The organism is Variovorax sp. Varisp41 (assembly GCF_047325085.1).
Taxonomy (GTDB): domain Bacteria; phylum Pseudomonadota; class Gammaproteobacteria; order Burkholderiales; family Burkholderiaceae_C; genus Variovorax.
Genome location: NZ_CP168540.1, coordinates 664,767 through 885,872, shown reverse-complemented (window position 1 = coordinate 885,872; position 221,106 = coordinate 664,767). Strand labels below are relative to the sequence as shown.

The 221,106-nt window shown below is 69.5% G+C and carries 213 protein-coding genes, 7 tRNA genes and 1 riboswitch (2 of these 221 running past the window's edge); of the genes, 84 read left to right on the top strand and 136 right to left on the bottom strand.

Annotation, left to right across the window (positions count from 1 at the left end):
- Positions 1-591, bottom strand: the 5' portion of a protein-coding gene (gene tsf / locus ACEN9J_RS04180) for a translation elongation factor Ts (protein WP_057591658.1). The gene continues 333 nt to the left of window position 1, outside the view; the window shows 591 of its 924 coding nt (coding positions 1-591); its start codon is at positions 589-591; its stop codon lies beyond the left edge, outside the window.
- 79 nt (positions 592-670) lie between these two features.
- Entirely contained in the window at positions 671-1,423 is a 753-nt protein-coding gene (gene rpsB / locus ACEN9J_RS04175; protein WP_057591657.1) for a 30S ribosomal protein S2, read from the bottom strand.
- 445 nt (positions 1,424-1,868) lie between these two features.
- On the opposite strand from rpsB, the gene ACEN9J_RS04170 reads away from it, so the two are divergent.
- On the top strand, positions 1,869-3,122 hold the full coding sequence (locus ACEN9J_RS04170) for a D-amino acid dehydrogenase (RefSeq protein WP_057591656.1): 1,254 nt from the start codon (positions 1,869-1,871) through the stop codon (positions 3,120-3,122).
- A 3-nt stretch (positions 3,123-3,125) separates the two neighbouring features.
- On the opposite strand, the gene ACEN9J_RS04165 is transcribed toward ACEN9J_RS04170, so the two are convergent.
- Positions 3,126-3,557 (bottom strand): hypothetical protein, encoded by a 432-nt coding sequence (locus ACEN9J_RS04165; protein ID WP_413763412.1) that lies wholly within the window; start codon positions 3,555-3,557, stop codon positions 3,126-3,128.
- A 32-nt stretch (positions 3,558-3,589) separates the two neighbouring features.
- Here ACEN9J_RS04165 and ACEN9J_RS04160 point away from each other — a divergent pair, with 32 nt between their 5' ends.
- A complete protein-coding gene (locus tag ACEN9J_RS04160; RefSeq protein ID WP_413763411.1) occupies positions 3,590-5,056 on the top strand; it encodes an NAD(P)H-hydrate dehydratase in 1,467 nt (488 codons plus the stop codon).
- Positions 5,057-5,063: 7 nt separating this feature from the next.
- Here the strand turns inward: ACEN9J_RS04160 and ACEN9J_RS04155 are convergent, their stop codons facing one another.
- Together ACEN9J_RS04155 and rnr are read right to left on the bottom strand one after the other, a co-directional pair.
- On the bottom strand, positions 5,064-5,825 hold the full coding sequence (locus tag ACEN9J_RS04155) for an SDR family oxidoreductase (RefSeq protein WP_057591653.1): 762 nt from the start codon (positions 5,823-5,825) through the stop codon (positions 5,064-5,066).
- Between the two features lie 68 nt (positions 5,826-5,893).
- Positions 5,894-8,158: a ribonuclease R gene (gene rnr / locus ACEN9J_RS04150; protein ID WP_413763410.1), complete on the bottom strand. Its 2,265-nt coding sequence runs from the start codon at positions 8,156-8,158 to the stop codon at positions 5,894-5,896.
- Positions 8,159-8,239: 81 nt separating this feature from the next.
- Here rnr and ACEN9J_RS04145 point away from each other — a divergent pair.
- Positions 8,240-8,324 (top strand) — tRNA-Leu (locus ACEN9J_RS04145).
- A gap of 221 nt (positions 8,325-8,545) precedes the next feature.
- Positions 8,546-8,630 (top strand) — tRNA-Leu (locus ACEN9J_RS04140).
- An 87-nt stretch (positions 8,631-8,717) separates the two neighbouring features.
- Here the strand turns inward: ACEN9J_RS04140 and rimO are convergent.
- The 6 genes from rimO to ACEN9J_RS04110 form a co-directional block, all read right to left on the bottom strand.
- Positions 8,718-10,124, bottom strand: coding sequence for a 30S ribosomal protein S12 methylthiotransferase RimO (gene rimO / locus ACEN9J_RS04135; protein WP_413763409.1), 1,407 nt, complete (start codon positions 10,122-10,124; stop codon positions 8,718-8,720).
- A 39-nt stretch (positions 10,125-10,163) separates the two neighbouring features.
- The gene (phaR, locus tag ACEN9J_RS04130; RefSeq protein WP_057591651.1) at positions 10,164-10,724 is read right to left on the bottom strand and encodes a polyhydroxyalkanoate synthesis repressor PhaR; all 561 of its coding nucleotides are present in this window, start codon (positions 10,722-10,724) and stop codon (positions 10,164-10,166) included.
- A gap of 81 nt (positions 10,725-10,805) precedes the next feature.
- Positions 10,806-11,174, bottom strand: a complete 369-nt coding sequence (locus ACEN9J_RS04125; protein ID WP_172705593.1) for a hypothetical protein — start codon at positions 11,172-11,174, stop codon at positions 10,806-10,808.
- Between the two features lie 408 nt (positions 11,175-11,582).
- Positions 11,583-11,659: transfer RNA gene (locus ACEN9J_RS04120), tRNA-Val, on the bottom strand.
- A gap of 67 nt (positions 11,660-11,726) precedes the next feature.
- Complete coding sequence (locus ACEN9J_RS04115) at positions 11,727-13,931, bottom strand: RelA/SpoT family protein (protein ID WP_057591685.1); 2,205 nt, start codon at positions 13,929-13,931, stop codon at positions 11,727-11,729.
- Positions 13,932-13,968: 37 nt separating this feature from the next.
- Positions 13,969-14,919 (bottom strand): alpha/beta fold hydrolase, encoded by a 951-nt coding sequence (locus ACEN9J_RS04110; protein ID WP_413763408.1) that lies wholly within the window; start codon positions 14,917-14,919, stop codon positions 13,969-13,971.
- A 68-nt stretch (positions 14,920-14,987) separates the two neighbouring features.
- Between ACEN9J_RS04110 and ACEN9J_RS04105 the strand changes: the two genes are divergently transcribed.
- Positions 14,988-15,758, top strand: a complete 771-nt coding sequence (locus ACEN9J_RS04105; RefSeq protein WP_413763407.1) for a 3-hydroxybutyrate dehydrogenase — start codon at positions 14,988-14,990, stop codon at positions 15,756-15,758.
- A 48-nt stretch (positions 15,759-15,806) separates the two neighbouring features.
- Here ACEN9J_RS04105 and ACEN9J_RS04100 read toward each other — a convergent pair whose 3' ends face one another.
- The gene (locus ACEN9J_RS04100; RefSeq protein ID WP_172705481.1) at positions 15,807-16,517 is read right to left on the bottom strand and encodes an SIMPL domain-containing protein; all 711 of its coding nucleotides are present in this window, start codon (positions 16,515-16,517) and stop codon (positions 15,807-15,809) included.
- Positions 16,518-16,619: 102 nt separating this feature from the next.
- Positions 16,620-16,886 carry a hypothetical protein gene (locus ACEN9J_RS04095; RefSeq protein WP_413763406.1) on the bottom strand — a complete coding sequence of 89 codons (267 nt, stop codon included), beginning with the start codon at positions 16,884-16,886 and terminating at the stop codon, positions 16,620-16,622.
- Between the two features lie 254 nt (positions 16,887-17,140).
- On the opposite strand from ACEN9J_RS04095, the gene ompR reads away from it, so the two are divergent.
- Together ompR and ACEN9J_RS04085 are read left to right on the top strand one after the other, a co-directional pair.
- Positions 17,141-17,872, top strand: coding sequence for a two-component system response regulator OmpR (gene ompR, locus ACEN9J_RS04090; RefSeq protein ID WP_057591647.1), 732 nt, complete (start codon positions 17,141-17,143; stop codon positions 17,870-17,872).
- A 73-nt stretch (positions 17,873-17,945) separates the two neighbouring features.
- Positions 17,946-19,358, top strand: coding sequence for an ATP-binding protein (locus ACEN9J_RS04085; RefSeq protein ID WP_413764539.1), 1,413 nt, complete (start codon positions 17,946-17,948; stop codon positions 19,356-19,358).
- Positions 19,359-19,376: 18 nt separating this feature from the next.
- Here ACEN9J_RS04085 and ispF read toward each other — a convergent pair whose 3' ends face one another.
- Complete coding sequence (gene ispF, locus ACEN9J_RS04080; RefSeq protein WP_296730066.1) at positions 19,377-19,865, bottom strand: 2-C-methyl-D-erythritol 2,4-cyclodiphosphate synthase; 489 nt, start codon at positions 19,863-19,865, stop codon at positions 19,377-19,379.
- On the bottom strand, positions 19,862-20,584 hold the full coding sequence (gene ispD / locus ACEN9J_RS04075; RefSeq protein WP_057591644.1) for a 2-C-methyl-D-erythritol 4-phosphate cytidylyltransferase: 723 nt from the start codon (positions 20,582-20,584) through the stop codon (positions 19,862-19,864). Before ispD ends, ispF begins: the two co-directional genes overlap by 4 nt.
- A gap of 123 nt (positions 20,585-20,707) precedes the next feature.
- Here ispD and mfd point away from each other — a divergent pair, with 123 nt between their 5' ends.
- The 4 genes from mfd to serB are packed head-to-tail and all read left to right on the top strand — an operon-like array spanning position 20,708 to position 25,603.
- Entirely contained in the window at positions 20,708-24,193 is a 3,486-nt protein-coding gene (gene mfd / locus ACEN9J_RS04070; RefSeq protein WP_413763405.1) for a transcription-repair coupling factor, read from the top strand.
- A 49-nt stretch (positions 24,194-24,242) separates the two neighbouring features.
- Positions 24,243-24,494, top strand: a complete 252-nt coding sequence (locus ACEN9J_RS04065; RefSeq protein WP_057591642.1) for a hypothetical protein — start codon at positions 24,243-24,245, stop codon at positions 24,492-24,494.
- A complete protein-coding gene (locus tag ACEN9J_RS04060) occupies positions 24,491-24,889 on the top strand; it encodes a type II toxin-antitoxin system VapC family toxin (RefSeq protein WP_057591641.1) in 399 nt (132 codons plus the stop codon). The genes ACEN9J_RS04065 and ACEN9J_RS04060 overlap by 4 nt, the downstream gene beginning before the upstream one ends.
- Complete coding sequence (serB, locus tag ACEN9J_RS04055; RefSeq protein WP_057591640.1) at positions 24,890-25,603, top strand: phosphoserine phosphatase SerB; 714 nt, start codon at positions 24,890-24,892, stop codon at positions 25,601-25,603.
- Between the two features lie 4 nt (positions 25,604-25,607).
- Here serB and ACEN9J_RS04050 read toward each other — a convergent pair whose 3' ends face one another.
- The 7 genes from ACEN9J_RS04050 to ACEN9J_RS04020 form a co-directional block, all read right to left on the bottom strand.
- Positions 25,608-26,378 (bottom strand): IclR family transcriptional regulator, encoded by a 771-nt coding sequence (locus ACEN9J_RS04050; protein WP_413763404.1) that lies wholly within the window; start codon positions 26,376-26,378, stop codon positions 25,608-25,610.
- A 68-nt stretch (positions 26,379-26,446) separates the two neighbouring features.
- On the bottom strand, positions 26,447-27,436 hold the full coding sequence (locus ACEN9J_RS04045) for a Bug family tripartite tricarboxylate transporter substrate binding protein (protein WP_413763403.1): 990 nt from the start codon (positions 27,434-27,436) through the stop codon (positions 26,447-26,449).
- A 25-nt stretch (positions 27,437-27,461) separates the two neighbouring features.
- Entirely contained in the window at positions 27,462-28,631 is a 1,170-nt protein-coding gene (locus ACEN9J_RS04040) for an acyl-CoA dehydrogenase family protein (protein ID WP_413763402.1), read from the bottom strand.
- 11 nt (positions 28,632-28,642) lie between these two features.
- Positions 28,643-29,860 carry a CaiB/BaiF CoA transferase family protein gene (locus ACEN9J_RS04035; protein WP_057591636.1) on the bottom strand — a complete coding sequence of 406 codons (1,218 nt, stop codon included), beginning with the start codon at positions 29,858-29,860 and terminating at the stop codon, positions 28,643-28,645.
- 20 nt (positions 29,861-29,880) lie between these two features.
- The gene (locus tag ACEN9J_RS04030; RefSeq protein ID WP_413763401.1) at positions 29,881-31,074 is read right to left on the bottom strand and encodes an acyl-CoA dehydrogenase family protein; all 1,194 of its coding nucleotides are present in this window, start codon (positions 31,072-31,074) and stop codon (positions 29,881-29,883) included.
- Between the two features lies 1 nt (position 31,075).
- Positions 31,076-32,170 carry an acyl-CoA dehydrogenase family protein gene (locus ACEN9J_RS04025; protein WP_413763400.1) on the bottom strand — a complete coding sequence of 365 codons (1,095 nt, stop codon included), beginning with the start codon at positions 32,168-32,170 and terminating at the stop codon, positions 31,076-31,078.
- 14 nt (positions 32,171-32,184) lie between these two features.
- Positions 32,185-32,967, bottom strand: a complete 783-nt coding sequence (locus ACEN9J_RS04020; RefSeq protein WP_057591633.1) for an enoyl-CoA hydratase/isomerase family protein — start codon at positions 32,965-32,967, stop codon at positions 32,185-32,187.
- Positions 32,968-33,110: 143 nt separating this feature from the next.
- Here ACEN9J_RS04020 and ACEN9J_RS04015 point away from each other — a divergent pair, with 143 nt between their 5' ends.
- Entirely contained in the window at positions 33,111-34,085 is a 975-nt protein-coding gene (locus ACEN9J_RS04015; RefSeq protein WP_413763399.1) for a tripartite tricarboxylate transporter substrate binding protein, read from the top strand.
- A gap of 14 nt (positions 34,086-34,099) precedes the next feature.
- On the top strand, positions 34,100-35,179 hold the full coding sequence (locus ACEN9J_RS04010; RefSeq protein WP_413763398.1) for an Ldh family oxidoreductase: 1,080 nt from the start codon (positions 34,100-34,102) through the stop codon (positions 35,177-35,179).
- On the opposite strand, the gene ACEN9J_RS04005 is transcribed toward ACEN9J_RS04010, so the two are convergent.
- On the bottom strand, positions 35,180-35,515 hold the full coding sequence (locus ACEN9J_RS04005) for a DUF6172 family protein (protein WP_057591630.1): 336 nt from the start codon (positions 35,513-35,515) through the stop codon (positions 35,180-35,182).
- Between the two features lie 72 nt (positions 35,516-35,587).
- On the opposite strand from ACEN9J_RS04005, the gene ACEN9J_RS04000 reads away from it, so the two are divergent.
- Positions 35,588-35,815: a hypothetical protein gene (locus ACEN9J_RS04000; RefSeq protein ID WP_413763397.1), complete on the top strand. Its 228-nt coding sequence runs from the start codon at positions 35,588-35,590 to the stop codon at positions 35,813-35,815.
- Between the two features lie 9 nt (positions 35,816-35,824).
- Here the strand turns inward: ACEN9J_RS04000 and ACEN9J_RS03995 are convergent, their stop codons facing one another.
- On the bottom strand, positions 35,825-37,012 hold the full coding sequence (locus tag ACEN9J_RS03995; protein ID WP_209541394.1) for a PLP-dependent aminotransferase family protein: 1,188 nt from the start codon (positions 37,010-37,012) through the stop codon (positions 35,825-35,827).
- A 107-nt stretch (positions 37,013-37,119) separates the two neighbouring features.
- On the opposite strand from ACEN9J_RS03995, the gene nth reads away from it, so the two are divergent.
- A complete protein-coding gene (gene nth, locus ACEN9J_RS03990) occupies positions 37,120-37,764 on the top strand; it encodes an endonuclease III (protein WP_413763396.1) in 645 nt (214 codons plus the stop codon).
- 7 nt (positions 37,765-37,771) lie between these two features.
- On the opposite strand, the gene ACEN9J_RS03985 is transcribed toward nth, so the two are convergent.
- The 4 genes from ACEN9J_RS03985 to ACEN9J_RS03970 are packed head-to-tail and all read right to left on the bottom strand — an operon-like array spanning position 37,772 to position 41,665.
- Positions 37,772-38,332, bottom strand: a complete 561-nt coding sequence (locus ACEN9J_RS03985) for a histidine phosphatase family protein (protein ID WP_413763395.1) — start codon at positions 38,330-38,332, stop codon at positions 37,772-37,774.
- 2 nt (positions 38,333-38,334) lie between these two features.
- The gene (locus ACEN9J_RS03980) at positions 38,335-39,129 is read right to left on the bottom strand and encodes an adenosylcobinamide-GDP ribazoletransferase (protein ID WP_413763394.1); all 795 of its coding nucleotides are present in this window, start codon (positions 39,127-39,129) and stop codon (positions 38,335-38,337) included.
- Between the two features lie 5 nt (positions 39,130-39,134).
- Positions 39,135-40,181 carry a nicotinate-nucleotide--dimethylbenzimidazole phosphoribosyltransferase gene (gene cobT / locus ACEN9J_RS03975; protein WP_413763393.1) on the bottom strand — a complete coding sequence of 349 codons (1,047 nt, stop codon included), beginning with the start codon at positions 40,179-40,181 and terminating at the stop codon, positions 39,135-39,137.
- Positions 40,178-41,665 (bottom strand): cobyric acid synthase, encoded by a 1,488-nt coding sequence (locus ACEN9J_RS03970; RefSeq protein ID WP_412179690.1) that lies wholly within the window; start codon positions 41,663-41,665, stop codon positions 40,178-40,180. The genes cobT and ACEN9J_RS03970 overlap by 4 nt, the downstream gene beginning before the upstream one ends.
- Before the next feature lie 158 nt (positions 41,666-41,823).
- On the opposite strand from ACEN9J_RS03970, the gene ACEN9J_RS03965 reads away from it, so the two are divergent.
- Positions 41,824-42,048: a hypothetical protein gene (locus ACEN9J_RS03965; protein ID WP_261210656.1), complete on the top strand. Its 225-nt coding sequence runs from the start codon at positions 41,824-41,826 to the stop codon at positions 42,046-42,048.
- A 10-nt stretch (positions 42,049-42,058) separates the two neighbouring features.
- Here the strand turns inward: ACEN9J_RS03965 and ACEN9J_RS03960 are convergent, their stop codons facing one another.
- Positions 42,059-43,036 carry a tripartite tricarboxylate transporter substrate-binding protein gene (locus ACEN9J_RS03960; protein WP_413763392.1) on the bottom strand — a complete coding sequence of 326 codons (978 nt, stop codon included), beginning with the start codon at positions 43,034-43,036 and terminating at the stop codon, positions 42,059-42,061.
- Between the two features lie 126 nt (positions 43,037-43,162).
- Here ACEN9J_RS03960 and ACEN9J_RS03955 point away from each other — a divergent pair, with 126 nt between their 5' ends.
- Positions 43,163-43,720: a MarR family winged helix-turn-helix transcriptional regulator gene (locus tag ACEN9J_RS03955; RefSeq protein WP_057591623.1), complete on the top strand. Its 558-nt coding sequence runs from the start codon at positions 43,163-43,165 to the stop codon at positions 43,718-43,720.
- Positions 43,721-43,724: 4 nt separating this feature from the next.
- Here ACEN9J_RS03955 and ACEN9J_RS03950 read toward each other — a convergent pair whose 3' ends face one another.
- The 4 genes from ACEN9J_RS03950 to ACEN9J_RS03935 all read right to left on the bottom strand — a co-directional run bounded on the left by ACEN9J_RS03950 (position 43,725) and on the right by ACEN9J_RS03935 (position 51,035).
- On the bottom strand, positions 43,725-45,206 hold the full coding sequence (locus ACEN9J_RS03950) for an efflux transporter outer membrane subunit (RefSeq protein ID WP_057591622.1): 1,482 nt from the start codon (positions 45,204-45,206) through the stop codon (positions 43,725-43,727).
- Positions 45,207-45,240: 34 nt separating this feature from the next.
- Positions 45,241-48,525 carry an efflux RND transporter permease subunit gene (locus ACEN9J_RS03945; RefSeq protein ID WP_413763391.1) on the bottom strand — a complete coding sequence of 1,095 codons (3,285 nt, stop codon included), beginning with the start codon at positions 48,523-48,525 and terminating at the stop codon, positions 45,241-45,243.
- Between the two features lie 193 nt (positions 48,526-48,718).
- Positions 48,719-49,975 (bottom strand): efflux RND transporter periplasmic adaptor subunit, encoded by a 1,257-nt coding sequence (locus ACEN9J_RS03940; RefSeq protein ID WP_261210654.1) that lies wholly within the window; start codon positions 49,973-49,975, stop codon positions 48,719-48,721.
- A gap of 175 nt (positions 49,976-50,150) precedes the next feature.
- The gene (locus tag ACEN9J_RS03935) at positions 50,151-51,035 is read right to left on the bottom strand and encodes an alpha/beta hydrolase (RefSeq protein ID WP_057591619.1); all 885 of its coding nucleotides are present in this window, start codon (positions 51,033-51,035) and stop codon (positions 50,151-50,153) included.
- Between the two features lie 183 nt (positions 51,036-51,218).
- Between ACEN9J_RS03935 and ACEN9J_RS03930 the strand changes: the two genes are divergently transcribed.
- On the top strand, positions 51,219-52,133 hold the full coding sequence (locus ACEN9J_RS03930) for a LysR family transcriptional regulator (protein WP_261210653.1): 915 nt from the start codon (positions 51,219-51,221) through the stop codon (positions 52,131-52,133).
- 5 nt (positions 52,134-52,138) lie between these two features.
- Complete coding sequence (locus ACEN9J_RS03925) at positions 52,139-53,338, top strand: lanthionine synthetase C family protein (RefSeq protein ID WP_413763390.1); 1,200 nt, start codon at positions 52,139-52,141, stop codon at positions 53,336-53,338.
- Here the strand turns inward: ACEN9J_RS03925 and ACEN9J_RS03920 are convergent.
- Positions 53,335-54,183: a helix-turn-helix domain-containing protein gene (locus tag ACEN9J_RS03920; protein ID WP_413763389.1), complete on the bottom strand. Its 849-nt coding sequence runs from the start codon at positions 54,181-54,183 to the stop codon at positions 53,335-53,337. The genes ACEN9J_RS03925 and ACEN9J_RS03920 overlap by 4 nt on opposite strands.
- A 132-nt stretch (positions 54,184-54,315) precedes the next feature.
- On the opposite strand from ACEN9J_RS03920, the gene ACEN9J_RS03915 reads away from it, so the two are divergent.
- The 3 genes from ACEN9J_RS03915 to ACEN9J_RS03905 are packed head-to-tail and all read left to right on the top strand — an operon-like array spanning position 54,316 to position 56,648.
- Complete coding sequence (locus ACEN9J_RS03915; protein WP_261210650.1) at positions 54,316-55,302, top strand: Bug family tripartite tricarboxylate transporter substrate binding protein; 987 nt, start codon at positions 54,316-54,318, stop codon at positions 55,300-55,302.
- Positions 55,303-55,309: 7 nt separating this feature from the next.
- A complete protein-coding gene (locus ACEN9J_RS03910) occupies positions 55,310-56,173 on the top strand; it encodes a PhzF family phenazine biosynthesis protein (protein ID WP_413763388.1) in 864 nt (287 codons plus the stop codon).
- The gene (locus ACEN9J_RS03905) at positions 56,166-56,648 is read left to right on the top strand and encodes a RidA family protein (RefSeq protein WP_413763387.1); all 483 of its coding nucleotides are present in this window, start codon (positions 56,166-56,168) and stop codon (positions 56,646-56,648) included. The genes ACEN9J_RS03910 and ACEN9J_RS03905 overlap by 8 nt, the downstream gene beginning before the upstream one ends.
- A gap of 10 nt (positions 56,649-56,658) precedes the next feature.
- Here ACEN9J_RS03905 and ACEN9J_RS03900 read toward each other — a convergent pair whose 3' ends face one another.
- Both ACEN9J_RS03900 and ACEN9J_RS03895 read right to left on the bottom strand, forming a co-directional pair.
- The gene (locus tag ACEN9J_RS03900) at positions 56,659-57,387 is read right to left on the bottom strand and encodes an LrgB family protein (protein WP_057591612.1); all 729 of its coding nucleotides are present in this window, start codon (positions 57,385-57,387) and stop codon (positions 56,659-56,661) included.
- On the bottom strand, positions 57,384-57,737 hold the full coding sequence (locus ACEN9J_RS03895) for a CidA/LrgA family protein (protein ID WP_057591611.1): 354 nt from the start codon (positions 57,735-57,737) through the stop codon (positions 57,384-57,386). The genes ACEN9J_RS03900 and ACEN9J_RS03895 overlap by 4 nt, the downstream gene beginning before the upstream one ends.
- Positions 57,738-57,779: 42 nt before the next feature.
- Here ACEN9J_RS03895 and ACEN9J_RS03890 point away from each other — a divergent pair, with 42 nt between their 5' ends.
- The gene (locus tag ACEN9J_RS03890; protein WP_413763386.1) at positions 57,780-58,211 is read left to right on the top strand and encodes a hypothetical protein; all 432 of its coding nucleotides are present in this window, start codon (positions 57,780-57,782) and stop codon (positions 58,209-58,211) included.
- Here ACEN9J_RS03890 and ACEN9J_RS03885 read toward each other — a convergent pair.
- From ACEN9J_RS03885 to ACEN9J_RS03825, 13 genes are all read right to left on the bottom strand, one after another.
- The gene (locus ACEN9J_RS03885) at positions 58,183-59,211 is read right to left on the bottom strand and encodes an aminotransferase class I/II-fold pyridoxal phosphate-dependent enzyme (protein ID WP_413763385.1); all 1,029 of its coding nucleotides are present in this window, start codon (positions 59,209-59,211) and stop codon (positions 58,183-58,185) included. The two genes, ACEN9J_RS03890 and ACEN9J_RS03885, sit on opposite strands and share 29 nt — an antisense overlap.
- Complete coding sequence (cbiB, locus tag ACEN9J_RS03880) at positions 59,208-60,182, bottom strand: adenosylcobinamide-phosphate synthase CbiB (protein ID WP_413763384.1); 975 nt, start codon at positions 60,180-60,182, stop codon at positions 59,208-59,210. The genes ACEN9J_RS03885 and cbiB overlap by 4 nt, the downstream gene beginning before the upstream one ends.
- A gap of 17 nt (positions 60,183-60,199) precedes the next feature.
- Positions 60,200-64,234, bottom strand: coding sequence for a cobaltochelatase subunit CobN (gene cobN, locus ACEN9J_RS03875; RefSeq protein ID WP_413763383.1), 4,035 nt, complete (start codon positions 64,232-64,234; stop codon positions 60,200-60,202).
- On the bottom strand, positions 64,231-64,584 hold the full coding sequence (locus ACEN9J_RS03870; RefSeq protein ID WP_413763382.1) for a DUF2149 domain-containing protein: 354 nt from the start codon (positions 64,582-64,584) through the stop codon (positions 64,231-64,233). The genes cobN and ACEN9J_RS03870 overlap by 4 nt, the downstream gene beginning before the upstream one ends.
- Positions 64,581-65,054: a MotA/TolQ/ExbB proton channel family protein gene (locus ACEN9J_RS03865; RefSeq protein WP_261210642.1), complete on the bottom strand. Its 474-nt coding sequence runs from the start codon at positions 65,052-65,054 to the stop codon at positions 64,581-64,583. The genes ACEN9J_RS03870 and ACEN9J_RS03865 overlap by 4 nt, the downstream gene beginning before the upstream one ends.
- Positions 65,054-65,749 carry a 5,6-dimethylbenzimidazole synthase gene (bluB, locus tag ACEN9J_RS03860; protein WP_413763381.1) on the bottom strand — a complete coding sequence of 232 codons (696 nt, stop codon included), beginning with the start codon at positions 65,747-65,749 and terminating at the stop codon, positions 65,054-65,056. Before bluB ends, ACEN9J_RS03865 begins: the two co-directional genes overlap by 1 nt.
- Before the next feature lie 5 nt (positions 65,750-65,754).
- A complete protein-coding gene (gene cobO / locus ACEN9J_RS03855; protein ID WP_413763380.1) occupies positions 65,755-66,324 on the bottom strand; it encodes a cob(I)yrinic acid a,c-diamide adenosyltransferase in 570 nt (189 codons plus the stop codon).
- Between the two features lie 163 nt (positions 66,325-66,487).
- Positions 66,488-67,270: an ABC transporter ATP-binding protein gene (locus ACEN9J_RS03850; RefSeq protein WP_413763379.1), complete on the bottom strand. Its 783-nt coding sequence runs from the start codon at positions 67,268-67,270 to the stop codon at positions 66,488-66,490.
- Complete coding sequence (locus tag ACEN9J_RS03845) at positions 67,267-68,277, bottom strand: FecCD family ABC transporter permease (protein WP_413763378.1); 1,011 nt, start codon at positions 68,275-68,277, stop codon at positions 67,267-67,269. Before ACEN9J_RS03845 ends, ACEN9J_RS03850 begins: the two co-directional genes overlap by 4 nt.
- On the bottom strand, positions 68,277-69,164 hold the full coding sequence (locus ACEN9J_RS03840) for an ABC transporter substrate-binding protein (protein ID WP_413763377.1): 888 nt from the start codon (positions 69,162-69,164) through the stop codon (positions 68,277-68,279). Before ACEN9J_RS03840 ends, ACEN9J_RS03845 begins: the two co-directional genes overlap by 1 nt.
- Complete coding sequence (cobU, locus tag ACEN9J_RS03835) at positions 69,161-69,739, bottom strand: bifunctional adenosylcobinamide kinase/adenosylcobinamide-phosphate guanylyltransferase (protein WP_261210637.1); 579 nt, start codon at positions 69,737-69,739, stop codon at positions 69,161-69,163. Before cobU ends, ACEN9J_RS03840 begins: the two co-directional genes overlap by 4 nt.
- Positions 69,729-71,126 (bottom strand): cobyrinate a,c-diamide synthase, encoded by a 1,398-nt coding sequence (locus tag ACEN9J_RS03830; RefSeq protein ID WP_413763376.1) that lies wholly within the window; start codon positions 71,124-71,126, stop codon positions 69,729-69,731. Before ACEN9J_RS03830 ends, cobU begins: the two co-directional genes overlap by 11 nt.
- On the bottom strand, positions 71,111-73,069 hold the full coding sequence (locus ACEN9J_RS03825) for a TonB-dependent receptor domain-containing protein (protein WP_057594569.1): 1,959 nt from the start codon (positions 73,067-73,069) through the stop codon (positions 71,111-71,113). The genes ACEN9J_RS03830 and ACEN9J_RS03825 overlap by 16 nt, the downstream gene beginning before the upstream one ends.
- Positions 73,070-73,164: 95 nt before the next feature.
- Positions 73,165-73,414: riboswitch (cobalamin riboswitch) on the bottom strand.
- A gap of 104 nt (positions 73,415-73,518) precedes the next feature.
- On the opposite strand from ACEN9J_RS03825, the gene ACEN9J_RS03820 reads away from it, so the two are divergent.
- From ACEN9J_RS03820 to ACEN9J_RS03790, 7 genes are all read left to right on the top strand, one after another.
- Positions 73,519-75,240, top strand: a complete 1,722-nt coding sequence (locus tag ACEN9J_RS03820) for a ClcB-like voltage-gated chloride channel protein (RefSeq protein WP_296740429.1) — start codon at positions 73,519-73,521, stop codon at positions 75,238-75,240.
- A gap of 91 nt (positions 75,241-75,331) precedes the next feature.
- The gene (locus ACEN9J_RS03815; RefSeq protein ID WP_057594567.1) at positions 75,332-75,556 is read left to right on the top strand and encodes a hypothetical protein; all 225 of its coding nucleotides are present in this window, start codon (positions 75,332-75,334) and stop codon (positions 75,554-75,556) included.
- Entirely contained in the window at positions 75,553-75,897 is a 345-nt protein-coding gene (locus ACEN9J_RS03810; RefSeq protein WP_057594566.1) for a cell division protein ZapA, read from the top strand. Before ACEN9J_RS03815 ends, ACEN9J_RS03810 begins: the two co-directional genes overlap by 4 nt.
- A gap of 562 nt (positions 75,898-76,459) precedes the next feature.
- Complete coding sequence (locus tag ACEN9J_RS03805; RefSeq protein WP_057594573.1) at positions 76,460-77,281, top strand: sulfite exporter TauE/SafE family protein; 822 nt, start codon at positions 76,460-76,462, stop codon at positions 77,279-77,281.
- Between the two features lie 170 nt (positions 77,282-77,451).
- The gene (locus ACEN9J_RS03800) at positions 77,452-78,594 is read left to right on the top strand and encodes an FAD-dependent monooxygenase (RefSeq protein WP_057594565.1); all 1,143 of its coding nucleotides are present in this window, start codon (positions 77,452-77,454) and stop codon (positions 78,592-78,594) included.
- Positions 78,595-78,607: 13 nt separating this feature from the next.
- On the top strand, positions 78,608-79,003 hold the full coding sequence (locus ACEN9J_RS03795) for a carboxymuconolactone decarboxylase family protein (protein WP_296740420.1): 396 nt from the start codon (positions 78,608-78,610) through the stop codon (positions 79,001-79,003).
- 36 nt (positions 79,004-79,039) lie between these two features.
- On the top strand, positions 79,040-80,029 hold the full coding sequence (locus ACEN9J_RS03790; protein WP_413763375.1) for a Bug family tripartite tricarboxylate transporter substrate binding protein: 990 nt from the start codon (positions 79,040-79,042) through the stop codon (positions 80,027-80,029).
- A 9-nt stretch (positions 80,030-80,038) separates the two neighbouring features.
- Here ACEN9J_RS03790 and ACEN9J_RS03785 read toward each other — a convergent pair whose 3' ends face one another.
- Positions 80,039-80,962, bottom strand: coding sequence for a LysR substrate-binding domain-containing protein (locus ACEN9J_RS03785; protein WP_413763374.1), 924 nt, complete (start codon positions 80,960-80,962; stop codon positions 80,039-80,041).
- A gap of 110 nt (positions 80,963-81,072) precedes the next feature.
- Here ACEN9J_RS03785 and ACEN9J_RS03780 point away from each other — a divergent pair, with 110 nt between their 5' ends.
- Positions 81,073-81,900, top strand: a complete 828-nt coding sequence (locus ACEN9J_RS03780) for an alpha/beta fold hydrolase (protein WP_413763373.1) — start codon at positions 81,073-81,075, stop codon at positions 81,898-81,900.
- A gap of 25 nt (positions 81,901-81,925) precedes the next feature.
- Here the strand turns inward: ACEN9J_RS03780 and ACEN9J_RS03775 are convergent, their stop codons facing one another.
- Complete coding sequence (locus tag ACEN9J_RS03775) at positions 81,926-82,888, bottom strand: helix-turn-helix domain-containing protein (RefSeq protein WP_413763372.1); 963 nt, start codon at positions 82,886-82,888, stop codon at positions 81,926-81,928.
- A gap of 179 nt (positions 82,889-83,067) precedes the next feature.
- Here ACEN9J_RS03775 and ACEN9J_RS03770 point away from each other — a divergent pair, with 179 nt between their 5' ends.
- Genes ACEN9J_RS03770 through ACEN9J_RS03760 form a run of 3 tightly spaced genes read left to right on the top strand, consistent with a single transcriptional unit; the run spans position 83,068 to position 86,646 of the window.
- Positions 83,068-84,072: a carbon-nitrogen hydrolase family protein gene (locus tag ACEN9J_RS03770; RefSeq protein ID WP_413763371.1), complete on the top strand. Its 1,005-nt coding sequence runs from the start codon at positions 83,068-83,070 to the stop codon at positions 84,070-84,072.
- A gap of 22 nt (positions 84,073-84,094) precedes the next feature.
- Positions 84,095-85,150 carry a phenylacetaldoxime dehydratase family protein gene (locus ACEN9J_RS03765; protein ID WP_413763370.1) on the top strand — a complete coding sequence of 352 codons (1,056 nt, stop codon included), beginning with the start codon at positions 84,095-84,097 and terminating at the stop codon, positions 85,148-85,150.
- A gap of 56 nt (positions 85,151-85,206) precedes the next feature.
- Positions 85,207-86,646: a serine hydrolase gene (locus ACEN9J_RS03760; protein ID WP_413763369.1), complete on the top strand. Its 1,440-nt coding sequence runs from the start codon at positions 85,207-85,209 to the stop codon at positions 86,644-86,646.
- A 6-nt stretch (positions 86,647-86,652) separates the two neighbouring features.
- Here the strand turns inward: ACEN9J_RS03760 and ACEN9J_RS03755 are convergent, their stop codons facing one another.
- The 8 genes from ACEN9J_RS03755 to ACEN9J_RS03720 form a co-directional block, all read right to left on the bottom strand.
- Positions 86,653-88,188 carry a malonate--CoA ligase gene (locus ACEN9J_RS03755; protein ID WP_413763368.1) on the bottom strand — a complete coding sequence of 512 codons (1,536 nt, stop codon included), beginning with the start codon at positions 88,186-88,188 and terminating at the stop codon, positions 86,653-86,655.
- A gap of 38 nt (positions 88,189-88,226) precedes the next feature.
- Complete coding sequence (locus ACEN9J_RS03750) at positions 88,227-89,030, bottom strand: enoyl-CoA hydratase/isomerase family protein (RefSeq protein ID WP_413763367.1); 804 nt, start codon at positions 89,028-89,030, stop codon at positions 88,227-88,229.
- Complete coding sequence (locus ACEN9J_RS03745) at positions 89,027-90,016, bottom strand: Bug family tripartite tricarboxylate transporter substrate binding protein (protein WP_057594554.1); 990 nt, start codon at positions 90,014-90,016, stop codon at positions 89,027-89,029. The genes ACEN9J_RS03750 and ACEN9J_RS03745 overlap by 4 nt, the downstream gene beginning before the upstream one ends.
- A gap of 75 nt (positions 90,017-90,091) precedes the next feature.
- Entirely contained in the window at positions 90,092-91,564 is a 1,473-nt protein-coding gene (locus ACEN9J_RS03740) for a malonyl-CoA decarboxylase (protein ID WP_413763366.1), read from the bottom strand.
- Positions 91,565-91,637: 73 nt separating this feature from the next.
- Positions 91,638-92,309, bottom strand: coding sequence for a GntR family transcriptional regulator (locus ACEN9J_RS03735; protein WP_057594552.1), 672 nt, complete (start codon positions 92,307-92,309; stop codon positions 91,638-91,640).
- Positions 92,310-92,513: 204 nt separating this feature from the next.
- Positions 92,514-93,368 (bottom strand): prolipoprotein diacylglyceryl transferase, encoded by an 855-nt coding sequence (gene lgt, locus ACEN9J_RS03730; RefSeq protein WP_057594551.1) that lies wholly within the window; start codon positions 93,366-93,368, stop codon positions 92,514-92,516.
- Between the two features lie 64 nt (positions 93,369-93,432).
- Positions 93,433-93,702, bottom strand: a complete 270-nt coding sequence (locus ACEN9J_RS03725; RefSeq protein WP_057594550.1) for a hypothetical protein — start codon at positions 93,700-93,702, stop codon at positions 93,433-93,435.
- 19 nt (positions 93,703-93,721) lie between these two features.
- Positions 93,722-94,495: an SDR family oxidoreductase gene (locus ACEN9J_RS03720; RefSeq protein ID WP_413763365.1), complete on the bottom strand. Its 774-nt coding sequence runs from the start codon at positions 94,493-94,495 to the stop codon at positions 93,722-93,724.
- A gap of 139 nt (positions 94,496-94,634) precedes the next feature.
- Here ACEN9J_RS03720 and ACEN9J_RS03715 point away from each other — a divergent pair, with 139 nt between their 5' ends.
- Complete coding sequence (locus tag ACEN9J_RS03715; RefSeq protein WP_413763364.1) at positions 94,635-95,606, top strand: LysR substrate-binding domain-containing protein; 972 nt, start codon at positions 94,635-94,637, stop codon at positions 95,604-95,606.
- Here the strand turns inward: ACEN9J_RS03715 and ACEN9J_RS03710 are convergent.
- Positions 95,554-96,510, bottom strand: a complete 957-nt coding sequence (locus tag ACEN9J_RS03710; protein ID WP_057594547.1) for a LysR family transcriptional regulator — start codon at positions 96,508-96,510, stop codon at positions 95,554-95,556. The two genes, ACEN9J_RS03715 and ACEN9J_RS03710, sit on opposite strands and share 53 nt — an antisense overlap.
- A 110-nt stretch (positions 96,511-96,620) precedes the next feature.
- On the opposite strand from ACEN9J_RS03710, the gene ilvD reads away from it, so the two are divergent.
- Positions 96,621-98,315: a dihydroxy-acid dehydratase gene (ilvD, locus tag ACEN9J_RS03705; protein ID WP_057594546.1), complete on the top strand. Its 1,695-nt coding sequence runs from the start codon at positions 96,621-96,623 to the stop codon at positions 98,313-98,315.
- Between the two features lie 10 nt (positions 98,316-98,325).
- On the opposite strand, the gene ACEN9J_RS03700 is transcribed toward ilvD, so the two are convergent.
- Both ACEN9J_RS03700 and ACEN9J_RS03695 read right to left on the bottom strand, forming a co-directional pair.
- A complete protein-coding gene (locus ACEN9J_RS03700) occupies positions 98,326-100,017 on the bottom strand; it encodes an SMI1/KNR4 family protein (RefSeq protein WP_413763363.1) in 1,692 nt (563 codons plus the stop codon).
- Between the two features lie 91 nt (positions 100,018-100,108).
- Positions 100,109-100,363, bottom strand: a complete 255-nt coding sequence (locus ACEN9J_RS03695) for a TIGR04438 family Trp-rich protein (protein WP_057594544.1) — start codon at positions 100,361-100,363, stop codon at positions 100,109-100,111.
- Between the two features lie 126 nt (positions 100,364-100,489).
- On the opposite strand from ACEN9J_RS03695, the gene ACEN9J_RS03690 reads away from it, so the two are divergent.
- A complete protein-coding gene (locus tag ACEN9J_RS03690) occupies positions 100,490-100,795 on the top strand; it encodes a c-type cytochrome (protein WP_057594543.1) in 306 nt (101 codons plus the stop codon).
- A gap of 10 nt (positions 100,796-100,805) precedes the next feature.
- Here ACEN9J_RS03690 and ACEN9J_RS03685 read toward each other — a convergent pair whose 3' ends face one another.
- The gene (locus ACEN9J_RS03685; RefSeq protein ID WP_057594542.1) at positions 100,806-101,309 is read right to left on the bottom strand and encodes a hypothetical protein; all 504 of its coding nucleotides are present in this window, start codon (positions 101,307-101,309) and stop codon (positions 100,806-100,808) included.
- A gap of 150 nt (positions 101,310-101,459) precedes the next feature.
- Positions 101,460-103,457 (bottom strand): acetate--CoA ligase, encoded by a 1,998-nt coding sequence (gene acs, locus ACEN9J_RS03680; protein ID WP_413763362.1) that lies wholly within the window; start codon positions 103,455-103,457, stop codon positions 101,460-101,462.
- Positions 103,458-103,630: 173 nt separating this feature from the next.
- On the opposite strand from acs, the gene ACEN9J_RS03675 reads away from it, so the two are divergent.
- Positions 103,631-104,257, top strand: a complete 627-nt coding sequence (locus tag ACEN9J_RS03675; RefSeq protein WP_413763361.1) for a YqhA family protein — start codon at positions 103,631-103,633, stop codon at positions 104,255-104,257.
- Between the two features lie 3 nt (positions 104,258-104,260).
- Here the strand turns inward: ACEN9J_RS03675 and ACEN9J_RS03670 are convergent, their stop codons facing one another.
- A complete protein-coding gene (locus ACEN9J_RS03670; protein ID WP_057594539.1) occupies positions 104,261-105,178 on the bottom strand; it encodes a LysR family transcriptional regulator in 918 nt (305 codons plus the stop codon).
- 113 nt (positions 105,179-105,291) lie between these two features.
- On the opposite strand from ACEN9J_RS03670, the gene ACEN9J_RS03665 reads away from it, so the two are divergent.
- The gene (locus tag ACEN9J_RS03665; RefSeq protein ID WP_057594538.1) at positions 105,292-105,909 is read left to right on the top strand and encodes an NAD(P)-dependent oxidoreductase; all 618 of its coding nucleotides are present in this window, start codon (positions 105,292-105,294) and stop codon (positions 105,907-105,909) included.
- A 63-nt stretch (positions 105,910-105,972) separates the two neighbouring features.
- Here ACEN9J_RS03665 and fumC read toward each other — a convergent pair whose 3' ends face one another.
- A complete protein-coding gene (gene fumC / locus ACEN9J_RS03660) occupies positions 105,973-107,370 on the bottom strand; it encodes a class II fumarate hydratase (protein WP_057594537.1) in 1,398 nt (465 codons plus the stop codon).
- 517 nt (positions 107,371-107,887) lie between these two features.
- Between fumC and proV the strand changes: the two genes are divergently transcribed.
- Genes proV through proX form a run of 3 tightly spaced genes read left to right on the top strand, consistent with a single transcriptional unit; the run spans position 107,888 to position 111,405 of the window.
- Positions 107,888-109,150, top strand: coding sequence for a glycine betaine/L-proline ABC transporter ATP-binding protein ProV (proV, locus tag ACEN9J_RS03655; protein WP_057599067.1), 1,263 nt, complete (start codon positions 107,888-107,890; stop codon positions 109,148-109,150).
- Positions 109,151-109,175: 25 nt separating this feature from the next.
- A complete protein-coding gene (proW, locus tag ACEN9J_RS03650) occupies positions 109,176-110,357 on the top strand; it encodes a glycine betaine/L-proline ABC transporter permease ProW (protein ID WP_057599066.1) in 1,182 nt (393 codons plus the stop codon).
- 22 nt (positions 110,358-110,379) lie between these two features.
- Entirely contained in the window at positions 110,380-111,405 is a 1,026-nt protein-coding gene (proX, locus tag ACEN9J_RS03645) for a glycine betaine/L-proline ABC transporter substrate-binding protein ProX (RefSeq protein ID WP_057597728.1), read from the top strand.
- 21 nt (positions 111,406-111,426) lie between these two features.
- Here the strand turns inward: proX and ACEN9J_RS03640 are convergent, their stop codons facing one another.
- The 4 genes from ACEN9J_RS03640 to ACEN9J_RS03625 are packed head-to-tail and all read right to left on the bottom strand — an operon-like array spanning position 111,427 to position 114,611.
- Positions 111,427-112,362 carry a 3-keto-5-aminohexanoate cleavage protein gene (locus ACEN9J_RS03640; protein ID WP_413763360.1) on the bottom strand — a complete coding sequence of 312 codons (936 nt, stop codon included), beginning with the start codon at positions 112,360-112,362 and terminating at the stop codon, positions 111,427-111,429.
- Positions 112,359-112,856 (bottom strand): lipocalin-like domain-containing protein, encoded by a 498-nt coding sequence (locus tag ACEN9J_RS03635; RefSeq protein ID WP_413763359.1) that lies wholly within the window; start codon positions 112,854-112,856, stop codon positions 112,359-112,361. Before ACEN9J_RS03635 ends, ACEN9J_RS03640 begins: the two co-directional genes overlap by 4 nt.
- A complete protein-coding gene (locus ACEN9J_RS03630; RefSeq protein ID WP_057597725.1) occupies positions 112,853-113,620 on the bottom strand; it encodes a cyclase family protein in 768 nt (255 codons plus the stop codon). Before ACEN9J_RS03630 ends, ACEN9J_RS03635 begins: the two co-directional genes overlap by 4 nt.
- Before the next feature lie 13 nt (positions 113,621-113,633).
- Entirely contained in the window at positions 113,634-114,611 is a 978-nt protein-coding gene (locus tag ACEN9J_RS03625; RefSeq protein WP_413763358.1) for a Bug family tripartite tricarboxylate transporter substrate binding protein, read from the bottom strand.
- 104 nt (positions 114,612-114,715) lie between these two features.
- On the opposite strand from ACEN9J_RS03625, the gene ACEN9J_RS03620 reads away from it, so the two are divergent.
- The 5 genes from ACEN9J_RS03620 to ACEN9J_RS03600 all read left to right on the top strand — a co-directional run bounded on the left by ACEN9J_RS03620 (position 114,716) and on the right by ACEN9J_RS03600 (position 120,971).
- Positions 114,716-115,396 carry a TetR/AcrR family transcriptional regulator gene (locus ACEN9J_RS03620; RefSeq protein ID WP_057597723.1) on the top strand — a complete coding sequence of 227 codons (681 nt, stop codon included), beginning with the start codon at positions 114,716-114,718 and terminating at the stop codon, positions 115,394-115,396.
- 73 nt (positions 115,397-115,469) lie between these two features.
- Positions 115,470-117,023 carry a fumarate hydratase gene (locus tag ACEN9J_RS03615; RefSeq protein ID WP_413763357.1) on the top strand — a complete coding sequence of 518 codons (1,554 nt, stop codon included), beginning with the start codon at positions 115,470-115,472 and terminating at the stop codon, positions 117,021-117,023.
- On the top strand, positions 117,020-117,883 hold the full coding sequence (gene murI / locus ACEN9J_RS03610) for a glutamate racemase (protein WP_413763356.1): 864 nt from the start codon (positions 117,020-117,022) through the stop codon (positions 117,881-117,883). The genes ACEN9J_RS03615 and murI overlap by 4 nt, the downstream gene beginning before the upstream one ends.
- Before the next feature lie 16 nt (positions 117,884-117,899).
- Positions 117,900-118,679: a hypothetical protein gene (locus ACEN9J_RS03605; RefSeq protein ID WP_057597779.1), complete on the top strand. Its 780-nt coding sequence runs from the start codon at positions 117,900-117,902 to the stop codon at positions 118,677-118,679.
- Positions 118,680-118,775: 96 nt separating this feature from the next.
- Positions 118,776-120,971, top strand: a complete 2,196-nt coding sequence (locus tag ACEN9J_RS03600) for an Ig-like domain-containing protein (protein ID WP_413763355.1) — start codon at positions 118,776-118,778, stop codon at positions 120,969-120,971.
- Positions 120,972-120,974: 3 nt separating this feature from the next.
- Here the strand turns inward: ACEN9J_RS03600 and ACEN9J_RS03595 are convergent, their stop codons facing one another.
- From ACEN9J_RS03595 to ACEN9J_RS03535, 13 genes are all read right to left on the bottom strand, one after another.
- Positions 120,975-122,294 carry an MFS transporter gene (locus ACEN9J_RS03595; RefSeq protein WP_413763354.1) on the bottom strand — a complete coding sequence of 440 codons (1,320 nt, stop codon included), beginning with the start codon at positions 122,292-122,294 and terminating at the stop codon, positions 120,975-120,977.
- A 41-nt stretch (positions 122,295-122,335) separates the two neighbouring features.
- Entirely contained in the window at positions 122,336-122,974 is a 639-nt protein-coding gene (locus tag ACEN9J_RS03590) for a DUF6806 family protein (protein WP_057597775.1), read from the bottom strand.
- 21 nt (positions 122,975-122,995) lie between these two features.
- A tRNA-Leu gene (locus ACEN9J_RS03585) sits at positions 122,996-123,087 on the bottom strand.
- Between the two features lie 97 nt (positions 123,088-123,184).
- Positions 123,185-123,258: transfer RNA gene (locus ACEN9J_RS03580), tRNA-Cys, on the bottom strand.
- A gap of 63 nt (positions 123,259-123,321) precedes the next feature.
- Positions 123,322-123,397, bottom strand: a tRNA-Gly gene (locus tag ACEN9J_RS03575).
- Between the two features lie 75 nt (positions 123,398-123,472).
- The gene (gene lon / locus ACEN9J_RS03570) at positions 123,473-125,911 is read right to left on the bottom strand and encodes an endopeptidase La (protein WP_057594285.1); all 2,439 of its coding nucleotides are present in this window, start codon (positions 125,909-125,911) and stop codon (positions 123,473-123,475) included.
- A gap of 119 nt (positions 125,912-126,030) precedes the next feature.
- The gene (gene clpX / locus ACEN9J_RS03565; RefSeq protein ID WP_057594286.1) at positions 126,031-127,296 is read right to left on the bottom strand and encodes an ATP-dependent Clp protease ATP-binding subunit ClpX; all 1,266 of its coding nucleotides are present in this window, start codon (positions 127,294-127,296) and stop codon (positions 126,031-126,033) included.
- 127 nt (positions 127,297-127,423) lie between these two features.
- Positions 127,424-128,032 carry an ATP-dependent Clp endopeptidase proteolytic subunit ClpP gene (gene clpP / locus ACEN9J_RS03560; RefSeq protein ID WP_057594287.1) on the bottom strand — a complete coding sequence of 203 codons (609 nt, stop codon included), beginning with the start codon at positions 128,030-128,032 and terminating at the stop codon, positions 127,424-127,426.
- 116 nt (positions 128,033-128,148) lie between these two features.
- Positions 128,149-129,468, bottom strand: coding sequence for a trigger factor (tig, locus tag ACEN9J_RS03555; RefSeq protein ID WP_057594288.1), 1,320 nt, complete (start codon positions 129,466-129,468; stop codon positions 128,149-128,151).
- Between the two features lie 26 nt (positions 129,469-129,494).
- Positions 129,495-129,581, bottom strand: a tRNA-Leu gene (locus ACEN9J_RS03550).
- 185 nt (positions 129,582-129,766) lie between these two features.
- On the bottom strand, positions 129,767-132,973 hold the full coding sequence (locus tag ACEN9J_RS03545; protein WP_413763353.1) for an efflux RND transporter permease subunit: 3,207 nt from the start codon (positions 132,971-132,973) through the stop codon (positions 129,767-129,769).
- Complete coding sequence (locus tag ACEN9J_RS03540) at positions 132,970-134,166, bottom strand: efflux RND transporter periplasmic adaptor subunit (RefSeq protein ID WP_413763352.1); 1,197 nt, start codon at positions 134,164-134,166, stop codon at positions 132,970-132,972. The genes ACEN9J_RS03545 and ACEN9J_RS03540 overlap by 4 nt, the downstream gene beginning before the upstream one ends.
- Positions 134,167-134,283: 117 nt before the next feature.
- Positions 134,284-136,197, bottom strand: coding sequence for a potassium transporter Kup (locus ACEN9J_RS03535; protein WP_413763351.1), 1,914 nt, complete (start codon positions 136,195-136,197; stop codon positions 134,284-134,286).
- Between the two features lie 60 nt (positions 136,198-136,257).
- On the opposite strand from ACEN9J_RS03535, the gene hpnC reads away from it, so the two are divergent.
- The 4 genes from hpnC to ACEN9J_RS03515 are packed head-to-tail and all read left to right on the top strand — an operon-like array spanning position 136,258 to position 139,572.
- Positions 136,258-137,184 carry a squalene synthase HpnC gene (gene hpnC, locus ACEN9J_RS03530; RefSeq protein ID WP_413763350.1) on the top strand — a complete coding sequence of 309 codons (927 nt, stop codon included), beginning with the start codon at positions 136,258-136,260 and terminating at the stop codon, positions 137,182-137,184.
- Complete coding sequence (gene hpnD, locus ACEN9J_RS03525) at positions 137,181-138,020, top strand: presqualene diphosphate synthase HpnD (RefSeq protein WP_057594292.1); 840 nt, start codon at positions 137,181-137,183, stop codon at positions 138,018-138,020. Before hpnC ends, hpnD begins: the two co-directional genes overlap by 4 nt.
- A complete protein-coding gene (gene hpnE, locus ACEN9J_RS03520; protein WP_413763349.1) occupies positions 138,017-139,270 on the top strand; it encodes a hydroxysqualene dehydroxylase HpnE in 1,254 nt (417 codons plus the stop codon). The genes hpnD and hpnE overlap by 4 nt, the downstream gene beginning before the upstream one ends.
- On the top strand, positions 139,267-139,572 hold the full coding sequence (locus ACEN9J_RS03515; protein ID WP_413763348.1) for a hypothetical protein: 306 nt from the start codon (positions 139,267-139,269) through the stop codon (positions 139,570-139,572). Before hpnE ends, ACEN9J_RS03515 begins: the two co-directional genes overlap by 4 nt.
- Here ACEN9J_RS03515 and ACEN9J_RS03510 read toward each other — a convergent pair.
- A complete protein-coding gene (locus ACEN9J_RS03510; protein WP_093344238.1) occupies positions 139,569-140,213 on the bottom strand; it encodes a LysE family translocator in 645 nt (214 codons plus the stop codon). The genes ACEN9J_RS03515 and ACEN9J_RS03510 overlap by 4 nt on opposite strands.
- A gap of 125 nt (positions 140,214-140,338) precedes the next feature.
- On the opposite strand from ACEN9J_RS03510, the gene ACEN9J_RS03505 reads away from it, so the two are divergent.
- Positions 140,339-140,644: an NIPSNAP family protein gene (locus ACEN9J_RS03505; RefSeq protein ID WP_413763347.1), complete on the top strand. Its 306-nt coding sequence runs from the start codon at positions 140,339-140,341 to the stop codon at positions 140,642-140,644.
- A 3-nt stretch (positions 140,645-140,647) separates the two neighbouring features.
- Here ACEN9J_RS03505 and ACEN9J_RS03500 read toward each other — a convergent pair whose 3' ends face one another.
- Positions 140,648-141,379 carry an HAD family hydrolase gene (locus ACEN9J_RS03500; RefSeq protein WP_413763346.1) on the bottom strand — a complete coding sequence of 244 codons (732 nt, stop codon included), beginning with the start codon at positions 141,377-141,379 and terminating at the stop codon, positions 140,648-140,650.
- A 15-nt stretch (positions 141,380-141,394) separates the two neighbouring features.
- On the opposite strand from ACEN9J_RS03500, the gene hemH reads away from it, so the two are divergent.
- Genes hemH through ACEN9J_RS03485 form a run of 3 tightly spaced genes read left to right on the top strand, consistent with a single transcriptional unit; the run spans position 141,395 to position 144,371 of the window.
- Positions 141,395-142,417: a ferrochelatase gene (gene hemH / locus ACEN9J_RS03495; protein ID WP_413763345.1), complete on the top strand. Its 1,023-nt coding sequence runs from the start codon at positions 141,395-141,397 to the stop codon at positions 142,415-142,417.
- Positions 142,414-143,262 (top strand): class I SAM-dependent methyltransferase, encoded by an 849-nt coding sequence (locus tag ACEN9J_RS03490; protein ID WP_413763344.1) that lies wholly within the window; start codon positions 142,414-142,416, stop codon positions 143,260-143,262. The genes hemH and ACEN9J_RS03490 overlap by 4 nt, the downstream gene beginning before the upstream one ends.
- The gene (locus ACEN9J_RS03485; protein WP_413763343.1) at positions 143,259-144,371 is read left to right on the top strand and encodes a hypothetical protein; all 1,113 of its coding nucleotides are present in this window, start codon (positions 143,259-143,261) and stop codon (positions 144,369-144,371) included. Before ACEN9J_RS03490 ends, ACEN9J_RS03485 begins: the two co-directional genes overlap by 4 nt.
- Before the next feature lie 10 nt (positions 144,372-144,381).
- On the opposite strand, the gene ACEN9J_RS03480 is transcribed toward ACEN9J_RS03485, so the two are convergent.
- From ACEN9J_RS03480 to ACEN9J_RS03420, 13 genes are all read right to left on the bottom strand, one after another.
- Positions 144,382-144,945 carry a thioredoxin family protein gene (locus ACEN9J_RS03480; RefSeq protein WP_413764538.1) on the bottom strand — a complete coding sequence of 188 codons (564 nt, stop codon included), beginning with the start codon at positions 144,943-144,945 and terminating at the stop codon, positions 144,382-144,384.
- Positions 144,946-145,098: 153 nt separating this feature from the next.
- Positions 145,099-145,605: a DUF1993 family protein gene (locus ACEN9J_RS03475; protein ID WP_057594301.1), complete on the bottom strand. Its 507-nt coding sequence runs from the start codon at positions 145,603-145,605 to the stop codon at positions 145,099-145,101.
- 67 nt (positions 145,606-145,672) lie between these two features.
- Complete coding sequence (locus ACEN9J_RS03470; RefSeq protein WP_413763342.1) at positions 145,673-146,563, bottom strand: alpha/beta fold hydrolase; 891 nt, start codon at positions 146,561-146,563, stop codon at positions 145,673-145,675.
- A gap of 21 nt (positions 146,564-146,584) precedes the next feature.
- Positions 146,585-147,655: a branched-chain amino acid ABC transporter permease gene (locus tag ACEN9J_RS03465; RefSeq protein WP_413763341.1), complete on the bottom strand. Its 1,071-nt coding sequence runs from the start codon at positions 147,653-147,655 to the stop codon at positions 146,585-146,587.
- A 157-nt stretch (positions 147,656-147,812) separates the two neighbouring features.
- Positions 147,813-148,793: a branched-chain amino acid ABC transporter permease gene (locus ACEN9J_RS03460; protein WP_057594303.1), complete on the bottom strand. Its 981-nt coding sequence runs from the start codon at positions 148,791-148,793 to the stop codon at positions 147,813-147,815.
- The gene (locus ACEN9J_RS03455; RefSeq protein ID WP_057594304.1) at positions 148,790-149,515 is read right to left on the bottom strand and encodes an ABC transporter ATP-binding protein; all 726 of its coding nucleotides are present in this window, start codon (positions 149,513-149,515) and stop codon (positions 148,790-148,792) included. Before ACEN9J_RS03455 ends, ACEN9J_RS03460 begins: the two co-directional genes overlap by 4 nt.
- Positions 149,512-150,279 carry an ABC transporter ATP-binding protein gene (locus tag ACEN9J_RS03450; RefSeq protein WP_057594305.1) on the bottom strand — a complete coding sequence of 256 codons (768 nt, stop codon included), beginning with the start codon at positions 150,277-150,279 and terminating at the stop codon, positions 149,512-149,514. Before ACEN9J_RS03450 ends, ACEN9J_RS03455 begins: the two co-directional genes overlap by 4 nt.
- Before the next feature lie 45 nt (positions 150,280-150,324).
- A complete protein-coding gene (locus tag ACEN9J_RS03445) occupies positions 150,325-151,782 on the bottom strand; it encodes a fibronectin type III domain-containing protein (protein ID WP_413763340.1) in 1,458 nt (485 codons plus the stop codon).
- Between the two features lie 182 nt (positions 151,783-151,964).
- A complete protein-coding gene (locus ACEN9J_RS03440; protein ID WP_057594307.1) occupies positions 151,965-153,152 on the bottom strand; it encodes a substrate-binding domain-containing protein in 1,188 nt (395 codons plus the stop codon).
- 144 nt (positions 153,153-153,296) lie between these two features.
- On the bottom strand, positions 153,297-153,572 hold the full coding sequence (locus tag ACEN9J_RS03435) for a hypothetical protein (RefSeq protein WP_261212741.1): 276 nt from the start codon (positions 153,570-153,572) through the stop codon (positions 153,297-153,299).
- Positions 153,569-153,901, bottom strand: a complete 333-nt coding sequence (locus tag ACEN9J_RS03430; RefSeq protein WP_413763339.1) for a hypothetical protein — start codon at positions 153,899-153,901, stop codon at positions 153,569-153,571. The genes ACEN9J_RS03435 and ACEN9J_RS03430 overlap by 4 nt, the downstream gene beginning before the upstream one ends.
- A gap of 49 nt (positions 153,902-153,950) precedes the next feature.
- Positions 153,951-155,060 carry a DUF4272 domain-containing protein gene (locus tag ACEN9J_RS03425; RefSeq protein ID WP_413763338.1) on the bottom strand — a complete coding sequence of 370 codons (1,110 nt, stop codon included), beginning with the start codon at positions 155,058-155,060 and terminating at the stop codon, positions 153,951-153,953.
- Positions 155,061-155,100: 40 nt separating this feature from the next.
- A complete protein-coding gene (locus tag ACEN9J_RS03420) occupies positions 155,101-156,627 on the bottom strand; it encodes a sigma-54 interaction domain-containing protein (RefSeq protein ID WP_057594311.1) in 1,527 nt (508 codons plus the stop codon).
- Between the two features lie 303 nt (positions 156,628-156,930).
- Here ACEN9J_RS03420 and ACEN9J_RS03415 point away from each other — a divergent pair, with 303 nt between their 5' ends.
- The 4 genes from ACEN9J_RS03415 to ACEN9J_RS03400 are packed head-to-tail and all read left to right on the top strand — an operon-like array spanning position 156,931 to position 163,621.
- Positions 156,931-157,695, top strand: coding sequence for a CerR family C-terminal domain-containing protein (locus ACEN9J_RS03415; protein ID WP_261212743.1), 765 nt, complete (start codon positions 156,931-156,933; stop codon positions 157,693-157,695).
- On the top strand, positions 157,692-159,290 hold the full coding sequence (locus ACEN9J_RS03410; RefSeq protein ID WP_082321897.1) for an efflux transporter outer membrane subunit: 1,599 nt from the start codon (positions 157,692-157,694) through the stop codon (positions 159,288-159,290). The genes ACEN9J_RS03415 and ACEN9J_RS03410 overlap by 4 nt, the downstream gene beginning before the upstream one ends.
- Positions 159,287-160,495, top strand: a complete 1,209-nt coding sequence (locus ACEN9J_RS03405; RefSeq protein ID WP_413763337.1) for an efflux RND transporter periplasmic adaptor subunit — start codon at positions 159,287-159,289, stop codon at positions 160,493-160,495. The genes ACEN9J_RS03410 and ACEN9J_RS03405 overlap by 4 nt, the downstream gene beginning before the upstream one ends.
- Before the next feature lie 21 nt (positions 160,496-160,516).
- Positions 160,517-163,621, top strand: a complete 3,105-nt coding sequence (locus ACEN9J_RS03400; RefSeq protein ID WP_413763336.1) for an efflux RND transporter permease subunit — start codon at positions 160,517-160,519, stop codon at positions 163,619-163,621.
- Here ACEN9J_RS03400 and ACEN9J_RS03395 read toward each other — a convergent pair.
- The 6 genes from ACEN9J_RS03395 to ACEN9J_RS03370 form a co-directional block, all read right to left on the bottom strand.
- A complete protein-coding gene (locus ACEN9J_RS03395) occupies positions 163,618-166,047 on the bottom strand; it encodes a TonB-dependent receptor (RefSeq protein ID WP_413763335.1) in 2,430 nt (809 codons plus the stop codon). The genes ACEN9J_RS03400 and ACEN9J_RS03395 overlap by 4 nt on opposite strands.
- Before the next feature lie 126 nt (positions 166,048-166,173).
- Positions 166,174-167,145: a FecR domain-containing protein gene (locus ACEN9J_RS03390; RefSeq protein WP_413763334.1), complete on the bottom strand. Its 972-nt coding sequence runs from the start codon at positions 167,143-167,145 to the stop codon at positions 166,174-166,176.
- Positions 167,146-167,206: 61 nt separating this feature from the next.
- Positions 167,207-167,719 (bottom strand): sigma-70 family RNA polymerase sigma factor, encoded by a 513-nt coding sequence (locus ACEN9J_RS03385; protein WP_296739680.1) that lies wholly within the window; start codon positions 167,717-167,719, stop codon positions 167,207-167,209.
- A 170-nt stretch (positions 167,720-167,889) separates the two neighbouring features.
- Complete coding sequence (locus ACEN9J_RS03380; protein ID WP_057596501.1) at positions 167,890-169,410, bottom strand: tripartite tricarboxylate transporter permease; 1,521 nt, start codon at positions 169,408-169,410, stop codon at positions 167,890-167,892.
- Positions 169,411-169,499: 89 nt separating this feature from the next.
- Positions 169,500-170,051 carry a tripartite tricarboxylate transporter TctB family protein gene (locus ACEN9J_RS03375; RefSeq protein WP_261212756.1) on the bottom strand — a complete coding sequence of 184 codons (552 nt, stop codon included), beginning with the start codon at positions 170,049-170,051 and terminating at the stop codon, positions 169,500-169,502.
- 94 nt (positions 170,052-170,145) lie between these two features.
- Positions 170,146-171,105, bottom strand: a complete 960-nt coding sequence (locus tag ACEN9J_RS03370; RefSeq protein ID WP_057596503.1) for a Bug family tripartite tricarboxylate transporter substrate binding protein — start codon at positions 171,103-171,105, stop codon at positions 170,146-170,148.
- 198 nt (positions 171,106-171,303) lie between these two features.
- Here ACEN9J_RS03370 and ACEN9J_RS03365 point away from each other — a divergent pair, with 198 nt between their 5' ends.
- The 5 genes from ACEN9J_RS03365 (at position 171,304) to ACEN9J_RS03345 (ending at position 175,049) form a co-directional block, all read left to right on the top strand.
- Complete coding sequence (locus tag ACEN9J_RS03365; protein WP_261212757.1) at positions 171,304-171,984, top strand: response regulator transcription factor; 681 nt, start codon at positions 171,304-171,306, stop codon at positions 171,982-171,984.
- Positions 171,981-173,402 (top strand): sensor histidine kinase, encoded by a 1,422-nt coding sequence (locus ACEN9J_RS03360; protein ID WP_057596505.1) that lies wholly within the window; start codon positions 171,981-171,983, stop codon positions 173,400-173,402. Before ACEN9J_RS03365 ends, ACEN9J_RS03360 begins: the two co-directional genes overlap by 4 nt.
- A 3-nt stretch (positions 173,403-173,405) precedes the next feature.
- The gene (locus tag ACEN9J_RS03355) at positions 173,406-173,834 is read left to right on the top strand and encodes an RNA-binding S4 domain-containing protein (RefSeq protein ID WP_057596506.1); all 429 of its coding nucleotides are present in this window, start codon (positions 173,406-173,408) and stop codon (positions 173,832-173,834) included.
- Between the two features lie 62 nt (positions 173,835-173,896).
- Entirely contained in the window at positions 173,897-174,703 is an 807-nt protein-coding gene (locus tag ACEN9J_RS03350; RefSeq protein ID WP_057596507.1) for a PPK2 family polyphosphate kinase, read from the top strand.
- A gap of 151 nt (positions 174,704-174,854) precedes the next feature.
- The gene (locus ACEN9J_RS03345) at positions 174,855-175,049 is read left to right on the top strand and encodes a hypothetical protein (RefSeq protein WP_413763333.1); all 195 of its coding nucleotides are present in this window, start codon (positions 174,855-174,857) and stop codon (positions 175,047-175,049) included.
- Positions 175,050-175,112: 63 nt separating this feature from the next.
- On the opposite strand, the gene ACEN9J_RS03340 is transcribed toward ACEN9J_RS03345, so the two are convergent.
- Positions 175,113-175,781, bottom strand: a complete 669-nt coding sequence (locus ACEN9J_RS03340) for a hypothetical protein (RefSeq protein ID WP_413763332.1) — start codon at positions 175,779-175,781, stop codon at positions 175,113-175,115.
- Between the two features lie 147 nt (positions 175,782-175,928).
- Here ACEN9J_RS03340 and ACEN9J_RS03335 point away from each other — a divergent pair, with 147 nt between their 5' ends.
- From ACEN9J_RS03335 to ACEN9J_RS03320, 4 genes are all read left to right on the top strand, one after another.
- Complete coding sequence (locus ACEN9J_RS03335) at positions 175,929-177,743, top strand: ABC transporter ATP-binding protein (protein WP_413763331.1); 1,815 nt, start codon at positions 175,929-175,931, stop codon at positions 177,741-177,743.
- Between the two features lie 48 nt (positions 177,744-177,791).
- Entirely contained in the window at positions 177,792-178,850 is a 1,059-nt protein-coding gene (locus tag ACEN9J_RS03330; protein WP_057596511.1) for a substrate-binding domain-containing protein, read from the top strand.
- Between the two features lie 145 nt (positions 178,851-178,995).
- The gene (locus ACEN9J_RS03325) at positions 178,996-179,847 is read left to right on the top strand and encodes an SDR family NAD(P)-dependent oxidoreductase (protein ID WP_057596512.1); all 852 of its coding nucleotides are present in this window, start codon (positions 178,996-178,998) and stop codon (positions 179,845-179,847) included.
- 25 nt (positions 179,848-179,872) lie between these two features.
- Entirely contained in the window at positions 179,873-180,436 is a 564-nt protein-coding gene (locus ACEN9J_RS03320; protein WP_057596513.1) for a carboxymuconolactone decarboxylase family protein, read from the top strand.
- Between the two features lie 6 nt (positions 180,437-180,442).
- Here ACEN9J_RS03320 and ACEN9J_RS03315 read toward each other — a convergent pair whose 3' ends face one another.
- A complete protein-coding gene (locus tag ACEN9J_RS03315) occupies positions 180,443-181,696 on the bottom strand; it encodes a TetR/AcrR family transcriptional regulator (protein ID WP_057596514.1) in 1,254 nt (417 codons plus the stop codon).
- A 256-nt stretch (positions 181,697-181,952) separates the two neighbouring features.
- Here ACEN9J_RS03315 and ACEN9J_RS03310 point away from each other — a divergent pair, with 256 nt between their 5' ends.
- From ACEN9J_RS03310 to ACEN9J_RS03290, 5 genes are read left to right on the top strand one after another with little or no spacing between them, the layout of a single operon-like run.
- Positions 181,953-183,185 (top strand): acyl-CoA dehydrogenase family protein, encoded by a 1,233-nt coding sequence (locus ACEN9J_RS03310; protein ID WP_413763330.1) that lies wholly within the window; start codon positions 181,953-181,955, stop codon positions 183,183-183,185.
- 23 nt (positions 183,186-183,208) lie between these two features.
- Positions 183,209-183,973, top strand: coding sequence for an SDR family NAD(P)-dependent oxidoreductase (locus tag ACEN9J_RS03305; protein WP_413763329.1), 765 nt, complete (start codon positions 183,209-183,211; stop codon positions 183,971-183,973).
- Between the two features lie 11 nt (positions 183,974-183,984).
- Positions 183,985-185,187, top strand: coding sequence for an acyl-CoA dehydrogenase family protein (locus ACEN9J_RS03300; protein WP_413763328.1), 1,203 nt, complete (start codon positions 183,985-183,987; stop codon positions 185,185-185,187).
- Positions 185,188-185,227: 40 nt separating this feature from the next.
- Complete coding sequence (locus tag ACEN9J_RS03295; protein ID WP_413763327.1) at positions 185,228-186,355, top strand: acyl-CoA dehydrogenase family protein; 1,128 nt, start codon at positions 185,228-185,230, stop codon at positions 186,353-186,355.
- Between the two features lie 14 nt (positions 186,356-186,369).
- Entirely contained in the window at positions 186,370-187,446 is a 1,077-nt protein-coding gene (locus tag ACEN9J_RS03290) for a phosphotransferase (protein WP_261212774.1), read from the top strand.
- Between the two features lie 25 nt (positions 187,447-187,471).
- Here ACEN9J_RS03290 and ACEN9J_RS03285 read toward each other — a convergent pair whose 3' ends face one another.
- Positions 187,472-189,154 (bottom strand): long-chain fatty acid--CoA ligase, encoded by a 1,683-nt coding sequence (locus ACEN9J_RS03285; protein ID WP_413763326.1) that lies wholly within the window; start codon positions 189,152-189,154, stop codon positions 187,472-187,474.
- A gap of 312 nt (positions 189,155-189,466) precedes the next feature.
- Here ACEN9J_RS03285 and ACEN9J_RS03280 point away from each other — a divergent pair, with 312 nt between their 5' ends.
- From ACEN9J_RS03280 to ACEN9J_RS03245, 8 genes are read left to right on the top strand one after another with little or no spacing between them, the layout of a single operon-like run.
- Complete coding sequence (locus tag ACEN9J_RS03280; RefSeq protein ID WP_413763325.1) at positions 189,467-190,456, top strand: ABC transporter permease; 990 nt, start codon at positions 189,467-189,469, stop codon at positions 190,454-190,456.
- Positions 190,446-191,336 carry an ABC transporter permease gene (locus ACEN9J_RS03275; protein WP_413763324.1) on the top strand — a complete coding sequence of 297 codons (891 nt, stop codon included), beginning with the start codon at positions 190,446-190,448 and terminating at the stop codon, positions 191,334-191,336. Before ACEN9J_RS03280 ends, ACEN9J_RS03275 begins: the two co-directional genes overlap by 11 nt.
- On the top strand, positions 191,333-192,322 hold the full coding sequence (locus ACEN9J_RS03270; protein WP_413763323.1) for an ABC transporter ATP-binding protein: 990 nt from the start codon (positions 191,333-191,335) through the stop codon (positions 192,320-192,322). The genes ACEN9J_RS03275 and ACEN9J_RS03270 overlap by 4 nt, the downstream gene beginning before the upstream one ends.
- A complete protein-coding gene (locus ACEN9J_RS03265) occupies positions 192,319-193,350 on the top strand; it encodes an ABC transporter ATP-binding protein (RefSeq protein ID WP_413763322.1) in 1,032 nt (343 codons plus the stop codon). Before ACEN9J_RS03270 ends, ACEN9J_RS03265 begins: the two co-directional genes overlap by 4 nt.
- Positions 193,347-194,882 (top strand): ABC transporter substrate-binding protein, encoded by a 1,536-nt coding sequence (locus tag ACEN9J_RS03260; protein WP_296725255.1) that lies wholly within the window; start codon positions 193,347-193,349, stop codon positions 194,880-194,882. The genes ACEN9J_RS03265 and ACEN9J_RS03260 overlap by 4 nt, the downstream gene beginning before the upstream one ends.
- Positions 194,883-194,917: 35 nt before the next feature.
- Positions 194,918-195,442 (top strand): carboxymuconolactone decarboxylase family protein, encoded by a 525-nt coding sequence (locus ACEN9J_RS03255; protein ID WP_261212786.1) that lies wholly within the window; start codon positions 194,918-194,920, stop codon positions 195,440-195,442.
- 49 nt (positions 195,443-195,491) lie between these two features.
- Entirely contained in the window at positions 195,492-196,343 is an 852-nt protein-coding gene (locus ACEN9J_RS03250; RefSeq protein ID WP_413763321.1) for an SDR family NAD(P)-dependent oxidoreductase, read from the top strand.
- 16 nt (positions 196,344-196,359) lie between these two features.
- Positions 196,360-197,343, top strand: coding sequence for a Bug family tripartite tricarboxylate transporter substrate binding protein (locus tag ACEN9J_RS03245; protein WP_064262298.1), 984 nt, complete (start codon positions 196,360-196,362; stop codon positions 197,341-197,343).
- Between the two features lies 1 nt (position 197,344).
- Here the strand turns inward: ACEN9J_RS03245 and ACEN9J_RS03240 are convergent, their stop codons facing one another.
- Entirely contained in the window at positions 197,345-197,572 is a 228-nt protein-coding gene (locus ACEN9J_RS03240) for a hypothetical protein (RefSeq protein ID WP_057594459.1), read from the bottom strand.
- A 159-nt stretch (positions 197,573-197,731) separates the two neighbouring features.
- Entirely contained in the window at positions 197,732-198,052 is a 321-nt protein-coding gene (locus tag ACEN9J_RS03235; protein ID WP_296725272.1) for a hypothetical protein, read from the bottom strand.
- A 320-nt stretch (positions 198,053-198,372) separates the two neighbouring features.
- On the opposite strand from ACEN9J_RS03235, the gene ACEN9J_RS03230 reads away from it, so the two are divergent.
- Positions 198,373-198,609, top strand: coding sequence for a hypothetical protein (locus tag ACEN9J_RS03230; protein WP_413763320.1), 237 nt, complete (start codon positions 198,373-198,375; stop codon positions 198,607-198,609).
- Positions 198,610-198,946: 337 nt separating this feature from the next.
- A complete protein-coding gene (locus ACEN9J_RS03225) occupies positions 198,947-199,270 on the top strand; it encodes a hypothetical protein (protein WP_413763319.1) in 324 nt (107 codons plus the stop codon).
- Positions 199,271-199,272: 2 nt separating this feature from the next.
- Here ACEN9J_RS03225 and ACEN9J_RS03220 read toward each other — a convergent pair whose 3' ends face one another.
- The 14 genes from ACEN9J_RS03220 to ACEN9J_RS03155 all read right to left on the bottom strand — a co-directional run bounded on the left by ACEN9J_RS03220 (position 199,273) and on the right by ACEN9J_RS03155 (position 212,934).
- Positions 199,273-199,773: a DUF2514 family protein gene (locus ACEN9J_RS03220; protein ID WP_413763318.1), complete on the bottom strand. Its 501-nt coding sequence runs from the start codon at positions 199,771-199,773 to the stop codon at positions 199,273-199,275.
- A gap of 49 nt (positions 199,774-199,822) precedes the next feature.
- Entirely contained in the window at positions 199,823-200,398 is a 576-nt protein-coding gene (locus tag ACEN9J_RS03215) for a glycoside hydrolase family 19 protein (protein WP_413763317.1), read from the bottom strand.
- Positions 200,398-200,895 carry a hypothetical protein gene (locus tag ACEN9J_RS03210; protein WP_413763316.1) on the bottom strand — a complete coding sequence of 166 codons (498 nt, stop codon included), beginning with the start codon at positions 200,893-200,895 and terminating at the stop codon, positions 200,398-200,400. The genes ACEN9J_RS03215 and ACEN9J_RS03210 overlap by 1 nt, the downstream gene beginning before the upstream one ends.
- Entirely contained in the window at positions 200,879-201,439 is a 561-nt protein-coding gene (locus ACEN9J_RS03205) for a hypothetical protein (protein WP_413763315.1), read from the bottom strand. Before ACEN9J_RS03205 ends, ACEN9J_RS03210 begins: the two co-directional genes overlap by 17 nt.
- A gap of 14 nt (positions 201,440-201,453) precedes the next feature.
- A complete protein-coding gene (locus ACEN9J_RS03200) occupies positions 201,454-203,577 on the bottom strand; it encodes a hypothetical protein (protein WP_413763314.1) in 2,124 nt (707 codons plus the stop codon).
- A 61-nt stretch (positions 203,578-203,638) separates the two neighbouring features.
- Positions 203,639-206,455: a host specificity factor TipJ family phage tail protein gene (locus ACEN9J_RS03195; protein WP_413763313.1), complete on the bottom strand. Its 2,817-nt coding sequence runs from the start codon at positions 206,453-206,455 to the stop codon at positions 203,639-203,641.
- The gene (locus tag ACEN9J_RS03190; RefSeq protein WP_413763312.1) at positions 206,452-206,814 is read right to left on the bottom strand and encodes a hypothetical protein; all 363 of its coding nucleotides are present in this window, start codon (positions 206,812-206,814) and stop codon (positions 206,452-206,454) included. The genes ACEN9J_RS03195 and ACEN9J_RS03190 overlap by 4 nt, the downstream gene beginning before the upstream one ends.
- A gap of 2 nt (positions 206,815-206,816) precedes the next feature.
- On the bottom strand, positions 206,817-207,320 hold the full coding sequence (locus tag ACEN9J_RS03185; RefSeq protein ID WP_413763311.1) for a hypothetical protein: 504 nt from the start codon (positions 207,318-207,320) through the stop codon (positions 206,817-206,819).
- Positions 207,320-207,808, bottom strand: coding sequence for a hypothetical protein (locus tag ACEN9J_RS03180; protein WP_413763310.1), 489 nt, complete (start codon positions 207,806-207,808; stop codon positions 207,320-207,322). Before ACEN9J_RS03180 ends, ACEN9J_RS03185 begins: the two co-directional genes overlap by 1 nt.
- A complete protein-coding gene (locus ACEN9J_RS03175) occupies positions 207,808-210,651 on the bottom strand; it encodes a phage tail tape measure protein (RefSeq protein WP_413763309.1) in 2,844 nt (947 codons plus the stop codon). The genes ACEN9J_RS03180 and ACEN9J_RS03175 overlap by 1 nt, the downstream gene beginning before the upstream one ends.
- A 52-nt stretch (positions 210,652-210,703) precedes the next feature.
- Positions 210,704-210,967, bottom strand: a complete 264-nt coding sequence (locus ACEN9J_RS03170) for a hypothetical protein (protein ID WP_413763308.1) — start codon at positions 210,965-210,967, stop codon at positions 210,704-210,706.
- 143 nt (positions 210,968-211,110) lie between these two features.
- The gene (locus tag ACEN9J_RS03165; protein ID WP_413763307.1) at positions 211,111-211,542 is read right to left on the bottom strand and encodes a hypothetical protein; all 432 of its coding nucleotides are present in this window, start codon (positions 211,540-211,542) and stop codon (positions 211,111-211,113) included.
- Positions 211,543-211,906: 364 nt separating this feature from the next.
- Positions 211,907-212,374 (bottom strand): hypothetical protein, encoded by a 468-nt coding sequence (locus ACEN9J_RS03160; RefSeq protein WP_413763306.1) that lies wholly within the window; start codon positions 212,372-212,374, stop codon positions 211,907-211,909.
- Positions 212,371-212,934 carry a hypothetical protein gene (locus ACEN9J_RS03155; protein ID WP_413763305.1) on the bottom strand — a complete coding sequence of 188 codons (564 nt, stop codon included), beginning with the start codon at positions 212,932-212,934 and terminating at the stop codon, positions 212,371-212,373. The genes ACEN9J_RS03160 and ACEN9J_RS03155 overlap by 4 nt, the downstream gene beginning before the upstream one ends.
- Positions 212,935-213,110: 176 nt before the next feature.
- Here ACEN9J_RS03155 and ACEN9J_RS03150 point away from each other — a divergent pair, with 176 nt between their 5' ends.
- Complete coding sequence (locus ACEN9J_RS03150; protein WP_413763304.1) at positions 213,111-213,323, top strand: helix-turn-helix domain-containing protein; 213 nt, start codon at positions 213,111-213,113, stop codon at positions 213,321-213,323.
- Here the strand turns inward: ACEN9J_RS03150 and ACEN9J_RS03145 are convergent.
- The 13 genes from ACEN9J_RS03145 to ACEN9J_RS03085 all read right to left on the bottom strand — a co-directional run.
- On the bottom strand, positions 213,310-213,891 hold the full coding sequence (locus ACEN9J_RS03145) for a hypothetical protein (RefSeq protein WP_413763303.1): 582 nt from the start codon (positions 213,889-213,891) through the stop codon (positions 213,310-213,312). The genes ACEN9J_RS03150 and ACEN9J_RS03145 overlap by 14 nt on opposite strands.
- Positions 213,885-214,685, bottom strand: coding sequence for a hypothetical protein (locus ACEN9J_RS03140; RefSeq protein ID WP_413763302.1), 801 nt, complete (start codon positions 214,683-214,685; stop codon positions 213,885-213,887). Before ACEN9J_RS03140 ends, ACEN9J_RS03145 begins: the two co-directional genes overlap by 7 nt.
- Entirely contained in the window at positions 214,682-215,134 is a 453-nt protein-coding gene (locus ACEN9J_RS03135) for a phage tail tube protein (RefSeq protein WP_413763301.1), read from the bottom strand. The genes ACEN9J_RS03140 and ACEN9J_RS03135 overlap by 4 nt, the downstream gene beginning before the upstream one ends.
- A gap of 78 nt (positions 215,135-215,212) precedes the next feature.
- Entirely contained in the window at positions 215,213-215,563 is a 351-nt protein-coding gene (locus ACEN9J_RS03130; RefSeq protein ID WP_413763300.1) for a DUF3168 domain-containing protein, read from the bottom strand.
- Positions 215,560-215,976 carry an HK97-gp10 family putative phage morphogenesis protein gene (locus ACEN9J_RS03125; RefSeq protein WP_413763299.1) on the bottom strand — a complete coding sequence of 139 codons (417 nt, stop codon included), beginning with the start codon at positions 215,974-215,976 and terminating at the stop codon, positions 215,560-215,562. The genes ACEN9J_RS03130 and ACEN9J_RS03125 overlap by 4 nt, the downstream gene beginning before the upstream one ends.
- A 60-nt stretch (positions 215,977-216,036) precedes the next feature.
- A complete protein-coding gene (locus tag ACEN9J_RS03120) occupies positions 216,037-216,639 on the bottom strand; it encodes a hypothetical protein (protein WP_413763298.1) in 603 nt (200 codons plus the stop codon).
- A complete protein-coding gene (locus tag ACEN9J_RS03115; RefSeq protein WP_413763297.1) occupies positions 216,636-217,007 on the bottom strand; it encodes a phage head closure protein in 372 nt (123 codons plus the stop codon). Before ACEN9J_RS03115 ends, ACEN9J_RS03120 begins: the two co-directional genes overlap by 4 nt.
- A 1-nt stretch (position 217,008) precedes the next feature.
- Complete coding sequence (locus tag ACEN9J_RS03110) at positions 217,009-217,335, bottom strand: hypothetical protein (protein WP_413763296.1); 327 nt, start codon at positions 217,333-217,335, stop codon at positions 217,009-217,011.
- Between the two features lie 2 nt (positions 217,336-217,337).
- The gene (locus ACEN9J_RS03105; RefSeq protein ID WP_413763295.1) at positions 217,338-218,366 is read right to left on the bottom strand and encodes a hypothetical protein; all 1,029 of its coding nucleotides are present in this window, start codon (positions 218,364-218,366) and stop codon (positions 217,338-217,340) included.
- Between the two features lies 1 nt (position 218,367).
- Positions 218,368-219,747, bottom strand: a complete 1,380-nt coding sequence (locus ACEN9J_RS03100) for a phage portal protein (RefSeq protein ID WP_413763294.1) — start codon at positions 219,745-219,747, stop codon at positions 218,368-218,370.
- A 1-nt stretch (position 219,748) separates the two neighbouring features.
- The gene (locus ACEN9J_RS03095) at positions 219,749-219,982 is read right to left on the bottom strand and encodes a hypothetical protein (protein ID WP_413763293.1); all 234 of its coding nucleotides are present in this window, start codon (positions 219,980-219,982) and stop codon (positions 219,749-219,751) included.
- A complete protein-coding gene (locus ACEN9J_RS03090) occupies positions 219,979-220,368 on the bottom strand; it encodes a hypothetical protein (RefSeq protein WP_413763292.1) in 390 nt (129 codons plus the stop codon). The genes ACEN9J_RS03095 and ACEN9J_RS03090 overlap by 4 nt, the downstream gene beginning before the upstream one ends.
- 71 nt (positions 220,369-220,439) lie before the next feature.
- Positions 220,440-221,106 carry the end of a phage major capsid protein gene (locus ACEN9J_RS03085; protein ID WP_413763291.1) on the bottom strand. The gene runs 881 nt beyond the window's last position, so the window shows 667 of its 1,548 coding nt (coding positions 882-1,548); its start codon lies off the right edge, out of view; its stop codon occupies positions 220,440-220,442.

The following is a 221,106-nucleotide window of genomic DNA, read 5'->3' as shown; positions in this document are numbered from 1 at the left end:
CGGGACGTCCGAGGCGGCGACCGACACGGGCTTCATGGCGGCGATGTGCATCGCGACGTCCTTGGCGGCGGTGTCGTCACCCTCGAACTCGACCATCACGCCGATGCGCGTGCCGTGCAGGTACGAAGCCAGCTTGCCGTTGCCGGCGAAGCGCTTGAAGCGGCGGAAGCTCATGTTCTCGCCGATCTTGCCGACCAGGCCCTTGCGCACGTCTTCGAGCGTGGGGCCGAAGCCGTCCTGCTCGTAGGCCAGCGCGCCCAGCGCGGCGATATCGGCCGGGTTGTTCTGCGCGACCAGCTTGGCGGCGGCATTGGCCAGGGCCAGGAAGCTGTCGTTCTTGGTGACGAAGTCGGTTTCGCAGTTGATCTCGATCATCGCGCCGGCGGCGTCGTCGACATAGGCGGCCACCACGCCTTCAGCGGTGATGCGGCTCGATGCCTTGCCGGCCTTGTTGCCGAGCTTGATGCGCAGCAGCTCTTCGGCCTTTTCCATGTTGCCGTCGGCCTCGGTCAGAGCCTTCTTGCACTCCATCATCGGCGCGTCGGTCTTGGCGCGCAGTTCGCCGACCATGCTTGCGGTGATTGCAACCATTGTTTCTCTCCGTATTCAGAAAATCAGATTAAAAAAAAGGGGCAACGAAGCCCCTTCTTCAGGCGCGGGGACGCGCAGCTCAGGCCGAAGCGCTTTCTTCGACTTCGACGAATTCGTCGCTACCTTCGGCGATGGCCTTGACCACGTCGCTGGTCGCGCTGTTGCGGCCTTCGATGATCGCGTCGGCGATGCCACGGGCGTACAGCGTGACGGCCTTCGACGAGTCGTCGTTGCCGGGGATCACGTAGTCGATGCCTTCGGGCGAGTGGTTGGAGTCCACCACGCCGATCAGCGGAATGCCGAGCTTCTTGGCTTCGGCCACGGCGATCTTGTGGAAGCCCACGTCGATCACGAAGATGGCGTCGGGCAGCGCGGTCATGTCCTGAATGCCGCCGATGTCCTTCTCGAGCTTCTCGATTTCACGGGTGAAGGTGAGCTGCTCTTTCTTGCTCAGGCTGTCGAGGCCGGCTTCCTGCTGGGCCTTCATGTCCTTCAGACGCTTGATCGAGGTCTTGACGGTCTTGAAGTTGGTCAGCATGCCGCCGAGCCAGCGGGTGTCGACGAAGGGCACGCCGGCGCGGCGGGCTTCGGTGGCGACGATTTCGCGTGCCTGGCGCTTCGTGCCGACCATCAGGATCGTGCCGCGGTTGGCCGTGAGCTGCTTGGCGTACTTGGCCGCCTCCTGGAACATCGGGAGCGACTTTTCCAGGTTGATGATGTGGATCTTGTTGCGATGACCGAAGATGAACGGGGCCATCTTGGGGTTCCAGAAGCGGGTTTGGTGGCCGAAATGGACACCGGCTTCCAGCATTTCGCGCATGGTGACGGACATTGAAATTACTCCGAAGGTTGGGTCTAAAATCCAGCCCGTTTTTGCACTCCGCCGGACGCTGCAAACCGGCCTGGCCGGCCACGCTGCATCAGCGAAGTCGCAACACCTTGATTGGGCTGGTTTGCGAATGTGTTTCCTCTGCGTGGCGCTCGTCCCTTACAGGCAAAGTACCGCGTGAGCGAAACCCAAAGAGTATAGCACGCGCCTCAGACACCTCTGCCCCGCCCGCCTTGCCAGCCCCTGAAGCCCCTTCGTCCCGTCATCCGTCGCGAACCGCGCGGCGGACACGCACGCTCGATGCCCCGTCCCGCACCCGGAAAACGCCCTGCGAGGCCAATGCTCTGGCATGCTGCACCGCACGACGAGACGGCACTGCTGCTTCAAAAACAATAGCTGCAAGCCCTCGTCAGATGGGCGTCAGCTCTCTTTTTTATTCTGAATCTCAATGAAAATCGCGATCGTGGGCGCCGGCATCATCGGTGTCACCACAGCCTGGGAGTTGGCGTCCGACGGCCATGAAGTGGCCGTTTTCGAACGCCGGGGCGCCGCCGCCGAGGAGGCCAGCTTCGCCAATGCCGGCGTGGTCGCGCCCGGCTATGTCACGCCCTGGGCGGCGCCCGGCATGCGCCTGAAGGTGCTGCGCTCGCTGCTGTCGTCGCACGGCGCCATCAAGCTGCGCTGGCCGCTGTCCTCGCGCGACCTGGGCTGGATGTCGCGCTGGCAGAAGGCCTGCAAGCTCGAAACCTACCTCGCGAACCGAGCGCGCATGCAGCGCCTGGCCTTCTACAGCCGCACCCGGCTGCACGAGGTGAGCGAAGCCCGCGAACTCAGCTACGAACGCAGCGACGGCTACCTGGTGCTGCTGCGCTCCAAGCGCGAGCGCAAGCTGGTCCAGCCCGGCCTCGAGGTGCTGCGCGGCGCGGGCAGCGTGTTCCGCGAAGTCGATGCCGACGAGGCCCGGCTGATCGAGCCCGCCCTCAATCCCGACACCGCGCTGGCCGGCGCGATCTACCTGCCCGAGGACGAGGTCGCCAATTGCCGCCAGTTCGCACTGTTGCTCAAGTGGGAGGCCGAGGCACTCGGCGCGCAGTTCCATTTCAACTGCGACATCGCGCCGCTGAGCCGGGCCGCGCCCACTTCGGTGTCGCTGGCCAGCGGCTCCGATGCGCTGCGCTTCGATGCGGTGGTGGTCTGCGCCGGGCTCGGCTCGGCCTCGCTGCTGCGCCCGCTCGGCCTGCGGATCCCGATGGCCCCGGTCTACGGGCACTCGGTGAGCGCGCCGGTGCGCGAGCCGCTCAATGCGCCGCGCAGCGCGATCATGGACGAGCGCTACAAGGTCGCGATCTCGCGCCTCGGCCAGCGCGTGCGCGTGGCCGGCAGCGCCGAGATCGGCGGCTCGGCCGACACGCTGAGCCAACCCGCGATCCTCACGCTCTACAAGGTGCTGCAGGACTGGTTCCCGGGCGCGGCGACCTTGCAGTCGGGTGTGCAGCAGTGGAAAGGCGCACGGCCGATGCTGCCCGACGGGCCGCCGGTGCTCGGCGCGAGCGGCATTCCGGGCGTGTGGCTCAACCTGGGCCATGGCTCCAGCGGCTGGGCCCTGTCGTGCGGCAGCGCGCGCGTGGTGGCCGACCTGATCGCCGGGCAGGACCCGGGTGTGGACCTCGAAGGCCTGGGCGTCGAGCGGCTCGGAAGCTGAGGCTCAGGCCTCGTCCTTCGGGCCCCACTGGCGCGGATAGGCGGCCGGCTTCTCCACCGGCAGGGGCGACGGCTCCGGCGGCCGCAGGCGCCGGGCCAACCCGGACAGCAACGCGGGCCCGACCAGCACGCACACGGCCAGGCACAGCAGGTCAGCGGCCATCAGCAGCCAGCGCCACGCGCCCGCGGAACCGTCGATCAGGGGATCGAGCCAGCGGATCAGCCCGAAGCCCCAGCCCACGCTCGCGGCCCAGGCCAGGTCGCGCAGCGGCACCCAGCGCAGCGATTCGGCCAGCAGGAACACGCCCCAGACGGCGGCCAGCCATCCCAGCGCCCAGCCCGGGCCCTCGTCCAGCATCATGCCCGTGACGACGAAGGCCGCGAACCACGCGAACAGCAGCGCGACCAGCCAGCCGAGGAGTCCGAGACGTTTCATCGCGCGATCATAGGCAGGGGCAGAATCGCCCGATGCATCGCATCACCGCCGCCACCGCCGCCGACCTGTTCGACCTCGCCGCCACGCGCCGCATCGAGCAGGCCGGCGCGGCCGCCCTGCCCGCCCACGCGCTGATGCGGCGCGCCGGACTGGCGGTGGCACGGCTCGCGATGGCGATCGCGCCGCACGCCCGCACGGTCTGGGTGGCCTGCGGGCCGGGCAACAACGGCGGCGACGGCTTCGAGGCGGCCGCGCAGTTGCGGCAGCGCGGGTTCGAGGCCATCGTCAGCTTCGCGGGCGACGAGACCCGACTGCCCGCGGACGCGAAGGCCTCGCTGCAGCGGGCTCGCGATGCCGGCGTGGTCTTCGCCTCGGAGCCGCCCGCGCACTACGAACTCGCGATCGACGCCTTGCTCGGCATCGGGGTCGGCCGGCCGCCCCAAGGCACGATGGCCGACTGGCTGCGCCGCATGCATGGCGAGCCGCATCCGGTGCTCGCGGTCGACGTACCGTCAGGACTGAATGCCGACACCGGCACGCACTCGCTTGGCGAGTTGCCCGGGCAGAGCGCGGCATCGCGACGCATCTGCCTGAGCCTGCTGACCCTGAAGCCCGGCCTCTTCACGGCCCAGGGCCGCGACGCGGCCGGCGAGATCTGGTTCGACGACCTCGGCTGCGGCGCGACAAGCGAACCGCCCGTGGCGCGCCTGCCGGGCGCCCCGTCGCTCGCGCCGCGCGCCCATGCCTCCCACAAGGGCAGCTACGGCGACGTGGCCGTGATCGGCGGCGCTTCGGGCATGGCCGGCGCGGCACTGCTGGCCGGGTCCGCCGCGCTGCACGCGGGCGCGGGCCGCACCTTCGTCGGGCTGCTCGATCCGGGCGCGGCACCGGTCGACCTCGCACAGCCCGAACTCATGCTGCGCGACGCCCGCTCGCTCGATCTCTCGGCAATGGCCGTGGTCTGCGGCTGTGGCGGCGGTACCGCGGTGCGCGAGCTGCTGCCGCGCGTGCTGTCGACCGCCCGCGCGCTGGTGCTCGATGCCGATGCGCTCAACGCGCTCGCGAGCGACGACGGCTTGCTGACTCAATTGAAGGCGCGCACGAAGCGCGGCCGGCCCACGGTGCTGACGCCGCATCCGCTCGAGGCGGCGCGGCTGCTCGGCGGCACGGCCGGCGAGGTGCAGGCCGATCGCCTGGCGGCCGCGCGCCGGCTGGCGGCGCAAACGGGCGCCGTGGTCGTGCTCAAGGGCTCGGGAACGATCGTGGCCGACGACGCGGGCACGGTGCCCGTCCTCAATCCGACCGGCAATGCCCGCCTCGCGAGCGCCGGCACCGGCGATGTGCTCGCCGGCATGGTCGGCGCGGGCCTGGCGGCGGGCCGCGACGCCTTCGACGCCGCCCGGGAAGCGGCCTGGCACCATGGCCACCTGGCCGACCGCTGGCCGGCCGACGCACCGCCGCTGACGGCCGGCGCGCTCGCGCGCCAGTCGCCCCGCTGACGGGCTTCTAGCCGCGGCCGACGAAGGGCATCTTCGTCGCCATCACCGTGTGGAACAGCACGTTGGCCTCGAGCGGCAGGTTCGCCATGTAGAGCACCGACTGGCCGACGATCTTCACGTCGATCAGCGGCTCCACCGCGAGCTCGCCATTGGCCTGCGGCACACCCTTGGCCATGCGCGCGGCCAGCTCCGTCATGGCATTGCCGACGTCGATCTGGCCCACGGCGATGTCGTGCTTGCGCCCGTCGAGCGAGGCCGTCTTGGTCAGTCCCTCGACCGCATGCTTGGTCGCCGTGTAGGCGGCCGAGTTCGGCCGCGGCGCGGTGGCCGAGATCGAGCCGTTGTTGATGATGCGGCCACCCTTCGGCGTCTGCGCCTTCATCGTGCGGAAGGCCTGCTGGATGCAGAAGAACATCCCGTTGAGGTTGATGTCGACCACGCCACGCCATTGCTCGGGCGTCCAGTCCTCGAAGGAACCGGGCGGGTTGCCGACGCCCGCGTTGTTGAACAGCAGGTCGACGCGGCCGAAGCGCTCGACGGTGGCGCCGAACAGCGCCTGCACCGACTCGGCGCTGGCCACGTCGGTGGGCACCGCGAAGGCGCGCGCGCCGGCGCCCGACTCCTCGGCCACCTGCTCGAGCGGCTCGAGACGGCGGCCCGCCAGGGCCACGCTCCAGCCATCGGCCAGCAGCGCCAGCGCCGCGGCGCGGCCGATGCCGGTGCCGGCACCCGTGACGATCGCGATGCCCTTGTTCTTCTCTGTACTCATGCCCGTTGTCTCCTTCTCGGCGTGTTCATGGATTCGAATGGATTGGATGCGATGGATGAAGGAGGCATTCAGCCGCGGCGCGTCTTGCGCCCCTTCATCTTGTTGGCGGCCTTCTTGACCGCCGATTTGAAGGCCTGCATCGCGGACTGCGGGCCGCCCGTGGCCTGTTCGCGTCCGCCGCGGGTGCCGCCGGCCGGCGCCTCGGCCTTCTGGCGCGCGCCGCGCTTGGCCGAGGCCTTGACCGGCACGCCGCCGGCCGGGGCCCCCTTGTCCTTCATGGCGCGCGCGGTGAGCTCCTCGCCTTCGCGCACCAGGCGGAAGTCGATCTTGCGGCCGTCGAGATCGACGCGACTCACCTGCACCCGCACCCGCGTGCCGATGGCATAGCGGATGCCGGTGCGCTCGCCGCGCAGTTCCTGGCGCATCTCGTCGAACTTGAAGTACTCGCCGCCAAGCTCGGTGATGTGCACCAGGCCCTCGACGTACATCGCATCGAGCGTGACGAAGATGCCGAAGGTGGTGGCCGCGGTGACCACGCCGCCGTACTCCTCGCCGAGGTGCTCGCGCATGTACTTGCACTTGAGCCAGGCCTCGACGTCGCGGCTGGCTTCGTCGGCGCGGCGCTCGTTGGCGCTGCAATGCAGCCCGGCGGCCTCCCAGGCCTGCACTTCCTTGGTCGGCGCGACCGTGGCCTTCTGCGGCTTGGTGGTCGGCGCCTTCACGCGCGAGGCCAGCCGCTTGGCGAGCTTGGCATGCGCCTCGCCCGGCGTCGGCAGCATCGGCAGCTGGTAGCGCGTCTTGCCGAGGATGGCCTTGATCACGCGGTGCACCAGCAGGTCGGGATAGCGCCGGATCGGGCTCGTGAAGTGCGTGTAGGCCTCGTAGGCCAGGCCGAAGTGGCCGCTGTTGATCGGCGTGTAGATCGCCTGTTGCATCGAGCGCAGCAGCATGGTGTGGATCTGCTGCGCGTCGGGGCGGTCCTTGGTCGCCTCGGCGATGGCCTGGAACTCACCGGGCGCCGGGTCGTCGGTGATGCTCAGGCCCACACCCATGGCCTTGAGGTAGCCGCGCAGGATTTCCTTCTTCTCGGGCGTCGGGCCCTCGTGCACGCGGTACAGGCCCGGGTGCTTGCCCTCGGCGATGAAGTCGGCGCTGCAGACGTTGGCCGCGAGCATCGCTTCCTCGATCAGCCGGTGCGCCTCGTTGCGGGTGCGCGGCACGATCTTCTCGATGCGGCCGGCGTCGTCGCAGATGATCTGCGTCTCGGTGGTCTCGAAGTCGACCGCGCCACGCTTGCCGCGCTGCTTGAGCAGGGCCTTGTAGACGTCGGCGAGGTTCAACAGGTCCTTGACGCGCTCCTTGCGCTTGGCCGCCTCGGGGCCGCGCGTGTTGCCGAGGATGGCCGCCACTTCGGTGTACGTGAAGCGGGCATGGCTGTGCATCACCGCCGGATAAAACTGGTAGGCGTAGATCTCGCCATCGGCCGCGACCAGCATGTCGCAGACCATGCACAGCCGGTCGACCTCGGGGTTCAGCGAGCACAGGCCGTTCGAGAGCTTTTCGGGCAGCATCGGGATCACGCGGCGCGGGAAGTACACGCTGGTGGCGCGGTCGTAGGCATCGATGTCGATCGCCGAGCCGGTGCGCACATAGGCGCTGACGTCGGCAATCGCAACCAGGAGGCGCCAGCCCTTGCCGCGGCCGACCTTCGCGGGCTCGCAGTACACGGCGTCGTCGAAGTCGCGCGCGTCCTCGCCGTCGATCGTGACCAGCGGCACGTCGGTGAGGTCGACGCGGCCCTTCTTGTCGGCCGGACGCACCTTCTCGGGCAGCGCCTTGGCCTCGGCCAGGCACGCTTCGGAGAACTCGTGCGGCACGCCGTACTTGCGCACCGCGATCTCGATCTCCATGCCGGGATCGTCGATCTCGCCGAGCACTTCCTTCACCCGTCCCACGGGTTGGCCGAAGAGCGCGGGCGGCTCGGTGAGCTGCACCACGACCACCTGCCCCACCTTGGCGGGACCGGTCGCGCCCTTGGGAATCAGCACGTCCTGGCCGTAGCGCTTGTCCTCCGGTGCCACGAGCCAGATGCCGCCCTCGTGAAGCAGGCGGCCGATGATCGGCTGCTCGGGGCGCTCGATGATCTCGACCACGCGCCCCTCGGGGCGACCGCGGCGGTCGAGCCGCACCACGCGCGCCTTGACGCGGTCCTTGTGCAGGACCGCGCGCATCTCGTTGGGGGGCAGATAGATGTCGGCTTCGCCGTCGTCGCGTTGCACGAAGCCATGTCCGTCGCGATGGCCCTGAACCGAGCCTTCGAATTCATCCAGCAAGCCGCTGGAAGTGACATTATTTTTGATATGATCTCCTTCTTTCCTGAAATTCAAAGCGTACCTGCTTCGGCAAGTATGCGGGCCCAGATGGCGGAATTGGTAGACGCACTAGTTTCAGGTACTAGCGAGTAACATCGTGGAGGTTCGAGTCCTCTTCTGGGCACCAAGTTTAAATAGACTCTCAGCGAGTCCTTCGATTCAAGCCACCGGTCTCCGGTGGCTTTTTTCTTGCCCGCTCCGATCATGGTCGTCATCGACATCGTCCGATGGCGCGCGGTCAGTCCGCGCACCCGAGCCTGTGTCGTGAACGCATCATCGTGCGCACAAAATTGCGAGGCCGCGAGAAAATCGTTTTTGATTTGATATACTCGTAGGCTTTCCTGAAATGCCCAGATGGCGGAATTGGTAGACGCACTAGTTTCAGGTACTAGCGAGTAACATCGTGGAGGTTCGAGTCCTCTTCTGGGCACCAGATCCAAGAGCAGCTTCAAAAGGTTCTTGAGATTCTTCGAATGAAGCCACCGTTTCACGGTGGCTTTTTTCTTGTCCGTTCGAATCATCAAACGGGCAGCGCGATCAGGTCGTGCCCCTCGGCGCCCACGATGCGCGCGCGCGTGAACTCCCCCGCCTTGAGCGTCTTGCTGATCTTCTCGGGCGGCAGCAGCCGCACGGTGCCGTCGATCTCGGGCGCGTCGGCATAGGTGCGTCCCACGCCACCCTTGCGGCCCAGCGCCGGCGCGGAATCGACCAGCACCTGCATCGTCGCGCCGACACGCTCCTGCAGCTTGGCGATCGACACCGCCTCGGCCACTTCCATGAAGCGCGCGCGGCGCGCCTCGCGCTCGGCCTCGGGCAGCATGCCGGGGATGTCGTTGGCGGTGGCGCCCTCGACCGGGCTGTAGGCAAAGCAGCCCGCGCGATCGATACGCGCTTCGCGGATGAAGTCGAGCAGATGCTCGAACTCCTCTTCCGTCTCGCCCGGGAAACCGGCGATGAAGGTGCTGCGGATCACGAGCTCCGGGCACACTTCGCGCCAGCGCGCGATGCGCTCGAGGTTCTTCTCGCCGCTGGCAGGACGCTTCATGCGGCGCAGCACATCGGGATGGCTGTGCTGCAGCGGCACGTCGAGGTAAGGCAGCACCTTGCCGCTGGCCATCAGCGGAATGACCTCGTCCACGCTCGGATAGGGGTAGACGTAGTGCAGCCGCACCCAGGCGCCATAGGGTTCGGCGATCTCGCCGAGCGTGCGCACCAGCTCGAGCATGCGGGTCTTGACCGGCTTGCCGTCCCAGAACCCGGTGCGGTACTTGACGTCCACGCCATAGGCCGAGGTGTCCTGGCTGATCACCAGCAGTTCCTTCACGCCACCCTCGAACAGCGCCTTCGCCTCGCTCAGCACGTCGCCCACGGGCCGCGACACGAGGTCGCCGCGCATCGAGGGAATGATGCAGAAGGTGCAGCGATGGTTGCAGCCCTCGCTGATCTTCAGATAGGCATAGTGGCGCGGCGTGAGCTTGAGGCCCGCCACGCCGAAGCTGTTGGGCACCAGGTCGACGAAGGGATCGTGCGGCTTGGGCAGGTTGGCATGCACCGCATCCATCACCTCCTGCGTGGCATGCGGGCCCGTGACGGCCAGCACGCTGGGGTGCATCTGCTTGACCAGATTGCCGCCCTGGTCGCCGGTCTTGGCACCCAGGCAACCGGTGACGATCACCCGGCCGTTCTCGGCCAGCGCCTCGCCGATGGTGTCGAGGCTTTCCCGGACGGCATCGTCGATGAAGCCGCAGGTATTGACGATCACCAGGTCGGCGCCCTCGAAGGACTTGGCGGTCTGGTAGCCCTCGGCGCTCAGCTGCGTGAGGATCAATTCGGAATCTGTCAGGGCCTTGGGACAGCCCAGGCTCACGAAGCCGACCTTGGGGGCGGCCATCGTGGCTGTTTTTTCGTGGGAGGCAACTTCGCTCATAGCCTCCTATTGTCCCAGCTATCCGGGGCCACCGGTATTTCAGGGACGCTTGATGCCAAAGGCGCCCAATACCTGCTCGGTGCTTTTCTGCATCTGCTCCTGCATCTGCAGGAAGACGTTCTTCGATTGCTCCACGTAGTTGCCCATCAGGCCCTGCAGCATCGGCGACTGCATGCTCATGAAGCGCGACCACATCTCGGGCGTCAGGCCCTCGGCCTTCTCGGCGAGCTGTGCCTGCACCTCGGTCATGGCCTGGATGTTCTTCTCGAGGTAGGGCGCCATGTAGCTCTGCATGGCCTGGCCGTAGAAGCGGATGATGTTGGCCAGCACCTGCTCGGTGAACATCGGCGCACCGCCCGCCTCTTCTTCGAGAATGATCTGCAGCAGGATGCTGCGCGTGAGGTCGTCGCCGGTCTTGGCGTCGCGCACCACGAACTGGGCGCGCTCGATCACCAGCTGCTTGACCTCGGTGAGCGTGATGTAGGTGGACGTCTCGGTGTCGTAGAGCCTTCGGTTCGGGTACTTCTTGATCACACGCTGTACCGGCTTGACCCCGGACTTCTTGCTCTGCACTGCGGACTCCTTCACATGGACGCCCATGTCATCGGATGATTCTAGGGAGCGGTTTTGCTGCATCGCGACAAGGTTTACCCTGACCGCGTGCGCCCGCCGGCCGCGCGCTCACTCGGCGGCGGTGGCGTATTCCGCGCCGCAAGCCGCGCAGGCGGCCGATTCAGGCCGCTCCGCCGCCTCCTCGCGGAAGCGCAAGGGGCTCTTGTGACCATAGACGACCCAGCAACGCGGGCAGTGCTCATGGCCCGCCGTCGGCAGGTAGGCACGGGCGCGCTGCTCGGCACGCTCCTGCGTGACCGGCATGCCCTGCCGCGCCGCGCGCTCGACCTCGCGTGCCGCCATGGTGTCGAGGCGGCCGCTCGCACGATCGTTGATGCCGTAGACGGCCCGCGCGAACTCGATCGGCGCCTGCTTCATCAACGCGGCCAGGCGTGCCTGCGCGCGCTCGCGATCCATCGCGATCGATCGCGCGTTCATCGGGCGATCCCCAGGGAGAAATGAAAAGAAAAAAGGCTCTGCACGACAGCCAAGTTAGCACAAGAAAATGGCCCGGCGGTGGCCCGCGGCGGACATCCAAATGGACGATTGCCACCACGGGAATCCGGCCGAAGGTCAGGCCGCCAATCCAGCGGACGGCCGATCGGGGAATGGCGCCCGGACGAGGCCCGGACAGATCGATGGAAATAATTCTACCCACGGGTAGGATCATCCTTCCCTCTCGCAAAGCCGGTCGCCTGGAGGCGACGCATCGGCGTCACGCCACACCAGAATCACCGGTTGGATGAAGAGACAGGAGACGAAGCTTCGAGCTTCATTGCAAGGGAGAGGAATCTCCCCCGAAATCTCCCGTTGAGCCTGAAGACTGGTCTTCTTCAGAGGGAGATTTGGTAGGCGCGATTGGACTCGAACCAACGACCCCCACCATGTCAAGGTGGTGCTCTAACCAGCTGAGCTACGCGCCTGCGATTGTTTCGAGAAGCTGAAAGTATAGCAGGAGAAATGGCGGTTTTCGGGGCGGCCGCCCCTTTTTCATCGGCGTCGCGCGGATCGCACGCCGGCCACCGCCGTGACCACGCCCAGTACCTGCGCGAGACGCGCCGCATCGGCGATCTCCACGGTGAAGGTCATCCAGGCCGTGCCCTTGACCGACTGCGTCTGCACGCCGATCACGTTCATCTTCTCGCGCGCGAAGACATCGGAGATGTCGCGCAGCAGGCCCTGCCGGTCGGCAGCCTCCACGGCGACGTCGACCGCGTAGACCGGCGCGTCGCCCTTGGTCGCGCCCCACTCCACGTCGATCACGCGCTCGCCGTCGCGCGCGGCCATCGTGCGGAAGTTGCTGCAGTCCACGCGGTGCACGCTCACGCCATGGCCGCGCGTGACGAAGCCCGCGATGGCATCGGGCGGCGCCGGCTTGCAGCACTTCGCGAGTTGCGTCATGAGCGAGGACACGCCGACCACCAGCACGCCGCCCTTGCCCGACTTCTCGCTGGCGCGCGGCTTCTTGATCTGCACGCCGTCGTCGGGATTCGCCGGCGGCTCGGGCGGACGCAGCAGCGTCTCGATGTTGCGCAGCGAGAACTCGTCCTTGCCGACCACTTCGAACAGCTGGTCCGCCGACTTGAAACCCAGTTGCGATGCGAGGTCCTCGAGCCGCATGGCCGTGCGGCCTTCGCGCTGCAGCAGCTTCTCGACCGCCTCGCGGCCACGCGCCACCGTCTCGTGCGTGATCTGCGCATTGAACCAGGCGCGCACCTTGGCGCGCGCCCGATGGCTCGCAAGGTAGCCGAGCTCCGCATTGAGCCAGTCGCGCGAGGGGCCGCCCTCCTTGGCCGCGATGACTTCCACCGTCTGTCCGTTCGACAGCGGCGTGTTGAGCGGCACCATCGCGCCGTCGACGCGCGCGCCACGGCAGCGGTGGCCCAGCGTGGTGTGCACCGTGTAGGCGAAGTCGACCGGCGTCGCGCCCTGCGGCAGCTCGACGATCGCCGCGTCGGGCGTCAGCACGTAGATGCGGTCATCGAACAGGCCCTGGCCCTGCAGGCCGCCCGACAGGTCGCGCTCCCAGGCCAGCAGCTGGCGCAGCACCGCGATCTTGGCGTCGTACTCGCCGCTGGCCCACACGCCCGCGTAGCCCTTGTGGCCGGCTTCCTTGTAGGCCCAGTGCGCCGCCACGCCGTGCTCGGCGTGGTCGTGCATTTCCTCGGTACGGATCTGGATCTCGATCGGCTTGCCGACCTGGCCGTCGACCAGCGCGCGCACCACCGTGTGCAGCGACTGGTAGCCGTTGGGCTTGGGCCGCGCGATGTAGTCGTCGAACTCCTCGTCGATCGGCTGGAAGTGCGAATGCACCCAGGCCAGCGCGGCGTAGCAGTCCTTCACGTCGGGCACCACCACGCGCAGCGCGAGGATGTCGAACACCTGCGCGAAATCGAGCGACTTGCCACGCATCTTCTTGACGATGCTGTAGATGTTCTTCGGCCGCCCCTGCACGGTCGCGCCGATGCCCTCGGCATGCAGCTCGCGCTCCAGCCGCGAGCGCAACTGCTCGACGTAGCTCTCGCGCTCGATGCGCTTCTCGTCGAGCAGGCGCGCGATCAGCTTGTAGGTTTCGGGCTCGAGGAAACGGAACGAGAGGTCCTCGATCTCCCACTTGACCTGCCAGATGCCGAGCCGGTTCGCGAGCGGCGCGAACACCTGCAGCGATTCGCGCGCCACGCCCTCGGGCACCGGCTTCTTGCTCGCGGCCGCGTAGCGCAGCGTCTGCAGGCGCGAGGCCAGGCGCAGCATCACCACGCGCAGGTCGCGCGAGAACGCCAGCAGCATCTTGCGCACGTTCTCGGTCTGCGCGCCGGCGCCTTCGTTCTGGTGCGCGCGCGCCGCCGCGCGGGCCTGCTCCTGCACGCGCACGAGCTTGGTGGTCTCTACCGCCAGCGCCGCGAAGTTGTCGCCGAAGACCTTGGCGATGACTTCCTGCGGACGGTTGAGGTGCGAACAGGCGTAGACCAGGTAGCTCGCGCCCTGCATGGCCTCGGAGCCGCCCATCTTCTTGACGATGGCGGCCACCGCGTCGGCATGCGCCAGCGCGTTCTCGCCGGTGTCGAGCAGTTCGTCGGCGATCAGCGGCTCGGCGAAGGCGCGCGCCCGCGCGAGCATGTTCTCCATCACCGGCGAGCGCTCGGCGGTGGCGGCCGACAGCGGATAGTCGACGACGATGCCGTCCGAAGCCGGCATCCCCTGGAGGCTGGAGGACTCGCGCTTCACGCCGCCCTCAATCGAACAGGAAGTCCGCGACCACCGCGGCCTGCGCGGGATCGACGAAGGTCGGCGCATGGCCGACGCCTTCGAACTCGACCAGCGTGGCGCGCGGGCCGCGCTGGGTCATCGCGGTGGCGGTCTCGCGCGACAGCAGGTCGGACTGGGCGCCGCGCGTGACGAGCACGCGCGCCGTGATCGCGTCGTAGAGGCCCCACATGATGGCGCCGCCCTGTGCCGCGGCGTCGGGCGTGATGGCGCGCAGGCCGACCGCGAGCGCCGGGTCGTAATGCAGCATCCACGGACCGTCCGTGCTGGCCGGCGCATCGACCTTGTCCATGCCATCGGCGCTGCGCTGCGAGGCCGGTACCACCATGGGCCGCGTCAGTTCGAGCCACTGTTCGGGCGTGTGCGGACCGAAGCTGGTGGAGATCGTCCACAACGCGTCGGCCGCCTGCTGCAGGCTGTCGTAGCGGCCGCCCTGCCCCACGTAAGCTGCGATGCGCTGGATCGCCGCCGCCTCGATGGTCGGACCGACGTCGTTGACGACGAAGCGCCGCACCGGTGCAGGCAGCGGCAATTCCTTGTGCCCGGCCAGCACGAAGCCGATCAGGCCGCCCATGCTGGTGCCCACGTAGTCGAGCGTCTGGATCGGATGCTGCTGCTGGAGCTGCGCGAGCAGCGCCACCATGTCGCCCGCGTACTGCGGCACCTGGTAGGCCGCCGGATCGCGCAGCCAGTCGCTGGCGCCGCGGCCGGCCACGTCGGGGCAGACCACCCGCAGCCGGCCTTCGGCGCGCGCCACGAGCTCACGGGCCAGCGCATCGAAATCGCGGCCTTGCCGGGTCAGACCGTGCACGCAGAGCACCAGGTGCGGGCTGCCCGCGTCGCCCCACTGCCAATAGGCCATGCGGTGGCCGCCGTGGGTGTCGTTGCACGCCACGTGGTGAAGCGTCGGTTCGGTCATGGAAACAGGGCCGTTCTGGTGCGGATAATCTTCTCGTCGCATCCTAATTCATCCGGAGATTCATCTTCATGCTCAAAGGCAAAACCGCTCTTGTCACGGGGTCCACCAGCGGCATCGGGCTCGCCATCGCCACGTCCCTCGCCCAGCAGGGCGCCGACATCGTGCTCAACGGCTTCGGCGACGCCGAGGCGCCCAAGGCGCAGATCGCGGCGCTCGGGGTGCGCGCCGAGTACCACGGCGCCGACATGAGCAAGCCCGACCAGATCGAGGACATGATGAAGTTCGCGGCCGCCAGGTTCGGGCGCGTCGACATCCTGGTCAACAACGCCGGCATCCAGCACGTGGCCAAGGTCGAGGACTTCCCGCCCGAACGTTGGGACGCGATCATCGCAATCAACCTCACGAGCGCCTTCCACACCACGCGGCTGGCGATTCCCGCGATGCGCGAAGCCAACTGGGGCCGCGTCATCAACATCGCCTCGGCTCACGGCCTGGTGGCATCGGCCCAGAAATCGGCCTATGTGGCGGCCAAGCACGGCATCGTCGGCTTCACGAAGTCGGTGGCGCTCGAGACCGCGACCACCGGCATCACGAGCAACGCGATCTGCCCGGGCTGGGTGCTGACGCAGCTGGTGCAAAAGCAGATCGACGACCGCGCGGCCCGCGAAGGCATCAGCGCCACGCAGGCGCAGAACGACCTGCTGGGGGAGAAGCAGCCCTCGCTGCAGTTCACCACGGTGGAACAGCTCGGCGGGCTCGCCGTGTTCCTGTGCTCGCCCGCGGCCGATCAGGTGCGCGGCGTGGCTTGGCAGATGGACGGCGGCTGGACCGCTCAATAAGAAGAATGCATGGGCGAGGCGCGCCAGGCGCCCCGCCCCGCGGCCTTTTTACTTGAGCTGCACCGATCCCGAGACGTTGACCACCACGCTGGTCTTGCCCGCCTCGATCGGCACCTGCGCGTCGGCCGAGAAGGACTTGGCCGCGGCCGCCATCATGCGCGGGCGGATCGGTCCGCCGTCGTTCGCATTCACCGACACCTCGCGCAGCGTGTAGCCCGCGAAGCCGAAGTTCTTCGAGAGCTCGGTCGCCTTCTGCTTGAAGGCGTCAATCGCGAGGGTCTGCGCCTCCGCCTCGGTCTTGGCGCGCTGCTCGCGGCTCAGGCCGAAGCCCACGTTGCCGACGGTCAGCGTCGTGATGCGGCCGGCCGTCTGGGCGATGCGCGGGAAGTCGCGACCCTCCAGCACGAGCTCGGCCGTGCCCTGCCAGCCGTTGATCTTGCCTTCGCGCGTGTAGCGCGGCGACAGGCTGAAGTTGCCGGTGCGCACGTCGAGTTGGCCGGCCTGCGCGTTCTTGCGCGCCTCGGTCAACGCCGCGTCGAGCGCGGCCTTCAGCTGCGTCTGCACGCTGCCGGCATCGGTGCCGTCGCGCGTGGTCACGAGCGTCATGCTCAGCAGGTCCTGCTGCACCTCGACGGTCCCGTTGGCGCTGAGTTGCAGCACGTTCTGCGGCGGCGCCATGACGGCGTTCTGCGCCATGGCCGTGCCGGCCAGGCCGGCCCAGGCGGCGCACGCCGCGATCAAGGTGATGGTTCTTTTCAAGATGGCTCTCCCAGGTTGTAGGTACGTCGACGACGTACGAGAAGAAGACGGGTGCTCGGTGCACCCGCCCTCGCGGCGCGAGCCGTGGCTCGCGCACTGCGCTCAAGGTCGCTGGCTGCGCGGCGCGGGCAGGAGCCGCGCGGCCGGCATCGGTGCCGGCACGATGCGTTCGGCCGGCTGCGATTCTGCCGAATGCGCGGAGATGCCCGGCGCGGTCCACTGCCCGCGCACCTGCTGCCGCAATTCGTAGAGCTCGGCCGGCGTGAGGCGCCGCCCCGCGATGGCTTCGCCGCGGCGCATCTCGTCGCGCTGCGCGGCGCGGTGCGCGGCCACCGCGGACCGCAGGTCGTAGCGGCGCCCATCGGCCACGCGAAGGAATTCGGCCGCCGAGATCGACGGCACACAGGCACACGCGAGCAGAAGCAGCGGTGCGGCGGATGAATGAAGTCTCTGCGCAAAAGTCATAGGGCAGAGGCACTGTGCCACCGCCACGCTTACATCGGATGACTGGACCGCGAGCGGTCGCAAGTTTTGTAACTTAGTGTCAAGGTCAAAGCAAATCCGGCTCAACCGGCTTCCAACGCCTTCAGAATCGGCGCTGTTACAAATTCGATGTTGTTGAAATGACTCAAGTTCCCGCTCGCACCGACAAGATCGTGATCGTCGACGACGACGCCCGCATCCGCGACCTGCTTCGCCGCTACCTGACCCAGGAAGGCTTCGAGGTGATCGTGGCCGAGGACGGCAAGGCGCTCAACCGCATCCTGTTGCGCGACACGGTCGACCTGATCGTGCTCGACCTCATGATGCCCGGCGAGGACGGCCTGTCCATCTGCCGCCGCCTGCGTGCCGCCAACGACCGCACGCCGATCATCATGCTCACCGCCAAGGGCGAGGACGTCGACCGCATCGTCGGCCTCGAGGTCGGCGCCGACGACTACCTCGGCAAGCCCTTCAACCCGCGCGAACTGCTGGCGCGCGTGCACGCCGTGCTGCGCCGGCGTCCGCCGCTCGAGGCGCCCGGCGCGCCCTCGACCGAGAACGAGACCGTCACCTTCGGTCCCTTCGCCTTCGACCTCGGCTCGCGCACGCTCAAGAAGGACGGCGAGGAACTCTCGCTGACCACCGGCGAGTTCGCGATGCTCAAGGCGCTGGTGCGCCATCCGCGCCAGCCGCTGTCGCGCGAGAAGCTGGCCCAGCTCGCGCGCGGCCGCGAGTTCGAGCCCTTCGACCGCAGCCTCGACGTGCAGATCTCGCGCCTGCGCAAGCTGGTCGAGTCCGACGCCGCGGCGCCGCGCTACATCCAGACGGTGTGGGGCGTGGGCTACGTCTTCGTGCCGGACGGCACGGCCTGACGCGGCACCAGCGGTGGCCATCGGCCTCCCCACCGGAAGAGAAGTCCCCCAGGAGGACGGCGCCCAGGTCACGATGCCCAGCCCGCTCGAGGGCGCGGCGCAGCGCGACCGGCGCCCCGGGCTCAAGCTCGGCTTCAGCCTGTTCTGGCGCACCTTCTTCCTGCTCGCCCTCCTGCTGATCGGCTGCACCGTCGCCTGGCTGCAGACCTTCCGCTCGCTCGAATACGAACCGCGCGCGATCCAGACCGCGCACCAGATCGCCTCGCTCGTGAACCTCACGCGCGCGGCGCTGGTGTACTCGGACGCGATCACGCGCGTGTCGCTGATCAAGACGCTGGCCGACCAGGAAGGCGTGCGCATCCTGCCGCGCGAACCCAACGACCGCGTGCAGCCCTACACCAGCGGCGCGCTCGACCAGCGCGTGACCGAGGAGCTGATCGACCAGCTCGGCGCCGGCACCACGGTGGCCAGCCGCGTCAACGACGAGGCCGGCCTGTGGATCGGCTTCACGATCGAGAGCGACACCTACTGGCTGTTGCTCGACCCCACGCGCTTCAGCCGCGTGGGCGGGCGCACCTGGCTGGTCTGGCTCAGCACCGCCATGGCGTTGTCGCTCGCGGGCGCGGCGCTGATCACGCGGCTCATCAACCTGCCGCTCAAGCAGCTCTCGCGCGCCACCATGCAGGTGCGCGAGGGCGAGTACGAGGCGCACCGGCTCGACGAGCGCGCGCGCACCAACGAGATCCGCGCGGTCAACATCGGCTTCAACCGCATGGCCGACCAGCTCGCCAAGATCGAGCAGGACCGCGCGATCATGCTGGCCGGCATCTCGCACGACCTGCGCACGCCGCTCGCGCGGCTGCGCCTCGAGACCGAGATGAGCGTGGCCGATGAAGACGCACGCGACCACATGGCGGCCGACATCGCGCAGCTCGACGCGATCATCGACAAGTTCCTCGACTATGCGCGGCCCGACCATGTCGACCCCAAGCCGATCCTGCTGCGCGACGTGGTCGACTCGTGCACCTACGCCGTGCAGGACTACGAGGAGATGAGCATCACGGTTGACGTGCCGCCCGACCTGCGCGTGATGGGCGACGAGGTCGAGCTCACGCGCGTGATCTCCAACCTGGTCGAGAACGCGCGCCGCTACGGCAAGACGCCCGCCACCGGCATCGCCGACGTGGCGATCCAGGCACAGGCGAGCAACGACGCGGTGCTGATCAAGGTGCGCGACCGCGGCGCCGGCGTGGAGCCGGCCCAGCTCGCGCAGCTCACCAAGCCCTTCTTCCGCGGCGACGCGGCGCGCACCTCGGCCGCCGGCGCGGGCCTGGGCCTGTCGATCGTGGCGAAGAACATCGAGCGCATGGGCGGTACCTTCGCGCTCACCAGCACGCCGGGACGCGGCCTCGCGGCGCACATCCGCATGCCGCGCGCGATGCCGGCGCCGCCGCGGCCCGCACAGCCGCCGGTCCGCAAGCTCTGAAAGAAAAGAACCGCGCGCTCAGCGGTGCAGCAGCACCACGGCGCGCGCTTCCATCGCCCGGCCCTCGCCCACCGGGCCCAGCTTCTCGGCCGTCTTGGCCTTCACGTTGACCTGCTCGCCCGCGATGCCCAGCGTCTGCGCGATGCGCTCGCGCATGGCCGGGATATGCGGCGCCAGTTTCGGTGCCTGCGCGATCACGGTGCTGTCGACGTTGCCGATCTGCCAGCCCTCGGCGCGCACGCGGCGCGCCGCTTCGGCCAGCAGCACGGCCGAGTCGGCGCCACGGAACTGCGCGTCGGTGTCCGGAAAATGCCGGCCGATGTCGCCCAGGCCCGCGCCGCCGAGCAGCGCGTCGGTGATCGCATGCAGCAGCACGTCGGCATCGGAATGGCCGAGCAGGCCCGTGACGTGCGGCACCTCGACGCCGCCGAGGATCAGCCTGCGCCCCGCCACCAGTTGATGGACGTCCCAGCCCTCGCCGACGCGGATGTCGAAGGCACCGCTCATGCGACCGCCTTCTTGCGCGCCAGCAGCAACGCCTCGGCCAGCGCGAAGTCCTCGGGATAGGTGACCTTGAAGTTCTGCGCGCTGCCCGGCACCAGCAATGGCGCCAGCCCCACTGCCTCGATCGCGCCAGCCTCATCGGTCACCGCGTCGCCGACGCGCTCGAGCGCATCGAGAAGCATGCCGATGCGGAACATCTGCGGCGTCTGCGCAAGCCACTTGTCGGCGCGCGGCAGGGTCTGCGCCACGCGGCTGTCGGCCGTCGACACCTTGAGCGTGTCGGCCAGCCGGTGCGCCAGCAGGCCGCCGACGGCATCGTGCTCGCAGGCCGCGACCAGCGCCTCGATCTGGCTCGGCGTCACGAGGCAGCGCGCCGCGTCGTGCACCAGCACCCAGTCGTGCGCGCCCGCGCCCTTCTGCCGCAGCGCCAGCAGGCCGTTGCGCACCGAGGCCGCGCGCGTCACGCCGCCCACGCGCAGCAGGTGCTCGTCCTGCTGCGGGAAGAGCGGCAGCGCGGCGTCCACGTCGCGGTCCTCGGGCGCCACCACCAGCGCGATACCGGCGAAGCGCCCGTTCAGCGCGCGGAAGGCCTCCAGCGTGTGCGCCACCATCGGCGCCCCGGCCAGCCGCCGGTACTGCTTCGGCTGCGGGGACTGCGCATGGCCGGCACGGTGGCCGGAACCGGCGCACGGGATCAGCACGAAGAGGCGGGAGGAAGACATGGCGAAGCGGACGGTCGGCCGGTGCGCCGACAAGCAGAAGAAGGGCCGCCATTCTAGAATCGACCCCATTGCACACCCCTCGCCAGCCGGCGCGGGGTGTTGTGCATTTCCAGCAAGCCTTTCATGGACCTCCCCCACCTCACGGCGGGCAAGCGCTTCACGCTGCCGCGCCCCCCGCTGTCGGCCGACGCGCTGCTGCTGGCCCAGCTCGCGCGGCGCGAAAAGGCCGCCGGCCGCGCCACGGCCATGTTCACGGCCGACGCCAACGATGCCCAGCGCCTGATCGACGAGATCGCCTTCTTCGCGCCCGAGCTGCGCTGCGCCCTGTTCCCCGACTGGGAGACGCTGCCCTACGACAGCTTCTCGCCGCACCAGGACCTGATCAGCGAGCGCCTGGCCACGCTGTGGCGCATCAGCCAGAAGGAAGCCGACGTGGTGCTGGTGCCCGCCACCACCGCGCTCTACCGGCTGGCGCCGCCGTCCTTCCTCGCGGGCTACACCTTCCATTTCAAGACGAAGCAGAAGCTGCAGGACGCCAAGCTCAAGGCGCAGCTCACGCTGGCCGGCTACACCCACGTCACGCAGGTGGTGAGTCCGGGCGAATACGCCGTGCGCGGCGGCCTGATCGACCTGTTCCCGATGGGCTCGCCGGTGCCCTACCGCGTCGACCTGTTCGACGACGAGATCGATTCGATCCGCACCTTCGACCCCGACACCCAGCGCAGCCTCTACCCGGTGCCCGAGGTGCGGCTGCTGCCGGGCCGCGAGTTCCCGATGGACGACGACGCGCGCGCGCGCTTTCGCGGCCGCTGGCGCGAGCTGCTCGAGGGCGACCCGACCAAGAGCCGCATCTACAAGGACATGGGCAACGGCGTGGCCACCGCCGGCATCGAGTACTACCTGCCGCTGTTCTTCGACGAGACGGCGACCGTGTTCGATTACCTGGGCGAGGACACCACCGTCGTGCTGCACGGCGAGCTCGAGCCCGCGTTCCAGCACTTCTGGCAGGACACCGGCGAGCGCTACCGCCTGGTGCGCGGCGATCCCGAGCGCCCGGCGCTGCCGCCCGAGGCGCTGTTCCTCAACGCCGAGCAGTTCTACCAGCGCGTGAAGCCGCATGCGCAGCTGTCGATCCGCTCGACCGCCGACGCCGCGCCCTTCGCCGAATTCGACACCCTGCCCGCCTTCTCGGTGGTGCGCGGCGCCGACGATCCGCTGGTGCGGCTCAAGGCCCACATCGCCGCCACGACGCACCGCGTGCTGATGATCGCGGAGAGCGACGGCCGGCGCGAGAGCCTGCTCGATTTCCTGCGCGCCAGCGGCGTGAGCCCGCCGGCCTTCGATTCGCTGGCCGACTTCGAGGCCGCGGCCGACGAGAAGATCGGCATCGCCACCGCCGCGCTGGCGGCCGGCTTCGCCTGGCGCGAACAGGGCATCGACTTCGTCACCGAGACCGAGCTGTTCGCCACCGGCAGCACCGGCCGGCGCCGCAACAAGAAGCAGGAGCAGGTCAGCGACGTCGAGGCGCTGATCAAGGACCTGTCGGAGCTCAACGTGGGCGACCCGGTGGTGCACTCCGCGCACGGCATCGGCCGCTACCGCGGCCTGATCCACATGGACCTGGGCCAGGGCAGCGATGCCGAGGGCAAGCCGCTGCTGCAGGAAATGCTGCACCTGGAGTACGCCGACAAGGCCACGCTCTACGTGCCCGTGAGCCAGCTGCACCTGGTGAGCCGCTACACCGGCGTCAGCGCCGACGAGGCGCCGCTGCACAAGCTGGGCTCGGGCCAGTGGGACAAGGCCAAGCGCAAGGCCGCCGAGCAGGTGCGCGACTCGGCCGCCGAGCTGCTCAACATCTACGCACGCCGCGCCGCGCGCGAGGGCCATGCCTTCCGCTATTCGCCGGCCGACTACGAGGTCTTCGCCAACGACTTCGGCTTCCAGGAAACCGCCGACCAGAAGGCCGCGATCCATGCCGTGGTGCAGGACATGATCTCGCCGCAGCCGATGGACCGCCTCGTTTGCGGCGACGTCGGTTTCGGCAAGACCGAGGTCGCGCTGCGTGCCGCCTTCATCGCGGTCACCGGCGGCAAGCAGGTGGCCTTCCTCGCGCCCACCACGCTGCTGGCCGAGCAGCACTACCAGACCCTGGTCGACCGCTTCGCCAAGTGGCCGGTGAAGGTGGCCGAGATGAGCCGCTTCCGCTCGGCCAAGGAAGTCTCGACCGCCGCCAAGGGCCTGGCCGAGGGCACCGTCGACATCGTGGTCGGCACCCACAAGCTGCTCTCGGAGTCGGTCAAGTTCAAGAACCTGGGGCTCTTGATCATCGACGAGGAGCACCGCTTCGGCGTGCGCCATAAAGAGGCCATGAAGGCGCTGCGCGCCGAGGTCGACGTGCTCACGCTCACCGCCACGCCGATCCCTCGCACGCTGGGCATGGCGCTCGAGGGCCTGCGCGACCTCAGCGTGATCGCCACCGCGCCGCAGCGCCGGCTCGCGATCAAGACCTTCGTTCGCAACGAGGGCACCGGCGTGATCCGCGAGGCGGTGCTGCGCGAGCTCAAGCGCGGCGGCCAGGTCTACTTCCTGCACAACGAGGTCGAGACCATCGAGAACCGGCGCCAGAAGCTCGAGGAGATCCTGCCCGAGGCGCGCATCGCCGTCGCCCACGGCCAGATGCCCGAGCGCGAGCTCGAGCGCGTGATGCGCGACTTCGTGGCCCAGCGCTACAACCTCCTGCTGTGCTCGACCATCATCGAGACCGGCATCGACGTGCCGACCGCCAACACCATCGTGATGAGCCGCGCCGACAAGTTCGGCCTGGCGCAACTGCACCAGCTGCGCGGCCGCGTCGGCCGCTCGCATCACCAGGCCTATGCCTACCTCATGGTGCCCGACACCGAGGGCCTGACCAAGCAGGCGGCGCAGCGGCTCGACGCGATCCAGCAGATGGAGGAGCTGGGCTCGGGCTTCTACCTCGCGATGCACGACCTCGAGATCCGCGGCACCGGCGAGGTGCTCGGCGAGAACCAGAGCGGCAACATGATGGAGATCGGCTTCCAGCTCTACAACGAGATGCTCAGCGAGGCCGTGCGCTCGCTCAAGGCCGGGCAGGAGCCCGACCTGCTGTCGCCGCTGTCGGTCACGACCGAGATCAACCTGCACGCCCCCGCCCTGCTGCCCGACGACTACTGCGGCGACGTGCACCTGCGGCTGTCGTTCTACAAGAAGCTCGCCACCGCGAAGAACCCCGACCAGATCGACACCCTGCTGGAGGAGATCGTCGACCGCTTCGGCAAGCTGCCGCCGCAGGCCCAGACCCTGATCGACACCCACCGCCTGCGCGTGCTCGCGCGGCCCTACGGCGTGGTCAAGGTCGATGCGGCGCCGGGCGTCATCAACATCACCTTCAAGAAGGATCCGCCGGTCGATTCGATGGCGATCATCCACCTGATCCAGAAGAACAAGCACATCAAGCTGGCCGGCAACGAGAAGCTGCGCATCGAGCGCGAGCTCAAGGAGCCGAAGGAGCGTGCGCAGATGGTGCGCGATGTGTTGCGCAGCCTGGGACAGCCGCTGGTCAAGGAAAGCCCCGCGGCCGTCGTATAAGTGCCAGCCACTTATATAATTGGCAATGTAATTTTTCGGGAGATCCGCCATGTCCCAGATCACGATCTACCTAGACGAAGAGTCCGAGAAAACAGCGCGCGCGGCGGCGGCGGCGGCGAACCTGCCCTTGAGCCGCTGGTTCGCCCTGCTGGTGGCGCGTGAAGGTCAGCGCGGCAAGAAGACCGGCTGGGAAAGCTTCTTCGCCGAAGCCGACAAGCAGAAAGCCGCCTGGGACGAATTCCCCCTGACCGAGGACATGCACAAGGACCTGCCTCCCGACACGCCGCGCGAGTCCCTGTGAAGTACCTGCTGGACACCAACACCCTGATCTACGCCTTTCGCGGCACGGGCGGCGTGCGCGCACGGATGAATGGTACGAGCGATGCGGACATGAATCTGTGCGCCGTCAACCTGTTCGAACTCGAGTTCGGTTTCGCCAAGTCCGCCAACCCGGGCCCGCAGCGTGCGCTGCTCGACGAGCTGGTGCAGCGCCTGCGCGTCCTGCCGCTGGACAGCGCGAGCGCTGAATCGGCCGGACAGATCAAGGCTCACCTGCAACAAGCCGGTACGCCGATCGGCCCCTATGACCTGCTCATCGCGGGCATCGCGATGGCGCACAACCTGATCGTCGTCAGCCGCAACGTCAGCGAGTTCTCGCGCGTGCCCGGCCTGCGCGTCGAGAACTGGTACCACTGAATGACCCTTGCCCCCTCCTCCCCCGGTCTCGTCCTGCAGCGTTTTTCGCCGCCGCTCGCCCTCCAGGACTTCAAGCTCATCGCCTTCGACATGGACTCGACGCTGATCAGCATCGAGTGCATCGACGAGATCGCCGACGCGGTCGGCAAGAAGGCCGAGGTGGCCGCGATCACCGAGGCCACGATGCGTGGCGAGATCAAGGACTTCAAGGAGAGCCTGCGTCGCCGCGTCGCGTTGCTGAAAGGCGTGCCGGTCGGCGCGCTGCAGCAGGTCTACGACGAGCGGCTGAAGCTCAACCCCGGCGCGGCCGAACTGGTGGCCGCCTGCAAGGCGGCGGGCCTCAAGGTGCTGCTGGTCTCGGGCGGCTTCACCTTCTTTGCCAACCGCGTGAAGGAGCGCCTGGGCATCGACTTCGCGCGCTCCAACCTGCTCGACGAGGCCGACGGCCTGCTCACGGGCCAGGTCGCGATGCAGAGCTGGGGCGACATCTGCGACGGCGCCGAGAAGCGCCGCACCCTGCTCGAGGTGGCCTCGCTGATGGGCATCTCGGCGCAGGAGTGCATCGCGGTCGGCGACGGCGCCAACGACCTGCCGATGATGGGCGAGGCCGGGCTGTCGGTGGCCTACCACGCCAAGCCCAAGGTGCGCGAGCAGGCGATGGTGGCGATCGACGAAGGCGGACTCGACCGCCTGCTCGAGGTCGTCCGGCCCTGACCGGTCAGGCCGGGCTGCCGGCCGCCGGCGACCTGGCCGCGGTGCCCAGCAGCCGCTCGCGCATCGACGGCACCACGGTATCGGCCGCGCGCTCGAGCTGCTCCACCAGGCCGCCCACGCCGACCGCGAAGCGCGCGCCCGAGGCGCTCGAGGCCGAGCCCAGCGCGATGATGCCGATGCCCTCGGTGACCACGCCGCGCGAGAACGCATAGCCGCGCTCGCGCGTCTCCTGCACGCGCGCCTTCACGTAGTCGGCATCGACGTCCTGCCCGCCGGGCTTGAGGCGCGCATTGCTGCGATGGATGGTGCGCGCCACGTGGTCGTCGCCGCTGGCCGCGAGCAGCGCCCAGCCGGTGCCCGACATGCACAGCAGCCGGCGTGTGCCGGGCTGCACGTTGAACTGGATCGCGCGGCTGCCGAAGATCACGTGCACGTATTGCGCGTAGATGTCGTTCTCGACCGCGAGGATGGCGGTGAAGCCGGTCTCGCGCGCGATGTCGCCGAGCACGGTGAGCAGCTGCCCGCCCTGGAACATCGAGTCCATCACCCAGTCGCCGATCGAGGCCAGGCGCGGCGTGGCGAGGTAGGCGCGCAGCGAGGAGTCGTAGCGCAGGTAGCCCAGCGTGGCGACGCTCTTGAGCAGCACCTGCGCGCTCGACAGCGGGTAGCCGAGCCGCTCGGAGATCTCGCGCACCGTCACCGGCCGCCGCACCTCCCGCAGGTACTCGAGCACCTGAAACACCCGCCCCGCCGTCTTGATGACCGATTGCTCCACTTCATGTTCTCCGCGGTCCCAGCCGGCATGTTGCGCGCTCGACCGCCCGGGCCGGACCGCGCGCGATGCTACTGCAACTCGATGCCGGTGATGCCCACCAGCCGCTTCCAGCGCTCGATCTCCTCGGCCTGGTAGCGGCGCAGTTCGGGCGCCGAGGACATGATCAGTTCGGTGCCCTGCTTGCGGTAGTAGGCCTGGATCTCGGGCGTCTGCGCGGCCTTCGCGAACAGCGCGCCGAGCTGCTCGAGCGCGGCCGGCGGCGCCTTCGAACTCACGGCGGCCGCGACCCAGTTGAACGCGAGGTAGTCGGGATAGCCGGCCTCCCCGACGGTGGGCACCTCGGGCAGCACGATCGAGCGCTTGGGCGCGGTGAAGGCCAGCGGCCGCACGCGACCCGAGCGCGCGAGCTCGTTGGCGCCGGTGGCGTCGACCACCGCGAAATCGACCTCGCCCGTGAGCACCGCGTTGACGGCCTCGCCCGCGCCCTTGTAGTTGATGCCGGCCGTCTTGATCTTCGCCATCTCGTTGAACCACTCGGAGTAGAGCGTGTACGACATGGAGCCGCTCGCGTAGTTGAGCTTGCCCGGCCGCTTGCGCGCATCGGCCACGAGGTCGGCCAGCGAACGGTGGGCCGAGGCCGCCGGCACGATGACCAGGCAGGCGCCGCGCGACAGCAGCGTGATCGGCGCGAAGTCGGCGATCGGGTCGTAGGGCAGCTTGCGGAAGGTGGCGGCATTGGTGGTCAGCGTCGAGTTGCTGCCGATGAACACCGTGTGGCCGTCGTGCGGCGGATTCAGCGCCGTCTGCACGCCGATGAAGCCGTTGCCGCCGGGCTTGTTCTCCACCGTCACCGCCTGGCCCGAGAGGTCGCCGATGCTCTTGGCGAACAGGCGCGCCGTGATGTCGGTGCCGCTGCCGGGCGGGAACGGCACGATGAAGCGCATGGCGTGCGAGGGAAAGGCCCGCGCCTGCGCGAGGGTGGGCAAGCTCGCGGCACCGGCCAGCGCCGCGCCGGTGCCGAGCAGCAGCCGGCGGCGGTCGCGAGAGAAATCACTCATGGGGTCGTCTCCTGGTTTCCTGTCTTCAGCGCCGCGAGCCCAAGAGCTCGCGCGCCACCACCCAGCGGTGCACCTCGCTGGGTCCTTCGTAGATGCGCATCAGCCGGGTCTCGTTGGCCATCTGCTGCAACGGCATTTCCTTGGTCATGCCCATGGCGCCGAAGACCTGCATCGCCATGTCGATCACGTCCCAGGCCATCTCGGTGGCGTAGACCTTGATCATCGAGACCTGCGAACGCGCCTCCTCGCCGCGGTCGATGCGCGCGGCGGCCTCGTAGGTCATGAGGCGGCAGGCATGGATGCGCGTGGCGGCATCGGCCACGCCCCACTGCACGCTCTGGCGGTCGGACAGCAGCGCGCCGAAGGTCTTTCGCATCGGCGCGTACTCGCAGACCATGTCGAGCGCGCGCTGGGCGCGGCCGATGCACCAGGCCGCCATCTGCACGCGCCGGCTCGACAGCCGCGCCTGCATCGGCGCGAAGCCCTGCCCTTCCTTGCCCAGCAGCTGACCGGCGCCGACGCGGCAGTCCTGCAGCACCACCTCGTAGGTCGACACGCCGCCGAGCATCGGGATGCGGCGCTCGACGATGAAGCCCGGCGTGTCCTTGTCGACGATGAAGGCCGAGATGCCGCCGCGCGAACCGAGCGCCTTGTCGGTCACGGCCATCACGATGGTCCAGTCGGCGCGCGCGGCGCGGCTGATCCAGATCTTGCGGCCGTTGAGCACCCAGTTGCCCTGCGCGTCGCGCTCGGCGCGCGTGCCCATCGCCGACGGATCGGCGCCCGCGCCGGGCTCGGAGATGGCGATCGCCGAGACCGTCTCGCCGCGCGCATAGGGCGCGAGATAGCGCTCGGTCTGCGCTGCGTCGGCCGTCTTCAGCAGCATGCGCAGGTTCGGCGAATCGGGCGGCAGGTCGTAGGGCACGACGGTCTTGCCGAGCTCCTCGTTGACCCCGACCATCGCCGTCACCGGCAGGTCGGAGCCGCCGAGTTCGGCCGGCGCATCGAGCCCCCAGAGGCCGAGCTCGCGCGAGAGCACATCGAGCCGCTCGTGCTCCTCGGGCATGAGCATCAGCTGCCCGCCCTCGGCTTCGCGCTTCAGCACCGCCGGCTCCAGCGGCAGCAGTTCGTCGCGCACGAAACGCGCGACCAGGTCCTTGAGCATGCGGTGCTCGTCGTCGAGTTCGAAGTTCATGCCCCGCTCCCTCACTCGCCGGCCACCGCGCGGCCGGCCTTGAGCCGCGCGATGGCTTCCTCGCCGAGGCCGGCCTCGCGCAGGATCTCGCTGGTGTGCTGCCCCACCGTGGGCGCCTGGCGGTACACGCGCGTCGGCGTGGCCGAGAAGCGCGCCGTCGGCCGCAGCTGGCGGATCGGTCCTTCGGTCGGATGCTGCGCGTCCTCGAACAGGCCCACGGCCTTCAGGTGCGGATGCGCGGGCAGGTCGTCGAGCGCATAGATCGGCGTGGCCGGGATGTCGAGCTTCTCGCACAGCGCCATCCACTCGGCCGTGGTCTTCAGCGGCGACAGCTCGCGCAGGTGGCCGTAGAGCGCGCGCACCTGCGCGTTGCGCTCCTGCCGGTTGGCGATGCTGTAGCGCTCGGCCAGCTCGGGCTGGCCGACCTCGACGAAGAAGGCCTGCCAGTGGCGTTCCGTGTAGGGCAGCATGCTGATCCAGCCGTCGCGCGTGCGCGCCGGCTTGCGCCCGCCCTCGAGCAGCCGCGGATAGCCGGCCTTCACCGCCGAGCCCTGGAAGGTCATGCCGCCCATGTGCTCGGCCAGCACGAAGGCCGCCATGGTCTCCAGCATCGGCACTTCGACGTACTGGCCCTGCCCGCTGCGCTCGCGGTGCAGCAGCGCCGCCAGCACCGCGTTGCAGACCGCGAGGCCGGTGGTCTTGTCGGCGATCAGGCTGGGCGTGTAGTCGGGCTGCTCGCGTCCCACCGAGCCCACGCCCACCAGCCCGCAGGCGGCCTGGATGATGTCGTCGAAGGCCGGCTTGTCGCGGTGCGGGCCGTCCTGACCGAAGCCGGTGGCGGCGCAATACACCACCTTGGGATTGAGCTTCGCCACCGCCTCGTAGCCGAGCCCGAGGCGCTCGACCGCGGCCACGCGCATGTTGTGCACCACCACGTCCACCTGCGGGATCAGCGCGCGCAGCGCGGCCACGCCCTCGGGCGACTTGAGGTCGACCGCGAGCGAGCGCTTGTTGCGGTTCACGGCCAGGAAGATCGAGCTCATGCCCGGGTGCTGCGAGATGCCGTTGGCGCGCATCATGTCGCCCTCGGGCGGCTCGACCTTGATCACGTCGGCGCCGTAGTCGGCCAGCATCTGGGTGGCCAGCGGGCCGAGCACCACGGCCGTGAGGTCGAGCACCCGGATGCCCTTGAGGGGGCCCGAGGGCGCATTGGAAGTCGTATCGGTCATAGGGAAAAAAGAAGAGGGATTCAGTTGGGCAGGCCCACGAGATGCCGCGCCATCACCACGCGCTGGATCTGGCCGGTGCCCTCGACGATGTCGAGCGCCTTCACGTCGCGGAACAGCTTCTCGATCAGGTGGTCGCCGCGGCCACCCGCGAGGCCCAGCACCTCCATCGCGAAGCTCGTGGCCTCGAAGGCGGCCGGCGGCGCGAGCGCCTTCGAGGCCGAGGCCTCGAGCATGTTCGGCTGGCGCCGGTCGGCCAGCCAGGCCGCGCGCAGCGCCATCAGCAGCGCGGCCTTGAGCTTGCGGCGCGAACGCTCGAGCCGGTCGCGCAGCCGCGGGTCGGAGGCCAGGTCCTGGGCCTGCATGAAGGCCGCGGCCTCGTCGAGCGCGGCGCGGCCGATGCCCACCGCCATGCCGGCGATGGCCGGACGGCCCGCGTTGAAGGTGTTCATCGCGCCCTTGAAGCCGCCCGAGCGCTGCTCGTAGCAGGCCTCGCCGCCGAGCAGGTTGGCCGCGGGCACGCGGCAGCCCGAGAGGAAGAAGGAGGTCGACTCGTAGGCCTTCAGGCCCATCTTCTTCTCGATGCGGAAGTCGCCGAAGCCCGGCGTGCCGCGCTCGACCACGAAGGCGCGGTGGCCCGCGCGGCCCAGCGCCGGGTCGATGGTGGCGAACACCACGGTCCATTCGGCGCGGCCCGAGTTGCCCGAGAAGGACTTGGCGCCGTCGAGCACCCAGTGGTCGCCGTCGCGCCGCGCGCGGGTCTTGATGTTGGCCACGTCGGACCCGCCCGAGGGCTCGGTCATCGCGAAGGCACCCCAGATCGGGCGCTGCGGATTCACGAAGGGCGAGAGAAAGCGCTGCTTCTGCTCGGGCGTGCCCATCGAGAGGATCGGCGGCTCGCCCAGGCCCGGGCCCGGCAGCGCGACGCCGATGCCGCGGTCCCAGTAGGCGCCCTCCTCGGCCAGCAGCACCTGGGCCACGGCCGAGCCGGCCTTGTTGGGCGCGGGCGCATCGGTGCCGTCGGGCGCCGCGTCAGCCGCGCGCCAGCGCGTGCGGCCGAAGCCCTCGGCCAGCATGCGCACGAAGAAGGGGTCGTCCACCGGCAGCGGTGCGCCCGCGCGGTCGGCGCGCCAGCCCGCGGGCCGCATCTCGTCGCGCCCGAGACGGCGCAGGGTCTGCAGGCGGGCCTGGTCGTCCGCGCTGATCGAAAAATCCATCTCAGGCTCCCTGGGTCGTTGGGTCGGTGGTGGCAAGAAAGTCGATCGGCGCGGCGATCGCGGCCGGCAGCGCGTCGTCGCGCGCGGCATCGGCGCCGCCGAGCAGCAGGCCCAGCGCGCGCAGCTCGCGCAGCTGCTTCTCGACCGGGTAGTCGCGCATGAAGCCCGCGCCGCCGAGGATCTGCACCGCGTTGGCGCCGATGAAGACCGCGTTCTCGATCGCCTCGATCAGCGCCGTGGCCGCGGCCTCGCGCGCGGGCCGGCCGGCATCGAGCCGCCACGCGGCCTCGTGCAGCAACTGGCGCGCGGCATCGACCGCGCTGTGCATGTCGACGATCAGGAAAGCCAGCGCCTGGTGGTGCGCGATCGGCTTGCCGAAGGCGACACGCTCGAGCGCATAGCGGCGCGAATAGTCGGCCGCCGCATGCATCTGGCCGACCAGCAGCGCCGCGAGCTGCACGCGCGCATGGGCCAGCGCGAGCGCGGCGGCCGCGGGGTCGGTCCACGCGGCCTCGACCGGCGCGCGGTCCACGCGCAGCTCGCTCGCGCCCGCGGCGCGCAGGCCGGCACCGGGCAGTTCGGCGAGCGCGATGCCCTGCGTGACCAGGCGCAGCCCGTCGCGGCTCAGCACCGCGAGCAGGTCGACGCGGTCGGTCGGCAGCCAGGCCGCATGGCCGCTCAGCGCATCGCCATCGCTCGTCCATTGGCCGCGCGCATCGAACACCAGCGCCGCGCGCGCATCGGGCCGTGCCAGCAGCGGCTGCAGATGGCGCTGCAGCGCCGCCTCGCCGCCGAAGGCCCGCAGCGCCTGCGCGACCGCGCCGATCGGCTGCAGCGCCAGCGCCGCGCCGGGGCAGCCGGCCGCGAGCCGCTCGGTCACCAGCACCCGCGCGAGCGCGCCGAGGCCGACACCGCCCGCGGACTCGGGCCAGTCGATGCGATCGAAGCCGATCTGGGCCGCCTCGCGCCGCAGGGCCTCGGGCAGCGCGCGCTGCGCTTCGAAGGCGCGCTGCGAGGGCAGCAACTGTTCGTCGGAGAAACGCTGGGCCGTCTCGGCCACCAGCGCGAGTTCCTCATCGAGTGCGAAATCGATCATGGCGTGCTCCGCGCTCAGTGGCGTCCGAAGACGGGATCGCGGCGCTGCGCCATCGCGGCCACGCCCTCGCGGAAGTCCTGGGTCTGGAAGTGCTGGCGCTGCTCGCCGGCCTCGCGCTCGACCGCGGCGCGCACCGCCTCGACCAGCCCGGCGCGCAGGCTCGCGCGCGTCGATTCGACCGCGATCGGCGCCGAGATCGCGATCTCCTCGGCCAATGCCTGGGCGCGCTCGCGCACCTGGTCCTGCGGCGCCAGCTCGTCGACCAGGCCGATGCGCAGCGCCTCGGCGCCATCGATGCGGCGGCCGGTGTAGAGCAGCAGCGCGGCCTGCTGCGCGCCGACCAGGCGCGGCAGCGTGTGGCTCAGCGCGAAGCCCGGGTGGAAGCCCAGGCGCGCGAAGTTGGCGCTGAAGCGCGCCTCGGCGCAGGCGACGCGGAAATCGGCCACCAGCGCGAGGCCCAGCCCGCCACCCACCGCCGGGCCCTGCACCGCCGCGATCACCGGCTTGGTCACGGCGAACAGCCGGATCGCCTGTCGGTAGAGCTCGCCCGGGTCGCGCCGCTCGCCGGCGGCGGGTGTGGGCGACGAGAAATCGGCGCCCGCGCAGAAGGAGCGCCCCTGCGCCGCCAGCACGATGGCGCGGCATGCCGGGTCGGCCTGCAGCGATTCGAAGGCTTCGGCCAGCGCCGAGATCAGCGCGAGGTCGAAGAAGTTGTGGGGCGGCCGGCACATCTCCACCGTGGCCGTGTGGCCGGTGCGGTGGATCGAGAGGTCGGACGGATTCGCTGCGGTGCTCATGGGACTCCTGTCTGGCTGTTCTTTTTCAACGATATAACAGATACATGTTTTTTAAAAGCACATATGTATTATTATTTGGCCAACCCGAAGCCCGGGCAGGTCGGCGAACGACCGGTTCAGTCACGAACTCAGGAGCAAAAAAGATGGAGACAAGCAGGCGCCGGCTGTTGCTGGCATTGGCGGGTACCGCGGGCGCGGCGGTGGCGGGACCGGCCTTCGCGCAGGGCACGGCCTTTCCGACGCGGCCGATCAAGATCGTGGTGCCGTTCACGCCCGGCAGCGGCTCGGACAATTCCGCGCGCTACTTCGGCGACCAGCTCGCCGCGCAGCTCGGCCAGGCGGTGGTGGTCGAGAACAAGCCCGGCGCCAACGGCATCATCGCGCTGCAGCAGGTGAAGAACGCGCCGGCCGACGGCTACATGCTGCTGCTGGCGAGCAACTCGCCGATGGCCGTGAACCCGCTGACCATCAAGGACCTGGGCTACGACTCGGTGAAGGACTACAAGCCGGTGTCGGGCCTGACGCGCGGCATGAACGTGGTGGTGGTCTCGAACGATTCGCCGTTTGCGAGCATCGAGGCGCTGCTGGCCGCCAGCAAGAGCAAGTCGCTCACCGTCGGCACCTACTCCGCGGGCTACCAGCTCGCGGCGGCCTGGCTCGCCAACGTGGCTGGCGGCGACTTCACCAACGTGCCCTACAAGGGACAGGCGCCGATCATGACCGACGTGATCGGCAACCAGCTCGACTTCGCGCTGGTCGACCTCGGCGGCGCGATGCCGCTGATCAAGGGCGGCAAGCTGCGCGCGCTCGCGGTCTCGGGCGAGGCGCGCAATCCCGACCTGCCCGGTGTGCCGACGATCCGCGAGAAGGGCTTCAACGAGTATGTGCAGTACAGCTGGGTGTCGTTCTACGTGCGCTCGCAGACGCCCGACGACGTCACCGCGAAACTCGCCGAGGCGCTGCAGAAGACGCTGGCCACCGAGGACGCGCGCGCCTTCGTGCGCAAGTCGGGCGCCGAGCTCATGCCCTATCCGCCCGAGAAGATGCAGCGCTTCCACCTCGAGGAGATCGCGCGCTTCCGCAAGATCGCGGCCATCGCCAACATCAAGCCCGAGTGACCCAGAATGGCGGCATGAACCAAGCCGCCTCCTCGTCCGAAGCCCCCCTCTACAACGCGCCGGCGCTGGTCGCCTATGCCGATGCCCTGCTGCAGAAGTGCGGCCTCGCCGCGCCGATGGCCGCGAGCGTGGCGCGCACGCTGGTCGAGGGCGACCTGCTGGGCCACGACACCCACGGCCTCGCGCTGCTCGCCGGCTATGCGAAGGAGCTCGAGGCGGGCGGCATGGCGCGCGAGGGCGCGCCCGAGGTGCTGTCGGACCGCCCCGCCGCCGTGCTGTGGGACGGCCGGCGCCTGCCCGGCCCCTGGCTCATGGAACAGGGCCTCGACCTGCTGGTCCCGCGCGCCCGCGAACTCGGCACCGCCTCGCTGGTGATCCGCCGCAGCCACCACATCGCCTGCCTCGCGGTCTACATGCTGCGCGCGCTGCGGGAAGACATGCTGATGCTGCTGGCCTGCTCCGACCCCAACACCGCGAGCGTCGCGCCCTTCGGCGGCACGCAGGCGGTGTTCACGCCCAACCCGCTGGCGCTGGGCTTCGGGCTCTCGCAGGGCGGCGTGATGGTCGACATCTCGGCCTCGATCACCACCAACGGCATGAGCAACCGCAAGCGCGCGGCCGGCGAGACCTTCGCCGAGCAGTGGCTGATCGACGCGCGGGGCCGGCCCTCGAACGATCCGCAGGTGCTGTTCGACAGCCCGCCCGGCACCCTGCTGCCGGTGGGCGGCCTGAGCCATGGCCACAAGGGCTACGGCATGGCGCTGCTGGTGGAGGCGCTGACCGGCGGCCTCGCGGGCCATGGCCGCGCCGATCCGCCCGAGGGCTGGGGCGCGACCGTGCACGTCACGCTGCACGACCTGCATGCCTTCGGCGGCAAGGCGGCCTTCCTGCGGCAGATGGACGAGGTCGCCGAGCGCTGCCGCGGCAATGCGCCCATCGACCCGACGAAGCCGGTGCGGCTGCCGGGCGAAGGCGGGTTGAAGCGTCGGGAGGCGCAATCGAGGGACGGGGTGCGGCTGCACCCGTCGATCGCGCGTTCGCTCCAGGAGGTGGAGCAGCGGCACGGCCTGCGGCTGGCGCAGGCGCTGGCCTGATCAGTTGTCCTGGTCGTCGCCGTCCTCGTCGGACGGGGCGGCCTCGCCCGCGGGCCGCGGCTTGCGCGTCGCGGGCCGCGCGAGGATCTCGAGGTAGAACTGCTTCCCGCCCTCGGCCACCACGTGGTCGATGCTGGCGGTGATGGCCGACAGGTGGATGGTCTGGGCGTTGTCGGCGCTGCTGCCGAAGCGGCAATCGAAGTCCCAGAAATCGGCGCCGGCCGGCAGTGCATGGCCGCGCTCGCGCTTGATGTACTTGCGGATTTCGTGCTTGGTGGCTTCGAGGAGGCGGTCGGGGTGCTTGCCCTCGACCTGAAGCTGGAAGGTTTTTCTCATGGGTGATGGTAACCAATGCCCCGCCGCGCCACTGTGTACAGTCGGCGGCTCAACGGAAAGCAGGTGAAAGACATGGCGCGCGCGAACGACTGGACAAGCAAGGTGATGGCATTGATCAACGGCGGCAATCCCACCGCGGCCATTGCGCAGATCAAGGTCGCGCCCTCGGTCAAGGACCTGAAGGCGCTGCAGACCATCATGACGCTCTCGAAGATGAAAGGCCGCTATCCGAACGTGGATGCGGCCATCGCGGACAACCTGGCGCTGCTCGCGGCGCCCCGGCTGCACCGCGCGCCCTGACGGCCGGCCTTACAGCGCCTGGCCGAGGCGCTTGACGCCCTCTTCGATCTTCGCCACGTCGGCGGTCGCGAAGCTCAGGCGCAGGGTCGCCACGTCGGGGTTCTCGGCATAGAACGGCGCGCCGGGCACGAAGGCCACGAGCTTCTCGATCGCGCGCTTGGCCAGTTCGTTGGCATTGGCCAGCTTGCCGTTGGCGCCCGTGAGGCGGGCCCAGAAGAACAGGCCGCCATTGGGCTGGGTGAAGCTCACCGCGTCGCCGAGCTCGCGCTGCAGCGCCTGGCCCATGGCCTTGGCGCGCTGGCCGTAGACCTCGCGCACGTGCGCCAGCGTGGCCGGCATGCGGCCGCTCTTGAGGTACTGGGCCGCGGTGGCCTGCGAGAAGGTGCTGGTATGGGCGTCGCTGAACTGCTTGCACATGGTGGCCTTGGCCAGCAGCTCGGCCGGCGCGATCATCCAGCCGATGCGCAGGCCCGGGCTCAGCACCTTGCTGAGGCTGCCGCAGTGCGCGAGCAGTTCGCGGCTGCCGGGCACGTCCTTGCTCAGGGCCATGATCGAGGGCGGCGGCGCCTCTCCGAAGTAGAGGTCGCCATAGGGATCGTCCTCGACGATCAGCGTCTGGTACTTCACGGCCAGCTCGAGCACCTTCTTGCGGCGTTCCAGGCTCAGCATCGCGCCGCTGGGGTTGCCGAAGGTGGGGATCAGGTAGACGAACTTGGGCTTGTGCTCGGCGATCAGCTTCTCGAGCTCGTCGGTCTTGACGCCGTTGGCGTCGATCGGCGCGCTGATGAGCTGGGCGCCGTAGAGACGGAAGCACTGGATGGTGGCCAGGAAGGTCGGGCCCTCGACGATCACCTTGTCGCCGGGCGAGATCATGGTCTTGCCCAGCAGATCGAGCGCCTGCTGGCTGCCGGTGGTGACGATCAGGCCGCTGGGATCGACCTCGACGCCCTTGGTCTTCATGAAGGCGCTGAGCTGCGCGCGCAACGGCTCGTAGCCTTCGGTGGCGCCGTACTGCAGCGCGCCGCCGGCCTCCTCGGCCAGCACCTTCTGGCTCGCCTCCTTGAGACCCTCGACGTCGAACATCGCGCTGTCGGGGAAGCCGCCCGCGAAGCTGATGATGCCGGGCTTGCCCAGCAGCTTGAAGAGTTCGCGGATGGCGGAGGTTTCGACGTTGTCGAGGCGGGAGGCGAATTGCATGGTCAGTCTCACTTTCTGGCCGCCATTGTGGCGAAAGCCGCGGGAAATTAAGTTGCGTAGGTCATTCCCGTTTCAGCGATATATTGCGCCTGCCTTTGTCCCGCCCCATGAAAAAAGAAAACATCGCGCCCTTCTTCGCCGTCCTGCAGGCCGCCAATCCCACGCCCGAGACCGAACTCGAATACAGCACGCCCTTCGAGCTGCTGGCCGCCGTGCTGCTGTCGGCGCAGGCCACCGACGTGGGCGTGAACAAGGCGACGCGCAAGCTGTTCCCCGTGGCCAACACGCCGCAGGCGATCCTCGACCTCGGCGTCGAGGGCCTGGAGGGCTACATCAAGACCATCGGCCTGTACCGCAGCAAGGCCAAGCACCTGATCGAGGCCTGCCGCATGCTGGTCGAGCAGCACGGCGGCGAGGTGCCGCGCACGCGCGCCGAGCTCGAGGCCCTGCCCGGCGTGGGCCGCAAGACCGCCAACGTGGTGCTCAACGTGGCTTTCGGCGAAGCCACGATCGCGGTCGACACCCACATCTTCCGCGTCGGCAACCGCACCGGACTGGCGCCGGGCAAGACGCCGCTGGAGGTCGAGCTCAAGCTCGAGAAGCGCGTGCCGGTCGAATACCGGCTGCATGCGCACCACTGGCTGATCCTGCACGGGCGCTATGTCTGCGTGGCGCGCACGCCGCGCTGCTGGGACTGCGCGGTGTCGACCTACTGCGACTACAAGCCGAAGACGCCGGCACCCAAGCGCTGAGCCTGCATCAGGCCGGCCGAAGCTCGACCACCTGCCAGCCGCCGAAGGGCAGCGGCGTCGACGGCCACTCGGTGGCGTCGCGCGGACAGCGCGTGCCCGCGTGCAGCAGCGACACGGCGCGCAGCACGCCCGCATGCGCGACCCACAGCGCATCGCCCTGCCCGGCTCGCCATTCGTCGTAGGCGCCGGCCACGCGCGCCATGAAGGCACGCACGCTCTCGCCATGCGCGCCGGCGCGGGTGTCGGCGAAATCGGCGGTCCAGGCATCGAGCTCGGCGCGCGCGATGGCCGCCCAGGACTGCCCTTCCCAGGCGCCGAAGTCCATCTCGGCGATGCGCGCATCGTGCGTCACCGCGAGATCGGGCCGCAGCGCGGCGATCGCACCGGCCAGCGTGGCGCAGCGCCGCAACGGCGACGACAGCACGGCGAGCCCCGGCGGCAACTCCCACGCGATGCGCTCGGCGGCCGCGCGCGTGGCCTCGGCCTCGGCCTCGAGATCGCTCGCGCCGTAGCACAGCCCCGCCTCGGCGATCACCGGCGCATGCCGCAGCAGCCAGAGCCTGCGCATGCTCATATCCGCCACGCCAGCGCGAGGTAGATCGCGATCTCGCAGATCTGCTGCGTGGCACCCAGCCCGTCGCCCGTGAAGCCCTGCAGCCGGCGCCGGAAGATCCGCGCCATCCACAGCGCCGCCAGCGCCGTCGCGAGCAGCGCCGCCAGCGCATGGGCCGCACCGTGCGACAGCGCCAGCAACGCCAGCGCGGGCAGCGTCCACAGCACGCCGATCGCGAGCGCGCCGCCGCTGATCGCATCGGCCAGCGGCTTGGCCTTGCTCGCACCGCTGTCGCCCACATAGGGCAGCCAGCGGATCAACCCGAGCGGCGCGAGCCGCGAAAACACGTGCGCGCCGACGATGGCCGCGGCCACCGCATGCAACCCGTCGCCGGCCAGCACCGCGATCAGCGCGCACTTGAGGCCCAGCGCCAGCACCAGCGCGATCGCGCCGAAGGCACCGATGCGCGAGTCCTTCATGATCTCGAGCGCCCGCGCCCTGTCGGCCGAACCGCCCAGGCCATCGGCCACGTCGGCCAGGCCGTCCTCGTGGAAGGCGCCGGTCAGCAGCACGGTCGCGACCGTGCTCAGCACCGCAGCCGCGAATGCGCCCGCCAGGCCCGGCAGTCCCATCGCCACGCCCACGAACACCAGTGCCGCCACGCCGCCGGCCAGCCAGCCGATGCCCGGCAGGTGCGCCGCGCTCGCGCGCAGCATCTGCGGGCTGTAGCCGACCCAGGCCGCGAGCCGACCCGTGACCGGCACGCGGGTGAAGAACTGCAGCGCGAGCAGGAAATGCCGCAGGCCGCGCATCGGGCTCAGGCGTCCTTGCGCGAGACGCCGGCCGATTCGAAGCTCGCCATCTCGCGCACGATGCGGCAGGCCGATTCGAGCAGCGGCCAGGCCAGCGCGCCGCCCGAGCCCTCGCCCAGGCGCAGGCCCAGGTTCAGCAGCGGCTCGAGCTGCAGCCGCTCGAGCAGCAGCGCATGGCCCGGCTCGGCCGAGACGTGGGCCGCCACGCAGCGCTGCGCCACATGCGGTCGCAATGCCTGCGCCACCAGCACGGCGGCGCTCGCGATGAAGCCGTCGAGCACGATCACGCGCCGCTCCTCGGCCGCCTGCAGCACCGCGCCGACCAGGGTCGCGATCTCGAAGCCGCCGAGCGCGGCCAGCGCATCGAGCGGCGCGGTGGCGCCCGCATGGAGCGCCAGCACCTCGCGCAGCACGGCGCGCTTGCGCGCCAGCCCGTCGGCGTCGAGGCCGGTGCCGGCGCCGGTGCAGCGGTCGATGTCGATGTCGGCCAGGCGCGCCAGCAGCAGCGCGGCGGCCGAGCTGTTGCCGATGCCCATCTCGCCGAGCAGCAGCGCATTGCCCGGCAGCGCGCGCACGATCTCGCGGCCGTTGGCGATGGCCTGCGCGCACTGCGCGGCGCTCATCGCCGGGCCGGCCGAGGCGTCGGCGGTGCCCGCCGCGATGCGCCGCTGCACCAGGCCGGGCCGCGGCTGGAAGTCGCGCCGCACGCCGCAGTCGGCCACGGTCAGCGCCAGGCCGTGCTGGCGCGCGAGCACGCTGACGGCGGCGCCGCCGGCCAGGAAGTTCTCGACCATCTGCCAGGTCACGTCGCTCGGATAGGCCGAGACGCCGCGCGCCGCCAGCCCGTGGTCGGCCGCGCAGACCAGCATCTGCGGCGCCTCGAGCGCCGGCGACTCGGTGCCGAGGATCGTGCCCAGGCGCAGCGCCAGCGCCTCGAGCCGGCCGAGCGCGCCCAGCGGCTTGGTCTTGTTGTCGAGCGCGGCCTGCAGCCGGGCCGCGAGCGCGGCGTCGGCGATGTCGGGCACCGCGGGAAGAAGGTCGTCGTGGGTCATGCGATCAGGCCGGCGAGCACGCCGGCGTCGAAGTGGTTGTCGATGAAGTCGGCCAGGCCGTCGAAGGTGGCGTCGAGCGTGGGCGCCGCGACGCCGAACAGCGCCTGCAGCGCCGCGGGGTCCTCGAACAGCCCGTGCAGGTAGAGGCCGAGCACGTTGCCGCGCGCGTTCTGCCAGGCCAGCCCCTCGGGCATCACCGCGCCGCCGTCGCCGGCCATCTGCGGATGGGCCGCGGTCTGGCCGTGGTGGATCTCGTAGCCGGCCACCGCCACGTTCGACAGCGCGGCCCAGGCGCCCGCCAGCGTGCCGAAGGCGGCCTCGCGGCGGCGCACGGTCTTGTCGCGCTCGAACACCGTCACCAGCGGCAGCAGGCCCAGCCCGGGCGCGTTGCCGTCGATGCCGTGCGGATCGACCAGCGCCTCGCCGAGCATCTGCAGCCCGCCGCAGACGCCGAGCACCGCGCCGCCACGCGCCGCATGCTCGGCCACCGCGCGGTCGAGCCCCTGCGCGCGCAGCCAGGCCAGGTCGCCGCTGGTGTGCTTGGAGCCGGGCAGCACGATCCAGTCGGCGCCGGCCACGTCGGCCGGCGCGCGAGCCCAGACCAGGCGCACGCCGGGCACGTTCTTCAGCGGCTGGAATTCGTCGAGGTTGCTGATGCGCGGGTAGGCGATCACGGCCACGGTGCGCGTCACGGCGCCCGAGGACCGGCTGCGGTCGTCGAACACGCCGTCCTCCTCGGGCAGGCCGTGCTGCCACCACATCGGCAGGGTCGCGACCACGGGCACGCCGGTCATCTCGCGCAGCTGCTCGGGCGCGGGCGCGAGCAGCGAGGCATCGCCCCGGAACTTGTTGAGCACGAAACCCGCGAGCAGCGCGCGGTCGGCCTCGGGCAGCAGTGCCCAGGTGCCGTAGAGATGGGCGAAGGCGCCGCCGCGGTCGATGTCGGTGGCCAGCAGGCAGCGCGCCCGGGCATGGCGCGCGATGCGCAGGTTGACGATGTCGCTGGCCATCAGGTTGATCTCGGCCGGCGAGCCGGCGCCCTCGATCACGACCACGTCGTTCTCGGCGCGCAGCTCGTCGAGCGCGCGCGCGAGCTGCGGCCACACGCGCTCGCTGCGCCCGCGCCACGGCAGCGCCGACAGGGCCTCGTCGACCTGCCCCATCAGCACCACCTGGCTGTGGGTGTCGCGCTCGGGCTTGAGCAGCAGCGGATTCATCCGCACCTCGGGCCGCGCCCGGGCCGCGAGCGCCTGGAAGTACTGGGCGCTGCCGATCTCGCCGCCCTCGACCACGCGCGCGTTGTTGCTCATGTTCTGCGCCTTGTAGGGCGCCACCTTGAGGCCCTGGCGCGCGTACCAGCGGCACAGCGCGGTCGCGATCCAGCTCTTGCCGGCACCGCTGGTCGTGCCCAGCACCATCACGCAACGCGCCCCGCCGGTGTGCTCTCGCGCGCTCGCCGGCGCCGCCGCTGCCTGGAAATTCATGGCGGGATTGTCGTTGAGCGCGCACGGGTGCCCGAAACGCAACGCCGGAATGCGGCTTCCGTCACGCAACCGGCCCAGTGAACCCACGGGCTGCATCCGGTTCGGCGAATCCTCCGTATACACGGCTTCCCCGTCACAGCGCACCGCGACCCCGCCCCATGCCCGCCCTCAACGACCTGGCCCTCACCGTCGAAGAACCCGAACCGGACCGTTTCCACTGGGTCCTGCTCGAGGCGCTGGACAGCGGCGAGGCCGAGGTGCTCGACTACCGCGTCTACCGCCGTGCCGCGCGCGCCGAGGCCAGCTATTCGAATGCGCTGGTGATGGGCGTGGCGGAGCTGCAGAGGATCAGCGCCGCGCGGCCGTCCGATCCCGACGCCTGAATGCGCGCGTTCAGGGCGCGAAGCCCGAGCGCCGCACCACCGGCTCCCACTGCTGCCGGTAGGCCTTGAGCATCTGCACCGTCTCGGCGTTGCTGCTGACCACCGGCGTGATGTAGAGCGCATCGGCCGCCTTCTGCAACCCCGGGTCCTGCATCACCTCGCGGATCTTCGCGGCCAGCAGCTGCACCTTGGCCGGCGGCATGCTGCTCGGCGCGAAGAAGGTGTTCCAGCCGTCGGCATCGATCTTCATGCCGGCCTCGCGGAAGGTCGGCAGCGAGGGCGCGAAGCTCGCGCGCTTCTTGCCCGACACGGCCAGGATGCGGATCTTGCCAGCCACGTGCTGCGCATAGAGCGAGTCCAGCGTGTCGATGGCGATCGGCAGCGAGCCGCCGGTCAGGTCGGCCGCCAGCGGCGCCGAGCCGCCGTAACCCTTGATCTGCGGCTGCACGCTCAGCGCATCGCCGACCATCAGGCCGAAGAAGTGCGGCAGGCTGCCGGTGGCTGGCACGCCGAAGACCGCCTCCTCGGGATGGGCCCAGAGCCGGCCCACGAGGAACATGGCGCGGTCGAGCTGCAGCTTCTGCCCCACGGCCAGCGCGAAGTCGTAGCTGCTGACCTGGGTGACGGGCACGAAGTCCTTGTCGGGGTCGTAGCCCGCGTCCTTGATCACCAGCGGCGCCACCACCATCACGGCGGGATTGCCGAGCATCAGCACGTTCTCGGTCGCGGCCGCGCGGCGCAGTTGCTTGGCCGCGAGCCGGCCGCCCTCGCCCGCGCGGTTCTCGACCGTGACGGCCACGCCGAGCTTGGGGCCGAGCCGCTCGGCGATCAGGCGCGCGATGCGGTCGGTGCTGCCGCCGGGCGCGTAGCCCACGACCAGCGTGAGCGGGCTCTCGAGGTTCTGCGCCTGCGCGGGCGCCAGGACACCGCCGATCGCGAGCGCGAGGCAGCAGGCGGCGAGTCGTCGCCGGGAGGGAAAAAAGGGCACGGGGGATCTCCTCTCGCCGGCGGCTGGTGGCCGGCTTTTGTTACGCTGTTTATATGCAGGTAACAAATAGTTGATCTAATCCATCATCGGGCGCCGCGGCGGCGCCGCCACACACCCGCATCCTTCGTGAGTTCTTCCCCTCCTGCCTTTCCCGACGCGGCCGCGCTGCTCGCGCCCCGCTGCCTCGACGACCTGCTGCTTTACCGGCTCGCGCGCGCCGCGCGCACCGGCGGCGGCATGGCCACGCGCCTGGTCGAGGGCGGCTTCGGCATCACGCGCCGCGAATGGGGCATGGTCGCGATGCTCGCGCAGACCGGCGAGATCACGCCCTCGGCGCTGTCGGACTGCCTGAGCCTGGACCGCGTGCGCACCTCGCGCGGGCTGCGCAGCCTGGTCGAGAAGCAGCTGGTGGAACGGCGCCGCGACGACGAGGACCGGCGCGAGGTCCATGTGCGGCTGAGCGCCGCGGGGCTGCAGCTGTTCGACGAGCTGTTCCCGCGCATCGCCGAGCTCAACACCGGGCTGCTCGACGGCCTGCCGGCCGGGCATGTCGAGATCTTCCTGCAATGCCTGCGGCGGCTCGAGCAGCGCGGCAGCGCGCTGAGCGCGCAGGGCGTGGTGCCCGAGAAGGCCGACCGCCGCTCGGGCGGCACGCGCCACCGCTGGCCGAAGCGGGGCGCGTAGGGCCTCAGCTTTGCGGGCCGCGCGGTGCGCTGTCGCCCGAGGCCACCGCGCCCGGCACGTCCCAGCCGCCGCCGATCGCGCGGATCAGCCCCACGGCCGCCTGGTACTGCGCCGACTTCACCTGCAGCGCCTGGCGCCGGTTGCGCAGCTCGCTGCGGCGCGCGTCGAGCAGGTCGAGCTGGCTGATGTAGCCGTTGCGGTAGCGCGTGTCCGACAGGCTGGTCGCGCGCGCGGCCGAGGCCACGGCCGTGGCCTGCACGCCCGACTGCTCCTGCAGGATGCGGATCGACGCCAGCTGGTCCTCGACCTCCTGGAAGGCCACCAGCACCTGGTTGCGGTAGCTCGCCAGCGCGCCGTCGAGCTGCGCGTTGGCGCTCTGCAGCCCGGCCTCGCGGCGGCCGCCGTCGAAGATGGGCAGCGACAGCAGCGCGCCCACGCCCCACGAGCGGGCCGACCACTTGAACAGGTCGCCGACCTCGGGCGAGGCATAGCCGGCCGCGCCGGTCAGCGAGATGTCGGGGAACCACGCGGCCTGCGCCACGCCCACGCGCGACTGGGCCGCGAACACCGCGTTCTGCGCGGCCGACACGTCGGGCCGGCGCGTCAGCACCGTGGCCGGCACGCCGGGCGGGATCGCGGGCAGCGCGGTGGTCCAGTCGGCCGGCCGCACGCCGAAGCTCGAGGCCGAGTCGCCCACCAGCACCGCGAGCGCATGCTCGACCTGGGCCCGCTGGCGGTCGATCGCCAGTGCATCCGACTCGGTCGACGAGACCTCGGTCTGCACGCGCGCCACGTCGAGCTCGGCGATGTCGCCGGCCTGCTGGCGGCGCTGCGACAGGCGCAGCGTGTCGCGGTAGGCCTCGACCTGCTCGCGCACCAGCACGCGCTCGGCATCGAGGGCGCGCAGCGTGAGGTAGGTCTGCGCCACCTCGGCCTGCACCGCCAGCCGCGTGCTCTGCAGCAGCGCCTCGCGGCCGGCCGCGTCGAGCCGCGCCGCGTCGCTGGCGCGCGAGAGGCGGCCGAACAGGTCGAGCTCGTACGAGAAGGTGGCGCCGGCATTGGTCATGGTGGCCGGCGAGGTGCTGGCCGTGGCCTTGTCGAGCCCGGCGCCGCGGTTGGCGCCGGCGCTCAGGCCCACCTGCGGCAGCCGGTCGGCGTTGACGCTGCGCGCGATGGCGCGGGCCTCGGCCAGCCGCGCCGCTGCGCCCTGGATGTTGTTGTTGCTGACCTCGGCCTTGGCGATGAGCTCGTTCAGGACCGGATCGTTGAAGGCCTGCCACCAGGCACCGCGCGCGGCGCCCTCGGAAGGCACGGCGCGGGTCCAGCCGGCGGGCGGCGTGGCGCCCTGCTCCTTGAACTGGGCCGCGGCCGGGGTCTCGGGCAGGCCCGAGGGCACGCTCGCGCAGCCGGCCAGGGCCAGCGCCGCCACCAGGGGCAGCACGGCCGCGCGCAGCGGCGCCGAGAGGGATGAGAGCTTGAAGTTCATGATCGACCTTCCTTCTTGTTCTGTGGTTCGTTCGTCATTCATGCGAGGTCCGCGGCGAGGCCGGCACCGGATGCAGGCCGCCGCCATGGCCGCCGCCCGATCCACCGTGCGAACCGCCCGAGGCCGGCGCCGGATGGTCGGCCGACACGAAGTCCTCGCCATGCGGCACCTCGCCGTGCAGCTTCAGCGGCCGGTTGCCCGCGATGCGGCGCATCAGCACGTAGAACACCGGCGTCAGGAACAGGCCGAAGGCCGTCACGCCGATCATCCCGGCGAACACCGCCACGCCCATCGCCTTGCGCATCTCCGAGCCCGCGCCGGTCGACAGCACCAGGGGCAGCACGCCCATGACGAAGGCCAGCGAGGTCATCAGGATCGGGCGCAGGCGCAGCCGGCTGGCCTCGATCGCGGCCTGGATCGGCGTGCGCCCGGCGAACTCGAGCTCGCGCGCGAACTCCACGATCAGGATCGCGTTCTTCGCACTGAGCCCCACCAGCACGATCAGCCCGATCTGCGTGAAGACGTTGTTGTCGCCTCCCGAGATCCACACGCCCGCCATCGCGGCCATGATGCCCATCGGCACGATCAGGATGATCGCGATCGGCAGCGTCAGGCTTTCGTACTGCGCGGCCAGCACCAGGAACACCAGCAGGATCGCCAGCGGGAACACGAGGAAGGCGGAGTTGCCGGCCAGGATCTCCTGGTAGGTCAGCTCGGTCCACTCGAAGCTCACGCCCTTGGGCAGCGTCTCGGCCGCGATCTTGGTGATCGCGTCCTGCGCCTGGCCCGACGAGTAGCCGGGTGCCGGGCCGCCGTTGATGTCGGCGGCCAGGTAGCCGTTGTAGCGCATGGCGCGTTCCGGACCAAAGGTCGAGTTGACCTTCATCAGCGCGGCCAGCGGCACCATCTCGCCCGAGGTCGACCGCACCTTCAGCAGGCCCACGTCCTCGGCACGGGCGCGGTAAGGCGCATCGGCCTGGACGCGCACGGAGTACGTGCGGCCGAACTTGTTGAAGTCGTTGGCGTACAGGCTGCCCAGGTAGATCTGCATCGTGTCGAAGATGTCCGTCACCGGCACGCCGAGCTGGCGCGCCTTGGTGCGGTCGATGTCGGCATACAGCTGCGGCACGTTGACCTGCCAGCTCGTGAACATGCCCGTGAGCTCGGGCGCCGCATAGGCCTTGGCCATGAAGGCCTTGACCGCCGCGTCCATCTGGTCGTAGCCGACCGAGGCCCGGTCCTCGATCTGCAGCTTGAAGCCGCCCGTGGTGCCCAGGCCCGCCACCGGCGGCGGCGGGAACATCACGATGAACGCGTCCTGGATGCTGCTGAAGGCCTGGTTGAGCTGGCCCGCCACCGCGCCGCCGCTCTGGTCGGCGCGCTTGCGCTGGTCGAAGGGCTTGAGCGTAGCGAACACGATGCCCGAGTTCGAGCTGTTGGTGAAGCCGTTGATCGACAGGCCCGGGAAGGCGATCGCGTCCTCCACGTTCGGGTTCTTCTTCATGATCTCGCCCATGCGCTGGATCACTTCGTCGGTGCGGTCGAGCGTGGCGCCGTCGGGCAGCTGCGCGAAGCCGATCAGGTACTGCTTGTCCTGCGCCGGCACGAAGCCGCTGGGCACGGCCTTGAACAGGCCGAAGGTCACGCCGACCAGCGCGAGGTAGATCACCAGCATCAGCGTCTTGCGCGAGATCACGCGCTTGACGCCGCCGCTGTAGGCCTCGGAGCCGCGATGGAAGAACTTGTTGAAGCCGCGGAACAGCCAGCCGAAGGCCCGGTCCATGCCGCGCGTCAGTGCGTCCTTCGGCTGGTCATGGCCGCGCAGCAGCAAGGCGGCGAGCGCGGGCGACAGGGTCAGCGAGTTGATCGCCGAGATCACGGTCGAGATCGCGATGGTCACCGCGAACTGGCGGTAGAACTGGCCCGTGAGGCCGCTGATGAAGGCCAGCGGCACGAACACGGCCACCAGCACCAGCGCGATCGCGATGATGGGCCCGGACACCTCGCGCATCGCGCGGTAGGTCGCCTCGCGCGGCGTGAGCCCCGCCTCGATGTTGCGCTCGACGTTCTCCACCACCACGATGGCGTCGTCCACCACGATGCCGATCGCCAGCACCAGCCCGAACAGGCTCAGCGCGTTGATCGAGAAACCGAGCACGTGAAGCACGGCGAAGGTACCGATCACCGACACCGGCACGGCCAGCAGCGGAATGATCGACGCGCGCCAGGTCTGCAGGAACAGGATCACGACCAGCACCACCAGCATGATGGCTTCGAGCAGCGTGTGGATCACCGATTCGATGGACGCGCGCACGAACTGCGTCGGGTCGTAGGCGATGCGGTATTCCAGGCCTTCGGGCATGTTCTTGTTGAGCTCGGCCATGGTCTTGCGCACGTTCGCCGAGATGTCGAGCGCGTTCGAGCCCGGGGCCTGGAACACGCCCATGCCGACGGCCGGGTCGTTGTTCAGCAGCGAGCGCAGTGAGTAGTCGGCGGCGCCCATCTCGAGGCGGCCGATGTCGCGAAGGCGCGTGACGGCGCCGTCGGTGCCGCTCTTGACGATGATGTCGCCGAACTCTTCCTCGCTCTGCAGGCGCCCCTGCGCATTGATCGAGAGCTGCATGTCCACGCCCGACAGGCCCGGCGAAGCGCCGACCACGCCGGCCGCGGCCTGCACGTTCTGGCCGCGGATGGCGGCCACCACGTCGGAGGCCGAGAGGCCGCGCTGCGCCACCTTCTGCGGGTCGAGCCAGACGCGCATCGAGTAGTCGCCGCCGCCGAAGATCTGGACCTGGCCCACGCCTTCGATGCGCGCCAGCGGGTCCTTCACGTTGAGCACCGCGTAGTTGCGCAGGTAGTTGATGTCGTAGCGGCCGTTGGGCGACACGAGGTGGACCACCATCGTGAGGTCGGGCGCGCTCTTCACCGTGGTGATGCCGAGCCGGCGCACTTCCTCGGGCAGCCGCGGCTCGGCCTGCGAGACGCGGTTCTGCACCAGCTGCTGGGCCTTGTCGGGGTCCGTGCCGAGGCGGAAGGTCACCGTCAGCGTCATCACGCCGTCGGTGGTGGCCTGGCTGCCCATGTAGAGCATGCCCTCGACGCCGTTGATCTGCTCCTCCAGCGGGGTCGCCACGGTCTCGGCGATCACCTTCGGGTTGGCACCCGGGTACTGGGCGCGCACCACCACCGAGGGAGGCGCGACTTCCGGGTACTCGGAGATCGGCAGACCGCGCAACGCGATCAGGCCGGCTATCAGCATCAAGAGCGACAGCACGCCGGCAAAGATCGGCCGGTCGATGAAGAATTTAGAGAGATTCATTTCGTTGGCTCCATCGCGCGGACAGCGCGATCCACGCCGCTTCGAAAAAGACGAGCGGCATCCAGGTGGCTCCCATCAAGGAACTTCGAGTAACGCTGGCGAGCCGGCCGGTGCCGCTGTCGCCGTTGTCGGTGTCCCGGGTTTCCCGGCGCGCCGGCCTGTGCTCAGGCTGGCGCGCGGGGCCCGGTGTCGTTCAGGACTTCGCGGCCTGCGCCACTTGTTCCGTCGGTTGTTGCGCCTTGCCGTCGGCCTTGGCGTCCATGGTCACGGTCTGCGGCGCCACCAGCGCACCCGGGCGGATGTGCTGCAGGCCGTTGACCACCACGCGGTCGCCCGCCTTCAGGCCCTTGCTCACGACGCGCAGGCCGTTGATCGAGGCGCCGAGCGCGACTTCGCGGTAGACCGCCTTGTTGTCCTCGCCCACGACCATCACGAACTTCTTGTTCTGGTCGGTGCCGATGGCGCGTTCGCTGACCAGCAGCGCGGTGTCGTTGCGGGCCTGGCCCATGCGGATGCGGGCGAACTGGCCGGGGATCAGGGCGCCGTCCTTGTTGTCGAAGGAGGCGCGCACGCGCACCGTGCCGCTGCGGGCGTCGACCTGGTTGTCGATCAGCTGCAGCTTGCCGACGAAGGGCGTGCCCTCCAGGCCGGCCGTGCCCATCTGCACCGGGATCGATTCGATCTGGCCGCGGGCGCTGGAGCCGCTCGGCAGGTCCTTCAGGGCCCGCGTGATCACCTGCTCGTCGGCATCGAAGCTCGCGTAGATCGGGCTCACCGAGACCAGCGTTGTCAGCACCGGGGCGCCGGGACCGGCCGCCACCAGGTTGCCCACCGTGACCTCGATCTTGCCGATGCGGCCCGAGACCGGGGCCCGCACCTGGGTGTAGCCCAGGTTCAGGCGCGCCGACTGCAGCGAGGCCTGGGCCGCGCGCAGGTTGGCCTCGGCTTCGCGGCCGGCGTTCACGCGCTCGTCGTATTCGCGCTGGGCGATGGCCTGCTCGTCCCACAGGCGCTTGGCGCGCTCCTGCTCGCTGCGGCTGAAGGACTGGCGGGCCTGCGCCGACGCCACCTGCGCCTCGGCGCGCTCGACCTCGGCCGCGTACGGCGCGGGGTCGATGGTCACCAGCAGGTCGCCCTGCCTGACCAGCGCGCCTTCGCGGAAATGCACCGACTGCACGGCACCCGCGACGCGGGAGCGCACGTCGACGCGTTCGACTGCTTCGAGGCGGCCCGAGAACTCGTCCCAGGCATTGATCTCGCTCGGCGCCACCGCCGCGACCGAGACCGGAATGGCTTGCGGCGCGCCCGCGGCCGGCGCGTTGGCCTCGGCCTTGAAGCTGTGCATGCCCAGCACCGCGGCGGCCACCGCCAGCAAGGCGGTGACGCCGGTCACGGCGGGCCACAGGCCCTTGCGGGCCGCGGAGGAAAACGTTGGCTTGTTGTTCGACATGGTGATTCGTCCTTCTCTCAGATGACTCAAATGACTCGGATGACTTTTCGGGATGCAACAGTCCGTCCTGGCGCCCTCGCACCAAGAAAAACGGAAATTTCGGAAAAAGGCCGGCCGCACCGGGTGCCCCCGGTGGCTCGGCGCTAGCGGTTGGCTCTGCGGCTGGCGGCGCTGGCTAACTGGGCTTCGGGGTCGCCCCGGGGGGCGGTGTGGTGGCCGCGAAGAATTCGCGGAAGTGCTGCTGCACGGTCGCCTCGCAGACCTTGCAGCCCATGCACTCGGCGTCGTAGAGCGCCTTGGGCCATTCGGCCGCGTTGCTCAGCACCGCGCTCGTGACCTCGATGCCGGCCGAACGCAGCCGGCCCGCGAAGGTCAGCGCCTCGTCGCGCATCGCGTCGTCCTCGCCCACCAGCACCAGGGCCGGGGCCAGGGCCGAGAGGCGCAGCGAACCGCTGGGCACCGCATAGGGGTGCGTGGCGTTCGACGGGCAGCTCAGGTACTTCTCCCAGCCCGTGGCCCAGCGGCACTCGGGCGAGTCGTTGGTCGCCTTGCGCAGCGAGGCCGTGCCGGCGCAGGGATCGAGCATCGGCGACAGCAGGATCTGGCCCGCCAGCGGCGGATGGGCGCGGTCGCGCGAGATCAGCGCCACCGCCGCCGCCAGGTTGCCGCCGGCTTCCTCGCCGGCCAGGTAGACCTGGGCGCCGCGGCCGCCGAGCTTGACGCGCTGCTTGTAGAGCCATTCGAGCGCCGCGTAGCCGACCTCGATCGGCTCGGGAAACGGCGACTCGGGGGCCAGCGGGTAGTCGAGCGAGACCACCACCGCACCGGAGCCGGCCAGGAGGCGCGCCACGTTGCGGCCGTTGTCGAGGCCGCCGCAGATGAAGGTGCCGCCATGGAAGTGCAGCACCAGCGGCACCGTTTCGCCCTTGGGGCGCTGGCCGTAGACACGGGCGCCCACCGGATCGCGGCCGGGCAGCTCGATCGACAGATCGGCTTCCGCGCCTTGCCCCGCGGCGAGCGCGGCTGCTTCGGCGGAGCGGGACGATGGACGGGGTGACATGGGACGACCTCGGGAAATGGGCGATGGTTGAAATATAAGGCGCCGACTGTCGCGTTAAACAGGGATGCAAGCCCTACTCTGTTTCCAAACTACGAACAATCGGACCGGGTCACCAAAGGGTTATGGCCTTGTGTGAGAATCCGCACCCCCCGGCGAGGGCCGGGTCTAGAGAACAGGCATTCGATGGATCAGATCCAGGCCATGCGGATCTTCGTCCGCGTCGTGGAAGCCGGCACCTTCACCCGCGCGGCGGACTCGCTCGCCCTGCCCAAGGGCACCGTCACCAAGCAGATCCAGGCCCTGGAATCGCGGCTGCGCGTGAAGCTCCTGAACCGTACCACCCGCCGGGTGACGGTCACGCCGGACGGCGCCGCGTATTTCGAACGCGCGGCGCGCCTGCTCAACGACTTCGACGACATGGAGGCCAGCATGACGAATGCGCAGTCCAGCCCCACGGGCCGGTTGCGCATCGACGTCGGGACCTCGGTCGCGCGGCTGGTGATCCTGCCGGCCCTGGCCACCTTCTGCGACCGCTACCCTGAGATCCAGGTCGACCTCGGCGTCAGCGACCGCACGGTGGACCTGATCAGCGACAACGTCGACTGCGTGATCCGCGCCGGCGACCTCGCCGACCAGTCGCTGGTGGCGCGGCGCATCGGCACCCTGCATTTCGTGACCGTGGCATCGCCGGCCTACATCAAGCGCTATGGTGCGCCGCAGCATCCGAACGACATCGAGAAGCGCCACCACGTGGTGAGCTACTTCTCGGGCACCACGCGGCGCGTCTATCCGCACGAGTTCAAGAAGGGCGACGAGCACATCGAGCTCAACGGACCCTACCGCGTGTCGGTCAACGAGAGCAACGCCCACATGGCGGCCGTGCTCGGCGGCTTCGGCATCTCGCAGTGCATCACCTTCATGGCCGAACCGCATCTAGAGAGCGGCGAGCTGATCGAGGTGCTGTCCGACTGGCAGCGCGACCCGCTGCCGATCCACGTGGTCTACCCGCCGAACCGCCACCTGAGCGCCAAGGTGCGCGCCTTCGTGGACTGGGCCGCCGAGCTGTTCGCGAAGAATCCGCGGCTGCAGCGGCGCTGAGCGCGATGCTGTTCTCGCCCGAGCGCCACGAGCCCCTGCGGACCGACGCCTGGGACGAGGGCCGCGCGCGCGAGGCCATCAAGCGCATCGTGCGCGACACCGAGGCGCGCTTCACGCCCGAGGGCCTGTGGCCCATGCATCCGGACGATGCATCGAATCCCGACCCGCAGTACCTGCTGTACTGGGGCGCGAGCGGCGTGATCTGGGCGCTGCACCATCTGCAGGAGCGCGGCGCCGTGCGGCTGGCGCGCGACTACGCGCCGGTCGTGCCGGGCCTGATCGCCGCCAACCGCGCGGCCATGGGCCGCCCCGCCGATGCCGGCTTCGCGGCCTACCTGATGGGCGACACCGGCATCCGGCTGCTCGAGCACCGGCTGCGGCCCTCCGACACCGTCGCCGACGAACTCGCGCGGCTGTGCGGCGGCCACCTCGACGACCCCACGCTCGAACTGATGTGGGGCACGCCCGGCACCATGCTCGCGGCGCTGTTCATGCACGAGCGCACGGGCGAGCAACGCTGGGCCGGCATCTACCGCGACACCGCGCGGCGGTTGTGGTCGCAGCTCGAATGGTCGGAGGACTTCGGCTGCCATTTCTGGACCCAGCAGCTCTACGGCCAGCGTTCGACCTACATCGATGCGGTGCACGGCTTCGTCGCCACCGCCGTGCCGCTGATCCATGGCCGCCACCTGCTCGGCGACGCCGAATGGAACGCCTGGCGCGACTGCATCGCCAACACCGTGCAGCGCACCGCCGACCGCGAGGGCGCGCAGGCGAACTGGCGCCCGCGCCTGTTCCCGCTGCCCGATGCCTCGCGGCCGAAACTCGTGCAGATGTGCCATGGCGCGCCGGGCTTCGTGATCTGCCTCGCGAATTTTCCGGACGGCACGCTCGACGAGCTGCTGCTCGCCGCCGGCGAAACCACTTGGCAGGCCGGCCCGCTCCACAAGGGCTCGAACCTCTGCCACGGCACCGGCGGCAACGGCTATGCCTTCCTCAAGCTGCACCGCCGCTTCGGCGACGCCGCCTGGCTGGACCGGGCGCGCGCCTTCGCCATGCACGGCATCGCGCAGACCGAGGCCGAGCTGGCGGAACACGGCCACCTGCGCTATTCGCTGTGGACCGGCGACCCCGGCTTCGCGATCTACCTGTGGGATTGCATCGAGGGCACGGACCGCTTCCCGACCCTCGACTGTTTCTTCTAGGCCGGCGGCCGCCGCGCGCGCAGCTCGCCGGCCGTCGTCGCCCAGGCCTTGCCCAGCATGCGCGTGAGATAGGCCCCCGAGGCCCAGCCGACCTGCTGCGCCACCGACAGCACCGATTCGTCGGTGCTCTGCAGCAGGTGGCGCGCGCGCTCGAGGCGCCGCTGCTGCTGGAATTCGAGCGGCGACAGCCCGTAGGCCGCGCGGAACAGCCGTTCGACCTGCCGGCGCGAGAGCCGGTGCCGCGCCGCGAAGGCCTCGAGCGGCAGCGCCGCCGCGAGCTCGGCCTCGATGTCGCTGGCCAAGAGTGCGGCGATCACCGCGCCGGGCGTGCCGCGGCCATCGGGATGCACCAGCGGATTGGCCATGAGCCGCGCAGCCTCCATCACCAGCGCGCCGCAATGGGCCACGTGCGCCATCGAGGGCTCGGGCGATGCCGGCGTGCCGGCCATCTCGAGCAGCCGGTGCGACAGCAGGTTCAGCGCGCCGCTGCCCGCGCGCAGGCCCTGGGCCGGCTTCGCGATGCCGTGCGCGCGCAGCGCCGTGTCCCAGAACTCCGAATCGACATAGACCGCGAGGTGCGTCTGGCGCAGGGTCATCGCGCTGGTGGCATGGGCGGCGCCGGCCGCGAACCAGAGGAAGTGGCCGGGCGAGGACTGCAGCGCGTCGCCGCGCGGATCGATCACGTCGAAGCGCCCCGCCAGCGGCACGAACAGCATGTCGCAATCGTGCGCATGCGGCGTGGTGGCGTAGCCGTCGAGCGTGCTCGCCACCGGCGTCGCCTTGTGGGCGAGGCGGTCGGAGAACGCGGAGATCCGCGGTCCAGATGGGGCGGCTGGGGACGGCATGGGGCCGATTGTGTGGTCAATCGCGCGGCCGATGTCGCATTCGTGCGCGCGGGCGTCGCGAGCGGAGGCACGCGGAGGGGAACCGGCAGGAAGACTAGGACCTCCCCTCCACCCGTTCCGCCAAGGACCTCCATGACCGCCAGCCTCCGCCCGCCACGGCGCCTCGCCCTGATGGCCGCCGCCGCCCTGCTCGCCGCCGCCTGCGGTGCCGCGGCCGCCGCCGACGCCTATCCCGCCAAGCCGATCACCATCGTCGTGCCCTTCCCGGCCGGCGGCGGCACCGACGTGATCTTCCGCGCGGTGCAGGTCAGGCTGCAGGCCGAGCTCGGCGTGCCGGTGATCATCGACAACCGCGCGGGCGCCGGCGGCACGGTGGGCACGGGCTATGCCTCCAAGGCCGCGCCCGACGGCTACACGCTGGTGGCCGCCACCACCACGACCATCGCCTCGGCCCAGGCCGTCTACCCCAGGCTGCCCTACGACCCGCTGGCCGACCTCGCGCCCGTGGGCACGCTGGGCACCACGCCCTTCGTGCTGGTGGTGGCACCCACCCTGCCCGCGAAGAACCTCGCCGACTTCATCCGCGATGCCAAGGCCAGGCCCGGCACGCTCAACTACGGCAGCATCGGCAACGGCACCGCGAGCCACCTCGCGAGCGAGCTGTTCAAGCAGCGCACCGGCATCGAGATGACGCACATTCCCTACCGCGGCGCGGCGCCCGCGCAGACCGACCTGATGGCCGGCCAGATCCAGGCGCTGTTCGACAACCCCACCGCGCTCGCGCCCCAGGTGCGCGCCGGCCGCATGCGTGCGCTCGCGATCAGCCAGCCCTCGGCGGTGTTCCCCGAGCTGCCGAGCTTCGAGGCCGCGGGCATCAAGGACTTCAAGCCCGAGCTCTGGTACGGCCTGATGGCGCCCGCGGCCACGCCCAACCCGGTGGTGGAGCGGCTGCGCTCGGCGCTCGACAAGGCGCTGCAGGACCGCAACCTGCGCGCCGACATGATGGCCAAGGGCGTCTCGCCCGCGAGCTGGTCGCCCGAGCAGTTCGGCCAGCGCGTGCGCGCCGACATCGCGCTGTGGGGCGGCATCGCGCGCTCCGTCAACGCGAAGGCGGACTGAGATGACGATGCAGCTCGTTCGCGTCTTCGCCCGCCCCGGCACCCGCGCCGGCGGCAACCCGGCCCCGGTCTGGCTCGATGCCGATGCCATGTCCACCGAGGACATGCAGGCCCGCACCCGCGAGAGCGGGCACGAGTCGGTGTTCGTGCTCGCGCCCGACGATGCCGCCCGGCACCGCCTGCGCATGCGCTACTTCGTGCCGCGCCACGAGATGGAGATGTGCGGCCATGCCACGCTCGGCGCGCTGTGGCTGCTGCACGAGCGCGGCCGCTGGAGCGGCGAGCCGATCGCGGTGCAGACGCTCAGCGGCACGGTGCACGGCCGCTACGTCGACGGCGCGGTCGAGATCAGCCAGCCCAGCGCCAGCATCGCCGCGGTCGACGCGGCCCTGGTGCGCGAGATCGCGCAGTGCCTGGGCATCGGGCTCGCGCAGATCGTGTCGCCGGTGCTCAACGCCGCCACCAGCCGCGTGAAGACGCTGGTGCGGCTCGAGAGCCCCGAACTGCTGCACGGCCTGCGGCCCGACTTCGCGCGCGTCGAGGCGCTGTGCGACCGGCTCGGCTCGACCGGGCTCTATCCCTTCGCATCGAACGCCGATGCGCAGGGCACCGAGGTCAGCGCGCGCCAGTTCCCGCGCTCCTCCGGCTATCCCGAGGACGCGGCCACCGGCATCGCCGCCGCCGCGCTGGCCTGGGGCCTGCGCGAGATGGCGCTGGTCGGCGCCGATGGCACGCTGGTCACGGTGCGCCAGGGCGAGGCCATGGGCTCGCCCTCGGCGATCCAGGTGCGGCTGCCCGCGCAGGCCGAGGCCGCCGAAGGCTGCTGGCTGCGCGGCGACGCTCAGGCGATGGAGGCGCTGCCGCATGACTGATGCCGACCGGCGCCTGGAGGCGCTCGCCGCGCAAGCGGGCCACGACGCCTCGCCCGCCGCGCGCCCCGCGGGCCGCTATGCGAGCTTCGCGCGCGCCGGCGAGCTGCTGCATTCGAGCGGCGTGGTCGGGCGCGAGAACGGCGTGGTGATCGCGGGCCCTATCGACGACAGCGACGCGGGCATCGCGCTCGGCGAGCGGGCCGCGGTCGCCGCCGCCATCGCGCTGCTGCGCGCCGCGCGCGCCGAGCTCGGCGGCCTCGACCGGGTGCAGAAGATCGTCGCCCTCACCGGCTACCTGCAGGCCGGGCCCGGCTTCACGCAGCATGTGCGGGTGATGAATGCCGCGAGCGAGCTGCTGCGCCAGGTGTTTCCCGACCAGCCGCTGCCCGCGCGCATCACGGTCGGCGTGGCCTCGCTGCCGGGCGGCGGCGCGGTCGAGATCTCGCTGGTGCTGCAGGAGCGGCCGGCGGACTGAAGGCCGCGCCTCAGGCCCCGAGCCAGCGCACCACCAGCGGCACCAGCAGGGCCGTCGCGATGCCGTTGAGTCCCATCGCGAGCGCCGAGAACGCGCCCGCGGTCTCGTTGACCTGGATCGCGCGCGCGGTGCCGATGCCGTGCGCCGTGATGCCGACCGCGAAGCCGCGCACCGCGGGCTCCTTGATGCGCAGCAGGTTCAACAGGCCCGTGGCCATGATCGCGCCCGCGATGCCGGTGATGGCGGCCGCGACCGCCGACAGCGACGGCAGGCCGCCGATCTTTTCCGACACGCCCATCGCGATCGGCATGGTGGCCGACTTCGGCGCCAGCGACATCAGCAGCTCGTGCGAACCGCCGAGCGCCCAGGCAATGCCCACGGCCGACACGATGGCCGCCACCGAGCCCGCGAGCAGCGCCACGCCGATCGGCAGCCACAGCCGGCGCAGCCGCGCCACCTGGCTGTAGAGCGGCACCGCCAGCGCCACCGTGGCCGGCCCGATCAGGAAGTGCACGAACTTCGCGCCTTCGAAGTAGGTGTCGTAGGGCGTGCGCGTCGCCAGCAGCACGGCGACGATCACGATCACCGACACCAGCACCGGATTGACCACCGGGTTGGCGCCGCTGCGCCGGTGCAGCCACAGCGCGCCCAGGTAGGCCAGCAGCGTGAGCGCGAGCCACAAGAGCGGCGACTGGGCCAGGAAGACCCAGATCTCGGACAGCTTCGCGGGCGCGCTCATTGGGCGTCCTTGCCGGTGATGCGGATCATCCAGCGCAGGGTAAGCGCGGTGACGGTCATGGTGAAGGCCGCGCCCAGGATGCCCGCGGCCAGGAACGGCAGCCATTCGCGGCCCACGCGCTCGAAGTGCAGCATCACGCCCGTCACGGCCGGGATGAACAGCAGCATCAGGTTGCGCAGCAGATGGCCCGAGGTCTCGCCCAGGCTCTCGGGCACGCCGCCGCGCCACAGCAGGCCGGCGAACAGGAACAGCATGCCGAGCAGCGGACCGGGCACCGGCAGGCTGAGCCACTGCACCAGCAGTTCGCCGGCGAGCTGGCAGAGAAAGAGCGTGGTGATGGCGTAGAGCATGGGCGATCGTCCTGAAAATTGGTTCTGATCAAATACATCAGTATGAACACCACGATCTTCGCGCCTGCGGGCGGGCTGTTTCCACTCCTGGGTGTTCTGTTGTTCTGCGCTGGCACGATGCTCGGGATCCCCCATGGTCTGGCAAAGCGCAGCGGGAACGAGAAGAGAACCGAACTATGGCGAGTGGCGCACCTTTCGACCTGCGTCGGCGGCATCTCGCTCATCGCGCTGTCGGTGGCGCTTGAGCAACTCTTGGGAGCCCAAGCGATCTACACCCTGACTCTGTTCAGTGCGGCAGCCTATGGCTTCTTCATCGCGTGCACGCTGAGCGGCTGGCTCAACAAGGCATGGGACGACGATCGCACCCTGAGGGGCGTCGCACTGATCTATCGCCTGCAGATCATTGCGTCGGCGCTGTCGGTCATCGCGGTCGGGACCTTTCTCTTCAGCCTGCTTCTGAAGATTCTTTCGTGACTGCGCGCCACAACGCCTCCTGACTCAGGGGCGGCAGCACGCCCATGCGCACCTGGCCCGGCAGGCCGAACGAAGCGCAGTCGCGCAGCTTGATGCCCTCGGCGCGCAAGCCGGCCAGCAGGCCCGCGAAGTCCGCCGCCATCGGTTGCGCGAGGTGGTAGTTCGCCACGCTGGGCGTGGTCTGCCAGCCCATGCGCGCGCACAGCGCGAGCTGCGCGGTCTTCCATTCGCGCAGCGTGGCCAGGCTGTCGCGCACCCAGGCCTGCACCGCGGGCTCGGCCCAGGCCGACAGCATCGCCACGCCGTGCGCGCCCACGGGCCAAGATGAACTCAAGCGCAGCAATGCGCCCACCGCCTCCTGCGCGTCCGCCGGCGCGATCGCATAGGCCGCGCGCACGCCCGTCATGCCCAGCGCCTTGTTGGGCGACCACATCTGCCAGAGCCGGTCGAGCCGCGCGGGCACCAGCGCGAGTTCGCCATCGAGCCGCAACGGTTCGTAGGCGCGGTCGAGCACGCAGGGCACGTCCTCGGGCAGCGCGTCGATCGACGCGGCCAGGCCGGGCTGCGCTTGCCCCTGCGGCGCCGACGGATCGCAGCACCACGCGAGCCGCGGCCGCCGCGCCGCCTGCGGCGCGCGCACCACCTGCAGGCCCCAGGCGCGCGCGGCGGCCGCGTAGTCGCCATAGGAGGTGGCCGGCAGCACGACCTCGCCGTGCGCGCCGCGGTCCTCCTGCGCCACCCAGGCGGTGATGCGACGGATGAACTCGCTCGCGCCGGCCGCGATCACGATGCGCCAGGGCGCCACGCCATGCAGCGCCGCGAGCCGCGCGCGCAAGGCCGTGTAGGCCGGATCGGGATAGCGCGTCGCATCGGCCGCGCGCACCCGCGCCAGCGCCTCGGGGCACGGGCCGCAGGCATTGGCATTGGTCGAGAAATCGTGGGCGGGTGCGCCGAGCGCGTCGGGGCCGCCATGGTTCGGGGTGAAGTCGAGCTCGCTCATCGCACCCCCATGAACAGCAGGACGACCGGCAGCCAGGCGGCCAGCGCCAGCAGCAGCACGGCGCGCTGGCCGAAGCGGGCCGCACGCGCGGTGTCGGCGGGCATTGCGGCCCGGCCCTCGGCGTTGAGCGCATAGACCGCGGGCTTGGCCAGCCGCACGCCGAGCAGCAGCGCCATCGCGGCCATCGGCCAGCCGCTGTTGGGCGACGGCGTGCGGCGCGCCTCGCGCGCGAGGCCGCGCGGCCAGCGCCCGGCCGCCAGCGCGAGCAGCAGCACCGTGAGCCGCGCGGGCAGCCACGACAGCAGGTCGTCGGCGCGTGCGGCCCATTTGCCGGCCCAGGTCCAGTCGCGGCCGCCGCGTTCGCCGCGGTAGCCCCACATCGCATCGGCCGTGTTGGCGAAGCGGTAGAGCGCCGCGCCCGGCAGGCCGAACAGCAGGAACCAGAACAGCGGCGCCACCAGCGAATCGTTGAGGTTCTCGGCCAGCGATTCGATCGCGCTTTCGCGCACCTCGCGCTCGCCGAGCTGCGAGACATCGCGGCTCACGAGGCGCGCGAGCCGCGCCCGGCCCGCTTCCAGCGATTCGCCGAGCGCGGCCTCGACCGCGAGCACCTCGTCGCGCAGCATGCGCCAGGCGAACAGCGGCTTGAGCACCAGCCCCAGCAGCAACGCGAAGGCCCAGGCCGGCAGCGCCTGCTGCATCGCGGCCTGCAGCGCCACGGCGATCGCGAGCACGGCCAGCGCGCCCGCGCACCAGGCGATGGCGCCGAGCACGAAGGCGCGCCCTGCCTGGCCCGAGGCCGCGCCGAACGGCGGCGCGATGCGCGCGCCGGCCCAGCCCAGGTAGCGCCCGATCCACACCACCGGATGCCAGCGCGCGGGCGGCTCGCCGAGCCAGAGGTCGACCGCGAGCGCGATCCACAGCGCGGCCAGCATGGCCGGCACGGGAGCGGTGAAATCGATGGCCGGCATGGCGCGATTGTCCCGAATCAGAGGGCCGGCCGCGGCCGGCGGTGCCGGTGCCATTGGGTCAGCGCGCCGAGCGCGAGCAGCACCGCCATGCCGAACAGCGCCCAGAGCGTGCGCACCACCGAGGCGCTGCGCGACGCCGGCACGGGCTCGGGCTGCGGTTCGAGCCGCAGGCCGCGCACGGGTTGGGTCGCGGCCGCGTCGCCCTGTTTGCTTTCACCGGATATCGGCGACTCGGCCTGCGTGGCCGGTGCCGTGGCGCCCTGCACTTCCACCGGCACCACGACCGGCCTCGGCGGCACGTTCATCGCCGCCCGCGCGAAGCGCTCCACCGCCACGTTGCGCTCGCGCAACCCGCTGGCCTGCGCCGCCTGCGCATAGGCCCGCGCGAGCTCGCGGCGCGTCGCGGCATCGGGCGACCAGTAGTTCAGGCGCACCGCATCGAGCATGCGCTCCAGCGTCTGCGCGAAGGCCGCGCGATTCGCGCCTTCGAGCCAGGCGCGGGTGCCGAGCCGCTCGCGGTCGCGCACATAGGTGTCGTGCAACGACTGCCACTGGTCGGGCCGCACCGTGGCCGGCGCGGTCACCTGCCAGCCCCAGAGGAACTGCGCGGTCTTCAGCACCTGCAGCGCGCCGCTGTAGCCCTCGGCCTGCTGCGCCGCGATCCACTGCGGATGCAGGTAGCGCGTCTGCATCTCGCGCGCGATCGCGCCGGCGGCGGTGTCGGTGCGCACCGCGCCGGTGTCGCGCAGGTTCTGCACATAGAGCGCCGGATCCTTGCCCGTGAGATGGCGCACCGCCTGCGCGATGCCGCCGAGGTACTGGAACGGGTCGTCGTTGGTGAGCACGCCATAGAGGTTGGAGCTGCGCGCCATCAGCGCCGCATCGACCTGTGCGAGATTGCCCGCGAAGGCGCCGGGCCGCGCGGCGCCTTCGAGGCCCTGGCCATAGGCATGGCCCATGCGGTCGATGAACAGGCCCGCCATCTGCGCGTCGCCGCCGCCGCGGCGCTGCGAGCGCCAGAGCTCGCTCGCGAGCGCGGCCTCCTCGAGACCGGCGCCATAGCTGCCCTGCTCGTTCGAGAACACGCGCGCGGTCGACCAGCGCGCGGCCTCCGCCTCCGACGCACCCTCGACCCGCAGCCGCCGCGCCAGCGCCTCGCTGTGGCGCGCGACCGCGTTGGTGCCCGCGGGCTCGCGCAGCGCCGCCACCTGCCGCACCGCCTCGTCGAGCCAGCGCATCACGTGCGGGAACTGGTCGCGGTACGAGCCCGTCACGCTGACCAGCACATCGATGCGCGGCCGCTTCAAGGCCGCGGCGGGCAGCACCTCGATGCCGTTCATGCGCCCCGCATCGTCCCAGCGCGGCCGCACGCCCATCGCGTGGAAGGCCTGGCTCTCGAGCACGCCCTGGTGGCGCGAGGCCTCGCCGGCCCAGAGCGTGAACGCGATCTTCTCGGGCGCCTTGCCGCCGTGGGACTGCGCATAGGCCGCGATCCAGGCGTCCATGGCGGCCACGCCGGTGTCCCAGGCCGCGCGCGTGGGCACGCGGCTGGGATCGAAGCCGTAGAGGTTGCGGCCAGTGGGCAGGCTGTCGGGATTGCGTACCGGATCGCCGCCATAGCTGGCGCGCAGGTAGCGGCCGTCGAGGGCGGTCAGCAGGCCCTCGATCTCCTCGTTGTGCGCGAGCGTCGCGTCGAGCTGGCGCACGCGCATGGCCAGCGCGCGCAAGGTCTCGGCTTGCGCGGGCACGGTGGTCGCGCCGTCGAAGGCCGCATCGTCGAGCACCCGCGCCACCCAGCGCCCCAGCGGCGAATCGGCCATGTCGGCCGGCTCGCGCAGGAAGGTCTCGTCGAGGTCCTCGCCGAGCGCGGTCGCCAGCGGCTTGCCGACGATCTGCAGCAGCGTGGCGCGCCGGCGCTGCGCACTGGGCGCCTCGCCGAAGGTCGCGAGGCCCAGCGGCTGCGCGGTCTGCGCGAGTTCGTCGAGGTAGGGATGCAGCACCGCCACGAAGCCCGCGAAGTCGGCGCGGATGCGCGCGGGGGTCCAGGCCAGGTCGCGGTCGTAGTGCCGGGCCGCGAAATCGGCCAGCAGCTGCCGTTCGAGCGCGGCCCTGACCGGGCCGGGCGCGAGCGTCTCCCAGTCGTGCATGCGCTCGTGCACCTGCGCAAGGCCCGGGCGCAGGCCGGCCGGCGAGAACATCGGCGTGGAATGGCTGACCATGGTCGCTCGGCCGCGGCGCTTGGCGGTGGTGGCCTCGCCGAGGTTGTCCATCACATAGGGATAGACGTTGGGCAGGTCGCCGAGCACCAGCAGCGGATCGTCCTGCACCGACAGCCCGCGCTCCTTGCCGGCCGACCATTCGACCGTGCCGTGCGTGCCCACGTGCACCACGGCCGAGGCGCCGAACTGCGTGCGCAGCCAGAGATAGGTGGCGAGGTAGGCATGGCCCAGCGGCACCGCCGAGCGATGGTAGACCTGCTGCGCCTTGTCCATCACCCTCGTGCCGGGTTCGAAGCGCGGCGGCTGGCGCAGCACCACCACGTTGCCGAAGCGCACGCGCGGTATCACGAAGGCCGGCGCGCCGTCCACCGTGCGCAGCTGGGTCGAGCTTTCGGGCGCGCCCCAGTAGGCCTCGATGCGCTGCTGCGTCTCTAAGGGCAGCGCGCGGAACCATGCGAGGTAGCGCGCGAGCGGCAGCGTGTCGGCCAGGTCCTGCGCGAACAGCGGCCGCAGTTCGTCGGTTCCCGGCGCCGGGTAGGACGCCTTGAGCGTGGCCTGCACCTGCGCGATCAGCGTCTCGGGCGCGGGCGCCTCGGTGCGGTAGCCGGCCGACTGCATGGCCGCGATCATGCGGCTCACGCTGCGCGGCACGTTGAGGAAAGAGGCGCCGAAGTTGGCCTCGCCCGGCGGGTAGTTGTAGACCAGCATCGCGACCCGGCGCTGGTCCGCGCTGGTGCGCTGCAGCCGCAGCAGCGCGGCGGCCTTGTCGGCGACCGCCTCGACCTGCGCGGGCAGCGGCTGCAGGCTGCCGCTCGCGGCATCGCGCGCGCTCACGAGCATCGGGTCGGTCATGCCGGCCAGTTCGCTCGGGCTGTAGTAGGCCGCGATGTCGGACTGCGCGAGGCCGTCCTTGCTTTGCGCCCATTGCGCCGCATCCATCGCAAGCGACGGCAGGGTCTGCAGCACCGGCACGCCGATGCGCTCGAGCTCGGCCTTGCGTTCGTTGGGCGTGAAGACCAGCGCGGCATTCACGATCAGGTCGGCCACGCGGCGGCCGCCCTCGGCCTGGGTCATGCGCGTGTAGAGGTCCTTCTGCTGGCGCGGGCCGTAGAAGGCATAGGCGCGCAGGCCGCGCTGCGCGAGCGCGGCGATCAGCGTGTCGAGCCAGGCCGTGTCCTCGCCGGTCACGGTGGCGGCATTGACCGCGATCGCGACCGTGCCGTTCGTGCCGGGCAACTGTTCGACCGCCTCGATGCTTGTTTCGATGCGCGGCCACCCCGGGTGATAGAAGCCCGCGAGCGGCGTCGCCACGGGTTCGGGCAGACCATCGGACACGCCGACCCTGGCGAGCGCCTGCATCGACGCCGAGAGGTTCGCGCTACCCGCGAAGCGCCAGTAGGCACGAAGCCGCTGCGCCCAGGCCGCGTCGACGCCACGCTCGGCCGCGAGCGGCGGCGCGGCCGTGACCTGGCCCCGGGCCACCAGCGCGAACTCGCCGACCAGCACATAGGGCGCCGCGCTGCGCGCGATCGCGTCGCCGAAGCGCGCCGCCGCGGCCTGCGCCACGCTCTGGTGCGGCGCGTCGATCACCAGCAGCCGCGCGCCCTCGAGCGCGGCCGACAGGGCCTCGGGCGAATCTCGCGTGGCCGACAGCACCTGCAGCGGCAGTCCGGCATGCTGCGCCGCGGCCTGCAGCCGCGCGACGCGTGCGGGCGACACCAGCGAGGTCGCGAGCACGACCACCGGCCCGGTGGACGACTGCTGCGCCCAGGCCGGCAGCGCCGCCAGCCACGCCAGCAGCCACAGCGCGACCCAGCGCTGCGGCAGGCTCACTTGCCGCCCTGCACCGGCACCGCGTCGGCCGGCACGTAGACCATGGTCCCGTCCTTGAGGCGCCAGGCCGTGCCCGCGCGCTCGCCGTCGCCTTCGCCGGTCGCGCCGCTGGCCTTGAAGCGCGTGATCTTGCGGCCCTCGCGCGTCACGATCTCCATGTTGGGCTGGCCCTCGTTGCGGATCACCGTGACCTTGTCCTGCGCGAAGGGGTTCATCGGGTTGTTGATGACCGCGATCATCAGCATGCCGATCACGACCATGAAGACGTCGATCAGGTTGATGGTCGAGAGCACCGGATCGTCGTCGTCGCCGTCCAGGCTGCTGAGGATCGAGAACTGCCGCCTGCTCATGAAAGCCGGTCCCGCGCGTCGAGCAGCATCACCAGCTCGCGCATCAGCCAGCGCCGGCGCACGGTGTAGACCACGAAGGCGATCGAGGCCGAGGCCAGCGCGACGATCACGCTCGCGAAGGCCGGCGCGAGGCTCTGCGCCACGCCCTGCGACTCACCCGAGGCCACGGCCACCAGCGCGGGGCCCATCGGGATCATGGTGGCGATCAGGCCCAGCATCGGCGCCACGCGGCTGCACAGCCGCACGCCCTCGAGTTCCTTGAGCACGGCCAGCTCCATCTGCTCCTGGCTGGCCTGCGCATGCCGCGCCAGCACCAGCGCGCGCGCAGGGTCGCGCCGGCGCTGCAGGTATTCGACCCCGAAGGCACCGAGGCACCACACGGCATAGACGAAGGACAGCAGCACGCCCAGCGTCACCGGCCAGAGGAACAGGCGCGCGAGCTCGAACAGCACGGTATCGAAGGCCAGCATCAGGCGGACTCCAGGTCAGGCGAAGAAGAAGGATCGGGATCGAACAGGTCCGCGGGCCGGCCCCAGGCCTCGTCGAACACCAGCGACGACAGCGGCGCGCGCCGCGCCCAGCGCTCGCGCTGCAGCATCGGCTCCTCGTAGAAGCCGTGCACCGGCCCGAGGCACAGCAGCGCGATGGTCTCGGCGCCGGCCGGCAGGCCCAGCAGCGCCGCCACCTCGGCCGGATCGAACAGCGAGACCCAGCCCATGCCCAGCCCCTCGGCGCGCGCGGCCAGCCAGAGGTTCTGGATCGCGCAGGCGGCCGAGGCCAGGTCCATCTGCGGCAGGGTGCGGCGGCCGAACACATGGTGCTCGCGGCCGTCGGCCAGCGTCACCGCGAGCAGCTCGGCCGCATCGAGCAGGCCCTCGACCTTGAGCCGCATGAATGCGTCCTCGCGCTCGCCGAGCGCGCGCGCCGTCAGCACGCGCTCGCGCTCGACCGCCGCATGCAGTCGCGTGCGCAGGGCCGCGTCGCGGATGCGGATGAAGCGCCAGGGCTGCATGAAGCCGACGCTGGGCGCATGGTGGGCTGCCTCGAGCAGCCGGCGCAGCAGCGCGGGCGCGACCTCGCCGCCCGCGAAATGCCGCATGTCGCGCCGCTCGTGGATGGCGCGGTAGACCGCCCTCGCCTCCTCGGCCGCGAACGCCTGGCTCATCCGGCTCAATCCTCGATGCCGCGCTGCGCCGGGATGCCGGCCTTGAACGCATGCTTGACCAGCGTCATCTCGGTCACGGTGTCGGCGAGTTCGATGATCTCGGGCGGGCAGCGGCGGCCCGTGAGCGCCACGTGCACCTGCTTGGGCCGCGCGCGCAGGGTCTCGAGCACGCCCTCGAGCGGCAGCCAGCCGTAGATCAGCGGGTAGGTGATCTCGTCGAGCACCACGAGGAAGTGCTCGCCCGAGAGGATCGCGGCCTTCGCCTTCTCCCAGCCGTCGCGCGCGAGCTGCGCCGAGCGCTCGAGGTCCTGGCTCTTCCAGCTGAAGCCGTCGCCCAGGCCCTCGATCGGGATGCCGATCTGCTCGAACATGCGGTGCTCGCCGAAACGCGCGCTCGGCACCTTCATGAACTGGTAGATCTTCACGGCCTTGCCGCGGCCATGCGCGCGCAGCGCCAAGCCGAAGGCCGCGGTGCTCTTGCCCTTGCCGTCGCCGGTGTTGACGATGACGATGCCGCGGCGTTCGCCTTCGGGCTTCTCGTAGGGCTTCTCGCTGGGTGGGGTTTCTATCTGCATGGGGTGGTCTCTTTCAAGGCTGTCGAATGCGGGCAGCCGGACGCAGAGGACGCGAAGGTTTCGCGAAGGACGCCAAAGAAGACATCCAAAATTTTTCTTTGCATTCTTTCGCGCCCTTTGCGAAACCTTCGCGTCCTTCGCGTACGGCTGTCCGATCCCGCATTCATCGCGGCAACGCAATCCATTGTTCCGCCACGCGGTGCACGCGAATCCGGTGATCGAACACCTGCTCGAGCGCCGCATGCGTCGCGGGATCGCTGCTGCCGCCGTGGTGCACCACGCGGCCGCGGTCCATCACCACGAGTTCGTCGGCGGCCAGGGCCATGGGCAGTTCGTGCAGCACGCTGACCACGGTGCGGCCCGCGGCGACCAGCGCGCGCACGGTCTGCATCCAGTCGGCCTGGTGCGGCGGGTCGAGGTTGGCGAGCGGCTCGTCCATCAGCAGCAGTTCAGCCTCGACCGCGAGCGCGCGCGCCAGCAGCACGCGCTGGCGCTCGCCGCCCGAGAGCTGGCCCAGCGGCCGCTCGCGCCAGTCCCAGGCCTGGGTGGCGCGCAGCGCGCGTTCCACGGCGGCGCGGTCGGCGGCGTCGGGCGCGGCCAGCCAGCGCTGGTGCGGCAGGCGACCGAGCATCGCGACGTCGTAGACCAGCAGGTCGTCGGCCGCGCCCTCGCCCGCCACGCCCTGGCCCAGCCACGAGAGTCGCCGCGCGCGCTGGCGCGCCGGCAGCTTCGCCGCGGGCTCGCCGAACAGGCGCAGCTCGCCGCGGTGCGCGAGCAGGCCGGCCAGCACCTTGAGCAGGGTCGACTTGCCGGCACCGTTGGGGCCGACGATGCTGGTCCAGCACGCGGCGCCGATCGCGAGGTCGATGCCGTGCAGCACCTCGGTGCCGCCGAGCGCCGCGCTCACGCCGCGCACCTCGAGCGCCTGGGCGGTGGCGGCCGTCATGAGGCCGTGCCCCTCGCGGTGCGCCGGTGCATCAGCCACAGCAGGTAGCTGCCGCCCAGCACCGCGGTGAGCACGCCCACGGGCAGCTCCTGCGGCGCGATCAGCCAGCGCGCCAGCAGGTCGGCCGCCATCAGCAGCAGCCCACCCATCGCGGCCGACAGCACGATCAGCCGCGCATGCGTGGTCTTGACCACCGAGCGCACCAGGTGCGGCGCGGCCAGGCCGACGAAGGCGATCAGGCCGGTCTGCGCCACCGCGGCGCCGGTGGCCAGCGCCAGCACCACGACCAGCGCGGCGCGCATCGCGCCCAGCGGCAGGCCCAGGCTGCGCGCGGTGGCCTCGCCGAGCGCCAGGCCGTCGAGCACCGGCGCCAGCGCCCAGGCCAGCAACAGGCACAGCGCGCAGGCCAGCGCCATCACGGCGCAGGCGCTCCAGCCGACCAGGCCGGTGTTGCCGAGCGTGAAGCCCTGGATCGCCTGCAGGATGTCGGCCGAGGCGATGGTGATCAGGTCCTTCATCGCACCGAGCACCACGCCGACGATCACGCCCGCGAGCAAGAGCCGCAGCGTCTGCTGCACGCCACGCGCGAGCAGCAGCGTGAGCATCACGGCCGCCATCGAGCCGAGGAAGGCCGCGCCCGTCAGGCCCAGCCGCACCACCCACTGCGCGCTGGCGGCCGAGCCGCCGAAGAACAGCAGCGCCAGCGCCACGCCCAGCGAGGCGCCCGAGGCGCTGCCGAGCAGGAAGGGATCGGCCAGCGGATTGCGGAACAGCCCCTGCGCCACCGCGCCGGCCAGCCCGAGCAGCGCGCCCGCGAGCCAGGCGCCGAGGGTGCGCGGCAGCCGGATGTCCCAGACGATCTGCAGCGCCACGGGATCGTGGCGCGCCGACAGGAAGCTCTCGAAGCCGGTGCTGCCGATGCCCAGGCCGAGCAGCAGCAAGGCGGCGCCGAGCACCAGCAGCGCGAGGCCGAACAGCACCACGTGGCGCAGGTGGCCCGCGGGCATCAGCGCGCGCCTCCCTTGCTTGCCTTGTCGCCCAGGCACTGCGCCATCAGCCGTGCCGCCTCGTCCATGCGCGGACCGGGGCGCACCAGCACGTCGGACTGCTCGGCCGTGAAGCGGCAGATGCGCCCTTCGCGCACCGCGCGCATGGTGCTCCAGCCCGGGCGCTGCTCGAGGCCCTGCGCGCTGCGCACGCTGACCATGATCAGGTCGGGATTGGCGCGCACCACGTATTCGGGGTTGAGCTTGGGAAAGGGGCCGAGCGCCGCCGGCACGATGTTCCTGGCGCCCAGCCGCGTCAGCGTCTCGCCGATAAAGGAGGACTCTCCAGCCGCGTACGGGCCACTGTTGACCTCGAAGTACACGCGCACGCCGCGCGCGGCGGCCGGCAGCGACTGCGCCGCGGCCGACACCGCGGCATCGATGGCGCGCCAGACCGCCGGCGCCTCGTGGGTGCCGAGCACCTGGTCGAGCTTGCCGAGCACGCGACGCACGTCGGCATGGTTCTTGGGCTCGAGCACCAGCACCTTGAGGCCCAGCGCCTCGAGCCGCTCGGTCACGCGCGAGGACTTGGCGAGCAGCACCACGTCGGGCCTGAGCGCCACCACGGCCTCGACGTTGGGATCGATGCCGCCACCGAGTTGCGGCAGCGTGCGCACCGATACGGGCGAATTCGAATAGCGATCGACGCCGACCAGCCGCGCGCAGGCGCCGAGCGCGCAGACCGATTCGGTCAGCGAGGGCAGCAGGGTCACGATGCGCTGCGGCGGCTGCGGCAGCTCCACGCTCACGCCGCGCTCGTCGACCACCTCGAGCGCGCTCGCGGGCGACGTCCACAGGCCGAGGCCCAGCGCGAGTGCCGCCAGCGCGGCGGCGAAAAACTTCTTCATCGGCCCGGCTCCTTCAGCGTCAGCGGCAATCCGGCCGTCATCAGCGTGACGCGCTGGCAGGCCGCCGCCACGTCCTGGTTGAGCCGCCCCAGCGCATCGACGAAGGCGCGCGTCTCGCGGCCCAGCGGGATCACGCCCAGGCCGATCTCGTTGCCCACCAGCACGACCGGACCGCGCGCATCGCGCAGCGCGCCCAGCAGCAGGTTGACGTGCGCGGCGGGCGTGCGCGAGACCGGCCGCGCGCCCTCGGCGCGCAGCGGCATCAGCAGGTTCGTGAGCCACATCGTGAGGCAGTCGACCAGCACCAGCGACTCGGGCGTGCTCTGGGTCACGATGGCGCGCGCCAGCTCGACCGGTTCCTCGATGGTGCGCAGGCTGGGCACGCGCTCGGCGCGGTCGGCCTGGTGGCGCACGATGCGCTCGCGCATCTCGTCGTCGTAGGCCTGCGCGGTGGCGATCAGTACCGCGCGGCGCTGCTTCGGCGCGGCCGCCAGCCAGTCGGCCGCGCGCTGCTCGGCGCGACGCGACTTGCCGCTCTTCTGGCCGCCGAGGATGAATTCGTGTTCAGGCGTCAACGCGATGCTCCTGGGCAGCCGGTGCCCCGGTTTCGAGCGGCGCGGCGTCGAACAGCCGCGCGGTGGCTTCGGGACTGGAGGCGAACCAGGCGTGGAAGTAGCTCGCGCGCACGCAGCCGTGCACGTAGAGCGCCTCGCCACCGGCCGTGCCTTGCGGGCGGCGCGAATGGGCGGCCGGCACGAGCGGTGTCTCGCAGCGCGAGTAGTGGAAGGTATGGCCGCGCAGCGTGTGCGCGCCCAGCGCGAGCGCCTGCGGGCCGAGGCCGGCGAGCCGCTTCTGCAGCGTGACGCGCCCGGGCAGCAGGCCCCAGAGCGCATGCACCGCGGCTTCGTTGCCATCCCCGGGCACCGCGATCTCGTCGAACAGCGCCATCATCCCGCCGCATTCGGCCCAGATCGGCCGGCCCGCGGCCGCATGGGCGGCGAGCGCGGCGCGCAGGTCCGAACGCCGCGCGAGCGTGGCGGCATGCAGCTCGGGATAACCGCCGGGCAGCCACAGCGCATCGCAGTCGGGCAGCGCATCGCCGGCCAGCGGCGAGAAGAAGACCAGCCTGGCGCCGAGCGCACCCAGCGTGTCGAGGTTGGCCGGGTAGATGAACGAGAAGGCCGCGTCGCGCGCGATGGCGATGGTGCGGCCCGCGAGCAGCGGCGCGATCGGGGCGACCTTACCGGTGGAAGGTGGCTCGAAGCGCACCTGCGGCAGTTGCAGCGACCCCAGCGGCGTGCCGGCCAGCGCATCGGCCACGCGGTCGAGCCGCTCGGCCGCGTCGCCGAGCTCGTGCGCCGCCACCAGGCCCAGGTGGCGTTCGGGCAGCGAGAAGCCCGCGTCGCGCGGCAAGGCGCCGAGCCAGTCCGCGGGCTCGCGCAAGGCGCCGCGCAGCATGTCGGCATGGCGCTCGCCGGCCACGCGATTGGCCAGCACGCCGGCCCAGGGCATGCCGGGCCTGAAGCTCTGCAGCCCATGCGCCAGCGCGCCGAAGGTGCCGGCCATCGCTTGGGCGTCGATCACGGCCAGCACCGGCAGGCCGAAGCGCTGCGCCAGGTCGGCCGCGCTCGGCGTGCCGTCGAACAGGCCCATCACGCCCTCGACGATCACGAGGTCGGACTCGGCCGCGGCCGCATGCAGCCGCGCGCGGCAGTCGGCCTCGCCGGTCATCCACAGGTCGAGCGAATGCACGGGCGCGCCGGTGGCGAGCCGCAGCCAGTGCGGGTCGAGGAAGTCGGGCCCGCACTTGAAGGCGCGCACGCGCCGGCCCTGGCGCGCATGCAGCCGCGCGAGCGCGGCGGCCACGGTGGTCTTGCCCTGACCCGAAGCGGGCGCGGCCACGAGCACGGCGGCGCAGCGCGCCGCGCGATCGGGCAGGTGCTGGCTTACTGGGGCGTCCACTTCAATCCGACGTACGCGTTGCGGCCACCGGTGACGTAGCCGCGCGCGAGCATGTAGTCCTTGTCGCCCACATTGTCGATGCGCGCGACCAGGTCGACGTCGCGCACGATCTTCGTGCTGGCCACGAGGTTCAGCAGCGTGTAGCCGCCGAGCTTGCGCGTGTTGGCCGCGTCGTCGTAGCGCTGGCTCGAGGCCTGCACCTCGGCGCCCAGCGTCCAGCCGCCGAGGCGCCAGTCGGCACCCAGGGTGCCGTAGCGCTTGGCGCGGCGGGCCAGCAGCTTGTCGGTCGCGAGGTCGCGCGGATCCTGGAAGTCGAGCGAGGCGCGCAGCGTCACGTCGCCGATGCGGTGGCCGGCCGACAGCGTCACGCCCTCGTAGCGCGCCCGCGCGGTGCTGCCGTAGCAGCCGAAGGACGAGGCGCAGCCCCGGGCGGTCGAGTCGAACACGATCAGGTTGCGCACGTTGTTGCGGTAGACCACGATGCCGGCGTTGGTCGGGCCGTCGGTGTACTTGAGGCCGAGCTCGACGTTGCGGCTCGACTCGGGCTGCAGGTCGGGCTTGCCGTATTCGCTGAAGCGCTGGTAGAGCGTGGGCGCGCGGAAGGCGGTGCCGGCCGAGGCGGTCACGCGCAGCTTCGGCGTGATCGCGAAGCCGTAGGCGGCGCTGCCGGTGGTCTTGCCGCCGAACTCGCTGTCGTCGTCGTGGCGCACGTTGAGCTGCAACGAGTGCGGGCCCTGCACGAAGCCGTAGCCGAGCGAGACCGCGTCCTGCGAGCGCTTGCGCGCCAGGCCCTTGTCGGTGCTGCTGGTGGGGGCGTTCTCGAGCCGGTCCTCGCGGCGTTCGAGCGCGGCCGTCACCAGGTGCGGACCGAAGCGCAGCTCGTTCTGGAACAGGTAGCCGCGCAGCCGGGTCTCGGTGCGGTAGTACGAGGGCATGGTGCTGTAGACCGACTGCGAATCGGTCACCTGCAGCCGGGTGCTGTAGACCTCGTTCCATTGCGCCGACCAGGTCAGGCCGGCGGTGCGCAGCCGGTTGCGGCTCTGGTCGTCGAGGTAGTAGGCCGGCGGCTTGCTGCCGGACTTGGCGGCGTCGTAGTGCGCCTTGGTATCGCTCGACAGCGCGGTGGCCTCGAGCCGCTGGCCGGGCGCGATCTGCCAGCCCAGGCGCACGTTGCCCGAGGTGGTGTTGTAGCCGTCGCGGTCGGGGCTGGTGAAGCCGTCCTTGGGCAGCGTGCGCTTCTCGAGCGGCTGGATGTTGAAGCCGCGGCTTTCCTCGTGCGCCACACCGAACGAATAGTCGAAGGCGTTGGCCTTGCCGCTGATCGCCGCCTCGGTACGGAACAGGCCGTGGCTGCCGACACCCACGCCGATCGAGGGCGACACCCCCTCCTCGCCGCGCTTGGTGAACAGCTGGATCACGCCGCCGATGGCGTCGGAGCCGTAGACCGCCGCGGCCGGGCCGCGCAAGACCTCGATGCGGTCGATCTGCGCCAGCGGGATGCTCTCCCAGGCCGCGCCGCCGGTGGCCTGCGAGTCCACGCGCACGCCGTCGATGTAGACGGCGGTGAAGCGCGTCTCGGCGCCGCGGATGTAGACGCTGGTCGAGTTGCCGACGCCGCCGTTGCGCACGATCTGGATGCCGGCCTGGCGCGCGAGCACGTCGGCCACGCCGGTGGAACCGCTGCGCTCGATGGTCTCGCGGTCGATCACCGAGACATCGGCCACCAGGTCCGACAGCGGCTGCGCGGTGCGGTTGGCCGTGACCACGGTCTCGCCGAGCGCGCCGGCCGGAGTCTGGGCCGAGGCCGCCAGCGGCAACTGGGCCAGCAGCAGGCCGCCGAAGGCCGGCACCAGGGCCAGCGGCAGGCCGGCCAGGCGCATGCCGATGCGGGACGCGGGAATGCGAGCGCGCGAACGGCGCGAGAAGGAAACGCAGGAAATCATGGAGTGAGCGAACGAACGTCTATGCCCCTTGCCGGCCTCCCCGCCGGCGCCCGGGGCGCCATTGGTCCGTGCCTGCATCGACGAAGCGAAGAGCATGCGCGAACCGCCTTGTTGGCCGGTATCCGGGCTGGCAGACCGGCCCTCGCCGCCTTCCCAGGCGCCTGTTTCAGGGCGCCCAGTGGCTCGTGTGGAGAGGGTGGCGCCTTGCGGCGCCGTCTGCTTGACCGTTGCGGGGGCAGCGCAGGCGGCTTCGGTGCCGGCGCGCGGCCGGTCCCTTCACTCCTGCTTCCCGTTGAACCGCGGCGCGTGAACCACGCCGCAGGCACCAACGGGCGAGATTCTAGGCGTTGCGCCGCGCGCCTTAAGTCGAAAGTTGCGTGCGCCCGACGCTCGCCGCGTCCCGCGCACTAACATCGACGGGCTATGGGATGCCATCACCACCACCCCGCATGACCCTGCGTTCCTCGCCATTGCTGCGCCTGCGCTCCGCCCTGCAGCGCCTGTTCGGCGTCTCGGGCTGGCAATCGATGCTGCTGTGGTCCATCGTCGCCGGCCTGCTCGGCACGCTCGCGACCGAGGGCTTCCGCGCCGCGCTGCGCGGCTTCGAGCACGTCGTGCTCGGCCCCGGCGACAGCCTGGTCGCGATGGCGCGCGCGCTGCCGTGGTGGGCGCGCATCGCCTTCCCCGCCGTGGGCGGCCTCGTGGCCGGCGGCCTGCTCGTGCTCGCGAAGCGCGTGGCGGTGCGCAGTGCCACCTCCGACTACATGGAGGCGATCGTGCTCGGCGACGGCCGCATCCCGGTGGCGCAGACGCTGGTGCGCAGCGCCTCCTCGCTCGTGAGCATCGGCACCGGCGGCTCGATCGGCCGCGAGGGCTCGATGGTGCAGCTCGCCGCGCTGGCCGCCTCGCTGCTGGGCCGGGTGTTCCGCTTCCCGGTCGAGCGGCTGCGCCTGCTCGTGGCCTGCGGCGCGGCGGCGGGCCTCACGGCCGCGTACAACGCGCCGATCGCGGGCGCCTTCTTCGTCGCCGAGATCGTGCTGGGCTCGATCGTGATGGAGAGCGTGGGCCCGATCCTGATCGCGGCGGTGGTCGCCAACATCGTGATGCGCGCCCTGCCCGGCTACCAGCCGCCCTACCAGATGCCGGTGTTCCCCGAGCTGCATGGCGCGGAGATCCCGCTGTTCGCGCTGCTCGGCGTGCTGCTGGGCTTCGCGGCCGCGGGCTTCCTGCGCGCGCTGCAGGGCAGCCGGGCGCTGTTCGCGCGGCTGCCGTTCGCGCTGCCGTGGCGGCTCGCGCTCGGCGGGCTCGCGATGGGGCTGGTGTCCGTGCCCTGGCCCGAGGTCTGGGGCAATGGCTACAGCGTGGTCAACGCGGTGCTGCACACGCCCTGGACCTGGACCCTGATCGCCATGGTGCTCGCGGCCAAGCTGGTCGCCACGCTGGCCACGGCCGGCTCGGGCGCGGTGGGCGGCGTGTTCACGCCGGCGCTGTTCTTCGGCTGCATGGTGGGCGCGCTGTTCGGCCATGCCGCGCAGGCGCTGTGGCCGCATGCGGTGTCGGCCCCCTACGCCTATGCGGTGGTGGGCATGGGCGCCTTCCTCGCGGGGGCCACGCAGGCGCCGCTGATGGCGATCCTCATGATCTTCGAGATGACGCTCAACTACCAGGTGATGCTGCCGCTGATGCTGGCCGGAGTGATCGCCTATTTCGTCGCGCGTTCGGCCAACGCCGGCTCGATGTACGAGATCACGCTGCGCCGGCGCGAGCAGCAGGACGAGCAGCTGCGGCTGCGCTCGCTGCACATCCGCGACCTGGTGCAGCCGGCGCAGACGGTGGTCGGCCCCGAGGCCGATCGCGAGGCGATGAGCCGGCTGTTCCTGCAGCATCCGGTGAAGTACCTCTACGTGGTCGATGCGAACCAGCGCTACCTCGGCGTGGTGCCCCTCTCGGCGCTCGGCACGGCCGCGGCCGAGGTGCGCGCGGCGGACCTGCTGTCGCAGGCCATCGCGCCGATCACCGCCGACACCAGCCTGGGCGAGGCGCTGCAGCGCTTCCTCGAGCATCTGGGCGAACGGCTGCCGGTGATCGAGAGCCCGGCCAACCCGGTGCTGCTGGGCGTGGCCGCCAAGAGCGCGTTGCTCGCCACCTACGTGCGGCTCAGCGAAGTTTGATGGCGCGGCGCGCAGGCCGCAGAATGCCGTGCCAGGCGCGGCGGGTGCCCCGGAGGACCGCCGCTTTCACGGGAAACTACAATCGCGCACCATGCCCGCCTCCAGCCCCATCGACCAGATCGCCGAGCGCGTAGAACGCCTGCTCTTGCGTCACGAAGAGGTGCAGCGCACGAATGCGCTGCTGCAGGAACAGGTCGATGCGCTGACGCGCGAGCGCGATGCGCTCAAGTCGCGGCTCGCGGCGGCGCGCACGCGGCTCGACGCGCTGCTCGAGCAGTTGCCGGCCGTACCTCCCTCCGAAGATTCCCCCGCATGAAGCAGATCGAAGTTCAGATCATGGGCCAGAGCTACCTGCTCGGCTGTCCCGATGGCGGCGAAGCGCAGCTGCGCGACGCAGTCGAACGCGTGGACGCGGCCATGTGCAAGATCCGCGACGCGGGCAAGGTCAAGGCGCGCGACCGCATCGCGGTGCTGGCCTCGCTGAACCTGGCCTTCGATCTCGCGGCGCAGGAGACCACGGCGAAGGCCGCGCCGCCCGCCGAGCCGGCCCCGACTCCGGCCGCGGCCCCCGCCGACGACGGCGCGGTCGATCCGAAGGCCGCGCAACTGATCCACAAGCTCGACCAGGCCCTGGCCGGCGACGGACATCTGCTTTAAGCGTTACGCGCTTTCTTTCTCTCGCCTGCAGAGATCGGCGCGCACTGCAAGAACTTCGATGCAAACCTGCCCGCGCCGCAGGGACTCCCCTCAAAAAACCGGAAAGCGCCCGGGCGCGAAGGCGTAAAATCGTTCCTGTCTGCGGTGCGCGTTGGGCTTTATATGTCCTTGTTCCAATGCTCTACGGAGCCGGGCTTGGTATATCGCTCGACGGGTGTGATCATCTCGCGTCAGATGAACCCGAAGTCTTGCTGCCCTCGCCCACCTGAACCCCGGTTCAGGATGCGAGTCTGGCGCCCATTCGCAGACACCTATTCCTCTTCGTTGCGCTGAGTGCGCATCGAACATCGGCGATCCCCGGCATGGCGGGATCGCCCCGAGAACCCACGCTGTATCCGCCTCGATACATCCGATCCTGGCTCCTGCGCGACCGTGCGCGCCGGGCCGCAGCTACGTTTCAGATAGCATTGCGACCCACCCCCCTCCCTTTTTCCCTCGAACCGAGGCCCGTTGCCATCGTTGCACGGCGCCCTTGCCTTACCCGAAAGTCCGTGGCGTGAACGTGACCAGCCTGCTCGACCCCCTCCTGATCGCCGAACTCGCCGTCCTCGGCCTCGGCACCGGTTTTCTCGCGGGCCTGCTCGGCATCGGCGGCGGCATGGTGATGGTGCCGTTCATCACGATCATCATGGGCCACCGCGGCGTGCCGGCCGACCTCGCGGTGAAGATGGCGATCGCGACCTCGATGGCCACCATCATCTTCACCTCGGTGTCGAGCGTGCGCGCGCACCACAAGCGCGGCGCGGTGCGCTGGGACATCGTCAAGCGCCTCGCGCCCGGCATCGTGATCGGCAGCCTCGTGGGCAGCCTCGGCATCTTCGCGCTGATCAAGGGCACGGCGCTGGCGATCGTGTTCGCGCTGTTCGTGGGCTTCTCGGCCACGCAGATGTTCCTCGACCGCAAGCCCAAGCCCACGCGCCAGATGCCGGGCACCGCGGGCCAGCTCGGCGCGGGCGGCGCCATCGGCCTGGTCTCGGGCCTGGTCGGCGCGGGCGGCGGCTTCATCAGCGTGCCCTTCATGACCTGGTGCAACATCTCGATCCACAACGCGGTCGCCACCAGCGCCGCGCTGGGCTTCCCGATCGCGGTGGCCAACGTGGCCGGCTACGTGATCAGCGGCCAGTCGGTGCAAGGCCTGCCCGAAGGCTCGTTCGGCTACATCTGGCTGCCCGCGCTCGCGGTGATCGCCGTGTGCAGCGTGCTGACCGCGCCGCTGGGCGCCAAGGCCGCGCACAACCTGCCGGTGAAGAAGCTCAAGCGCGTGTTCGCGAGCATCCTCTACCTGCTGGCGGCCTACATGCTCTGGAAGGGCCTGCGCGGCTGAGCGCGCGGCCCTCTTCCGCCCCTCCTTTTCTCGACGCCACGACGCGCCCGGCCGGCGCGTCGCGCAGGCGCGCGCCGCAGTTTTTCTCAACCAGCGCCAGCAAATCTCGATGGTTCGCGGCGGCTGAAAACAGGACCATTCCGTTCACGCAAACCACACGAGGAACGGACATGAGCAAGAGACTTTCGGTCGCCATCATCGGCGCCGGCATGGGCGGCCTGGCCACGGCCGCGGCGCTGCGCCGCGTCGGCATCGACGTCATGGTCTACGAACAGGCCGAGAAATTCACCCGCCTGGGCGCGGGCATCCAGATCGGCTGCAACGCGATGCAGGTGCTGCGCGGCCTGGGCCTCGAGGCGCGCATGCGCGCCGAGGCCTTCTACCCGCGCTCCTGGAACAACAAGGACGCCTACACCGGCGAGGTGCGCTTCGACATGATCTTCGGCGAGACCGCCGAGCGGAAGTTCGGCGCGCCCTACCTGCTCGCGCACCGCGGCGACCTGCATGCCGCGCTGCACAGCGCGGTGCCCGACGAATTCATCCGCCGCGGCCACAAGCTCGCGGGCTTCTCGCAGGGCGACGGCGGCGTCGAGCTGCGCTTCGCCAACGGCGCCACCGTGCATGCCGACGCGGTGGTGGCGGCCGACGGCGTGCACTCGCTGGTCAAGGACCAGCTGTTCGGCAGGTCCGAGCCCAACTTCACGGGCCGCATCGCCTACCGCACCACCTTCTCCGCGGCGCTGCTCGGCGGCCAGGAGATCGACCAGTGCACCAAGTGGTGGGGCAAGGACCGCCACATCGTCATCTACTACGTCAAGCCCGACCGCAGCGAGGTCTACTTCGTGACCAGCCAGCCCGAGCCCGGCTTCAGGCTCGAGTCGTGGTCCACCAAGGGCGACATCCACGCGCTGCGCGAGGCCTTCGCCGACTTCCATCCGCAGGTGCGCCACGTGCTGCAGTCCTGCCCCGAAGTCCACAAGTGGGCGCTGGTCGACCGCGACCCGCTGCCGCGCTGGAGCGAGGGCAACATCACGCTGCTCGGCGATGCCTGCCACCCGATGACGCCCTACATGGCGCAGGGCGCGGCGATGGCGATCGAGGATGCGGCGGTGCTCTCGCGCTGCCTCCAGGGCACGGACCGCGACGGCGTGGCCGAGGCCTTCCAGCGCTTCGAGGCCACGCGCAAGCCGCGCACTTCGAAAGTCCAGCTGACCTCGCGCACCAACACCTGGCTGCGCGATCCGCAGGACTCCGACTGGGTCTATGCCTACGACGCCTGGAACACGCCGCTGGCCGAGCCGGCCGTGGCCTGAAGGGAGCGGGAACATGACGGACAAGACCCACACCTCGGCGAAGTTCCAGCGCGGCCTCGCCACGCGCAAGGCGGTGCTCGGCGCGGAATACGTCGAGAAGTCGATCGCCGAGGCCGACGACTTCAGCTGGCCGATGCAGCAGCTCACCACCGAGTACTGCTGGGACGAGATCTGGAACCGGCCGGGCCTGGACCGGCGCAGCCGCAGCCTGCTGAACCTCGGCATGATCAGCGCGCTCAACCGGCCGCACGAGCTGCGGCTGCATGTGCGCGGCGCGATCAACAACGGCATCACGCCCGCCGAGTTGCAGGAGGTGTTCCTGCAGGTCGCCATCTATTGCGGCGTGCCTGCGGCGCTCGACAGCCTGCGCAACGCGCGCGAGGTGCTCAAGGAGATGAAGCTCGCCTGAAGCTTCGCCCTTTTGAAGAACATCGGAGACAACGACATGGACAACCAGGCAATGCTGAGCCGCCGCGCGCTGCTCGCGCTCGCGGCCGCGTCGATGGGCACGGCGGCCCTCGCGCAGCCGGCCACCACGCGCGGCAAGGTCACGAAGATCCTCGTGGGCTTTCCGCCGGGCCAGGCCACCGACATCGTGGCACGGCTGATGGCCGAGAAGATGCAGGCCGTGACCGGCGAGAACTACATCGTCGACAACAAGCCCGGCCAGGGTGGCAGCATCGCGATGGGCCAGCTCGCGAAGTCGCCCAACGACGGCTCGACGATGATGCTCACGCACATGTCGGCCGTGGCCACCAACCCGCACCTCTACCGCAGCGTGCCCTACGACTCGCTCAAGGACTACGAGGCGGTGGGCCTGGTCGGCGACCTGCCCTTCGTGCTGGTGTGCCATCCCTCGCTGCCCTTCAGCGACGCGCAGGGGCTGGTGGCCTATGCCAAGGCCAACCCGGGCAAGCTCACCAATGCCTCCTCGGGCAACGGCACGGTGTCGCACCTCGCGATGGAGGAGTTCAAGCGGCGCGCCGGCATCGACATCGTGCACGTGCCCTACAAGGGCAGCGCGCCGGGCCTGACCGACGTGGTCGCGGGCAACGTCTCGCTGGCGCTCGAGACCGCGGCCGGCGTGCAGGCCTTCGTGCAGGGCGGCAAGCTGCGCGCGCTCGGCGCGGCCACCGCGAGCCGGCTCGACGCGCCGCTGGCCGTGCCCACGCTGATCGAGCAGGGCTTCGCCGACTTCCGCGCCTCGACCTGGCTGATGCTGCTCTACCCGGTCGGCACCTCGAAGACGCTGGTGGCCTCGACCCACGACGCGATCGCCAAGGCCATGCGCAAGCCCGAGGTGGAGCGGCGCATGCGGAGCATCGGCGCGCTGCCGCGCTACAGCGCCAGCCCCGAGGAAGCCGCGGCCTACGTGGCGAGCGAGTTCAGGAGCTGGGGCGAACTGGTGCGCCGCAGCGGCGTGCAGATGGATTGAGCCGCGCGCTCAGGACACCGGGGCCTGCGAGCGCAGCCATTGCTGCATCGAGGCCTCGGTGTCGCTGCCCTCGCGCACCAGCCATTCGCAGAAGCTCTCCGTCACCGGGTCGGCATGGGCCGTGCTCGCGAAGTAGCGCCGCTGCTTGGCGGCCAGCACACCGAAGGGCGCGCACAACCGGCCCGCGATGATGTCGTCGAAGGCGAGGAACAGCGGCACCAGCGCGAGGCCCAGCCCGTCGATCGCGGCCTGCAGCGCGAAGTACATCTGCTCGAAGCGGATCGCGCCGCCGGGCTTGAGCCCGGCCACGCCGGCCGCCGCGAGCCAGTCCTCCCAGGCATAAGGCTCGGTGGCGAAGCTCACGAGCGTGTGCGTGGCCAGGTCGCGCGGCTCGCGCAGCCGGCCGCCGTCGAGCAGGTCCACATGGCACACCGGCAGGATCAGCTCGCTCATGAAGGGCCGCGATACGCAGTGCGGCGGCGGCTCGAGCGCGCCCGCGATGGCGATGTCGTAGCGGCCCTCGTCGAAGTTGACCGGCGCCAGCAAGGTGGTGAGCCGCAGGTCGACCTCGGGCCGCTTGCGCTGGAAAGCCGGCAGGCGCGAGAGCAGCCAGCGCATGGTGAAGGTCGGCGGCGCATTGATGCGCAGCGCGGTCGGCACCGCCTGCTCGCGCAGTTGCATCGAGGCCACCGCCACGCGGTCGAGCGTGGCCGTCAGCTCGCCGAGATAGAGGCGCCCGGCCTCGGTCAGCGCGAGCTGCGAGGAGGTGCGCCGGAACAGCGGCACGCCCAGCCATTCCTCGAGCAGCGCGACCTGGCGGCTGATGGCGCCGTTGGTCACGCTCAGTTCTTCCGCGGCGCGCGTGAAGCTCACGTGCCGGCCCGCGGCCTCGAAGGCCCGGATCGCGTTCAGGGGTGGAAGTTTTCTGGACATGGCGGGGCGACTGTAGGCCGCGATGGGTGCAAGCGGGTTGCGTTTTTCTCAACGGGCTTCAGTTTTACTCGGTGGCGGGGCCTGGGGAAGGGGCCGAGACTGGCGTTCTCATGACGACCACCCAGCATCTGTTCCTGCCGAGCGCGGCCTGCCGTGTCGCGGTCCACGTCGACGGCCCCGCGGACGGCCCCGTCGTGCTGCTCGCGCACGCGATCCTTTCATCCTCCGTTCTGTGGCGCCGCCAGGCCGAATGGCTGGCCGCCGAGGGCTGGCGCGTGCTGCGGCCCGACACGCGCGGCCATGGACGGTCGGAAGCGCCCTCACCGCCATCACTGCCCTGGCGCATGGGCGACCTGGCGCGCGACGTGGTCGAGATCCTCGATGCGCTCGACATCCGCGCCGCGCACTACGTCGGGCTCTCGCTCGGCGGCATGTGCGGCTTCGCGCTGGCCGAACGGTATCCCGAGCGCCTGGCCAGCCTGTGCCTGTGCGACTGCCGCGCCGACGCGCCCGCGGCCTTCGCGCGGCCCTGGGACGAACGCATCGCGCTCGTCGAGGCCCAGGGTTGCGAAGCGCTCGCGGGCCCGACCATCGAGCGCTGGCTGGGCCGCGGCTTCATCGAGGCCCATCCCGCCGAGGCACGGGCCCTGCACGCGGCCGCGGCCGGCACTTCGCGCGCGGGCATGGTCGGCTGCGCGCGCGCGATCCAGCAACTCGACCATCGCGCGGCCGCGCGCGGCATCCGCGTGCCCACGACCCTGCTCGTCGGCGCCAACGACGCCGCGCTGCCCGATGCGATGCGCGAGCTGCGGACCGAGATTCCCGGCGCGCATCTGGAGATCGTTCTGGACGCGGGTCATCTGCCGAACATCGACCAGCCAGAACGCTTCGACGCCGCGCTGCGCGCCCACCTCGAGCGCGCCCGCCGGACCGCCTGACACTGCGCCGGCCCTTCCGCGCGGCCTACTGCACGCGCTGCTGCCGCCACTCGCGCGGCGAGCAGCCGAAGCGCTCCTTGAACGCGCGGCTGAAATGCGCCGCGTCGTTGAAGCCGCGGCCATAGGCGATCTCGGCCACGGGCCGGCCCGCGAGGCGCGGCTCGAGCAGGTCGCGGCTGCAGGCCTCGAGCCGACGCTCCCAGATGTACTGCGCGGGCGTCAGCGGCTCGCTCTTGAAGACGCGATGGATCTGGCTGGCCGACACGCCGAGCTCGGCCGCGAGGCTGCCCACCGACAGCGCGGGGTCGCCGAGCTGTTCCTCGATGCGCCGCTTCACGCGCGCGAGGTGGTAGGCCGTGAGGCTGCTGAGCGAGGGCGCGCTGGCCGCCGGCAAGGTCTGCAGCCCCGCCACCAGGATGTTCTGCACGCCATTGGCCACCGCGAGCGCCGAGGCCGGCTGCAGCGTCTCGATGTCCTCGCGCAGGGTGCGGATCATGCCCAGCAGCAGGTGGCCCGCGCCCTGGCGGCCCGACACGGTGGTGGCCGTGAGCGCCTGCGTCTCGCGCAGCTCGCTGCGCAGCCGGTCGCCGGGCAGCTTGAGCACGATCTGCTCGAAGCGGTCGTCGAACAGCAGCTGGTAGGGCCGCGTGCTGTCGTAGAGCGCGAAGTCGCCGGCCTCGAGCACCGCGTCGCGCCCGTCCTGGCGCACCACGCCGCGGCCCTGGGCCTGGATGCTCACGAGGAAGTAGTCGTCGCCCGAGCGCGCGATGTGGCCCGAGGTGCGCAGCACCTTCTGCGGGCCCGAGCGCACCACCGACACGTCGAGCCCGGGCAGCGTGTGCTGGCGGATGCTGCCCTCGAAGTCCTCGGACTCGTCGGGCCGCACCGGATCGCAACCGAGCTGCACATAGACGTTGCAGATCATGTCGGTCCAGTAGGCCAGCCGCTGCGGGCGAGCCACGGCATCGGTGCTGAGCAGCGCGTTCATCGGTGGAATCTCGAAAAACGGGGATCGGCGGGCATGCAACGCAGGAACAAGAACGCCGCAAGCTGCGGTCAAGGCGTTCCAGCGCGGCGAATCTACGCTTCATGCAACCCGCATGCCACCGCGCAAACCCGCGCCGGGGCAAGGCGGCGAATCCACGTTCCCCACCGAAAGGCCCCGCCATGCCCACCACCGTTCATCCCAAGCTCCGCGTCGCCGCCGTGCAGGCCGCGCCCGTGTTCCTCGACCTCGACGGCACCATCGACAAGACCATCGACCTGATGGCGCAGGCCGCCGCGCAGGGCGTGAAACTGATCGCCTTTCCCGAGACCTGGATCCCCGGCTACCCCTGGTGGATCTGGCTCGACTCGCCGGCCTGGGGCATGCAGTTCGTGCAGCGCTACCACGACAACTCGCTGGTGATCGGCTCGGCCGAGTTCGAGCGCCTGCAGGCGGCCGCGCGAGCGCATTCGATCTGGCTCTCGTTCGGCTTCAGCGAGAAGGCCGCGGGCAGCCTCTACATCGCGCAGGCGCTGATCGACGACCAGGGCCAGGTGGCGCAGACGCGCCGCAAGCTCAAGCCCACGCACGTGGAGCGCACCGTGTTCGGCGAAGGCGACGGCGCCGACCTGCACGTGGTGCCCACCGCCATCGGCAACATCGGCTCGCTGTGCTGCTGGGAACACCTGCAGCCGCTGAGCAAGTACGCGATGTACTCGCAGAACGAGCAGATCCACTGCGCCGCGTGGCCCAGCTTCTCGCTCTACCGCGGCGCGGCCAACGCGCTGGGCCCCGAGGTCAACAACGCCGCGAGCCAGGTCTACGCGGTCGAGGGCGGCTGCTTCGTGCTCGCGCCCTGCGCCACGGTCTCGAAGGCAATGAGCGAACTGATGTGCACCGATGCCGGCAAGCAGCAGATGCTGGGCGTGGGCGGCGGCCATGCGCGCATCTACGGGCCCGACGGCTCGGCCCTGGGCACGCCGCTGCCCGAGACCGAGGAAGGCCTGGTGATCGCCGACATCGACCTCGGGCTGATCTCGCTCGCGAAGGCCGCGGCCGATCCGAGCGGCCACTACTCGCGGCCCGACGTCACGCAGCTGCTGCTCAACAAGACGCGCCGCGAACCCGTGGTGGTGCAGCTCACGCCCGTGCCCGAAGGCAACGCGGCCGAGCCGGTCGAGGCCTGAGCGCGCAAGAAGGAGCCGCGCCATGGAATCCGCCATCGACGAGCACCTGAGGTGCCCGCGCACGCGCACCCGCCGCATCGAGGACGACTACACACCGCCCTACCCCGTCTGGTCGGCGCGCGCCCACCGCGCGGTCACGCAGGTGGTGATGGGCTACTTCGGCGTGCAGTCGCTCGGCGCCGCGCAGCAGGGCCGCGCCTGCGCCGCGCTGATGCGCATCGCGCGCGACTTCGCGCGGCCCGATGGCCCGCTGCACCACGACCTCACGCACTACGTGGATGCCGAGGGCCACGACAACATGATCGCGATCGCCTACTGGACCGATCCGGCCGCCTTCGCGCGCTGGAGCGCGACGCCCGAGATCGACGGCTGGTGGCAGTCGGAGGAGCGGCTGCACGAGGGCCTGGGCTACTTCCGCGAGATCGTGTCGCCGCGCGTGCAGCACTTCGAGACCATGTTCAACACGCCCGACCGGCTCGAGGGCATCGGCGTGGCCATGGGTGGCGTGAGCGGCGAACTGCAGGAGCATGGCTACTGGGGATCGATGCGCGACCGCATCCCGCTGTCGCAGACCGATCCGATGTCGCCCTCGGGCACGCGCGCGGCGATCGGCGACGCGCCCGCGCCGGGCCGGCGCGTGCGCATCGCGGGCCATGAACACGTCGCGATGATCCGCTCGGGCCAGGAATGGACCGACACCACAGGCCAGGAGCGCGCGCTCTATCTCGAGGAAATGGAGCCGGTGCTGCGCGAGGGCATGGACTTCCTGCGCGACCAGGGCCTGGCGATCGGCTGCTACAGCAACCGCTACATGCGGCATCTCGATGCGCAGGGCGCGCCGCTGCAGAAGTCCTTCGGCCTGAGCTTCTGGCGCTCGCTGGCCGACATGGAGCGCTGGGCCGAATCGCATCCGACCCACGTGGCGATCTTCGGCAGCTTCATGCGCTATGTGCAGGCGCTGAACTTCCAGCTGCAGCTGCGCGTGTACCACGAGGTGTCGGTGCTCAAGGCCGACGAGCAGCGCTACGAATACATCAACTGCCATGCACGCACGGGATTGATGAACGGCATGGGTTGAGAGCGCCGCATGACGGATGCCTTAGGATTCGCGCCCCGAACCCTAGGACCCCGATCATGTGGCGCGAATTCGAAAGCCTCGTCGAAAGCTCGATGAAGGAATGGAAGATCCCGGGGCTCGCGCTCGCGGTGATCGAGGATGGCGAGGTCTCGCTGCTGAAGGGCTATGGCGTGCGCGACCTGCGCGGCAACGAGCCCGTGACCGCCGACACGCAGTTCCTGCTGTGCTCGATCACCAAGTCCTTCACCGCGGCCGGGCTCGGCCTGCTGGTCGACGAGGGCCGGCTCGCCTGGAGCCGGCCGGTGCGCGAAGTCATCCCGGAGTTCCGGCTGCACGATGCGGTGGCGACCGCGCAGCTCACGGTGCGCGATCTGCTGAGCCACCTCAGCGGCCTGCCGCGCCACGACTGGCTGCACATGCCGGCCGACCTGACGAGCGCGCAGATGCTGCCGCTGCTGCGCCACCTGGTGCCGAGCCGCGAGCTGCGCGAGGCCTTCCAGTACTCGAACCTCGGCTACATGGTCGCGGGCATCGTGATCGAGCGCCTCAGCGGACAGGGCTGGCAGGACTTCGTGACCGAACGGCTGCTGAAGCCGCTGGGCTTCACGCACTACGGCTTCGGCATCGACGCGCTGGTGGCGGCCGCCGATGCGGCCCGCCCGCACACCATGGTCGAGGGCAATCCCGTGCCCGCGCAGCTGTGGCCGGTGCCGACGGCCGCGGGCGGCGGGCTCAATGCCAGCGCCGCCGATCTCGCGAAGTGGATGCGCTGCCTGCTCGACGAAGGCCGCGTGGGCGACACGCCGCTGCTGTCGGCCAAGACGGTGCGCGAGATGGGCATGCCGCGCGCCTGGATGTCGCGCTCCGAACATGCCGAGATCGGCGATTCGCACTACGGCCTGGGCCTGTTCTGCGAGAACTACCGCGGCGACCGCGCGCTCGCGCATTCGGGCTCGTGGTTCGGCTGGGCCACGCTGATGACCGTGGTGCCCTCGCGCCGCGCGGGCGTGGCGGTGCTGACCAACCGCGCGCCGGGCGCCGTGACCTCGATCCTCACCTTCGCGGCGCTCGACCGCATCGCGGGCCGCGAGCCGGTCGACTGGTTCCAGCGGCTGCTCGCGAAGCGCCGCGCCGACCTGGTGCAGCAGCGGGTCGACGAGAAGGCGCGCACGGACCGGCGCCGCACCGGCACGCAGCCCAGCCATGCGCTCGAGGAGTACGCGGGCCGCTACGAGCATCCGGCCTACGGCTGCATCGAGATCGCGCACGAGGGCGACCACCTCGCCTGGCACTGGCGCGGCGCCGCCGGCGCGCTCACGCACTGGCACTACGACATGTTCGTCACGCCGGACCGGCCGACGGTGTTCCACCCCGACAACCTCGCGCTGAGCTTTCTCTACGACCGCGCGGGCCGCATCGACCGCATCGCGGTGCCTTTCGAGCCGATGGTGGAGGACATCGTCTTCAGGCGCGCGAAGGACGCGCCGACAACCTAGAAGGGCCTAGGCGAACAGCCCCTTGTGCTCGCCGCGCAGCAGCGCCTTCTGCACCTTGCCCATGGTGTTGCGCGGCAGCTCCGGCACGATGAAGCAGCGCTTCGGGATCTTGAAGTTCGCGAGCCTGGCCTTGAGCTCGGCCACGATCGCATCGCCGTCGAGCGTGGCGCCGGGCTTGGCGATGACGATCGCCACGCCGACCTCGCCGAAGTCGGGGTGCGGCACGCCGACCACCGCGCTCTCGGCCACGCCGGCCATCTCGTTGATGTAGCCCTCGATCTCGGCCGGATAGACGTTGTAGCCGCCGCTGATGATCAGGTCCTTGCTGCGCCCGACGATGGTGATGTAGCCGCGGCCGTCGATCTTGCCCACGTCGCCGGTCTTGAAGAAGCCGTCGGCCGTGAACTCCTCCTGCGTCTTCTCGGGCATGCGCCAGTAGCCCGCGAACACGTTGGGGCCGCTGACCTCGATGCCGCCGATCTCGTCGGTGGTGCAGTCGCGGCCCTGGTCGTCGCGCACGCGCAGCTGCACGCCCGGCAGCGCGAAGCCGACGGTGCCGCCGCGGCGCTCGCCCTGCTCGGGGCGGTAGGGGTTCGAGGTCAGCATGATGGTCTCGCTCATGCCGTAGCGCTCGAGGATGGTGTGGCCGGTGCGCTCGCGCCACTCGTCGAAGGTCTCGATCAGCAGCGGCGCGGAACCCGCGACGAACAGCCGCATGTTGCGCACCGCCTCGCGCGTGAGGCCGGGCTCGGCCAGCAGGCGCACGTAGAGCGTGGGCACGCCCATGAACACGGTGGCCTCGGGCAGCTTCGCCGCGATGCGCTTGGGATCGAACTTCGAGAACCAGAGGATCTTGCTGCCGTTGAGCAGCGCGCCGTGCAGCGCCACGAACAGGCCGTGCACGTGGAAGATCGGCAGCGCATGGATCAGCACGTCGCCCTCGGTCCAGCCCCAGTAGTCCTTGAGCACCTCGGCATTCGACAGCAGGTTGCCGTGCGTGAGCATCGCGCCCTTGCTGCGGCCGGTGGTGCCGCTGGTGTAGAGGATCGCGGCCAGGTCGTCGGCCGACTTCGCGGCCGGCTTGTGCACGTCGCTGCAGCTGGCCGCGACCTCGAGCAGGGTGCCGCTGCGGTCGTCGTCGAGCGTGAACACGTGGCGGGTGCCGGCGGCCGTGGCCAGCGGCGCCACCCAGGCCGCGTTGCGGCTGGTGCAGACCACCACGGCGGGCTCGGCGTTGCCGAAGAAGTACTCGATCTCGGCGCTCTGGTAGGCGGTGTTGAGCGGCAGGAACACATAGCCCGCGCGCAGGGTCGCGAGGTACAGCAGCATCGCCTCGACCGACTTCTCGACCTGCACCGCGATGCGCGCGCCCTTCTCGAGCTTCAGCGCGTCGAGCAGGTTGGCGATCATCGCGCTCGCGCGGTCGAGGTCGCGCCACGAGTACGCGAGGCCGTTGTCGGTCTCGACCGCGATGGCGTCGAGGTCGGCGGGAAAGGCCGCGCGCAGGGCGGCGAACAGGTTGGCGTTGGCGGTCTTCTTCATCGGTCGGACTTCACAGGAGGCGAAAAACGAAAGGCGGGTCAGAAATCGGGCGCGCGCTTGGCGAGGAAGGCGGCGATGCCTTCGCGGTGCTCGGCCGAGTCGGCGTAGTCGTAGGCGGTGGCGACCAGCGCGGCGACCGGCTCCACCTCGGGCGGCGCGGTGTTGGCGCCGGTCACGGCATGGTGCAGCACGGCGAAGGTGCGCTTGTGCATGCGCGCGGTCTGCGGCGCGAGCCGCGCAATGCGCGCCGCGTGCGCCTCGGCCGCGGCGGCCACCTCGGCGTCGGGCAGCACCGAGAGCAGGAAACCCGCGTGGTAGAGCCGCGTGGCATCGTGCACGCCGGCGGCCAGCAGCATGTCGCGCGCCAGCGTGTCGCCGATGGCGCCGTGCACCAGCGCGGCCTCGCGCGGCGCCATCGGAAAGCCGAGCTTCGCGATCGGCGCGCCGAATTTCGACGAGGCGCCCGCGAGGCGGATGTCGCAGCAGCTCGCGATCTCGATGCCGGCCCCCATGCAGGCGCCCTCGATCTGCGCGACCAGCGGCACGGGACAGTCGAGCAGCGCCTGCAGCGCGGCCCAGACCTCGTTCTCGTGGAATTCGCGCAGGCTCGCGGCCTCGAAGCGGAACGACGGGTACTCGGAGATGTCGCCGCCTGCGCAGAAGGCGCCGCCCTCCCCGCGCACGATCACGCAGCGCAGCGCCGGGTCGGCGCCGAGGCCGGCCACGAGCGCGCGCAGCTCGCGCCACATCGCGCGCGTCATCGCGTTCAGGCGCGCCGGGTTCGACAGCGTGAGGAACGCGAGCGCGCCCTCGCGGCGCAGGCTGACGCTGCCCGCGCTCATTCGAGCTTGGCGCCCGAGGCCTTGACCACGGCGGCCCAGCGCTTGATCTCCGAATTGACGAAGCCGCCGTACGCGGCCATGGTCAGGTTCGGGATCTCGGAGCCGTTCTGCGCCCAGATGGCCTTGAGCTCGTCGCTCGCGAGCGATTTCTTCATGTCCTCCACCACCTTGGCCTGCACGTCGGCCGGCGTGCCCTTGGGCGCCCAGAGGCCGTACCAGGTGGTCACGGTGTAGTCGGGCAGGCCCACCTCGGCCGCGCAGGGCACGTCGGGAAAAGCCGGGTTGCGCTTGGCACCCGCCACCATCAGCGCCTTGATGCGGCCGCTCTTGATGTGCTGCGCCGAGGAACCGAGGCCGTCGAACATCAGGTCGACGTTGCCCGAGATCAGGTCGGCCAGCGCCGGGCCCGCGCCGCGGTACGGGATGTGGGTGATGAAGGTGCCGGTCTGGATCTTGAACAGCTCGCCCGCCAGGTGGTGCGAGGTGCCCGCGCCGGCCGAGCCGTAGTTGAACTTGCCGGGGCTGCGCTTCACGAGCGCGATGAACTCCTGGATGGTCGCGGCCTGCACGCGCTTGGGATTGACCACCACCACCTGCGGCACGTTGGCCAGCAGCATCAGCGGCACGAAGTCCTTCTCGATGTCGTAGTCGAGCTTGGGATAGATCGAAGGCGCGATCGCATGGTGCACCGCGCCCATGAACAGCGTGTAGCCGTCGGCCGGCGCCTTGGAGGCGATGCTCGCGCCCAGCGTGCCGCCCGCGCCGCCGCGGTTGTCGATCACCAGGGTCTGGCTCGTGAGCTTGGCGAACTGGCCCGACAGCGGACGCGCGAAGGCGTCGGTGCCGCCGCCGGCCGGGAACGGCACGACCACGTTGACCGGCTTGGTCGGCCAGTTGCCCTGCGCGGTCGCGGCGCCGCCGCAAAGAACCGCCGCGCCCGCAGCCGCCAGGCGCAACACGTCGCGCCGCTGAAAACTCTGGTTCATCTGTCTCATCTCCTGTCGTTGTGGATCGCCGCGCGAGCGACGGCCGGCGCTGTATGCGCCGGGCTTGAGGCCCGATCAGCCTTTTTTGAAAAACAGACTTTCGACGTCTCCCGACACGGCCACCTTGCCCTGCGCGAGCCAGTCGCGGTGCCGGTCCAGACGCTTGAGATCGTATAGGTAGTTCACCATGAGGCCATAGGACTGCTTCTGTCCCTTGGGCGACGGATCGCCGGCCCAGTTGAGGCGCTCGACGCGCGCGCCGTTGCCGAGGTGGAAGCGCGCGACCGGGTCGGCCGGCGTGCCGTCGACCAGCGAGCGGCCCAGGTACTCGGCCGCGCACTGCAGCAGCCACTGGCGCAGCGGCGACTTGGGGTCCAGGCTCGCGGCGGCATCGACGGCGGCCAGCAGCCGATCGGGCGTGGGCGGCAGCGAGCCCACGAGGCGGCCGATCTCGGCGGCGCGCTTCTCGTCGAGGCGCGCGGTCATGTCGGGGGCGTTCTTCGCGAGCCAGGTGCGAAAGCCCGGGATCGGCGACAGCGTGGCGAAGGTCTTGAGCCGCGGCAGTTCGTCCTGCAGGGTCTCGACCACGCGCTTGATCAGCGAGTCGCCGAAGCTCACGCCGCGCAGGCCGTTCTGCGTGTTGCTGATCGAATAGAAGATCGCGGTGGTGGCGCGCGCCGGCGGCACCGGCACGGCGGCCTCGTCGAGCAGCGGCGTGATGCCGTCGCTCACGCGGTCGACCAGCGCCACCTCGACGAAGATCAGCGGCTCGTTGGGCAGCCGCGGATGGAAGAAGCCGTAGCAGCGGCGGTCGCTGTCGTCGAGCCGGTTCTTCACGTCGTTCCAGCTCTTGATGTCGTGCACCGCCTCGTAGCGGATCAGCTTCTCGATCAGCGAGGCCGGCGAGTTCCAGTCGATGCGGCGCAGCTCCAGGAAGGCGACGTCGAACCAGGTCGAGAACAGCTGCTCGAGCTCGGCGTCGAGCGCGAGCAGGCGGCGGTCGCCCTTGAGGCCGGGCAGCAGCTCGGCGCGCAGGTCGACCAGGAAGCGCATGCCCGCGGGCTCGACCGCGAAGCGCTGCAGCAGGCGCATCCGCGGCGACACCAGCGCGCGGCGCAGCTTGAGCTCGGCCTGGCCCTCGTCGGGCGTGCCGACGGCGGCCTGGTGCTGGTCGCGCGCTGTCTTGAGCTTTTGCGCGTCGGCGGCGAAATGCTCGCTCATCAGGGCCCAGAAATCGCGCCGTTCCTCGGGCGTGGCGGCGGCGTATTCGATCGCGATGGCATGGGCACGGCGGCCGCCCTCGACCTCGCTCACGCGCGGGTCGATCACCGACTGCATGGCGGCCAGCACGCGGCGCAGCGCGCGCGGCGACAGCGCCTCGTCGGCCTTGCGCAGGGTGGCTTCGAGCCGCTCGGCGGTGGTGCGGGCGCTGGGCTTCGGCGCGGACTTGGCGGCACCCTTCGCGGGGGCGTCGGAGGCCACCGGCACCTTGCGTTCGTTCTTGTCGCCCGTGCGCAATCGCGCCTGGAACCATTCGGTCGCACTCATCGTGGATGCACTCCCATGCAGAAAGAAAAAGACGAAGAAGAGGTGGCGGACGCGGACACGACGGCGCCGCGCTTCATGGCATGACCCGCGATTTCTGCTGGTTGCGCATCACCTCGCGCAGCGCCTCGCGCTGGCGCGTCATGTGGGTGCGCATCGCGGCATCGGCGCCTTCGCTGTCGCGCGCCTTGAGCGCCGCGAACACCGCGAGATGCTCCGACAGGCTCTGCTCGAGCCGCCCTGGCGCATGCAGCTGCTGCTGGCGCGCGAGCTTGAGGATCTTGCGCAGGTCGCCGATCACCTGGGCCAGCCACTTGTTGTCGGCCAGCTGGATGATGGCTTCGTGGATCAGGTGGTTGGTGGCGTAGTAGTCGTTGATGCGCTTGGCCTTGGCGTGGCGCACCAGCCGCTCGTGCAGGGCGTCGAGCTCGTGCAGCTCGGCATCGCTGGCGTTGCGCGCCGCCTCGAAGGCGCAACGGCCCTCGAGCAGCGCGATGACCGGGAAGATCTCGTCGAGGTCGCGCTCGGTCACCTCGCGCACGAAGCAGCCGCGGCGCGGCTCGTGGCGCAGCAGGCCTTCGGCGGTGAGCACCTTGAGCGCCTCGCGCAGCGGCGTGCGCGAGATCGACAGGCGCTCGCACAGCGCGATCTCGTCGACGAAGCTGCCGGGTGCCAGGGTGCCGTCGAAGATCTGCTCGCGCAGCGTGGTGGCGACTTCGTCGTGCAGGGAGTTGTGGACCAGGCGCATGGCGGGTTCGATCGCGTAATTTCCTGTAATTACGCGTAATTCTGAGCCCGGATGCGAGGCAGCGCAAGGGCCGCGCGTGAAACGCGGGGCTCCGGACTTACCCTGGTCAGACGATAGGTTGCGTGGCCGGCGGTGCGGCACGCAGGAGATCTAGGAGGCGCAGGACGGGGCGGTGCCCCGCCCTCCCCGCCTACCTGCCCGGCGTCAGGCCTTGCTCGCGACCGGCACGGCCTGCTCGCGGCGCGAGGCCCAGACCCACAGCGCGATGCCGCCCAGGATCATCGGCACGCAGAGCCACTGGCCCTGGCTCAGGTCGAGCGCGCGCAGGCCCAGCTCGTTGCCCGGGTGGGCAAAGATCTTGTCGGGCTCGCGGAAGAATTCGGCGATGAAGCGGAAGATGCCGTAGCCCACGAGGAAGAAGGCCGACACCTGGGCCTGCTTGCGCGGCTTGCGCGCGTAGAGCCACAGCAGCACGAACAGCAGCAGCCCCTCGAGCAGGAACTGGTAGACCTGCGAGGGATGGCGCGGCAGCATCGAGCCGCTCTGCGGGAACACCATGCCCCAGGGCAGGTCGGGGCTGCTGAAGCGGCCCCAGAGTTCGCCGTTGATGAAGTTGCCCACGCGGCCCGCCGCGAGCCCGGTCGGCACGCAGGGCGCGACGAAGTCCATCACCTGCCAGAACGGCCGCGCGCGCGAACGCGCGAACCAGACCATGGCCGCGATCACGCCGAGCATGCCGCCGTGGAAGCTCATGCCGCCTTCCCAGACCTTGAAGATCTCGAGCGGATTGAACAGGTAGAACTCGGGCCGGTAGAACAGGCAGTAGCCGAGCCGGCCGCCGACGATGACGCCGACCACGCCGAGGAACAGGATGTCCTCGATGTCCTTGCGCTGCCAGGCCCCGGCGCCCACGAGGCTGCGGTAGGGCTCGTGCTTGAGCCGCAGCGTGCCGAGGAAGTAGAACAGCGCGAAGGCCGCCAGGTAGGTCAGGCCGTACCAGTGGATGGCGATCGGCCCGAGCTGCAGGGCGATGGGATTGATCTGCGGATACATGAGCATCCGCGGATTGTGCCCGCGCCGCATGACGCGGCCGGGGGCGTGGGGGCATCCGGGGGCGCGGGCCTCAGCGCCCGAACTTCCACCAAACGATGCCGGCGACGGCGGCCGGCACGGCGAACACCAGCAGGAAGATCGGCAGCTCCTCGGCCACGCTGTAGCCGGCCTCGATCACCCCCACCGCCATGTTGATGCCGGCGCCGACGAACCAGGCCGGCACGAACCAGAGCGCGGCCGTGCCCAGGGCCGCGTCGCCGCCGCCGCCGAGCACGCGGCCGGCCAGCAGGAAGAAGGCCAGCAGCACGAAGCCGCTGCCCATCACGATGAGCGTGTGCATCGCTTCTCGGCGCGATGCGTCAGCGCGTGGTGTAGCCGCCGTTGGCGAAGATGGTCTGGCCGGTGATCCACCAGCCCTCGGTGACCAGGAAGCGCACGATGGGCGCGATGTCCTCGATGTCGGTCAGGCCCTTCTTCGAGAACTTGCTGAGCGCGGCGGCGCTGCTGTGGTAGTCCACCGCTTCCTTGCTCTCCTGGCCGTAGAAGAAGGGCGTATCCATCGGGCCCGGGCCGATCGCGTTGACCGAGATGCCGCGCTCGCCGAACTCCTTGGAGGCGGCGCGCGTGTAGTGCTCCACCGCGGCCTTCGAGCCCGGGTAGATCGCATAGAACGGCGTGTAGGCCGCGAGCAGCGAGCTCACGATCGTGACGATGCTGCCGCCCTCGGCCAGCGTGCGGCCGGCCTGCTGGATGAAGAAGAAGGCGGCCTTGGCATTGGCGTCGAAGCTCTTGTCGTAGTCGGCTTCGGTGACCTCGAGGATCGGCTTCTTGATGACCACGCCCGCGGTGTTGATCGCGATGTCGACCTGGCCGAACTGCTTGACGGCCTGGTCGAACAGCTTGACGTTGTTCTCGACGACCGCGAGGTCGCCCTGCACCAGCAGGGTGTCGGCGCCCTTGGCCTTGAGGGCGGCGGCGGTCTTCTCGGCATCGGCGCGCGAGCTGTCGCTGTTGTAGTGGATGGCGACGCCGCGCACGCCCCCGTCGACCAGTTGCTGGGCGACGAGCGCGCCGAGGTTCTTGCCGCCGCCGGCGATGACGGCGACCTTGTTCTTCAGTGTGCGTGCGGACATGGGGATCTCCTGGGTTGAAAGCCATTGATGTGTGACACGGGGGCAGTGTATTGATCGTCAGACGGCCGATAAATAGGCAATTCGAGGCTAGACTGTTCGGAAATCCCCGAACAATCCCTTTCCGCCCGGCGCCCTTCTCATGGACCGCATCGACCTCCTCCAGGTCTTCCTGCGCGTGGCCGAGTCCGGCAGCTTCACGCGCGCCGCCGACCGCCTCGGCCTGCCGCGCGCCACCATCTCGACCGCGGTGCAGCAGCTCGAGGCGCGGCTGGGCTCGCGGCTGCTCCACCGCACCACGCGGCGCGTGGGCCTCACGCCCGACGGCGAGGTGCTGCTCGAGCGCGCCCGCGCGCTGGTGGCCGACATGGACGACCTCGAGCAGCAGTTCCTGCCCGCGCACGGCAGCGTGGGCGGGCGGCTCAAGGTCGACGTGCCCAGCCGCATCGCGCGGCTGTTGATCGCGCCCGCGCTGCCCGATTTCTTCGCGCGCTATCCGGCGCTCGAGCTCGAACTCGGCTCGAGCGACCGCGCGGTCGACCTGGTGCACGAGGGCGTGGACTGCGCGCTGCGCGTGGGGCCGCTGGCCAGCAGCAGCCTGGTGGCGCGGCCGCTCGGGCACTTCACGCTGGTCAACTGCGCGAGCCCGGCCTACCTCGAGCGGCACGGCACGCCGCGCGCGCCGGCCGAGCTGCCGCAGCACCTGGCGGTGAACTACGCCTCGCCGACCAGCGGCCGCGCGGCGCCCTGGGAATGGCAGCGAGACGGCGAGACCGCCTCGCTGCGCATGCGCAGCCAGGTGACGGCCAACAACGCCGAGACCTACATCGCCTGCGCGCTCGCGGGCCTGGGGCTGATCCAGATCCCGCTGTACGACGTGCGAACGCACCTTGCGGCCGGCGAACTGGTGGAGCTGATGCCCGACGCGCGCGCCGAGCCGCTGCCGGTGCACCTCGTGTACCCGCACCGGCGCAACCTGTCGCGGCGCCTGCAGGCCTTCGCGGGCTGGCTCGAGACGCTGCTGGCCGCCGCGCTCGACGGGCCGCCGCCCTCTTCCGCCGCTACGCCGCGCCGCGCGCGGCCGCCGGCTGGCGCTCCCGCACGAACGCGATGAAGCGCTCGAGCGCCGGGTTGGCGGCCTCCGCCGGCCACACCAGGCTGGTTTCGCAGCGCGGCAGCGCCGACGCGGCGCGGCGCCGGCCCGCGGGCGCGAACTCGCCGGCGCCCCGGTAGACCACGCCCGCGCGCCGGAACTGCGTGACGCTCTCGGGCACCCAGGCCACGCCGATGCCGCCCGAGACCAGGTTGACGATGGTCTGCATCTGGATCGCCTCCTGCGCCAGCTGCGGCACGCGCCCGGCCGCGTGGTAGAGCGCGAAGACCGCGTCGTGCAGCGAAGGCACGATGCGGCGCGGGAAGATCACCAGCGGCTCGGCCAGCACCTCGGCCAGCGGCAGCTTCTCGGCGCTCGCGAGCGCGTGCCGCTGCGGCAGGGCCAGCACCAGCGGCTCCTGCGACACCGCCAGCCGCGCCAGCCCCGGCGGCGCGGCGCCCGGCGAATGCAGCATCAGGCCGGCATCGATCTCGCCGCGGGCGAAGGCCTCGAGCTGCACGTCGCCCGTGGCCTCGACCAGCTCGAGCGCCACCTCGGGGCAGAGCACGCGGAACTCGCGCACCCAGTCGGGCAACTGCTCGAAGCCCACGGTCGAGACGAAGGCGATGCGCACCCGCCCCACCTGCCCGGCCGCGGCCGCGCGGGCGCGCGCCGGCAGCGCCTGGGCCCGCGCCAGCAGTTCGCGCACGTCGGGCAGCAGCGCCTCGCCGGCCGGCGTGAGCGCCACCCGGCGCCGCGTGCGGTCGAACAGCACCACGCCCAGGGTCTTCTCGAGCTGGGCGATGGCCTGCGTGACCGGCGGCTGGGTCATGTGCAGGCGCCGCGCGGCGCGGCCGAAATGCAGCTCCTCGGCCACGGCCACGAACTGGCGCCAGGCCCGCAGGTCGATCAGGCTTTCATTCATATGCCAATCATATTAATCAGCCTCTCAAAATGGATTGGAAGCAATCAATCAGAAGTCCGATACTTGGCGCTCCCCGGTTTTCCCTCCCCACGATCGAAGAGACACCCACCATGGACACCAAGCCAATCCAGATCAATCGCCGCAGCGCCAACATCGTCGAAGGCAAGAGCCGCGCGCCCAACCGTTCGATGTTCTACGCGATGGGCTACGAGGAAGGCGACTTCAAGAAGCCGATGGTCGGCGTCGCCAACGGCCACAGCACCATCACGCCCTGCAACTCGGGCCTGCAGAAGCTGGCCGACGCGGCCATCGCGGGCATCGAGGAAGCCGGCGGCAACGCGCAGGTGTTCGGCACCCCCACCATCTCTGACGGCATGGCCATGGGCACCGAAGGCATGAAGTACTCGCTGGTGAGCCGCGAGGTGATCTCGGACTGCATCGAGACCTGCGTCGGCGGCCAGTGGATGGACGGCGTGCTGGTGGTCGGCGGCTGCGACAAGAACATGCCCGGCGGCCTGATGGGCATGCTGCGCGCCAACGTGCCCGCCATCTACGTCTACGGCGGCACCATCCTGCCGGGCCGCTACAAGGGCCAGGACCTCAACATCGTGAGCGTGTTCGAGGCCGTGGGCCAGAACGCCGCCGGCAACATGAGCGACGAGGACCTGCTCGAGATCGAGAAGCGCGCCATTCCCGGCACGGGCTCGTGCGGCGGCATGTACACGGCCAACACCATGTCCAGCGCCTTCGAGGCCCTCGGCATCTCGCTGCCCTACTCGTCGACCATGGCGAACCCGCACGACGAGAAGGCCAACTCGGCCAAGGAATCGGCCAAGGTGCTGATCGAGGCGATCAAGAAGGACCTGAAGCCGCGCGACATCGTGACCAAGAAGGCGATCGAGAACGCGGTGGCCGTGATCATGGCCACGGGCGGCTCGACCAACGCGGTGCTGCACTTCCTTGCGATCGCGCACGCGGCCGGCGTGGAATGGACCATCGACGACTTCGAGCGCATGCGCAAGAAGGTGCCGGTGATCTGCGACCTGAAGCCCTCGGGCAAGTACCTCGCGGTCGACCTGCACCAGGCCGGCGGCATTCCGCAGGTCATGAAGGTGCTGCTCAACGCCGGCCTGCTGCACGGCGACTGCATCACCATCAGCGGCCAGACCATCGCCGAAGTGCTCAAGGACGTGCCCGACGTGCCGCGCGCCGACCAGGACGTGATCCGCCCGATCGACAAGCCGATGTACGACGAAGGCCACCTGGCGATCCTCAAGGGCAACCTGTCGCCCGAAGGCGCGGTCGCCAAGATCACCGGCCTCAAGAACCCGGTCATCACCGGCCCGGCGCGCGTGTTCGACGACGAGCAGTCGGCGCTCAAGGCCATCCTCGACGGCAAGATCGTGGCCGGCGACGTGATGGTGCTGCGCTACCTTGGCCCCAAGGGCGGCCCGGGCATGCCCGAGATGCTCGCGCCCACCGGTGCGCTGATCGGCGCGGGCCTCGGCGAGAGCGTGGGCCTGATCACCGACGGCCGCTTCTCGGGCGGCACCTGGGGCATGGTGGTGGGCCACGTGGCGCCCGAAGCGGCGGCCGGCGGCACCATCGCCTTCGTCCACGAGGGCGACTCGATCACCATCGATGCGCACGCGCTCAAGCTCGAGCTCAACGTGCCCGAGGCCGAGATCGCCAAGCGCCGCGAAGGCTGGAAGGCCCCGGCCCCGCGCTACACGCGCGGCGTGCAGGCCAAGTTCGCGTTCAATGCCTCGAGCGCGAGCTCGGGCGCGGTGCTCGACAAGTTCTGAAGCCCGGCGCTCAGGCCGTGGCGGCCGGCGGCTGCCACGGCTTCGCGACGTCCTCGTAGCCGATGGCCCTCGGGCGCAGGCGCGTCAGCAACGCATCGACGCTGTCGAAGCGCAGCAGCTCGCGCGGTGGACCGCGGTCCAGGTCGTCCACGACCAGCACGGCCGGGGCCTGTGCGCCGCTGCCGCGATAGTCGAGCATGACCACCCTGCCGTGGTCGGCCTCGAGCACCAGGAGGCGCCGCGGCGCGTCGAAGCCTTGCTTCCACGGCGTTTCGCCGGGCGGGAACACGATGCGGTCCGACAGCTCGGCCAGCGTCGCGAGGTACTCCATCGGCATCAGGTAGCGCAGGACCTCGTTGTACGGCTGGCCGTCGCCGTCGGCGATGTCGACCCAGCGGCACGAGACGCCGCCGCCGTTCTTCACGCGCCACAGCGCCACGAGCGCGCGTGGCAGCCGCAGGCCCAGCCGCGCCTCGGTCTGCGCGACCAGCGCATCGTCGGCCACCAGTTGCGGGCCGGAACCGTCCTTGCGCTGCGCCGCGTTGAGATGGAAGAAATGAGGCTGTGCCTCGCCCCAGAACATCGAGGCGCGCCATTGCTCCGGTGCCTCGCCCAGCGGCGGGCCGAGATCGCGCGCGACCGTTCGCGCCACGCCGCGCTCCGGACGCACGCGCCGCAGCGCCGCGAAGAAATGGTCGAAGCTCTCGAAGGCGATGTCGACCGGCTCCACGCCGGGCTGGCGATCGAAGTCCGCGATCAGCACCCGCGCCTGCGGCGCGCGCGTGTAGTCGAGCAGGGTCATGTCGCCGTAGCGGGCCTGCAGCACCACCAGCTTGTCGGCGCCGGCCGGCACGTCCTCGGGATCGTGCGTGAAGTCCTCGTAGTGCTCGGCCACGGTGCGCAGCTCGGCCAGCGTCGCGAGGCTCGAATAGTCGATGGAGAAGGCACCGCGCCAGTCGTCGTGGAACGGCCCCGCGTCGCGCTTCAGCGGCACGTAGAGCCAGCCCACGTAGCCGCCGTTCATGCGCCCATAGAGCGCGCGCAGCGTGTCGGGCAGTCGAAAGCCCAGCCGCGCCTCGGCGGCTTCGATCATGGCTTCGCTGGCCGCGAACGGCGGCTTCTCGACCGGCGTGCCGCGCTGCGCGAGCGCTTCGCGCGCGGCATTGGTGCGCCAGTAGCCGGGGGACTCGAAGAAGGTGTCGTGATTCAGCGCCGTTGGGTCGATGTCGAGTTCGGGCTCGGTCTCCGCTGCGGGTGATACGGGCGATGGCGTGGCAGCCACGGGCTCGGGCGCCGCGGCCTCGAGCCGGATGATCGCTGCGCTCACGGCGACTGCCAGCACGAACAGCGCCGCAGCCCACTGCGCATCGGCGCCCGAGAACGCGGCGATGGTCGCGGCCGGCGCCAGCAGCATGCTCAGGCCCAGCCCCAACAGATAGAACACGCCCGCGAGCACCGCCTGGATCGGCAGCGTCACGAGCGCCGACAGCGCGATCCGCTGTGCGCCGCCGAGCCGCCAGGCCAAGGTCCAGGCATTCCACTTGCCGAGCGCGTAGAGCACGGTGAACAACGGCGTCGCCAGCAGCACGATCCATGGCGAGCGATGCAGCCAGCCGGCTGTGCCCATGGCCAGCACGATCAGCAAGCCCATGGCGATGCGCAGCACGGGCGCAAGCCCGTTCGATGAAAGGCGCGTGGACATCCTCGATCCTCCCTGTGAAGCGCCGCGGTCCGCGCGGCGTGTCGGAGGAGTTTCACACGCGGGCCGCGGCGGGCCCGTCAGCGCACAGGACTCAGCGGCGTGGGCGCGATCCGGTGCCGGTCTTCAGGCCCATGTTGGCCTTCTGCCGGTCGATGCGCGCCTGGCGGCGCGCGTCCTCGCGCTCGACCACCTTGCGCTTGGTGTAGCCCGAGGCATCGGCCCAGGCCCACCAGGCCACGGCGAGCGCGAAAGGAATCAGCACGATCCACCAGCTCCAGGTGCCGACCGGGCCGACTTCGAAGTATTTGAGGGCCACGCCCAGGATGCCCAGCACCAGAAACCACATCGCGAATCCTCCGGGTCGTATCGCGCGATGCGGTCGCGCGCCGGTGGCCGGCGCTCCCTACAATCATCATCGCGTTGAGCCATCGAATGTAACTCAGCCCTTACACAAACAGAGAATCCGATCCCCATGAAAAGAGCCCTGCTGTTCGCGACCCTGGCCCTCGGCCTGGCAGCCCCCGCCTTCGCCGACCTGGCGCTGGCCACCTCGAAGAACTGCATGAGCTGCCATGCGGTCGAGCGCAAGGTGCTCGGCCCCTCGTTCAAGGACGTGGCGGCCAAGTACAAGGACAACGCGGGCGCGGCCGACATGCTGGCCGGCAAGATCATCAAGGGCGGCTCGGGCGTGTGGGGCCCGGTACCCATGCCGGCCAACAACCAGGTCAGCGAAGCCGACGCGAAGAAGCTCGCGGCCTGGATCCTGTCGACGAAATAAGGCGGCCCCCTCAGATCCGCGGCTCGATGTCCGCGGGCAGCGAGGGCCGGCGCTCGATGCGGTCCTCGAGCTGGCCGATGTGCGCGGCCAGCGTGTTGTCGGACTGGTCCGAACGCAGCCGCACCGCGGACTCGAGCTGGTCGATGCGCGCCAGCAGCGCCGTCTGGCGCTCTGCGTTCTGCGCCATGTGCTGGTTCTCCTGCGCCTGCAGGAAGTTGCGCAGCTCGGTGAAGCGCGAGGCCTCGGCCTTGTCGGCGAGGTCGCGCTGCACCTGCATCTCCTTGGTGTGGCGCTTGGTGTCGAGCAGCACCGCGCTGTGCAGGTACAGCACGTAGACCAGGAAGAAGGCCGCCAGCACCACGGTGAGCCCCAGCATGATCAGCCCCAGCGGCGCCGAGACGGTCATGAAGCCCAGCCACACGTCGGTGGGCGTGGACAGCGTGCCCCAGTTGAGCGCGGCCAGCGCCGCGATCAGCAGCACGATGACGAACAGGAAAGCGGATCTCACGCCCATGGGGGCCTCCTTCGGAAAGATCGAACACGTTGGGAACCCGCGCGCTTCGAGGCGCGCGGTGGTGCCAGCGGTTTTACCTCAGCGAAGGGGCCTGCCCGGCCCTCGGCCCGGCACAGACGCCCCTGTCCTACAGCAGGAATGCCGTGTTGATCAGTTCGTCTGCGACAACTGCTCCAGGATCGCCGGGTTCTCGAGCGTGGACGTGTCCTGCGTGATCGCCTCGCCCTTGGCGATGCTGCGCAGCAGCCGCCGCATGATCTTGCCGCTGCGCGTCTTGGGCAGGTTGTCGCCGAAGCGGATGTCCTTGGGCTTGGCGATCGGACCGATCTCCTTGGCCACCCAGTTGCGCAACTCGGTGGCGATCTGCTTGGCTTCCTCGCCAGTCGGGCGCGCGCGCTTGAGCACCACGAAGGCGCACACCGCCTCGCCCGTCACGTCGTCGGGACGCCCCACCACCGCGGCCTCGGCCACGAGGTCGGTCTTGGACACCAGCGCCGACTCGATCTCCATCGTGCCCAGCCGGTGGCCCGACACATTGAGCACGTCGTCGATGCGGCCCGTGATCCGGAAGTAGCCGCGGTCCGCACTGCGCACCGCACCGTCGCCGGCCAGATAGATCGTGCCGCCCATCTCCTCGGGGAAGTAGCTCTTCTTGAAGCGCTCGGGGTCGTTCCAGATGGTGCGGATCATCGAGGGCCAGGGCCGCTTGATCACCAGCATGCCGCCCGCGCCGTTGGGCAGGTCCTTGCCGGTCTCGTCCACGATCGCGGCCATGATGCCCGGCAGCGGCAAGGTGCACGAGCCCGGCACCAGCGGCGTGGCGCCCGGCAGCGGCGTGATCACGTGGCCGCCGGTCTCGGTCTGCCAGAAGGTATCGACGATCGGGCAGCGCTCGCCGCCGATATTGCGGTGGTACCACATCCAGGCCTCGGGATTGATCGGCTCGCCGACCGAGCCGAGGATGCGCAGGCTCGTGAGATCCCAGTTCTTCGGATGCACCTTCTCGTCGCCCTCGGCCGCCTTGATCAGCGAGCGGATCGCGGTGGGCGCGGTGTAGAACACGCTGACCTTGTGCTTCTCGATCATCTGCCAGAAGCGCCCCGCGTGCGGGAAGGTGGGAACGCCCTCGAACACCACCTGCGTGGCGCCAGCCGCGAGCGGGCCGTAGGCGACGTAGGTGTGGCCCGTGATCCAGCCGATGTCGGCGGTGCACCAGAACACGTCCTCGGGGCGGATGTCGAAGGTCCAGTCCATCGTCATCTTGGCCCACAGCAGGTAGCCGCCGGTGGCGTGCTGCACGCCCTTGGGCTTGCCGGTGGAGCCCGAGGTGTAGAGGATGAAGAGCGGGTGCTCGGCATTCACCGGCTCGGGCGCGCACTCGCTGCTCTGGCCGGCCAGCGCCTCGGCGAAGGTCTTGTCGCGGCCTTCCACGCGGTTCCAGGCCGAGGCCGTGCGTTCGTAGACGAACACGGTCTTGATCGACTCGCAGCCGCCGAGCGCGATGCCGTCGTCGACGATGGCCTTGAGCGGCAGCTCCTTGCCGCCGCGCAGCTGGAAGTTGGCGGTGATGACCGCGACCGCGCCGGCGTCGATGATGCGTTCCTGCAGCGCCTTGGCCGAGAAGCCGCCGAACACCACGCTGTGGGTGGCGCCGATGCGCGCGCAGGCCTGCATCGCGATCACGCCCTCGACCGTCATCGGCATGTAGACGATGACGCGGTCGCCCTTCTTGATGCCCTGCGCCTTGAGCGCATTGGCGAACTGGCTCACGCGCGCGAGCAGCTCCTTGTAGCTGACCTTCGTGACGGTGCCGTCGTCGGCCTCGAAGACGATGGCGGTCTTGTTCTCGACCGGCGTGCCGATGTGGCGGTCGAGGCAGTTGGCGCTGGCGTTGAGTTCGCCGTCGCCGAACCATTGGTAGAACGGCGCGTTCGATTCGTCGAGGATCCTGCTGAAGGGCTTCGTCCACTGCAGGTGGGTCGTGGCCTGGCGGCTCCAGAAGCCTTCGAAGTCTTCCTCCGCTTCCTTGCACAGGGCCTCGTAAGCGGCCATGCCGGAAATGCGGGCGCCTTGCGTGGCGCGGGCATCGGGCGGGAACACGCGGTTCTCGACCAGGACGGATTCAATGTTCTTCGATGCGCTGCTCATGTCTCGTGTCTCCTGGATGAATTGCGGCCGTAATGTCGGCGCGACCACTTACGGGCCACTGACGCCAAACTGGCGTGCTGCTGACAGACCCCCGATGTTAGAGCCCGGGGTTATCACGAGTGCGTCACCGGGACACCCCTAGAATCTCGCTCCCCGTCACACACGCCCCCTCGATGTCATCACACCACCCATTCGAAACCCGGAACATGCCCCTTCACCCCCGCACCTCGCCGTTGCGCCCGCTGCCACGGCTGATCTTCGCGAGCCGCTGGCTCCAGCTGCCGCTGTACCTGGGGCTGATCGTGGCGCAGGCGGTCTACGTGGTGCATTTCCTGGTCGAGCTGCTGCACCTGGTCGAGGCCGCCTTCGGCAGCCAGACCGCGCTGCAGGCGCTGGTCAACAGCATCGGCTACAAGACCACCGCGCCGGTGGCCGCGCTCAACGAGACGGTGATCATGCTGGTGGTGCTGGCGCTGATCGACGTGGTGATGATCTCGAACCTGCTGATCATGGTGATCGTGGGCGGCTACGAGACCTTCGTGAGCCGCATGGACCTCGAAGGCCACCGCGACCAGCCCGAGTGGCTGAGCCACGTGAACGCCTCGGTGCTCAAGGTCAAGCTGGCCACCGCCATCATCGGCATCAGCTCGATCCACCTGCTCAAGACCTTCATCAACGCCGACAACTACACCGACAAGGTGCTGATCGCGCAGACGGTGATCCACATCGCCTTCCTGTTCTCGGCCATGGCCATCGCCTACACCGACCGGCTGATGGCGCATCCTCCGGCTGACCACTGAAACTCAGGCCGCCAGCGGCAGGTCCCAGGCCGGCACCTCGGTGAAGCGCCGCGCCAGGAAATCGAGCATGGTGCGCAGGGTGGCCGGCATGTGCTTGCGCGAGGTGTAGACCGCGTACATGCCCACCACCTGCGGCTCGAAATCGGGGAACAGCGGCACCAGCTCCCCGCCGTGCACGAGCTGCGCCGTCAGGTAGGTCGGCAGCATCGCGATGCCCGCGCCCGCGCGCGCCAGGCCCATCAGGCTGGCCGCGTCGTTGGCCGACACGTTGCCGTCCACGGCCACCGACACCGGCGCGCCGTCGCTCTTGCGCGTGAAGCTCCAGAGGCTGTGGCCGAAGTAGGAATGCGTGAGGCAGTTACGCTGCGCGAGTTCGTCCACGCGCTGCGGCGTGCCGTGCTCGGCCAGGTAGGCCGGCGAGGCGCAGACCACCGAGCGGCAGTCCGTGAGCCGGCGCGCGATCAGGTTGGGATCGATCTCGGCCGCGGTGCGGATCGCGAGGTCGATGCGCTCGTCGACCAGGTTCACGGTGCGGTCGAGCAGCACCAGGTCGACCATCACGCCCGGATAGAGCCGCACGTAGTCGGCGATCGCGTCGGCCAGTTGCGCCTGCGCGAACGAGGTGCCGGTGGTGATGCGCAACTGCCCGCGCGGCGCCTCGGCCGGATGGCGCACCGCGGCCTGCATGTCGCCCGCGAGCTCCAGCAGCTGGCGGCAGCGCGGCAGCAGCTCCTCGCCCGCGGCCGTGAGGCTCAGGCGCCGGGTGGTGCGGTGCAGGAGGCGCGCGCCAGTCCATTGCTCGAGCTCGGCCACGTAGCGCGTGACCACGGGGCGCGACATGTCGAGCAGGTCGGCGGCGGCCGAGAGGCTGCCCGCGTCGACCACGGTCACGAAGACCCGCATTGCGTTGAGACGATCCATTCGAACGATTTTAGGAATAAAGAAGCGCGAATTTCGAGGTATTTCTTTCGAAATGAGAAACCTAAGATGAGCCTCATCGCCCTCTTTCCATCGCTCGTTCCAAGGAGTCCTCCATGAGCCACATCGCCATCATCGGCGCCACCGGTCGCGCCGGCGGCCGCCTCCTCGAAGAAGCGCTGCGCCGCGGCCACACGGTCACGGCCATCGCGCGCCATGCCAGCGCGAAGCTTTCCGATCGCGCCAACGTCAAGGCCGTCGACCTCGACGTGCTCGACGGCGCCGCGCTCGAGAAGGCCCTGGCCGGCCACGACGCCGTGTTCAGCGCCGCCCATTTCGCGACCGTGCCGCCCGCGGCCATCATCGAACCCGCCAGGCGCGCGGGCGTGAAGCGCCTGCTGGTGGTCGGCGGCGCCGGCAGCCTGTTCGCGGCACCGGGCCTCAAGGTCATCGAGACGCCGAATTTCCCCGAGGCCTACAAGGCCGAGGCTTCGGCCGGCGGCGTGTTCCTCGAGGCGCTGCGCGCCGAGAAGGAACTCGACTGGACCTTCCTCTCGCCCTCGGCCGAATTCGTCGAAGGCGAACGCACCGGCAAGTTCCGCCTCGGCCAGGACGACCTGCTGGTCAGCGCCGAGGGCCGCAGCTGGATCACGTTCGAGGACTACGCGATCGCCTTCATCGACGAGCTCGAGAAGCCGGCGCATTCGCGCCAGCGCTACACGATAGGCTACTGAGCAAGCCCCTCGCCAACGAAAAAAGGACCCTCGCGGGTCCTTTTTGCATGGGGCAGGCTCGCCTCAGCGGCCCGTCATGTTCTCGGGCACCACCCACTGGTCGAACTGCTCGGCCGTGAGGTGGCCCGAGGCGATCGCGGCCTCGCGCAGGCTGGTGCCTTCCTTGTGCGCCTTCTTCGCGATGTAGGCCGACTTGTCGTAGCCGATGTGCGTGTTGAGCGCGGTCACCAGCATCAGCGAGCGCTGCACCAGCTCGGTGATGCGCTCGCGGTTCGGCTCGATGCCCACGGCGCAGTGGTCGTTGAAGCTCACCATGCCGTCGGCCAGCAGGCGCACGCTCTGCAGGAAGTTGTGGGCCACCATCGGGCGGAACACGTTGAGCTCGAAGTTGCCCGAGGCGCCGCCGATGTTGATGGCGACGTCGTTGCCGAACACCTGCGCGGCCAGCATCGTGACGGCCTCGCTCTGGGTCGGGTTGACCTTGCCCGGCATGATCGACGAGCCCGGCTCGTTCTCGGGAATGCTCAGTTCGCCGATGCCGCTGCGCGGGCCGCTCGCGAGCCAGCGCACGTCGTTGGCGATCTTGTTCATGCTGGCGGCGAGCGTCTTCAGCGCGCCGTGGGCGTGCACCAGCGCATCGACGCTGGCCATGGCCTCGAACTTGTTCGGCGCGGTCACGAACGGCAGGCCGGTGAGCTTCGCGAGCTCGGCCGCCACCTGCTCGGCATAGCCCTTGGGTGCGTTGAGGCCGGTGCCCACGGCCGTGCCGCCCAGCGCCAGTTCGCTCAGGTGCGGCAGCGCGGCGCGCACGTGCGCCTCGCCGTGCGCGAGTTGCGCCACGTAGCCCGAGAACTCCTGGCCCAGGGTGAGCGGCGTGGCGTCCTGCAGGTGGGTGCGGCCGATCTTCACGATGTCGGCGAAGTCCTTGGACTTCTGCTCGAGCGTGCCGCGCAGCTTGGCAATGGCGGGCAGCAGCTTGTGCGTGATGGCCTCGACGGCCGCCACGTGCATCGCGGTCGGGAACACGTCGTTGCTCGACTGGCTGCGGTTCACGTCGTCGTTGGGATGCACCAGGCGGCCCTCGCCGCGCTCGCCGCCCAGCAGTTCGCTCGCGCGGTTGGCCAGCACCTCGTTGACGTTCATGTTGGTCTGCGTGCCCGAGCCGGTCTGCCAGACCACCAGCGGGAACTCGCCCGGGTGCTTGCCGGCGATGACCTCGTCGGCCGCGGCGACGATCGCGTGGGTCTTCTTCTCGTCCTGCAGGCCCAGCGCGTGGTTGACCACGGCCGATGCGCGCTTGACCTGGGCCAGGGCCTTGATGATCTCGCGCGGCTGCTGCTCGCCCGAGATGTCGAAGTTCTGCAGCGAGCGCTGCGTCTGCGCGCCCCACAGCTTGTCGGCCGGCACGTCGATCGGTCCGAAGGTGTCGCGCTCGGCACGGGTCTTGGGGGAAGTCGTCATGAGAAAAGCTCCGCAGTCTTGGATATGGGTGCGCCCGCTCGCCGGACGCGGCCCCGAGTATCGCCGGATAAGAATGGCTCTCATCTGACGCGGCCATTGCGTTCCAGACTACAGCCGTTCGCAGGCGGCGGATTGACACGCTTCATGTCAAAAAGTTATAATCATCGTCTTTCGCGGACCTGCAAGTCATTTACAAAACCCATTACGGGATGACGCTGCGGCTCCCACCGGCACTACTCGCGGATCTTCGAATCCCGTCGCGGTGCAGGTTCTCCCGCCGGGCCCTGCCCGGCACACCGGCCGGATAGTTCCGGCCCCACTGCCACGTCAGGCTTCTCCAGGCGGCGCCCCTCGACCAGGCCCGTCGCCCTGCGAGCGAAGCATCCGGCGGGCACTGGTTTCGTCGCCACGTCGTCCTCAGTGCCTTCCGGCAGCCATCGGCTGATGGCGTGGCCGCTGCCGTCCCGCCTCCAGGCGGAACGGCGCCCGTCCAACCTTCGCACAAGGAGCCCGGCATATGGCCAAAGGAATTCTCATCGACCACGTCTTCAAGGTCTTCGGCGACGCGCCCGACGACGCGCTGGCGCTGGTGCGCCAAGGTCTGTCGAAGAAGGAGATCCTCGCGAAGACCGGCCAGTCGATCGGCGTGTTCGATGCCACCTTCGAGATCCAGGCCGGCGAGATCTTCGTGATCATGGGCCTGTCGGGCTCGGGCAAGTCGACGCTGGTGCGGCTGCTGAACCGGTTGATCGAGCCGACCGCGGGCCGCATCGTGATCGACGGCGCCGACATCAACGAACACTCCGACGCCAGGCTGCGCGCGCTGCGCCGCAAGGACATCAGCATGGTGTTCCAGTCCTTCGCGCTGATGCCGCACATGACGGTGCGCGAGAACACGGCCTTCGGGCTCGAGCTGTCGGGCACCGGCAAGAAGGAGCGCCTGGCGCAGGCCGACCTCGCGCTCGCGCAGGTGGGGCTGGCGGGCTGGGGCGACAGCTATCCCGACGAGCTCTCGGGCGGCATGCAGCAGCGCGTGGGCCTGGCGCGCGCGCTGGCCTCCGATCCCTCGATCCTGCTGATGGACGAGGCCTTCTCGGCGCTCGACCCGATCATCCGCACCGAGATGCAGTCCGAGCTGCTGCGCCTGCAACAGCAGCAGCGCCGCACCATCGTCTTCATCTCGCACGACCTCGACGAGGCGATGCGCATCGGCGACCGCATCGCGATCATGAAGGACGGCCAGGTGATCCAGGTCGGCACGCCCGACGAGATCCTGCGCTGCCCGGCCAACGACTACGTGCGCAGCTTCGTGCGCGGCGTGGACGCGGCGGCCGTGTTCAAGGCCGCCGACATCGCGCGCAAGCCCCTCACCGTGGTCTGCGAGCACCCCGAGCGCGGCGCCCGCGCGGCGCTCAAGCTGCTCGAGGACCAGGACCGCGATTTCGCCTACGTGACCAGCCCCGACCGGCGCTACCTCGGCACGGTCTCGGCCGACACGCTGCGCGCCGCGCTCGACGGCCATTCGGGACCGCTGGGCCTGCGCCATGCCTTCCTCGCCGACCTCGGCACGATCGAGGCCGACGCGCCCGTGGCCGGATTGATCGGCCAGGTGGGCCAGGCGCCCTGCGCGGTGCCGGTGGTGGCGGCCGACGGACGCTTCTGCGGCGCGATCAGCAAGACCACGCTGCTGAAGTTCCTCGATCGCGACACGCCGCCGATCGATCCCGCGCTGCCGCCCGCCCCCGCCGCGAGCGCCGCCCCGGCCCATGTCCTGGCCTGAACCCGATTTCGAAGGAACCGCCGAGATGAACGACACCACCTTGCCCTCCGAACTCGCCACCGCCAACGATGCCGCCGCCGCGCTGGCGCAGCAGCCCGCGCCGGCGCCCGTCGCGCTCGATCCCTGGGAAGCCCTGTCGGCCGCGCCCGATCCCGCGGCCACCAGCGCCTGGCTCGACGCGCCCGTGCCGCCCGACGCCGCGCACCAGCTCGCCGGCCAGGCCGACGCCGCCGGCTTCCAGCTGCACCGCCTCTGGGACGGCTCGCTGCCGGTCGAGTCCTGGATCAACCAGGGCCTGGGCTGGGTGGTCGAGCATTTCCGCCCCTTCTTCCAGACCGTGCGGCTGCCGATCGACAGCACCCTGAACTCGGTGCAGAGCCTGCTGACCGGCCTGCCGACGCTCGCGATGATCGCGCTGATCGGCCTGCTGGCCTGGCAGTTCGCGGGCCGCGCGCTGGCCATCGGCAGCACCGTCGCGCTGCTGCTGGTCGCGATGCTGGGCATCTGGCCCGAGGCCATGGTCACGCTGTCGCTGGTGCTGACCTCGCTGGTCTTCTGCATGCTGGTCGGCCTGCCGCTGGGCGTGCTGCTGGCCAGCAGCGACCGCGCCCAGCGTGTCATGCGCCCGGTGCTCGACGCGATGCAGACCACGCCGGCCTTCGTCTACCTGGTGCCGGTGGTGATGCTGTTCGGCATCGGCAATGTGCCGGGCGTGATCGTGACCATCGTGTTCGCGCTGGCGCCGCTGGTGCGCCTGACCAACCTGGGCCTGCGCCAGGTGCGGCCCGACCTGATCGAGGCCGCGCGCGCCTACGGCGCTTCGCCCTGGCAGATGCTGGTGAAGGTGAAGCTGCCGCTGGCCATGCCCTCGATCATGGCCGGCATCAACCAGGCGCTGATGCTGTCGCTGTCGATGGTCGTCATCGCTTCGATGATCGCCGTGGGCGGCCTGGGACAGATGGTGCTGCGCGGCATCGGCCGGCTCGACATGGGCCTGGCCACCGTCGGCGGCCTGGGCATCGTGCTGCTCGCGATCTCGCTCGACCGGCTGACGCAGGCCATGGGCCGGCCGCGCCGCGGCGGCCAGCGCTGGTGGCATGGCGGCCCCGTGGGCCTGGCGCTGCGCATGCTGCAGCGCGCGGTGGCGCCGGGCGCATCGCGCGGCGCGGAAGAAGCCGTGCCGGCCCTTTCGACCCAGACCCGCTGAAGCTTCAGGAGGAACACGACGCATGAAGACATCCATGAATCCCATCGCGCGCGGCCTCGGGCTGCTGGCCCTGGCCTTCGCGGCCGCGGCGACCTTCACCCTGCCGGCGCACGCCGCCACCGACCTGCCCGGCCAGGGCATCGTCGTCAAGCCGCTCAAGAGCTCGCTGGCCGAAGAGGCCTTCCAGACCCTGCTCGTGATGCGCGCGCTCGAGAAGCTCGGCTACACGGTCGAGCCGATGAAGGACCTGGAGCCCGCGACCGAGCACCTGGCGATCGCCAACGGCGACGCCACCTTCATGGCCAACCACTGGAGCCTGCTGCACGCCGATTTCTACAAGAACAGCGGCGGCGACGCGAAGCTGTGGCGCCAGGGCGTCTACGCCGACGGTGCGGTGCAGGGCTACCTGATCGACCGCAAGACCGCCGAGCAGTACCACATCACCAACATCGCGCAGCTCAAGGAGCCGGCGATCGCGAAGCTGTTCGACACCGACGGCGACGGCAAGGCCGACCTCACGGGCTGCAACCCCGGCTGGGGCTGCGAGCTCGCGATCGAGAACCACCTGGGCGCCTACGGCCTGCGCGACACCGTGACGCACCGCCAGGGCAGCTATGCCGCGCTGATGGCCGACACCATCGCGCGCTTCAGGCAGGACAAGCCGATCCTCTACTACACCTGGACGCCCTACTGGGTCAGCGCCGTGCTGCGACCCGGCGCCGACGTGGTGTGGCTGCAGGTGCCGTTCTCGGCGTCGCAGAGTGGCGAGAACGTGGACACGCGCCAGCCCAACGGCAAGAACTACGGCTTCCTTGCCAACCAGGAACGCATCGTTGCTAACCGCGAGTTCGCCGAGAAGAACCCGGCCGCAGCAAAGCTGTTCGAGGTCATGAACGTGCCGATCGGCGACATCAACGCGCAGAACCTGCGCATGAGCGAAGGCGCCAACAGTCAGCAGGACGTGGAGCGGCATGCCGATGGCTGGATCCGCGCGCACCAATCGCTGTTCGACGGCTGGATCGCGCAGGCGCGGGCCGCGGCCCAGTAGCCATCGGCCGCGCGGCCGGGATCAGAAGGCGACCCGGTCGGCGCCCTTGAGTGCCAGCATGGCGCGCGCCTCGTCGGGCGTGGCGATCTCGTGGCCCAGTTCCTCCAGCAGGCGGCGCACCTTCGCCACCTGCTGCGCGTTCGAAGTCGCCAGCTCGCCGCGCGCGATCTGCAGCGAATCCTCCAGGCCCACCCGCACATGGCCGCCCAGCGTCGCGGCGGCCACGGCCAGCTGCATCTGGCTCGCGCCCGCGCCCAGCACCGACCATTGGTAGCCGGTGCCAAAGAGCTTGTCGGCGGTGCGCTTCATGAAGACCAGGTTCTCGAGGTCCGCGCCGATACCGCCGAGGATGCCGAGCACGAACTGGATGAAGACCGGGGCCTCGAACAGGCCGCTGTCCATGCAGAACTTCAGGTTGTAGAGCTGGCCCACGTCGTAGCACTCGTGCTCGAACTTGATGCCATGCGTTTCCAGCGCGCGCGCCGCCATGCCGATGTCGCGGAAGGTGTTGCGGAATATGTAGCCGTCGGACTCGCGCAGGTAGGGCTCCTCCCAGTCGAACTTCCATTGCTTGTAGCGCTGCGCGAGCGGATGCATGGAGAAGTTCATGCTCCCCATGTTGAGCGAGCACATCTCCGGCGAGAAGCGCAGCGCCGGCGCGATGCGTTCGGCCACCGTGTGGTTGAGGCTGCCGCCGGTCGACAGGTTGACCACAGCGCCGGTGGCGGCACGGATGGCGGGCAGGAAGGCCTGGAAGCGTTCCGGCTCGATGGAGACCGCGCCCGTCTCCGGATGCCGCGCATGCAGGTGTAGCACCGCGGCGCCGGCCTCGGCCGCCTCGATGGCCTGGCGGGCAATGTCCTCGGGTCGGTAGGGCAGCGCGTCCGACATGGTCGGCGTGTGGATGGCGCCGGTCACGGCGCAGGTGATGATGACTTTTCGGGAAAGCTTGGTCATGACGTGGCCGATGGGGTGGGTGTGCGAAGGGGTTCGGGCATGGCATCCAGCCCGATGGGGGCACGTTGCCAGACCAGTTTCAGGACGGTCTCGACACCCGCCTGCGGCTGCGGCGCGGTGCGCAGCTCGACCGTGTCGCCGGCCAGCCGCACCTCGCGGCGCAGGCGGGTCCCGACCCAGTTCGGGTAGCTCGAGATGTCGACGTGATGCACGATCCAGTCGCCCTCGCGGACGTAGCGCCCGGCATAGCCGATCGACGAGCGGTACGCCGCTGCGCTCTCGGCGTCGGTGGCGTCCTGCCGGTCCGAGCCCGAAAGGCGCGCGCGGCCGTCGTGCGTGATGAGCGCCGTCATGCGGCCGTCGGCGCCGTAGTGGATGACGCCCGAGGGCCGGGCGCCGTAGACGTCGAAAAGGCGTTCGCCACGGGGGTCCACGGCATGGGCCTCGCGCAGATACCAGGTCCCGAGCAAGGTGTCGTCCGCTACTGCGCTCATGGCAGCACCGCCACGGCCCGCACCCAGCCGGCCGAGGCCTTGTGGATCTTCACGGGGAAGCAGATGACGTGGAAGCCGCTGGCGGGCAGGAGGTCGAGGTTGGTCAGTTTTTCCATCTGGTAGTAGCCCGTGGTGCGGCCGGCCTTGTGCCCCTCCCAGATCAGAGAGGCGTCTCCGGTGGCGGCGTAGCGCCGGGCGGTGTGCGAGAAAGGGGCGTCCCAGGACCAGGCGTCGGTACCCACCACGCGCACGCCCTGCTGCGTCAGCCAGAGCGTGGCCTCGCGGCCCAGGCCGCAGCCGCTGTCGAGGTAGTCGGGTTGGCCGTAGCGCGCGGCGGCGGCCGTGTTCACCAGCACGATGTCCAGCGGCTGCAGCACGTGGCCGATGCGCTTCAGCTCCGTGCCCAGGTCATCGACCGTGGCGACATGCCCGTGCGGCAGGTGGCGCAGGTCCAGCTTCACGCCGGGGCGATGGCACCAGTCCAGCGGCACCTCGTCGATGGTGGCCGCGGGCCGGCCGCCGTCCATGGTCGAGGCGTAGTGCCACGGCGCGTCCATGTGAGTGCCGTTGTGGGTGGACAGGTCGATTCGCTCCACCGCCCAGGCCTCGCCATCGGGCAGGTCCTCGGGCCGCAGGCCGGCGAAGGGCCCGGCCAGGGCCGCGAAGGTCTCGTGGTGGTGCTGGTAGCGGATGCGCGGCCCGTTGCCCGGGCGGTCCACCGGCAGGTCGTTCTCGATGGCGACGGACAGGTCGATCAGCTGCATGGATGCCCCCGCCTCACTGCTGCGCCAGGCCGATGGACTTCACCAGTCCGGGCCAGCGCTGCGTTTCAGTCTTCAGGTGCGCGGCGGCCGCCTCCACCGTGCCGCCCACGGGCTCGTTGGCGAACTCGCGGAACTTCGCGGCCACCTCGGGCTGCGCGAGGATCGCGTTCGCCTCGCGATTGAGGCGCGCCACCACGTCGGCGGGCGTGCCGGCCGGCGCCACCAGCATGAACCACAGGGAGAAGTCGATGCCCGGCAGGCCGGCCTCGGCGAAGGTGGGCACCTCGGGCAGCAGGCTGGTGCGGGCGCGGGTGGAGACGGCCAGCGGCCGCACCTTGCGCGACTCGATGAAGGGCCGGATGGTGCCCACGTTGTCGCACAGCGCCTGCACGCTGCCGCCCAGCAGGTCAGTGATGGCTGGGGCGGCGCCCTTGTACGGCACATGGGTCACGCTGGCGCCGGCCTCGCGGGCGAACAGCCCGGCGCAGATGTGGTGCGGCGAGCCCTCGCCGGCGTTGGCCAGGGTCAGTTGGCCCGGATGCTGGCGCGCGAAGACCATCAGCTGGCGCAGGTCGCCCACGGGAGCGCCCGGGCCCGCCACCAGCACCAGCGGCGCCGACGAGACCTGCACGATGGGCGCGAACGCGCGTGCCGGGTCGTAGGGCATGCGTGCGTACAGCCCCGGGTTCACGGCCAGCGGGCCCAGGCCCGCGAGCAGCAGCGTGTAGCCGTCGGGCCGCGCCTTGGCCACCGCGTCGGCGCCGATGTTGCCGTTGGCGCCGCCCCGGTTGTCGACCACCAAGGGCTGGCCCAGGCGCTGCGAGAGCTTGTCCGCGAGCAGGCGGGCGATGTTGTCGGTGCCGCCGCCCGCGGGGTAAGGCACGACCAGGCGAACGCTGCGCTCGGGGTACTGGGACCAGGCCGGCGCGGCGGCGAGCACGGCCAGGGAAAAGGCGGCGGCAGTGCCGCGCAAGAAAGTGGACAGGGTCATCGAGTCTCCGTCGGCGGTCGATCCGCCCTTTCATTTAGTTAGTCGATTGACTAATAATAAACGCGGAATCGTTCCCCCTGCAAGTACCGTTACCATCGGCCTCGATGCCCGCACCCACCACAGCACCGCCCGCCAAGACGCCTCGCGCACCTCGCAAGACCGATGGCCGCGAAGCCATCCTGCGCGCGGCCGAGCGGCTGTTCGCGGAGCACGGATTCGAAGGCTGCTCGCTGCGCGCGGTGGCCGACCTGGCCAAGGTCAACCAGGGGATGATTCATTACTTCTTCAAGTCGAAGGACGCCCTCTTCCTCGAGACCTACATGCGCGGCGGCCAGCCGCTGGTGGACGAACGCATGCGGCTGCTCGATGCCGAAGAGGCGCTGCAGGAAGGCCGCCCCATCGGGCTCGAGCGCCTGATCGAGATCTTCCTGACGCCGGCCGTGACCCTCGCGCTCAGCGGCGCGCGGGGCCGCAACTTCCTGCGCATGCAGGCCCATCTGCAGCTCGACGGCACGCGCTTCGGCAGCAAGCTGCGCAGCTCGCTCTACGACGACTCCTCGCGTCGCTTCGTGCGCGCCTTCGCGCGCAGCCTGCCCGGGCTCTCGCAGGAGCAGGTCGCCTGGCGCTTCATCTTCGTGCTGGGCACCTACCAGTACGTGCTGGCCGACACCGGCCGGCTCGAAGTGATCTCCGACGGTGCGAGCAACGGCCGCGAATTCGACAAGGCGCTGCGCGAGATGATCCCGTTCCTGGCGGCGGGCATGCGCGCGGCGGGGCCCGCCTGAACGCTCCAGCCGGCGAAACCCGGCGCTGAGATAATCGGGGGGCGTTTCCACACCCTAAAAAAAGCCCCCCACCATGACGACCACGATCCAGCAGGCCGACCTGATCGAATCGATCAGCGCCGCGCTGCAGTACATCAGCTACTACCACCCCGCCGACTACATCGCCCACCTGGCCAAGGCCTACGAGCGCGAGCAGAGTCCCGCCGCCAAGGACGCGATGGCGCAGATCCTCACCAACAGCAAGATGAGCGCGACCGGCCAGCGCCCGATCTGCCAGGACACCGGCATCGTCAACGTGTTCCTCAAGGTGGGCATGGACGTGCGCTGGGGCGGCTTCACCGGCAGCCTCGACGACGCCATCAACGAAGGCGTGCGCCGCGGCTACAACCACCCCGACAACACGCTGCGCGCCTCGGTCGTGGCCGATCCGCAGTTCGATCGCAAGAACACCAAGGACAACACGCCCGCGGTGATCTTCACCGAGATCGTGCCCGGCGACAAAGTCGAGGTGACGGTGGCCGCCAAGGGCGGCGGCAGCGAGAACAAGAGCAAGCTGGTGATGCTGAACCCCGGCGACAGCGTGGTCGACTGGGTGCTGAAGACCGTGCCGACCATGGGCGCCGGCTGGTGCCCGCCGGGCATGCTGGGCATCGGCATCGGCGGCACGGCCGAGAAGGCCGCGCTGCTGGCCAAGGAAAGCCTGATGGACGACCTCGACATGCACGAGTTGCAGGCCAAGGCTGCGCGCAAGGAGGAATTGACCAAGGTCGAGGCCCTGCGCCTCGAGCTGTTCGAGAAGGTCAACGCCCTGGGCATCGGCGCGCAGGGCCTGGGCGGCCTCGCGACCGTGCTCGACGTCAAGATCAAGATGTACCCGACCCACGCGGCCAGCAAGCCGGTGGCGATGATCCCGAACTGCGCCGCCACGCGCCATGCGCACTTCGTGATGGACGGCAGCGGCCCGGTCTACCTCGAGGCGCCCTCGCTCGACCTGTGGCCCAGGATCGACTGGGCACCCGACGAGAAGAAGAGCAAGCGCGTCGACCTCGACAAGCTCACGCCGGCCGAAGTCGCGAGCTGGAAGCCCGGCGACACCCTGCTGCTCAACGGCAAGATGCTCACCGGCCGCGACGCCGCGCACAAGCGCATCCAGGACATGCTGGCCAAGGGCGAGAAGCTGCCGGTGGACTTCACCAACCGCGTCATCTACTACGTGGGCCCGGTCGATCCGGTGAAGGGCGAGGCCGTGGGCCCGGCCGGCCCGACCACCGCCACGCGCATGGACGGCTTCACCGAGATGATGCTGGCCCAGACCGGCCTGATCGCGATGATCGGCAAGGCCGAGCGCGGCCCGGTCGCGATCGAGGCGATCAAGAAGCACAAGAGCGCCTACCTGATGGCCGTGGGCGGCGCCGCCTACCTCGTGAGCAAGGCGATCAAGACCGCCAAGGTGGTGGGCTTCGAGGACCTGGGCATGGAAGCCATCTACGAATTCGACGTGGTCGACATGCCGGTGACGGTGGCGGTCGACGCCGGCGGCACCAGCGCGCACATCACCGGCCCGGCCGAGTGGCAGAAGCGCATCGCCAGCGGCGAATTCAAGACCATCACGCTGGAACCCGCTTGAGCCTCGCCGCGCGTCCGCAGCCGCCCGCTTCCGCTTCGCCCGTCGGCGTGTTCGACAGCGGCGTGGGCGGGCTGAGCGTGCTGGGTGCGCTGCGCGCCGAGCTGCCGCGCGAGCGCTTCGTCTACTTCGCCGACACCGCGCATGCCCCCTACGGCGAGCGCGGCGACGCCTACGTGACCGAGCATTCGCGGCGCGTGGTCGATACCCTGGTGCGCGAGCACGGCATCAAGGCGCTGGTGGTGGCCTGCAACACCGCCACCACGGCCGCGATCCACGTGATGCGTGCCGAGAACCCCGAGCTGCCGATCGTCGGCCTGGAGCCCGCGATCAAGCCCGCGGTGGCGGGCAGCGCCACCGGCCATGTCTCGGTGCTGGCCACGCGCGGCACGCTGGCGAGCGCCAAGTACGCGGCGCTGCGCCATACCTTCCCCCATCCCGAGCGCATCCGCTCGGTGCCCTGCGACGGCCTCGTGGCGGCGATCGAGCGGCTCGACGAGCTCGCCATCGACCAGCTCTGCGCCCACTACATGGCGCTGGCCGGCCCCTTCGGCGGCGACGCCGGCGAGACCGACACCGTGGTGCTCGGCTGCACCCACTATCCGCTGCTGCAGGACCGGCTGCGGCGGCATGCGCCCTCGGCCGTCCGCTTCCTCGATTCGGGCGTGCCGGTGGCGCTGCAGACGCGGCGGCTGCTCGCCGCCGCGGGCCTGCTGCAAGAGCGCGCGAGGCCCCTGGACGACGCATGGGTGGCGCTGCGCAGCAGCGGCGATGCCGCGGTGCTCCAGAGCGCTGCCGCGCGCTGGCTGGGCCTGCGTCCTTCCGACCTGCTGCCCGATCGACCGCAGGCGAGCACGGCCTGAACGGCCGCCCCATTCCATGCGCCCGCTGCGCCATCTCGCCCTCCTGCTCGCCGGCCTGCTCGCGGCCGGCGCGGGCCATGCGGCCTGCGAGAGCGGCCTGGCCGAGCGCATGCACGCCAAGCTGCATCCGCAGCGCCCGCTCGACGAGCGGCTGGCCGCCTGCAAGCCCTGGCCGGCCTATCCGGGCCGCAGCATCGTCGTGCTGCCGATGCCGCGCGAGACCAGCGACAACGGCGCCAAGGTCTACGACCTCGAGGTGCTGCTGATCCAGCGGCCCGACAACGGCAACACCGAGCGCGACACCGTCATCGGCCGGATCTTCCAGGCCGAGGCGCTCGACGAGGACCGCCGCAACCTGATCCAGGACGTGCGCATCGACACCTCGCGCTACGTGCTCGCGAGCGACACCCGCGCCTTCGGCCTGCGCGTGCGCTACCGCGACATCGGCACGGCCAGCGCCGCGAGCGAGACGCTGCGCCTGTACGTGCAGCAGGGGGCGAAGCTGCGCCAGGTGCTGCAGGAGATCGAGCTCGACCGCGAGAGCGGCGAATGGGATGCCTCGGCCTGCGCCGGGCATTTCGAGAAGCTGCGCACCATGCTGTCGGTGGGCAAAGCCGCGAGCAACGGCTATGCCGACCTGATGCTGTCGCGCACCGTGGTGCAAAGCCGCGCGCAGCCGTCGGAGGACCAGGGCTGCGTCGAGAAGGCGCTGCCCGCGCGTTTCAGCGCGGTGACGCTGCGCTACGACGGCGAGCGCTACAAGGTGCCGAAGTCGCTGCGGCAGTCTTCGTTCTGACATCGCGTCTTTACCGTCGAGCATCCCGGTGTTTCACGGAAATGTCATTCCAAAGTACCAGCATGCGCGGTTTGTTCAGAACAACCACCGCGCACCATGACAACGCCCACTCCGCTTCGTTCGACCCGCATTCCCTTCAAGCCCATGCTGCTCGCCAGCGCCCTCTCGCTGATGCTGGCCGCCTGCGGTGGCGGCGGTAGCGACGGCGGTTTCGTCGGCTTCCTGCCGCCGCCCACGAACACGGCACCGCCCGCGCCCCCGCCGGCGCCGCAGGACCAGCTCGTCTCGAGCGCGACCTTCACGCCCAATGCCGGCACCAAGGTCGGCTCCTCCGACGCCTCGACCGCCTTCGCGCTGCCCGACGGCTTCATGATCGTGGCCGACGACGAGGCCAACGTGCTGCGCGTGTATCCGCGTGCCGGCGGCGCCGCGGTCAAGGAATGGAGCTACCAGGACAACGGTCCCAAGCTGACCGACGAGCTCGACCTCGAGGCCGGCGTGCGCATCGGCGACACGCTGTATCTCACCGGCTCCAACAGCAACAAGAAGGACGGCTCGGACGCGCCCGCGCGCTCGCACCTGCTCGCGGTCAAGGTCAGCGGCACCGGTGCCGCCACCACCTTCGACTACGTCGGCGAGTTCGCGCAGCTCGAGAGCCAGCTCGTGGCCTGGGACACGGCCAACGGCCACGGCCTGGGCGCCAACCACTTCGGCTTCGCCGTCTCGGCCGCCAAGGGCGTGATCCCCGAGCAGGTCAACGGCTTCTCGATCGAGGGCATGGCCTCCTCGCCGGGCGACACCGCGCTGTGGCTGGGCTTCCGCGCCCCGCAGACCGACACCGCCACGCGCACCAAGGCACTGATCGTTCCGGTGCAGAACTACGCCGCGCTGGTGAACAAGACCGCCACGCAGGCCAGCTTCGGCGCGCCGATCGAGATCGACCTCGGCGGCCGCGGCATCCGCTCGATCGACAAGGGCACCGATGGCCGCTACCTGATCACTGCCGGCCCGGCGGGCCCGGCCAGCGCCGACGTGGACCGCAACTTCGCGCTGTTCGCGTGGAGCGGCAACGCGGCCGAAGCGCCGGTCGAGCTCTCGAACGACCTCGATGCGCTGCGCAAGGAAACCGGCGGCAGCTTCGAATCGGCCGTGGAAGTGCCCGGACCGGTCGCGGCCGGCACGCAGGTGCAGCTGCTGCTCGACAACGGCGACACCGTGTGGCCGGGCCAGACCAAGGCCTCGAAGGACCTGGCGCCGGCCGACCAGAAGTTCCAGGGCTTCGTCGTGCGCCTGGGCCAGCCCTGGGTCGACACCGCGGCGCCGGTGCTCAAGAGCGCTTCGCCCAAGGGCAACGACGGCAGCGTGGGCGTGAACTCGAAGATCACGCTGAACTTCAACGAAGGCGTGCGCCTCGGCGCCGGCAACATCGTGCTGCACAAGGCCGACGGCAGCGTGGTCGAGACCTTCTCGGCCACGAGCCCGGCCGCGCGCGTGCAGCGTGCCTTCAACGTGCTGACCTTCACGCCGAGCCAGCCGCTCGCCGCGTCCACCAGCTACTACGTGACGGTCGACGCCAACGCGGTCCTCGATGCCAAGGGCAACGCCTTCGCGGGCGTGTCGGACGCGAGCACCATCGCCTTCACCACCAGCGCGCCGCCTTCGTACGGCCCCGGCGACATCCTGTTCCTGGGCCTGAACGCCGACAGCCCCGATGCCTTCGCCTTCGTGCTGCTCAAGCCGATGGACAGCGGCACGCGCATCATCTTCACCGACCGCGACCGCACCGCCGACAAGGAGTTCGACGGGGTCACCAACGAGAGCGCCTACGTCTGGACCGCCGACCGCGACCTCGCGGTGGGCACCATCGTGACGATCCAGCCGGACGTGAGCAAGGGCACCAACCCACTCGCCAACATCGGCACCACGCAGGGCGCGGGCGGCGGCCTCAGCGCCACCAACGAGACGGTCTACGCCTTCGTCGGCGGCACCATCGCGGGCCTGGGCGACGGCGCGGCCGGTGCGATCAGCGGCGTGGGCAACTACCTGGCGAGCATCACGGTAGGACCGGCCACGGGCGCCGGCAGCATCCCGGCGACGCTGACGGCGGCGGGCGCCGCGATCAACTTCCCCGACAGGTTCGACGTGCTCTACAACGGCCCGATGCTGCCGGCCTCGCCGACGCCGGCCGACATCGCGAGCTTCGCGGCCAACGTGAAGAACACGGCCAACTGGAAGACGCAGGTCAAGGCGGCCTGGCCGATCACCAACGGCAGCCTGTTCGGCGGCTCCTGAGACCTACCCCTGCCCTCGCAGCGCGGCCTCGCGGCCGCGCCGCACGTCGATCGGCCACAGCAGCAGCAGGCCGGCGACGAAGAGCACGGCGGTCGACAGGATCGCGATGCGCTGGTTGCCGGCCGTGAGCCAGGTGACCGCGCCGTAGGCCAGCGGGCCGACGATGCTCGCGAGCCGCGTGGCGAAGGACCAGAGGCCGAAGAACTCGGCCATCTGGGCCGGCGGCGCGAAGTAGCCGGTCATCGCGCGGCCGGCCGACTGGCTCGAACCCATCGCGAGGCCCGCGATGGCCGCGGCCCACCAGAAGCCGCCCTTGGTCGTGACCACCGCGGCGATCACGCAGACCGCGACCCAGGCCACCAGCGTGACGGCCAGCGAGGTCTTGTGGCCGATGCGGTCCTGCACGTAGCCGAAACCGAAGGCACCGAGCGCGGCCGCGATGTTGAGCACGAAGATCAGCACCATGGTCTCGCTCGCGACGAAACCGATCACCTGCTCGGCATAGATCGCGGCCAGCGTGATCGCCACCGCCACGCCGCCCTGGTAGCAGACGGTGCAGGCCAGCAGGGTCATGAAGTCGCGGTAGACGCGCGCCTGGCGGAAGGTGGAGCGCAGCTGTTGCCAGGCGCTGGGCGCCCTGGCGTCGCCGAGGGCCTGCGCACTGGGCCTGGCGCGCTCGGGCAGCAGCACGAAGGTGGCGCAGGCGGCCGTGCCGTAGATCGCGGCGGTGATCAGCATCGTCACCGGCACGAAGTGCGAGGCCGGCAGGCCCCGCGCCTGCGACCACAGCACGTAGGCCAGGCACAAGCCCAGCGCCAGCATGCCGCCGACATAGCCGAAGGCCCAGCCCCAGCCGCTGACCTTGCCCATGCCTTCGGGCGTCGCGAGCTCGGGCAGGAAGGCGCCGGTCAGCGACTCGCCGTAGGAGTAGAAGGTGTTCGACACCACGATCAGCAGCATCGCGACGGCCACGCCCGTGGCGCCCGAGAAGCGCGGCGAGAGCGCCAGCGCCGCGGTGCCGATGACGCAGCCCACGGTCGTGATGACCAGCAGCCGCTTCTTGGCCGCGCGCAGGTCGGCCCAGGCACCGATGGCCGGCATCGTGAACATCACGATCGCGTAGGAGATGCTGAGCGCCACCGTCCAGGCGAACGGGCCCCAGGGCGCGCCCTTGGCGATGCCGCCCACGAAATAGGCGGCGAACACGGCCGTGATGACCACGGTCGTGTAGCCCGAGTTGGCGAAGTCGTACATGGCCCAGCCGAACACCTCGCGCTTGCGCACGCCGGCGTTGAGGGCGGAGGAAGGAAAGAGCGCTGCCATGCGGCGGATGGTGGTGGCGCCGCGTGGCAGGCGTGTGGCGCTCAGTGCAGGTGGCGCGGGCGGCGTCCGCCGCCATGGCCGCTGCCGCCGCCGCCACCGGTACCGCCGGTGCCGCGCGGGCGCTTGCCGATCTCGAGCGAGTTCACCAGTGCATCGAAGCGGTCGCTGAACAGGCGGTCGATCTCGGCCACCACGCCGCCGAGCTCGGCGCCGTCGAAGTGGCGCTCCATCAGGTTCACCACGTCCTCGACCAGCAGGTCGCGCTGCACCTGCATGATCGCGGCCGGATTCGGGCCCACGAACAGCATCACGAAGTCGTCGCGCGACTCCTCGTCGGGGTCGCCCTCTTCCTCGTCGAAATCGGTGTCGTAGAAGGTGACTTCGATGGCCGCGCCGCGTTCGGAGAGTTCGTTGAGCGCCATGCACATCTCGTCGAGCGCCTGGCGGAAGTCCTCGTCGCCGGCCACGGTCCAGCACATCTGGAGCATGTGGTCCTTGGGCTCGAAACGGATGCCGGGTTCTTCCTCGTAGGAGCTGGCGGCACCGTCGGCGAGCGACTTGGCGCCCGCGTATTTCCACAGCGGCTTCAGCGCTTCCTGGATCTGGTCGAAACCGACGTCCGAACGCAGGGCCACGTCGCCATGCACATGAATTTCGAATGGAGCGTTGTAGCGAGGCATTGAATGCTCCCTTGTTAGATGTGGTGCCCGGAACGGGGGTCGAACCCGTATGCCCCGATTAAGGAAGCGGCGGATTTTAAGTCCGATGTGTCTACCAATTTCACCATCCGGGCCCCGGGTTGAATGACGACGATACCCCAAATGAAAACAGCCCCGTCAACGTCGGTTGGCGGGGCCTGGGATCTTCGAAGCTGTTCAACGGGAGAAGTGTGGAGGCGCGATCCGGAGTCGAACCGGACTAGACGGATTTGCAATCCGTTGCATAACCGCTTTGCTATCGCGCCACGCAGAAAAACGAAATCGAACTAGCGAAAAAAAGGGAAGCTGTTGCTTCCCTTTTTCAAAACTGGAGCGGGAAAAGAGTCTCGAACTCTCGACCTCAACCTTGGCAAGGTTGCGCTCTACCAACTGAGCTATTCCCGCGTTTCGAGCCTTGAATTATAGACCAGATTTTCGGGGTTTCGCAAGGCGAGCCCCCGAATTTCATGATCGTGTCGTTCAGTGCTTGACCGAGCCTTCCGATGCCTGCGATTCGCGCTGCTTCGCGATCTCGGCCACGGCCGCCGCCGAGGCCGCGACCTCTTCGTCGGACAGCGGCGTGGGCTGCTTCTCGAGCGCGATCTCGAGCACCTTGTCGATCCACTTGACCGGCACGATCTCGAGCCCGTTCTTCACGTTCTCGGGAATGTCCTGCAGGTCCTTGGCGTTCTCCTCGGGGATCAGCACCGTCTTGATGCCGCCGCGCAGGGCCGCCAGCAGCTTTTCCTTCAGGCCGCCGATCGCCGTGACCTCGCCGCGCAGCGTGATCTCGCCGGTCATCGCCACGTCGGCGCGCACCGGGATGCCCGTGAGCGCCGACACGAAGGCCGTGGTCATCGCAGCGCCCGCGCTCGGGCCGTCCTTGGGCGTGGCGCCGTCGGGCACGTGGATGTGGATGTCGCGCTTCTCGAACACCTCGTCCTTGATGCCCAGGCGGCGCGAGCGGCTGCGCACCACGGTGCGCGCGGCCTCGACCGATTCCTTCATCACGTCGCCCAGCGAACCGGTGCGGCTGATCACGCCCTTGCCGGGCATGGTCACGGCCTCGATCGTCAGCAGGTCGCCGCCGACCTCGGTCCATGCGAGGCCGACCACCTGACCGACCTGGTTCTGCTTCTCGGCCAGGCCGAAGGTGAACTTGCGCACGCCGAGGAAGTCGTTGAGGTTCTCGCCCGTGACCACGACCTGGGGCGTCATCTGCTTGAGCAGCAGGCCCTTGACCACCTTGCGGCAGATCTTCGAGAGCTCGCGCTCGAGCGAACGCACGCCGGCTTCGCGCGTGTAGTAGCGCACGATGTCGCGCACGGCCTCCTCGGTGACGAGCAGTTCCTCTTCCTTCACGCCGTTGTTCTTCAGCTGCTTGGGCAGCAGGTACTTGATCGCGATGTTGGTCTTCTCGTCCTCGGTGTAGCCCGAGAGGCGGATGACTTCCATGCGGTCCAGCAGCGCCGGCGGGATGTTCATCGAGTTCGAGGTGGCGACGAACATGACGTCGCTCAGGTCGAAGTCGACTTCCACGTAGTGGTCGCCGAAGGTGTGGTTCTGCTCGGGGTCGAGCACCTCGAGCAGCGCGCTCGACGGGTCGCCGCGGAAGTCGGTGCCCAGCTTGTCGATCTCGTCGAGCAGGAACAGCGGATTGCGCGTACCGATCTTGCTGAGCCCCTGCAGCACCTTGCCCGGCAGCGCGCCGATGTAGGTGCGGCGGTGGCCGCGGATCTCGGCCTCGTCGCGCATGCCGCCGAGCGCCATGCGGGTGTACTTGCGGCCGGTCGCCTTGGCGATCGACTGCCCGAGCGAGGTCTTGCCCACGCCCGGCGGGCCCACGAGGCACAGGATCGGCGCCTTGACCTTGTCGACACGCTGCTGCACCGCGAGGTATTCGAGGATGCGGTCCTTGACTTTCTCGAGGCCGTAGTGGTCGGCGTTGAGCACCGCCTCGGCGTTCGCGAGGTCGTGCTTGATCTTGGTCCGCTTGGCCCAGGGCAGGCCCACCAGCACGTCGATGTAGTTGCGCACCACGGTGGCTTCGGCCGACATCGGCGACATCAACTTGAGCTTCTTGAGCTCGCCCTCAGCCTTCTTGAGCGCGTCCTTGGGCATCTTGGCGAGCTTGATCTTCTTCTCGATCTCCTCGATGTCCGCGCCCTCCTCGCCTTCGCCGAGCTCCTTCTGGATCGCCTTGACCTGCTCGTTGAGGTAGAAGTCGCGCTGGTTCTTCTCCATCTGGCGCTTCACGCGGCCACGGATCTTCTTGTCGACGTTGAGGATGTCGACTTCGCGCTCGAGCTGTCCGAACAGGTTCTCCAGCCGTGCCTTGGTGTCGTCGAGATCGAGCACCGCCTGCTTGTTGTCGAGCTTGAGCGGCAGGTGCGCGGCGATCGTGTCGGCCAGGCGGCCCGGATCGTCGATGCTCGAGATCGAGGTCAGGATCTCGGGCGGAATCTTCTTGTTGAGCTTCACGTACTGGTCGAACTGCTGCATCACCGCGCGGCGCAGCGCTTCGACCTCGGTGCCCTTCTCGCCGCCCTCGGGCGCCGCCACCGGCGTCACGTTGGCCGAGAAGTGGGTCTCGCCGTCATCGATGCGGTTCACGCGGGCGCGTTGCTGGCCCTCGACCAGCACCTTCACCGTGCCGTCCGGCAGCTTGAGCATCTGCAGGATGGTGGAGACGCAGCCGACCTCGAACATGTCCTCGACCGAGGGCTCGTCCTTGGCAGCGGCCTTCTGGGCCACCAGCATGATGCGGCGCTCGGCCTCCATGGCCAGCTCGAGCGCCTTGATGCTCTTGGGGCGCCCCACGAACAGCGGGATCACCATATGGGGGAACACGACGACATCGCGCAGCGGCAGCAGCGGCAGGTCGATGGCGTCGGCGGGCAGAGGGGTATGACCGGACATGGATATCCTTTGATTGATCAAGCAAAGATGGACGGCGACACGGGCATTTCAAGCCCGCGGCCGCAGTCTTTGTCGAAGACGCCGGGCATCTCGGGGGGAAGAGCCGGCGCGGGAGTCACTCAGGCCTTCTTGGCTGCCTCGCGGTACACGAGCAGCGGGGGCTTGTTCTCGTCGATGGTCGATTCCTCGACCACGACCTTGTCGACATTGGTGGCATTGGGCAGCTCGAACATCGTGTCGATCAGCGACTGTTCGAGGATCGAACGCAGGCCGCGCGCGCCGGTCTTGCGGGCCAGCGCCTTGCGCGCGATCGCCTTGAGGGCGGCGGGACGGATCTCGAGGTCCACGCCCTCCATCTGCAGCAGCTTGGTGAACTGCTTGACCACGGCGTTCTTGGGCTCGGTGAGGATCTGCACCAGCGCGTCCTCGCTGAGCTCGGCCAGCGAGGCCACCACGGGCATGCGGCCCACGAGCTCGGGGATCAGGCCGAACTTGATCAGGTCCTCGGGCTCGACGTCGCGGAACACCTCGGTGAGGCTGCGCTGGGCCTTGCTCTTGACGCTGGCGCCGAAACCGATGCCCGAGGCCTCGGTGCGGTTCTCGATCACCTTCTCGAGGCCCGCGAAGGCTCCGCCGCAGATGAACAGGATGTTGGTCGTGTCGATCTGCAGGAAGTCCTGGTTCGGGTGCTTGCGCCCGCCCTGGGGCGGCACGCTGGCCATGGTGCCTTCGATGAGCTTGAGCAGCGCCTGCTGCACGCCCTCGCCCGACACGTCGCGCGTGATCGAGGGGTTGTCGGACTTGCGCGAGATCTTGTCGATCTCGTCGATGTAGACGATGCCGCGCTGCGCGCGCTCGACCTCGTAATTGCAACTCTGCAGCAGCTTCTGGATGATGTTCTCGACGTCCTCGCCGACATAGCCGGCCTCGGTCAGCGTGGTGGCGTCGGCCATCACGAAAGGCACGTCGAGCTGGCGCGCCAGCGTCTGCGCGAGCAGCGTCTTGCCCGAGCCCGTGGGGCCGATCAGCAGGATGTTGCTCTTGCTGAGCTCCACGTCCTCGCCCTTGGCCTTTTCCTTGTGGCGCAGGCGCTTGTAGTGGTTGTAGACGGCCACCGACAGCATGCGCTTGGCCGGCTCCTGGCCGATCACGTAGTTGTCGAGGTTGGTCTTGATCTCGAGCGGCGTCGGCAGGTCGTTGCGCGCATCGCGCGCTTCTTCTCCGGCGGGCAGTTCGTCGCGGATGATCTCGTTGCAGAGATCGATGCACTCGTCGCAGATGAAGACCGAAGGACCCGCGATCAGCTTCTTCACCTCGTGCTGGCTTTTGCCGCAGAACGAGCAGTAGAGCGTTTTTTCGCTGGAAGTGCCTTTTTTCTCGGCCATGGACAGGTGCCTCGTAACGGGTTTGGACAATGATAACGAAACAAAAACGGCGTTTCCCGTGTGGAAAACGCCGTTGTTGCCTTTTTGGCGCCGCCGGCGTCGTGACGCCAGGGCGCCGGGCCCCTGCTCAGGGGCGCTTGGCGATCACCTGGTCGACCAGGCCGTAATCCTTGGCCTCGTCGGCCGTCAGGAAGTAGTCGCGCTCGGTATCGGCCTTGACCTTGTCCAGCGGCTGGCCGGTGCGCTCGGCCAGGATGCGGTTCATCTGGTCCTTGGTGCGCAGGATGTCGCGCGCATGGATCTCGATGTCGGTGGCCTGGCCGCGGGCGCCGCCGAGCACCTGGTGGATCATGATCTTGGAGTTGGGCAGCGAGAAGCGCTTGCCCTTGGCACCGGCCGCGAGCAGGAACGCGCCCATGCTGGCCGCGAAGCCCACGCACAGGGTCGAGACCTCGGGCTTGATGAACTGCATGGTGTCGTAGATCGCCATGCCGGCCGTGACGCTGCCGCCCGGGGAGTTGATGTAGAACGAGATGTCCTTGTCGGGGTTCTCGCTCTCCAGGAACAGCAGCTGGGCCACCACGAGGTTGGCGGTCTGGTCGTTGACCTCGCCCACCAGGAAGATGATGCGCTCCTTGAGGAGCCGCGAGTAGATGTCGTAGGACCGTTCGCCACGGCCCGATTGCTCGATGACCATCGGGACCATGCCGAGGCCTTGGATTTCCTGTGCGCTCATGAATTTGCTCCGGAGAAGGGTTCGTTCGCTGTCGTCAATCTGAACTGTACGCCTGAGTGAAATGGGGCTCGTGCCGCAAAGCACAAGCCCCATGGCGTCCCGGGCCGAGGCGGCGATCAGGCCTGTTGCTGCTGCGCCATCAGTTCGTCGAACGACACCGACTTCTCGGCGACCTTGGCCTTGCCGAGCACGAAATCGGTCACGTTGTTCTCGATCACCACGGCCTCGACTTCGGCCAGGCGGTTGTTGTCGCTGAAGTACCAGCGCACCACGTCCGCCGGCTTCTCGTAGCTCGAGGCCAGCTCGTCGATGTGGGCCTTGATCTGCTCGGGCTTGGCCTGCAGGTTGTTGGCGCGCACCAGCTCGGCGACCACCAGGCCCAGGCGCACGCGGCGCTCGGCCTGGGGACGGAACACTTCCTCGGGGATCGGGGCCTTGTCGGCGTCCTTGATGCCGCGCTGCTTGAGCTCGGCGCGCGCGCCTTCGATCATGCGGTTGACTTCGGACTGCACGCTGGCGTTGGGCAGGTCGAGCTCGGCGTTGGCCACCAGCGCGTCCATCACGGCGTTCTTGTTGCGCGCCAGCAGGCGGAACTTGACCTCGCGCTCGAGGTTCTTCTTGATGTCGGCGCGCAGGCCGTCGACCGTGGCGTCGGCGATGCCGAGCGACTTGGCGAGCTGCTCGTTGACTTCGGGCAGGTGCGAGGCCTCGATCTTCTTCAGCGTGACGAGGAAGTCGGCCTGCTTGCCGGCCACGTCCTGGCCGTGGTAGTCGGCCGGGAACGACAGCGGGAAGGTGCGGCTGTCGCCGGCCTTCATGCCGCGCACGGCGTCTTCGAATTCCTTGAGCATCTGGCCTTCGCCGACCACGAACTGGAAGTCCTCGGCCTTGCCGCCCTGGAAGGGTTCGCCGTCGATCTTGCCTTCGAAGTCGACGGTCACGCGGTCGTCGTCCTGGGCCACGGCATCCTGCGCGCGCTGTGCGAAGGTGCGGCGCTGCTTGCGCAGGATGTCCAGCGTCTTGTCGATCGCGTCGTCGCCCACTTCGGCCGACAGCTTCTCGACTTCGGCGCCCGACAGGTCGTTGATCTTGACTTCGGGGAACACCTCGAACACGGCGTCGAAGGACAGCTCGCCCTCGGGCGCGCCTTCCTTCTCGGTGATGCGGGGCTGGCCGGCGACGCGCAGCTTGGCTTCGTTGGCGGCCTGCGAGAAGGCCTCGCCGACCTTGTCGTTCATGACCTCGTACTGCACCGAGTAGCCATAGCGCTGGGCCACGACGTTCATCGGCACCTTGCCGGGACGGAAGCCGTCCATCTTGACGGTGCGCGCGAGCTTCTTGAGGCGCGAATCGACTTCGGACTGGATGATGCCGACCGGCAGGGTCAGCGTGATCTTGCGTTCGAGCTTCTCGAGGGTTTCAACGGTCACGGTCATGAACTTCTTCCTAATGAGGGATTGGCTGGTGCGCGGGGCCGGACTCGAACCGGCACGTTCTTGCGAACGTCAGGACCTAAACCTGGTGCGTCTACCAATTTCGCCACCCGCGCTTTTGCCTTTTTCAGGTGAATGCAAAAGCGGACGGCCTGGGCGCCGGGGAGAACCCGGCAGTCCAAGACCGTCCGCTCGAAATCGGTCAACCGCGCATTTTAGTCGAAACCGGGAGGCTCCCGGCTCGACCTGCATGCGGAGTTCGTGGCCTCGCGGGGCGGGACAAACCCTGCATTCCGCGCGCTCAGGCCGCCTGGGGGCCCGGCAAGGCGCCGTTGCCCTGCGGTGCCGGCGGCGGCGCCTCGTCGCGCTTCACGCGGAACGCCGCCGCGTACATCGCCGGCAGCGCCAGCAAGGTCAGCACCGTCGCCACGATCAGCCCGCCCATGATGGCGACCGCCATCGGCCCCCAGAACACGCTGCGCGAGAGCGGGATCATCGCCAGCACGGCGGCCGCGGCGGTCAGCACGATCGGGCGCAGGCGGCGCACGGCCGACTCGACGATGGCATCCCAGGCCGGCACGCCGGCCGCGCGGTCGTGCTCGATCTGGTCGATCAGGATCACGGCGTTGCGCTGGATCATCCCCATCAGTGCGATCACGCCGAGCAGCGCGACGAAGCCGAAGGGCCGGTTCAGCACCAGCAGCGCACCGGCCACGCCGGCGATGCCCATCGGGCCGGTGATGAACACCAGCAGCGAGCGGCTGAAGCTGTGCAGCTGCAGCATCAGCAGCGTGAACACCAGGAACAGCATGATCGGCACGCCGGCCACGATGGAGGCCGAGCCCTTGCTGCTCTCCTCCACCGCACCCGCCACCTCGATGCGATAGGCGCCCTGCCCGGCCGCATGCCAGCCGGCCTCGAGCTCGCGCAGCTTCGGCAGCAACTGGTCGGTCACGGTCGCGCCCTGCAGGCCCTCGGTCACGTCGCCCTGCACGGTGATCGCGTAGTCGCGGTTCTCGCGCCACATCACGCCCGGCTCCCAGGTGAACACCGGCTTGGCGATCTGCGTCAGCGGGATCGAGCGGCCCGAGGCCGTCGGCAGGTAGGCGTTGCCGATGTCGGAGATCGCTTCGCGCTCGTCGGCCGACTGGCGCAGCACGATGTCGATCAGCAGGTCGTTCTCGCGGTACTGGCCCACGGTGGTGCCGCTGAACATGGTGCGCGAGGCCTGCGCGATGGCCTGGCTGGTCACGCCGAGCGCGCGCGCCTTGGCCTGGTCGACCTCGAGGCGGATCACCTTCACCGACTCGTTCCAGTTGTCGTTCACGCCGCGCATGTTGGCGTTCTCGCGCAGCACGGCCTTGACCTCGTCGGCGCGCGCGCGCAGCTGCGTCGGGTCGGTGCCGATCACGCGGAACTGCACCGGGTACGGCACCGGCGGCCCGTTGGGCAGCAGCTTCACGCGGCCGCGCACCTCGGGGAATTCCTGCGCCAGCAGGCCGGGCAGCGACAGCCGCAGCGTCTCGCGCACCTTGAGGTCGCTCGCCAGCACGATCAGCTGCGAGACATTGGACTGCGGGAACACCTGGTCCAGCGGCAGGTAGAAGCGCGGCACGCCCGAGCCGATCCAGGTGCTGACGGTCTTCACGCCGGCTTCCTTGAGGATGCGCTGCTCGACCCGCTTCGCCACTTCCTCGTTGGCCTGGAACGAGGTGCCCTCGGGGAACCAGATGTCGACCAGGATCTCGGGCCGGCTCGAGTCGGGGAAGAACTGCTGCTGCACCTTGCCCATGCCGACGATGCCGAGCGCGAAGATCAGCACGGTGGCGCCGATGGTCAGCCAGCGGTGCTGCACGCACCAGTTCACCGCGCGGCGGAAGGCGTTGTAGAACGGCGTGTCGAACAGCTCGTGCGGCGGCGCATCGGGGTCGTGCGGCTTGACCTTGAGCAACAGCGTGCCCAGGTAAGGCACGAAGTACACCGAGACGATCCAAGACAGCACCAGCGCGATCACCGTCACGGCGAAGATCGCGAAGGTGTATTCGCCGGTCACCGACTTGGCGATGCCGATCGGCAGGAAGCCCGCGGCGGTGATCAGCGTGCCGGTGAGCATGGGCTTGGCCGTCACGTCGTAGGCGAAGGTGGCGGCGCGGACCTTGTCGTAGCCCTCCTCCATCTTCCGCACCATCATCTCGACCGCGATGATCGCGTCGTCCACCAGCAGGCCCAGCGCGATGATCAGCGAGCCCAGCGAGATCTTGTGCAGCCCGATGCCGAAGTAGTTCATCGCGAGGAAGGTCACGGCCAGCACCAGCGGGATGGTGATCGCCACCACCAGGCCCGGGCGCATGTCGATGTACCAGCCGAAGCGCCCGCCCTTGTGCAGGCCCAGCGAGATGATGCTGACCGCCAGCACGATGGCCACGGCCTCGATCAGCACGCGCACGAACTCGTTGACCGAGCTCGCCACGGCGACCGGCTGGTCCTGCACCTGCGCGAGCTTCACGCCCAGCGGCAGCTGCTTGTCGATGCCCGCGGTGGCCGCGCGCAGCGCCTTGCCCAGCGCGATGATGTCGCCGCCCTTGGTCATCGACACGCCGAGCGCGATCACTTCCTTGCCCTGGTGGTGCACCTTGACCGAGGGCGGGTCGATGTAGCCGCGGCGGATCTCGGCGATGTCGCCGAGCTTGAGCTGGTTGCCCGAGCTGCCGCGGATCGGCATCTCGCGCAGCTGGTCAACGCTGGTGAACTGGCCGCCCACGCGCACCTGCACCACGTCGAGCGGCGACTGGATCGTGCCGGCGCTCTCGATGGCGTTCTGCGAGCCGAGCTGCTGCAGCACGGCGTTGAAGTCGAGGCCCAGCTGCGCCAGGCGCTTCTGCGAGATCTCGATGAAGACCTTCTCGTCCTGCACGCCGAACTGGTCGACCTTGGCCACGTCCTTCACGCGCAGCAGCTGCTGGCGCACGTCGTCGGCCAGGGTCTTGAGCTCGGCATAGCTGAAGCCCTCGCTCTCGAGCGCGTAGATCACGCCGTAGACGTCGCCGAAGTCGTCGTTGAAGAACGGCCCCTGCACGCCCGCGGGCAGGGTGCCGCGCATGTCGCCGATCTTCTTGCGCACCGTGTACCAGACGTTGGCGACCTCGCTCGCCTTCGAGGAGTCCTTGATCTGGAAGATGATCTGCGACTCGCCGGGCTTCGAGTAGCTGCGGATCTTGTCGGCGTACGGCGCCTCCTGCAGCGTGCGCTCGAGCTTGTCGGTGACCTGCTCGGCCACCTGCTGCGCGGTGGCGCCGGGCCAGTAGGTGCGCACCACCATCGCGCGGAAGGTGAAGGGCGGATCCTCGTCCTGCCCGAGCTGGAAGTAGGCGAAGGCGCCCAGCACCATCAGCACCAGCATCAGGTAGCGCGTGAGCGGCGCGTGGTCGAGCGCCCATTTCGAGAGATTGAAGCCGCCCGCGCGGCCGGCCGGCTCGGTGCCGTGCGTCGCCTTGTCAGCGCCGCTCATTTGCCGGCACCCGCTGCGATCTCCTTCTTGTTGGCGGCCACGGGCGCGACGCCCTGCGTGGCACCGCCCGCGTCTGCACCGCCCGCCGCCACTTCGCGCGGCTGGTAGATCGTGACCTTCTGGCCCGGCGACAGCACGTGCACGCCCGCCACCACCACCTGCATGCCGGGCGTGACGCCGGCGCCGATCACGGCCTCGTTGCCGTCGGCGGTCGCCACCTGCACCGGCTGCGAGCGCACGGTCATGGTCGACTTGTCGAGCACCCACACGGCCGTGCCCTTGCCTTCCTGGCGCAGCGCGCTGGTCGGCAGCTTGACGACGGCCGGGCCGCCGCGCGCGAGCGCCTGCGGCCGCGCATAGACCGTGGCACCGAGCGCGGGCGCGCTCGCGGCATCGATCGCCACCTTCACGGTGAAGGTGCGCGTCACGGCATCGGCGCTGGCCGCCACCTCGCGCACCTGGCCCTGCAGCTCCTCGCCGCCCGACCAGCCGCGCACCGCGACCGCCGAGCCGGGCTTGATCAGGCCCGCGCGGTCTTCCGGCACCGCGAACACCACGTCGCGCGCGCCGTCCTGCGCGATCCGCACCACCGGCGTGCCGGCCTGCACCACCTGGCCCGGTTCGGCCTCGATGGCGGTGATGACGCCGGCCACGTCGGCCACCAGCGTCGTGTAGGCGGCCTGGTTGCCCTGCGACGAGAGCTGGGCCTGGGCCTGCTCGAGCTGCGCCTGCGCCGCCTTCCAGGTCGATTCGCGGCGCTCGAGCTCGGCGCCGCTGATGAAGTTCTGCTCGCGCAGCTCGCGGTAGCGCTTGAGGTCGGCCGCGGCCAGGTCGCGGTTGGTCAGCGCCGCGGCCTGCTGGGCGCGCGCGGCTTCGGCGGCCAGCCGGTAGTCCTGCGGATCGAGCTGGGCCAGCACCTGGCCGGCCTGCACGCGCTGGCCGAGCTCGGCCTGGCGGCGCGTGATCTTGCCCGCCACGCGGAAGCCCAGGCGCGACTCGACGCGCGCCCGCACCTCGGCCGAGAACTCGGGCTGGGCGTCGTAGGCACTGGTGCCCACGGTCACCAGCTTGACCGCGCGGACCGGTTCCTCCGCGGGTTTGGACGGCGAGCAGCCGGCCAGGGCCACGAGGGCGGGAACCAGCAGCCAGGCGGCCGCGCGGTCGAGCGAGAAGATGGATTGGGAGGCGGTCATGAGACACCCTGGAAGGAACGAACCGGGCCTTTAATGACCCACCGGTTAGTAATCTAGGGTAAACGTGAACCGCTGTCAATTACCCGCCGGTCAGTAGCGCCGGCGGCCGCCTCGTGCTCAGGTCCGCTGGCCCATTTCCACCAGCCGGTTGTCGGGCAGCTCGAAGTAGTCGGAGGCACGCCCCGCGTTGCGCTGCAGCCAGCCGAACAGCGCGCGCCGGATCGGGTTGAGACCCGGCAGGTGCTCCTCGCCCACCGAGGCGCGCGAGACGAAGTACGAGGTCTTCATCGAGTCGATCGCGAGCGTCTTCTGGTAGGCCAGGATGCGGATGAACTCGGGCACGTCGGGCCGCTCCATGAAGCCGTGGCGCGCGGTCACGATCCAGATGCCGGTCATCAGCGACTCGGCCTCGATGCGCAGGCGCGCGTCGACGCGCGGCGTGTCGCAGGGCAGCACGCGCAGCACGATCACCTGCTCGTGCAGCACCTGGTTGTGCTTGAGGTTGTGCAGCAGCGCATGCGGCACCGAGGTCACGTTGACGTTGAGGAACACCGCCGTGCCCTGCACCCGGTGCGGCATGTGGTGGGCCAGCGACTCGAAGAAGGGCCGCAGCGGCAGGCTCTCGGCCGCGGCCGCCTCCAGCCCCAGGCGCCGCCCCTTGGCCCAGGTGGTGAACAGCAGCATCACGCCCGCCGCCACCGCCAGCGTGAGCCAGCCGCCCTCTGCCACCTTGAGGCTGTTGGCGACCACGAAGGTCAGGTCGACCGCCGCGAAGGCCGCCACGCCCAGTGCCACCGCCGGCTTGTTCCAGCGCCACAGCCCCCAGGCCACGATGCCGGCCAGCAGGGTGGTCGTGACCATGGTGATCGACACCGCGATGCCGTAGGCCGCCGACAGCGCGCTCGAGCTGCGGAAGCCCAGCACCAGCAGCAGCACGCCCACCATCAGCAGCCAGTTGACGGTCGGCACGTAGATCTGGCCGATGGCCGTGCCCGAGGTCTGGATCACGCGCATGCGCGGCAGGTAGCCCATGCGCATCGCATGCGCCGTGAGCGAGAAGGCGCCCGAGATCACGGCCTGCGAGGCGATCACCGTCGCCATCGCGGCCAGCAGCACCATCGGCAGCACGCCCCAGGCCGGAAAGAGCCGGAAGAAGGGGTTGTCGATGGCGGCCGGGTTGGCCAGCACCAGCGCGCCCTGGCCGAAGTAGTTGAGCACCAGCCCCGGCAGCGCGATGAAGAGCCAGGCAAGCCGGATCGGCCGCGCGCCGAAATGGCCCATGTCGGCGTAGAGCGCCTCGCCGCCGGTGAAGGCCAGGAACACCGCGCCCAGCACAGCCAGCGACTGCAGCCGGTGCTCGACCAGGAACAGCACGGCGCGCCGCGGATCGAGCGCCGCCAGCACCTGCGGCTGGGCCAGCACCTGCATCAGCCCGGCCACGCCGATCACCACGAACCACAGCAGCATCACCGGCCCGAATACCTTGCCGACCGCGCCGGTGCCCTTCTTCTGCACCGCGAACAGCGCGATCAGGATCGCCACCGTGATCGGCAGCACCGCGCGCTCGAGCACCGGCGCGCGCACCTCCAGCCCCTCGACCGCCGACAGCACCGAGATCGCGGGCGTGATCAGGCTGTCGCCGTAGAACATGGCCGCGCCCACCAGGCCCAGCAGCCCGATCGCGTGACCGAGCCAGGGCTTCGCGCCGATGCGCGAGGCCGCATTGCGCGCCAGCGCCTGCAGCGCCAGGATGCCGCCCTCGCCATCGTGGTCGGCGCGCAGCACGAACACCACGTACTTGAGCGTCACCACGAACAGCAGGCCCCAGAAGATCAGCGACAGCAGCCCGAGCACCGCGTCGGGCGAGAACGGCACGCCGTGCTCGGGATTCAGGGTTTCCTTGAAGGCGTACAGCGGCGAGGTACCGATGTCGCCGAACACGACGCCGAGCGCCGCGATCACGACCAGGCCCTTGCCGGCCGGGTGCGCCGCGTCGCCTTGCGCGGTGGAGGTCCTGGCCGGTGCATTCATGGGACAAGAATCGAGAGTGGGAACGCCGGGAGCATAGCCGTGCTGGTTGACAATCGCAGCGTGTCCCAGACGCCCCCTCCCCCCCACGCCGCCGCCGCGCCGACGCACTACGAGAATTTTCCCGTGGCCTCGTGGCTGTGCCCGCCGCGGCTGCGCGCGCCGATCGCGGCCATCTACCATTTCGCGCGCACCGCCGACGACATCGCCGACGAGGGCCAGGCCACGCCCGGGGAACGCCTGGCCGAGCTGCACGCCTACCGCGCCGCGCTGGCCGACGCGGCCCGGGGCCGGGTCGACCCGGCCGGGCTCTGGGCCGGGGTGTTCGGCCCGCTGGCCCACAGCATCGAAGCCTTCGGCCTGCCCGAGACGCTGCTGGCCGACCTGCTCGACGCCTTCATGCAGGACATCGTAAAGACCCGCGACGGCAGCGACTACGCCGACCGCGAGGAACTGCTCGACTACTGCCGCCGCTCGGCCAACCCCGTGGGCCGGCTGCTGCTGCACCTGTACGGCGTGCACGACGCGCCCTCGCTCGCGCAGAGCGACGCCATCTGCAGCGCGCTGCAGCTCATCAATTTCTGGCAGGACCCGAGCGTGGACCTGCCGCGCGGGCGCTTCTATTTCCCGCTGACCGACTGCGCCCGGCGCGGCTTCACGCGCCAGCACTTCAAGGTGTTCGCGCCGCTCTCGCCCGCCTACCCGCCGCCGCAGGAGGCGATCAACCTGATCTCGGTGGTGTCGTTCTGGGCCCGCGAGCTGATGCAGCAGGGCGCGCCGCTGGTGCACCGCCTGCCGGGACGCGCCGGCTGGGAGCTGCGCCTGGTCGTGCAGGGCGGCCTGCGCATCCTCGACAAGATCGAGGACCTGGGCTTCGACAGCTTCACGCAGCGGCCCACGATCGGCAAGGCCGATGCGCCGGTCCTGCTCTGGAAGGCGCTGCGGATGCGGAGACAATCACGGCCCATGAACGCAGCGCCCTCCCGATGAATCCCGAGCAATACGTGCAAGACAAGGCCGCCGCCTCGGGCAGCAGTTTCTATTACGCCTTCCTGTTCCTTCCCAAGCCGCGGCGCGCGGCCATCACCGCCTTCTACGCCTTCTGCCGCGAGGTCGACGACGTGGTCGACGAGGTCAGCGACCCCGGCGTGGCCGCCACCAAGCTGGCCTGGTGGCGCACCGAGGTGGCCCAGTCCTTCGCGGGCACGCCGCACCATCCGGTGATGCAGGCGCTGATGCCGCACGTGGCCGCCTACGGCATCGAGGCGCGCCAGCTCGACCAGGTCATCGAGGGCTGCCAGATGGACCTCGAGCAGACCCGCTACCTCGACTTCCCCGGCCTCGCGCGCTACTGCCACCTGGTGGCGGGCGTGGTGGGCGAGGTGGCGGCGCGCATCTTCGGCCAGACCGAGGCGCAGACCACCGCCTACGCGCACAAGCTCGGGCTCGCGCTGCAGCTCACCAACATCATCCGCGACGTGGGCGAGGACGCCCTGCGCGGCCGCATCTACCTGCCGGTCAACGACCTGCAGAAGCACGAGGTCAAGGCGCACGAGATCCTCAACCGCGTGCATTCCGAGCGCTTCGTCGCGCTGATGAAGTTCCAGGCCCAGCGCGCCCATGCCGCCTACGACGAGGCGCTGGCGCTGCTGCCCGCGGCCGACCGCCGCGCGCAGAAGCCTGGCCTGATGATGGCCAGCATCTACCGCACCCTGCTGCGCGAGATCGAGCGCGACGACTTCCAGGTGCTGAACCAGCGCGTGAGCCTCACGCCCGTGCGCAAGCTGTGGCTGGCCTGGAAGGTGCAGGCGCTGGGCCGGCTGTGAGGCTGGCGGTCGTCGGCGCGGGCTGGGCCGGCCTGGCCTGCGCGGTCGAGGCCGTGCGCCAGGGCCATGCGGTCACCGTGTTCGAGGCCGCGCCCAACGCTGGCGGCCGCGCGCGCCGCGTCGACGACATGCACGGCATGGCGCTCGACAACGGCCAGCACATCCTGATCGGCGCCTACAGCGCCACGCTGCAGTTGATGCGCGATGTCGGCGTCGATCCCGAGCGCGTGCTGCTGCGCCTGCCGCTGTCGCTGCGCTTCGCCGATGGCGGCGGACTGCAGCTGCCGCGGCTGCCCGCGCCGCTCGACCTGCTGGCGGGCATCTTCCAGGCGCGCGGCTGGACCTGGCGCGACAAGTCCGCGCTGCTGCGCACCGCGATCGGCTGGCGCTTGAGGGGTTTTCGCTGCGACGCCTCTACCTCCGTGGCCGAGCTCTGCGCGAGCCTCACGCCGCGCGTGATGCAGGAGCTGATCGAGCCGCTGTGCGTCTCGGCGCTCAACACGCCCGTTGCGCAATCGAGCGGCCAGGTCTTCCTGCGCGTGCTCCACGATGCCCTCTTCAGCGGCAGCGGCGGCGCCGACCTGCTGCTGCCGCGCGCCGACCTCGGCGCGCTGCTGCCCGATGCGGCGCTCGCCTGGCTGCGCGCGCATGCCGCGAACCTGCGCATCGGCCAGCGCGTGCGCGCGATCGCGCCCGAGGCGAAGACCTGGCGCGTGGACGGCGAAGCCTTCGACCGCGTGGTGCTGGCCTGCGCGCCCTGGGATGCCGCCCGGCTCGTGCGCGCCGGCGGCCTGCCGGCCGAGGCCTGGTGCGCCAGCACCGAGGCACTGCGCTTCGAGGCCATCGCCACGATCTACCTGCGCGGCGCCACGCCGCTGGCCGAACCGATGCTCGCGCTGCGCAGCGACCCGGCCACGGCACCGGCCCAGTTCGTGTTCGACAAGGAACGGCTCTGCGGCCTGCCAGGCGTGCTCGCGATGGTCGTGAGCGCCAACGAGACGCCGCGCGAGCTGCTCGAGACGCAGGCGCTGGCGCAGGCCGCCACGCAACTGGGCCAGGCCGGCCTGCAGGTGGTGCAGACCGTGGTCGAGAAGCGCGCGACCTTCGCCTGCACGCCCGGGCTGGCCCGTCCGCCCGCGACCATTGCGCCCGGCCTGCTGGCCTGCGGCGACTACGTCGAAGGCCCCTACCCCGCCACGCTCGAGGGCGCGGTGCTCAGCGGCCTGGCCGCCGCGAGGGCGACGGCGTGACCAGCGAGTTGCGCTACCTCGACTTCGACCACAGCGAGGACGCCGACGGCCATGGCAGCTTCGATGCGATGGCCTCGGTCGCGCCCGAGCGCCTGGGCGAGGTGCAAGCCGAGATCGACCGGGTGCTGGCCTGGGCCGAGGCCGCCTTTCCCGATGCGCGCGGCGCGCTCGACGAGGGAGCGGTGTGGGACTATGACCTGCAGCACACGCGCGACGATGCGCGCTTCGAGACCCTGGCCCTCTCGCTGAGCGGCACGGCCGATTTCTGCGCCGCGCTGCGCGAGCGCTTCGGCCTCGATTAAGCGGCGGTCTTGTTGCGCAACCGCAGCAAGCTCAGCCCCAGCAGCACGAAGGCGCCACCCGAGACCTTGTTGAACAGCCGCGTGCGGCGCGGGTCCGACAGCTGCTTGCGCAGCAGGCGAGCGAGCAGCACGTAGAAGGCGTGCGACAGCACCGAGGCCGCCGCGAAGGTGGTGGTCAGCACCGCGAACTGGGTGGCGATCGGCGCGTCCTGCGTGAGGAACTGCGGGAACAGCGCCGAGAAGAACAGGATGCTCTTCGGGTTGGTCAGCGCCACCGTCAGGCCATGGCCGAACAGGCGCCAGCTCGAACGCGGCGAGCCCGCCGCCGAGGCACCCTGGAGGTCGGCGAACACGCTGCCCTGGCTGCGCCACTGCTTGATGCCGAGGTAGATCAGGTAGGCCGCGCCCGCCAGCTTCAGCACCATGAAGGCATGGGCCGAGGTCGAGAGCACCACGCCGAGCCCGGCCATCGCGGCGGCCGACACCATGAAGAGCCCGGTCGCATTGCCCAGCGAGCTGATCATCGCGCGGCGCGGACCCACGGACATCGAGTTCGACACCGCCAGCAGCACCGCGGGGCCGGGCGTGAAGGCGACGAGCAGGGTCACGCCGCAGAAGAGGAGCCAGTTGGACAGATGCATGGGGAGCTTTCGCGCGGCGCGCGCGCGCCGCAGGCCGGGGAAGCAAAACTATAGTCGGGCCACCCGTTCGCCGCAGCCGCGGCGGAAATTGCCCTCACGGCCCACCCTCCCCCTACACCCGCACCATGGTCACCTGCTACCTGCGCTACATCGTCGACCCCTACAAGCTCAGGGAGTTCGAGCACTACGGCAAGCTCTGGATCCCGCTGGTCGAGAAGTTCGGCGGCAAGCACCACGGCTACTTCCTGCCCTCGGAAGGCGCGAACAACGTGGCGCTCGCGATGTTCAGCTTCGACAGCCTCGCGGCCTACGAGCAGTACCGCGCCGACTCGATGCAGGACGCCGACTGCCAGGCCGCCTTCCGCTATGCCGAGGAAACGCGCTGCATCCTCAGCTACGAGCGCAGCTTCTTCCGGCCGGTCTTCGCCTGAGGATCAGGCGCCGAGCGCCACGCACAGCGCGTGCAGGTTCGGCACGATCAGCTGCGGCCGCGCGCCATGCACCCAGGGGCGCTCGTCGCGCACCAGCCAGGCCGCCTGCATGCCGGCGTTGAGCGCACCCACCACGTCGAGCTCGGCATCGTCGCCCACGTGCAGCACGTCCTTGGGCAGCAGGCCGACCGAGGCCGCGGCGGCGCGGAAGATCGGCGCATGCGGCTTGCCGCTGCCGAAGGCGCGCGCATTGAAGGCGGTGCGGAACCAGCGCGCCACGCCGGTCTTGTGGATGTCGGCATTGCCGTTCGACACCGCCACCAGCGGATAGCGTTCGCTGAGCCACTTGAGCGCGGGCAGCGCATCGTCGTAGAGCGTCACGCGCTGGCGTTCGGCGAAGAAGGCATCGAAAGCCGGATCGGCCAGCGTCGGGTCCTCGCCCGCGCGGCGCAGCGCGGTGCGTATCGATTCACGGCGCAGCGCGCTGAGGTCGTGCGCGAGATCGGAACGCTCCTTGGCCGTGGCTTCGCGCAGCTCGCGCAGCACGCCCGGCGTGACCAGCAGGGCCGCCGTCTTCGGCGCCTCGCGCAGCAGCCAGGCATGCAGCACGGCCTCCGCGCGTTCGATGGTCGGCCAGATCGGCCAGAGGGTGTCGTCGAGGTCGAGGGTGATGGCGCTGATGCGCTTGAGATCGAGCGGCGCGCTGCTCGCGGGGACCGTGGGGTCGGAAGTCATGCCCGAGAATATCGCATGCCTCCAAGTCCCTCGCTCGCCCCCGGCAACGACCATCGCAGCACCGCCGTCCTCTGGTGCAACCTGGGTTCGCCCGATGCCCCCACCGCCAGCGCCGTGCGCAGCTATCTCGCGGACTTCCTCGGCGATCCGCGCGTGGTCGAGATCCCGCGCCTGCTCTGGCTGCCGATCCTGCACGGCATCATCCTGCGCGTGCGGCCCGCGAAGTCGGCCGCCAAGTACGCGAGCATCTGGCTGCCCGAGGGCTCGCCGCTCAAGGTCTGGAGCGAACGGCAGGCACAGCGCCTGGGCGACATGCTGGGCCGGCGCGGCCACCGCGTGGCGGTGCGCGATGCGATGCGCTATGCCAACCCATCGATCGGCGCGCGGCTCGATGCGCTGCAGGCCGAAGGCGTCGAACGCGTGCTCGTGCTGCAGGGCTACCCGCAGTACTCGGCCACCACCACCGCGAGCGTGATCGATGCCGTCAGCGACTGGAGCCGCGCGCAGCGCAGCGTGCCCGAGTTCCGCTTCGTCAACCAGTTCCACGACGACCCCGGCTACATCGAGGCGCTCGCGCGGCGCATCGAGGCGCACTGGCAGGACCAGGGCCGCGGCGAGGTGCTGCTGCTGAGCTTCCACGGCATTCCCGCGCGCAACATCGAGCTCGGCGATCCCTACCAGTCGCAGTGCCTCGAGACCGCACGCCTGCTCGCCGCGCGCCTGGGCCTCGCGCCCGCGCACTACCGCGTGACCTTCCAGTCGCGCTTCGGCAAGGCCAAATGGCTCGAGCCCTATACCGAACCCACGCTGTGCGAACTCGGCGCCGCGGGCGTGAAGCGCGTCGACGTGGCCTGCCCCGGTTTTCCGGCCGACTGCCTCGAGACACTCGAGGAGATCGCGATGGAGGGCCGCGAGGCCTTCCTGCATGCGGGCGGCCAGCAGTTCAGCTACATCCCCTGCCTCAACGACGACCCGGCCTGGATCGACGCCCTCGCCGACATCGCCGAACGCCATCTGGCGGGCTGGAGCACGCGATGAAGCCCGAGCTGCACGAGGCCAACCGCCTCTCGTGGAACGCAGCCACGCTCGCGCACAACAGCCACAAGGGCGACCAGGCGGCCTTCTTCCGCGACGGCGGCAGCACCCTGTTCCCCGAGGAGGCCGGCCTGCTCGGCGAGGTGAAGGGCCTGTCGGTGCTGCATCTGCAATGCAATGCCGGGCAGGACAGCCTGAGCATCGCGCGCCTCGGCGCCGAGGTGACGGGCGTCGACATCTCCGACGAGGCCATCGACTTCGCCACCCGGCTCTCGCAGCAGTCGGGCATCGCGGCGCGCTTCGTCCGCTCGGACGTCTACGACTACTTCCGCGACGCGCAGGCACGCGGCGAGCGCCACGACATCGTGTTCTGCTCCTACGGCACGCTGTGCTGGCTCTCCGACATCGCGGCCTGGGCACGCGGCGTGGCGCAACTGCTCGCGCCCGGCGGCCGCTTCGTCTTCGTCGAGTTCCATCCGTTCGCGCTGGTGTTCGACCCGGCCTGGAAGTTCCACTACAACTACTTCAACGACGCCCCCGTGCCCGAGGAAGGCGTGGGCGACTACGTGGCCGCGTCGGGCGACGGCCTCGTACGCGAAGGCTACGAGCGCGGCGTGGAGAACTTCAGCAACCCGCACCCGAGCTTCGAATTCACCTGGGGCCTGGGCCAGGTGACGACCGCGCTGTCGCAGGCCGGGCTGGTCATCGAGCGGCTCGACGAGTACCCCTACGCCAATGGCTGGAAGCCCTTCGAGGGCATGCGCGACATCGGCGGCCGCCGCATGGCGCCGCCCGAGGGCATGCCGCGCATTCCGCTGATGTATTCGATCCGCGCGCGCAAGCCATGAGAAATCTTCGCGCCCGTTTCTTCTGGGGCCTGCTGCTGCTGCCCTTCATGACTCCCCCCGCCTTCGCCGAGCTCGTCTTTATTTCCCCAGGTGTATGGGAAGGCACACTCGGCACCAAGGCTATCGTGGCCTGCTTCAACTTCGACTACCCGAGCGGGAGCTATTTCTACAAGCAGTACAAGAAGCCAATTCAGCTGACGCGCAAAGAGCAAGATGGTCTGTGGCACGAGGCAAACGAAACAGGGCTGTGGTTACTCGATCCAGGCCAAGGCACCACGCTTTCCGGCACTTGGAGCAGCGTGAAGGATGCCCTTGTCAAATTGCCGATCAGCCTCAGCCTTGTCGACTCCTCCAAAAGTAAAAGAGCTTGCGGCAGCGAGAGTTACACAAGCCAGATCGAAGCCCCACCGAAGATCGAGATCGGCAAGAAGAAGGAATTCGCCCCCGGCCGCAGCTTCCGCCCGCTGCGCTTCGCGGGACAGGCAACCGTCGAACTCTTCGGCCCCGAACCCACGCTTGCGGCCATCAACCGGGAGCTTCGCCGCGACTTCGACACTGGCAAGGACGCGATCCAGGAGTATTTCGACAAGCGCCGCGAGTTTCTGGGCCGGGTCGGCGTGCCCGCAGAGGACGAGAACACCACCGAGCCCGAATACTGGACCTCGCAGTGGCTCAGCATCCGCAACTACACCTGGGCCGCGGGCACGGGCCGCTCAGGCATCTCCTGGTTCTATCGCACCTGGGACGTTCAGACCGGCAAGCAGGTCGACCTGTGGACATGGTTCGGCTCGCGCAAGGAGTCGTTGCGCGTCCCCGGAGCTGGCCCCGTCGTCGCCACCAGCGGCGGCTCGATGACGCCGAAGCTGCGCCGCTTCGTGTTCCGCCACGAGGGCATCGATCCCGGGAAGGTGGAGGAGAACTGCGAGTCCAACTACAAGGAAGACGCCTACTACGACCTCACGCTGGAAGCCGGGGGCATGCGCTTTGCGCAGCCCGACTTCGGCGATGGCTGCGCGATCGAGATCGAAGTGCCCTACGCCGAACTCGGCCCGGTGCTCACGCCGGCGGGAAAGGCGGCGGTGCGGCGCATCCTCGAATCGGCGAAGTAGCGCTGCCGATTCAGGCCGGCTGCCTGCGCGCCAGCAGCGCCTCGATCGCGGCTTCCATCTCGGCGTATTCGCCTTCGCCGAAATGCCGCCGCATCACCTGCCCCTTGGCGTCGACCAGATAGAACGCGGGCCAGTACTGGTTGTCGTAGGCCTTCCAGGTGGCGAAGCCGTTGTCCTGCGCCACCGGGTAGCGGATGCCGAAGCGCTCGATCGCGTCCTGCACGTTGCGCGTCGACTTCTCGTAGGCGAACTCGGGCGAATGCACGCCCACCACCACGAAGCCCTGGTCCTTGTACTTCTCGTACCAGCGCATCACGTGCGGCAAGGTGCGGATGCAGTTGATGCAGGAGTAGGTCCAGAAATCGACCAGCACCACCTTGCCGACCAGCCCCCGCAGGGTGAGCGGCTCCGAATTGAGCCACCGGTCGATGCCCGCGAACTCGGGCGCCTTGCCGTAGTCGCGCAGGCCTGGCGACACGGCCAGCGCGCTGCGCACCGGCCATCCGCCGCCCACGGCCGCCACGAACGCGGAAGCGCCGGCGGCCAGCCCCGAGAACGCCCTTCTGGACACCATGTTCATGATCGCGAACCTCGCTCGAATGTCAGACCGACAGCGGTCAGGCGCGATTGTTCGCGGCACGCGCCGTGCGTGCGCAGGTGTCACGGCAATTTGAAGTTTGTCCCGGCGGCGTGAAGACCAGGGTCAGGGCCGCCGCCCTTCGCGGCCTCAGAACTTGCCGAGATAGTCCATCTTGCCCACGGGCACGCCGGCATTGCGCAGCACGTCGTAGGCGGTGGTGGCGTGGAAGAAGAAGTTGGGCAGCGCGAACTGCAGCAGGTAGCGCTGCGCGGTGAAATGCACCTCGGTGCCGCGCGCGGTGACGACCACCGGGCGGTCCTCGTGGCCGTCGATCTGCGCGCGGTCCACGCTCAGGAGGAACTCCTCGGTCTTCGCGATGCGCACCAGCAGTTCGTCGTAGCTCTTCTCCTCGTCGGGGAAGCTGGGCGCGGTCACGCCCGCGATGCGCGCGGTGCCGAGCTTGGAGGCATCGCTCGCGCGCTGCACCTGGCCGGCCAGCGTGAGCATGTCGGGCGCGAGGCGCGCATCGACCAGGGTCGAGGGATCGATGCCGTTGGCCTGCGCATGGGCCAGGCCCTTGCCGAGCACGTGGCGGAGCTGGGCCAGCCCGCGGGTGAAGACCGGCACGGAAATGTCGTACATCGAAAGCGCCATGGTGCGAATGCCTCTGTGTGTTGCTGTGGGGTGATGACCGGCGGCGATTGTGGAGGCCGCCGTTCCCTCAGCGGCCGGCGGCGCGAATAAACCCTTCGATGCACTCCAGTTGTTCGGGCACGTTGAGCGCGGGCGCGTGACCGCAGCCCTGGATCTCGACCACCTCGAGCCGCCCCGCCGCGCCCGGGCCGCGATGCCGCATGGCCTCGACCACCTCGGGCAGCACCAGGTCGGACTCGGCGCCGCGCAGGCACAGCACCGGCGCCTCGACGGCGTCGTAGTGCGGCCAGATCAGGTAGTCGTCCTCGCGCGTGCTGAACTGGCGAACCATCGCCGGGTCGTAGTGCGGCGTGACGCGGCCGTCGGGCAGCCGGCGCGTCGAGGTCTCGGCGAGCCGGCGCCACTGCGCGTCGCTGAGCCAGCCATAGGGCTTGTAGACGCCGCGGAAGAAGGTCTCGAGCTCGCTCACCGTGTCGAAGGCCGGCGGGTTGCCGGCATAGGCGCGGATGCGCTCGATCGCGGCCTGCGCGAGTTCGGGCGCGTTGTCGTTGAGCACCAGGCTCGCGATGCGCGCCTTCATGCGCGGCACGACCAGGCCGCCCGCGCAGACGGTGCCGATCGCGCCGCCCATCGAGGTGCCGACCCAGTGCACGCGCTCGAGCTTCAGTTCGTCGCACAGCGCCTCGGCCAGTTGCGCATAGAAGGCGAGCCGGTACTCCTCGTCAGGCAGCGGGCTCCATTCGCTCAGGCCGCGGCCGATGGTGTCGGGGCAGATCACGCGGAAGCCGCGCGCGGCGAAGTGCTCGGCCAGTTCGTCCATGTCGCGGCCGGTGCGCGCCAGGCCGTGCCAGGCGATCAGCACCTGCGGATCGGGCCCGGCCGCGGGCCAGTCGAGCCAGTGGATCTCGCGGCCCGCGAGCCGTGCGTAGTGGGAGGAAGGAACGATGCGGGAAGTCATGGAGTCGCTCATCGCGCGGCCTCACGCGGCATTCGCGCGGCGGGTCCGCAGCTTGCCGACGATGCCGGTGGGGAAGTAATAGACGGACAGCACGAACAGCACGCCGAGCCACAGCAGCCAGCGGTCGGGCGACAGCAGCGCCGCCAGCCACGGCAGGCCGCTCGCGGCCTCGCTGCCCATGCGCAGCAGATCCTGCAAGTAGCTCTGCGCGACCACGAACAGCACCGCGCCGATGGCCGCGCCGTAGATCGTGCCCATGCCGCCGATCACCACGATCAGCAGCACGTCGACCATGATCTCGAAGCTCAGCGAGGTGTCGGGGCCGTTGTAGCGCAGCCAGATCGCGAGCATGGCGCCGGCCAGCGTGGCAAACAGCGCCGACAGCACCGCGGCCGTGGTGCGGTAGACCACCACGCGGTAGCCGATCGCCTCGGCACGGAACTCGTTCTCGCGGATCGCCTGCAGCACGCGGCCGAAGGGCGAGTTGACGATGCGCAGCATCGCCAGCACCAGCACCACGGCCGCCACGAACAGCAGGTAGTAGCACAGCAGACGACCGTCGAGCGAGACGCCGAGGAAGGGCTCCTCCGCGAACTCGAAGCTCGGCGAGATCAGTTCGGGCAGCTTGAAGGTCAGGCCGTCCTCGCCGCCCGTGAAGTCCGACAGCTGCGAGGCCAGCGTCTGGAAGGCCGAGGCCACGGCCAGCGTGATCATCGCGAAGAAGATCGCACGCACCCGCAGCGAGAACAGGCCGATGGCGAACGAGAGCACCAGCGAGACCGCGAGCGAGGCGCCCAGCCCCACCAGCACCGCGCCCCAGTCGGGCCCGAGCCGCGAGGCCGAGATCGCGATGCCGTAAGCGCCGATGCCGAAGAACATGGTGTGGGCGAAGCTCACGATGCCCGTGTAGCCCAAGAGCAGGTCGAAGCTCGCGACCAGCACCACGAACACCAGGATCTTGGCCGCGACGCTGAGCGCCTTCACGCCCGGGAAGAGAAAGGGCGCGAAGGCCAGCGCGAGGAACAGCGCCACCAGCAGCACGGCCAGCAGGCGGCTTCGGGGCATGTCGTTGGAAAGAAGTCGTCTCAGCATGGAAAGGCACCTGAAAGCGGGAACGGGGTCCGTACGCGAAGGACGCGAAGGTTCCGCGAAGGTCGCGAAAGAACAGCCAGAAAAATGATTTGAATTTCCTTTTGCGTCCTTCGCGAAACCTTCGCGTCCTCTGCGTCCGGATGTCCGTATTGGCTGTTCATCGGTTCGCCACCGGGTACACGCCCTGCGGGCGCCACAGCAGCACCGCCACCATCAGGAAGATGCTCGCGAACTGCGTGAGCGTGGGCAGCAGGAAGCCGATGTAGTTGGTCATCAGCCCGACGAGCAGCGCACCGAGCAGCGCGCCGCCGGTGGAGCCGAGGCCGCCGATGATGATGACGATGAAGATCAGCACGTTGACCTGCGCGCCCATCTGCGGCACCAGGTTCTGCTGGAACAGGCCCCACATCACGCCGCCCAGCCCGGCCAGCGCGCTGCCGACCACGAACACGCCGACGAACAGGCGGCCGATGCGGTAGCCGAGCGACTCGACCATCTCGCGGTCCTGCACACCGGCGCGGATCAGCAGGCCGATCTTGGTGCGGCTCAGGGTCCAGGCCAGCAGGCCGAACACCACCACGCCCACCGCCACCGCGAGCAGCCGGTACTTGCTGATCGCCGCGTCGCCCACCAGCAGCGAGCCGCGCAGCGCCTCGGGCAGCGGCAGCGGCACCTGCGCCGGGCCCCAGATCACCTTGATCAGTTCCTCGCCGATGATCATGCCGCCCATCGTGATGAGGATCTGCTTCAGGTGCTGGCCGTAGACCGGCCGCACGATGAAGCGCTCGAAGGCCAGGCCGACCGCGCCGGCCACCGCCATCGCGACCAGCATGGCCGGGAAGACCGCCACCAGGTTGCGCCACAGCTCCTGCGAGCCGGTCCAGTCGCCCATCAGGCCGAGCACGCTGCTGGCCACGAAGGCGCCCAGCGCGATGAACACGCCGTGGCCGAAGTTCAGCACGTCCATCAGGCCGAACACCAAGGTGAGGCCCGAGGCGATGATGAAGATGATCATGCCCATCGCGAGGCCCGCGACCGTGAGCGTGAGCCAGGTCGAGAACGAGCCCGTGAGCGGCAGCGCGACCAGCGCGAGGACGGGCACCAGCAGCAGCGGCTTCCAGTCGAATTCGAGTTTCATAGAGCCAATCCCAACAGCGACTGCTGCAGTTGCGCATCGGCCGCGAAGGCCGCCATCGAGCCGCTGTGCACCACGCGGCCGTTGTCCATCACCGCGACCGCATCGCCGAGGCGCAGCGCGAAGTTGATGTTCTGTTCCACCAGCAGGATCGTGACGCCGCTGCGCTTGAGCTCGTCGAAGGCGTCGATCATGTTGTTGATGATGGCCGGCGCGAGGCCCTTGCTGGGCTCGTCGACGATCAGCAGCTCGCGCGGCTCGACGATGGCGCGCGACACGGCCAGCATCTGCTTCTGGCCGCCCGAGAGCTTGCCCGCGGGGTGGTTCCAGAACTTCTCGACCGCGGGGAACAGCTTGAAGATCCACTGCAAACGCGTGTCGTCCATCTGCTGCGCGTTCTTCGCGCCGCGCGCGGCCAGCAGCATGTTCTCCTTCACCGTGAGGTCGGAGAAGATGCCCATGTTCTCGGGCACGTAGGCGATGCCCAGCTCGGCGATCTGCGGCGTGCGCAGGGCCGTGATGTCGCGCTCGCCGAAGCGCACCCTGCCCTGCGACGCATGCCACAGGCCCATGACGGTGCGCAGGGTGGTGGTCTTGCCCGCGCCGTTGCGGCCCAGCAGCATCGTGAGCTGGCCCTTGGGCACGGCGAGGTCGACGCCGTGCAGGATGTGATAGGCCCCGATGTGCGTGTGCACGCCCTCGAGGGTCAGCAGGTTGGAGCTCATGCCACAGCCTCCTTCGCGATGCCCAGGTAGGCTTCCTGCACCACCGGCGAGGCGATCACGGTGGCTGGATCGCCGTCGGCCACCAGGGTGCCGTTGTGCAGCACGATGATGCGGTCGGCGAGCTCGCGCACCACGTCCATCTTGTGCTCGACCAGCAGGATGGTCTTGCTGCGGTCCTGCTTGAGCTGGCGGATCAGGTCGAGGATCACGGGCGCCTCGGCCGCGTTCATGCCGGCCGTGGGCTCGTCGAACATGAAGACCTTGGGCTCGAGCGCCATCAAGAGCGCCACCTCGAGCTTGCGCTGGTCGCCGTGCGGCAGGCTGGCCACGGTGGCGTGCTCGCGCGACTTGAGGTTGGTCTGCGCCAGCAGCTCGTCGGCGCGCGCGGTCAGTGCCGCATGGTCGCTCCAGATGCTCCAGAGGTTGAGCCCGCGGCGGTGCGCGCCCTCGCGCGTGGCCTGCACCGCGAGGCGCACGTTCTCCAGCACCGTGAGGTTGGGGAACAGGTTGGTGAGCTGGAAGGCCCGCCCCAGCCCCGCGCGGGTGCGGGCCGACGGCGACAGCCCCGACAGCGGCTGGCCGTCGAGCGACACCGTGCCCGCGCTCGCCTTGAGCTGGCCCGAGATCAGGTTGAAATAGGTGGTCTTGCCCGCGCCGTTCGGGCCGACGATGGCCGTCAGCGTGCCCGGCGCGAATGCGCAGCTCACGCCGTTGACGGCCACGTGCCCGCCGAAGCGGATGGTCAGATCTCGGGTCTCAAGCATCGTTGGTCATTGCGAAAACGAAGAATCCAGGAAAGTCGACCGGCCTCAACAGCTGCCGATCACGTAGTAGTTGGGACCGGTCTGCTTCAGCGTGGTGGTCACGTAGATGTTCCACAGGCCCATCGATTGCCCCGAGCCGTAGGCATAGGTCAGACCCCACAGCGCATAGGCGCGGCCGGCCACGGTGTGGGCGTAGTTGCTCGCGGTGAAGCAGGTGCCGCCGCCGCTGCCGCCCGTGGTGGTGCCGGTGGCCGCGGCCGACATCGCGCCCTCGGCATTGGCCGCGGTGAGGCCGGTCACGGTCCAGCTGTAGCTGGTCGAGGGTGCCAGGCCGGTGTCGGTGTAGCTGGTGCCGGCCACGGGCGAGGCGTTGACCTTGCTGCCGCCGCGGTAGACGTTGTAGCCGCTGGCGCCGGCCACGGCGGTCCAGCCGATGACCATGCTGCTGCTGGTCGCGCCCGAGGTGCCCACGCCGGTGGGCGCGGGCAGCGCGCTGCCGCCCCCGCCGCCGGTCACGCGGTCGACCATGGCCTTGACGGCCGCCATCTGCGGGCCGGACTTCTTGGCGTAGTTGACGCTGCCGTAGCCCCACCAGTCCCAGCAGCTGTTGGTGGCCGCAGTGCTGGTCTGCGGATAGACCAGCACGATGTTGTTGGTGTCGGCCCAGCGGTTGTAGCCGGTCTTCTTCACGTACTGGTCGCCCACGTCCGTGTAGTTCTGCTTGCAGCCGTGCAGCACCACGTGCACGCGGCAGCTGTTGCCGCTGCCGGCCGCGCAGGCCGCGGGCGTGTAGAGCCAGCCGGTGGCGGCCATGCCCGAGCCGCCCGAGAACTCGCCCTGGTTGAACTCGGTGAAGCTGCCGCCCAGCGTGCCGTTGTTGCGCGCGTTGAGCGGGCCGTAGAGGTGCTGGAGGATCTCGCCCGCGAGATCGAAGCCGCAGTTGTTGATGTAGGGCGAGGCCGTGGTGGCGCAGGCGCCGCCGAAATCGTCGGTGACCATCGCATGGCCCGCGCCGAGGTTGTTCTTGTAGACCGTGTTGGCCGCCGGCACGAAGCTCTGGTAGTAGGTCTTGAGGTCGTCCATCACCGGCTGCTTGACCGTGTTGTCGGAGGTGCCAGAGAACAGGTAGACCTTCGAGCCCGAGAGGTTCGACACCGGGTCGATCGCGCCGCTGGCGGCCCAGCTGTTGGTGGTGCTCACGAGCGTGGACACCGGGATGCTGCTCGCATGCGTCATGCAGCGGCCGGTGGCGTTGAGCACCGAGCCTTCGGCGCAGTAGTACGGACCGCCGGCCACCACGCCGGCGCCGCGCTTGAAGGTGGCCGAATAGGCCACGTGCAGTTGCACCGCCATGAAGCCGCCGGCCGACAGGCCGGACACGCTGACCTCCGCCGGGTTCGCGCCGAGCGCCGGCAGCGGCACCGCCGCCGCCGCGCCCTGCGCGGCCACCGCCATGGCCGCGGCCATGGCCAATCTCTTCCAGTTCCAATTCATCGCTGGCATCGCTGTCTCCTTCCGTTATGGGTGTAAGAACGCTGCTTGGCTGATCGAGGACTCGGCCGTGGAGCGAGCCGCCCGCGCGGACGCAGGCTGGCGCTTCGCCCGGCGGCCATCCGGGGCGAAAGAGAAAGAAGAAGGTGGGGCGGCGCTCAGGCGCCGCGCCCGGGTGGCGGGAAGCGCCGGACTCAGCGCTTGTTCTTGATGGGAATGTCCATCTCTTCGGGCTTGATCTCGTGCACCAGCTCCGGCACGCCCCAGGCGAAGGCCGGGTCGACCTTGATCTTGAAGTGGTACATCGACTGCATCGCCTGATGGTCTTCCTTGCGGAAGGTCATCTTGCCCTTGGGCGTGTCGAAGCTCATGCCTTCCATGGTGCTGATGAGCTTGTTGGTGTTGGTGTCGCCGTTGGTCTTCTTGAGCGCCGTCACCACCGCCATCGCGGCCGAGAAGCCGCCGGCCGTGAAGAAGTCGGGCGGCGTCTTGAATTCCTTGTAGTGCGCCGCGACCATCGCCTCGTTCACCGGGTTCTTCGGAATGCCGAAGTAGTAGTAGGCCGCGCCTTCCATGCCCGGCAGCGCCTTGTAGGCCGCCATGGCCGGCAGGATGTTGCCGCCGGTCGCGATCTCGATGCCGTAGCGCTTGAGGTCGAGGTCGACGATCTTGAACGGGTTGCCCGCGCCGGCCCAGACGATCCAGATGATCTTGCGGCCCGGCTGGTCCTTGAGCTTGTCGATCAGGCGCTGGGCGCCGGCCGTGAAGTCGGTGGTGGCGGGCGGCAGGTACTCCTCGTGGACCAGCTTGGCCTTCTTGAGCGCGGCACCGAAGGCCTTCACGCCGTCGCGGCCGAAGGCGTTGTCCTGCGCCAACGTGGCGACCGTCACGCCTGCCTTGTCGACGGCCACCGCGTTGGAGATCGCGTCCTGGCTCGAATTGCGGCCGGTGCGGAAGATGTACTTGTTCCACTTGTCGCCGGTGATCGAGTCGGCCACGGCGGGCTCGACCAGCAGGATCTTCTTGTACTCCTCGGCCACCGGCAGCATCGCCAGCGCCACGCCCGAGGCGGTCGGGCCGACGGCCAGCGCGGCCTTGTCGTCGGAATAGGCCGCGGCCAGCAGCGACTTGCCGAGGTCGGGCTTGCCCTGGTCGTCCTTCTCGATCACGACCAGCTTCTTGCCCGCGACGGTCATCGTGCCTTCGGTGGCGTAGTTCAGGCCCATCATGAAGCCGGTCTGCGTCTGCTTGCCGTAGGCCTCGAGCGCCCCGGTCTTGCTGTAGATGTGGGCGATGCGGATCTCACCGGACTGGGCCCAGGCGGGTGCGGCGGCGGCGCAGGCGGCGAGCGCGGCCAGGGCGACGAGGTGGCGACGGTTCATTCGTTGTCTCCTGATAAAGATGACTGAATATTGCACACTTCGTGCCATGCGCTAAACCGTTGATTACAAAGGTTTCCTCATTCGAGGAAGGCGCGATTCGGCTGAATTCAGAACAGTCGGCGTGTCTGAATTTCAGGCGACTGTCTATTTTTCAGTCAGGGTTTTCTCGGAGGCCCGGCGCTCCTCGATCCACTGCCTGAACTGCCGCTCGGCCTGCAGCCGGAACTCGTTGCGCGCATGGTTGCAGGCCGCGTGGGCCAGCCGCCGGTGCCTGGGCGAGCGCACGCCGCCCAGGGTGGCGTCGACCAGGTGCTCGATGGTGGCCGATTCGGGCCGGCCATGCGGTTCGTCGAAGTCCATCGGCAGGCCGCACCAGTGGCAGTTGGGGCCGAAGGTCGAACGCAGTGCGCGGACGCTCACAGGCTGGCGTACTCGAGGATTTCCTGGCCCATCAGCGTGCAGTCCTTGCCCACCACGTGATAGATCAGGCGCATGCGGTAGTTGCCCTTGTAGATCGAGCCCCAGACCTCGAGCACGCGGAACTGCTGCGCCTTGTTGGCGGGGTTGCGCAGTGGCGGCAGCTCCTTGACCTCGGAGCCGACGCGGATGCGATCGTCCTCGCCGAAATGGAACACCAAGAGCTTCTTCGCGCGCGCGACCGCCTCGTCGGCACAGGGCGGCGCGGCCAGGGCGGCGCCGGCACAGGCGCACGATGCGGCGAGGACGAGGGAGCGGATCGGTGTCTTCATGGAAGGCTCTGGTGGAAGGCAGGTTCGGAGGTGGGTGGAGGCCGCATTGTCAGGTGGGCGTGTCGACCTCGTCCCACTCGCGGTCCTCGAAGCGCACCAGCCAGTTCAAGGCGCGATGCCGCTCGGCGATCACGCCCGCATCGAGTTCCGGCGGCACGGGGACCTGCTGGAGCCCCGCCTGGCGTACGCGCCAGTGCAGGCGGTAGTGCAGGTCGAGCGCATCGAGGATTTCGCCTTCGCCGCGCATGCGCAGCGAACGCAGCGCGCCCGGCAGGTCGCGGGCTTCCAGCATCGTGCGCGCGGCGAGCGGCACGTCGCAGATCGCGCCGGGAAAAGGCAGCGCATCGACCAGGCCCATTGCCCACTCGAGCAGATACAGGCACTCGTAGCGCCAGCCGAACTGGACGACATCGGACGCCAGCGGTTCGGGGTCCGAGAGGAAAGCCTGCTCCGCCGGCGTGAGGTGCGCCCGTGCGGAGGGCAGCCGCTCGAACAGGTCCTCTGGCGCCAGCGGCTCCTTGCTCGCGAGGGACTCGGCCCGCGCCGATACCGCCAGCATCGCGAAGGCCCGGCCCGCGATCTCCTGCGGCGCGCGCAGCCGCAGCTCGGGCTCGCAGACCAGCGGCGGCAGGTGCCGCGGGACCTCGATGCCCCGCGCCGCGAGCGCTGCCTCGGTGCGCGCCTTGCGTTCCCAGGCCTCGGCCGGATAGGGCAGCGCGGCTTCGCCATCGGGCTCCTCGCCCGCCGCCGACAAGAGGATGCGCCCCCGGGGATCGCGGATGCTGCCGTCGGGCAGGAACACGATCGCGTTCGCGCGCACGGCCCAGTCCGACAACGCATCGAGCAGGCCCTCGTCGATCGACAGGCTCAGGTGCTGGCGCACGCGCTGGACATGACGCATCACGTGATAGCGGTTGCGCGACATCGTGCCGTCGCCGCGACTCAGCACGTAGCCGACGAAGCCGGCCAGGTGGGGCGCGAGTTCGGGGTCCGACAGATCGCGGCGACCCTGCAGGGCATGGGGAAACTCGAGCGCCGGTACATCGGCGCGCGTGCAGTAGGCGTTGACCAGGACCCGCTCGCCCTGCCCGGCCTCCTCGGCGCGGCCTGGCGCCGGCCGGCCCAGCGCCCCCTTCAATCGCGTCAACAAGCCCTTCATCGATGCTCTCCTCCTTCGTGGTCCGCGCTCGGCGCGCGGGTCAATCCGCCTGGTTCGTCATGCGCTCGTACAAGGTCGCGCGCGAGATGCCCAGCAACCGCGAGGTCGCGAGCTTGTTCCCCCCGGTCGCCGCCAGCGCCGCGCCGATCGCGCGGCGCTCGAGTTCGGCCACCTGCTGCGCGAGCGGCCGCAGCAGCGCGGCCTCCTCGTCGGCATCGTGGGCGTCGCGCAGCGCGGCGGGCTGCGCGATCTGCTCGAGGCCGGCTTCGCGCAGGATGCGCTCGAGCTGCGCCGCGTCGATGCGCTGCGAGTCGCTGCGCATGGTCACCTGCTCGAGCACGTTGCGCAGCTCGCGGATGTTGCCGCGCCAGTGCTGGCCGGCCAGCAGCGCGAGCGCATCGGGCGTGAGCTCGGGCGGGGCCTCGCCGCTGCGCAGCGCCATGTCCTCGCCGAGCGCCTCGACCAGCGCCGGGATGTCGGAACGCCGCTCGCGCAGCGGCGGCACGCGCAGCGGCAGCACGTTGAGACGGTAGTAGAGGTCCTCGCGGAACTGGCCGCGGCGCACCAGCTCGGGCAGGTCGCGCGAGGTGGCGGCGATCACGCGCGCGTCGAAGGGAATCAGCTTGTTCGAACCGAGCGGCTCGATCTCGCCCTCCTGCAGCGCGCGCAGCAGCTTGGCTTGCAGGCCCAGCGGCATGTCGCCGATCTCGTCGAGGAACAGGCTGCCGCCGTCGGCCAGCTTGAACTTGCCCTCGCGCCCGCGCTTGTCGGCGCCGGTGAAGGCACCGGGCGCGACGCCGAAGAACTCGGCCTCGAGCAGGGTGTCGGGCACGGCCGCGATGTTGAGGCTCACGAACTGGCCCCTGGCGCGCGCCGAGGCGGCATGGATCGCATGCGCGAGCAGTTCCTTGCCGGTGCCGGTCTCGCCGAGCAGCAGCACCGGGCTCGCCGACTGCGCCGCGCGGCGCGCATGGCGCTTGACCTCGACCGCGGCCGGGCTGCTGCCGATGAAGCTCGCGAAGGTGTACTTGGAACGCCGCTGGCCCTCGGCCGCCTGCTGGTAGAGCGGGTTGTTGCGCTGGCTCGCGAGCTCGCGCCGCGCATCGTCGAGGTCGCGCTGCAGCAGCGCGAACTTGCTGATCAGCGGCTGCAGCGTGGTCTCGGGCTGGTCGAACAGCACGATGCCGATGGCGCCGATCACCTCGCCCGCGCCGTCGGCGCGCTCCTCGCGCAGCGGGATGCGGCTCACGACGAAGGTGCCGGCCTTGTTGGTCAGCAGGTCGATCAGGATCGGCTCGCCGCTCTCGAGCACGCGGCGCATCTGGGTGTTGGGGATCACGTCCTCCACCATGTGGCCGAGGAACTGGTCGATCGACGAGAAGCCCAGCGCGGGCAGGAAGCGCCGGTAGCCTTCGTTGACCCAGACGATGCGCCCGCTGCGGTCGACCAGGAACATGCCCTGGCTCATGCGCGAGAACAGGTGGAACATGGAGCGCGCGGCCAGCGCGAGGATGCCGTCGGCATCGAGCGGCAGGGCGGAGGGCGCGGCGGCGGTAGGGGCTGGCATGCGCGGATCGTAGCCTGCATCAATCCGAAACAAATCCGGCATCGCCGGCCGGCGCGGCCGGGTCAGAATGCACGGGCGCGCGAGCCGGCACCGCGATCGACAACCACACCAGGAACAGGGTGCCGCCGCCAGGCAGCGATGGAGCCCCTCCCCCGCCACCCACGCGCCCCGCCAGAACGCTCCGTCCCGCTCCCGTGTGCCCACCGGCCTGCGCCGCACCTGTCTTCAGGAGGCCTTCAGCATCGCCTCAGTCGGGCCTAAGTTAATCAATCGTTTGATTTTCGGCATGGTGTAATCGCCCGCATGAAGTCCACGGCTCCTCCTTCGACGCTGCCGGCGCAAAAGACCGCCGCCGCCCCGCGCGCGCCCCGCAGCGACGGCGCCGAGGCGCGCCAGCGGCTGCTCTACACCGCGCTGCGGCTGTTCGCGCAGAAGGGCTTCGCCAAGACCTCCACGCGCGAGATCGTGCGCGAGGCCGGGGTCAACATCTCGGCCATCAGCTACTACTTCGGCGACAAGGCCGGCCTCTACGCCGCCACCTTCAGCGAGCCCATGGGCGGCAACGCGGGCGACTTCGTGGCGCTCTACGCCGCGCCCGGCCTGTCGCTCGAGGAATCGCTGCGCATCTTCTTCGCCAAGATGGTCGAGCCCTTCGACCAGGGCGAGGTGGTGCGCCAGTGCATCCACCTGCACATGCGCGAGATGCTCGAGCCCACCAGCCTGTGGGCCAAGGAGCTCGAGCGCGACATCAAGGACCCGCACCGCGCGATCGCGGCGATGCTGTGCCGCCATCTCGGCGTGGCGCGCGCCGACGACGACATCCACCGGCTGACCTTCGCGATCACGGGCCTCGCGATGCAGCTGTTCGTGAGCCAGGACGTGATCGAGGCGATCCGTCCCGCGCTGCTGCGCACGCCGCGCGCCGTCGACACCTGGGCCCGGCGCCTCGCCGGCTATGCGGTGGCGCTGGTCGAGGCCGAAGCGCGGCGCCGCGCCGCCGAACCGGTGCCGCCCGCGCGCGCGCAGGCGCCCCGCCCTCCATCCCGCTCCGGGAGAAAGACAGCATGAGACGAGTTCCACGACCGATCGCCATCCTCTGCCTCAAGGCAGGCCTCGGGCTCGGCCTGGCCACCGGCCTCGCCGGTTGCGGCCTGACCCGGCCGCCCGCCGCGGTCGGCGCGCCCGCCCCCGCGCAATGGCATGCGCCGTTGCCGCACGGCGGCTCGCTCGCCCAGTTGGCCGAATGGTGGCGCCAGCTCGACGATCCGCTGCTGGTCGACCTGATCGCGGCCGCCGAGGGCGCGAGCCCCAACGTGGCGAGCGCCGCGGCGCGGCTGGCCGAGGCGCGCTCGACCCGCGTGCAGGCCGGCGCCGCGCTGCTGCCCAGCCTCGATGCGACCGGTTCGGCGAGCCGGGGCACCGCAGGGCTGACGGGCGGCACGCCATCGGGAAACAGCGGCGGCGCCGGCTCGGGCTCCGGCAGCACCTCGGCCACCACGCCGATCACCACGCTGCAGGCCGGCCTGCAGACCAAGTGGGAGATCGACCTGTTCGGCCGCCTGCGCGCCGACCGCGACGCGGCCGTGCAGCGCGAGCGCAGCGCCGATGCCAAGTGGCACGAGGCACGCGTCTCGGTCGCGGCCGAAACCGCCAACGCCTATTTCGCCGAGCGCGCCTGCCAGCAGCAGTTGCGCGTGGCCGAATCCGACACCCGCTCGCGCGGCGAGACCGCGCGCCTGACCGACCTGTCGATGCGCGCCGGCTTCACCGCGCCGGCCGACGCCGCGCTCGCGCGCGCCAGCGCCTCCGACGCCTCGGGCCGGCTCACGCAGCAGCGCGCGCAGTGCGCGGTGCAGCGCAAGGCGCTGGTGGCGCTCACGGGCATCGCCGAGACCGAGCTCGAGACCCGGCTCGCCGCGGCACCCGCGCAGCGCGCGCTGCCGGCCGTGGGCCGCATCGACAGCGTGCCGGCCAACGCCATCGCCCAGCGGCCCGACGTCTACGCGGCCGAGCTCGGCGTGGCCGCGGCCAGCGCCGACGTGGGCTCGGCCGAGGCCGAGCGTTATCCCCGGCTCACCATCTCCGGCAACATCGGCCGCACGGGCTTTCGCGTCAGCGGCTTCCGCGAATCGATCGAGACCTGGACCGTCGGCCCGGTGGCGCTCACCGTGCCGCTGCTCGACGGCGGCGCGCGCGCGGCCAATGCCGACGCGGCCAAGGCGCGCTACACCGAGGCCGTCTCGCTCTACCGCGCCAACGTGCGCCAGGCGGTGCGCGAGGTCGAGGAGGCGCTGGTCAACCTCGACGCCACCGATGCGCGCACCGGCGACGCCGACGCCGCGGTGCAGAACTACCAGGCCTCGTTCAATGCCACGCAGGCGCGCTTCGACAGCGGCCTGGCGAGCCTGTTCGAGCTCGAGGATGCGCGCCGCACGCTGTTCAGCGCGCAGACCGCGCGCGTCTCGCTGCAGCGCGAGCGCGCCGAGGCCTGGGTCGCGCTGTACCGCTCCATGGGCGGCGGCTGGACCCGCCCGGGCACCGCGGCAGCCGCCGCCGAAGCCGCGCCGAAGCGCCCCCCCGTGACCATCATCACCACGCCGGGCCGCACCCTCACTATCCACCGCTCTTCCACCCCGGCCGCCAAGGTCGCGACGTCGCCATGAAAAGCCCCTCCCGCACCACCCTCATCGTCGTCCTGGTCGTCGTCGCCGCCGTCGCCGGGGCGCTGTTCCTGTTCGGCCGCGGCAAGCCCGCCGACGCACCGGCGCCGCAAGGCCGGCAAACGCCCGCCAAGGACGGCAAGGCCGCCGCGTCGCGCCCCGTGCTCACGGTCACCATCGGCCAGCCCGAGGCCACCGAGCTCGCGGTGACGCTCGCGGCCAACGGCAACGTCGCGGCCTGGCAGGAGGCCAGCGTGGGCTCCGAGTCGAACGGCCTGCGGCTGGCCGAGGTGCGCGTCAACGTCGGCGACGCGGTGAAGAAGGGCCAGGTGCTCGCCACCTTCTCGCCCGAGACGGTGCAGGCCGACATCGCGCAGGCCAAGGCCTCGCTGGCCGAGGCCCGCGCCACCGCGGCCGACGCGGCAGGCAACGCGGCGCGCGCACGCACCCTGCAGGCCACGGGCGCGCTGAGCCAGCAGCAGATCAACCAGTACCAGACCAGCGAGCAGACCGCGAAGGCGCGCGTCGAGGCCGCCGAGGCGGTGCTCGCGGCGCAGCAGGTGCGCGGGCGCAACACGCAGGTGCTGGCGCCCGACGACGGCGTGATCTCCGCGCGCAGCGCCACCGTGGGCAGCGTGGTGGCCGCGGGCACCGAGCTGTTCCGGCTGATCCGCCAGGGCCGGCTCGAATGGCGCGCCGAGGTCACCTCGGCCGAGATCGCGCGCATCGCGCTCGGCACGCCGGTGTTCGTGGTGGGCGCCAGCGGCGCGCAGGTGCAGGGCAAGGTGCGCAGCATCGCGCCCACGGTCGATCCGCAGACGCGCGCGGCGCTGATCTACGTCGACCTGCCGCCGGTGCAGCAGAACACCGGCATCAAGGCCGGCATGTTCGCGCGCGGCGACTTCGAACTCGGCCGCAGCAGCGCGCCCACGGTGCCGCAGAGCGCGATCGTGCCGCGCGACGGCTTCAACAACCTGTTCCTGCTGAAGGACGACAACCGCGTCTCGCAGCTCAAGGTGCAGACCGGCCGCCGCGTCGGCGACCGCGTGGAGATCACGAGCGCGCTGCCGCAGGGCGCACGCATGGTGGTCCAGGGCGCGGGCTTCCTCAACGACGGCGACCTGGTGAAGGTGGTCGATGCCGCAGCGACCGCCCCGGCCGCCGCCGCATCGGCACCGGCCGCGCCGTCCGCCGGCAACGGCAAGTAAGCCAGCCCCGGAGAAACCGCCATGAACGTTTCCGCCTGGTCCATCCGCAACCCCATCGCGGCGGTGATGCTGTTCGTGCTGCTCACCTTCGGCGGGCTTTTGTCCTTCAACGCGATGAAGGTGCAGAACTTCCCCGACATCGACCTGCCGACCGTCACCGTCTCGGCCTCGCTGCCGGGCGCCGCGCCCTCGCAGCTCGAGAACGACGTCGCGCGCAAGATCGAGAACTCGATCGCCACCGTACAGGGCCTCAAGCACATCACGACCAAGGTGCAGGACGGCGCGGTCACGCTGATCGTCGAGTTCCGGCTCGAGAAGCCGGTGCAGGAGGCCGTGGACGACGTGCGCTCGGCGGTGCAGAAGGTGCGCGCCGACCTGCCGGCCGACGTGCGCGACCCGGTCATCACCAAGCTCGACTTCGCGGCCCAGCCGGTGCTGGCCTTCACCATCGCCTCGAGCCACATGGACGCCGAGGCGCTGTCGTGGTTCGTCGACAACGACGTGAGCAAGAAGCTGCTGGCGCAGCCCGGCGTGGGCGCGGTCTCGCGCGTGGGCGGCGTCACGCGCCAGGTGCACGTGGACATCGATCCCAACAAGCTGCAGGCGCTCGGCGCCACCGCCGCCGACATCTCGCGCCAGCTGCGCCAGGTGCAGGTGGAGAGCGCGGGCGGCCGCTTCGACCTCTCGGGCAGCGAGCAGCCGGTGCGCACGCTCGCCACCGTGACCTCGGCCGACCAGCTCAACGCGATGCAGATCGCGCTGTCGGACGGCCGGCGCGTGCGCCTGGACCAGGTGGCGCGCATCAGCGACACCATCGCCGAGCCGCGCGCGGCCGCGCTGCTCGACGGCAAGCCGGTGGTAGGCTTCGAGGTGGCGCGCAGCCGCGGCGCCAGCGAGGTGGAGGTGGGCGCGCTGGTGCACAAGGCGCTCGACGAGCTCAAGGCCCAGCGCCCCGACATCGAGCTCACCGAGGCCTTCAACTTCGTGGAGCCGGTGCAGGAGGAATACGACGGCTCGCTGCACCTGCTGTACGAAGGCGCCATCCTCGCGGTGCTGGTGGTGTGGCTGTTCCTGCGCGACATGCGCGCCACCTTCGTCTCGGCCGTGGCGCTGCCGATGTCGGCCATCCCGGCCTTCATCGGCATGCACCTGCTGGGCTTCTCGATCAACGTGGTGTCGCTCTTGGCGCTGTCGCTGGTGATCGGCATCCTGGTCGACGACGCGATCGTGGAGGTCGAGAACATCGTGCGCCACCTGCGCATGGGCAAGTCGCCCTACGACGCGGCGATGGAGGCGGCCGACGAGATCGGGCTGGCGGTGATCGCCACCACCTTCACGCTGATCGCGGTGTTCCTGCCCACGGCCTTCATGAGCGGCGTGGCCGGCAAGTTCTTCAAGCAGTTCGGCTGGACCGCCTCGCTCGCGGTGTTCGCCTCGCTGGTGGTGGCGCGGGTGCTCACGCCGATGATGGCCGCCTACCTGCTCAAGCCCATCGTCGACCAGGAGAAGGAGCCGCGCTGGCTGTCGGTCTACATGCGCTGGGTCACCTGGTGCATGACGCACCGCTTCAAGACCATGGTGCTGGCCACGCTGTTCTTCTTCGGCTCGCTGGCGATGATCCCGCTGCTGAAGACCGGCTTCATCCCGCCCGACGACAACTCGCAGACCCAGGTCTACCTCTCGCTCGCGCCCGGCGCCACGCTGGCGCAGACGCAGGCCACGGCCGAGGAGACGCGCCACCGGCTGATGAAGATCCGGCACGTGCGCAGCGTCTACACGACCGTGGGTGGCGGCAGCGCGGGCGGCGATCCGTTCGCGAACTTCGGCACGCCCGAGACGCGCAAGGCCACGCTGACGGTGAAGCTCGACCCGCGCGGCGACCGGCCGCGCAAGCAGGTGATCGAGAACGAGATCCGCCGCGCCCTCGAGACCCTGCCCGGCGTGCGCAGCACCGTGGGCCTGGGCGGCTCGGGCGAGAAGTACATCCTCTCGCTGTCGGGCGACGACCCGGCCACGCTGGTGAGCGCCGCGCGCGACGTGGAGCGCGACCTGCGCACCATCCCCGGCCTGGGCAACATCACCTCGACCGCGAGCCTGATCCGGCCCGAGATCGCCGTGCGCCCCGACTTCGCGCGCGCCGCCGACCTGGGCGTGACCAGCAGCGCCATCGCCGAGACGCTGCGCGTGGCCACCCTGGGCGACTACGACCAGTCGCTGCCCAAGCTCAACCTCGCGCAGCGCCAGGTGCCGATCCTGGTGAAGCTCGAGGACAGCGCGCGGCAGGACCTGGCGCTGCTCGAACGGCTGACCGTGCCCGGCAGCCGCGGCCCGGTGATGCTGGGCCAGGTGGCGCAGCTCACGGTCGAGGGCGGCCCGGCCGTGATCGACCGCTACGACCGCTCGCGCAACGTCAACTTCGAGATCGAGCTTTCCTCGGTCGGCCTGGGCGACGCCAAGAACGCCGCGATGGCCCTGCCCTCGATCCGCAACCTGCCGCCGGGCGTGCGCGTGACCGAGGTCGGCGACGCCGAGGTGATGACCGAGCTGTTCAACAGCTTCGGCCTGGCGATGCTGACCGGCGTGCTGTGCATCTACATCGTGCTGGTGCTGCTGTTCAAGGACTTCCTGCACCCGGTGACCATCCTGTGCGCGCTGCCGCTCGCCCTGGGCGGCGCCTTCGTCGGCCTGCTGCTGGGGCAGAAGGCGCTGTCGATGCCCTCGCTGATCGGCCTGATCATGCTGATGGGCATCGCGACCAAGAACTCGATCCTGCTGGTGGAGTACGCGATCGTGGCGCGCCGCGACCACGGCATGAACCGCTGGGAGGCGCTGCTCGATGCCTGCCACAAGCGCGCGCGGCCGATCATCATGACCACCCTGGCCATGGGCGCCGGCATGGCGCCGATCGCCTTCGGCTGGAGCGCCGCCGACTCGAGCTTCCGCTCGCCGATGGCGATGGCGGTGATCGGCGGGCTGATCACCTCGACGGTGCTGAGCCTGCTGGTCGTGCCGGCGGTGTTCACCTACGTCGACGACATCGAGCACTGGATCCGGCGCACGGTGCGCAGGCTGCGCGGGCAGCCGCCGGATCCGCACATCGACGACGACCTGGCGAAGGCGCCCTAGAAGTCGAAGCTGGCCTGCACTTGCCAGGTCCGCGGCGGCGCCACCGAGATGAAGTTGCGCCCCGCGATGGTCCAGTAGCGGTCGTCGAGCAGGTTCGAGATGCCAGCGCGCCAGGTGGTGGCCACGCCGTTCACGCGCGTGGCGTAGCGCGCGCCGATGTCGATGCGCTTCCACGAGGGCACGCGCTGCGTGTTCGCGAGGTCGACCCAGGCGCTGTCGGTGTAGATGTAGCGGCCGGTCAGCGTGAGGCCGGGCACGGCCGGCACGTCGTACTCCAGGCCGAGATTGGCGGTGAACTCGGGCACGCCGATGGCCTTCTTCCCGTCGCTCGCGCCGCCCGCGGTCTTCGACATGCGCGCATCGATCCAGGCCACGCCGCCCAGCAGGCGCAGGCCCTTGCCGATCTCGCCGAAGCTCTCGATCTCCACGCCCTTGTTGCGCTGCAGGCCGGCGGCGCGGAAGAAGTTGTCGCTGTCGACGAAGGCCGTGGCCTTGCGGATGTCGAAGTACGCGACGGTGAGGCCATGGCTGCCGCGGTCCCACTTGAGGCCGAACTCGTGCTGGCGCGACAGATAGGGCGCGAGCTGCTCGCCCGCGTTGCGCGCGCCGGCCGGCGCCACCGCGCCCTGGGCCAGCGATTCGGCGTAGTTGCCGTAGACCGAGATGCCGTTGTCGAACCTGTAGAGCGCGGCCACCGTGGGCGTGGTCTTCGACTGGTCGTAGGGCAGCTTCCTGATGCGCTGGTGGCGCGCGCCCAGCGTGACGAACAGGCGATCGTCGAAGGCCGAGATCGTGTCGGCCACCGCGAGGCTGTCGAGGTCGAGCGCCGGGCTGTCGACGCCCTGCACCACCGGCACGCCGAAGGCGAAGGGATTCGGCACCAGGTTCGGCGTGTAGATGCTGCCGACCACGCGCTGGGGCAGCGGCAGCGACTGCGAACGCATGTCGAGCAGCTGCTGGCGCTGCGACACGGCGCTGAGCGCGAGCTTGTGCTTGGTCGCCCCGAGTGAGAAGCTGCCGCGCACGCCGACGTCGGCCACCTGGTTGGACTGCGTCCACAGCAGGCTCGAGGCGCTGCTGTAGTTGACCTGGCCCAGGCCGTTGATGGTGGTCTGGTCGATGTAGCGGCGCTCGGGCGCGGTCTCGCGCAGCTTGCCGAAGCGCGCATAGGCGGTCCAGTTGTCCGCGAAGTCCCACTCGGTGCTCAGCAGCGCGAAGGGCTGGCGCACCTCGAGCATCTCCCACGAGGGCTTGGGATGCACCTTGGGATCGGGCGGCGGCGGCAGCGCGGCACCGGCCTGCAGCAGCCAGTGGTTGAACAGCGGCGACGAGGTGCGCCGCGTGTAGCCGGCATCGAGCACGGCACGGAAGCGGTCGCCGCGGTAGTCGAGCGCGATCTGCGCCGCGGCCAGGCGCCGGTCGGCGCCGTCGTAGACCCGGCCGTCCTCGGCACTGAGGTTGATGCGCGCGCCGAACTGGTGGTCGGCGCCGAAGCGCTGGCCCAGGTCGACATGGGTGCCGAGCAGCGAGCGCTGGTTGGCCGACAGCGTGATCGAGCGCACCGGCGTGTCGGTGGCGCGCTTGGGCACCAGGTTGAAGCTGCCGCCGGTGGTGCTGCCGTAGCCCGAGGCGCCGACCAGCCCGGCCGCCGGCCCCTTGAGCACCTCGAGGCGCTCGTAGTGCTGGATCGGGATGTTGCTGTACGCGAAGAGGCCCTCGAGGCCGTCGAACAGGTAGGCGTCGCTGTTGGTGAGGAAGCCGCGGATCGAGCTCTGGTCGAGCGGCGAGGTGGCCGACAGACTGGTGCGGATCGAGGGATCGTTGGCCACCATGTCGTTGACGTTGCGCGCGCCCTGGTTGCGGATCAGCTCGGCCGTGTAGGCCTTGGTGCTGAACGGCGTCTCGAAGATGTCGGCCGTGCCCAGCATGCCGAGCCGGCCGCCGCGCGCCACCTGCCCGCCCGCGTAGGGCGCCGCGAGCACGTCGGCCGCGGGGCCGGCGGCCGTGACCGTCACCGGCGCCAGCGCCGCGCCGCCGGCGCCGGGGACCACGGGCGCGCGCGTCTCCACGCGGCGCAGCGAGAAGCCGCCGCCCTGGCGCGGCACGGCCTCGAGCGCGCTGCCGGCCAGCAGCGCGGCCAGGCCGCTCGCGATGCCGTGGCGGCCCTCGAGCCCGCGCGTGACGGCGCCCGCGACCAGCGCCGGGTCGTAGCTGAGGTTGACGCCCGCGCTGCGCGCGAAGCGGTCGAGCGCGGCATCGAGCGGGCCGGCGGGCACGCTGAAGCTGCGGATCTCGTCGGGCGCCTGCGCGCGCGCCGCCTCGGGCAGCGCGGCGGCGGCGAACACGGCCAGGGCCAGCGCGGCATGCAGCGCCGTGTGCAGCGCGAAGGTCGGCGCGCCGGCGGCGCGGAATCGGGAAAGGCTCATGGGTCTGGACAGGCTCGAAGGATGGAAGGCGCTCGTCGCCGAGCGGGTTCATCCAGGAGGTCGGACGAGAAACTCGATCCCCTCAGTTTTTTCGCGTCGTCCTCGAAATTTTTCTGAAAGGCCCGCTCAGGCCGGCGGGCCGACCGACACCCAGTAGCGCGTGCGCAGCCGCACCGAGATCGGCTGCGTCTGCGCGAGGAACTGCAGCGCGCGGTCGCTGTCGCGCACATGGAACACGCCCGAGACGCGCAGCTCGGCCACGGCCGGATCGCACAGCACCACGCCATGGCGGTAGCGGCCGAGCTCGGCCAGCAGGTCGGCCATGCGGATGTTCCGGCCGGCGATCACGCCGTCGACCCAGCCGTCCTCGTCGAAGCCGCGGCTGGCGGCCGGCGAGCTGCCCGATTCGGCGAGCCAGCGGCTCTGGCCCGCCTGCACCACGGCCTCGGCCGGACCGTCGCCCGGGTGCAGCGCCACCGCGCCCTGCTGCACGCTGACGCGCGCGCGCCGTTCGTCGATGCGCACCACGAAGCGCGTGCCCAGCGCCTGCATGCGGCCGAACGGCGTGTAGACCCAGAACGGGCGCTTCGCTGCGGCGCCGGCATCGTCGCCGGTGCTGACCATGATCTCGCCGCGCCGCAGCACCACGAGGCGGCGCTCGCCGTTCAGGTCGGTGCTGACCGCGCTGTCGGTGTTGAGCTCCAGCGTCGTGCCGTCGGCCAGCCGCAGGGTGCGCTGCTCGCCGGTGCCGGTGCTGGCATCGGCCAGCAGGCGCTGCCAGGGCGCGTGCTCGCGCAGCAGCCAGCCCGCGCCCAGCGCCACGCCGGCCAGCGACAGCAGCTTGAGCGCGGCACGGCGGCCGCGCTGCTGCCGGTGCAGCTGCGCGGCCTGCAGGGTGTCGCGCGCGGGGCCCGCCGGCATGCCGGCAAAGCCGCGCCGCAGGTCGCCGACGCGCTGCCAGGCCTGCGCATGGCGCGGATCGGCCGCCAGCCATTGCGCGTGCGCGCGCCGCATCTTCGGGGTGGGTTCGCCATGGGCCAGCCGCACCGACCACAGGATGGCGGCGTCGATCACGCTGTCGGGCAAAACAGTGCTCATCGAAATACCTTCGTGCTTCGCACTGCGGTGCGAGCTTGCTTGGGGCGGCCCGGCGCGGCGCTCATGCCTCGAAGCGGAACGCGTAGCAGGCGCGCAGCGCCTTCGCCACGTAGCGCTCGGCCGTGGCCAGCGACACGCCCAGCCGCTCGCCGATCTCGCGGCAGCTCAGGCCGTCGAACTGGGCCAGCAGGAAGGCCGTGCGCACGGCGGGCTTGAGCGTGTCGAGTATGCGGTCGATCTCGACCAGCGCCTCGAGGATCAGCAGGCGCTGCTCGGGCGAAGGCGCGGTCGCCTCGGGCATTTGCGCCAGCGTTTCGAGCCAGGCCTGCTCGAGCTCGCGGCGACGCCAGTGGTCGATCACCAGGCCGCGCGCCACCGACGACAGGTAGGCGCGCGGCTCCTTCATCGCGACCGGTTCCCTGCGCGCCAGCAGGCGGATGAAGACGTCGTGCGCGAGGTCCGCCGCATCGAAGGCATTGCCCAGGCGGCGGCGCAGCCAGCCCTGCAGCCAGCCGTGATGGTCGCTGTACAAGCTTCGGACTTCCTGCTGCAAGGCGGATTCGGCCGCGGCCATGGCACTCCTCCAACGAGTGCCGGGCACCCATCAACGAATAAGAATGCTTCTCATTTTATGGAATTTGGCCGGCTTCTGAAACCGTTCGTGTGCGCGCACAGGGCGGCAACCCAAAGAAAAAGCGCCGCGGGCATAGCTGCCCGCGGCGCTGTGTAGGTTGGCGACCGGCCTCAGCCCGAGGCCGCCAGCCGCGCCAGCTTCTTCTCGCTCATGCGCTTGGCCACGCGCGGCAGCACCAGCACGGCGAGGATCACGACGATGATCACGATCGATTCGGGCCGCTGGAAGAACACCACCGGGCTGCCCTGCCCCATCGCGATGGCGTTGCGCAGGTTGGCCTCGGCCAGCGGGCCCAGGATCATGCCGACCACTACCGGCGCGGTCGGGAAGTCGAAGCGCCGCATCACCACGCCCAGCAGGCCGATGGCATAGAGCAGGAACAGGTCGAAGGTGTTCTGGCGCATGCCGTAGGCACCGACGGTCGCGAAGATCAGGATGCCGGCATAGAGCTGCGGCTTCGGGATCTTCAGCAGCTTGACCCACAGGCCCACCATCGGCAGGTTCAGCACCAGCAGCATGAGGTTGCCGATGTAGAGCGAGGCGATCAGCGCCCAGACCAGCGCGGCCGAAGTGGTGAACAGCTGCGGGCCCGGCTGGATGCCGTAGTTCTGGAACGCACCCAGCATGATGGCCGTGGTGTTCGAGGTCGGGATGCCGAGCGTGAGCAGCGGGATCAGCGCCGCGGTCACGGTGGCGTTGTTCGCGGCCTCGGGACCGGCCACGCCCTCGATCGCGCCGACGGTGCCGAACTCCTTCTTCGCTTCCTCGTCCTTCGCGAGCTTCTTCTCGGCGGCGTAGCTCAGGAAGGTCGGGATCTCGGTGCCGCCGGCCGGGATGCAGCCGAAGGGCGTGCCGATGGCCGCGCCGCGCAGCCAGGCCGGGATCGAGCGCTTCCAGTCGCGCCCGGTCATGTGCACCCGGGTCAGCTTGTTCTGCCCCTCGACCACGCGGCCTTCGTAGAGCACCGCGTAGAGCACCTCGGCCACCGCGAACAAGCCCACGGCCACCAGCACGATCTCGATGCCGTCGAGCAGCTCGGGCATGTCGCCGGTGTAGCGGCCCTGGCCCGAGATCTGATCGAGGCCGACGCAGCCGATCGCCAGGCCCGCGAACAGCGCCGTCATGCCGCGCAGCGTGCTCTTGCCGAGCACCGCGCTCACGGTGGTGAAGGCCAGCAGCATCAGCAGGAAGTACTCGGGCGCCGCGAGCCGCACCGCGTAGTCGGCCACGAAGGGCGCGAACAACGTGACGACCACGGTGGCGATGGTGCCGGCGACGAAGGAGCCGATGGCCGCGGTGGCGAGCGCCGCGCCCGCGCGGCCGCTCTTGGCCATCTTGTTGCCCTCCATCGCCGTCACCATGCTGGCGGTTTCGCCGGGCGTGTTGAGCAGGATCGAGGTGGTCGAGCCGCCGTACATGGCGCCGTAGTAGATGCCCGAGAAGAAGATCATCGAGGCCGTGATGTCGACCTTGCCGGTGATCGGCAGCAGCATCGCCACCGCCACCGCGGGGCCGATGCCGGGCAGCACGCCGACGGCCGTGCCCAGGGCGCAACCAATGAGGCACCACAGCAGGTTGATCGGGGTGATCGCGGCCGCGAAGCCGGCCAGGAGTGCGTTGAAGATGTCCATGTCAGGCCTCCCGCTGGGCCGCCCCGAGGGAGGCCTGCGCCCCCTCGGGGGGCAGCGAATACACGAAGTGATGAGCGTGGGGGTTCATGTCAGATCCACCCTGTGGCAGTGAGGCCCGGCAGGCTGATGGCCAGGAACTTGGTGAACATCCAGAACACCGGCGCCGAGATCGCGGCGCCGGTCAGGAAGTCGACCACCCAGGTGCGCGCCGAACCGGCGGCCGGCTGGCCGCTCGCGCGGCGCAGGCCCTGCACCGCGAGCAGGTAGCACAGCGCGCAGCTCAGGATGAAGCCGATGGTGGTGATCAGCGCCGCGTTGAGCAGCAGCCCGGCCGAGACCCACACGAAGCCGGGCCAGTAGGCGCGGTCGCCGCCCGAGGGCGCCTCGAGTTCGCGAAAGCCGCCGCTGCGCGCCTCCCAGGTGATCCAGGCGCCGCAGACCATCAGCACGATGGACACCAGCCAGGGCAGGAAGTTGGGCCCGACACCGCCATAGCCGGCTTCGGAGGAGATGCCGATCGCGCCGAAGGCCAGCGCCGCGCCGGTCAGCAGCACGCCGATGCCGACGGCGGTTTGAGGCCAGGGCGCGGCGGGGGGGGCGCCCGCTTCGGGCGGCGCCATCGAGGGATGTGGTGTTGTCATTTCTGCTCCCGGATTCGAGCGAGACGGGCTGGATTTGAAAACGGCACGCTGTCGTGAGTGACAGCGCGCCGTGTGGGCTGGGCAGAGCGGGCGCTCAGACCATGCCGGACTTGGCCATGATGGCGCGCAGGCTCGCGAAGTCGTCGTCGACGAACTTGGTGAAGGCGTCGCCCGAGATCACGGCCGGCGTCCAGTCGTTCTTCTTGAGCGACTCGGCCCACGAGGCGCTCTTGAGCGCGGCCAGCACCATGTCGGTCAGGGCCTTGCGCTGCTCGGCGCTGATGCCGGGCGCGCCGTACACGCCGCGCCAGTTGCCGATCTCGACGTCGATGCCCTGCTCCTTGAGCGTGGGCACGTTGATGCCGGGCAGGCGCTGGGCCGAGGTGACGGCGATGGGCTTCATCTTGCCGGCCGCGATGTATTCGGCGAACTCGCTGTAGCCGCTGCCGCCGATGGTGACGTTGCCGCCGAGGATGGCCGCGGTGGCCTCGCCGCCGCCACGGAAGGCCACGTAGTTGATCTTCGAGGGATCGGCGCCGACCTTCTGCGCGATCATGGCCGCGGCGATGTGCTCGGTGGAGCCGCGCGAACCGCCGCCCCACTTGACGCTGCCCGGGTCCTTCTTGAGCTGCTCGACCACGTCCTTCATGGTCTTGAACGGCGAGTTCGAGGGCAGCACGAAGACGTTGTATTCGGTGGTCATGCGCGCGATCGGCGTGGCCTGCTCGAGCTTGACCGGCGGCTTGCCGGTGATGATGCCGCCCAGCATGACCGAGCCCATGACCATCAGCGCGTTCGGGTCGCCCTTGGAGCCGTTGACGAACTGGGCCAGGCCCAGCGCGCCGGCGGCGCCGCCCTTGTTGTCGTAGGCCACCGTGTCGGCCACCTTGGCATCGGTCAGTGCCTTGCCGAGCGCGCGACCCGTGGTGTCCCATCCACCGCCGGGGTTGGCGGGAATCATCATCTTGACGTTGGCGGCGGCACGCGCCGACAGCGGCAGCGCGCCAGCGGCGGCCAGCGCGGCCAGGGACTTCAAAAAGGTATCGCGACGCATCGTTGGTGTCTCCTGAGGGGAAAGAACGGAACCTGACTAGGACCTGAGCCGCTATCATGCGCCGCCCCGCTGTCAGTTGGCTGTCCGGCGGACTGGGGAAAACACCGAAGCCCGCTCCCCGCCCCGAGCCCTCTTCCAGGCCCACTTCCGAGTTCCTTTCCAAGCCTTGCGCGCGCGCCCCGCCGGCCGCCCCGATCCATGAAGTTGCTGCTGGTCGAAGACGATCCCTCGATGCAGGTCACGCTGCAGCGCAGCCTCGCGCGTAGCAAGATCGACGTGCGCGTGTGCGGCGACGGCGCGCTCGCGCTCGCGCACTGGCGCGCGGTCGAGCCCGACGTGGTGGCGCTCGACCTGAGCCTGCCGAACCTCGACGGCCTGCAGGTGCTGGCGCAGGCGCGCGCCGAGGGCCTGCGCACGCCCGTGCTGCTGCTGACCGCGCGCGGCACCGTGGGCGACCGCATCGTCGGCCTGAACGCCGGCGCCGACGACTACCTGCCCAAGCCCTTCGACCTCGACGAGCTCGAGGCCCGCATCCGCGCGCTGCGCCGGCGCAACCAGAACGCCGGGCCCGACCCGGTGCTCAACCCGCAGGAGGTCGGCGGCCTGCGCTTCGAGCCCGACAGCGGCGCCATCTACCACCGCGCCGAGGTGCTCGAACTCACGCCGCGCGAACTCGCGCTGCTCAAGGCGCTGATGATGAAGCCCGGCCATGCCGTCACCAAGGAACGGCTGTTCGAGCTCGTGTTCCCCGGCGAGACCGACGTGCAGTACGAGGCGGTCGAGGTGGTGGTGTACCGGCTGCGCAAGAAGCTCGTGGGCACCGGCGCCGCGCTGATGACGCTGCGCGGGCTCGGCTACCTGCTTCGCGCGGAGTCATGACGACCAACCTGTCGCTGCGCGCGAGGCTGCTGTTCGGCATCCTCGCGCCGGTCGCGCTGCTGATCGTGATCAACAGCGTGAGCCTCTACCGCCAGAGCCTGGCCGCCGCCACCACCGCCTACGACCGTACGCTGCTCGCCTCGGCCAAGACCATCGGCGAGCAGCTCGACGTGGCGGGCTACGACGAGCAGGCCGAGCTGCGCGCGATCGTGCCCTACTCGGCGCTCGAGGCCTTCGAGGCCGACAACCGCAGCCGGCTCTTCTACCGCGTCTCCACGCTGCACGGCGAGATGATCTCGGGCTTCGCCGAGCTGCCGTTCTGGCACGGCCGCATTCCCGATCGCACGCCCTACGCCGCGCTGGTCGACTTCTACGACGCGCGCTTTCGCGACCAGCCGGTGCGCGTGGCGGTGCTCTTGCAGCCGGTGGCCAGCGCGCGCGGCCGCGGCATGGCCGTGGTGCAGGTGGCCGAGACCCTGGAGCTGCGCGAGACCCTGGTGCGCAAGCTGCTGCTCGACACGCTCTGGCGCCAGCTGCTGCTGATGGGCGTGATCGCGGCCGTCACCGTGTTCGTGGTGCAGCGCGCGACCCGGCCGGTGCGCCAGCTCGGCGAGGCGATCGAGCGGCGCGCCGCCGACGACCTGTCGCCGATCGACGCGCCCGATGCGCCGCGCGAGCTGCGTCCGCTGATCGATGCCACCACCGAGGTCATGGGGCGGCTGCAGCGGCTGCTCGACCACCAGAAGCGCTTCGTGCGCGACAGCGCGCACCAGTTGCGCACCCCGCTGGCGGTGCTCAAGGCGCAGGTGCAGTCGGCCCGGCGCGGCGACCTGGCGCCCGAGCAGGCGCTGGTCGAGATCGCCCAGACCGTGGACCGCGCCACCGCGCTGGCCAACCAGATGCTGTCGCTGGCCAAGGTCGAGCAGTTGCGCCAGCAGCCCGAGTCGGTGCGGCTCGACCTGGCCGAGGTGGCGCGCCAGATCGTGCTCGACTTGTCGCCGCTGATCGCCGACAAGGCGCTCGACTTCGAGCTCGATGCCGATCAACCCGTGCCGGTGCGCGCCCACCGCTGGATGCTGCAGGAGCTCACGCGCAACCTGCTGCACAACGCGATCAAGCAGACGCCGGCCGGGGGCGCGCTCTCGGTGGCGGTGCGCGCCGAGGCCGGCGAGGCGATGCTGCGGGTGCGCGACAGCGGCCCGGGCATCTCCGCCGAGTTGCGGCGGCGGCTGTTCGCGCCCTTCTCGGCCGGCGACAGCGCCAGCGGCTCGGGCCTGGGCCTCGCGATCTGCCGCGAGATCGTGCTCGCGCTCGACGGCCGGATCGCGCTCGACAACCGCACGGGCCCCGACACGCGGGACAATATCGCCGGGCTCGACGCCGTCGTGCACCTGCCCCTGGACCGGCACACCTCCTGATTTATGGATCGTCTTCGCATCGACAAATGGCTTTGGGCCGCCCGCTTCTTCAAGACCCGCTCGCTGGCGGCCGAGGAGATCGGCAAGAACCGCATCCTGGTGAACGGCGACGTCGCCAAGGCCTCGCGCGAGGTCAAGGTCGGCGACGCGGTCGCGATGCGGCTCGGCCCGCTGACGCGCACCGTCACCGTGCGCGGCCTCAGCGGCCAGCGCGGCCCGGCGCCGGTGGCCCAGCAGCTCTACGAGGAAACGCCCGAGAGCCTGGCGGCGCAGGCCGCCTTCCGCGAGCAGCGCCGCATGGGCAGCGAGCCCGCGCTCGCCATCGAGCAGGGCCGCCCGACCAAGCGCGACCGGCGCGTGCTCGACGACGCGGCGCGCCATGCCGAGTGGGACAGCCGCTGGAGCGCCTCGATCGATCCCGACGAGCGCTGACAGCCACGGCGCGCGCATCGCGTACCCTGTGGCCTTCGTTCATTCAACGGAGACCGCAGGCCATGGCCAGCTTCAAGAAGTACCGCGTCGGCAGCAAGTTCCAGCTTTCCCGCATCGATCCCGGCGACACGCCCTTCCTCAAGGGCAACGAGGCCGCACAGCGCGACCGCCTCGACGCCCTGGCGATCGAGCTCGACGAGCTGCAGAACCTGCTGCATGCCGAAGGCCGCCGCAAGCTGCTGGTGGTGCTGCAAGGCATGGACACCAGCGGCAAGGACGGCACCGTGCGCTGGGTGTTCTCGCGCACCTCGCCGCTGGGTGTGCGCGTGAGTGCCTTCAAGGCGCCCAACGACGAGGAGCGCGCGCACGACTACCTGTGGCGCTGCCATGCCGTGGTGCCGCGCACCGGCGAGGTCATGGTATGGAACCGCAGCCACTACGAGGACGTGCTGGTGCCGGTGGTCGAAGGCTGGATCGACAAGGCCGAAACGAAGCGCCGCTACGCGCAGATCGAGGACTTCGAGCGCCTGCTCGTGGAGACCGGCACCACCATCGTGAAGTGCATGCTGCACATCGACAAGGAGGAGCAGCGCCAGCGGCTGCAGGCGCGCATCGACACGCCCGGCAAGGAATGGAAGTTCAGCATGGCCGACCTCGAGGTGCGCACCAAGTGGGATGCCTACCAGCGCGCCTACGACAAGGCGCTGGCCGCGACCTCGAGCGCGCATGCGCCCTGGCACGTGATCCCGGCCAACAGCAAGCGGCACCGCAACCTCATGATCGCCGAGCTGCTGGTGAAGACCCTGCACGAGATGGACCTGAAGCCGCCGCCGGCCGACCCCGCGCTGCGCGGGCTGGTCGTGAACTGAGCTGCACGCGCTCAAGGGCCGAGCGCCCGCGCGCGGACTGCGCGAGCGCCTACGCGGCGCCGTCACCGAAGCGAACTAAGGTTCCACCGTGCGGATCGAAGCCTCTGCGACGGTGCTTCGCCGCGCATCCACTCCCATGAAGGACTCCAACATGAAAAAGACCCTCTTCATCCTCGCGGCCGCTCTCGGCCTGCTCGCTTCCTCCGGCGCCGCCATGGCGCAGCCGCATCCCGGCCCGGGCTACGACCGGCCGCACATGGCGCCGGTCCACCGCAAGCACAAGGTCTGGGTGCCCGCGCATCGCGAGCATGGCCGCTACGTGCGCGGTCACTACGTCTGGCGTTGAGCCTGACCCAAAGAACAAGCGGCGCTCGAGGCGCCGCTTTTTCTTGGCCGGCGGGAAGCCGCCTCAGGAGCGCCGGACCGGCGCCTGCGCCAGCACGCGGCACTGGCCGAACTCGCAACGCACGGCCCAGGTGCCGCCGTTCTCGCAGGGCACGGCATAGGCCTCGTAGCCCGGGCCCTTGGCCGTGAGTTCGGCGCGCGGCTGCAGGTTGCAGCGGCCGTTCTTCGCGATCCGCTCGACGTTGTAGGTGTCGACGCCGGTGCGCCGCGGCGCGAACGACTCGACCGGCGAGTAGCCGTAGGCATAGAAGCTGTCGCGCACGTTCGGGTCGAGGTTGCGGTAGCCGCGCTTGGCCATGCAGTGCACGACGGCGATCTGCTGGTGCTCGGCGATCACCGACTCGGGCGGGCGCGAGTTCATGTCGACGATGACGGCGGCGAGGCCGGTCCAGGCCGCGGCGCCCGCGATGCCCTGGCCGTGCACCGTGATCAGGCCCAGGCCGAAGGCGGCCCACATCCAGTCGTTGTCCTCGTTGCGCGCGGTGATGCGCGTGGCGGCCGTGCGGCATTCGGCCACGTCGGCGTCGTAGCGGACACGGTCCACGCCTTGCATCGCGACCTTCGGCACGTAGGACAGGCCGCGGCCGGTTCCGGGCTCGGTCGGCGTCGGCGGCGTGCTCACGCAGCCGGCCAGGGCCACGACCGCGCACGCAAGGCTCAACAGCAGCTTCATGGGATCCCCTCGTCCTCTACTTCGCGTAAGTTGCGGCGGATTTAACCATACATAAAGTTACTTTTGCATCGCCTCGTTGCGGATCAGCGACGCGTGCGTGCCGCGCTCCTACGCCGGACGGCGGCCCGCCTTGGGCACACTGCCCCCATGCAATCCACGAGCACCCGGCCCGGCAGCGCCATCCGCGAACTCTATGCAGCCCTGTGGCATTTCGCCGCCGGCGCGCGCGCCCAGCTGCTGGGCGCCACCGCGCTGCTGGCCAGCTCGCAGCTGATCCGCCTCACCCTGCCCTATCTCGCGGGCCAGGCCATCAATGCACTGCAGCGCGGCGACTTCGGTGGCGCCGGCCGCTGGATCGCCACGCTGGCCGGCGTCTACGTGGGCGCCTGGGCGCTGCACGGGCCGGGCCGCATCCTCGAACGCAACGTGGGCGTGAAGGTGCGCGAGACCCTGGCCGACCAGCTCTATGCGCGCATCGCCGCCGCGCCGCTGGCCTGGCACGACGGCCACCACTCGGGCGAGCTGCAGCACCGGGTGCACCAGGCCAGCCGCGCGCTGTCGGACTTCGCGCAGAACCAGTTCATCTGGCTCACCAACGTCGTCAACTTCGTCGGGCCGCTGGTGGCGCTGGCGCTGCTGTCGCGCATCAGCGGCGCCACCGCGCTCGCGGGCTACGTGCTGATCGCGGTCGTGATCCTGCGCATCGACCGCGCGCTGATGCTGCTGGCGCGCACCGAGAACGACGCCGACCGCCGCTACGTGGCGGCGCTGCTCGACTTCCTCGGCAATGCCTCGACCGTGATCGGCCTGCGGCTGCAAGGCGCCTCGCGGCTGCTGTTGCGCGGGCGCATGCGCGCGGTGTCCGAGCCGCTGAAGCGCACCGTGGTGCTCAACGAGGGCAAGTGGTTCGCGGTCGACCTGATGGGCCTGGCGCTGACCTGGGGGCTGGTGGTGATCTACGTCTGGCAGTCGCGCGCGCCGGGCCAGGCGGTGATGCTGGGCGGCGTGTTCATGATCTACCAGTACGCGCAGCAGGCCGCGGGCGTGGTCACCTCGGTGGCGGCCAACTTCAGCTTCTTCGCGCGCATGCACACCGACTACGGCAGCGCGGCGCCGATCTGGGAGGCGCCGAAGGGCGACTCGCTGGCCACGCCGCCCGAGCAGGTGCCCGCGGCCGAACGCATCGATGCCGAGGCCGTCTGGCAGACGCTGGCCATCGATGCGCTGGACTGGAACTACGCGCCGCGCGGCAACGCGCCCGCCCCGACCGTCCCCGGCGAGGAACGCCCGCGCGGCGGCCTGCACGCGGTGTCGCTCGCCTTGCGGCGCGGCGAACGCGTGGCGCTGGTCGGCCCGAGCGGCGGCGGCAAGAGCACCTTGCTGCGCGTGCTCGCGGGCCTCTATGCGCCGCAGGGCGGCACGCTCGCGCTCGACGGCCAGCCCGCCGACTGGACGCAGCTGCGCCGCCTCGCCACGCTGATCCCGCAGGAGACCGAGCTGTTCGAGGCCAGCGTGCGCGAGAACCTCGCCTTCGGCCTGCCCTTCGACGACGACGCGCTGCGCGCCGCGCTGCATGCGAGCACTTTCGACGAGGTGCTGGCCGCCACCCACGGCGACCTCGACACGGCGGTGTCGGAGCGTGGCTTCAACCTCTCGGGCGGCCAGCGCCAGCGGCTGTGCCTGGCGCGCGGCGTGCTCGCGGCCCAGGGCAGCTCGCTGCTGCTGCTCGACGAACCCACCAGCGCGCTCGACGCCGCCACCGAGGCACGCGTGCTCGAGCGCATCGCGCAGGCCTTCCCGCGCGCCTGCGTGGTGGCCTCGGTGCACCGGCTGAGCCTGCTCGAGCGCTTCGACGCGGTGGTGCTGATGGAGGCCGGCCGCGTGGTCGACGCCGGTCCGCGCGACGCGGTGTTCGCGCGCCAACCCTTCCTGCAGCGCATGGTGGCGCCCGCGGCGCGCTGAGCCGGCCCCTAGAATCTCGCGCTTTCGGGCACGAGCACCGCACTGCGCATGAACCCCAAGGCCGGCAAGGCAAGCATCAAGGACGTGGCCACCCTCGCGGGCGTGTCGCTGGGCAGCGTCTCGCGCGTGATCAACAAGGTCGAAAACGTGAGCCCCGCGCTGCGCGAGCGCGTCGAGCGCGCGATGCGCGAGCTCGACTGGCGGCTCAACCATGCGGCGCAGACGCTGCGCTCGCGCAGCTCGCACACGGTGGGCTGCATGTTCACCGACGTCGCCAACCCGCTCTACGCCAAGCTCTACCGCACCTTCGAGGCCAAGCTGCGCAAGGCCGGCTACATGGTGCTGCTGGCCAACAGCCTCAACGATCCGCAATGGGAGCTCGAGATCCTCTCGATGTTCCAGAGCCGCCGCATGGACGGCGTGATCATCGCGCCGGGCAACGAGCGCGACCCGGCGGTGCTCGAGGCGGTCGAGAAGCTCGGCATCCCGGCCGTGATCCTCGACCGCGACATGGACGTGGCGCAGGACCAGCTGCTGTTCGACCATCCGCGCGGCATGAAGGAGGCCGTGATGCACCTCGCGGGCCTGGGCCATCGCGAGATGGGCCTGGTGGTGGCCGACATGCAGAACCGGCCGATGCGCCGCCGCATCGAGGGTTTCACGGCCGGCCTCGAGGCCAGCGGCCTGGCCGCGCAACCGGGGCACATCGTGCGGCTGCCGACCTCCACCAGCCCCGCCTTCGACGCGGTCACGCAGCTGCTCGAGGGCACGCCGCGCCCGACCGCGCTCGTCACCCTCGGCACCAGCGTGCTGGCCGACGTGCTCAACGCCATCGCCGCACAGGGCCTGCGCATTCCGCAGGACATCTCGCTGGTTACCATGGGCGACCCCGACTTCGCGCGCAGCCACCGCCCGCCGATCAGCAGCGTGACGGTGAACCTCGACCGCGCGGCCGAGGACGGCGTGAAGATGCTGCTCGAGCGCATGCGCGAGGCGCCCGACGCGCCGCCGCGCCGCGTGCTCGCACCCACGCAGTTCGTGCTGCGCGGCTCGTGCGGGCCGGTGCCGGCGCCTACGGCCCCGAAGCCGCGCAAGCGCGCGGCCTGACCCGCCCTCCACGCTGCTCGACGCGCCGCCCCTACACCTTTCAATGAAACGATTCACCCTGGGAGAAACACCGTTCTTCGGCACGGGCCTCGCGACTTAAGCTGCGGACCACTCCCTCCATCGTCCCCGGCCTCGCGCCCGCAACGTGAACACCTCCACCGCCCCCACACCCCATGCCGAGGCCGCCAGCAGCAGCCTCGAAGGCCGCGTCGCGATCGTCACCGGCGCCGGCTCGCGCAGCGCCGAGATCGGCAACGGCCGCGCCGCCGCCATCCTGCTCGCGCGCCGCGGCGCGCGCGTGCTGCTGCTCGATGCGCAGCCCGAGTGCGCGCGCGAGACCGAACGCATGATCGCGGCCGAGGGCGGCAGCGCGCTCGCCCTGGGCTGCGACGTCTCGGACGCCGCGCAATGCCGCCAGGCCGTGGTCCATGCGGTCGAGGCCTGGGGCCGGGTCGACATCCTGGTCAACAACGTCGGCATCGGCGGGCCGGCCGGCAACGCGGTCGACCTCGACCTCGAGGCCTGGGACCATGCGCTGCGCGTCAACGTCACCTCGATGATGCTGATGGCGAAGTACGCGATCCCCGAGATGCGCAAGCTGAACCGCGGCGCCATCGTCAACATCGCCTCGGTCGCGGGCCTGATCGGCGGCACGCCGGCCCTGCTCTATCCGACCTCGAAGGGCGCGGTGGTCAACATGACCCGCGCCATGGCCGCGCACCACGGCGTCGAGGGCATCCGCGTCAACTGCGTGGCGCCCGGCATGGTCTACACGCCGATGGTCGCGGGCCGCATGACGCCCGAGGTGCGCGAGCAGCGCCGCAAGCGCTCGCTGCTGCAGACCGAGGGCTCGGGCTGGGACGTGGGCCAGGCCGTGGCCTACCTCGCGAGCGACGAGGCACGCTGGGTCACGGGCGTGATCCTGCCGGTCGACGCCGGCACCACGGCCGGCAACGCGCCCTCGCCCGGCCTGCGGCCCGACACCCGCGCCGCCTGACATCCACCGACCGAGGACCCCGCCCATGCCCCGCGTTCCCCTGCTGCCCGAGCATCCCGAAGACCCCGGCGCCGCCGCGCTGTTCGAGCGCGTGCGCGCGGCGCGCGGGCCGGACTTCCACCTGCCCCATCTCTACCGCGTGCTGGGCACCGCGCCCGAGCTGTTCCGCGGCTGGCTCGACTTCGCATGGCCGCTGCGCCTGAACGCGAAGACGCCGCGGCCGCTGCGCGAGCTGATGATCCTGCGCGGCGCGCAGCTCTCGGGCACCGCCTACGAATGGGCCCATCACCTGCCGATGGCCACCGAAGCCGGCGTGAGCGAGGCGCGGATCGACGCGCTCGCGCACTGGCGCGACAGCGATCTCTTCGATGCCGACGAACGCGCGGTGCTGCAGCTGGCCGAGGAGGTCACGCGCGGCCCCTCGGCCTCGGCGGCCACCGTGGCGCAGCTCAAGACCCTCGGCTTCGACGACGCGGCCGTGGTCGAACTGGTGCTGACCGCGAGCTTCTATGTCTGCGTGAGCCGCTTCCTGCAGTCGATGGACGTGGAACTCGAGCCCGGCTACGAGGCGCACCGCGCGCGCATGTGAGCGCCGTCAGGCGGTGGCGGAAGCCTCGCTGAGCAGCCCCATGAAGATCGGCCGCACGTAGAGCTCGACCACCGAGGCCTCGCTCGCGTCGGGCACCCAGCGGTGCAGCTCGGCCGCGCCGTTGATCAGACCCACCACCAACTGCGCCGCGATCGCGGCGTCGAGCGGCCGCACCGATCCGTCGACCAGGCCGTCGACCAGCATCGCCGCCATGCGCTCGATGCGCTGCTGCAGCGTCTTGTGCACGCGCGCGCGGTCGGCCGCCTCGGGCAGCGCGCTGGTCGACGACAGGCGCAGCAGCGGCCCCTCGGCCGAGAGCTGGAAGCGCACCAGCATGCGCGCCGCCAGGCCCGCGCGCTGCCAGCCGCTGTCGCCGGACGCCTCCGCGAGATCGAAGGCCCGGCGGATGACCTGGAAGGTGCGCTCGAAGCAGGCCGAGATCAGGTCCAGCTTGTTGTCGTTGTGGTGATAGAACGAGCCCTTGGTGACGTTGAGCCGCGCCGAGATCTTGTCGACCGAGGCGCCGCGGTAGCCCTGCTCGTTGAGCAGCGCGGTGGCCGCGCGCAGGAAGGCATCCATCGCGGCGTTGTCGGTCGGCGCGTGCAGCACGGTCTCCTCGGACAGCGCCGCCGCCTCCTCCCATCGCGCCGCCGGTGCGCCCAGCCCGTGCAGCGCGATGTCGGCCACGCGCTCCACCATGCGCGGGTACTGCGCCTCCTCGTAGCGGCCGAACCAGGCCGGCAGCCAGTGCACCAGCGACAGCAGCAGGTGGGTGCGCGCATTGCGCATCTCGCGCGGCCAGTGCGCCGTGGTGTCGTCCTTGAACAGGCCGCGCACGCGGCGGAACATGCCGGTGTAGGCGGTGTGCACGGTCTCGAGCTGCGGGCTCGGCAGCGCGCGCACGTCGCTGAAGGCCACCACCGGCGGATGCTCGCCGAGCGCCACCGCCGCCAGCAGCGCGGCATGGCCCGCCAGGAAGGCACGCACCCGCGCCGCCACCGTGGCCTCGCGCGCCGCGGCCTCGGCGATGGCGTCGAACAGCGCGATGGCGCGCAGGAAGCAGGCCGCGGCCAGGTCTTCCTTCTTGCGGTAGTAGTAGGTGACGCTGTTGGTCACCAGGCCCACGCTGGCCGCGATGCCGGCCAGGGTCGCGCCCTTGACGCCCTGCGCATTGAACTGCGCCGCGGCCGCGTTGAGGATGGCATCGCGCTTTTCCTGGAAACGCGCGGTCTGCGGCTCGCGGGCGGTGACGGCGGTCATGGGGGCAGGCTTCTTCGGCGGCAGGTGGCGGTGGGCCGCGATTATGCCGGGCTCCGCCCGGGCACGCCCCAGTCTCGCGAGGACGGGCGCGCATGAATCGAATAACAAGTATGCGGAATGCAAACAGAACCAGCCATACGAGTCACCTATGTTCCACAATTTTAGAATTACCGGTTTGTATGGAAGCGACTCCCCTGCTATCGTCGCCGGGCCCGGCATCCGCCGGATCCGACGAACGAAAAAAGAGGAGACCGTCGTGGACTTCACCCTGTCCGACAAGCAAGTGCACTGGCGCGATCGCGTGATCGCGTTCATGAAGGCGCACGTCTATCCCGCCGTGCCCACCTACATGGCGCAGATGCAGGGCTTCGGCGAGAACCGCTGGCAGGTCGTGCCGATCGTGGAGGAGCTCAAGGTCAAGGCGCGCGAGGCCGGACTGTGGAACCTGTTCCTGCCGCTCGATTCGGTGCCGCAGGACAGCCCCTACAAGGGCGCCGGCCTCACCAATCTGGAGTACGCCGTCTGCGCCGAGGAGATGGGCAAGGTCGGCTTCGCCTCCGAGGTCTTCAACTGCTCGGCGCCCGACACCGGCAACATGGAGGTGCTGATCCGCTACGGCACGGAGGAACACAAGAAGCGCTGGCTGCAGCCGCTGCTCGAGGGCCGGATCCGCTCGGCCTTCCTGATGACCGAGCCCGACGTGGCCTCCTCCGACGCCACCAACATCGAGACCTCGATCCGCCGCGACGGCGACCACTACGTGATCAACGGCCGCAAGTGGTGGTCCTCGGGCGTGGGCGATCCGCGCTGCGAGATCGCCATCGTGATGGGCAAGACCGACCCCGAGGCGCCGCGCCATTCGCAGCAGTCGCAGATCCTGGTGCCGCTGGACACGCCCGGCATCGAGATCGTGCGCATGCTGCCGGTGTTCGGCTTCGACGACGCGCCGCACGGCCATGCCGAGGTCGTGTTCCGCGACGTGCGCGTGCCGGCGGCGAACCTGCTGCTCGGCGAGGGCCGCGGCTTCGAGATCGCGCAGGGCCGGCTCGGCCCGGGGCGCATCCACCACTGCATGCGCTCGATCGGCGGCGCCGAGGTGGCGCTCGAGAAGATGGTGCGCCGGCTGCAGTCGCGCACCGCCTTCGGCAAGCGCATCGCCGACCAGTCGGTGTGGGAGCAGCGCGTGGCCGAGGCCCGCATCGACATCGAGATGACGCGCCTCTTGTGCCTCAAGGCGGCCGACCTGATGGACCGCGTGGGCAACAAGGTGGCGCGGCTGGAGATCGCGATGATCAAGGTGGCGGCGCCGCGCACCGCGCTGCGCATCATCGACATGGCGATCCAGGCCCATGGCGCGGCCGGCGTCACCACCGACTTCGGCCTGGCCAAGCAGTACGCCAGCATGCGCACCATGCGGCTGGCCGACGGACCCGACGAGGTGCACAACCGCTCCATCGCCCGCATGGAGTACGGGCGCTACGCGAACTGACCATTTCGAGGAGACACGAAACCATGTCCTTGTTCTCGCTGGCCGGCAAGGTGGCCATCGTCACGGGTTCCTCGCGCGGCATCGGCCGCGCCATCGCCGAGCGCCTGGCCGAGCACGGCGCGAAGGTCGTGATCTCGTCGCGCAAGCCCGAGCCCTGCGCCGAGGTGCGCGACGCCATCAACGCCGCGCACGGCGCGGGCGTGGCGATCTCGATCCCGGCCAACATCTCGTCGAAGGAGGAGCTGCGCCACCTGGTCGAGGAGACCACGCGCCAGCTCGGGCGCGTCGACATCGTGGTGTGCAACGCCGCCTCGAACCCCTACTACGGCCCGCTGGCCGGCATCGAGGACGACCAGTTCCGCAAGATCCTCGAGAACAACGTGATCGCCAACCACTGGCTGATCAACTTCGCGGCGCCGCAGATGATCGAGCGCAGGGAAGGCTCGATCATCATCGTCTCGTCGATCGGCGGCCTGCGCGGCTCGCCCGTGATCGGCGCCTACAACGTCTCGAAGGCGGCCGACTTCCAGCTCGCGCGCAACCTCGCGGTGGAGTACGGGCCGCACAACGTGCGCGTGAACTGCATCGCGCCGGGCCTGATCAGGACCGACTTCGCGCGCGCGCTCTGGGAAGATCCCGAGAACCTGCGCCGCCGCACCGAGAGCACGCCGCTGCGGCGCATCGGCGACCCCGACGAGATCGCGGGCGCGGCCGTGTTCCTGGCCTCGCGCGCCGGCGCCTTCATGACCGGGCAGAGCCTGGTCATCGACGGCGGCGTGACCTGCTGAGGAAGCGGGCCATGTCCTCGCTCGACGACTTCCGCGCCGAAACCCGCGCCTGGCTCGAAGCCCATTGCCCGCCCGAGATGCGCACGCCCGCGCGCAGCGAGGACGAGGTCTGCTGGGGCGGGCGCCATTTCCGCTTCCGGTCCGAGGCGCAGCGCCTGTGGCTCGCGCGCATGGCCGAGCGCGGCTGGACCGTCCCGGCCTGGCCGCGCGACTACGGCGGCGGCGGCCTCGATGCCGCGCAGGCACGCGTGCTGGCCGAGGAGATGCGTTCGCTCGGCTGCCGCGTGCCGCTGCAGAGCTTCGGCATCTGGATGCTCGGCCCGGCGCTGCTGAAGTTCGGCACCGAGGCGCAGAAGCGCGAGCACCTGCCGCGCATCGCGCGCGGCGAGATCCGCTGGTGCCAGGGCTACTCCGAACCCAATGCCGGCTCCGACCTGGCCTCGCTGCAGACGCGCGCCGAGGACCGCGGCGACCACTTCGTCGTCAACGGCCAGAAGATCTGGACCAGCTATGCCGACCAGGCCGACTGGATCTTCTGCCTGGTGCGCACCGACCCCGGCGCGAAGAAGCACACCGGCATCAGCTTCGTGCTGTTCGACATGGCGACGCCGGGCGTGAGCACGCGGCCGATCCGGCTGATCTCGGGCAAGTCGCCGTTCTGCGAGACCTTCTTCGACGACGTGCGGGTCGAGAAGCACAACGTGGTCGGCGAGCTCAACGCCGGCTGGACCGTGGCCAAGTACCTGCTGACGCACGAGCGCGAAATGATCGGCGCCATCGGCGACCGCGCGGCGCCGCGGCCGATGGGCGAGCTGGCCGCGCAGTGGCTCGGGCTCGACGAAGGCGGCCGCCTCGCCGACCCGCTGCTGCGCGCGCGCATCGCGGCCTTCGAGGTCGACGAGGCCGCGTTCCGGCTCGCGATGGCGCGCACCGGCGACCTGGCTCGCAACGCCGAAGGCGGCGGCGAGCACGGCGTGCATCCGGCCTTCTCGTCGGTGCTGAAGTTCTACGGCGCCGAGCTCAACAAGCGGCGCTTCGAACTGCTGATGGCCGCCGGCGGCAGCGATGCGCTCGAGTGGGACAGCGAGCGCTCGCAGCATGGCGCGCACGCGCGGGCCTGGCTGCGCACCAAGGGCAACTCGATCGAGGGCGGCACCAGCGAGGTGCAGCTCAACGTGATCGCCAAGCGCCTGCTCGCGCTGCCCGACGCCTGACCCCTCTCTTCCTTCACCGACACCGCGAGGAACCCCGGCGATGCCGCTCGTCCTGACCGAAGAACAGACCCTGCTGCGCGACAGCGCGCGCGGCTTCATCGCCGAGAACGGCCCCGTCGCGCAGTTGCGCCGGCTGCGCGACGCGAACGACCACGACGGCTTCTGCCGCGAGCTCTGGGCGCGCTTCGCCGGCATGGGCTACACGGGCGTGCTGGTGCCCGAGGCGCACGGCGGCCTGGGCCTCGGCGCGGTCGAGGCCGGCGTGGTGATGGAGGAGATCGGCCGCCAGCTCACGGCCTCGCCCTTCCTCGCCTCGGGCGTGGTCGCGGCCACCGCACTGATGCGCGCGGGCAGCCCGGCGCAGCAGGCCGAATGGCTCGCGGCCATCGCTTCGGGCGAACGCATCGTGGCGCCAGCCTTCGACGAGCGCAGCAAGCACGACCCCGCGTGCATCGAACTGCGCGCGCAGCCCGCGGCCGAGGGCTGGCGTCTCGACGGCGCCAAGTGCTTCGTGGTCGACGGCCATGCGGCCGATGCCTTCGTGGTGTCGGCGCGCGCGCCGCAAGCGCCGGGCCCCAGCCTGTTCCTGGTACCGGCCGATGCCGCCGGCCTCGCGGTCGAGCGCGTGGCGATGGTCGATGCGCGGCCGACGGCGCGGCTGGTCCTCGACGGCGTCGCGCTGCCGGCGGCCGCGCAGCTGGGCGAGGCGCATGGCGCGGCGGCCGCGATCGAGGCCGCGCTCGACGCGGGCCGCGGCGCGGCCGCGGCCGAGCTGCTCGGGCTGGCCGAGGCCGCCTTCGAGCGCACGCTGGCCTACCTCAAGGAACGCCGGCAGTTCGGCCGCGCCATCGGCGAATTCCAGGCGCTGCAGCACCGTGCCGCCCTGCTGTGCACCGAACTCGCGATCACGCGCGCCGCGCTGGTCCATGCCCAGCAGACGCTGGCCGCCGGTGAGGCCGAGGCCGCGGCCGCCGCCTCCATCGCCAAGTCGCGCGCGGGCAGCACCGCCACGCTCGCGGTGCAGGAGGCCGTGCAGATGCATGGCGGCATGGGCATGACCGACGAGTTCGACGCCGGCCTCTACATGAAGCGCGCGCGCGTGCTGCAGGAGCTGTGGGGCGACGCGGACTTCCACGCCGACCGCCTGGCGCGGCTGCGCGGCTACTGAGCGGGAGCGCGACGATGAGCGCATCGCAGGACACCGACAGCTTCACCGGCACGCGCGAGGTCGCGCCGCAGCATGCCTTCGACGTGGCCGCGCTCGCGGCCTTCATGCGCGCGCACGTGGAAGGCTTCGAGGGCGAGCTGGCGGTCGAGCAGTTCAAGGGCGGCCAGTCGAACCCGACCTTCCGCCTGAGCGCGGGCGGACGCCGCTACGTGATGCGGCGCAAGCCGCCCGGCGTGCTCCTGCCCTCGGCCCACGCGGTGGACCGCGAGTACCGCGCGATCCGCGCGCTGGCCGCCACGCCGGTGCCGGTGGCGCGGCCTCTCGCGCTGTGCCAGGACCCGTCGGTGATCGGCACCGACTTCTACCTGATGGACTGCGTCGAGGGCCGCATCCTCTGGGACCCGGCGCTGCCCGGCATGGACCCGGCCGCGCGCGCGGCGCACTACGACGAGCTCAACCGCGTGATCGCCGAGCTGCACCGCGTCGACCCGCTGGCCGTGGGCCTGGCCGACCATGGCAAGCCCGGCCACTACATCGAGCGGCAGGTGGCGCGCTGGACGCGCCAGTACCGCGCCGCCGAGACCGAGACCATCGAGGCGGCCGACCGGCTGATCGAGTGGCTGCCGCGGCACATTCCCGCGGGCGACGAAACGCGCATCGTCCATGGCGACTACCGCATCGACAACGTGATCTTCCATCCGGACGAACCGCGCATCCTCGCGGTGCTCGACTGGGAGCTGTCGACGCTGGGCCATCCGCTGGCGGACTTCGCCTACCACTGCATGAGCTGGCGCATGGGCGGCCACTCGCGCGGCCTCGCGGGCGCGGACCTGGCCGCGCTGGGCATTCCCTCCGAGGCCGAGCACCTGCGGCGCTACCTCGAGCGCAGCGGCCGCGCGCCCGACGCGGTGAGCGCGCGCGACTGGAACTACTACCTCGTGTTCAACATGTTCCGGCTGGTGGGGATCCTGCAGGGGATCATGGCGCGGGCGCTCGCGGGCAATGCCTCGAATGCGAAGGCGCTCGAGGCCGGCCGGCGCGCGCGGCCGCTGGCCGAGCAGGCCTGGGCGATGGCGCGGGCGCTGGACTGAGCCCGGCGCCGCGCCGGCGGCCGCGTCAGGCCGCCGCGGCGCGCGCGTTCTCGCGCTCCTGCAGCTCGCGCCACTGCACCTTGCCCGTGCCCGACTTCGGCAGGCTGGCCACGAACTCCACGATGCGCGGAATCTTGTAGGCCGCCATGTTGGCGTGCGACCAGTCGACGATCTCCTGCGCGCCGATCTTGTCCACGAAGGCCGGGCGCAGCACCAGCAGCGCCTTCACGGTCTCGCCGCGCCGCGCGTCGCTGACCGCGATCACGCAGGCCTCCTGCACCGCCGGATGCTGGTGCAGCAGCGCCTCGACCTCGGCCGGCCAGACCTTGAAGCCGGCCGCGTTGATCATGCGCTTGAGCCGGTCGGTGAAGAAGAAGTAGCCCTCCTCGTCGGTGCGGCCCAGGTCGCCGGTGCGCAGGAAGCGCTGACCGTCGATCTCGACGAAGGCCTGGCGCGTGGCCTCGGGGTTGTTCCAGTAGCCGCGCATCAGCTGCGGCCCGTGCACCACGATCTCGCCGACCTCGCCCGGCGGCAGCTCGGCCAGCGTCTGCGGATCGACCACGCGCGCGTCGACGTCGAAGATCGGGATGCCCAGGCACTGCGCCTTCGGCGCCTGCGGCGGGTTCATGTGCGTGGCGGCCATGGTCTCCGACATGCCGTAGCCCTCGCCATAGCTCAGGCCCAGCCGCTCGCTCATCTGCTCGGCCACCGCGCGCGGCATCGCCGCGCCGCCGCCGCCGATGCGCCGCAGGCTGCCGAGCTCGTAGTCGTCGAGCCGCGGGTTGGCCATGAAGTCGATCACCATCGCGGTGATCAGCGCCATGCTCGTGACGCCGTAGCGCTGCACGCACCGGGCTGCCGCGTCGCGGTCCCAGCGCGGCAGCAGCACCGTGGTGGCGCCGTTGTAGATGGTGCCGTTGAGCCCGCTCTGCATGCCCGTGACATGGAACATCGGCAACACCGACAGCGTCACCGAGCCCTGGTTGCCCGAATACCAGAGCCCGCCCGAGACGGTGTTGACCATGGTGCTGCGGTGCGTGTGCATGCAGCCCTTGGGCAGGCCGGTGGTGCCCGAGGTGTAGGGCATCACGCAGAGGTCGTCGGGGCCGCCGGCCAGCGGCGCGGGCTCGCGCGCGGCCGCGAGCACGTCCGACCAGGCGACGGCGCCCGCGGCGATGTCGGCCTCGGACAGCGCGCGCCGCGGCTCGGCCACGAAATCGGGCACCGGCAGGCTGGTGGGCTCGCGCAGGTAGTCGCTGTAGCTGGCCACCACCAGGTGCGCCAGCTCGTGGCCCAGCAGCGGCTGGATGCGCGCCAGCAATTCCTGCGACGCGAACGCGACCTTCGCGCCGCTGTCGCTCGCGCAGTGCCGCAGCTCCTGCGCGAGGTTCATCGGGTTCACCGGCACCACCACCGCGTCGGCGCGCAGGATGGCGTAGTAGGCCAGCATGAACTGCGGGCTGTTCTGCATGTAGAGCAGCACCCGGTCGCCGCGCGCCACGTCGCCGACCTGCTGCAGCCAGGCCGCGATGCGCTCGGTCTCGCGCTGGAAGCGCGCATAGCTCACGGCGTTGTCGTAGAAGACCACGCAGGCCTTGTCCGGGTAGCGCAGCGCCGAGATCTCGAGGTTGCGGTAGAGATGCGTCGCGGGCATCGGGATCGACGGCGCCACGTGCGATGGCAGGTGGGCAAGGTGCCGGTTGGACATCGTCCTCTTTCGTTGGTGGATGGGCGGGTCTGCGCAGCCGTCCTGCTTTCGCCCGGAACATACTGCAACTTCTAATTCTCCAGATCACACCCCATGGACGTCAATTATTTCGCAGGGAAAACACTGAGGAAATTCGCCATTGATCTCGTCAGAAAGCCATACCTATAATTCTTACGACCGGCGTTCACCGCCGGATTCCGCCGACGAAAACACCGCTCGCGCTTTTTTTTGGCGCCAGCGATGAAACGATTCAGGAGACAAGCCTTGCGCCCCTCAGGCCACGCGCCCCCATGCCCTTCGCCGCGCGCTGCGGTGAAACGATTCATCAAGGCCGCGGGCACCGGGAATCCGGTGCCGGCCCTCGCGCGCCGCGCCGGCCATGTGCTGCTGGTGGTGGCGCTGCTGAGCGTCGCGACCTTCCTGATGCTCGAGCTGCTGCCGGGCAACGTGATCGACGCCATGCTCAGCGACAACGCACGCCCCGAGGAGATCGCGCGGCTGCAGCGCGAGCTCGGCCTCGACCAGCCGATGCACCTGCGCTTCCTCGGCTGGCTCGGCAACGCGCTGCAGGGCGACCTGGGCACCTCGCCGCTGAGCGGCGAAGCGGTGTCGCAGGCGATCGCGCACCGGCTGCCGGTGTCGATCCAGCTGATGCTCCTGGCGCAGCTGATCGCGCTGGCGCTGGCGCTGCCGCTGGGCATCTGGGCCGGCTACCGCGCGGGCGGCACGGCCGACCGCGCGATCTCGAGCGCCGCCTTCGGCGTGCTCGCGGTGCCGCACTTCGTGCTGGGCCTGCTGCTGATCCTGCTGTTCGCGATCTGGCTGCGCTGGTTCCCGGCCACCGGCTACGTGCCCTTCGCGAGCGATCCCCTCGCGAGCCTGCGCTCGCTGGCGCTGCCCGCGCTCACGCTGGCGCTGGTCGAGGCGCCGATCTACCTGCGGCTGCTGCGCAGCGACATCGCCAGCACGCTGCGCGAGGAGTTCATCACCGTCGCGCGCGCCAAGGGGCTCTCGGACTTGCAGATCCTGGTGCGGCATGCGCTGCGGCCCTCCTCCTTCAGCCTGATCACGGTGATGGGCATCAACGTCGGCCACCTGATCGGCGGCGCCGTGATCATCGAGACGCTGTTCGCGCTGCCAGGCGTGGGCCGGCTGCTGATCGAGGCCATCACGAAGCGCGACTTCGTCACCCTGCAGGGCGTGGTGCTGTTCATCGGCGTGGCCTTCGTGCTCGTGAATCTGGCGGTCGACGCGGCCTACGCGCTGCTCGACCCTCGCGTGGGAGAGCGCCATGCACGCTGAATCGCTGCCCGCCGCGCCGGCGCAGGCCGCCGTCGCCGCCGCCGTGCCGAAGCGCCGCATCGGGCTGCGCGGCGTGCTGCGCCTGGGCCTGCCCTGCGCCTGGCTGCTGCTGGTGCTGGGCTGCGCCATCGCGGCCGACTGGCTGCCGCTGCCCTCGCCCACCGACATGGACTTCGCGGCCGCCGAGCAGGGCCCGAGCGCGGCCCACCTGCTGGGGGCGGATCTCGATGGCCGCGACATCCTCTCGCGGCTCGCGCATGGCGCGCGGGTGTCGCTCGCCGTGAGCCTGGTCGCGCCGCTGATCGGGCTGGTGTTCGGCTCGGCGCTGGGCCTGCTCGCGGCCTGGTACGGCGGCCCGCTGCGCACCGCGATCCTCGCGCTGCTCGATGCCATGCTGGCCTTTCCGAGCCTGGTGTTCGCGCTCGGCCTCACGGTGGTGCTCGGGCCCTCGGTGCAGAACGTGACGCTGGCGCTCGGCGTGATGTCGATCCCCGCCTTCGCGCGCATCGCGCGCGCCAACGCGCTGCCGCTGATCGGCCGCGAGTTCGTGCTGGCCGCGCGCACCGCGGGCGCGAGCGACCTGCAGATCATGCTGCGCGAGATCCTGCCGAACATGCGCATGTCGCTCCTGACCTACGCGCTCACCATCATGTCGGTGATGATCGTCGCGGAGGGCTCGCTGAGCTTCCTCGGCGTCGGCGTGCCGCCGCCCACGCCGAGCTGGGGCGGCATGATCGCCGAGGGCCGCGAATCGCTGGAGCGCGTGCCGCATGCGAGCCTGATCCCCGCGGCCGCGATGTTCCTCACCGTGCTGAGCCTGAACCTGCTCGGCGACGGCCTGCGGCAGAGCCGCGGCGGCGGGCGCGGAGGTCTGCGATGAACGACACCCTGCTCCAGGTGAGCCGGCTCGGCGTGCAGTTCCAGACCCCGCGCGGCACGCTGCACGCGCTCGACGACGTCTCGCTCGCGGTGGCGCGCTCGCGCACCCTGGCGATCGTCGGCGAATCGGGCTCGGGCAAGTCGGTGCTCTCGCGTTCGATCCTGCGGCTGCTCGGTCCCGCCGCGACGACCTCGCCCGAAGCGCGAATCCTGTTCGACGGCCGCGACCTGCTGCGGCTGGACCGCGCCGCCATGCAGGCCGTGCGCGGGCGGCGCATCGCGATGGTGTTCCAGGACCCGATGACGGCGCTGAACCCGGTGCGGCCGATCGGCGTGCAACTCGCCGAGGGCATGCGCCAGCACCTGCGGCTCACGCGCCACGAGGCCGAGGCGCGCGCCGTCGCGCTGCTCGCGCAGGTCGGCATCGGCTCGCCCGAGCGCCGCCTGCGGCAGCTGCCGCACGAGCTCTCGGGCGGCATGCGCCAGCGCGTGGTGATCGCGATGGCGATCGCCTGCGAACCCGAACTGCTGATCGCCGACGAACCCACCACCGCGCTCGACGTGACGGTGCAGGCCGAGATCCTCGACCTGCTGCGCCGGCTGCAGCGCGAGCACCGCATGACCATGATCCTCGTCACCCACGACCTCGGCGTGGCGGCCGGCCATGCCGACGACATCGCCGTGATGTACGCGGGCCAGGTCGTCGAGCAGGCACCGACCGCCGCGCTCTTCGACGCGCCGCGCATGCCCTACACGCGCGACCTGCTGCGCTCGATCCCGCGGCTCGACGATCCGCCGCATGCCGCGCTGCACACCATCGGCGGCCGGCCGCCCGCCGTGCACTCGCTCGCCGGCGGCTGCCGCTATACACCGCGCTGCGACCGGCGCAGCGCGCATTGCGAGGCGCTGCGGCCCGCGCTCGAAGCCGTCGATGGGCGCGGCGACCGGGCCTGTCGCTGCTGGCGCCCGCTGGAGCGCGCGGCATGAACGGCATCGATCCATCGACGGCACCGGTGCTCGCGGTGCGGGACCTCGAGGTGGTCTATCCGCTGGCCGGCCGGCAGGCCATGCGCGCCGTCGACCGCGTGGGCTTCGAGATCGCGCACGGCGAGACGCTGGCGCTGGTCGGCGAGTCGGGTTGCGGCAAGTCCTCGGTCGCCAAGGCCGTGATGCAGCTCGCGCCAGTGGCCGGCGGCGCGATCGCGCTCGAAGGCCAGCCGCTCGCGCGGCTCGATGCGCGCGCGCTGCAGCGGCTGCGCCGCCGCTTCCAGATGATCTTCCAGGACCCGATCTCCTCGCTGAACCCGCAGCGCACGGTGCGCGAGATCCTCGAATTCCCGCTGCGCGTGAACGGCCTGTTCGATCCGGTCGCGAGCGCCCGGCGCATCCGCGAGACGCTCGAGATCGTGGGCCTGGACAGCGAGAGCGTGCTCGGGCGCTATCCGCACGAGTTCTCGGGCGGCCAGTGCCAGCGCATCTCGATCGCGCGCGCCCTGATCCTCGAGCCGGTGCTGCTGGTGTGCGACGAGCCGGTGTCGGCGCTCGACGTGTCGGTGCGCGCGCAGGTGCTCAACCTGCTCAATGCGCTGCGCCGCCGGCTCGGCCTGAGCATGCTGTTCATCTCGCACGACCTCGCGGTGGTGCGCAACGTGGCCGACCGCGTGGCCGTGATGTTCCTCGGCGCGATCTGCGAGATCGGCCCCGCGCGGGAGGTGCTCGAGCGTCCGGCCCATCCCTACACCGCGGCGTTGCTGAGCGCGGTGCCGCGCGCCGATCCGGGCCTGCAGCCGCGGCGCATCGCGCTGCGCGGCGAGATGCCCTCGCCGATGGCGCTGCCCGCGGGCTGCCGCTTCCGCACCCGCTGCCCGGGCGCGCAGTCCGCCTGCGCGGCCGCCGCGCCGCCGCTCGCGCGCCTGCCCGACGGGCGGGAGGTCGCGTGCCACTTTCCGTTCTCGGTGGCGGTGCCGCCGCCCGCCGCTGTCGCCCCCCTGGAACCCGAGGAAATCACCGCATGAAGCACTCCGCTCCCGTCTCCCGCATCGCCGCGCTGTGCGCCGCCGGCCTGCTCGGCACCGCCCTGCTCGTCCCCTGCGCCCACGCGCAGAAGAAGGGCGGCACGCTCACGCTCGGCATGGAGGCCGAGTTCAGCGGCTTCAATGCCGCGAAGGCCAAGATCTTCAACCAGAACACCAGCGCGCCGGCCTCCTCGGTGATGGAGACGCTGTTCGTGTTCGAGGGCAAGCAGATCGTGCCGCGGCTGGGCCTGAGCTTCGCCGAGGCGCCCGACCGCCTGAGTGCGACTGTGAAGCTGCGCCCGAAGGTCAGGTTCCACGACGGCACGCCCTTCGACGCCGACGCGGTGGTGGCGCACTACGCCTGGCTGATGGCACCCGAGAGCGGCATCAACCTGTCGATCATCGCGCCAGTCAAGACGGTGGAGAAGGTCGACGACCTGACGGTGCGCTTCGTGCTGAAGCAGCCGTGGTCGGCGCTGCAGTCGGCGCTGGCGTCGGAGAACCTCGTCAACTTCTTCGGCTCGCCGGCCGCGCTCAAGGCCGATCCCGAGGGCTTCCATCGCAAGCCGGTCGGCACCGGGCCCTTCGTGTTCAAGGAATGGCAGGCCGGCGACCGCATCGTGATGGAGCGCAACCCCGATTACTGGGACCCGAAGCTGCCCTACCTCGACCGGCTGGTCTACCGCGTGCTGCCCGACGGCAACACGCGCTACCAGAGCATCAAGTCGGGCCAGGTCGACATCGGCCGCATGGACACCGCGAACCACGTGCTCGACGCAAAGAAGGACCCGCAGCTCAAGGTGCACGAGTACCAGGGCTCGGGCGCGATCTCGTGGAACTTCAATGCCTCGAAGGAGCCCTTCAACGACCAGCGCGTGCGCGCGGCTGTGGTGCATGCCTTCAACAGCAAGGCGATGCTCGACACCTTCTTCCTCGGCACCACGGTCGCCACCACCGACCTGCTGGGCTCGAACTCGGAGTGGCACTGCCCGAAGCTGAACTGGCGCGGCTACGACCTCGCCAAGGCGCGCGCGCTGGTGGCCTCGGTGGGCAAGCCGATCAAGTTCCAGCTGGTGTCGACCAACACGCCCGCGGGCCGGCGCCAGGCCGGCATGGTGCAGCAGTTCGTGAAGGAGGCCGGCATGGAGGCCGAGATCCGGCTCGTCGAGCAGAGCCAGAACGTGCGCGTGGGCCTGAGCGGCGACTACCAGATGGACGTCTGGCGCTTCAGCGACATCGTGGGCGAGCCCGACGTGGCGCTGGCCTATTACTTCGGCGGCGAGAACGGCGCGCCCGTGAGCCGCCACGACACCGCGAAGGTCGACGCGATCCTCGCCAAGGCGCGCGCCGAGACCGACAAGGGCAAGCGCAAGGCCATGTACTGCGAGGTCGCGCAGATCGTGTCGGACGAGGCGTTCCAGCTGATCCCGATCCGCGTCACCTATTACGCGGTGGCGAGCCCCAAGGTCCGGGACGTGCCGCCGATGCTCAACAGCGTGATCCGCACGCGCGCGATCTGGCTCGACCGCTGAGCCGCTCCATTCCTCCAACCACCAACGGACACACCATGGCCCGCATCCCCTACTTCGACCTCGCGCAGGCACCCGACTCCTACACCCGGCTGATCGCCTCGCGCCCGCCGCTCAACCTCTACCGCATGCTGCCGCACGCGGGCAAGGCGGCCGAGGGCTTCCTCGCGCTGGGCGGCGCGATCCTGCGCGACAACCGGATCGACGCGAAGCTGCGCGAGATCGCGATCCTGCGCGTGGGCATCCTCAGTGGCGCGAGCTACGAGGTGCACCAGCACAAGCGCGTGGCGCGCCGCGTCGGCCTGGCCGAGGACAAGATCGCCGCGCTCGAGAAAGGCGCCGACACCGCCGCGCTCGACGAGACCGAACGCATGGTGCTGGCCTACACCGACCAGGTGCTGCTGCACGTGAAGGCGCCCGACGCGATGTTCGAGGCGCTGTGCGAACGGCTCACGCCCGGCGGAGTCGCCGAGCTCACGCTGGTGATCGGCTTCTACATGCTGGTGAGCCGCTTCCTCGAGAACTTCGAGGTCGACATCGAGCCGCCCGGCACGGTCGAGTGAACGGCCGCCCTTCCCGCCCTTTCCCCGAACAACTTCTTCCTTCAGCACCATGAACCTCGCTCCCCAGGAACTCGACCCCGGCCTCCAGATGCACGACGAAACGCTGGGCCGCTCGCCGGGCCGCGGCCGCCTGCAGGGCCGCCGCGTGCTCGTGATCGGCGCCGGCCAGCGCGACATCCCCGAGGAACAGCCGCCCGTGGGCAACGGCCGCGCGATCTCGCTGCTGTTCGCGCGCGAGGGCGCGAGCCTGGCCTGCGTCGACATGTCGCGGCCCGCGGTCGAGCAGACCTGCGCGCTGGTCGAGCGCGAGGGCGGCCGGGCCTTCGCCGAGGTCGCCGACGTGCGCGATGCCGCGGCCATCGCGCCGCTGGTGCGGCGCTGCGCCGAGCGCCTGGGCGGGCTCGACGGGCTGGTGCTCAACGTCGGCATCTCGCGCGCCCTGCCGCTGGACCGCCAGACGGCGGCCGACTGGGACGAGGAGTACGCCGTCAACGTGCGCAGCCACATGCTGTTCAGCCAGGCGGCGCTCGAGCTCATGGCGCCGGGCTCGGCCATCGTGCTGATGTCCTCGCTGGCCGCGGTGCGCAACAGCGGGCGCAACCCGGCCTACGAATCCTCGAAGGCCGCACAGGTGGCGCTGGCGCGCGCCATCGCGGTGGCCGGCGAGCCGCGCGGCATCCGCTGCAATGCGCTGCTGCCGGGCCTGATGGACACGCCCATGGGCCGCGACGCCTCGCGCCGGCGGCCGGCCCGCGCGGCGGCCGTGCCCTTCGGCCGCCAGGGCACGGGCTGGGAGGTGGCCTACGGCTGCCTCTACCTGATCTCGAACGAATCGAGCTACGTCAACGCGCACGCGCTGATGGTCGACGGCGGGCTGGGCGTGGGCGTGGCCCGCGCCTGAGCGGGGAGACCTCCTCATGAACGCAGACGCCTCGCGCCGCGGCGCGCTCCTGGCCCTGCTGGCGGCGGCGCTCCCGCTGCCGGCCAGCGCCCAGGCCGACAGCTTCCCCACGCGCCCGATCAAGCTGGTGGCCGGCTTCACGCCCGGCGGCGCCACCGACATTACGGCACGGCTGCTCGCCAACCAGATGGGCAGGATCCTCGGCCAGCCGGTGGTGGTCGAGAACAAGCCCGGTGCCTCGGGCAACATCGGCGCCGAGTTCGTCGCGCGCGCGCCGGCCGACGGCTACACGATCATGTACACCACGAGCACGGTGCACGGCATCAACCCGAACCTGTTCGCGCGCCTGCCCTACGACCCGGTGAAGGACTTCGCGCCGATCATGCGCGTGGGCAAGACCACCATGGTGCTGATCGCGAACAACGACTTTCCCGCGAAGACCGTCGGCGAGCTGATCGCGCAGGCCAGGGCCAGGCCCGGGCGCGTGGCCTATGCGAGCGCCGGGCCGGGCAGCACCTTCCACCTGACCACCGCGCTGTTCGCCCATCGCGCGCAGGTCGAGCTGCTGCACGTGCCGTACAAGGGCAGCGGGCCCGCGCTGTCGAACCTGATGTCGGGCGACGTGCAGGTGATGTTCGACAACATCTCCTCCTCGCAGTCGCTGATCAGGGCCGGCAAGGTGCGGCCGATCGCGGTGGCGGCCACGGCGCGCTCGGCGGTGCTGCCCGAGGTGCCGACCATCGCCGAGTCGGGCCTGCCGGGCTTCGGCATCTATTCGTGGGGCGGCCTGGTGGCGCCGGCCCATACGCCGCGCGAGGTGATCCGCAGGCTCAACGAGGCCGCGAACAAGGCGCTGCAGACCGAGGAGGTGCGTCAGGCGATGCGCGACAACGCGAGCGAACCGCAGGGCGGGACGCCCGAGGAGTTCGCGGCCTTCATCCGCAGCGAGATGGCGTTCTGGGGCGACGCGGTGAAGCTGACCGGCGCGAAGGCGGACTGATTCAGTCGGCGCTGCAGTTCCAGGCGCGCACGAACTGGACCGCCTTGGCCTGGGCGCGCTGGAAGGCGATGTCCCAGGTCGGCTGCTCGGAAATCACCAGGGCGCAGCGTGGAACGCCGTCCAGGAAGATCTCGGCCACGCCGGCGCAGGAGCCGTCGGCATTCATCGTGGGTTCGAAGGCGCCGGTCCAGTGATCCGGCAGTTCGAGAACGAGGGAGGGAGCGTGCATGTGCGCTCCATCTTAGGACTCAGGCTCGAAATCGACAACAAAAGTTAACATTCTTGCCGGAACAAAATCACGTTTTCTGCGCAAAAGCAGAAATGATTTGCTGGCAATTCGGCAATGTTTCGACTGGATTTGGGCCAGCCTGCCCGCTGTCGTTCCGGCTCAGGGCCGCGGCAGGCTCGAGAGAAAGGTCGAGACGAACAGCGATGCGGCCCGCCCGACCTCGAGCACCTCCGACAGATCGAAACGCTGCGGCGTGGCGCCGCTGTCGTCGCCCGCATGCCGCACCTCGATCAGCACCTCGCTCGCGAGCTCGCGGTCGCCGCGGGCTTTTCCGTCGGGCATCAGCCAGGTATCGAGCATTTCCGGCGGAATCCGGCGAAAGATGGCGACCGCCGGCACGTAGCGGAAACATCGCTCCTCGGCCGTGGCGATGGGCATGCTGACGCGACAGGCGAAGCTGTCCTGCAATGTGTTTGTCACTCCCTGTACCTTTTTTGTGTGACGAGTTACGTAAGTTAATTCCTCCCTGCATGGGTAGGAAGAATCGAGTTACGTTTTGCATGGACGGTTTGTGAATAACACACGCTTGCGGATTCACAGTTCACGGTTTCACGTCCTCATTGCCGTCGTCGATGGCTTTCAGGCCGACGCAGTTCACAAGGCTTGACCGCGCGACGCTAAGGTTTTGACCTTCGTGACGCGCACGACTCCGCCTACAACCAAAGACATCAGGTAACTGACGGCAACCTTTGTTAAATCACCCGACCATCGCTCCAGCCCATCGACAACAGGAGGTACTGATGAGCTTCAAGGAGATCAACGACCGTTTCGGCCTGCAGTTCCAGCGCGGCAGCCGCGTGTTCTGCGATGGACGCCTGGGCACCATCACCGGCGCGACCCATTCGCACATCCGCGTGCGCTTCGACGGCCGCCAGAACGGCGCGCCCTGCGATCCGCTGGAAGTGCGGCTGGTGGACACGATGCCGGCGGGCGTGCCTGCCATGCCCGAGTCGCAGGTGTCGGTGCACGGGCCGTAGGCGAAACGATCGGGCGGCCATGCAATGCCGCCGCCATGCTGTCAGGCCGCGAAGGAACGAAAAGAAGGAAGCGCCACCCAGAGCGCATTCCGAGCGGCCAAGAAAAAAGCCCAGAAGCAGCGATGCTTCTGGGCTTTTCCGTCCTTGGACTTGCGTCCTCGGCACGGGTCTTGGCGGAACCGGAGGGAGTGATTTTCCCAATGGAATCAACGCTCAGCGGCATCAATGCCATTTTCCGTGCCATGGGATCGCCGGCCCTGCATAGCACTCAGGGACTCGAAACCTCTTTGGCGAACAACTGTATGCTTACCCAGTGTTCTACGCAGTTGTCACCCCCTTGCTCGCCGAAGATGGCGAGCGCGTCCCGCCAAACCAACGCCCGCAGCCGATGCGCGGCATGGTCGTGTTCGGCGAGATGAATCGCATGCACGAGTCTGAGCCCTATGCCGCGGTCGCTGACCTCTGGGAGGCCTACGGCACTGCCAGGATGCGCAGCATGCTCCACATGTCCGCGCCGACCATCCTCCCGAACGGGAAGGCGCCGGGCATGCTGATCTCGGGCATCCAGCGCGAGTGCTGGCACGACGAGGGGAAGCTGCGAATCAAGGAGCACCGCCAAGTTTGGCAGGTCATCCCTACGCAGCGCGATGGCTACGAGTAGCCCTACTTCGCCGTCAGCGCGTCCCAGGATCTCTCGCAGGCGACGCCGGCGATCCGGAGCCGGTCAGCGTATTCCGCCAACTCTCCCGCTCGTTTGTCAGCCCGGCCAAGCACGTCAACGAGCAGCCCAAGGGGGTCGGCACCAGGCTGGCCCGGGCCTGCGGTGGCAGTGCAGGAACCCGCGCGGGCTCGATGGGCGGCGCCAGCGGCAGCTTCGCGCAGGCCGTCAGCAGCAGCGCGAGCACCGCGCAGGTCATCTTCCAGGGATGTGATCCGGGCTTGGGCATCTTCGACTTCCTTCGTGACGGCCGCGGCGCGGCGCTGTTCCTCCATGCGCTGGGCTTTGTCGGCCAGGATGCGGGCCTCCTGCTGCGCCAGCTTGTAGGCGTCGAACTCCCCGCGCAGCGACGCGCGGCCGGCGCGATAGAGGAAAAATCCAGCCAGGGCCAGAGCGATCGCCACTGCGGCGGCGATCCACACTTTCGGGTTCAAGAACGCAGCCATGGGGACCTCGCAGACGTGTGGCCCTCGCCTCCGCACAGGCAGCACCACTTCATGCGAGCCCCAGCGCCTTGCGCGCGGCCTCGCAGAGCGCCAGGCGGTCCGCCCAGCCGTTCGAGTCACCCACCGCCGGGGTGGCGCGGCCACGATTGATGATGTCGCAGACGTGATCGAAGTTGCCCAGGTCGGACACAGCGTTCAGGCCGCGCATGTCCCAGTAGTCGCATGCGGACAGAGCCGCCCATTGCGTCTCGGCCAGCTTCTCGGGCTCGGCGACGAAGTCCGGCACGTCAGGGAATCGAGCGCGCAGCCGATCGCGCACTGCGGCGTGGTTCGCGCGGCCGGTGACCTGTATCAGGCCGTGGCCGCGGAAGCGCTTCCCGTCGCCGGGCTGGGTGTTCCCGAGGTCCGCCCTGCCCTCGTACCGGGTCTGCGCTGGCGTGGGGCCCCAGAGCTCGGTTGTGTACTCGAGGCGGCCGGACTCGTGCCCGACGTTGGGCAGGAACATGATCTGCCGCATCGGCGTGTCGATGCCGTAGAAAGCCATTCCGGCCGACAGTGCGCCAGCGAACAAGCGGGCGCGCTCGAGCCGCGCGCCGGTGCAGCGCGCAAGAAGGGTCGCATCCATCATTTTTCTCCGAGAGGCGCGGCCACCGACGGCGGCGGGTCAAGAGGCGCACCGCCACGCAGCCTGCTGCTCGCATTGGCGATGGCATCGGAAGCGAAGCGGTCAAGCACGCCGAGCCACCGGCCGCGCGAGAAGCCGGCCCAGAGGATCAGCAGCACCCGCAGGTCGTGGACGATGGCGGGGAGCTTGAGGAAGTCCCCCATAGCGCCGGCCGCGGCGTTGTAGCCCTGGATCGCGAGGTACATTGCGGCGCCGCCGATCAGCGCCACCACGAGGTCCTTCAGCAGCAGCGCCTTCACGTTGCCCACCAGCGCGCGCTCGGACACCAGCGTGAAGATGGTGCGCGCGGCCCCGCCAAGCAGGCCGGCCGAGGCCGCGAAGATCAGCGACAGCCAGTCGTAGGCGATCACGTCTTGGGCGAACGACGTGCTGGCGTGGCTGAGGGCCGTGTAGCAGACGATCCAAAGGTAGATGGCCACGTTAACGGGACGCTGCATCAAAGTTCTCCCTCATTTGTTGTGCGTTGACTGAGAAGGCGAAGATCCCGCCGATGAAAAGCGACACCATTGCCCGGATGCCATAGGCCCACTCGAGGCCGCCAACATCGAGGCGCACGGCGCGATTCGCGAGAACCATCCATGTGCAGGCAGCAACGATCGCGGCCCATGCCGCGGCCGTGCGAAAGCACTTCCGGTGCAGGATGTCGGGCTTGAAGATCAGCGTGAACAGGTGGGGCAGCGCCGCGACGAACGCCAGGCCAAAGGCACCCACAACGCACCACCTCGAGTACGCGATGGAGCTCACTCGGCTGATCAGCGCGTCAGGCACGAAGAAGATGTAGAAGATCGGCTCGGCCAGCAGCAGCAGGAACGCAGCCGTGATGAACGATGCCTGCAGCCGGACCTCTGCTCGATCTTGGTTGCGCGGCAGGCTTGGCGCCCACGCAACGTAGTCCCGAAGGTTCTCGACGTACACCAGCATCGCAGTGCCCAGGAAGCTCTGGGCGATGCCGTCCCAGAGCCGAGCCATCAGCTTTCGCATGTGCACCCCTCCTCTCATCGCCACAGGTGAGACCGTTCGATCTCGTAGTGCACGATGCCACCTCCCATCGGGTTCGGATGAGCGTCATCCTTGAACAGCGGGTTGGTCCCGTCGACCGCATATTCATCAGGGTTGTCGGCATCCCCGAAAGCCGGCTGCAGGTCGAGAAACGCCGCTTTGCTGACCACCATTTGCGCCCGCAGAGCCTTGGCGTAGTCCGACATCGCTGTCAAGTACCCGCCCGGGTTCTCTGGTGGCACGGTGAACATGAGGTCGATCGCCGGGTTCACGGTCCGCAACTCCGAGAACAGCGTGCCGACGTGGGCTGCAGCCGTGGCAGGCACGGCGCCCGCTGCCTGATCGTTGGTCATCAGAAGGCAATGCGCGGTCGTCAGGTTGAGCGCTCCCGCGCCCGCTCGGTACTGCGCGCCCATCGCCGAGGCCCAGTCGGCGGCCGTCGATCCGCTGCTGCCGAGCTTGTGGATGACGATGCCCGACGTGGCGCTCTGGAAGTCAGCTCCGCACAGGATGACCGACCCCGACACGACCTCAATGTCGAGCGTGATCGACCGAATTGCTGCCGCATTGAGCGCTCCCGTCGGGAACCCGGTCAGGTCTCGCGTCTGCTGGGCCCCGACGCCGCCTTGAACATTGGTGTTCGCCGACCAGGCGCCGCCGTTCCATCGCCACCGGATCACACCATTGGCCGTTCCTGTGAAGTGAAGCTTGACTGCGGACAGCGCCGGATGCGTTGCCCCGTCCTTGCTCGCAATCTTGAGCACTGCGCCTGGCGTCGAGGAGCGAGCATCGGAAAGGTTCGGGCTCGTGGAGCCTTCGTGGTAGTTGCTGGTCCAGCCCGTGACCGGAGCGTCCTGAAAGTACAGACCGCGAGCGTCCATGCCCATTTCCTGAACGCTCGGCGTGAAGCCGAACCCGAGCCATCCGACCCCACCATCCCCCAGCTTCGCGACCATCGATTCGGCATAGTGACGCAGGAAATACTCTCGCTCCCACGTCCAGCTATCGCCGAAGAACCCCTCTATGATTCGCAGCCCAGCCTCGGGCACAGGCAGCATGCAACGCGCGGCGATGGAACGGAACACGCGCAGCCGTCCGAGATTTGCGGTGGGCTGCATTGCCTGATCGATGCGCTTGTCCTGCTCCGCCGTCTTGAGCTTGAGAAACAAGGCATCCGACACCGTGGGCTTGGCCGGACCATCGAGAACATCTCCCTTGTATGCCCAGCACGCGGCGAGCTGCAGCACCTTGTCAGCAGTGACGGTGTAGGGATAGACAGCAATGCGATAGGTGTTGGTCGGAAGCACGAAGGACTTGCGCACCACTCGTGCCTGCGAATCCGAGTTGTATTCGACCTCTTCCTGCCCATCTCCCAGAAAATTCCCGTTCACATCGACGGCACGGAATGCGAAGGTGACAAGGGCTCCAGAATCCGCGTAGATCTCGCCGCAGACTGTCACACGGTCGCCCGGGGCAGAGCCAAACTCATCGGGATAGAGGAACGGACCTCCGACGTGATTCCCCCCCGAGTTCGCAGCCAGGCGCATGGCTCGGCTCCCTGGATAGAGAGCATTCGGCACAAGCGAAAGATAGGACGGCGAAGAACTGGTGAGCATGAACCAGCGCTGCCGGCCGTCGACCACGCTGAGAATTTCTTCGTTCCGGAAGAACGTGTCGACCCAACCACTCAGAACACCCGTCCACGACGGATCGAAAGACTCATCACCGACTGCCGGCAAGGTGTAGAGCGACTCCCGAACTAGAGTCCCGGAACGATTGACCCAGAATCCGTTGTTGCCTCCATCCTGGGTGACGTATACCCCCTTGTTGAGGGGAATTTCGCTTGCCGCCAAGGCTGCATCGGCAAGCGCCTTCGTCGTGAAGCTGCCGACGGATTCGGCAGCAGCGACCGCGCCCGACTCTGCCGCCTCCGCTCCCGCCTGAGCGGCCAGCGCGGACGGCAAGATGCCCTCTTCGCCAATGTAGGCTTCCACCCCCGCCAATGTCGTGCGCGTGCGGCCCAGCCGATCAACTGCGGTTCGTTCGGTCGACGTGGTGAACAGGTCGATGAAGTCGGTGTTCTGCTCGGCCTTGTTGAGGTCATCGATGCTGAGTGCCATGGCTTTCCTTCGGGCAAAAGAAAAGGCGCCTCAAGGGCGCCTTCGTCAGGGGTGATGGGTTTCAGTTGATGACCGAGTCGCGCGGTGGAATCGGCTGGCTATCGGCCGCGTAGTAGTTGTCGCTGTAGTTCACGGCAGTGATGTCGACGTAGTCGTCATCTGCTGGGGATAGCTCTTGCACAAGGTACGCCTGGGCGGCGCGTGTGTCATCGCTCGCGATAGAGAAGATCGTTCGTATGCCGTCAAGGCCCTCTTGTGTGACAAGCGCCTCTGCCGGCACGCTCTGCAGCAGCACCTTGTTGGGCTCACCGACCACCTCTGTGACGTTGATGCTCTGCACAGTGCCGTCACGTTTCATGAGCACGATGCTGTGGTTGACCGCCGGCGTGAATTCAACGTCGCAGCTGAGCGTCAGCACCATGCCGGCCTGCCCCACCACTTCGCCGTCGAAGGACTTGAAGCGAGTGTTGTCCACGATGGCAATGCGCGAGTTCGGCAGCAGAGCTCGAGCGTCGGTCGTCGTCGTGGTCTTCACCGTGATCCGCTGGCCCCTGATCTTGGAGTACTCGCGGTTCGCACGGAGCCAGGCCTGTGCGAAGTTGCGAATCCCAGGGATCTCGAACTTCTTCAGCTTCGTGTAGTTGCCATCGAGCGGCAGAATGATCGATTCGGCCTGTAGCGTGTCCGGGTCCTGGTAGACGAACTCCACGCCGTCGTAGTCGGCATCATTTGCGAAGGTGCGCGCGAAGGTTTCGGCGTTGGGCTTCTTGTTTCGGTGGGTGAAGATGGCGACGTTGGCATTCTGCGCGCGGTCGAATGACAGCCTGATTTTTCCGTTCTGCCGATACGCCTCGCAAAAACCCGCGTTGGCGATCATGTCGATCGTTTCCTCAAGGCTGGTGTTGTCCGAGTCCAGCGTGAAATTGAAGGTCGGCGCTGCCGGATTCATCGCATATGCGAGATCGACCTGCCCCGACATCTGCACCATGTCGAGCTCGGCCAGTTGACGGTTCCCGATCTTCGCGTCCAAACAAACGGCGCCAATTACATCGTGGATGAAGCTGGTTCCTTCGATAGTTCCCGACACGTGGCGCCCCTCGGCATCGAACGATCCCGAAAAGCTACTTGTGCCTGAGTTCCAACGCGGGATCAGCCGCGTCGCAATGCAGTTCAACTGACGATTGCGCACCGAAGTGGCCCGCTGAGTCGCGCGTGTGACGGTATGGATCGTCGTCTTGTTGCCGAAATGGGCCTTGTTGACCGGCGACACGCTGTAGAGGTCGGCCCACTTGATTTCGTCGATCAGCGTCCCGGGATAGTCGTAAAGGTAGGGTGTCGTGCGACGCATGCGCACGCGAGCGGGGCCGGTCCAGCCGGTCACGCGCTCCACCGTCTCGCCCAACAGGTCCGACACAGCCCCGCCGATGACGCTGATCACTGTCTCGATGTTGCCAGTCGGGTTGAGCGAACCGTCCAGTTGCTCGATCTGAATCTCGAACTGCACTGCAACCGGTGACTTGCCACCGGCATCCGCGTACAGCCCCTGCGGCGCGATGACGTTGATCCAGACCTGGGTGCGGTCGAGTTCGCGCAGCGTGATCCAGTCGGTCCAGTCACTCAGCCCATTCGCAACCGACGCATTCACGAAGGTGTTGCCGGTGATGTCGAGCTCGTAGGCGAACACAGTACCGCTCAGCACCACCGATCCGTCTTTGACTTCGATGATGGTGCGCGTGCCCGAGAATGAGCTCAGGTCCGGGATCGCCACAACTGTGACGAGATTTGGAGTGGTGCGCGTCTCGTCGGCCTGACTGCCCGAGGTGACGGTGATCGTGTGATCGTCGATCTTCGTCGCAACCGTGAACGTGCCGTTGTTCTGCGGGCTGAACCACCCCGAAAACGTGACTTGGTCACCAGGCCGCACGCCGACGAACATCGTGGGCACGACGCCCAGGTCGATGTATTTGCGGTCGGCGCCAACGCATTCGGCCTCCTGACTCGCCGTGTAAGACATGTCGAAAGGCGAGATGGTGATGGTCTGGCCGACCTCCGCCACCGCGTTGAAGTTCGGCTTTTTCTCTTTCTGCTCGAGCACGTCGTTGCCGCCGTAGCCTGGCGCACTGCCGGGGATGAACTTGTATCGAGCCGCGGCGGAAAGCTGTATCTGGTTGAAGGCCTTGAGCGTGAAGCCGTCAGTCTCGACCGAGCGGCGCACGCTCACGATGTTGTCGATGATGGGATCGCCGATCAGCAGCTTCGGGGCGTCGCCGCTGTTCGGGCTGGTAAAGGGCCAGTACACGGCCGCACTCGAACCAGTAACGGACGAGATGAAGGTCTCTCCATCCTTCACGTCGCTGACGTTGATGTACCCACGGCTGATGCAGTAGTAACCGTACTCCACCTGTCGGCTGCCGACATACTTGGTGTAAGTGGTCATCATCAGCGACGGGATCGCCTTCACCGTACCGAAGATGTCCTCGACGCGCTGCAGTAGTCGGACTTGGTTCTCGCGCGATCCAAGCTGATTGTTCGGGCTCTGACTCGTGCGGTTCACGTTGGACGGCATCCGCGGGTCTGGCGCGAAGATGCGAGAAACGGCTGTCAATGCCACGCTGACCAGCAGGTTCTGCCCGATTGCGATGAGCGTCGCGGTCTCGCCTGGACTCTCAAGCACCGTGTACTCGAAAGCCCTAGCGTTGACGATGGCCAGCACGTCGTGGCTGATCTCCGACTCTTCGCTGGGTTGCCCCTCGTAGATGTGGACTGTCTTGGTACGAGCCGGCCCGTAGTAGTCGAGGAGCCAGCGGCCCAGGCTTTCGACTTCGAAGACCTTCGGCGCCACCGCCGCGAACGGCTGATCGTAGAGGCTGATCCTCACTGGCGGCTCCAGAACTGCATGAGCGGATAGGTGTCTTTGAGGCTCGCCATGTCTTGGTACAAGTTGCCGTCGGCCAGGGCGTGCAACACGCTGCCCTCGAAGTAGATGCCGCAGTGGTGAAGCCCGAGCGACTGCGACTTGCCCATCAACACGAGGCAGAACTCCTCGGGTTCCTCGATCTGCTCAAAGCCGTGCTGCCCCTTGTGCAAGGTCAAACGAAAGAGCGATGCGATGGCCCTCACGGACCGGTCGATGGTCCTGAACTCTTCGACGCCCTCACCTCGCTCTGTGGCGTACACGTCGGCCACAAGCTGCCAGCACGGCGGGTTCTCGTACTGCTTCTCCAGGTACGTGTTCACGTTCATACGAAGCCTCGCAGCATCGGCACGTCGCGCGTGCTGTAGATCTCACCCGTCCGGGTGACGTTGAGGCGTGGAGAGACGGCGGAGATGGTTGCTGCGCCGATGGTGTAGGCGATCGATTCGACCTGAAGGACGGCGGTCATCTGCGCCTCCGTGAGGTCGTCGCTCAGATACTCGCGGTAGACGGCGCGAATTTTCTCGGTCGTGTCGATTGGGATTCGATCCATCTCCTCGCGGAACGTGTCCGCAACGTCGGTGGTGTCCATCGTGATGTCGAACTTCTGGTCAAGGTTGGCTTCGCTGCCGGCCAGCTTGATCTGCAGGTTCACAGGGATCACTTCGACCACCCCGACCTCGGTGGTGATCGCGCCGATGTAAGGCTCACGCCAGAGGCGCCAGACCTTCGACATGGCGGAATGGCTTAGTTCGATGGTAGAGATGGCGTGCTTTGTCGGCGGAACTGACGCCAGCCAGATCCGCAGTTGCTCTTCGAGGTCGTTCATCAGAAATCCAAGACGGTCGTGTCGACGTTCGCGAATTGCTCAATGCGGTCAAGCAGGCCACTGATGTCGGGCCCCGCGCCGTTCCAGATATCGACCAGGTTCTGCGCGTCTGCCGGCGTAAGGTCGTAGACGCGGCTTTCAGCCCAGACGATGAACGAGATTTGCGTGTGCTGATCAGCGCGCTGTGCTTGGTACGAGCCAGGCACCATCCTGCAACTGTGCACCTGGCACCCGAAGCCGCTGTCGAGCTCCATGTCGAAGGGATAGGCACCCTTCTTGATGAGGTGAAAGAACCATGCTGTCCACACGCTGAAAGCGTCCGGCGTGAGCACCATCGAGACCTGGAACTGCTGCGGCCCGCGGTCGTAGTCCAGCGCGACGCGAGGCGAGCCGCCCGCCACTTCGGTCGCCTTGACGCCGCCGGGCGCACCGATGCTGTACGCACGAATCAGCGGCTTGAAGCCGTTCGGAATCACCGGGTTCGGCATCAGCGGGCCCTCTGCGTGGTGTAGTTGCGCCCGAGCGTCTTGCTCATCTTGCTGTTCGGGTCGTTCAGCTGAGCGACTGTTCTATTGACCGCTTCACTGATGATCAGTTGCCGTTCCCCGTCGGGCATGCGGCGTTCCTGCACGCTGTCGATTCGACCAGTCGTTTGGTTCACGATGGTGATCGGGCCGCCGCCGAGTTGGTCGTTGGGGATGATCGTCCCGGCAGCGTTTGGCACGAAGACCTCTCGGCCACGCTCCCCGACCGTATAGGGAACTCCGGGCGTAACAGGGCCGCCGTCTGCACGGAAGAGGCCTCCTGCGATGCTGGAGAACAGGCTTCCCCAGTTGAACCCACCCGAGCCGCCGGTGACCGACAGGCCCGAGCTCCCGGAAAGACCGATCTGGCTGAGGTAGTCAGCATCGCCGCTGACCGCGCCTGCGCCGCCGGCCAGCATCCCCGCCAGCGCACGAGAAAGAGGACCTGTCACCCCTTGCCGGATGGTCAGGCGCGCAAGGTCGGCGATGATGGAGTTGATCAGACTCTTGAAGTCGGCCTTTCCCGTCGTCACCAGAGAGACCAGTGCGTCCTCCATGCCCCCGAATGCGCGGCCCACTAGCTGCTCAGTCTGCTTGAAGACGTTGGCCGATTCGTTCGCGTAGTTATTCAGGGCCTCGGACGCGCCTAGGCTCCAGTCGCCCTGCTTCTTCCGAATCGCGGCGTAGTACTCGTCGTTGGCTGCAAGCGCCGCCTGTAGTGCGGTTTGGATGTCGGCAGTTGTCTTCTTGTAAGCGTCCGATTCGAGGGTCTTGTTCTTCGCTGCCTCCTCGGTGAAAGATCGCAGGACACGTGCGTACTGGCGTTCGACTTGCTCGCGAGAACGCTGCTGCTCGGCGGCCTCGCTGCCCAGGCCAATGACGCCCAGACGGTCGTCGTACTGCTCGCCTTGCTGGCGCCGCATGTCCTCGAGCGAGCGGCGAACTCCATCCGCGGCGTTTTCCGTGGCCTTCAGAGCATCCGCCCTGCGCTTGGTGTCGTCGGTCAGAATCTTCTGGAAGCCGATCTCGCGCTCGAGGCCCACATTGATGGCCAGCTGAGCCTTGATCTTGTCCTGCGAAGCCAGCAGGCTCTTCTGATCGGCCGTCAGCTGATCCTTGCCCTTTAGGTCCGCAATGAGCTGGACGAACTTCGCCTGCTCTTTCTCGGCGTCGGTCATCTTGCCAACACTGGTCAACTGGTCCTTAAACGCGGCCTCTTGCTGGCGCAGGGTTTCCAACATCTTCACGCCGGCGTCATCGCGGAACGCGGCGGTCTTCGGGTCCTTGAGCTTCTCGGTGATGTCGGCGATCCGCTGCTGGATCTCGGCTTCGGACCGGCCGGCGGCAAGACCCTCTTGACGCACGCGAGCGATCGCCTGCTCGCGCTTCTCACGGTTCGAAAGGAACTGCTCCCCTTCCTTGTCCCAGCGCGCCCGCGCTTCAACCTGCTTCGCAGCTTTGCCCTGCTCTGCGGCCGTCGTTTTCATCTGCGCGTTCAGCCGCTCGATGTAGGCGATCTGGGCGCGGATTGCCTCGTTCCCCTTCTCCCAGGAAGCGGCCATGCCCGGCACCGAATTGAGCGGCCCGCGCGCCTGGCGCTCCTCGAGTTGCTTCCGCAGGCTTTCCAGCTGCTCGCTGCCGGTCTGGGACCGGCCAACGCCCAGCATGGCGTCCCAGCCCCACGAGGCGAAGCGGATCACGCCCTTCCAGGCAGTCTCGATGAACCCGAGGTTCTGGGTGATCTGCGTGGCGCGGCTGGCCAGCGCCTCGGCGTAGGCATCCTGCGCGGCCCTAGCGGCATCGGTCATCCGGCCCTGGTCCGTCAGTGCCTTGATGTGCTCGTAGGTCGTCATCGTGAGGTGGTGAATCTCGGCATTGAGCTTCACCGATGCCTCGAGGGGCGCGCGTTCCAGGTCCTTGAACACTTCCGCCGTCTTTGTCACAGCCTGCCCCGTGACCCGTTCGAAGTCAGCCGCCGCGGTGGCGTACTTCTGCAGGCTCTCGGCGCCGACGTCGCCGGTCTTAGCCAAGGCGGCCAGGGCCTGGCTTGCGGCGCTTTGGGTGATCGAACTGTTCGCCTTGGCGATCGCCGCGGCCATGTCCTGCATCTGGCTGGCCGTCGTGCCAGCGGCATTCCCGCTCAGGATCAGCGCTGTGGAGTAGGCCTGCGCCTCTTTCGACCCTTGGTAGTACGCCACCACCAAGGCGGCGGCGGCGGCGGCAACCAGCGTGTAGGGGTTGATCAGCGCCAGGAGAGCGCCGCCCAGGGCTCGGGCGGCCGGCACCACGCCGCCGAACATGTCCTTCAGCTGGCCGCCTTGCTGCAGCAGCACCGTCAGGGGCGCCTGACCGCCTTGCAGGCCCACGATGATGTCGGTGACTTGCGCCGGCACGTTACGCAGTGCTGCGGCGTTCTGGGCAGCGCTGATGCCGTATTTGTTCAGCTGGGTGCCGGTGCTGCGAAGCGCGGCTTCTTGCGCCTTCAGAGCAGCAATCTGCGCCTGCACCTGATCGCTGATGCCGGCCTGCGACGCCTTGAACTCCAGCACCTCGGCGCGCGTCTTGCCCACCGTGCTGCCATACCGCTCGATCGCGTTGATGACGCGCTCCTGCTCACGGGTCAGCGTAGACGTACCGGCGGCAGCATCCTTCGTGGTCTTCTGCAGCGTCTCACCGGCTTTCTTGCCGGCGCCGGTTGCGGCTTGCTCGAACTTCTGGACCGACTGGGTTGCCGAAGCCATGGCGGCCGACACACCCGAAGAGTCCGCTGTGTATTCGAGTACTGCTGATGCAATGGTGTCGCTCATCGAGTACTCCAGGAAAGGGAAGGCTCGCACGTGGCGGGCCCGTGTGATGCCGCTAGGTGTGCGACTCAGTCTTCATCTGGCCCCGCAGGGCCTTGGCGCTGGCAACTGCGCCATCGGTCTCGCCGTTCTGGATCGCCAGGTAGGCGTCGTCCAGGGAGCGCAGCAGGTCGACTTCCCAAGGGTCAGGCCGGATCCGCTTGAGCCCGAAGTAGGCGGCGGTATCCGCCCAGGTGATCGGGTTGACAGAGAACGTCGCACCTCGAGGTGCGTTGAGATCCAGGAACCACCGCCAGATGTGAGCGGTTTCGAGCGGCACCTGCGGGAGGCTGGCCAACTCGGGCGCTACGACCCCCGTCTGGTCCCTGATCTCCTGAAGTAGCTTGAGCCGGGTCTTGCCCGTCCGTTTGTCGGGCTTGGACAGCGCGAACTGCGCGCGGGCGTACTCAAGCAGGGCCGCCGTCAGGCCCCGGCGAAATTTGCTTCGTCTTCGATGGCCGCGATCAGCCGGTTCACCCAGTTCGGGCGGGCCTTCAGCATGCGGTCCAGGTTCTCCGGGGTGAACGGGAAATCCTGGCCGCCGTCCTTGAAGCCGTACCAGCCGACCGTGCAGGCCCTGACGATGCGCAGGCGACGGTCGGCGCCGGTGTCCACCACGAGCTCGGCGCCCTTGTCGGTCTTGAGGTCGAGCGTGGCGCGCTGCTTGACGGCGTCGCGCACGTTGACGATCTGGATCTCGCGATCGACCGCCTGGTATTGGTCGCTGGCCGGCCCGACGACGCGGAAGCCGACCTTGGTTCCCGGCGCACCCTCGGGCCCGTCCGGCAGGTGGCCAACGAGCACCTCATGCACGACGTTGGCTGACTGTTCGATGGCTGAAATGTCAAAGTTCATCTTGATCCTTCTAGAAAAGAAAAAAGGCGCTCATCTCTGAACGCCTTCGTCTGCCGTTTACGGCCCTTGCCATGCTGTGCCGCGCCTTGCACAGCCGATCCATGCTGTGCCGGGTGTCAACATGTAGAGGCCGACTCTTGCGAATCGGCTACTAGCTGTTTTCAGCCCTTGTCTCGCTGAGCCGCGCCGAGCCTAGCCCAGCCTCGCCCAACCCCGCCTAGCCGCGCGCGACTTGGCCTGAAGTGATGCTTACTTCATCTCCAAGCGCCGCACGCGACGCTTGAAGCTGTTGTCAGCCCATGCAATGCCTGACATTGCCCAAGAGTGCCCCGCTCTGCCCAGCAATGCCATCCCTGGGAACGTTCTAGGTAATTTTTCTGCGGCCGACCTGCTGATTCAAGAACGAGAGCCTTGCCAGCGCATCTGCGTTTTCTTTGGCCTGATTCGCTGTCAGCGCGGAGCGATCTACAAAACTCAGTCGTCGCCCCATCTTCGATAGCGTCGACCGCAGACCCTTTTGCCCCTGCTTCACGGCGAATGCAGTTTGCTGCCCAGGCTCCACGATCTTGTAACCCTGACCGATCACTGACTGCAGGCACATGCTGCGGTCTTCCAACAGGGCCTCGGAGAGAGCGTCGACTTGCGACACAAGCCTCAACTTCCAGGACTCATACTCTTCCGCCGTGATACGACCTGCGGGTTTCGGCAGGCCGAGTGCCTCTTGCAGGACATCGTGCGGGATCATCTGCCCGTACCCGTATCCACCAGGGCCGAAAAGAACCGCCATCGCGTTCTTCCACGGGGGCGTATAACTAAGTTCACCGTCAGTCACTGCACAAGCTCCACGGCGAAGCGTCCGAAACGCGGACGATAGGTCCCAATGCCGATGCGCCGACCAGCCTCTTCCACTACGCGTACCAGATCTGCTCGGTCGATCACGTCATCCATGAATGCGACGTCGAACTGCGCCGACCAGCCAAGGAAGATCGGGCGACACCGCATGATCTTCTTGCCCGCCACGTTGACGCCACGTACATCCGCGAACTTGTTCGACTTCCAGAGAGCCTCCTTTTTGCGTGGACCCTCGTACTCCAACTTTGCCTTGTCGTTCACGACCTGCACCGCCTGCTTGATCGTCTTGCCCAGCCGGTGAATCTTCCCCGCCTCGGCGATGCAGCCTTCCATGTTCAGCGCAGGGATGAACGGCCCCAAATCGTCGTCGAAGTACATCGACGCCGACCACTCCGACTCCATCAGCCAAAGATAGTCGTCTTCAGTCTTCTTGCGCTTGCCCGACACCGCTTTGTGCGCCTTGGTCAGCTCGTGCAGCGGATTGGCGAGCGTTTCTGCCTGCATCAGCAGGGGACTGGTCCCCTTGATGCGAATCGTCATCGAGTCCATCAGTAGCCCTTTCGAAGTCGTGTCGCCTGCTCTTTTGGCGGGGTTGCCTTAGCGCGACGGCTCGAATTTACTACCGTTTTCGGGTTTGCACAATCTCTTTTCAGGCTTAACAATACCGTTTTCGCACTAAGGCAGCCCGGTTAAGTGGCTGAACGACAATGCCGACCATGCTTTCCGGTTCAACCCTGCGCGCGATCCGTGCGATTCGCAACATGAGTCAATCTGACCTCGCCGCCAAGGCGGGCGTGAGCCAGACCGCCGTTGCTGAGTACGAAACCGGTAAGCGGGACTTGCGGGCTGACACGATCCGCAAACTCTGCGAAGCCCTCGGGGTGACCGTGACCTACAAGGTGGACGGGATAGAGATCAGCGGTCCATAAAACAACAGCCGATTCCCATCCGGCTTCCCGGAGACACGAACTCCACAGTTCGATAGCCCTGGGACTTGATCTCATTCCAAAGCCGGTGAACCTCCACCGGCCGCCCTTGCACTTTCTCTGCTTGTCCCTCACCGGCAATATCGTGAAAGGCAATCAAGCGCGCCAAGCCTCGGTAGTTCTCCCAGTCGGCTTTGACGCCGGCATAGGTGTGGTCGCCATCGATGAGGATGGCGTCGAACGGACCCAGGGCGGCAACACTGCGGATGACGTCCGCGTCCGTGCTGTCGCCCAGCAGCGTGCTGGCTTCGTAGCCGAGGCGGCCGAGGTCGCTGACGGCAGCCTGAAGCTTCCTGCCCGTGGTGGACTTACCCCAGAGCCCGCCAGGAAGGTCGCAAGCAACGCCGACGGCGCCGGCCGGCAGGCTGCTCATGACTTCGTGGAAAGTGTCGCCTTCCCTGGAGCCGATCTCTCCATAACGCGTGACGCCATGCTCGAGCAGCAGCGCGATGAACGAGCGGAGCTCAAACTCGTCCTGGCTGGCACGCCGGCCGGAGAACGTCTTCAGCATTGGAATTCCTTCATGTGGCGGAACGGGTCGCCGCGGGCGATCTCCTCGAGGCGCCATTGACGATGTGCAAGGCGGTGCGCCCAGGCTTCGCGGCTCGGTCGAGCCAGCTGGCCAACCCAATGCGCCGCAACGTCCCAGGCCATGGAGCCCTGATCGACGGCCACGGTCGGCACGCCGGCGAGAGCCGCTTCAACGCCGGTGTTGCTGTTGAAAGTGATGCACACCAGTGCGGCCGACAGCGCCTCGGCGAGATCGCCCTGCGACGGCTCCGTCATCTGCGGGCGATGGACGACCCCGCGCTTGAGGGCCTGCGGATGCGGACGGAAGCGCACGGGCGCCTCGTAGGCGTTCTGCGCCTTGAGCGCGACCTCGGAGTACCACGGCGACAGATCGCGGCCCTGCAGCGCTGCGTCGCCCGGTACTTGGCCGATGAGCAGCACGTAGTCGCCGCCTTGCTTCCACGGCTTCAACAGTTCGCCGAAATGCTCCGAGAAACGGGCCCCGCGGTCAGCAGGAACCTCTGGAAAAGCAGCGCGGCCATTCAGGCCGTTCCAGGCTAGCGAGTACCACTGGAAGCGATCGCCGAGGTAGCCGCGCTCCATCACCAGCACCTCGTGGCCGGCGGCGCGCAGCCTCTGGCCTGTACGCCAGCCCCAGGTGCAGACGTGCTCCGTGCCGCAGGCGTCTCCGCGCTGGATGGCGACCTTGCCGCCCAAGGCGCGAACGCCAGAGGCCACGGCCTCTGCGCAGCGCACCTGGTGGTCGGCGGTCGCGATGACGGTCAGATCGATCACGTGCCGGACGGATCGATTTCCTTCGTCGGGCCGGTCAGGCGGAAGTTGTAGGTCGCCGTGACGACACCATCGACCGCGGCCGACCACTGACGCTGAGAAACCAGCGCCACCGCTCGGAAGATCGAGCCGTCTTCGAACTCGACATCGATCAGGCGCGGCTGCTTGTCCTTGGCGGCCTGGCGAATGACGGCGTGTGCCGGATTGCCCTGCTTCCAGTGGCCGTTCACGCTCATCGTGCCGGGGTCTTCCAGGCCGAGCATGAACTCCTTGGCAGTGGAGCACAGCGTCGTGGTGTCGATTTCCGTCGACGTGCCGCCTTGGTACTGGATCTCGCGGCCGATGCAGTCCAGCGCAACCATGGTCGGCAGCGGATTGACATCGACGTTGTCTTCGGTCGCTTGCGAGATCTTGATCGAGGTCCCTTGGACCTTGAGGGCTTCGGAGGGCATGGTCTTCCTTTCGGGGTGACAAAGAAAAAGCCGCCCGGAGGCGGCTTGGTTGAGGTGCCCGGAAGGGCGGGGAGAAACCTAGGTGCGAGGCCACCAAAGCGAGACGTCCCAACGGGCGCCGTAGCTCTTCGTGGCTTCGTCGTAGGAGGCGACAAGAGCGCCTTGAGAGACGCCGCGGAAAGGCGGCTGGGTCATGATTGCTTCAACCTGGCGCATCAGCGTCGAGGCTTGGGCGCGGGTTGCCGCCCACACGTCGAACTGGAAGCGCCCGTTCTGGACGTCGGTGTTGCCGCACAGCGTGTTGCTCGGGACACCACCGACTTGGCCGTAGACGAGGAAAGGCTTCACGGCGTTCTGCGGCGCGAGGTCCGGGTAGACCCGGCCGCCAAAGAGCGAACTGAGTGCGGCGGTGAACTGGGGTTCGATCATCTCTTGAGCTCCGCGAGCAGTTCCTTCATTCGCTCCGACATCCGCGCCTTGGCGGCCTGGTGCGCCGCTTCCAACTTCCCAAGGTAGGCGGGCCGGATGTACGGCTGCTTCGCCATCCGGATGTTTCCGTACTCCACCCAGTGCCAGTGCGGCGCCTTACGCTTGTTCGGCCCCGTGGCGTAGACCTGCCGCGTCGGCTTCGACTGCTTGTCGTCGTGCCACTGGTAGATCGACTCGTAGAGCTTGCCCGTCGCGAACGGCACTCGGAGGCGAATCTCCTTGTAGAAGACGTCGATGCCAGCGCGGGCAGCAGAGCGCAGCACCTTCTCTTGGATGCCCTTCTCAAGAGCCTTGTGAAGCTCGGCGATGTCCGGCCCGCTGAAGGCGACACCGAACGAGTCCTTCTTGAACATCTGCGCGCTGCTGGCATGGCTGCCGCGGCGCCTTCCGCCTGCTCGTCCGTTCGCCATGGGCTAACCTTTCAGCGCTTGCTCGAGCGGCTCATGAGGAAACGCCTGCAGGGCGCTGCCCGGCGTGCAGTTCACGATCTCAGCGCCCTGCCCCTTCAGACTGCCGAAGCGCTGCGCCCAGCGCTGGTAGGTCGGCTCGTCGGTGTTGCGCAGGGGCGGCCGGTGCCGACCGAACCAGTGATCTCCGCCCGCCGCAGTCATGTCGTAGCCGCACAGCAGAATCCGGCGCGCCTTCGCGTGGATCGCGACGTGGATCGCCTGGTAGCCCGAGTTGCCGCCGGTGCGGATGCAAGCCGGATCAGGATCGAAGCCGAGGTCGCCCGTGCGGCGCAGGCAAAGCACGTCGCTGAAACGCTGATTGGGCATTGCCGTGACCTTCAGGCCTTGAAACTGCATCGCCTCCGCTTCGTTCGTCGCCCACCACATCACATCGGCGGCGTACAGCATTGAGGCCCACGGAACGAGCCGGAAAGAGTCGTTGATCGCGACGACCGGGACGGCCGCCGCTTTGAGTTGCTCGGCGACCTCCACCGTCATGCCGGGGCCGGTCGCGCAGATCGCCACCGTCTGACCAGCCCACAAGGGCGGCACCACCCAATCGATCATCCCTCGTTGGCTCCGACAGCGCAGCCGAGGTCGATGAACTCCTGCGCGACCTCGTCGGGTAGCACAGCCTTGATCTCATAGATGCGATCCGGGTAGCGCGGCAGCCGGTGGTGCACGACCCGCATGGCGGCGTCCACCGGTTCGACGTAGCGGATCCGGAAGCTGGCCGTCGCGCGACTGACTTCCTTGTCGCCGGCGACGAACTCCTGGTTCACGAAGCCGGTGCCGTTGATCGTCTTGATGCTGGCCGGTAGCCGGGAGTGGACAGGAACCCAGCCTTCGACCTCCTGGCCCCAATCGTCGCGGACCGTGCTCTTCTTCTCGATGGTGATGCGCTGGTTCAGGCGCCCGGCGTTGACCTGCCCCATGTCACGCCAGCGCTGGGTCGCGCTGCCTCCACAGGATCGCCGTGACCTTGGGCGACAGGAGATCGCCGACCGAAGCCTCACGGTTCTTGAACATCTCAACGCCCACCTCGAGCACCGCCGCCTGGATCAGCACAGGGACGGCAGACACCGGGCCCGGCGGCGAGTCGCTCAGCGCGGCCAGCCAGTCCGGCGGCGCCTTGGCGATCTTCAGGTAGTCGATGACGATGGCCGAGGCCGCATCGGCGCAGAACGTGAGGTCGGCTTCGTTGTCGGGCAGGAAGTCGTTCGAACGACGCTGCATTTGCGCGAGGGTGACGAGTGCGGGCATGTTCAGGTCCCCAGCTTCACGGGAGCAGTCTTGTCGATCCCATCGCGCCCGTCCTTGCCGTCGCGCCCGCGCTTTGCGGCCAGCTGCCATGCCTTCGCGCCGTCCAGAGGCTTGTCCGTGGTCGGCTCGTTGCAGAACCAGAGCGAACCGCCCCAGGTCACGGTGTCGCCCTGGGCGTATTCCTCGCCATCCTTGAAGACCCCGCGGTAGATCATCACCGGCAGGGTGAAGGGATGCATGTCCGGAGAGCCGCTCGAGCGTTCCACGCTGACGAAACCAGTCCGCCCCTGGAAGGAAACTTTGATCTCGGCAACCCCCTCCACGATGCACTCCCAGCCCTTCATGGCTGCCGTCGTTTCGAAGCTGCGCCACAAGCCACCGGCGTGCCGCGCGTAGGTGCCGCGGGGATAGTTCTTCGCCAGGTCGATGGAAGGCAGGATCTCGATGTGAGCCGCGTCACGCCCAGGCGCACCATCTCGGCCATCAACCCCATCGCGACCAGCGACGCCATCGATCGCCTTGGGCAGAAGACTGACCGCCTTCTCGACCTGAGCCTGCATGTGCCGCTGCACGATAAGGTCGATCTCTTCGGCACTGATGCTCTTGCCGTCCTGGCCATTGACGCCATCCCGGCCGTCCTTTCCATCGACCCCGGGCGCGCCATCTTTTCCGTCAGCGCCGTCGCGACCGTTTTCTCCGTCGCGGCCGGGAGTTCCGTCCTTCCCATCGATGCCGGCCGGGCCTTCCTTGCCGTCCAGCCCATCCTTGCCGGGCGCGCCATCGACGCCATCACGGCCCGGTGCACCATCCTTTCCGTCCGCGCCTGGCAAGCCGTCAACTCCGTCCTTGCCGTCGACGCCATCGCGGCCATCCTTGCCCGGCGCGCCATCCTGGCCAGGCGTTCCGTCTTTCGGGACCGGCATCTCAGCCATCCGCTTCTCAAGGCCGGCGATGCGCTGCGCGAGCGCGTCCTCCACGGCTCGAACGAGCGTCTTCACCGCAAGGATGAGGCCATCGGCGAGTGCTTTCATCTCAGGCCGCATGGGTCAGTTCCTTTTGGATGTAGTCGAGGAAGTCGCGCGCTTCTTGAGCACTGACGTCTTCCGACGGCGCCGGTGCAGGTGGCGCCGGCGCCGTGGCGGGAGCCGCGAGAGGGTTGCTCTTGTCGCGCTCGGCCAGCGCCGCAAGTGAGTAGTTCTGCTGCTGCATGTAGACCGTGTCGCCACCTTTGAGCGGCCCGCGGTTGAGCGTCTTGCGCGCCTCGTTCGGGGTATCGATCGACCCGCCAACGCGCTTCACGAGGATGTCGGCTTGACTCGACGGGTCCATCCGCAGCAGGCCGTCGAGGTCGAGCTCAGTGCCCATTCGTCCGCGTCCATCGACGCGCACGTCCAGACCGAGGCCTTCGTCCTGGCACAGCTCCATGCTTTCGATTAGCGATTGCAGGCAGTCGGCGTAGTAGATCTGGTTCATCTCGCCGACCTTCTGGCCAGTTGGCAACTGCCCGTGGCCGATCTTGAAGGGCGGGACGTGGAAGCAAGAGCACACCACCTCGGCGGTCCATTTCAGCTGCTCGATCATTTGCGCCTCGACCGCGGTCATGCGCATCGGCTTGAACTCGAGGCCATCGCCCAGAACCGCGACCTTTCCGGCCTTCTCGCCCGTGTAGTTGGCGTCCCAATGCGCCTTGAGGCGCTCAGCAGTCTCGTCACTGATCGGGCCGGGCGCCGTCAGGATGCCGCCGGGGCTGGAACCGTTGGTGAAGAACCGCGTGGAGTCCTCCTGCATCTTCAGGCCCTGGCTCGCGGCCAGGCCACAGGCGAACAGCGGAGATGTTCCCACCAGCGGGTGAAAGATGCAGTTCATCCGGTCGTGGATGATCTCGCTGGCCGGCACGGTCACGCCCCCCTCCACCACGCCCGACAGGTAGTCGCCGCCAAGTTGATAGAACACCGACCCGTCAGGCGACACCAGCGGCTGCACTCGATTGGGATCGAGGACGTATTCACGGATGACCACGCCGCGCAAATCGCGCTCCTTCAGCACGTAGGCATTGCCCCGCATCAGCTTCGACGTGATCCACTGCTCCTTGAACTGGATGTGGTTCTGGAAGCGGTTCGGCTTGCGGAGCACCGGCGAGTAAGCCGCGCTGTCGGTCTCTTTCCAGATCCCGTCGGCGTCGATCTCGACCAACTTCGTCCGGAGCTTGCCGATGTCGGCCGAGATGAGCGTGATGCAGGCGTAGACCGCGTGGAAGGCGATGACCGTGTCGACACTCCACTCGATGTTGCGCTGCCAAGCGCCAGTGAACGGCTCACGGATGAGCGGATACCAGCCTCGATTGGGGACGCTCTGCAGCGTGCCGGCCGCTTTCTGTCGCGCGCCGTTGGCCATGGCCGAGAAGACGCTCAAGCTACGCATGGTTCATGCCCCTGCCCACGAGGGCCGTCACAAGCAGCAGGAAGACGCCGGCAGTGATGAGCGCCCATCCGAAGCCAGCGAGCACGTAGACGCCGGCTACGACGAGCCCGATGCCAGCCGCGCCAAGCAGCACAAACCAGAGCAGCGCCGACAGTGCGATGGCCCCGACCACAGCGAGCAGGCTGGCGCCGGCCGCCAGGGCCCGCGTGATCGTCTTCCCCGTCATTCGGCTGCCGAGCCTTTGGCGTCCATGATCGCGGCACGCACCTTTTCAGCGCCCGAGGCGTGATGCACCTTCACATCGAGCTTCTTGGCGAGTTCGTGCAGCGCGACGGCGTCGAGCGAGTCCAGCACCACGTCTGCGCCGTCGACCTTGACCACGTACTCGCCTGCAGGGGCGGTCGGAGCGGCGGCGACTGGCGCAACAGGCGCAACAGGCGCCGGCGCGGGTGCGGGCGCAGCTGCCGGCGGCGGCGCTGCCGGTGCTACCGGCGCGGCCACCATGTCGCGCGTCAAGTAGCGTCCCCGGCCCATGGCTTCGAAGATTCGGGCGTACCGCGGCGCCATGACTTTCTCTTTGCCGGTCTTGCTGTCGAAAACGGAGACTTTCATGATCGGTTCCTTTGGTCAGCCTTGCGAAAAGGGCCTCCCGAAGGAGGCCCCTTGCACCAGGCGAGTCCTGCTTACGCTTGACCCCACTGCACGCCGTTGAGGAACGCCACCGCCTGCGGGCGGCGCTTTTGCCAGCGCACGTAGCGCTCGGCACGGATAGCCAGCTGGTTGGTCTGGAACATCGAGACCAGCTGCGCGGCCGTCGGGGTGGCCGTGGCCGCCGCGTCGTCCAAGAAGATGGTCGCTTCGCGCGAGATGTCGATGTTCACTTGGCCGTCGTCGGCGAGGTAGATCTCGCTCGCGAAGGCCAGGATGAACAGCGAACCCGACGTGTCGCTCGGCACGTAGTTCGAGATCAGCAGCGGCACGCCGTCGATCGAGCCGGCACCATTGACGCGCACGTCCGGGAACTCACGCGCACCCAGGGGATTGCGCATCAGCGACAGGTTGCGGGCCGTCTTGGCATCGGTGATGTAGACCGCGCTGCTGGCGGGCAGGTTGGTCGCGTCGGCGGTCGCCCAGAGGGCCGCGATGTCGGCGCGCACACCATCGGCATCGGTTCCCGTCGAAGGGATCGGCGTCACGGCGTTGGTGACCGAGGCCGGCGATTCGCCGGCACCGGTACCGGCGGCCTTTGCCGGATCGACGAAGTCGACGTCCATGCGCTCGATCACCGCGTCGGCCAGGTCGTCGCGCGTGAGTTGGACGATCGCCGGATCCGAGAAGCGTTCCAGTTCT

Excerpts from the sequence above, each read along its gene's own strand:
- rpsB (WP_057591657.1), bottom strand. The coding sequence starts at position 1,423 with ATGTCCGTCACCATGCGCGAAATGCTGGAAGCCGGTGTCCATTTCGGC.
- ACEN9J_RS04170 (WP_057591656.1), top strand. The coding sequence starts at position 1,869 with ATGAAAATCGCGATCGTGGGCGCCGGCATCATCGGTGTCACCACAGCC.
- ACEN9J_RS04165 (WP_413763412.1), bottom strand. The coding sequence starts at position 3,557 with ATGAAACGTCTCGGACTCCTCGGCTGGCTGGTCGCGCTGCTGTTCGCG.
- ACEN9J_RS04160 (WP_413763411.1), top strand. The coding sequence starts at position 3,590 with ATGCATCGCATCACCGCCGCCACCGCCGCCGACCTGTTCGACCTCGCC.
- ACEN9J_RS04155 (WP_057591653.1), bottom strand. The coding sequence starts at position 5,825 with ATGAGTACAGAGAAGAACAAGGGCATCGCGATCGTCACGGGTGCCGGC.
- rimO (WP_413763409.1), bottom strand. The coding sequence starts at position 10,124 with ATGAGCGAAGTTGCCTCCCACGAAAAAACAGCCACGATGGCCGCCCCC.
- phaR (WP_057591651.1), bottom strand. The coding sequence starts at position 10,724 with ATGGGCGTCCATGTGAAGGAGTCCGCAGTGCAGAGCAAGAAGTCCGGG.
- ACEN9J_RS04125 (WP_172705593.1), bottom strand. The coding sequence starts at position 11,174 with ATGAACGCGCGATCGATCGCGATGGATCGCGAGCGCGCGCAGGCACGC.
- ACEN9J_RS04115 (WP_057591685.1), bottom strand. The coding sequence starts at position 13,931 with ATGCCGGCTTCGGACGGCATCGTCGTCGACTATCCGCTGTCGGCCGCC.
- ACEN9J_RS04110 (WP_413763408.1), bottom strand. The coding sequence starts at position 14,919 with ATGACCGAACCGACGCTTCACCACGTGGCGTGCAACGACACCCACGGC.
- ACEN9J_RS04105 (WP_413763407.1), top strand. The coding sequence starts at position 14,988 with ATGCTCAAAGGCAAAACCGCTCTTGTCACGGGGTCCACCAGCGGCATC.
- ompR (WP_057591647.1), top strand. The coding sequence starts at position 17,141 with ATGACTCAAGTTCCCGCTCGCACCGACAAGATCGTGATCGTCGACGAC.
- ACEN9J_RS04085 (WP_413764539.1), top strand. The coding sequence starts at position 17,946 with ATGCCCAGCCCGCTCGAGGGCGCGGCGCAGCGCGACCGGCGCCCCGGG.
- ispF (WP_296730066.1), bottom strand. The coding sequence starts at position 19,865 with ATGAGCGGTGCCTTCGACATCCGCGTCGGCGAGGGCTGGGACGTCCAT.
- ispD (WP_057591644.1), bottom strand. The coding sequence starts at position 20,584 with ATGTCTTCCTCCCGCCTCTTCGTGCTGATCCCGTGCGCCGGTTCCGGC.
- mfd (WP_413763405.1), top strand. The coding sequence starts at position 20,708 with ATGGACCTCCCCCACCTCACGGCGGGCAAGCGCTTCACGCTGCCGCGC.
- ACEN9J_RS04065 (WP_057591642.1), top strand. The coding sequence starts at position 24,243 with ATGTCCCAGATCACGATCTACCTAGACGAAGAGTCCGAGAAAACAGCG.
- serB (WP_057591640.1), top strand. The coding sequence starts at position 24,890 with ATGACCCTTGCCCCCTCCTCCCCCGGTCTCGTCCTGCAGCGTTTTTCG.
- ACEN9J_RS04045 (WP_413763403.1), bottom strand. The coding sequence starts at position 27,436 with ATGAGTGATTTCTCTCGCGACCGCCGCCGGCTGCTGCTCGGCACCGGC.
- ACEN9J_RS04040 (WP_413763402.1), bottom strand. The coding sequence starts at position 28,631 with ATGAACTTCGAACTCGACGACGAGCACCGCATGCTCAAGGACCTGGTC.
- ACEN9J_RS04035 (WP_057591636.1), bottom strand. The coding sequence starts at position 29,860 with ATGACCGATACGACTTCCAATGCGCCCTCGGGCCCCCTCAAGGGCATC.
- ACEN9J_RS04030 (WP_413763401.1), bottom strand. The coding sequence starts at position 31,074 with ATGGATTTTTCGATCAGCGCGGACGACCAGGCCCGCCTGCAGACCCTG.
- ACEN9J_RS04025 (WP_413763400.1), bottom strand. The coding sequence starts at position 32,170 with ATGATCGATTTCGCACTCGATGAGGAACTCGCGCTGGTGGCCGAGACG.
- ACEN9J_RS04020 (WP_057591633.1), bottom strand. The coding sequence starts at position 32,967 with ATGAGCACCGCAGCGAATCCGTCCGACCTCTCGATCCACCGCACCGGC.
- ACEN9J_RS04015 (WP_413763399.1), top strand. The coding sequence starts at position 33,111 with ATGGAGACAAGCAGGCGCCGGCTGTTGCTGGCATTGGCGGGTACCGCG.
- ACEN9J_RS04010 (WP_413763398.1), top strand. The coding sequence starts at position 34,100 with ATGAACCAAGCCGCCTCCTCGTCCGAAGCCCCCCTCTACAACGCGCCG.
- ACEN9J_RS04005 (WP_057591630.1), bottom strand. The coding sequence starts at position 35,515 with ATGAGAAAAACCTTCCAGCTTCAGGTCGAGGGCAAGCACCCCGACCGC.
- ACEN9J_RS04000 (WP_413763397.1), top strand. The coding sequence starts at position 35,588 with ATGGCGCGCGCGAACGACTGGACAAGCAAGGTGATGGCATTGATCAAC.
- ACEN9J_RS03995 (WP_209541394.1), bottom strand. The coding sequence starts at position 37,012 with ATGCAATTCGCCTCCCGCCTCGACAACGTCGAAACCTCCGCCATCCGC.
- nth (WP_413763396.1), top strand. The coding sequence starts at position 37,120 with ATGAAAAAAGAAAACATCGCGCCCTTCTTCGCCGTCCTGCAGGCCGCC.
- ACEN9J_RS03985 (WP_413763395.1), bottom strand. The coding sequence starts at position 38,332 with ATGCGCAGGCTCTGGCTGCTGCGGCATGCGCCGGTGATCGCCGAGGCG.
- ACEN9J_RS03980 (WP_413763394.1), bottom strand. The coding sequence starts at position 39,129 with ATGCGCGGCCTGCGGCATTTCCTGCTCGCGCTGCAGTTCTTCACCCGC.
- cobT (WP_413763393.1), bottom strand. The coding sequence starts at position 40,181 with ATGACCCACGACGACCTTCTTCCCGCGGTGCCCGACATCGCCGACGCC.
- ACEN9J_RS03970 (WP_412179690.1), bottom strand. The coding sequence starts at position 41,665 with ATGAATTTCCAGGCAGCGGCGGCGCCGGCGAGCGCGCGAGAGCACACC.
- ACEN9J_RS03965 (WP_261210656.1), top strand. The coding sequence starts at position 41,824 with ATGCCCGCCCTCAACGACCTGGCCCTCACCGTCGAAGAACCCGAACCG.
- ACEN9J_RS03950 (WP_057591622.1), bottom strand. The coding sequence starts at position 45,206 with ATGAACTTCAAGCTCTCATCCCTCTCGGCGCCGCTGCGCGCGGCCGTG.
- ACEN9J_RS03945 (WP_413763391.1), bottom strand. The coding sequence starts at position 48,525 with ATGAATCTCTCTAAATTCTTCATCGACCGGCCGATCTTTGCCGGCGTG.
- ACEN9J_RS03940 (WP_261210654.1), bottom strand. The coding sequence starts at position 49,975 with ATGTCGAACAACAAGCCAACGTTTTCCTCCGCGGCCCGCAAGGGCCTG.
- ACEN9J_RS03935 (WP_057591619.1), bottom strand. The coding sequence starts at position 51,035 with ATGTCACCCCGTCCATCGTCCCGCTCCGCCGAAGCAGCCGCGCTCGCC.
- ACEN9J_RS03930 (WP_261210653.1), top strand. The coding sequence starts at position 51,219 with ATGGATCAGATCCAGGCCATGCGGATCTTCGTCCGCGTCGTGGAAGCC.
- ACEN9J_RS03925 (WP_413763390.1), top strand. The coding sequence starts at position 52,139 with ATGCTGTTCTCGCCCGAGCGCCACGAGCCCCTGCGGACCGACGCCTGG.
- ACEN9J_RS03920 (WP_413763389.1), bottom strand. The coding sequence starts at position 54,183 with ATGCCGTCCCCAGCCGCCCCATCTGGACCGCGGATCTCCGCGTTCTCC.
- ACEN9J_RS03915 (WP_261210650.1), top strand. The coding sequence starts at position 54,316 with ATGACCGCCAGCCTCCGCCCGCCACGGCGCCTCGCCCTGATGGCCGCC.
- ACEN9J_RS03910 (WP_413763388.1), top strand. The coding sequence starts at position 55,310 with ATGCAGCTCGTTCGCGTCTTCGCCCGCCCCGGCACCCGCGCCGGCGGC.
- ACEN9J_RS03905 (WP_413763387.1), top strand. The coding sequence starts at position 56,166 with ATGACTGATGCCGACCGGCGCCTGGAGGCGCTCGCCGCGCAAGCGGGC.
- ACEN9J_RS03900 (WP_057591612.1), bottom strand. The coding sequence starts at position 57,387 with ATGAGCGCGCCCGCGAAGCTGTCCGAGATCTGGGTCTTCCTGGCCCAG.
- ACEN9J_RS03895 (WP_057591611.1), bottom strand. The coding sequence starts at position 57,737 with ATGCTCTACGCCATCACCACGCTCTTTCTCTGCCAGCTCGCCGGCGAA.
- ACEN9J_RS03890 (WP_413763386.1), top strand. The coding sequence starts at position 57,780 with ATGAACACCACGATCTTCGCGCCTGCGGGCGGGCTGTTTCCACTCCTG.
- ACEN9J_RS03885 (WP_413763385.1), bottom strand. The coding sequence starts at position 59,211 with ATGAGCGAGCTCGACTTCACCCCGAACCATGGCGGCCCCGACGCGCTC.
- cbiB (WP_413763384.1), bottom strand. The coding sequence starts at position 60,182 with ATGCCGGCCATCGATTTCACCGCTCCCGTGCCGGCCATGCTGGCCGCG.
- ACEN9J_RS03870 (WP_413763382.1), bottom strand. The coding sequence starts at position 64,584 with ATGAGCAGGCGGCAGTTCTCGATCCTCAGCAGCCTGGACGGCGACGAC.
- ACEN9J_RS03865 (WP_261210642.1), bottom strand. The coding sequence starts at position 65,054 with ATGCTGGCCTTCGATACCGTGCTGTTCGAGCTCGCGCGCCTGTTCCTC.
- bluB (WP_413763381.1), bottom strand. The coding sequence starts at position 65,749 with ATGAGCCAGGCGTTCGCGGCCGAGGAGGCGAGGGCGGTCTACCGCGCC.
- cobO (WP_413763380.1), bottom strand. The coding sequence starts at position 66,324 with ATGCAGATAGAAACCCCACCCAGCGAGAAGCCCTACGAGAAGCCCGAA.
- ACEN9J_RS03850 (WP_413763379.1), bottom strand. The coding sequence starts at position 67,270 with ATGACGGCCGCCACCGCCCAGGCGCTCGAGGTGCGCGGCGTGAGCGCG.
- ACEN9J_RS03845 (WP_413763378.1), bottom strand. The coding sequence starts at position 68,277 with ATGCCCGCGGGCCACCTGCGCCACGTGGTGCTGTTCGGCCTCGCGCTG.
- ACEN9J_RS03840 (WP_413763377.1), bottom strand. The coding sequence starts at position 69,164 with ATGAAGAAGTTTTTCGCCGCCGCGCTGGCGGCACTCGCGCTGGGCCTC.
- ACEN9J_RS03825 (WP_057594569.1), bottom strand. The coding sequence starts at position 73,069 with ATGATTTCCTGCGTTTCCTTCTCGCGCCGTTCGCGCGCTCGCATTCCC.
- ACEN9J_RS03820 (WP_296740429.1), top strand. The coding sequence starts at position 73,519 with ATGACCCTGCGTTCCTCGCCATTGCTGCGCCTGCGCTCCGCCCTGCAG.
- ACEN9J_RS03815 (WP_057594567.1), top strand. The coding sequence starts at position 75,332 with ATGCCCGCCTCCAGCCCCATCGACCAGATCGCCGAGCGCGTAGAACGC.
- ACEN9J_RS03810 (WP_057594566.1), top strand. The coding sequence starts at position 75,553 with ATGAAGCAGATCGAAGTTCAGATCATGGGCCAGAGCTACCTGCTCGGC.
- ACEN9J_RS03800 (WP_057594565.1), top strand. The coding sequence starts at position 77,452 with ATGAGCAAGAGACTTTCGGTCGCCATCATCGGCGCCGGCATGGGCGGC.
- ACEN9J_RS03795 (WP_296740420.1), top strand. The coding sequence starts at position 78,608 with ATGACGGACAAGACCCACACCTCGGCGAAGTTCCAGCGCGGCCTCGCC.
- ACEN9J_RS03790 (WP_413763375.1), top strand. The coding sequence starts at position 79,040 with ATGGACAACCAGGCAATGCTGAGCCGCCGCGCGCTGCTCGCGCTCGCG.
- ACEN9J_RS03785 (WP_413763374.1), bottom strand. The coding sequence starts at position 80,962 with ATGTCCAGAAAACTTCCACCCCTGAACGCGATCCGGGCCTTCGAGGCC.
- ACEN9J_RS03780 (WP_413763373.1), top strand. The coding sequence starts at position 81,073 with ATGACGACCACCCAGCATCTGTTCCTGCCGAGCGCGGCCTGCCGTGTC.
- ACEN9J_RS03775 (WP_413763372.1), bottom strand. The coding sequence starts at position 82,888 with ATGAACGCGCTGCTCAGCACCGATGCCGTGGCTCGCCCGCAGCGGCTG.
- ACEN9J_RS03770 (WP_413763371.1), top strand. The coding sequence starts at position 83,068 with ATGCCCACCACCGTTCATCCCAAGCTCCGCGTCGCCGCCGTGCAGGCC.
- ACEN9J_RS03765 (WP_413763370.1), top strand. The coding sequence starts at position 84,095 with ATGGAATCCGCCATCGACGAGCACCTGAGGTGCCCGCGCACGCGCACC.
- ACEN9J_RS03760 (WP_413763369.1), top strand. The coding sequence starts at position 85,207 with ATGTGGCGCGAATTCGAAAGCCTCGTCGAAAGCTCGATGAAGGAATGG.
- ACEN9J_RS03755 (WP_413763368.1), bottom strand. The coding sequence starts at position 88,188 with ATGAAGAAGACCGCCAACGCCAACCTGTTCGCCGCCCTGCGCGCGGCC.
- ACEN9J_RS03750 (WP_413763367.1), bottom strand. The coding sequence starts at position 89,030 with ATGAGCGCGGGCAGCGTCAGCCTGCGCCGCGAGGGCGCGCTCGCGTTC.
- ACEN9J_RS03745 (WP_057594554.1), bottom strand. The coding sequence starts at position 90,016 with ATGAACCAGAGTTTTCAGCGGCGCGACGTGTTGCGCCTGGCGGCTGCG.
- ACEN9J_RS03740 (WP_413763366.1), bottom strand. The coding sequence starts at position 91,564 with ATGAGTGCGACCGAATGGTTCCAGGCGCGATTGCGCACGGGCGACAAG.
- ACEN9J_RS03735 (WP_057594552.1), bottom strand. The coding sequence starts at position 92,309 with ATGCGCCTGGTCCACAACTCCCTGCACGACGAAGTCGCCACCACGCTG.
- lgt (WP_057594551.1), bottom strand. The coding sequence starts at position 93,368 with ATGCTCATGTATCCGCAGATCAATCCCATCGCCCTGCAGCTCGGGCCG.
- ACEN9J_RS03725 (WP_057594550.1), bottom strand. The coding sequence starts at position 93,702 with ATGCACACGCTCATCGTGATGGGCAGCGGCTTCGTGCTGCTGGCCTTC.
- ACEN9J_RS03720 (WP_413763365.1), bottom strand. The coding sequence starts at position 94,495 with ATGTCCGCACGCACACTGAAGAACAAGGTCGCCGTCATCGCCGGCGGC.
- ACEN9J_RS03715 (WP_413763364.1), top strand. The coding sequence starts at position 94,635 with ATGGACCGCATCGACCTCCTCCAGGTCTTCCTGCGCGTGGCCGAGTCC.
- ACEN9J_RS03710 (WP_057594547.1), bottom strand. The coding sequence starts at position 96,510 with ATGAATGAAAGCCTGATCGACCTGCGGGCCTGGCGCCAGTTCGTGGCC.
- ilvD (WP_057594546.1), top strand. The coding sequence starts at position 96,621 with ATGGACACCAAGCCAATCCAGATCAATCGCCGCAGCGCCAACATCGTC.
- ACEN9J_RS03700 (WP_413763363.1), bottom strand. The coding sequence starts at position 100,017 with ATGTCCACGCGCCTTTCATCGAACGGGCTTGCGCCCGTGCTGCGCATC.
- ACEN9J_RS03695 (WP_057594544.1), bottom strand. The coding sequence starts at position 100,363 with ATGTGGTTTCTGGTGCTGGGCATCCTGGGCGTGGCCCTCAAATACTTC.
- ACEN9J_RS03690 (WP_057594543.1), top strand. The coding sequence starts at position 100,490 with ATGAAAAGAGCCCTGCTGTTCGCGACCCTGGCCCTCGGCCTGGCAGCC.
- ACEN9J_RS03685 (WP_057594542.1), bottom strand. The coding sequence starts at position 101,309 with ATGGGCGTGAGATCCGCTTTCCTGTTCGTCATCGTGCTGCTGATCGCG.
- acs (WP_413763362.1), bottom strand. The coding sequence starts at position 103,457 with ATGAGCAGCGCATCGAAGAACATTGAATCCGTCCTGGTCGAGAACCGC.
- ACEN9J_RS03675 (WP_413763361.1), top strand. The coding sequence starts at position 103,631 with ATGTCATCACACCACCCATTCGAAACCCGGAACATGCCCCTTCACCCC.
- ACEN9J_RS03670 (WP_057594539.1), bottom strand. The coding sequence starts at position 105,178 with ATGGATCGTCTCAACGCAATGCGGGTCTTCGTGACCGTGGTCGACGCG.
- ACEN9J_RS03665 (WP_057594538.1), top strand. The coding sequence starts at position 105,292 with ATGAGCCACATCGCCATCATCGGCGCCACCGGTCGCGCCGGCGGCCGC.
- fumC (WP_057594537.1), bottom strand. The coding sequence starts at position 107,370 with ATGACGACTTCCCCCAAGACCCGTGCCGAGCGCGACACCTTCGGACCG.
- proV (WP_057599067.1), top strand. The coding sequence starts at position 107,888 with ATGGCCAAAGGAATTCTCATCGACCACGTCTTCAAGGTCTTCGGCGAC.
- proW (WP_057599066.1), top strand. The coding sequence starts at position 109,176 with ATGAACGACACCACCTTGCCCTCCGAACTCGCCACCGCCAACGATGCC.
- proX (WP_057597728.1), top strand. The coding sequence starts at position 110,380 with ATGAAGACATCCATGAATCCCATCGCGCGCGGCCTCGGGCTGCTGGCC.
- ACEN9J_RS03640 (WP_413763360.1), bottom strand. The coding sequence starts at position 112,362 with ATGACCAAGCTTTCCCGAAAAGTCATCATCACCTGCGCCGTGACCGGC.
- ACEN9J_RS03635 (WP_413763359.1), bottom strand. The coding sequence starts at position 112,856 with ATGAGCGCAGTAGCGGACGACACCTTGCTCGGGACCTGGTATCTGCGC.
- ACEN9J_RS03630 (WP_057597725.1), bottom strand. The coding sequence starts at position 113,620 with ATGCAGCTGATCGACCTGTCCGTCGCCATCGAGAACGACCTGCCGGTG.
- ACEN9J_RS03625 (WP_413763358.1), bottom strand. The coding sequence starts at position 114,611 with ATGACCCTGTCCACTTTCTTGCGCGGCACTGCCGCCGCCTTTTCCCTG.
- ACEN9J_RS03620 (WP_057597723.1), top strand. The coding sequence starts at position 114,716 with ATGCCCGCACCCACCACAGCACCGCCCGCCAAGACGCCTCGCGCACCT.
- ACEN9J_RS03615 (WP_413763357.1), top strand. The coding sequence starts at position 115,470 with ATGACGACCACGATCCAGCAGGCCGACCTGATCGAATCGATCAGCGCC.
- ACEN9J_RS03605 (WP_057597779.1), top strand. The coding sequence starts at position 117,900 with ATGCGCCCGCTGCGCCATCTCGCCCTCCTGCTCGCCGGCCTGCTCGCG.
- ACEN9J_RS03600 (WP_413763355.1), top strand. The coding sequence starts at position 118,776 with ATGACAACGCCCACTCCGCTTCGTTCGACCCGCATTCCCTTCAAGCCC.
- ACEN9J_RS03595 (WP_413763354.1), bottom strand. The coding sequence starts at position 122,294 with ATGGCAGCGCTCTTTCCTTCCTCCGCCCTCAACGCCGGCGTGCGCAAG.
- ACEN9J_RS03590 (WP_057597775.1), bottom strand. The coding sequence starts at position 122,974 with ATGCCTCGCTACAACGCTCCATTCGAAATTCATGTGCATGGCGACGTG.
- lon (WP_057594285.1), bottom strand. The coding sequence starts at position 125,911 with ATGTCCGGTCATACCCCTCTGCCCGCCGACGCCATCGACCTGCCGCTG.
- clpX (WP_057594286.1), bottom strand. The coding sequence starts at position 127,296 with ATGGCCGAGAAAAAAGGCACTTCCAGCGAAAAAACGCTCTACTGCTCG.
- clpP (WP_057594287.1), bottom strand. The coding sequence starts at position 128,032 with ATGAGCGCACAGGAAATCCAAGGCCTCGGCATGGTCCCGATGGTCATC.
- tig (WP_057594288.1), bottom strand. The coding sequence starts at position 129,468 with ATGACCGTGACCGTTGAAACCCTCGAGAAGCTCGAACGCAAGATCACG.
- ACEN9J_RS03545 (WP_413763353.1), bottom strand. The coding sequence starts at position 132,973 with ATGAGCGGCGCTGACAAGGCGACGCACGGCACCGAGCCGGCCGGCCGC.
- ACEN9J_RS03540 (WP_413763352.1), bottom strand. The coding sequence starts at position 134,166 with ATGACCGCCTCCCAATCCATCTTCTCGCTCGACCGCGCGGCCGCCTGG.
- ACEN9J_RS03535 (WP_413763351.1), bottom strand. The coding sequence starts at position 136,197 with ATGAATGCACCGGCCAGGACCTCCACCGCGCAAGGCGACGCGGCGCAC.
- hpnD (WP_057594292.1), top strand. The coding sequence starts at position 137,181 with ATGAATCCCGAGCAATACGTGCAAGACAAGGCCGCCGCCTCGGGCAGC.
- ACEN9J_RS03510 (WP_093344238.1), bottom strand. The coding sequence starts at position 140,213 with ATGCATCTGTCCAACTGGCTCCTCTTCTGCGGCGTGACCCTGCTCGTC.
- ACEN9J_RS03505 (WP_413763347.1), top strand. The coding sequence starts at position 140,339 with ATGGTCACCTGCTACCTGCGCTACATCGTCGACCCCTACAAGCTCAGG.
- ACEN9J_RS03500 (WP_413763346.1), bottom strand. The coding sequence starts at position 141,379 with ATGACTTCCGACCCCACGGTCCCCGCGAGCAGCGCGCCGCTCGATCTC.
- hemH (WP_413763345.1), top strand. The coding sequence starts at position 141,395 with ATGCCTCCAAGTCCCTCGCTCGCCCCCGGCAACGACCATCGCAGCACC.
- ACEN9J_RS03490 (WP_413763344.1), top strand. The coding sequence starts at position 142,414 with ATGAAGCCCGAGCTGCACGAGGCCAACCGCCTCTCGTGGAACGCAGCC.
- ACEN9J_RS03485 (WP_413763343.1), top strand. The coding sequence starts at position 143,259 with ATGAGAAATCTTCGCGCCCGTTTCTTCTGGGGCCTGCTGCTGCTGCCC.
- ACEN9J_RS03480 (WP_413764538.1), bottom strand. The coding sequence starts at position 144,945 with ATGGTGTCCAGAAGGGCGTTCTCGGGGCTGGCCGCCGGCGCTTCCGCG.
- ACEN9J_RS03475 (WP_057594301.1), bottom strand. The coding sequence starts at position 145,605 with ATGGCGCTTTCGATGTACGACATTTCCGTGCCGGTCTTCACCCGCGGG.
- ACEN9J_RS03470 (WP_413763342.1), bottom strand. The coding sequence starts at position 146,563 with ATGACTTCCCGCATCGTTCCTTCCTCCCACTACGCACGGCTCGCGGGC.
- ACEN9J_RS03465 (WP_413763341.1), bottom strand. The coding sequence starts at position 147,655 with ATGCTGAGACGACTTCTTTCCAACGACATGCCCCGAAGCCGCCTGCTG.
- ACEN9J_RS03460 (WP_057594303.1), bottom strand. The coding sequence starts at position 148,793 with ATGAAACTCGAATTCGACTGGAAGCCGCTGCTGCTGGTGCCCGTCCTC.
- ACEN9J_RS03455 (WP_057594304.1), bottom strand. The coding sequence starts at position 149,515 with ATGAGCTCCAACCTGCTGACCCTCGAGGGCGTGCACACGCACATCGGG.
- ACEN9J_RS03450 (WP_057594305.1), bottom strand. The coding sequence starts at position 150,279 with ATGCTTGAGACCCGAGATCTGACCATCCGCTTCGGCGGGCACGTGGCC.
- ACEN9J_RS03445 (WP_413763340.1), bottom strand. The coding sequence starts at position 151,782 with ATGCCAGCGATGAATTGGAACTGGAAGAGATTGGCCATGGCCGCGGCC.
- ACEN9J_RS03440 (WP_057594307.1), bottom strand. The coding sequence starts at position 153,152 with ATGAACCGTCGCCACCTCGTCGCCCTGGCCGCGCTCGCCGCCTGCGCC.
- ACEN9J_RS03430 (WP_413763339.1), bottom strand. The coding sequence starts at position 153,901 with ATGAAGACACCGATCCGCTCCCTCGTCCTCGCCGCATCGTGCGCCTGT.
- ACEN9J_RS03425 (WP_413763338.1), bottom strand. The coding sequence starts at position 155,060 with ATGAAGGGCTTGTTGACGCGATTGAAGGGGGCGCTGGGCCGGCCGGCG.
- ACEN9J_RS03420 (WP_057594311.1), bottom strand. The coding sequence starts at position 156,627 with ATGCCAGCCCCTACCGCCGCCGCGCCCTCCGCCCTGCCGCTCGATGCC.
- ACEN9J_RS03415 (WP_261212743.1), top strand. The coding sequence starts at position 156,931 with ATGAAGTCCACGGCTCCTCCTTCGACGCTGCCGGCGCAAAAGACCGCC.
- ACEN9J_RS03410 (WP_082321897.1), top strand. The coding sequence starts at position 157,692 with ATGAGACGAGTTCCACGACCGATCGCCATCCTCTGCCTCAAGGCAGGC.
- ACEN9J_RS03405 (WP_413763337.1), top strand. The coding sequence starts at position 159,287 with ATGAAAAGCCCCTCCCGCACCACCCTCATCGTCGTCCTGGTCGTCGTC.
- ACEN9J_RS03400 (WP_413763336.1), top strand. The coding sequence starts at position 160,517 with ATGAACGTTTCCGCCTGGTCCATCCGCAACCCCATCGCGGCGGTGATG.
- ACEN9J_RS03395 (WP_413763335.1), bottom strand. The coding sequence starts at position 166,047 with ATGAGCCTTTCCCGATTCCGCGCCGCCGGCGCGCCGACCTTCGCGCTG.
- ACEN9J_RS03390 (WP_413763334.1), bottom strand. The coding sequence starts at position 167,145 with ATGAGCACTGTTTTGCCCGACAGCGTGATCGACGCCGCCATCCTGTGG.
- ACEN9J_RS03385 (WP_296739680.1), bottom strand. The coding sequence starts at position 167,719 with ATGGCCGCGGCCGAATCCGCCTTGCAGCAGGAAGTCCGAAGCTTGTAC.
- ACEN9J_RS03380 (WP_057596501.1), bottom strand. The coding sequence starts at position 169,410 with ATGGACATCTTCAACGCACTCCTGGCCGGCTTCGCGGCCGCGATCACC.
- ACEN9J_RS03375 (WP_261212756.1), bottom strand. The coding sequence starts at position 170,051 with ATGACAACACCACATCCCTCGATGGCGCCGCCCGAAGCGGGCGCCCCC.
- ACEN9J_RS03370 (WP_057596503.1), bottom strand. The coding sequence starts at position 171,105 with ATGCGTCGCGATACCTTTTTGAAGTCCCTGGCCGCGCTGGCCGCCGCT.
- ACEN9J_RS03365 (WP_261212757.1), top strand. The coding sequence starts at position 171,304 with ATGAAGTTGCTGCTGGTCGAAGACGATCCCTCGATGCAGGTCACGCTG.
- ACEN9J_RS03360 (WP_057596505.1), top strand. The coding sequence starts at position 171,981 with ATGACGACCAACCTGTCGCTGCGCGCGAGGCTGCTGTTCGGCATCCTC.
- ACEN9J_RS03355 (WP_057596506.1), top strand. The coding sequence starts at position 173,406 with ATGGATCGTCTTCGCATCGACAAATGGCTTTGGGCCGCCCGCTTCTTC.
- ACEN9J_RS03350 (WP_057596507.1), top strand. The coding sequence starts at position 173,897 with ATGGCCAGCTTCAAGAAGTACCGCGTCGGCAGCAAGTTCCAGCTTTCC.
- ACEN9J_RS03345 (WP_413763333.1), top strand. The coding sequence starts at position 174,855 with ATGAAAAAGACCCTCTTCATCCTCGCGGCCGCTCTCGGCCTGCTCGCT.
- ACEN9J_RS03340 (WP_413763332.1), bottom strand. The coding sequence starts at position 175,781 with ATGAAGCTGCTGTTGAGCCTTGCGTGCGCGGTCGTGGCCCTGGCCGGC.
- ACEN9J_RS03335 (WP_413763331.1), top strand. The coding sequence starts at position 175,929 with ATGCAATCCACGAGCACCCGGCCCGGCAGCGCCATCCGCGAACTCTAT.
- ACEN9J_RS03330 (WP_057596511.1), top strand. The coding sequence starts at position 177,792 with ATGAACCCCAAGGCCGGCAAGGCAAGCATCAAGGACGTGGCCACCCTC.
- ACEN9J_RS03320 (WP_057596513.1), top strand. The coding sequence starts at position 179,873 with ATGCCCCGCGTTCCCCTGCTGCCCGAGCATCCCGAAGACCCCGGCGCC.
- ACEN9J_RS03315 (WP_057596514.1), bottom strand. The coding sequence starts at position 181,696 with ATGACCGCCGTCACCGCCCGCGAGCCGCAGACCGCGCGTTTCCAGGAA.
- ACEN9J_RS03305 (WP_413763329.1), top strand. The coding sequence starts at position 183,209 with ATGTCCTTGTTCTCGCTGGCCGGCAAGGTGGCCATCGTCACGGGTTCC.
- ACEN9J_RS03300 (WP_413763328.1), top strand. The coding sequence starts at position 183,985 with ATGTCCTCGCTCGACGACTTCCGCGCCGAAACCCGCGCCTGGCTCGAA.
- ACEN9J_RS03295 (WP_413763327.1), top strand. The coding sequence starts at position 185,228 with ATGCCGCTCGTCCTGACCGAAGAACAGACCCTGCTGCGCGACAGCGCG.
- ACEN9J_RS03290 (WP_261212774.1), top strand. The coding sequence starts at position 186,370 with ATGAGCGCATCGCAGGACACCGACAGCTTCACCGGCACGCGCGAGGTC.
- ACEN9J_RS03285 (WP_413763326.1), bottom strand. The coding sequence starts at position 189,154 with ATGTCCAACCGGCACCTTGCCCACCTGCCATCGCACGTGGCGCCGTCG.
- ACEN9J_RS03275 (WP_413763324.1), top strand. The coding sequence starts at position 190,446 with ATGCACGCTGAATCGCTGCCCGCCGCGCCGGCGCAGGCCGCCGTCGCC.
- ACEN9J_RS03270 (WP_413763323.1), top strand. The coding sequence starts at position 191,333 with ATGAACGACACCCTGCTCCAGGTGAGCCGGCTCGGCGTGCAGTTCCAG.
- ACEN9J_RS03265 (WP_413763322.1), top strand. The coding sequence starts at position 192,319 with ATGAACGGCATCGATCCATCGACGGCACCGGTGCTCGCGGTGCGGGAC.
- ACEN9J_RS03260 (WP_296725255.1), top strand. The coding sequence starts at position 193,347 with ATGAAGCACTCCGCTCCCGTCTCCCGCATCGCCGCGCTGTGCGCCGCC.
- ACEN9J_RS03255 (WP_261212786.1), top strand. The coding sequence starts at position 194,918 with ATGGCCCGCATCCCCTACTTCGACCTCGCGCAGGCACCCGACTCCTAC.
- ACEN9J_RS03250 (WP_413763321.1), top strand. The coding sequence starts at position 195,492 with ATGAACCTCGCTCCCCAGGAACTCGACCCCGGCCTCCAGATGCACGAC.
- ACEN9J_RS03245 (WP_064262298.1), top strand. The coding sequence starts at position 196,360 with ATGAACGCAGACGCCTCGCGCCGCGGCGCGCTCCTGGCCCTGCTGGCG.
- ACEN9J_RS03240 (WP_057594459.1), bottom strand. The coding sequence starts at position 197,572 with ATGCACGCTCCCTCCCTCGTTCTCGAACTGCCGGATCACTGGACCGGC.
- ACEN9J_RS03230 (WP_413763320.1), top strand. The coding sequence starts at position 198,373 with ATGAGCTTCAAGGAGATCAACGACCGTTTCGGCCTGCAGTTCCAGCGC.
- ACEN9J_RS03220 (WP_413763318.1), bottom strand. The coding sequence starts at position 199,773 with ATGGCTGCGTTCTTGAACCCGAAAGTGTGGATCGCCGCCGCAGTGGCG.
- ACEN9J_RS03215 (WP_413763317.1), bottom strand. The coding sequence starts at position 200,398 with ATGGATGCGACCCTTCTTGCGCGCTGCACCGGCGCGCGGCTCGAGCGC.
- ACEN9J_RS03210 (WP_413763316.1), bottom strand. The coding sequence starts at position 200,895 with ATGCAGCGTCCCGTTAACGTGGCCATCTACCTTTGGATCGTCTGCTAC.
- ACEN9J_RS03205 (WP_413763315.1), bottom strand. The coding sequence starts at position 201,439 with ATGCGAAAGCTGATGGCTCGGCTCTGGGACGGCATCGCCCAGAGCTTC.
- ACEN9J_RS03200 (WP_413763314.1), bottom strand. The coding sequence starts at position 203,577 with ATGGCACTCAGCATCGATGACCTCAACAAGGCCGAGCAGAACACCGAC.
- ACEN9J_RS03185 (WP_413763311.1), bottom strand. The coding sequence starts at position 207,320 with ATGAACGACCTCGAAGAGCAACTGCGGATCTGGCTGGCGTCAGTTCCG.
- ACEN9J_RS03180 (WP_413763310.1), bottom strand. The coding sequence starts at position 207,808 with ATGCCGAACCCGGTGATTCCGAACGGCTTCAAGCCGCTGATTCGTGCG.
- ACEN9J_RS03175 (WP_413763309.1), bottom strand. The coding sequence starts at position 210,651 with ATGAGCGACACCATTGCATCAGCAGTACTCGAATACACAGCGGACTCT.
- ACEN9J_RS03165 (WP_413763307.1), bottom strand. The coding sequence starts at position 211,542 with ATGAACTTTGACATTTCAGCCATCGAACAGTCAGCCAACGTCGTGCAT.
- ACEN9J_RS03155 (WP_413763305.1), bottom strand. The coding sequence starts at position 212,934 with ATGACGATTCGCATCAAGGGGACCAGTCCCCTGCTGATGCAGGCAGAA.
- ACEN9J_RS03150 (WP_413763304.1), top strand. The coding sequence starts at position 213,111 with ATGCTTTCCGGTTCAACCCTGCGCGCGATCCGTGCGATTCGCAACATG.
- ACEN9J_RS03145 (WP_413763303.1), bottom strand. The coding sequence starts at position 213,891 with ATGCTGAAGACGTTCTCCGGCCGGCGTGCCAGCCAGGACGAGTTTGAG.
- ACEN9J_RS03135 (WP_413763301.1), bottom strand. The coding sequence starts at position 215,134 with ATGCCCTCCGAAGCCCTCAAGGTCCAAGGGACCTCGATCAAGATCTCG.
- ACEN9J_RS03130 (WP_413763300.1), bottom strand. The coding sequence starts at position 215,563 with ATGATCGAACCCCAGTTCACCGCCGCACTCAGTTCGCTCTTTGGCGGC.
- ACEN9J_RS03125 (WP_413763299.1), bottom strand. The coding sequence starts at position 215,976 with ATGTTCAAGAAGGACTCGTTCGGTGTCGCCTTCAGCGGGCCGGACATC.
- ACEN9J_RS03120 (WP_413763298.1), bottom strand. The coding sequence starts at position 216,639 with ATGATCGATTGGGTGGTGCCGCCCTTGTGGGCTGGTCAGACGGTGGCG.
- ACEN9J_RS03115 (WP_413763297.1), bottom strand. The coding sequence starts at position 217,007 with ATGGGGCAGGTCAACGCCGGGCGCCTGAACCAGCGCATCACCATCGAG.
- ACEN9J_RS03110 (WP_413763296.1), bottom strand. The coding sequence starts at position 217,335 with ATGCCCGCACTCGTCACCCTCGCGCAAATGCAGCGTCGTTCGAACGAC.
- ACEN9J_RS03105 (WP_413763295.1), bottom strand. The coding sequence starts at position 218,366 with ATGAAAGCACTCGCCGATGGCCTCATCCTTGCGGTGAAGACGCTCGTT.
- ACEN9J_RS03095 (WP_413763293.1), bottom strand. The coding sequence starts at position 219,982 with ATGACGGGGAAGACGATCACGCGGGCCCTGGCGGCCGGCGCCAGCCTG.
- ACEN9J_RS03090 (WP_413763292.1), bottom strand. The coding sequence starts at position 220,368 with ATGAAAGTCTCCGTTTTCGACAGCAAGACCGGCAAAGAGAAAGTCATG.